This is a genomic window from Actinomyces vulturis (assembly GCF_001687305.1).
GTDB lineage: Bacteria > Actinomycetota > Actinomycetes > Actinomycetales > Actinomycetaceae > Actinomyces > Actinomyces vulturis.
The window spans coordinates 173,015-403,700 of the sequence record NZ_LZRK01000004.1; the positions used below are offsets into that span (position 1 = coordinate 173,015).

The 230,686-nt window shown below is 54.1% G+C and carries 189 protein-coding genes, 2 tRNA genes, 1 other RNA gene, 3 pseudogenes and 1 CRISPR repeat array (2 of these 196 cut by a window edge); of the genes and pseudogenes, 54 read left to right on the forward strand and 141 right to left on the reverse strand.

Annotated features, from left to right (window positions below; all coding sequences use genetic code 11):
- Positions 1-876, forward strand: the 3' end of a protein-coding gene (gene gnpA, locus A9753_RS07580) for a 1,3-beta-galactosyl-N-acetylhexosamine phosphorylase (RefSeq protein WP_083090406.1). It extends 1,341 nt beyond the left edge of the window; only the last 876 of its 2,217 coding nucleotides appear in the window; the start codon falls outside the window, past its left edge; its stop codon occupies positions 874-876.
- A gap of 14 nt (positions 877-890) precedes the next feature.
- On the opposite strand, the gene A9753_RS07585 is transcribed toward gnpA, so the two are convergent.
- The 12 genes from A9753_RS07585 to A9753_RS09465 form a co-directional block, all read right to left on the reverse strand.
- The gene (locus A9753_RS07585; protein WP_067782751.1) at positions 891-1,700 is read right to left on the reverse strand and encodes a hypothetical protein; all 810 of its coding nucleotides are present in this window, start codon (positions 1,698-1,700) and stop codon (positions 891-893) included.
- 51 nt (positions 1,701-1,751) lie between these two features.
- Complete coding sequence (locus A9753_RS07590; protein WP_067782754.1) at positions 1,752-2,453, reverse strand: DUF998 domain-containing protein; 702 nt, start codon at positions 2,451-2,453, stop codon at positions 1,752-1,754.
- Positions 2,450-5,884, reverse strand: coding sequence for a glycoside hydrolase family 2 TIM barrel-domain containing protein (locus A9753_RS07595; RefSeq protein ID WP_176702766.1), 3,435 nt, complete (start codon positions 5,882-5,884; stop codon positions 2,450-2,452). The genes A9753_RS07590 and A9753_RS07595 overlap by 4 nt, the downstream gene beginning before the upstream one ends.
- A gap of 155 nt (positions 5,885-6,039) precedes the next feature.
- Positions 6,040-7,587, reverse strand: a complete 1,548-nt coding sequence (obgE, locus tag A9753_RS07600; protein ID WP_067782760.1) for a GTPase ObgE — start codon at positions 7,585-7,587, stop codon at positions 6,040-6,042.
- A gap of 100 nt (positions 7,588-7,687) precedes the next feature.
- A complete protein-coding gene (gene rpmA, locus A9753_RS07605; protein ID WP_067782762.1) occupies positions 7,688-7,945 on the reverse strand; it encodes a 50S ribosomal protein L27 in 258 nt (85 codons plus the stop codon).
- A gap of 67 nt (positions 7,946-8,012) precedes the next feature.
- Entirely contained in the window at positions 8,013-8,321 is a 309-nt protein-coding gene (gene rplU, locus A9753_RS07610; protein WP_067782765.1) for a 50S ribosomal protein L21, read from the reverse strand.
- A gap of 337 nt (positions 8,322-8,658) precedes the next feature.
- Positions 8,659-10,185, reverse strand: coding sequence for an arylsulfatase (locus tag A9753_RS07615; RefSeq protein ID WP_067782769.1), 1,527 nt, complete (start codon positions 10,183-10,185; stop codon positions 8,659-8,661).
- A gap of 8 nt (positions 10,186-10,193) precedes the next feature.
- A complete protein-coding gene (locus tag A9753_RS07620) occupies positions 10,194-11,075 on the reverse strand; it encodes a carbohydrate ABC transporter permease (protein WP_067782772.1) in 882 nt (293 codons plus the stop codon).
- Entirely contained in the window at positions 11,075-11,929 is an 855-nt protein-coding gene (locus A9753_RS07625) for a carbohydrate ABC transporter permease (RefSeq protein WP_067782775.1), read from the reverse strand. The genes A9753_RS07620 and A9753_RS07625 overlap by 1 nt, the downstream gene beginning before the upstream one ends.
- Positions 11,930-11,971: 42 nt before the next feature.
- Complete coding sequence (locus A9753_RS07630) at positions 11,972-13,288, reverse strand: ABC transporter substrate-binding protein (RefSeq protein ID WP_067782777.1); 1,317 nt, start codon at positions 13,286-13,288, stop codon at positions 11,972-11,974.
- 89 nt (positions 13,289-13,377) lie between these two features.
- Complete coding sequence (locus A9753_RS07635; protein ID WP_067782780.1) at positions 13,378-14,442, reverse strand: LacI family DNA-binding transcriptional regulator; 1,065 nt, start codon at positions 14,440-14,442, stop codon at positions 13,378-13,380.
- A gap of 159 nt (positions 14,443-14,601) precedes the next feature.
- Complete coding sequence (locus A9753_RS09465) at positions 14,602-17,979, reverse strand: Rne/Rng family ribonuclease (protein ID WP_083090407.1); 3,378 nt, start codon at positions 17,977-17,979, stop codon at positions 14,602-14,604.
- Between the two features lie 362 nt (positions 17,980-18,341).
- On the opposite strand from A9753_RS09465, the gene A9753_RS07645 reads away from it, so the two are divergent.
- Both A9753_RS07645 and cydB read left to right on the forward strand, forming a co-directional pair.
- Complete coding sequence (locus tag A9753_RS07645) at positions 18,342-19,808, forward strand: cytochrome ubiquinol oxidase subunit I (protein ID WP_067782783.1); 1,467 nt, start codon at positions 18,342-18,344, stop codon at positions 19,806-19,808.
- Between the two features lie 26 nt (positions 19,809-19,834).
- Positions 19,835-20,965, forward strand: coding sequence for a cytochrome d ubiquinol oxidase subunit II (gene cydB / locus A9753_RS07650; RefSeq protein WP_067782786.1), 1,131 nt, complete (start codon positions 19,835-19,837; stop codon positions 20,963-20,965).
- Positions 20,966-21,386: 421 nt separating this feature from the next.
- Here cydB and A9753_RS07655 read toward each other — a convergent pair whose 3' ends face one another.
- Positions 21,387-22,214 carry a sulfite exporter TauE/SafE family protein gene (locus A9753_RS07655; RefSeq protein WP_245637408.1) on the reverse strand — a complete coding sequence of 276 codons (828 nt, stop codon included), beginning with the start codon at positions 22,212-22,214 and terminating at the stop codon, positions 21,387-21,389.
- A gap of 194 nt (positions 22,215-22,408) precedes the next feature.
- Positions 22,409-23,698 (reverse strand): anaerobic sulfatase maturase, encoded by a 1,290-nt coding sequence (locus A9753_RS07660; protein ID WP_245637409.1) that lies wholly within the window; start codon positions 23,696-23,698, stop codon positions 22,409-22,411.
- Between the two features lie 308 nt (positions 23,699-24,006).
- Between A9753_RS07660 and cydD the strand changes: the two genes are divergently transcribed.
- From cydD to A9753_RS07675, 3 genes are read left to right on the forward strand one after another with little or no spacing between them, the layout of a single operon-like run.
- Positions 24,007-25,692 carry a thiol reductant ABC exporter subunit CydD gene (cydD, locus tag A9753_RS07665; RefSeq protein WP_067782789.1) on the forward strand — a complete coding sequence of 562 codons (1,686 nt, stop codon included), beginning with the start codon at positions 24,007-24,009 and terminating at the stop codon, positions 25,690-25,692.
- Positions 25,692-27,707 (forward strand): amino acid ABC transporter ATP-binding/permease protein, encoded by a 2,016-nt coding sequence (locus A9753_RS07670; protein ID WP_245637410.1) that lies wholly within the window; start codon positions 25,692-25,694, stop codon positions 27,705-27,707. The genes cydD and A9753_RS07670 overlap by 1 nt, the downstream gene beginning before the upstream one ends.
- A complete protein-coding gene (locus tag A9753_RS07675; RefSeq protein ID WP_067782792.1) occupies positions 27,697-29,613 on the forward strand; it encodes a GAF domain-containing sensor histidine kinase in 1,917 nt (638 codons plus the stop codon). The genes A9753_RS07670 and A9753_RS07675 overlap by 11 nt, the downstream gene beginning before the upstream one ends.
- A 135-nt stretch (positions 29,614-29,748) precedes the next feature.
- On the opposite strand, the gene A9753_RS07680 is transcribed toward A9753_RS07675, so the two are convergent.
- The 5 genes from A9753_RS07680 to coaD form a co-directional block, all read right to left on the reverse strand.
- Positions 29,749-30,366, reverse strand: coding sequence for a response regulator (locus A9753_RS07680; RefSeq protein ID WP_218056758.1), 618 nt, complete (start codon positions 30,364-30,366; stop codon positions 29,749-29,751).
- 283 nt (positions 30,367-30,649) lie between these two features.
- Complete coding sequence (rnc, locus tag A9753_RS07685; RefSeq protein WP_067782794.1) at positions 30,650-31,471, reverse strand: ribonuclease III; 822 nt, start codon at positions 31,469-31,471, stop codon at positions 30,650-30,652.
- Positions 31,471-32,085, reverse strand: a complete 615-nt coding sequence (locus A9753_RS07690) for a YceD family protein (protein ID WP_342668227.1) — start codon at positions 32,083-32,085, stop codon at positions 31,471-31,473. The genes rnc and A9753_RS07690 overlap by 1 nt, the downstream gene beginning before the upstream one ends.
- A 33-nt stretch (positions 32,086-32,118) precedes the next feature.
- A complete protein-coding gene (locus tag A9753_RS07695) occupies positions 32,119-32,688 on the reverse strand; it encodes an ATP synthase subunit B family protein (protein ID WP_067782801.1) in 570 nt (189 codons plus the stop codon).
- A 44-nt stretch (positions 32,689-32,732) separates the two neighbouring features.
- Positions 32,733-33,224 carry a pantetheine-phosphate adenylyltransferase gene (gene coaD / locus A9753_RS07700; protein WP_067783350.1) on the reverse strand — a complete coding sequence of 164 codons (492 nt, stop codon included), beginning with the start codon at positions 33,222-33,224 and terminating at the stop codon, positions 32,733-32,735.
- Positions 33,225-33,334: 110 nt separating this feature from the next.
- Here coaD and rsmD point away from each other — a divergent pair, with 110 nt between their 5' ends.
- Positions 33,335-33,901, forward strand: a complete 567-nt coding sequence (gene rsmD / locus A9753_RS07705) for a 16S rRNA (guanine(966)-N(2))-methyltransferase RsmD (RefSeq protein WP_067782804.1) — start codon at positions 33,335-33,337, stop codon at positions 33,899-33,901.
- A gap of 188 nt (positions 33,902-34,089) precedes the next feature.
- On the opposite strand, the gene A9753_RS07710 is transcribed toward rsmD, so the two are convergent.
- Positions 34,090-36,633: an ATP-dependent DNA helicase RecG gene (locus A9753_RS07710; protein WP_083090409.1), complete on the reverse strand. Its 2,544-nt coding sequence runs from the start codon at positions 36,631-36,633 to the stop codon at positions 34,090-34,092.
- Between the two features lie 11 nt (positions 36,634-36,644).
- Positions 36,645-38,411: a DAK2 domain-containing protein gene (locus A9753_RS07715; protein ID WP_083090410.1), complete on the reverse strand. Its 1,767-nt coding sequence runs from the start codon at positions 38,409-38,411 to the stop codon at positions 36,645-36,647.
- Between the two features lie 237 nt (positions 38,412-38,648).
- Between A9753_RS07715 and rpmB the strand changes: the two genes are divergently transcribed.
- Positions 38,649-38,840, forward strand: a complete 192-nt coding sequence (gene rpmB, locus A9753_RS07720) for a 50S ribosomal protein L28 (protein WP_004565195.1) — start codon at positions 38,649-38,651, stop codon at positions 38,838-38,840.
- A gap of 60 nt (positions 38,841-38,900) precedes the next feature.
- Entirely contained in the window at positions 38,901-39,551 is a 651-nt protein-coding gene (locus A9753_RS07725) for a septum formation family protein (protein ID WP_067782808.1), read from the forward strand.
- 68 nt (positions 39,552-39,619) lie between these two features.
- On the opposite strand, the gene thiL is transcribed toward A9753_RS07725, so the two are convergent.
- Complete coding sequence (thiL, locus tag A9753_RS07730) at positions 39,620-40,948, reverse strand: thiamine-phosphate kinase (RefSeq protein ID WP_067782811.1); 1,329 nt, start codon at positions 40,946-40,948, stop codon at positions 39,620-39,622.
- 14 nt (positions 40,949-40,962) lie between these two features.
- Positions 40,963-42,141, reverse strand: coding sequence for a D-alanine--D-alanine ligase family protein (locus tag A9753_RS07735; protein WP_067783358.1), 1,179 nt, complete (start codon positions 42,139-42,141; stop codon positions 40,963-40,965).
- A gap of 124 nt (positions 42,142-42,265) precedes the next feature.
- Between A9753_RS07735 and A9753_RS09835 the strand changes: the two genes are divergently transcribed.
- Positions 42,266-42,940, forward strand: coding sequence for an AMIN-like domain-containing (lipo)protein (locus A9753_RS09835; protein ID WP_176702767.1), 675 nt, complete (start codon positions 42,266-42,268; stop codon positions 42,938-42,940).
- A 136-nt stretch (positions 42,941-43,076) separates the two neighbouring features.
- Here A9753_RS09835 and A9753_RS07745 read toward each other — a convergent pair whose 3' ends face one another.
- From A9753_RS07745 to murA, 3 genes are all read right to left on the reverse strand, one after another.
- A complete protein-coding gene (locus A9753_RS07745) occupies positions 43,077-44,246 on the reverse strand; it encodes an NAD(P)H-dependent glycerol-3-phosphate dehydrogenase (protein WP_245637411.1) in 1,170 nt (389 codons plus the stop codon).
- Between the two features lie 103 nt (positions 44,247-44,349).
- Entirely contained in the window at positions 44,350-45,075 is a 726-nt protein-coding gene (locus tag A9753_RS07750) for a lysophospholipid acyltransferase family protein (protein WP_067783365.1), read from the reverse strand.
- Positions 45,076-45,155: 80 nt separating this feature from the next.
- Complete coding sequence (gene murA / locus A9753_RS07755) at positions 45,156-46,478, reverse strand: UDP-N-acetylglucosamine 1-carboxyvinyltransferase (RefSeq protein ID WP_067782816.1); 1,323 nt, start codon at positions 46,476-46,478, stop codon at positions 45,156-45,158.
- 142 nt (positions 46,479-46,620) lie between these two features.
- Here murA and A9753_RS07760 point away from each other — a divergent pair, with 142 nt between their 5' ends.
- Together A9753_RS07760 and A9753_RS07765 are read left to right on the forward strand one after the other, a co-directional pair.
- Positions 46,621-47,358: an IclR family transcriptional regulator gene (locus A9753_RS07760; RefSeq protein ID WP_067783368.1), complete on the forward strand. Its 738-nt coding sequence runs from the start codon at positions 46,621-46,623 to the stop codon at positions 47,356-47,358.
- A 5-nt stretch (positions 47,359-47,363) separates the two neighbouring features.
- Positions 47,364-48,509 carry a glycosyltransferase family 4 protein gene (locus tag A9753_RS07765; RefSeq protein ID WP_067782819.1) on the forward strand — a complete coding sequence of 382 codons (1,146 nt, stop codon included), beginning with the start codon at positions 47,364-47,366 and terminating at the stop codon, positions 48,507-48,509.
- A 39-nt stretch (positions 48,510-48,548) separates the two neighbouring features.
- Here the strand turns inward: A9753_RS07765 and nrdR are convergent, their stop codons facing one another.
- A complete protein-coding gene (gene nrdR, locus A9753_RS07770; RefSeq protein ID WP_067782822.1) occupies positions 48,549-49,001 on the reverse strand; it encodes a transcriptional regulator NrdR in 453 nt (150 codons plus the stop codon).
- A gap of 244 nt (positions 49,002-49,245) precedes the next feature.
- Positions 49,246-50,082 carry a LysM peptidoglycan-binding domain-containing protein gene (locus A9753_RS10070; RefSeq protein WP_245637412.1) on the reverse strand — a complete coding sequence of 279 codons (837 nt, stop codon included), beginning with the start codon at positions 50,080-50,082 and terminating at the stop codon, positions 49,246-49,248.
- A 203-nt stretch (positions 50,083-50,285) separates the two neighbouring features.
- Between A9753_RS10070 and lexA the strand changes: the two genes are divergently transcribed.
- Positions 50,286-51,056, forward strand: coding sequence for a transcriptional repressor LexA (lexA, locus tag A9753_RS07780; protein ID WP_083090411.1), 771 nt, complete (start codon positions 50,286-50,288; stop codon positions 51,054-51,056).
- 162 nt (positions 51,057-51,218) lie between these two features.
- Here lexA and A9753_RS07785 read toward each other — a convergent pair whose 3' ends face one another.
- The gene (locus A9753_RS07785) at positions 51,219-52,226 is read right to left on the reverse strand and encodes an L-lactate dehydrogenase (RefSeq protein ID WP_067782825.1); all 1,008 of its coding nucleotides are present in this window, start codon (positions 52,224-52,226) and stop codon (positions 51,219-51,221) included.
- Between the two features lie 290 nt (positions 52,227-52,516).
- Between A9753_RS07785 and A9753_RS07790 the strand changes: the two genes are divergently transcribed.
- The 6 genes from A9753_RS07790 to A9753_RS07815 all read left to right on the forward strand — a co-directional run bounded on the left by A9753_RS07790 (position 52,517) and on the right by A9753_RS07815 (position 60,307).
- The gene (locus A9753_RS07790; RefSeq protein WP_067782828.1) at positions 52,517-54,175 is read left to right on the forward strand and encodes an anthranilate synthase component 1; all 1,659 of its coding nucleotides are present in this window, start codon (positions 52,517-52,519) and stop codon (positions 54,173-54,175) included.
- Positions 54,166-54,978, forward strand: a complete 813-nt coding sequence (locus tag A9753_RS07795; protein ID WP_067782831.1) for a glutamine amidotransferase-related protein — start codon at positions 54,166-54,168, stop codon at positions 54,976-54,978. Before A9753_RS07790 ends, A9753_RS07795 begins: the two co-directional genes overlap by 10 nt.
- A complete protein-coding gene (gene trpD, locus A9753_RS07800) occupies positions 54,975-56,030 on the forward strand; it encodes an anthranilate phosphoribosyltransferase (protein WP_067782834.1) in 1,056 nt (351 codons plus the stop codon). Before A9753_RS07795 ends, trpD begins: the two co-directional genes overlap by 4 nt.
- A gap of 43 nt (positions 56,031-56,073) precedes the next feature.
- Positions 56,074-58,383, forward strand: a complete 2,310-nt coding sequence (gene trpB, locus A9753_RS09470; protein ID WP_083090412.1) for a tryptophan synthase subunit beta — start codon at positions 56,074-56,076, stop codon at positions 58,381-58,383.
- Positions 58,383-59,240, forward strand: coding sequence for a tryptophan synthase subunit alpha (trpA, locus tag A9753_RS07810; RefSeq protein WP_067782837.1), 858 nt, complete (start codon positions 58,383-58,385; stop codon positions 59,238-59,240). Before trpB ends, trpA begins: the two co-directional genes overlap by 1 nt.
- Positions 59,241-59,467: 227 nt before the next feature.
- Positions 59,468-60,307 carry a HisA/HisF-related TIM barrel protein gene (locus A9753_RS07815; RefSeq protein WP_067782840.1) on the forward strand — a complete coding sequence of 280 codons (840 nt, stop codon included), beginning with the start codon at positions 59,468-59,470 and terminating at the stop codon, positions 60,305-60,307.
- Between the two features lie 3 nt (positions 60,308-60,310).
- Here A9753_RS07815 and A9753_RS07820 read toward each other — a convergent pair whose 3' ends face one another.
- From A9753_RS07820 to hflX, 4 genes are all read right to left on the reverse strand, one after another.
- Positions 60,311-60,574 (reverse strand): metal-sensitive transcriptional regulator, encoded by a 264-nt coding sequence (locus A9753_RS07820; protein ID WP_067782843.1) that lies wholly within the window; start codon positions 60,572-60,574, stop codon positions 60,311-60,313.
- Between the two features lie 135 nt (positions 60,575-60,709).
- Entirely contained in the window at positions 60,710-60,892 is a 183-nt protein-coding gene (locus A9753_RS07825) for a hypothetical protein (protein WP_067782846.1), read from the reverse strand.
- Between the two features lie 75 nt (positions 60,893-60,967).
- Positions 60,968-62,941: an ATP-dependent DNA helicase gene (locus A9753_RS07830; protein WP_067782849.1), complete on the reverse strand. Its 1,974-nt coding sequence runs from the start codon at positions 62,939-62,941 to the stop codon at positions 60,968-60,970.
- Complete coding sequence (gene hflX / locus A9753_RS07835) at positions 62,938-64,380, reverse strand: GTPase HflX (protein WP_245637427.1); 1,443 nt, start codon at positions 64,378-64,380, stop codon at positions 62,938-62,940. Before hflX ends, A9753_RS07830 begins: the two co-directional genes overlap by 4 nt.
- Before the next feature lie 232 nt (positions 64,381-64,612).
- Between hflX and A9753_RS07840 the strand changes: the two genes are divergently transcribed.
- Positions 64,613-65,269: a class I SAM-dependent methyltransferase gene (locus A9753_RS07840; protein ID WP_245637413.1), complete on the forward strand. Its 657-nt coding sequence runs from the start codon at positions 64,613-64,615 to the stop codon at positions 65,267-65,269.
- A 23-nt stretch (positions 65,270-65,292) separates the two neighbouring features.
- Here A9753_RS07840 and A9753_RS07845 read toward each other — a convergent pair whose 3' ends face one another.
- On the reverse strand, positions 65,293-66,315 hold the full coding sequence (locus A9753_RS07845; protein WP_141673360.1) for a hypothetical protein: 1,023 nt from the start codon (positions 66,313-66,315) through the stop codon (positions 65,293-65,295).
- A gap of 133 nt (positions 66,316-66,448) precedes the next feature.
- The gene (gene miaA, locus A9753_RS07850) at positions 66,449-67,417 is read right to left on the reverse strand and encodes a tRNA (adenosine(37)-N6)-dimethylallyltransferase MiaA (protein WP_083090413.1); all 969 of its coding nucleotides are present in this window, start codon (positions 67,415-67,417) and stop codon (positions 66,449-66,451) included.
- Between the two features lie 96 nt (positions 67,418-67,513).
- On the opposite strand from miaA, the gene A9753_RS07855 reads away from it, so the two are divergent.
- A complete protein-coding gene (locus A9753_RS07855; RefSeq protein ID WP_067782854.1) occupies positions 67,514-67,984 on the forward strand; it encodes a YbjN domain-containing protein in 471 nt (156 codons plus the stop codon).
- Positions 67,981-68,667, forward strand: a complete 687-nt coding sequence (locus A9753_RS07860; RefSeq protein WP_083090414.1) for a type III secretion system chaperone family protein — start codon at positions 67,981-67,983, stop codon at positions 68,665-68,667. The genes A9753_RS07855 and A9753_RS07860 overlap by 4 nt, the downstream gene beginning before the upstream one ends.
- Before the next feature lie 254 nt (positions 68,668-68,921).
- Here the strand turns inward: A9753_RS07860 and A9753_RS07865 are convergent, their stop codons facing one another.
- Complete coding sequence (locus tag A9753_RS07865; protein WP_067782860.1) at positions 68,922-69,353, reverse strand: hypothetical protein; 432 nt, start codon at positions 69,351-69,353, stop codon at positions 68,922-68,924.
- A 42-nt stretch (positions 69,354-69,395) separates the two neighbouring features.
- Between A9753_RS07865 and A9753_RS07870 the strand changes: the two genes are divergently transcribed.
- A complete protein-coding gene (locus A9753_RS07870; RefSeq protein ID WP_067782863.1) occupies positions 69,396-69,635 on the forward strand; it encodes an RNA-binding S4 domain-containing protein in 240 nt (79 codons plus the stop codon).
- A gap of 89 nt (positions 69,636-69,724) precedes the next feature.
- Here A9753_RS07870 and dnaE read toward each other — a convergent pair whose 3' ends face one another.
- The 11 genes from dnaE to murC all read right to left on the reverse strand — a co-directional run bounded on the left by dnaE (position 69,725) and on the right by murC (position 82,629).
- On the reverse strand, positions 69,725-73,285 hold the full coding sequence (gene dnaE / locus A9753_RS07875; RefSeq protein ID WP_067782865.1) for a DNA polymerase III subunit alpha: 3,561 nt from the start codon (positions 73,283-73,285) through the stop codon (positions 69,725-69,727).
- A gap of 9 nt (positions 73,286-73,294) precedes the next feature.
- Entirely contained in the window at positions 73,295-73,849 is a 555-nt protein-coding gene (locus tag A9753_RS07880; RefSeq protein WP_067782868.1) for a GNAT family N-acetyltransferase, read from the reverse strand.
- 41 nt (positions 73,850-73,890) lie between these two features.
- Positions 73,891-74,808, reverse strand: coding sequence for an RluA family pseudouridine synthase (locus tag A9753_RS07885; RefSeq protein ID WP_067782871.1), 918 nt, complete (start codon positions 74,806-74,808; stop codon positions 73,891-73,893).
- Positions 74,805-75,359 (reverse strand): signal peptidase II, encoded by a 555-nt coding sequence (lspA, locus tag A9753_RS07890; RefSeq protein WP_067782874.1) that lies wholly within the window; start codon positions 75,357-75,359, stop codon positions 74,805-74,807. Before lspA ends, A9753_RS07885 begins: the two co-directional genes overlap by 4 nt.
- 189 nt (positions 75,360-75,548) lie before the next feature.
- A complete protein-coding gene (locus A9753_RS07895; protein ID WP_067782877.1) occupies positions 75,549-76,136 on the reverse strand; it encodes a DivIVA domain-containing protein in 588 nt (195 codons plus the stop codon).
- A gap of 291 nt (positions 76,137-76,427) precedes the next feature.
- Positions 76,428-76,724, reverse strand: coding sequence for a YggT family protein (locus A9753_RS07900; protein ID WP_067782880.1), 297 nt, complete (start codon positions 76,722-76,724; stop codon positions 76,428-76,430).
- A gap of 15 nt (positions 76,725-76,739) precedes the next feature.
- Positions 76,740-77,177 (reverse strand): cell division protein SepF, encoded by a 438-nt coding sequence (locus tag A9753_RS07905; RefSeq protein ID WP_067782882.1) that lies wholly within the window; start codon positions 77,175-77,177, stop codon positions 76,740-76,742.
- 134 nt (positions 77,178-77,311) lie between these two features.
- A complete protein-coding gene (locus A9753_RS07910) occupies positions 77,312-78,316 on the reverse strand; it encodes a purine nucleoside phosphorylase YfiH/LACC1 family protein (RefSeq protein ID WP_067782885.1) in 1,005 nt (334 codons plus the stop codon).
- A gap of 51 nt (positions 78,317-78,367) precedes the next feature.
- Entirely contained in the window at positions 78,368-79,603 is a 1,236-nt protein-coding gene (gene ftsZ / locus A9753_RS07915) for a cell division protein FtsZ (protein ID WP_067782888.1), read from the reverse strand.
- Between the two features lie 444 nt (positions 79,604-80,047).
- Positions 80,048-81,151 (reverse strand): cell division protein FtsQ/DivIB, encoded by a 1,104-nt coding sequence (locus A9753_RS07920; protein ID WP_083090415.1) that lies wholly within the window; start codon positions 81,149-81,151, stop codon positions 80,048-80,050.
- The gene (murC, locus tag A9753_RS07925; RefSeq protein WP_067782891.1) at positions 81,148-82,629 is read right to left on the reverse strand and encodes a UDP-N-acetylmuramate--L-alanine ligase; all 1,482 of its coding nucleotides are present in this window, start codon (positions 82,627-82,629) and stop codon (positions 81,148-81,150) included. Before murC ends, A9753_RS07920 begins: the two co-directional genes overlap by 4 nt.
- A gap of 182 nt (positions 82,630-82,811) precedes the next feature.
- On the opposite strand from murC, the gene A9753_RS07930 reads away from it, so the two are divergent.
- Positions 82,812-83,147 (forward strand): hypothetical protein, encoded by a 336-nt coding sequence (locus A9753_RS07930; protein WP_141673362.1) that lies wholly within the window; start codon positions 82,812-82,814, stop codon positions 83,145-83,147.
- Positions 83,148-83,562: 415 nt separating this feature from the next.
- A CRISPR array of direct repeats spans positions 83,563-86,542; the repeat unit is 36 nt; unit sequence GTTGAGAATTAGTTATCTCCCCCTTTGATAGACTTC.
- 49 nt (positions 86,543-86,591) lie between these two features.
- Here the strand turns inward: A9753_RS07930 and cas2 are convergent.
- The 16 genes from cas2 to dinB form a co-directional block, all read right to left on the reverse strand.
- Complete coding sequence (cas2, locus tag A9753_RS07935; protein WP_067782898.1) at positions 86,592-86,912, reverse strand: CRISPR-associated endonuclease Cas2; 321 nt, start codon at positions 86,910-86,912, stop codon at positions 86,592-86,594.
- 6 nt (positions 86,913-86,918) lie between these two features.
- Positions 86,919-87,809, reverse strand: coding sequence for a type II CRISPR-associated endonuclease Cas1 (gene cas1 / locus A9753_RS07940; protein ID WP_067782901.1), 891 nt, complete (start codon positions 87,807-87,809; stop codon positions 86,919-86,921).
- Positions 87,809-91,147, reverse strand: a complete 3,339-nt coding sequence (gene cas9, locus A9753_RS07945; protein WP_067782903.1) for a type II CRISPR RNA-guided endonuclease Cas9 — start codon at positions 91,145-91,147, stop codon at positions 87,809-87,811. Before cas9 ends, cas1 begins: the two co-directional genes overlap by 1 nt.
- Before the next feature lie 264 nt (positions 91,148-91,411).
- Positions 91,412-92,551, reverse strand: a complete 1,140-nt coding sequence (gene murG, locus A9753_RS07950; RefSeq protein WP_083090416.1) for an undecaprenyldiphospho-muramoylpentapeptide beta-N-acetylglucosaminyltransferase — start codon at positions 92,549-92,551, stop codon at positions 91,412-91,414.
- Complete coding sequence (locus A9753_RS07955; RefSeq protein ID WP_083090417.1) at positions 92,544-93,902, reverse strand: peptidoglycan glycosyltransferase FtsW; 1,359 nt, start codon at positions 93,900-93,902, stop codon at positions 92,544-92,546. The genes murG and A9753_RS07955 overlap by 8 nt, the downstream gene beginning before the upstream one ends.
- Positions 93,899-95,377 carry a UDP-N-acetylmuramoyl-L-alanine--D-glutamate ligase gene (murD, locus tag A9753_RS07960; RefSeq protein ID WP_067782909.1) on the reverse strand — a complete coding sequence of 493 codons (1,479 nt, stop codon included), beginning with the start codon at positions 95,375-95,377 and terminating at the stop codon, positions 93,899-93,901. Before murD ends, A9753_RS07955 begins: the two co-directional genes overlap by 4 nt.
- Positions 95,374-96,462 (reverse strand): phospho-N-acetylmuramoyl-pentapeptide-transferase, encoded by a 1,089-nt coding sequence (gene mraY / locus A9753_RS07965; protein WP_067782912.1) that lies wholly within the window; start codon positions 96,460-96,462, stop codon positions 95,374-95,376. The genes murD and mraY overlap by 4 nt, the downstream gene beginning before the upstream one ends.
- Positions 96,459-97,868 (reverse strand): UDP-N-acetylmuramoyl-tripeptide--D-alanyl-D-alanine ligase, encoded by a 1,410-nt coding sequence (locus A9753_RS07970; protein ID WP_067782915.1) that lies wholly within the window; start codon positions 97,866-97,868, stop codon positions 96,459-96,461. The genes mraY and A9753_RS07970 overlap by 4 nt, the downstream gene beginning before the upstream one ends.
- Positions 97,853-99,643: a Mur ligase family protein gene (locus A9753_RS10075; RefSeq protein WP_245637414.1), complete on the reverse strand. Its 1,791-nt coding sequence runs from the start codon at positions 99,641-99,643 to the stop codon at positions 97,853-97,855. Before A9753_RS10075 ends, A9753_RS07970 begins: the two co-directional genes overlap by 16 nt.
- An 80-nt stretch (positions 99,644-99,723) precedes the next feature.
- Entirely contained in the window at positions 99,724-101,511 is a 1,788-nt protein-coding gene (locus tag A9753_RS07980) for a peptidoglycan D,D-transpeptidase FtsI family protein (RefSeq protein ID WP_067782917.1), read from the reverse strand.
- Positions 101,508-102,191: a cell division protein FtsL gene (ftsL, locus tag A9753_RS09840; protein ID WP_067782920.1), complete on the reverse strand. Its 684-nt coding sequence runs from the start codon at positions 102,189-102,191 to the stop codon at positions 101,508-101,510. The genes A9753_RS07980 and ftsL overlap by 4 nt, the downstream gene beginning before the upstream one ends.
- A complete protein-coding gene (gene rsmH / locus A9753_RS07990; protein ID WP_067782922.1) occupies positions 102,188-103,285 on the reverse strand; it encodes a 16S rRNA (cytosine(1402)-N(4))-methyltransferase RsmH in 1,098 nt (365 codons plus the stop codon). The genes ftsL and rsmH overlap by 4 nt, the downstream gene beginning before the upstream one ends.
- 140 nt (positions 103,286-103,425) lie before the next feature.
- Positions 103,426-103,857, reverse strand: a complete 432-nt coding sequence (gene mraZ / locus A9753_RS07995; protein WP_067782925.1) for a division/cell wall cluster transcriptional repressor MraZ — start codon at positions 103,855-103,857, stop codon at positions 103,426-103,428.
- Between the two features lie 516 nt (positions 103,858-104,373).
- Positions 104,374-105,693: an APC family permease gene (locus A9753_RS08000; RefSeq protein ID WP_067782928.1), complete on the reverse strand. Its 1,320-nt coding sequence runs from the start codon at positions 105,691-105,693 to the stop codon at positions 104,374-104,376.
- A 217-nt stretch (positions 105,694-105,910) separates the two neighbouring features.
- Positions 105,911-106,333 carry a DUF3040 domain-containing protein gene (locus A9753_RS08005; protein ID WP_245637415.1) on the reverse strand — a complete coding sequence of 141 codons (423 nt, stop codon included), beginning with the start codon at positions 106,331-106,333 and terminating at the stop codon, positions 105,911-105,913.
- A gap of 253 nt (positions 106,334-106,586) precedes the next feature.
- Positions 106,587-107,873 carry a DNA polymerase IV gene (dinB, locus tag A9753_RS08010; RefSeq protein WP_067782934.1) on the reverse strand — a complete coding sequence of 429 codons (1,287 nt, stop codon included), beginning with the start codon at positions 107,871-107,873 and terminating at the stop codon, positions 106,587-106,589.
- A 118-nt stretch (positions 107,874-107,991) separates the two neighbouring features.
- On the opposite strand from dinB, the gene A9753_RS08015 reads away from it, so the two are divergent.
- Entirely contained in the window at positions 107,992-108,807 is an 816-nt protein-coding gene (locus tag A9753_RS08015; protein WP_067782936.1) for a spermidine synthase, read from the forward strand.
- A 449-nt stretch (positions 108,808-109,256) separates the two neighbouring features.
- Here the strand turns inward: A9753_RS08015 and A9753_RS08020 are convergent, their stop codons facing one another.
- Positions 109,257-109,457 (reverse strand): cold-shock protein, encoded by a 201-nt coding sequence (locus A9753_RS08020; protein WP_067782939.1) that lies wholly within the window; start codon positions 109,455-109,457, stop codon positions 109,257-109,259.
- A 253-nt stretch (positions 109,458-109,710) separates the two neighbouring features.
- Positions 109,711-110,880 (reverse strand): PAC2 family protein, encoded by a 1,170-nt coding sequence (locus A9753_RS08025; protein ID WP_141673363.1) that lies wholly within the window; start codon positions 110,878-110,880, stop codon positions 109,711-109,713.
- Between the two features lie 170 nt (positions 110,881-111,050).
- Here A9753_RS08025 and A9753_RS08030 point away from each other — a divergent pair, with 170 nt between their 5' ends.
- The 3 genes from A9753_RS08030 (at position 111,051) to A9753_RS08040 (ending at position 116,003) form a co-directional block, all read left to right on the forward strand.
- Positions 111,051-113,462 (forward strand): HelD family protein, encoded by a 2,412-nt coding sequence (locus tag A9753_RS08030; protein WP_245637416.1) that lies wholly within the window; start codon positions 111,051-111,053, stop codon positions 113,460-113,462.
- Between the two features lie 154 nt (positions 113,463-113,616).
- Entirely contained in the window at positions 113,617-115,413 is a 1,797-nt protein-coding gene (locus A9753_RS08035) for an AMP-binding protein (protein WP_067782946.1), read from the forward strand.
- 14 nt (positions 115,414-115,427) lie between these two features.
- Positions 115,428-116,003: a GNAT family N-acetyltransferase gene (locus A9753_RS08040; protein WP_067782950.1), complete on the forward strand. Its 576-nt coding sequence runs from the start codon at positions 115,428-115,430 to the stop codon at positions 116,001-116,003.
- 139 nt (positions 116,004-116,142) lie between these two features.
- Here the strand turns inward: A9753_RS08040 and A9753_RS08045 are convergent, their stop codons facing one another.
- From A9753_RS08045 to A9753_RS08100, 12 genes and pseudogenes are all read right to left on the reverse strand, one after another.
- The gene (locus A9753_RS08045; RefSeq protein WP_067783394.1) at positions 116,143-117,483 is read right to left on the reverse strand and encodes a M16 family metallopeptidase; all 1,341 of its coding nucleotides are present in this window, start codon (positions 117,481-117,483) and stop codon (positions 116,143-116,145) included.
- A 78-nt stretch (positions 117,484-117,561) separates the two neighbouring features.
- Complete coding sequence (locus A9753_RS08050) at positions 117,562-119,643, reverse strand: hypothetical protein (protein WP_141673365.1); 2,082 nt, start codon at positions 119,641-119,643, stop codon at positions 117,562-117,564.
- Between the two features lie 343 nt (positions 119,644-119,986).
- Entirely contained in the window at positions 119,987-122,359 is a 2,373-nt protein-coding gene (locus tag A9753_RS08055) for a polyribonucleotide nucleotidyltransferase (RefSeq protein ID WP_067782955.1), read from the reverse strand.
- Between the two features lie 233 nt (positions 122,360-122,592).
- Positions 122,593-122,862 carry a 30S ribosomal protein S15 gene (gene rpsO, locus A9753_RS08060; protein ID WP_067782958.1) on the reverse strand — a complete coding sequence of 90 codons (270 nt, stop codon included), beginning with the start codon at positions 122,860-122,862 and terminating at the stop codon, positions 122,593-122,595.
- A 160-nt stretch (positions 122,863-123,022) separates the two neighbouring features.
- A complete protein-coding gene (locus tag A9753_RS08065; RefSeq protein WP_067782961.1) occupies positions 123,023-124,021 on the reverse strand; it encodes a bifunctional riboflavin kinase/FAD synthetase in 999 nt (332 codons plus the stop codon).
- A complete protein-coding gene (locus tag A9753_RS08070) occupies positions 124,021-124,233 on the reverse strand; it encodes a hypothetical protein (RefSeq protein ID WP_067782964.1) in 213 nt (70 codons plus the stop codon). The genes A9753_RS08065 and A9753_RS08070 overlap by 1 nt, the downstream gene beginning before the upstream one ends.
- A 152-nt stretch (positions 124,234-124,385) precedes the next feature.
- Entirely contained in the window at positions 124,386-125,411 is a 1,026-nt protein-coding gene (truB, locus tag A9753_RS08075; RefSeq protein WP_067783397.1) for a tRNA pseudouridine(55) synthase TruB, read from the reverse strand.
- Between the two features lie 80 nt (positions 125,412-125,491).
- A complete protein-coding gene (gene rbfA, locus A9753_RS08080; protein WP_067782967.1) occupies positions 125,492-126,046 on the reverse strand; it encodes a 30S ribosome-binding factor RbfA in 555 nt (184 codons plus the stop codon).
- Positions 126,047-126,224: 178 nt separating this feature from the next.
- Positions 126,225-128,931, reverse strand: a pseudogene (gene infB / locus A9753_RS08085) (translation initiation factor IF-2).
- A gap of 533 nt (positions 128,932-129,464) precedes the next feature.
- The gene (locus A9753_RS08090) at positions 129,465-129,836 is read right to left on the reverse strand and encodes a YlxR family protein (protein WP_245637417.1); all 372 of its coding nucleotides are present in this window, start codon (positions 129,834-129,836) and stop codon (positions 129,465-129,467) included.
- Positions 129,837-129,838: 2 nt separating this feature from the next.
- On the reverse strand, positions 129,839-130,879 hold the full coding sequence (gene nusA, locus A9753_RS08095) for a transcription termination factor NusA (RefSeq protein WP_067782970.1): 1,041 nt from the start codon (positions 130,877-130,879) through the stop codon (positions 129,839-129,841).
- Positions 130,880-130,991: 112 nt separating this feature from the next.
- Positions 130,992-131,453, reverse strand: a complete 462-nt coding sequence (locus A9753_RS08100) for a ribosome maturation factor RimP (RefSeq protein WP_067782973.1) — start codon at positions 131,451-131,453, stop codon at positions 130,992-130,994.
- 64 nt (positions 131,454-131,517) lie between these two features.
- On the opposite strand from A9753_RS08100, the gene A9753_RS09660 reads away from it, so the two are divergent.
- A complete protein-coding gene (locus A9753_RS09660; protein WP_141673367.1) occupies positions 131,518-132,771 on the forward strand; it encodes a hypothetical protein in 1,254 nt (417 codons plus the stop codon).
- 33 nt (positions 132,772-132,804) lie between these two features.
- Here the strand turns inward: A9753_RS09660 and A9753_RS08110 are convergent, their stop codons facing one another.
- The 8 genes from A9753_RS08110 to iolC form a co-directional block, all read right to left on the reverse strand.
- A complete protein-coding gene (locus A9753_RS08110; RefSeq protein ID WP_067782980.1) occupies positions 132,805-133,062 on the reverse strand; it encodes a hypothetical protein in 258 nt (85 codons plus the stop codon).
- 305 nt (positions 133,063-133,367) lie between these two features.
- Complete coding sequence (locus A9753_RS08115) at positions 133,368-134,510, reverse strand: zinc-binding dehydrogenase (RefSeq protein ID WP_067782983.1); 1,143 nt, start codon at positions 134,508-134,510, stop codon at positions 133,368-133,370.
- 122 nt (positions 134,511-134,632) lie between these two features.
- Positions 134,633-135,952 carry an MFS transporter gene (locus A9753_RS08120; protein ID WP_067782986.1) on the reverse strand — a complete coding sequence of 440 codons (1,320 nt, stop codon included), beginning with the start codon at positions 135,950-135,952 and terminating at the stop codon, positions 134,633-134,635.
- 109 nt (positions 135,953-136,061) lie between these two features.
- Entirely contained in the window at positions 136,062-137,555 is a 1,494-nt protein-coding gene (locus A9753_RS08125) for a CoA-acylating methylmalonate-semialdehyde dehydrogenase (RefSeq protein ID WP_067782989.1), read from the reverse strand.
- A 278-nt stretch (positions 137,556-137,833) separates the two neighbouring features.
- Positions 137,834-139,741 carry a 3D-(3,5/4)-trihydroxycyclohexane-1,2-dione acylhydrolase (decyclizing) gene (gene iolD, locus A9753_RS08130; protein WP_067782992.1) on the reverse strand — a complete coding sequence of 636 codons (1,908 nt, stop codon included), beginning with the start codon at positions 139,739-139,741 and terminating at the stop codon, positions 137,834-137,836.
- Between the two features lie 42 nt (positions 139,742-139,783).
- Positions 139,784-140,668: a 5-deoxy-glucuronate isomerase gene (gene iolB, locus A9753_RS08135; RefSeq protein ID WP_245637418.1), complete on the reverse strand. Its 885-nt coding sequence runs from the start codon at positions 140,666-140,668 to the stop codon at positions 139,784-139,786.
- Entirely contained in the window at positions 140,665-141,543 is an 879-nt protein-coding gene (locus A9753_RS08140) for a Cgl0159 family (beta/alpha)8-fold protein (protein WP_067782995.1), read from the reverse strand. Before A9753_RS08140 ends, iolB begins: the two co-directional genes overlap by 4 nt.
- The gene (gene iolC / locus A9753_RS08145; protein WP_083090420.1) at positions 141,531-142,532 is read right to left on the reverse strand and encodes a 5-dehydro-2-deoxygluconokinase; all 1,002 of its coding nucleotides are present in this window, start codon (positions 142,530-142,532) and stop codon (positions 141,531-141,533) included. The genes A9753_RS08140 and iolC overlap by 13 nt, the downstream gene beginning before the upstream one ends.
- A 212-nt stretch (positions 142,533-142,744) precedes the next feature.
- On the opposite strand from iolC, the gene A9753_RS08150 reads away from it, so the two are divergent.
- The 7 genes from A9753_RS08150 (at position 142,745) to A9753_RS08180 (ending at position 151,256) form a co-directional block, all read left to right on the forward strand.
- Entirely contained in the window at positions 142,745-143,491 is a 747-nt protein-coding gene (locus A9753_RS08150) for a GntR family transcriptional regulator (protein ID WP_067783002.1), read from the forward strand.
- A 265-nt stretch (positions 143,492-143,756) separates the two neighbouring features.
- Positions 143,757-144,833 (forward strand): transaldolase family protein, encoded by a 1,077-nt coding sequence (locus A9753_RS08155; protein ID WP_067783005.1) that lies wholly within the window; start codon positions 143,757-143,759, stop codon positions 144,831-144,833.
- A 94-nt stretch (positions 144,834-144,927) separates the two neighbouring features.
- Positions 144,928-145,917 carry an inositol 2-dehydrogenase gene (gene iolG / locus A9753_RS08160; protein WP_067783008.1) on the forward strand — a complete coding sequence of 330 codons (990 nt, stop codon included), beginning with the start codon at positions 144,928-144,930 and terminating at the stop codon, positions 145,915-145,917.
- 271 nt (positions 145,918-146,188) lie between these two features.
- Complete coding sequence (locus A9753_RS08165) at positions 146,189-147,385, forward strand: Gfo/Idh/MocA family protein (protein WP_067783011.1); 1,197 nt, start codon at positions 146,189-146,191, stop codon at positions 147,383-147,385.
- Between the two features lie 117 nt (positions 147,386-147,502).
- The gene (locus A9753_RS08170; protein WP_067783013.1) at positions 147,503-149,158 is read left to right on the forward strand and encodes an MFS transporter; all 1,656 of its coding nucleotides are present in this window, start codon (positions 147,503-147,505) and stop codon (positions 149,156-149,158) included.
- Positions 149,159-149,319: 161 nt separating this feature from the next.
- Entirely contained in the window at positions 149,320-150,246 is a 927-nt protein-coding gene (iolE, locus tag A9753_RS08175; RefSeq protein ID WP_067783015.1) for a myo-inosose-2 dehydratase, read from the forward strand.
- 155 nt (positions 150,247-150,401) lie between these two features.
- Positions 150,402-151,256 carry a sulfite exporter TauE/SafE family protein gene (locus A9753_RS08180; protein ID WP_083090421.1) on the forward strand — a complete coding sequence of 285 codons (855 nt, stop codon included), beginning with the start codon at positions 150,402-150,404 and terminating at the stop codon, positions 151,254-151,256.
- Between the two features lie 244 nt (positions 151,257-151,500).
- Here the strand turns inward: A9753_RS08180 and A9753_RS08185 are convergent, their stop codons facing one another.
- The 4 genes from A9753_RS08185 to A9753_RS08200 form a co-directional block, all read right to left on the reverse strand.
- Positions 151,501-151,824 carry a hypothetical protein gene (locus A9753_RS08185; RefSeq protein WP_083090422.1) on the reverse strand — a complete coding sequence of 108 codons (324 nt, stop codon included), beginning with the start codon at positions 151,822-151,824 and terminating at the stop codon, positions 151,501-151,503.
- Complete coding sequence (locus A9753_RS08190) at positions 151,808-152,140, reverse strand: ArsR/SmtB family transcription factor (protein ID WP_067783020.1); 333 nt, start codon at positions 152,138-152,140, stop codon at positions 151,808-151,810. Before A9753_RS08190 ends, A9753_RS08185 begins: the two co-directional genes overlap by 17 nt.
- Positions 152,141-152,592: 452 nt before the next feature.
- Positions 152,593-153,396, reverse strand: a complete 804-nt coding sequence (locus tag A9753_RS08195) for a glycosyltransferase family 4 protein (RefSeq protein WP_067783023.1) — start codon at positions 153,394-153,396, stop codon at positions 152,593-152,595.
- A gap of 944 nt (positions 153,397-154,340) precedes the next feature.
- Positions 154,341-155,168 (reverse strand): hypothetical protein, encoded by an 828-nt coding sequence (locus tag A9753_RS08200; RefSeq protein ID WP_067783026.1) that lies wholly within the window; start codon positions 155,166-155,168, stop codon positions 154,341-154,343.
- A 1,554-nt stretch (positions 155,169-156,722) separates the two neighbouring features.
- On the opposite strand from A9753_RS08200, the gene A9753_RS08205 reads away from it, so the two are divergent.
- Positions 156,723-157,205 carry a GNAT family N-acetyltransferase gene (locus A9753_RS08205; RefSeq protein WP_067783028.1) on the forward strand — a complete coding sequence of 161 codons (483 nt, stop codon included), beginning with the start codon at positions 156,723-156,725 and terminating at the stop codon, positions 157,203-157,205.
- A gap of 474 nt (positions 157,206-157,679) precedes the next feature.
- Here A9753_RS08205 and A9753_RS08210 read toward each other — a convergent pair whose 3' ends face one another.
- The 9 genes from A9753_RS08210 to A9753_RS10080 all read right to left on the reverse strand — a co-directional run bounded on the left by A9753_RS08210 (position 157,680) and on the right by A9753_RS10080 (position 164,383).
- Positions 157,680-157,994: an MFS transporter gene (locus A9753_RS08210; RefSeq protein ID WP_141673369.1), complete on the reverse strand. Its 315-nt coding sequence runs from the start codon at positions 157,992-157,994 to the stop codon at positions 157,680-157,682.
- Between the two features lie 448 nt (positions 157,995-158,442).
- Positions 158,443-158,586, reverse strand: coding sequence for a hypothetical protein (locus A9753_RS09845; protein ID WP_176702768.1), 144 nt, complete (start codon positions 158,584-158,586; stop codon positions 158,443-158,445).
- A 698-nt stretch (positions 158,587-159,284) separates the two neighbouring features.
- Positions 159,285-159,602 carry a hypothetical protein gene (locus A9753_RS08215; protein WP_067783034.1) on the reverse strand — a complete coding sequence of 106 codons (318 nt, stop codon included), beginning with the start codon at positions 159,600-159,602 and terminating at the stop codon, positions 159,285-159,287.
- A gap of 77 nt (positions 159,603-159,679) precedes the next feature.
- Complete coding sequence (locus A9753_RS08220) at positions 159,680-160,006, reverse strand: hypothetical protein (protein ID WP_067783037.1); 327 nt, start codon at positions 160,004-160,006, stop codon at positions 159,680-159,682.
- Between the two features lie 121 nt (positions 160,007-160,127).
- Positions 160,128-161,732: a terminase large subunit gene (locus tag A9753_RS08225; protein WP_067783409.1), complete on the reverse strand. Its 1,605-nt coding sequence runs from the start codon at positions 161,730-161,732 to the stop codon at positions 160,128-160,130.
- Positions 161,733-161,922: 190 nt separating this feature from the next.
- Complete coding sequence (locus A9753_RS08230; RefSeq protein WP_067783039.1) at positions 161,923-162,501, reverse strand: DUF6900 domain-containing protein; 579 nt, start codon at positions 162,499-162,501, stop codon at positions 161,923-161,925.
- A 220-nt stretch (positions 162,502-162,721) separates the two neighbouring features.
- Positions 162,722-162,898 carry an Nmad4 family putative nucleotide modification protein gene (locus A9753_RS09850; RefSeq protein ID WP_176702769.1) on the reverse strand — a complete coding sequence of 59 codons (177 nt, stop codon included), beginning with the start codon at positions 162,896-162,898 and terminating at the stop codon, positions 162,722-162,724.
- A 219-nt stretch (positions 162,899-163,117) separates the two neighbouring features.
- The gene (locus A9753_RS08240; protein WP_067783043.1) at positions 163,118-163,447 is read right to left on the reverse strand and encodes a hypothetical protein; all 330 of its coding nucleotides are present in this window, start codon (positions 163,445-163,447) and stop codon (positions 163,118-163,120) included.
- 198 nt (positions 163,448-163,645) lie between these two features.
- A complete protein-coding gene (locus A9753_RS10080) occupies positions 163,646-164,383 on the reverse strand; it encodes a DUF4314 domain-containing protein (RefSeq protein ID WP_067783045.1) in 738 nt (245 codons plus the stop codon).
- Between the two features lie 1,613 nt (positions 164,384-165,996).
- Here A9753_RS10080 and A9753_RS08250 point away from each other — a divergent pair.
- Complete coding sequence (locus A9753_RS08250) at positions 165,997-167,178, forward strand: MFS transporter (RefSeq protein ID WP_067783047.1); 1,182 nt, start codon at positions 165,997-165,999, stop codon at positions 167,176-167,178.
- A gap of 17 nt (positions 167,179-167,195) precedes the next feature.
- On the opposite strand, the gene A9753_RS08255 is transcribed toward A9753_RS08250, so the two are convergent.
- The 3 genes from A9753_RS08255 to A9753_RS08265 all read right to left on the reverse strand — a co-directional run bounded on the left by A9753_RS08255 (position 167,196) and on the right by A9753_RS08265 (position 170,358).
- Positions 167,196-168,440 (reverse strand): site-specific DNA-methyltransferase, encoded by a 1,245-nt coding sequence (locus A9753_RS08255; RefSeq protein ID WP_067783050.1) that lies wholly within the window; start codon positions 168,438-168,440, stop codon positions 167,196-167,198.
- On the reverse strand, positions 168,437-169,705 hold the full coding sequence (gene metK / locus A9753_RS08260; RefSeq protein WP_067783053.1) for a methionine adenosyltransferase: 1,269 nt from the start codon (positions 169,703-169,705) through the stop codon (positions 168,437-168,439). The genes A9753_RS08255 and metK overlap by 4 nt, the downstream gene beginning before the upstream one ends.
- Positions 169,706-169,791: 86 nt before the next feature.
- Positions 169,792-170,358: a P27 family phage terminase small subunit gene (locus tag A9753_RS08265; RefSeq protein WP_067783056.1), complete on the reverse strand. Its 567-nt coding sequence runs from the start codon at positions 170,356-170,358 to the stop codon at positions 169,792-169,794.
- Positions 170,359-170,521: 163 nt separating this feature from the next.
- Between A9753_RS08265 and A9753_RS08270 the strand changes: the two genes are divergently transcribed.
- Together A9753_RS08270 and A9753_RS08275 are read left to right on the forward strand one after the other, a co-directional pair.
- Entirely contained in the window at positions 170,522-170,977 is a 456-nt protein-coding gene (locus tag A9753_RS08270; RefSeq protein ID WP_067783059.1) for a helix-turn-helix domain-containing protein, read from the forward strand.
- Positions 170,978-170,999: 22 nt separating this feature from the next.
- Positions 171,000-171,854: pseudogene (locus A9753_RS08275) on the forward strand (IS3 family transposase); the annotation flags it as partial.
- 176 nt (positions 171,855-172,030) lie between these two features.
- Here A9753_RS08275 and A9753_RS08280 read toward each other — a convergent pair.
- The 14 genes from A9753_RS08280 to A9753_RS08345 form a co-directional block, all read right to left on the reverse strand.
- Positions 172,031-172,420 carry an HNH endonuclease gene (locus tag A9753_RS08280; protein WP_067783062.1) on the reverse strand — a complete coding sequence of 130 codons (390 nt, stop codon included), beginning with the start codon at positions 172,418-172,420 and terminating at the stop codon, positions 172,031-172,033.
- A gap of 138 nt (positions 172,421-172,558) precedes the next feature.
- Positions 172,559-173,092, reverse strand: a complete 534-nt coding sequence (locus A9753_RS08285; protein ID WP_067783064.1) for a hypothetical protein — start codon at positions 173,090-173,092, stop codon at positions 172,559-172,561.
- A gap of 81 nt (positions 173,093-173,173) precedes the next feature.
- Positions 173,174-173,656, reverse strand: a complete 483-nt coding sequence (locus A9753_RS08290; RefSeq protein WP_067783067.1) for a hypothetical protein — start codon at positions 173,654-173,656, stop codon at positions 173,174-173,176.
- The gene (locus A9753_RS08295; RefSeq protein WP_067783069.1) at positions 173,653-175,017 is read right to left on the reverse strand and encodes a DEAD/DEAH box helicase; all 1,365 of its coding nucleotides are present in this window, start codon (positions 175,015-175,017) and stop codon (positions 173,653-173,655) included. The genes A9753_RS08290 and A9753_RS08295 overlap by 4 nt, the downstream gene beginning before the upstream one ends.
- Positions 174,998-175,276 carry a VRR-NUC domain-containing protein gene (locus A9753_RS08300; RefSeq protein ID WP_067783076.1) on the reverse strand — a complete coding sequence of 93 codons (279 nt, stop codon included), beginning with the start codon at positions 175,274-175,276 and terminating at the stop codon, positions 174,998-175,000. Before A9753_RS08300 ends, A9753_RS08295 begins: the two co-directional genes overlap by 20 nt.
- Positions 175,277-175,420: 144 nt before the next feature.
- Positions 175,421-177,688, reverse strand: coding sequence for a phage/plasmid primase, P4 family (locus A9753_RS08305; protein WP_067783078.1), 2,268 nt, complete (start codon positions 177,686-177,688; stop codon positions 175,421-175,423).
- On the reverse strand, positions 177,685-178,167 hold the full coding sequence (locus A9753_RS08310; protein ID WP_425394253.1) for a DUF7768 domain-containing protein: 483 nt from the start codon (positions 178,165-178,167) through the stop codon (positions 177,685-177,687). The genes A9753_RS08305 and A9753_RS08310 overlap by 4 nt, the downstream gene beginning before the upstream one ends.
- Positions 178,164-178,952: a phage antirepressor gene (locus A9753_RS08315; RefSeq protein WP_067783081.1), complete on the reverse strand. Its 789-nt coding sequence runs from the start codon at positions 178,950-178,952 to the stop codon at positions 178,164-178,166. Before A9753_RS08315 ends, A9753_RS08310 begins: the two co-directional genes overlap by 4 nt.
- A gap of 119 nt (positions 178,953-179,071) precedes the next feature.
- Entirely contained in the window at positions 179,072-181,027 is a 1,956-nt protein-coding gene (locus tag A9753_RS08320; RefSeq protein WP_067783084.1) for a DNA polymerase, read from the reverse strand.
- A 92-nt stretch (positions 181,028-181,119) separates the two neighbouring features.
- Positions 181,120-181,689 carry a DUF2815 family protein gene (locus tag A9753_RS08325; RefSeq protein ID WP_067783087.1) on the reverse strand — a complete coding sequence of 190 codons (570 nt, stop codon included), beginning with the start codon at positions 181,687-181,689 and terminating at the stop codon, positions 181,120-181,122.
- Positions 181,686-182,873, reverse strand: coding sequence for a DUF2800 domain-containing protein (locus A9753_RS08330; protein ID WP_067783089.1), 1,188 nt, complete (start codon positions 182,871-182,873; stop codon positions 181,686-181,688). Before A9753_RS08330 ends, A9753_RS08325 begins: the two co-directional genes overlap by 4 nt.
- Positions 182,873-183,322 carry a hypothetical protein gene (locus A9753_RS08335; protein WP_067783094.1) on the reverse strand — a complete coding sequence of 150 codons (450 nt, stop codon included), beginning with the start codon at positions 183,320-183,322 and terminating at the stop codon, positions 182,873-182,875. Before A9753_RS08335 ends, A9753_RS08330 begins: the two co-directional genes overlap by 1 nt.
- A complete protein-coding gene (locus tag A9753_RS08340) occupies positions 183,319-183,564 on the reverse strand; it encodes a hypothetical protein (RefSeq protein WP_067783418.1) in 246 nt (81 codons plus the stop codon). Before A9753_RS08340 ends, A9753_RS08335 begins: the two co-directional genes overlap by 4 nt.
- A gap of 125 nt (positions 183,565-183,689) precedes the next feature.
- On the reverse strand, positions 183,690-184,277 hold the full coding sequence (locus A9753_RS08345; protein ID WP_067783097.1) for a sigma-70 family RNA polymerase sigma factor: 588 nt from the start codon (positions 184,275-184,277) through the stop codon (positions 183,690-183,692).
- 419 nt (positions 184,278-184,696) lie between these two features.
- On the opposite strand from A9753_RS08345, the gene A9753_RS08350 reads away from it, so the two are divergent.
- The 6 genes from A9753_RS08350 (at position 184,697) to A9753_RS08375 (ending at position 191,290) form a co-directional block, all read left to right on the forward strand.
- Complete coding sequence (locus A9753_RS08350) at positions 184,697-185,668, forward strand: hypothetical protein (protein ID WP_067783100.1); 972 nt, start codon at positions 184,697-184,699, stop codon at positions 185,666-185,668.
- Positions 185,668-186,294 carry a hypothetical protein gene (locus A9753_RS08355; RefSeq protein ID WP_067783104.1) on the forward strand — a complete coding sequence of 209 codons (627 nt, stop codon included), beginning with the start codon at positions 185,668-185,670 and terminating at the stop codon, positions 186,292-186,294. Before A9753_RS08350 ends, A9753_RS08355 begins: the two co-directional genes overlap by 1 nt.
- Entirely contained in the window at positions 186,291-186,500 is a 210-nt protein-coding gene (locus tag A9753_RS08360) for a helix-turn-helix domain-containing protein (protein ID WP_067783111.1), read from the forward strand. The genes A9753_RS08355 and A9753_RS08360 overlap by 4 nt, the downstream gene beginning before the upstream one ends.
- Positions 186,493-188,811 carry an AAA family ATPase gene (locus tag A9753_RS08365; RefSeq protein WP_067783114.1) on the forward strand — a complete coding sequence of 773 codons (2,319 nt, stop codon included), beginning with the start codon at positions 186,493-186,495 and terminating at the stop codon, positions 188,809-188,811. Before A9753_RS08360 ends, A9753_RS08365 begins: the two co-directional genes overlap by 8 nt.
- A gap of 233 nt (positions 188,812-189,044) precedes the next feature.
- Positions 189,045-190,184 (forward strand): DNA cytosine methyltransferase, encoded by a 1,140-nt coding sequence (locus A9753_RS08370; RefSeq protein WP_218056754.1) that lies wholly within the window; start codon positions 189,045-189,047, stop codon positions 190,182-190,184.
- Positions 190,181-191,290, forward strand: coding sequence for a restriction endonuclease, SacI family (locus A9753_RS08375; RefSeq protein WP_067783116.1), 1,110 nt, complete (start codon positions 190,181-190,183; stop codon positions 191,288-191,290). Before A9753_RS08370 ends, A9753_RS08375 begins: the two co-directional genes overlap by 4 nt.
- A 939-nt stretch (positions 191,291-192,229) precedes the next feature.
- Here A9753_RS08375 and A9753_RS08385 read toward each other — a convergent pair.
- From A9753_RS08385 to ftsE, 10 genes are all read right to left on the reverse strand, one after another.
- Entirely contained in the window at positions 192,230-193,324 is a 1,095-nt protein-coding gene (locus A9753_RS08385) for an AAA family ATPase (protein ID WP_067783126.1), read from the reverse strand.
- On the reverse strand, positions 193,321-193,965 hold the full coding sequence (locus tag A9753_RS08390; protein ID WP_067783130.1) for a hypothetical protein: 645 nt from the start codon (positions 193,963-193,965) through the stop codon (positions 193,321-193,323). The genes A9753_RS08385 and A9753_RS08390 overlap by 4 nt, the downstream gene beginning before the upstream one ends.
- A complete protein-coding gene (locus tag A9753_RS08395; RefSeq protein ID WP_067783137.1) occupies positions 193,962-194,186 on the reverse strand; it encodes a helix-turn-helix domain-containing protein in 225 nt (74 codons plus the stop codon). The genes A9753_RS08390 and A9753_RS08395 overlap by 4 nt, the downstream gene beginning before the upstream one ends.
- A gap of 118 nt (positions 194,187-194,304) precedes the next feature.
- Entirely contained in the window at positions 194,305-194,841 is a 537-nt protein-coding gene (locus tag A9753_RS08400; protein ID WP_067783140.1) for a hypothetical protein, read from the reverse strand.
- The gene (locus tag A9753_RS08405) at positions 194,841-196,082 is read right to left on the reverse strand and encodes a tyrosine-type recombinase/integrase (RefSeq protein ID WP_483757031.1); all 1,242 of its coding nucleotides are present in this window, start codon (positions 196,080-196,082) and stop codon (positions 194,841-194,843) included. The genes A9753_RS08400 and A9753_RS08405 overlap by 1 nt, the downstream gene beginning before the upstream one ends.
- Before the next feature lie 183 nt (positions 196,083-196,265).
- Positions 196,266-196,637: a transfer-messenger RNA gene (gene ssrA / locus A9753_RS08410) on the reverse strand.
- Between the two features lie 108 nt (positions 196,638-196,745).
- Positions 196,746-197,279 (reverse strand): SsrA-binding protein SmpB, encoded by a 534-nt coding sequence (gene smpB / locus A9753_RS08415; protein ID WP_067783146.1) that lies wholly within the window; start codon positions 197,277-197,279, stop codon positions 196,746-196,748.
- A gap of 97 nt (positions 197,280-197,376) precedes the next feature.
- Positions 197,377-198,732, reverse strand: coding sequence for a peptidoglycan DD-metalloendopeptidase family protein (locus A9753_RS08420; protein ID WP_245637420.1), 1,356 nt, complete (start codon positions 198,730-198,732; stop codon positions 197,377-197,379).
- A 96-nt stretch (positions 198,733-198,828) separates the two neighbouring features.
- On the reverse strand, positions 198,829-199,746 hold the full coding sequence (gene ftsX / locus A9753_RS08425) for a permease-like cell division protein FtsX (protein WP_067783150.1): 918 nt from the start codon (positions 199,744-199,746) through the stop codon (positions 198,829-198,831).
- 12 nt (positions 199,747-199,758) lie between these two features.
- Positions 199,759-200,448, reverse strand: a complete 690-nt coding sequence (gene ftsE, locus A9753_RS08430; protein WP_067783152.1) for a cell division ATP-binding protein FtsE — start codon at positions 200,446-200,448, stop codon at positions 199,759-199,761.
- Positions 200,449-200,613: 165 nt separating this feature from the next.
- On the opposite strand from ftsE, the gene A9753_RS08435 reads away from it, so the two are divergent.
- Positions 200,614-201,138 carry a hypothetical protein gene (locus A9753_RS08435; RefSeq protein WP_067783155.1) on the forward strand — a complete coding sequence of 175 codons (525 nt, stop codon included), beginning with the start codon at positions 200,614-200,616 and terminating at the stop codon, positions 201,136-201,138.
- 62 nt (positions 201,139-201,200) lie between these two features.
- Here A9753_RS08435 and A9753_RS08440 read toward each other — a convergent pair whose 3' ends face one another.
- From A9753_RS08440 to A9753_RS08455, 4 genes are all read right to left on the reverse strand, one after another.
- A complete protein-coding gene (locus tag A9753_RS08440) occupies positions 201,201-201,752 on the reverse strand; it encodes a single-stranded DNA-binding protein (protein ID WP_067783158.1) in 552 nt (183 codons plus the stop codon).
- Between the two features lie 166 nt (positions 201,753-201,918).
- Positions 201,919-203,520 carry a GTPase gene (locus A9753_RS08445; RefSeq protein ID WP_245637421.1) on the reverse strand — a complete coding sequence of 534 codons (1,602 nt, stop codon included), beginning with the start codon at positions 203,518-203,520 and terminating at the stop codon, positions 201,919-201,921.
- Positions 203,517-205,130, reverse strand: coding sequence for a GTPase domain-containing protein (locus A9753_RS08450; protein WP_067783161.1), 1,614 nt, complete (start codon positions 205,128-205,130; stop codon positions 203,517-203,519). Before A9753_RS08450 ends, A9753_RS08445 begins: the two co-directional genes overlap by 4 nt.
- 87 nt (positions 205,131-205,217) lie before the next feature.
- Positions 205,218-205,290: transfer RNA gene (locus tag A9753_RS08455), tRNA-Arg, on the reverse strand.
- Between the two features lie 198 nt (positions 205,291-205,488).
- On the opposite strand from A9753_RS08455, the gene A9753_RS08460 reads away from it, so the two are divergent.
- The 3 genes and pseudogenes from A9753_RS08460 (at position 205,489) to A9753_RS08475 (ending at position 209,625) form a co-directional block, all read left to right on the forward strand.
- Positions 205,489-208,287 carry an ATP-binding cassette domain-containing protein gene (locus A9753_RS08460; protein ID WP_083090427.1) on the forward strand — a complete coding sequence of 933 codons (2,799 nt, stop codon included), beginning with the start codon at positions 205,489-205,491 and terminating at the stop codon, positions 208,285-208,287.
- A gap of 361 nt (positions 208,288-208,648) precedes the next feature.
- A pseudogene (orn, locus tag A9753_RS08470) lies at positions 208,649-209,254 on the forward strand (oligoribonuclease); the annotation flags it as partial.
- 295 nt (positions 209,255-209,549) lie between these two features.
- A tRNA-His gene (locus A9753_RS08475) sits at positions 209,550-209,625 on the forward strand.
- A 92-nt stretch (positions 209,626-209,717) separates the two neighbouring features.
- On the opposite strand, the gene A9753_RS08480 is transcribed toward A9753_RS08475, so the two are convergent.
- Positions 209,718-211,058 (reverse strand): MFS transporter, encoded by a 1,341-nt coding sequence (locus tag A9753_RS08480; protein WP_067783170.1) that lies wholly within the window; start codon positions 211,056-211,058, stop codon positions 209,718-209,720.
- Positions 211,059-211,328: 270 nt separating this feature from the next.
- Positions 211,329-212,096: an SDR family oxidoreductase gene (locus A9753_RS08485; RefSeq protein WP_067783173.1), complete on the reverse strand. Its 768-nt coding sequence runs from the start codon at positions 212,094-212,096 to the stop codon at positions 211,329-211,331.
- A 230-nt stretch (positions 212,097-212,326) separates the two neighbouring features.
- Here A9753_RS08485 and A9753_RS08490 point away from each other — a divergent pair, with 230 nt between their 5' ends.
- Positions 212,327-213,826, forward strand: a complete 1,500-nt coding sequence (locus A9753_RS08490) for an alpha-amylase family protein (protein ID WP_067783177.1) — start codon at positions 212,327-212,329, stop codon at positions 213,824-213,826.
- A gap of 208 nt (positions 213,827-214,034) precedes the next feature.
- Here the strand turns inward: A9753_RS08490 and A9753_RS08495 are convergent, their stop codons facing one another.
- Positions 214,035-215,126 carry an ornithine cyclodeaminase gene (locus A9753_RS08495; protein WP_067783180.1) on the reverse strand — a complete coding sequence of 364 codons (1,092 nt, stop codon included), beginning with the start codon at positions 215,124-215,126 and terminating at the stop codon, positions 214,035-214,037.
- A 190-nt stretch (positions 215,127-215,316) separates the two neighbouring features.
- On the opposite strand from A9753_RS08495, the gene A9753_RS08500 reads away from it, so the two are divergent.
- On the forward strand, positions 215,317-215,748 hold the full coding sequence (locus A9753_RS08500) for an Lrp/AsnC family transcriptional regulator (protein WP_067783183.1): 432 nt from the start codon (positions 215,317-215,319) through the stop codon (positions 215,746-215,748).
- Between the two features lie 101 nt (positions 215,749-215,849).
- Here the strand turns inward: A9753_RS08500 and A9753_RS08505 are convergent, their stop codons facing one another.
- A complete protein-coding gene (locus tag A9753_RS08505) occupies positions 215,850-216,842 on the reverse strand; it encodes a PfkB family carbohydrate kinase (RefSeq protein ID WP_067783186.1) in 993 nt (330 codons plus the stop codon).
- A 58-nt stretch (positions 216,843-216,900) separates the two neighbouring features.
- On the opposite strand from A9753_RS08505, the gene proC reads away from it, so the two are divergent.
- Positions 216,901-217,749 carry a pyrroline-5-carboxylate reductase gene (proC, locus tag A9753_RS08510; RefSeq protein ID WP_067783189.1) on the forward strand — a complete coding sequence of 283 codons (849 nt, stop codon included), beginning with the start codon at positions 216,901-216,903 and terminating at the stop codon, positions 217,747-217,749.
- Between the two features lie 45 nt (positions 217,750-217,794).
- On the opposite strand, the gene A9753_RS08515 is transcribed toward proC, so the two are convergent.
- The 4 genes from A9753_RS08515 to arc all read right to left on the reverse strand — a co-directional run bounded on the left by A9753_RS08515 (position 217,795) and on the right by arc (position 223,394).
- Positions 217,795-219,294: a proteasome accessory factor PafA2 family protein gene (locus tag A9753_RS08515; protein ID WP_067783192.1), complete on the reverse strand. Its 1,500-nt coding sequence runs from the start codon at positions 219,292-219,294 to the stop codon at positions 217,795-217,797.
- Between the two features lie 17 nt (positions 219,295-219,311).
- Positions 219,312-219,500, reverse strand: coding sequence for a ubiquitin-like protein Pup (locus A9753_RS08520; RefSeq protein ID WP_067783195.1), 189 nt, complete (start codon positions 219,498-219,500; stop codon positions 219,312-219,314).
- Between the two features lie 101 nt (positions 219,501-219,601).
- A complete protein-coding gene (locus A9753_RS08525) occupies positions 219,602-221,635 on the reverse strand; it encodes a proteasome accessory factor PafA2 family protein (RefSeq protein WP_218056755.1) in 2,034 nt (677 codons plus the stop codon).
- A complete protein-coding gene (gene arc / locus A9753_RS08530) occupies positions 221,619-223,394 on the reverse strand; it encodes a proteasome ATPase (RefSeq protein WP_083090429.1) in 1,776 nt (591 codons plus the stop codon). The genes A9753_RS08525 and arc overlap by 17 nt, the downstream gene beginning before the upstream one ends.
- 208 nt (positions 223,395-223,602) lie before the next feature.
- On the opposite strand from arc, the gene valS reads away from it, so the two are divergent.
- Positions 223,603-226,395 carry a valine--tRNA ligase gene (gene valS / locus A9753_RS08535; protein ID WP_067783205.1) on the forward strand — a complete coding sequence of 931 codons (2,793 nt, stop codon included), beginning with the start codon at positions 223,603-223,605 and terminating at the stop codon, positions 226,393-226,395.
- 92 nt (positions 226,396-226,487) lie between these two features.
- On the opposite strand, the gene A9753_RS08540 is transcribed toward valS, so the two are convergent.
- The 4 genes in view from A9753_RS08540 to A9753_RS08555 are tightly spaced (at most 4 nt apart) and all read right to left on the reverse strand, a layout consistent with a single transcriptional unit that may run on beyond the window.
- On the reverse strand, positions 226,488-227,504 hold the full coding sequence (locus A9753_RS08540; RefSeq protein ID WP_067783208.1) for a LacI family DNA-binding transcriptional regulator: 1,017 nt from the start codon (positions 227,502-227,504) through the stop codon (positions 226,488-226,490).
- A gap of 4 nt (positions 227,505-227,508) precedes the next feature.
- Positions 227,509-229,221, reverse strand: coding sequence for a glycoside hydrolase family 13 protein (locus A9753_RS08545; RefSeq protein ID WP_067783211.1), 1,713 nt, complete (start codon positions 229,219-229,221; stop codon positions 227,509-227,511).
- Positions 229,218-230,090 carry a carbohydrate ABC transporter permease gene (locus A9753_RS08550; RefSeq protein ID WP_067783214.1) on the reverse strand — a complete coding sequence of 291 codons (873 nt, stop codon included), beginning with the start codon at positions 230,088-230,090 and terminating at the stop codon, positions 229,218-229,220. The genes A9753_RS08545 and A9753_RS08550 overlap by 4 nt, the downstream gene beginning before the upstream one ends.
- A protein-coding gene (locus A9753_RS08555) for a carbohydrate ABC transporter permease (RefSeq protein WP_067783217.1) crosses the window boundary here: on the reverse strand, positions 230,087-230,686 show its 3' portion. It continues 447 nt past the right edge of the window; the window shows 600 of its 1,047 coding nt (coding positions 448-1,047); the start codon falls outside the window, past its right edge; the stop codon is at positions 230,087-230,089. Before A9753_RS08555 ends, A9753_RS08550 begins: the two co-directional genes overlap by 4 nt.

Below are 230,686 nucleotides of genomic sequence, written 5' to 3' on the forward strand. Positions count from 1 at the left end.
GGCATCATCAACTCCTGGGGCAAGATCCGCTCCTGGCAGACCCACATGGTAGCTCACGCCCTGTGGTACAAGGCCTGCTACTCCTACGTGGGTGTGCTCGAATCCCTCGCCGGTCTGCCTTTCAAGGTCAAGTTCCTCAGTTTCGATGACGTGATCAATAATGGCATCGATGAGGACATCAACGTCCTCATCAACGCAGGCTCCGCAGGCACCGCCTACTCCGGCGCACATGCCTGGGATGACGAGCGCCTGACCACCGCAATCCGCCAGTTCGTGGCTGAAGGTGGTGGCTTCATTGGCGTGGGCGAACCCACCGCCACCTCCACCAGCATCGACCAGGGCCGCTTCTTTGCCCTGCGTGACGTGCTGGGTGTGGATCGTGAACTTCACCTGTCCCTATCCACCGACCGTTATGTATCCGTTCACCCTGCTCACCCCATCATGACTGACGTAGTCAACTGGGGCGGCAACCAGTTTGATGACGGTGAAGGCGCCGGCGGTGACGTAGTGGCCGTAGGAAAGAACGTCCAGGTCCTCTCCTACGCCAACGGCACCGTCCAGGTCGCCGCAAACTCCTACGGCAAGGGCCGCGCCGTGTACTTCTCCGGCCTGCCCTACTCCTTCGTCAACTCCCGCACCCTGCAGCGCGCCATCATGTGGGCCGCTGGAAAGCCAGCAGACTCCGAAGGAAGCGACTCCTTGCCCTGGTGGTCCAGCCACCCGGCCACCGAGGTTGCCTGGTATCCAAACGTAGGCCGTATCTTGGTCACCAACAACTCCATGGAAACCATCACCACCACGGTCTCCGGCCGTGGTCAGAGCTGGGACCTAGAAATGCCCCCCATGACCATCGAGTGGATCACGCCTGAAAACTGAACAGATCATAAATCTCACATGTATTTCTTCCAAAGAATTTCAAAAAGTGAATTCTCGTCAAAAATATCATTCTTTGATATTGTCCCTGCACGAGAAATCAACTCATTATACATATGAATAGTTAACGATTCAGGATGATCTTCAAAAAATTGCTGCCCATATCCAGGGTCGAACAATAGTGCCCAATCAACACTCCTCAAAGGGTAGAGGACTTCAGAAGGAAGAACGTTATCAGTGAGGTTAAAATATTTCACTGCATCAGTCAAACCTTCTGGACCATATTCCCCCCAATAGGTCCTACTGTTGGAATTTCCACGTAAAATTCGCTGAATTTTACGAATTTTCCGATTAAAAGAATCCCATGGCATGAAGCGATTTACCGACAATGCCCCCCGCCGTAAGTGTTTATACGGTTCAGAATTAAGAGGGATTCGTAGAATCGCACCATTCAAACTATTTTCAGATTGCCAAGCGATAACCCAATCATTTTCATTAAATGCAAGTGGCTTAATGCAAATAGTGTCCGTATCAGCCCAAATAATTCCTGGATATTTTTCAAATGCTTCGTAACGAAATAAATCAGTAAATGGTGAAATTGACCGAATATTTCCCCACTCCCAAACAAAAAATTTCTCATGCGGAACGACACTATTTGCATCAATAAGTTCAGCACCATCGGGGACACCAATTACCTCACCATAATGAAACAGTTTTACTTGATGGCCGTTTTTCAAGTAAGATTGAATACTTAGTTTTTCAAATCTCGAAAGAACACCCTCATACCAAAACATACAAATATCAGGAAGACTAGGATTTTCCACCATGGGTCGCCTCTTCAACAAAACTAGATGATTACTAGAGAATACTACAGAGGCTCAAAATCTCCGGGCTCGCACTAGATCGGCTGCGAGTCCGGCGCACCAGACCACAAGAAAAAAGAGATAGATTCGCTGCCACAGCCCTGGTACCGTGAACGTAGCATCCGCCCACCAAGCAATAGGCCCATAAAGGGCGCACAAGACCGTAAGGGGCAGGGCGATCTTGGCAATAACGGGATAACGTCGCTTACCCAAATACGTCCGAGTAAGAAGCAAGCCCCCGCACTGGGCCACCAGCCACAATACCCAGATACTCACGCTCGAGACTTCGTGAATCTGATGAATGTAAGTGGGCCCCACTGCGTCAAGATGGGCACGGCAGGCGGGTAAGGAGACGGCACAGTCCATTGGCATGCCAATGTCGATTAGAGTGACAAGACCAACCACAACAAGTCCGCCCCACAGCATCCAATAGCCCAAGCGTGCAGTTCCCTTGAAGGTGGCTTCACGCCCGGTGAGGTTTGCTTTGCGTCCACGTCGCAGTCCCAGGGCACCCACCACAATTAACGCCAGTGCGCACAACGTGTCACCGATGCGAGCCACCAAGGCGGTGGGTTCACCATGAGCGGCAAGTTCGGAGACATAGGAGTCAAACGGGTCAAGCCTGCTACCAAGTAACGGGGCGAGGACCCACGTGGAATAGAGGATGATGGCAACTACTAAGAACGTGCCTGCGACACGTATAGGCCATCGGCTCACTCCTTGTCTCCTCCCACAACAGCAAGTTTCATCGCCGTCGTACTGATCGTCACGTCAATGGTTGCCGTACGAGTGGAGGCCTGATATTCAGGGCGAACATCCGGACCACACGAATGTGAACCAATACCGTGTACCACCGCATCCAAATGCAGCCACAAACGGTCAGATTCAGGCAGTTCCTCTATATGACCTGCCTCGCTGACCTCAGCGACATCCCACGGGCACACACTGAATGCTAGTTCATGATGACGATCGCTACGAATGGCTACGACGGTCGGGATCTTACCTTCTGCGGTAAATAGCGGGTGGGTCCCTGGCACGCGGCGCATATAGATAGCCTGGGTGTCCATACGCGTTCCAGCCTCCTGTGGAGTGACTGTGCGCTCCCACATCTTGTGTGACGGCGCGGAGAACGTTCCATGGAAACTGCCACCTTTCATATCGGGGTAGGACAGCATCGGCCCCAGGCCATTCCAATAGGTGTGCCATGGACCTTCTGGCAGGCCCATCCGCACGCCAATACGGGGAAGCACACGGGTCATGGCTGTATTCGGTTCCAATTCCACACGCATCCTCAAGCCATCAGCAGTCATCGCCCAACGGGTAGTCATATCCATCGCCCAGCCTCGTGACGGTGCGCCGCAGCGGTGACGCATGACAAGCGAGCCATCGCCCTCAATATCGGTAGAAAGATGGCGAGTTTGCAGCAGGTGAAAACGTTCATCACGCCAGCCCTCAGCACTGGAAGGACCCCCATAGCCACGGCCACCGCCCACATTTGCTCGTGTCGGCGCCGTCTCACGATAATCCAGGGCATTATGACCATTGTCATTATCAGTGGGAGCACGCCAAATACAGACTTCTGGTCCTTTCCACGATGCGCCATCCAGAGTGAGAAAACGTCCTTGCCGATCGAGCGTCACCGGGCCAAGTTGGAGGGTTCCTTCTGCGGTGTATTCGGCTTTACTGGCCACGCTGGGTGCATAAGTACCGTGTGAAGGCCCCTTGGCGGGAATCACCATCTCGCGCACACTCATCACACGAGCATCACCGTACTGGCGTCCCACAGTAGGCAAAATATGTGCGCCAGTGGACGGGTCAATACAGGCGGGATCAGCAGAAGGACAGATTCCTGGATGGACGTGATCGAGCACAGCAATATGCAGATACGCAGGCTTGTCATTCTTGAGTGCCTTGGCCAAGGATTCGATAAAGTCAACAGGTGAGTCAGGATCACTAAGGGGATGGTCATCAGCCCATGTCTCGCCGTCGGCATGAATAACTGGTGATGAGCACGTGGTTAACGAACAACAAGTAGGCAGGTTCTCCGCAGGGGGTAATTCACCTAGGGACAGGTGCTCCTCACTATCCCATTGCATCGGAGGAAGTCCCGTACGACCGGTGGAGATGATGGACCCTTCTTCATCAAGCAACTGCCACAGTAGGCTGAGGTTTTCTGTTCCTGCGTGCTGAAAATGGTTCACCACGTGTAGGCGCAGTTGATTGTCTTCATCGAGATACGGCGTAGCACTCACGGGAGCAACGGCATTAGCCCAAGCAGTAGCACCACTGCGAGGGTAGCAGTAGGCATCCACCAAACCATCACATACAAAGTTGCCGTCATGGACACTTTCACCAAAGTCGCCGCCGTAACGCAGCGCTCCGTTCTGATCGGGGCGAGGATCAACAAGCGCATGATCGCGCCACTCCCACACGAATCCACCCAAGTGACGGGGATGGTTGAACCGTTGAACGTACTCCTCTACTCCCCCGGGGCCTGTGCCCATCGCATGAGCGTATTCAACAAGAAGATAAGGCAAAGTGCGAGCGTGAGCCGCCTGTCCGGGGGCGATGTGGCCACTGGGATGGTCTCCATGACCGATAGGGCCTTGCGTACCAGCGCTAGAATCAGGGGTGGAATAGTCATAGCCATCAAGGACGCTATCGACTTCTTCCAGGGTCGGATACATGCGCGAGTGAATTTGTGTGTAGGAGCCGGCATAATCGCGCTCATAATGGACGATGCGGCCCGGGTCACGTTGTTTAGCCCACTGTGCCATCGCTGCCAGGTTGGAACCCGTGAATGACTCGTTCCCTAGTGACCAAGAGAAGATTGAGGGGTGGTTCTTATCGCGTTCCACAGTGCGGCGCATGCGGTCCAGGAGAACTTCACGCCACTGAGGGTCTTCACTGGGGTTTCCTTGCCAACCGACGAGTTCAAAGCCATGGGTTTCGTAATCGCACTCATCCATGACCCAGAAGCCAAGTTCATCGCATAGATCCAGCACACCGGGATGAGGTGGATAGTGAGAGGTACGGATGGCATTGACGTTCATGGCTTTCATAAGCATGAGGTCCTGACGAACCCATTCAGCGTCAAAGACGCGTCCGTGATCGCGATGGACTTCATGGCGGTTCACTCCACGCAAGAATAGTTTGTGGCCATTAGCGCGAACTTGTCCGTCGATGATTTCGATACGGGTAAAGCCGGTTCGCACGCTCACCTCGTGGGTAGTGTTGCCTTCGGGGCACAGTGCGCTGAGAAGTGTGACCGTATACAGCGTCGGTGACTCAGCGCTCCATGGGCTGACATCTCCCACGTCAATAGTGATAGGACCAGGCTTCTTCACGGTGTACTCGCACAGGCTCTTACCATGACAGTCACTCACGCCAATAGTGACGGGGTAAGCCTGTTCGGATGCGTGAAGTTCAATATCGAGGCTGCCGGTGGCAGTAGCGGGATCATAGTCTGAGCGAACCCACACGTCATGGATGGGGTGAACAATGCCTCCACGCAGTTCGATTGTGCGGAAGATACCAGGCAGCCACCACTGGTCTTGGTCTTCACAATAGGTGCCAGGGCTCCATTGACTCACGCGCACAGCAATACAGTTTTCGCCGTGATGGATTAGTCCGCTAACGTCCACGTCCTGCATGAGTCGTGAACCTTGCGTGGAGGCTACCCAGGTGCCATTAACCCAGACTGCTGCAAAAGACTCCACACCATGAAAACGAAGCGTGGTGGGCAGGTCAAGGTTCCACGATTCAGGAACGGTGAAAGTACGCCGGTAATCGGCGGTGGGGTTGAGATCAGGGACGAAGGGTGGATCCACTGGAATGGGGTATTGGACGTTCGTGTACCAAGGAAGACCACGCTCGCCGTCTCCAGTAAGGACCCAGTGCGAGGGAACTTCAATGGTTTCCCATAGGGAATCATCAAGGTGAGGGTCAGCCAGTGACGGTGGGAGGAGTTCACCATTCTCATCGTATCCCTCGGGGGTTGCCGACTCATGCAGCAGGAATCGCCATGTGCCTGACAGGTCAATGACAGGCGTATTAGATTCCCAGGTGGCAACAGGGGCCTTGCGGCGGCCTAGGCCTGGCGTAGGAAAAGTCGGCAGGGCCCAGGGACGATCATCGTAAAACTCCATGCCCACAAGCATAGGGGCTAGACCACAGTAATGACCTATAAATCACTTGAATCTATAAAGGCCCCATAGAAAGACAGAGAATTTCCTCAAGACATTTCCGGCCAGTAACGCTATCTACACCATCGTGAAGATGCAGAATAACTCCGTGGGGAAGATCAATCCTCGTCAGGATCCGTCCAGATACCTTCTTCACCTTCAGCTCGCAGTTCCTGACGGGCTGCTTCCTTAGCGTCCATAAGGTTGTGATAGTCCACGCGACGCTGTTTATTGGTGCGTCGAGTATTTTCTTCCACACGGATATCCGTACCACGAGCACCGAGCAGTTCAGGACCAGTCATCATAGTGGGTTCCCAGGTGAAAAGTACGCCACCTTCACGTTCACCAATAAGGACAGGATCACCAGCATGTGCGCCCGCTTGAACGAGGAGGTCTTCCACACCGCCTGCAGCAAGTCGATCTGCCAGGTAGCCGACTGCCTCATTATTGGTGAAGTCAGTCTGACGAACCCAGCGTTCAGGTTTGTCACCACGGATCTGGTAAACCTTGCCCTCGGTAGGATGGGATACCAAATTCACGGTTGCGACAGGATCGTTTTTGCGACGTCCAACTGCTGCGGGGCGAATAACCGGACGTGCAGGTTCAAGTTCGGGCGCATTCTTGCGGGCCTGATCCACCATAGATGCTAAATGGAAAGACAGTTCACGCAAACCTGTATGTGCCACCGCTGAAACAGCAAAGCAGGTCAAGCCGCGAGCCTTAACATCGTCCATGACGAATTCAGCCATGTCTTGAGCGTCAGGTACGTCGACCTTATTGAGAATAACCACTCGAGGACGATCCATAAGCGGAATACGCCCGGTAACGGATTCATCATCACCTTGACCAAGAGCATCAGCGTAGGCCCGGAGTTCATTTTCGATCGTATCCAGATCGCTAAGCGGATCACGATCCGTTTCTAAGGCGGCGCAATCAATGACGTGAGCAATCACAGAGCAGCGCTCAATATGACGCAAAAACTCCAAACCAAGGCCCTTACCATCACTAGCACCAGGAATCAGACCAGGCACGTCAGCGATGGTGTAACGAATAGATCCTGCTTCAACCACACCAAGGTTAGGTACCAGGGTAGTAAAGGGGTAATCAGCAATCTTGGGGCGTGCCGCGCTGAGCGCAGCAATAAGACTGGACTTGCCAGCGCTTGGGTAGCCCACGAGAGCAACATCAGCGATGGACTTAAGTTCCAAAGTCACATCACGAACTTCGCCTGGTTCACCGAGAAGTGCGAAGCCCGGGGCACGGCGCTTAGAGGAGGCAAGAGAGAAATTTCCTCGACCACCGGTACCACCCTGGGCCACCACGAATTCAGCCCCTTCGCCAACAAGGTCAGCGAGGATGTTGCCCTCAGCGTCCTTGACGGTAGTGCCATCGGGCACGCCAAGGATGAGGTCATCACCGTTCACGCCACGGCGCCAGTCACCCATACCGGGAGTACCGTTACCTGCTTGACGGTGAGGCTTGCGGTGGTAGGACAAAAGCGTTGTCACTGATGGATCGACACGCACAATCACGTCACCGCCGTGGCCACCATCTCCACCGTCAGGTCCAGCCAAGGGACGGAACTTTTCACGGTGGATGGAGGCGCAGCCGTGACCGCCATCGCCACCGGCGACATGCAAAACTACTCGATCAACAAAGCTGGGCATGGAGTGACTTTCTATGATTGGAACTTCAGATTAACGCGTTCAGGGGCGGACGGCATGTGCCGTCCGCCCCTGCGAGCGTAAAACGCAACAAGTATGAGGTTCAGGCCTGCTCGAGAACCACGTTAACAACCTTACGGCCGCGACGGGTACCGAACTCGACATTGCCGGCTGCGGTTGCGAAGAGGGTGTCATCGTTACCACGGCCAACGTTAAGACCGGGGTGGAAGTGTGTTCCGCGCTGGCGGACGATGATTTCGCCAGCCTTCACGAACTGGCCGCCAAAACGCTTAACGCCGAGGCGCTGTGCGTTCGAGTCACGACCGTTGCGGGAGGAACCAAGACCCTTCTTATGTGCCATGATGGGGCTTCTTTCTGTCGTCGGGGAAAGCGTTCTCAGGATGTAACCGCAAAGGTTACTTCCACGGTCACTTAATGTCGGTGACCTTGACGGCAGTCAGCTGCGCACGGTGACCCTGGCGCTTGCGGAAGCCGGTCTTGTTCTTGAACTTGAGGATGTTGATCTTGGGGCCCTTGACCTCACTGAGGATTTCAGCGGTGACGGAGGACTTAGCAAGGTCGGCAGCGGCGGTGGTCACCTTATCCCCATCAACCACCATGAGGGGTGAAAGGGAGACCTTCTCGCCGATTTCACCGGCGAGTTTGTCGACGACGACGACGTCGCCGACGGAGACCTTCTCCTGACGGCCGCCGGCCTTGACGATCGCGTAGACCACGTTGTGCTCATCTCTGTAGAAACTTTATTCACCACTCGCGAAAACCCTTAGGGTGAAACGCGGAGGCGATTTCGGGCAATGGTGCTCTAAGCACCGACGGCCTACTTTACGTCAATTGACACCCTCTAGCCAATCTCAGGCACGCCGTTTAAGTGTGGTCTTGGGCACGACCTGCAAGCACCTAGACCTCATGAATCACATGAGTCACAAAATAGTTTATCGGATGAACACCAGACACGCTCTGTCCGATAGAACAGACAAAAGAAAAACGGTGAAAAAGGAGGGTAGTTCGCTCATTTGCGAACTACCCTCCTTTTAAATCACTCTCACTCGAAACCTAACGTGCATTGTCATGAGGAGATGTTGCCTGCTCGCTGACGCAGGAGCACTGTGCGCCAACTACAAGGTCTCCCCCTCGGACAAATCCTTCAGGACGTTGGGTGAGGGATTCGATGAGATAGGAGCGCATACATTGATGTTGATCTTGGTACTCCTTATCATCAATGCAGTCATGTAACTGCTGAGGATCACGATTCAAATCGAAAAGTTGTTCCCGTCCACTTCCTGACCACCACACGTACATGAGGTTGTCAGCCCGGATCCACTGAATAGATTGGCCGAACAGATGATGCTCACCATGGAGGTATTTTCGCCATGGACGTGATCCTTGACCTCGAAGTAGTGAAGAAAAGTCACGCCCTTGAACGGCATCAGGAATCTCTACTCCTGCTAGTCCAAGCAAAGTTGGCATCACATCTCGTAATTCAACAATCTCATCAATGCGAGTCCCTGGCACAACGTCAGGACCAGCAATAAGAAGTGGGACGTGAGCACTCCCTTCATAGGGATATCCCTTTCGCCACAAATTGTGGTCCCCCATCATGTCTCCATGATCGGAAACAAACGCCACGTAGGTGTTTTCTGCCTGACCGAATTCCCCAAGCACCTGCATCAAACGAGAGATTTGTGCATCAATGTGCGTCATATGGCCGTAGTATCCAGCAAGCGCCTGGTGGACATCTCGCGGACGATAATGAGCGACATGGCTGGTAGGATCCCAATCTCGCTCCAGGCCAGCTAACACTTCTTCTTCCCAATCACCCACAGGTGGTTCACGCAATTCCTTCGTGGAATAACGGTCGTATGCCCATTGAGGAGGATCATAGGGCGCATGAGGCCGATGGAAAGAAAGATAGAGGAAGAAAGGAACCGTGGGGTCCCGACGATACAGCCACCGCTCCGCCTGAGAAATTACCCAGTTCGTCGGATGCAGGGACTCTGCTTTATCCCAGGGACGAGCAACAACAGAGTTACACCCAATGCCATTGTCGATGTAGTCCTCAACAGCTGATGTGCCCTCTTGCTGGCGCAACCACACTAAGTAATCGTCAAACCACGCAGCATCACGAGTACGTCCGCGAGAATGATGCAGATATCCGTCATGGAGAAGAACATCATCGAATCCGATACGAACGCGTTCGGGCCAATAGTGCATCTTGCCGATTGCTTGAGTTTGGTATCCAGCCTCTCGGAATGCTCCCGGAAGTGTCTCTTGAAGTGGCACATCGAAAGTAACTCCATCTTGATACCCCACACGTCGGTGAGTTTCTTGAGTTAAACCAGTCATTAGTGCCATGCGAGCAGGAACGCATGTGGGAGTAGCCGAATAAGCCTGAGTGGCTATGGCTCCACATCCAGCCAATTGATCGAGATATGGTGTTTGGACATCCGGGTGATCAAGAATGGACAAACAGTCGCCACGCCATTGATCGACACAAATCAAAATGACATTCGGACGTTCATCGGTGCGATGTGCATTGGGAGGTAAAGCCACCCAGGCACCATCCCGTTCTGGTAAAGGCATTCTTACTCCTACTTAATACCAGTCATGGCAATACCCTGAACGATGTGCTTCTGGGTCACCACGAACAAGAGACACACCGGGATGAACAGCATCAATGACCCCATCGCCGTGAGGTTCCACAATGTAAAACTCTCACTCTTGAATAGCGACAGACCAATAGTGATGGTACGCATGTTCATCGATTGAGTCACAATCAATGGCCAGAGGAACTCATTCATCTGAAAAACGAAAGTGAAAAGACCAAGGACGGTCAATGCAGGCTTCGTCTGAGGTAAGACAATAGAGCGATAAATACGCAATTCGCTTGCCCCATCAACACGGGCCGCCTCAATTAACGAATCAGGCACCCCCGAAATGAACTGTCTCATCAAGAAGATAGAAAAAGCACTCATCAAGAACGGGGTTACTAGACCTTGATAAGTATTGAGCCAACCAATCCGGCTAAACATCACATAGAGCGGGATCATACGGACGAAAAACGGGATCATCATGGTAGATAGAATCAGGATGAAGAAAAAGTTTCGTCCCGGGAACTCGAACTTCGCGAATGCGTAAGCAACGAGGGGTGCAAACGTTAAGTGCGACAGAGTAATAAGACCTGCCACCACCACAGAGTTGAGGAAGAAACGACCGAATGGGGCAGCGTCGAAAAGACGACCGATATTCTCCCACTGCCAAGTAGCAGGAAAGATCACTGCCTGTCCACCAACAGCCTCCTGATCCGATTGGAAAGCAAGCGACACCATATACACCAGAGGGAGTACGGCGATAACCGCTGCAATCCACACCAGCACTAAACTCACGATACGTGCACCGGGAAAGAGTTCTTCTTGGCTAAGGGACCGATTCTTTCGTTCAGGTTGAACAAGTTTTTTCTTCGATACGTTCATCACAAAGCCTCCTTCTTCTTTCCGGCACGAATCTGCAAAAGTGACAGTGCAAGGATGACTACCAAGAAGCAGAAACTCATCGCTGAGGCATATCCAAGTTCTCCAGAAGAGAAGGTTTCACGATAGACCTGGTAGACATACAAACTTGTGGCATCTCCAGGGCCACCACCTGTCACCAAGTAGGGCAAACCAAATTGTTGAAGTGTACCGATCATGCCCACGAGAACCACGAAAAGTGTCGTTGGGGCAAGAAGGGGAAGAGTGATGGTCCAGAACCGGCGCCATACGCTGGCACCGTCGATGCGTGCAGCTTCATACACCTGCTGGTCAAGCCCTTGAAGACCTGCCAGGAAGAGCAACATGATGTACCCAGCCTCTTGCCACACAGTGATACCGATGAGCGTCGCTAAGGGCGCTGTAGTAAGCCAGTGCTGTCCTGGCAATCCCAGTCCTGTCAACACGGTATTGAGTACACCAGTGGTGGGGTCGAGGATGTTACGCCACATCAGACCAACAATCGCGATACTGGTCATGTATGGCGTAAGAATCATCGTGCGAGCCACGGTCCGGCCGCGGAAGTTCTGATTAAGGATCAACGCGAGCAGCAAGCCAACGATGGTCGATAGCAACAGAACTACCGCGGCGTAGACCAAGGTGATGAGAAATGAGTGACGCACCGCCGGATCATGAAGGATATCCACATAGTTCTGAACGCCAACTGGACGTAACTTGCGAAATCCTCGCGTAAAGGACAGGCGGAATTCTTCAACGATCGGCCAGAAAAAGAACAGGCCGAAATAGACAATGGCGGGGCTAAGGAAGAGGTAGGCGGTACGCCGTTGGCGTTTAGCCATTCTTCCTTTCCCGCCCACATGGGGCAGGACACTCATATCGCATCAGCCCAACATCTGATGAACAGCAGAGTTGTAGGCCTCAACCTCAGCTGCCGCGTCCTTGTCGTTGAGGATGACGTTTTCGTACATCGTCTTCTCCGCCTCATCGATCTTGGCCATATTCTCACTGTCCCAGAATGCACGGTTCGGTGCCACAGCTAAGGAACGAGCCTCAGCAACCACAGAAAGAATCGGATCATCCTTCACCACAGGAGAATCGGCCCACGACTTACGCGACATTGCCATGCCAGTCTCTTCAGTCACCGCTTCTTGAACCTCCGGAGCCGTCATAGCCTTAATAAGTTCCCATGCCAATTCAGCATTTTGGCTCTTTGCGGGAATCATCAGACCGGATCCGGCAATAGTGGTTTTACGTTCTTTTCCTTTGAGCGGTAAACCTACGGCAAGAGGGAAGTCGGGATCTTCCTTTCGGATCGCACCAATATCCCAGGGGCCGGTAAGAATTAGTCCTGCACGTTTCGTCGTCAAGGTTTTACGCGGGGCAGAATATTCATTCGAGGCTACAGGAACGGGCGCAAGGTGGTCGGTGTAAATCAAGTCTTTCTGGAAATTCAAAGCCTCAACGGCAGCCTCCGGCGGAGTCATCGGCGTATCGCCTTCAGTGGTGTAGGTGACGCCGTTTTGCAACAGCCAAGGAATTCCATAAGAAAAGTCATTATTCAATGCACAACCGTATTCCACTCCAGAATCCTGAATCGCCTTTGAAGCGGACTTAAATTCATCCCATGTCGATGGCATTGCCACGCCTGCTGCATCGAGCATTTCCTTGTTAGCAAAAACCAAACCGCCCATGGTCAAGTGCAGAGGGATTGCGTAAGTTTGGCCATCAGCCTGACGAACTTCAAGGCCTGCGGGAACAAAGTCATCAAGGAATCCTGGGTCCTTATCCAAGAAGTTGTTCAGACTCATGATGTCGCCTTGCTGGCCAAATCGAGTGGACCAGAAACCACCAGGTTCTTCAGTAATATCCGGAACAGAACCAGACAAGAAGTCTGCCATCAGCTTCTGCTTCAGATCGCCCCACTGGTACTGCTGGATATCAACCTTGATATTGTGTTCTTTTTCGAATGCGGCGATGACATCCATATAAGCCTTGTAGTCACGCCCTGCAGACAGGTAGAAGACAAGCGTCTTGCCGGTACGCTCACCTTCAACGCCGCCTTCTGAGACTTCCTCATTTCCTCCTACTCCCCCAGGCGAAGAGCATGCGGCGAGAGTAAGTGCTGCTGCAGCGGCTGCACCAGCGAGAAATGCGCGGCGAGGAACTGCGGACAGTGTGGTGTAGGTGCTACGCGTCATTGCGTCTTTCCTTACTATCTATGTGGTGATGCAAGCGCATCGGTGTGAGTGATGGTGGTGATCTTTCACCAACGACGTGATTAAGGGGCTCACGTCATGTCATTCGACATCTCGCTAGGAGTTGTTTGCCGAATGAACAACCGCCATCCTTCGTTGATGACGGAAGAATGTGGGTTGGTTCCCTGGAGTCGGGACCAGAAATGAGCAAGCATCGAGTTCACGGATTCTTCACTCATGCCAATAGTGGTCAGTGGGGGCTGCATCATGGCACCTTCTGCGCTAGCACCCGTTCCAACAATGCTTAGTTCTTGCGGAATCTTCAGATCAAGATGTTGCGCAGCCATCATCATGCCAATAGCGCCACGGTCGGATGCACAGTACAGGGCCTGAGGACGAGGAGTTTGTGCCAGTGCACAAATGCCCACACGGTATGCCTGAGGAATCGTCGCCGCATCACAGGTAAGTACCCATGGCTGGCGATGATGCTGACGGCACCAGGAAAGGTATGAGGGATAGCGTTCATCCTGTTGTCCCATTGCTTCATCGGCTTCACCGGGATGCTGACCGACATAGGCGATCGTTTCACATCCATTAGCGTGAAGATGGTCGAGTGCCTCACCTACTGCACCAGCTTCATCGGTATAGATCACGTCATACGAGGAGGAATCATCAATTGATAAATCCTCAATAGGGGCGCCACAATTCTCAACGACCATGACAGGGACAGGCGGGGTTGGCAAGGAGTTCATCAATTCACGGCGCGTGTTTTGTGAACAGGACACTAACGCACCATCACAAAGACCACTTCGAAGAGTTTCAGCAATAACATCATCGTGTCCCTCGTCAACGGCGATGGAGACTAATAGATAGTCATGGTCAGCAAAAAAGCGTTGAGCATGAAGAATGTAGCGTTCAACGAAGCGATCCATCGGAGCGTTGTAAAACAACGCCACCGTACGAGTCCGTCCTCTCCTCAGCGATTGGGCGCTCCGGTCACGAACGTAACCAAGATCTTGAGCGGCAGCAAGCACGCGTTCTTGAGTCTTTGCACTAAATCGCTGAGCTTTATTCCCACCAGCAAGAATGTAGGAAACAGTGGACACACTGACACCGCAGGCCTGTGCCACATCGGTGAGTTGAGTGCGTCGTTGCATAAACACTATGATGCACGTCACCACAATAGTTGGTCAAACGTTTGAATATATATCTATTGAGATAACTATTACTTAGGTAAACCTAAGGGTGATGGTCCTAGTTTCTATCAGAACCACCACCCTTAGGCTTAGTTATGCAATATTGTCAGGCTTTTGCATTCACTCTGCTTCAGCAATACCTGCCTTGCCAGTCGCTACGACGCGACGACGACGAGTGCGCGCCTTGAGTGCAGAGCCTCCCCCGGTCAACACAGTGGTGCCGTTGTTATCATCAGCAGAATCAGCAGACGCCTCATCAACGGCCCGAGAAGCCGGCACGGTCTTGCCAGTGACTTCAATCGGCTCAGTCACCGAAGGAGGGGCAGCCTTGGCGCTACGTACTGCGCGACGTTTACGCGGCACAGCAGACTTCGTCACAACGACGCTCTTAGCAACCATCTCCCTCTCGGTATGTCCCTGCGCATCGGAGTCATGTGAAGTCGCAGGATCCATTGAAGCATCTGCATTATCCGCAGGGGCCTGAATACTACGACGTAACTGACGCTTTTTTGATACAGATTTCTCTGCTTGATTTTCCTTGTCATCTGACATAGAAGTCGCGCCTGGAGCATCAGCCTCACTACCTTCTCCCTCACTAGGAGTGCTTTGAGGCGAGGGGGATCGGCGAGAAGAACGCTCACCCCCTCTGGATGAACGGCGCGAACGAGAAGAACGAGAGCGACTAGAGAATTCGGTAGATTCGCCAACTACCACATCAGTATTCTCAGTTAACGCATCATCCGGGACATCATCGGAGTCACGATTATCCCCTGCCTGAAAATCTTTATGCTCGCCAGCAGGATTCTCCTGAGCATCAGCATCTCCATCAGACTCCTGTGCCAGACGTTCACGCTTTTTTGCTTCAGCGGCGGCAGCAATCTGAGCCAAAGTCTGACTCACAGCAGCGCGCTGCATCGAGGACTGATCGTCCTCATCAGTCATGTTCTCACCATCACGCTGATCCGCGTTATGGGAACGGTCGGGACGTGAACGATTCTTACGTCGTGAACGAGAAGAATCGACGTCATCACTATGGGAGGCGTTAGCGGAATTGTCCTGCGCGACGTCATTCTTTTTATTTTGACGCTGCTTTCGACGTGGGGGAACTTGAGCAGAGACAGAATTGTCAATGTCAGCGTTCTCGACAGGAGCATCATGAACGATAAAGCCCCTGCCGTTACAGCATTCACACGTGGTAGAGAACGCTTCAACCAAGCCCTGCCCCACACGTTTACGTGTCATCTGCACCAAGCCCAGGCTGGTCACTTCAGTGACCTGGTGGCGTGTGCGGTCACGCGCCAAGCACTCAACAAGACGACGAAGCACCAGATCACGGTTGGACTCAAGAACCATGTCCACAAAGTCAATAACCACCATGCCGCCGATATCGCGCAGGCGCAGTTGACGCACGATTTCTTCGGCAGCCTCGATGTTGTTCTTCGTTACCGTTTCTTCAAGAGTACCGCCGGCGGTGAATCGACCAGTGTTCACATCGACCACGGTCATCGCTTCGGTACGGTCAATAACGATAGTACCGCCACTAGGCAACCAGACCTTACGGTCAAAGCCTTTCGCCAGTTGCTCATCTACACGATGAGCAGCGAATACATCATCCTTGCTAGTCCAGTGACTCAGGCGTTCACTAAGGTCCGGGGAGACTTCGCCGATGTATTCGGAGATAGTGGCCCATGCCGTGTCACCAGAGACGATCAACTTATTGAAGTCTTCGTTAAAGACGTCGCGGACCACACGCAGAGCAAGTTCAGGTTCGCCCTTGAGGAGTACAGGGGCTTTAGCGGACCCCTTCGCAACCTGCTTGGCTTTCTTATCAATGGTTTCCCACTGCTTGCTCAGGCGCTGCACGTCCTGGGCGATCTGTTCTTCGGTGGCCCCCTCAGCGGCAGTGCGCACAATGACACCGGCATTGTCTGGGACAACCTTTTTGAGAATCTTCTTCAGACGGGCACGCTCAGTGTCAGGAAGTTTGCGGGAAATACCAGTCATCGAGCCACCAGGTACGAGAACCAGGTAGCGGCCAGCCAGGGTGATCTGGCTGGTCAAACGAGCGCCCTTATGGCCAATCGGATCCTTGGTGACCTGAACGAGAACAGTGTCACCGCTCTTGAGTGCATCCTCGATACGACGCGGCTTGCCTTCCATCCCTGCGGCATCCCAGTTGACTTCGCCGGCGTAAAGAACGGCATTACGGTCCTCGCCGAGGTCCACGAACGCCGCTTCCATTGAGGGAAGAACATTCTGGACTCGTCCAATGTAGACGTTACCCACCATGGAGGTCTGAGTGTGTCGAGCCACGTAGTGTTCAACAAGCAGACCATCTTCAATCACGGCGATCTGATTAAGACCGTCCTTTTCACGCACAATCATCGAGCGATCAACACTCTCGCGGCGTGCGAGGAATTCCGCTTCAGTAACAATCGGGCGGCGACGGCCAGCCATGCGGCCTTCACGACGACGCTGACGTTTAGCCTCAAGGCGAGTGGAGCCCTTCAGCGCGGTAATTTCATCACGCACGTCGCGTGAAGAATCAGAACGAGTACGGCTACGGCGACGGCGACGGCGACGCGAGGAACCGGTGTATTCTTCCTCATCGCTCTCATCCTCATCAGATGAATCAGACTCATCGGTAGACTCGCCATCAGAATCGTCCTGAGCGGAGCGGGTACGACTACGGCGCCCACGCCCTCCCCTACGGCGACGACGCCGAGTGGTGCTTTCTTCGTCATCATCCTCAGTGGATTCTGACTCATCTTCCGTCTCTTCGGACTGATCAACAATTAAGTCCTCTCCGTCATCGTCACGACGCTTCCGGAGACGAGTAGGTGAAGACTTCAATGAACGGCCGGAGGTTGCTGCAGCAAGTTCTTCAAGATCATGGGCAACTGACTCGGTGGAATCTTCCTCCGGTCCGCCAAGACTCTGGTCATCACTGTCCCCCGGACGGGAAACAGAGCGAGAACGAGAAGAACGCACGCTCGTGGACTTTTTCCCTGAAGAACGAGTCGGTTTGTCCTGGCGGGATTGACCAGATTCTGCGGATTCATTTTCCTCATCAGCAGATGCACTGGCAGACCTCTCAGCGGTCTTGGAACTTTTCGTCCCCTTCTTTTTCGAATCAGATTTCTTAGCCTCTGACTTCTTCACGTCAGTCTTCTTCCTGGAAGACTTACGCTCAGTCTTTTCTTCAACCTCATCAGATGATTCTGCGAGAGAAGCGAAGGCAGGCTGATCTGCCGACGTCGCGCGGCGGCGTCGACGAGCACGCGTGGGGTCAGGAGTTTGGAACAGAAGAGATGCCGCTGGAAGACGGACTTCAGTCTGTTCGCCAGCAGGACCAGTGGTGGGCTGACTCAGTTCAGGAGTGGAAGCCGACTCAGGCTGGGTTGAAGGAGCAGTAGCCTTACGGCGAGTACGGTGAGCGGGCTGTGACTGCGAATCATTGGACTCAGCAGGCGTAGTTGCCTCTGACGTAGGCGTCATGATGGTCTCCATGGCAGGGACGCACACGTACCTGTGCCCCCTGTCGGGCAAGCCCCACAATGGTGGGGAGAAAAAGTCTCATCGAGCGCATAGGCGCCATCCGGGGCACTCATCTTCTTGATTTTTTGCAGCGACGCCACTGAAGGCGGCGCAAGAAAATCACAAGCACGGACGGATGATTGATTCCTGCCCGGTACGAGGTAGGCATCAACTGGGGTCAGTATCCCACATTTTTATGACGATTCTTGGCAAGGCTTCATGACACTTTGTCTTAAATGCCGGTAGAATCTACCTAATTGATGAGCAGTGGTGACACAAACCACTACCAAACCATTTTGACCCACAACCGAAAGGTGGCGCCAGTGAGCATTGCACCAATGGCGCTAGATTCACTTGATCTAGCGCGATGGCAGTTCGGCATCACAACCGTCTACCACTTCATCCTCGTTCCGCTCACGATCGGTCTTAGCCCGCTCGTGGCATTTATGGAAACGCGCTGGCTCAAGACCGGAAATGAACAGTGGCTCACCGCCACGAAGTTCTTCGGCAAACTCCTGCTGATCAACTTTGCACTCGGTGTGGCAACCGGTATCGTCCAAGAATTCCAGTTCGGCATGAACTGGTCGGAATACTCTCGCGCCGTAGGCAATATCTTCGGCGCTCCCCTTGCCTTCGAAGCGCTGCTTGCCTTCTTCATGGAATCCACTTTCCTGGGACTATGGATCTTCGGCTGGGATCGCCTTAGCCCCAAACTCCACAACCTATGCATGTGGATGGTGGCCATTGGTGTGAATGTTTCTGCCTTCTTCATCTTGGCCGCTAACTCTTGGATGCAGCACCCCGTGGGCGCTGTTGTCAACCCCGAAACTGGACGTTTTGAACTTGACGGTGTGAGCGGTTTCTTTGCTGTTCTCGCCAACCCCATCTTATGGACCACCATCGTCCACGTTATTGCGACCTCTTTCCTTGTCGCAGGCACCATCGTGATGGGCATCTCCGTGTGGTGGATGGTCAAGGCTTCCCGTGCAGGCGAGAACTTCGAGGCACGTGAACTCTGGCGCCGCACCACTCACTTCGGTGCTGTTGTCGTCATCGTTGCTGGACTGCTCACCGCAGGCTCCGGTCACATCCAGGGCCAGATCACCTACCATGAGCAGCCCACCAAGATGGCTGCCGCAGAGGCTCTCTGCGACACAGAAAAGGGTGCAAGTTTCACGGCAATGGCATTCGGTGACTGCGAAAGTGGTATCACCCGTATCATCGAAGTGCCTAAGGTCTATTCCTTCCTAGCCACCAATGATTTCAACTCTGAAATGACGGGCCTTAACGATCTTCAGACCGAATACGCCCAGCGCTTCGGTGAAGACGTTAATTACTCCCCCAACGTCATGATTACTTTCTGGACTTTCCGTCTCATGATCGGCCTGGGCCTGTTGTCAGTGGTTATCGGACTTGGAGTCCTGTGGCTCATCCGTGGCAACAAGCTCATCTCCAACTCCAAGCTCGGCACCCTGGCGCTATGGACCACTCCCCTACCCTTCCTGGGCGCAAGTTTCGGCTGGATCTTCACTGAAATGGGTCGTCAGCCTTGGGTTGTTGCCCCCAACCTCAATGACCCCACGTCCATGGTGTACATGCTCACCCAGGACGGTGTATCTACCGTGGTCTCCAGTGCATCCGTACTGACCTCTATGGTGATCTTCACCCTCCTGTACGCAGCACTCGGCGTGGTCTGGTTCATGCTCTTCCGTCGCTACGTCCGCGAAGGTGTTCGCACCCCCGTGGCGCAGGCAGAAGAATCAGCCTCCAACCTCTCATTTAGTTACTGAGCCTAGAGAGAAAAAGGACAACGATAATGACACTCTCTATCCTCTGGTTCATCCTCATCGCCATCCTCTGGATCGGCTACCTCACCCTCGAAGGTTTCGACTTTGGCGTAGGTATGCTGCTGCGCCCGCTCGCTAAAAACGAGCAGGAACGCCGTGCCATGCTTAAAACCATTGGACCTCACTGGGATGGCAACGAAGTGTGGCTGCTCACCGCTGGTGGCGCTACATTCGCAGCATTCCCTGAATGGTACGGAACCCTCTTCTCCGGTGCCTACCTGGTGCTCTTCCTCATCCTCCTGGCCCTCATCGTGCGTATCTGCGCCATCGAATGGCGCGGTAAGATCAACGACCAGGCCTGGCGTGACCGCTGGGACTGGGCTCACACCATCTCCGCATGGCTGCCCTCCATCCTCTGGGGTGCTGCTTTCGCCAACTTGGTTCAGGGCATGAAGATCGAGGTTGTCACCACGGCAACCGGTGAGGTTGTTCCTCCCGCAGAAGTTCCCGCTGACAGCCTCCTGGCCGGTGCTTCCCACCAGCTCACCGGTGGCTTCTGGAGCCTCATCACCCCCTTCACCTTGCTTGGTGGCGTAGTGACCTGCCTGCTGTTCCTGACCCACGGTGCTCTGTACGTGGCACTCAAGACCGCTGGTGATCTATCGTCGCGTGCTGAAGCACTGGCTAAGAAGACCGGTATCGCCTCCATCGCTGCCACCGCTATTTGGGCCCTGTGGGCACAACTTGCCTACTCCCCCAATGCCATTGCGTGGCTACCCCTCATCCTGACCGCTCTTGCACTCATTGCTTCCTACGCGATGCTGCTCAAGGGACGCCAGGGATGGGCATTTGGTCTGCACTTCGCTGGAATCGCTGGCGCCGTGGTGTACATCTTCTCCAATATGGCACCTGACATCATGCGTTCCTCCATCAATCCGGCCTACTCCTTGACCATCACGCAGGGCGCATCCACTAACACCACCCTCATCATCATGACCGTGGCTGCAGTGATTTTCGTTCCCGTGGTGCTCTTCTACACAATCTGGGGCTACAAGGTCTTCTCCGCTCGTATCCATGCTGATGCGATCGATACCAACGAGGGCCTCCACCCCACCAAGGTTCGTGATTCCTCTCAGCCTGTTGCTCACATCGGCTACTAAGTTTGAGATGAACTGAATCCTCACGATTCATTGACGTGGTGGGGCGGCCAGCATTTGCTGGCCGCCCCACCACCGTTTATCTCAAGGACTAATCGTTATGAAGTGAAGTTGTGAAGACTCGCCATTCATGTTGAACTGCAGTGCTTCGTCGCAACGGTGTTATTTGGGAACGATCACCGCACGATGAATGAATCGTTGAGCACCAGTGAGATGAAATACGCTCATCATCACGTGCGATCAAATGCCCTCACCATCAATCGGAAGGCGCTTAAAACACTACTTTTAACGAACTCAACACCCTTTAACAGTACATACAAATAGTCTTTATACAAATAGTCTTTCCATAAGAAAGGATCAGTTTCGCGTTAACGAAATAGTTGCCATGCAAATAAGCACTCAACCTTGCAGTCAACAAGTTTGTTTAGAAAACAGTCTTGACCACAGTCACGCCAGCAACAGCCACCAGCAAGATCGCGAACAGGAAGGTCAAGGTTGACGGCTTGGCTCGCTGAGACAGTGGGCCACCAATGACACCACCAAGTGACGATGCAGCGGTAAAGGCAAGAACAACGGGCCAATCAATTACCGTACTACCACCCAGACGTTTAGCCAGTGATACAGCCGCAGCAATAATCATCACCACTAGGCTGGTGCCCGAAGCACTACGCATGTCAAATCGCAGAACCAACATAAGCACGGGTACCACGGCGAAGCCCCCGCCTACACCAAAAAATCCGGTCAACATTCCGGTCGCTGTGGCAGCAATAATCACAGCGCCCATACCACGCGCGGGCTTTTCTTCATGCTCCGATTCTCCTTGCGCTGTCAGTGCCTCAGGCTCATGAATCACGGTTTTATTAAGGAGTTTTTCTACGTATGCCTGACGTTTGGCATCACGGAACATAAAAATGCTCACGGTACTCAGGAGGATGGCAAAACTTAGCATGAGCGTGTGCTCGCTGACCTGCTCGTTCGCCCATGAACCGATCAGCGCGCCCGCGCTGGACAACGCCCCAAAGATCGCGCCTTCGCGCCAACGTACTTGTCTACGCTTCGCCTTATTGGGAAGTGAAGCCATTGCGGTAATCATGACGATGACAAGAGATTCTGCGGTGGCGCTGTGTGCTGGCTGACTGAGCAAGTACATGAGTGCAGGAACGGAAAGAATGCCTCCGCCTGCGCCAAGGGCTCCCACCACGATGCCCACGCCGATTCCCACGAGAAGGGCAGTTGCTAGCGACATCGCCATGGTAAGTCTTCTTTCTTTCCAACACAGATCTATTCGTCACGATCTACCGTCAAGCATAAACCTTGTTTATTCAGGCGCTTCGTGGACCTCTAGTCATGCACAGCGCACCATCCATTTCCCTGGCATGATCACCCTGGCTTGATCAGTTCACCTGGCGGGCCCCTGGCCTGGTCCAGCCCCTTGGCTCGGCTCTATTAACGCATTTGCGGGCGCAGGCGCTGACGTACCTGAGGATCCATCACCTCAGCAGGTGCTTGGCCAGCACGAATCAACCGTGCCATGGCCACAAGGTCAGGGCGAATTGAGCGATAGAAATACTCATACCCCGGGCACAAGTAGTTCTGGCCGTCTTCCCCATCCACGGATTTGACGAAGCGATCCTTGGGACAGCCGCCATGACAGAACTTCCGCACGGTGCACCGTTGGCATTGAGCGGTTAATTCAACACTCTTCTTGAGTGCAAACTCATTCATCCGCTCAGTGCTAGCAGCCTCAGCGAAGCTCATGTCTCGCACGTTACCAAGCAACCAGTCTGGCTCCACCCAGTGGTCACAGGCATAAATGTCGCCGTTAAATTCCATGGCGAAGTTGTTGCCACATTCAGGTGCATGAACACAGACGCTAGCAATACCAAACATGGCACTGAGCGCGCTATCAAAGTCCTGAACATAAATACGGCCCACATCGCGAGTCACCCATACATCGAAAATCTGAGTGAGAAACCGACCATAAGCGAGCGGATCAACGCTACGCGACGTCACGGCGTCTCCACTTTGTTGATAAAGAAGGCCCACGCTCCAGCCCTGTTCGGCCTTTTGGAGCTCACGTACGTCAACGCGTTCCACGATAGGAATGAACTGGATGAATTCGGCGCCGAGGTCCTTGGTGAAGTACTCGTAGACCTCAAGGGCGTGATCCTGATTAGCGGCGTGAACGGTGCACAGGATGTTGCAGCGAACGCCGGCATCCTGAAGAAGTTTCCAGCCACGGATAACCTGAGCGTGGGTGGCGCGTCCTGCTTTATTGACTCGGTATGCATCGTGCAGCGGCGCGGGGCCATCGATTGATACGCCAACGAGGAAATCATGGCGTGCCAGGAAACTGGCCCATTGTGGGGTGATAAGTGTGCCATTCGTTTGGAGGGCATGGGTAACGCTTTGAGTGGGGCGTCTATAGTGCTCACACAATTCGATGACACGCTCAAAAAACGGCAAACCACGCATCGTAGGCTCGCCACCTTGCCAAAGCATAGTCACCTCACCATCAGGGCTGTTGGCAAGGTGCTGAGCCACGTAACGTTCCAGCGTTTCCTCATCCATCACCTGACGGGCCGAATCGTAAAGGAGTTCTTTGGAGAGGAAGAAGCAGTAGGAGCAGTCGAGATTACAGGCGGCTCCAGTTGGCTTGGTAACCACTGAGAAAGGCAGGCGACGCCGATCACTCACCTCAACAGGAGAACTCACCTGAGTGGTTGTCTTACTCAATCGATTCTCCTTTTAATGACCAAACGCCTTCATTAATGCTCTTCCGTGATGAAGCCAAAGTTCCAAGATGTCTCGTGCTGTTCCCCAAGCACATACGGGTCAGCGCACTGACGACACAACAATGTTTCTGTACTCATAGCCCCCATCTGGCGTGTAGACAAGCGGTAATCACCGCACAATGACCAGTGATTTTTTAAGGAACGCCTTGTGGAACGGCGCTGTATCAGACACCATCGTATCGACTTTGTTGTGGTCTACGTGTCAATGCCCCGTATCCTTTGGGGGTGAAACCTTTAGATCCGCGACTCATGCGTTATGCCACGCCAGCACGAATCTACATTGCCACCACTGTGATGACCGGTGTGGTGATGACTGCTCTTGTGATGGGACAAGCGTGGCTAATTTCGCGGGTCTTAGCTGATGTTATTTCCCACAACGCCTCCTGGGAGACGGTGAAAAACAGCGTCTACGTATTGCTTGGGGTTTTCGTTATCCGTGGCGTTGTGATGATGGTGCAAGAAGCACTAGCGCACCGAGCCTCCAGCCAAACCATTGCAGTTCTTCGCGAGAAGATTCTGCGCCATGCCGCAGCCCTTGGACCTCGTTGGCAGTCTGAACACGCTACGTCCACAGTCACTCTGGTCACGCGAGGTATTGATGATTTAGAACCGTATTTCACCCGTTACATTCCTCAACTCATTCTTGCTTCAACGCTCACCCCAGCGCTCGTATTGGTGATGGCCACACAGGATATTGCTTCCACTATTGCCGTGGTACTAACAATTCCGTTGATCCCCATCTTCATGATTCTCATCGGCAAACTCACCCAGAAGTACTCTGAGGAGCGTTTAGTCTCCATGCAGCGTTTGGGTGACCAAATGATGGATCTTGTGGCCGGTCTGCCCACATTGAAGGCACTGGGCCGTGAAAATGGCCCTGCTGAACGTGTCCGTACCTTAGGCAAGGCATATAACTCCACCACCATGGCTACGTTGCGGGTTGCTTTTCTCTCAGGTGCAGTCTTGGAATTCCTCACCACTTTGAGTGTGGCAATCGTGGCTGTAGAAGTCGGTTTCCGTCTCCTCTTTGGCCGTGTCGAACTGGCACCTGCTCTCTTCGTCATTATGGTGGCCCCTGAGATTTACCAACCACTGCGCCAGGTAGGTTTCCATTTCCATGCCAGTGCTAACGGCGTGGCTGCTGCTGCAGCAGCATGCGACATTCTTGACCTTCCAATTCCGGAGGAAGGCACTAAGAATCCGGGCGATCTGTCTATTTCAACCATCGTCTGCGAGGACGTCAGTGTGAAAGCACGAGGAATGTGGGCGCCCTACCGCTGCCAAGCAATCATCAAGCCTGGTGAGATTGTGGCGTTAACGGGAGCATCCGGTGTTGGGAAAACAACACTGGTTCACACCCTCCTAGGACTCCTCCCGCCTGATGAGGGGCGTATTTACCTCGAATCCACCACTACGGATGGTCAAGTACGCCGCATTGATTTAGCGGATGTGGACAAGGAACAGTGGCATTCACTCATTACTTGGGTGCCACAACGACCTGTACTCTTTCCCGGAACCGTAGCGCACGCGGTGCTCGATCTTCGCCATTCTTCCCTCTCGTGGGCCAACCTCTCCCCCCAGCAGCAGGCCCGAGCTAGCGGTGCAGCGGACATAGTGGGAGTTACCGACGTCATTAACGAATTACCAGAAGGTTGGGACACCCACATTGGTTACGGTGGCGTGGGCCTCAGCGTGGGCCAACGCCAGCGCGTAGCCCTGGCTCAGGCACTCGTCAGTGATGCTCCCTTGGTTATCCTTGATGAGCCCACCGCCCATCTTGATGCCCGAAGTGAGTCCCTGGTTGGCAATGGCGTGCGTGCTATTGCTGCTCAAGGTCGTACCGTCATTGTGATTGCTCACCGCCAAGCCTTACTCAACGTGGCCGATACACATATTGCTGTGCATAACCACGCGTTTGCCCCGGAGGCCGTGTGATGACTACTTCTTCTTCTCCCGTTTCTTCCTCTGTCATGGACTCGACAACTGCCATGTCTTCCCCTGGCAGCACTACTGGGCAAGACTCACACCGCGGCAAGGCCCAACACTTCACGTTACCTAATGTTGAGTGGACAAGTTTGTGGCGCGCCATTGCTCTGCTTGACGTGTCCCGCTCACGTTTTACTTGGAGCGTGATTGCTGGTGCTGGCGGTTTGGTTAGTGCCATTGGCCTGGCTGCTGTGGCCGCGTGGCTGATTGCTCGCGCTTCCCAGCATCCCGACGTAGTCATGCTTGGGGTGGCTCCCGTGGCCGTGCGCCTGTTCGGTATTTCTCGCGCCGTCCTGCGTTACATTGAACGCCTCGTCTCCCATGACACAGCGTTGCGAGGTATGACGAGCCTGCGTGCCACCGTGTACGAAACACTCGCCCATTCACGTACTGACACTGTAGCCAGCCTCGAACGCGGCGACGTGCTCGCCCGTATCGGTGCTGATATCGATGCCGTGGGTGACGTTGTCGTACGTTCGCTCTTACCTATATGCGTAGCCTTCACCGTTGGCATTGCTACCACCGTATTTCTGTGCTTTATCGATATACGCGCTGGACTGTTAGTGGGCCTGTGTCTCATTCTCTCGGGTGTTCTTGGCCCATGGGCTACGCTACGTTCAGCACGTGCAGCTGAACTTACTCAGCGTATGAATGAGCGAGACTTGACGACCACGACGATGACTATGGTGCGTGAAGCGAGCCAGTTACAGGTCAGCGGCACGATGGGCCAAATGCGCGATCACCTCAGTGATATCGAGCGATCTCTCCAAATGGGGAAAGATCGTGCAGCACGCCCGGCAGCATTGGCTGCAGCAGTCGACATTATGGCCACCGGCCTAGCGGTGGTGGGTTCTGCCATTATCGGTATTGAAGCCGTGCATTCTGGCGCTATCCCCCACGTCATGTTGGCCGTCTTAGTATTGACTCCCCTCGCGGCATTTGAGGGTACGGCCATGATGAGCGGCGCTAGTGTTCAATTAGTGCGCTCGGCTGATGCTGCTCATCGCATCATCACTCTTCTTGATCATGCAACGGATACGGCAGAAGAAACTTCCCCCACCTCCTCGCACGTCATAAGGGAATCCTCCCATGCCATGACAAGCCCCTCAAACCATGCGATTACCGATTTCCCTGTTGTTCCGGCGACATCGGTAGCCTCTGATTCAGTTGCATTCTCCGACCTCAGACCATCCCTCTCAGGCACAGTTAACCAACCTGTGACACTACGTGCTGAAAACCTAGCCGTTGGGTGGCCAGGCGGTCCCGTTGTTCTCGAGGGCATTAACCTCTCACTCACCGTCGGTTCCCGTGTCGCCATTGTGGGCCCCTCAGGAATCGGTAAATCTACACTGCTCTACACCCTTGCTGGTCTGCTAGAGCCACGTGCAGGCAGCGTCACTATTAACGGCGAACACCTATGGGGTGCTGATCGCGCACATGTTGCCTCGATGGTGGCCATGACTGCCGAAGATGCTCATATTTTCCACACCACGATCCTGGAAAACCTCCGTGTCGCACGTGGTGATCTCACTGAAGATGAAGCATTGAACCTTCTCTATCAAGTCAACCTTGGTTCTTGGGTCCGTTCACTCCCTGAAGGTTTAGATACTCTGCTGGGAAGTGACGCATCGAGTGTCTCCGGTGGTGAACGGCGTCGAATTCTATTGGCACGTGCCCTCGCTGCCCCCGCGCCGCTCATGCTTCTCGATGAACCTACCGAACACATGGATCCTGCCACCGCCGACGCCGTGGTAGGACGTATGCTCTCCACTCATCCTGATCGTGGAGTCCTCGCCGTCACGCACCGCTTAAGCGCCGTAACTAAAGCAGACGACATTCTTGTCATCGCCAAAGGCAAAAATTCCCCTGCCCGAGTCAAAGAACGCGGTACGCACGAATACCTCCTCACTCACGATGAGGGATACCGTTGGTCGTGGACACAGGAGCAGAACAATGACCGTTAGCCCGTATGACCACATTCGCTTCCCCGGGGTTCCCGATGATTTTGAGGTCCCGGACATGCCAATGCCCGCCACCGCCACGCCAGACGACCCTGACGGATACGGAGCGGTTGCTTGGGCGGTACATGCCTCTCGCTTAACCTCTACGCGTGCCGGTGCAGCAGTCCTTCCCGAAGAACACCTCGACAGCGACACGGTGGATCTCCTCCAAGCAGCCCTGCGCCTCACCAGTTCTCTCAAAGTGCGTGACGCCCTACGCGCTCTCGCTGACTCTGCCTGCTCACTGACTGGAGCAGCCTGGGGAACTATCGCGGTCCTTTCCCATACCGATGAAGTAGGCACCATTCATACGGGGCATCCCACCGCCACCACTGAGGAACTTGCTCACCGTATTTCCCTTAGCACTCCCTCCGCTAACAACGCCCCTTCCGAGGCGATGCCCTCAGACACTGGTCAGGTCATCATCGATAACGATCTCGGGGTTTCTCAAGCCTTCACCGGTCCTATCGAAGGCGAAGGCGGAGGCAATCTCCTCACCGTTCCTCTCCAAATGCATGGCCAGATTTATGGCCGCATGTACCTATGCGATAAACCCGGAGGTTTTACCAACGACGACGTGACCACGGTGCTCACCCTCGCTGGCGCAGCAGCGGTGGCCGTAGAAAATGCTCGTCTCTACCGTCAGGCTCGTGACCGCGAACAGTGGATGTTCGTCTCTCAGGAACTCACTACCCTGCTACTCAGCGGTATGGATCAAGAAGATGTGCTTATGCATATCGCTCAGCGTGTGCGGACCGTCTCTCATGCTGATACTGCTGCGTTGATTCTGCCCAGTGTTGGCGATTCATGGGTGTGCGAGATTGCTGAAGGCAAGCACGCTCATGAACTCGTCGGCACTTTCTTCCCTCCCGAAGGACGTGCGCGTACCACCCTTGAGCGTGGTGAGGGTCTTACGGTTGCGTCGCTCGCCCATGAAGATGTTGTTCTTGTTGAGGTGCTCAAGCAATTCGGTCCCGCGCTTTTTGCGCCCATGATGTTCCAAGGACGCGGAGTGGGAGTCATGCTATTGCTCCGTGAACAAGGCGCACCGGCCTTCACCAGCCAAGACCTGGAAATCGCTGAACTAGTGGCAGGCCAAGCCACCATGGCATTTGAGCTTGCAGATGCTCAGCATGCTGAGGAAATGGCTACTCTTCTTGATGAACGTGCACGAATCGGCCGAGACCTTCACGATCTTGCTATCCAACAGTTGTTTGCTACCGGGATGCAGATTTCTGCCGCGCGCGAGTCAATTGCCCGCGGAGAGAAGGTGGATTGCGAGCAAGTGTGTATTGCTCTCGACCAGTCCTTGGCTGCTGTCGATGACTCGGTACGTCAGATTCGTTCGATTGTCCGCTCCCTGCGCGAACCTGATGATGACGTAAGCCTTGTTGAACGCTTGCGCCGTGAAGCTTCTTTGGCTCGTACCGCCTTGGGCTTTGCACCCTCGCTTGTGTTAAGTCTGGATGGCCTGCCGTTAACGGTGAATTCACGCGATGAAGAAGACCAACTCATTGACACTATTGATTCTCTCATCGATCAAGACGTCGCTGATGACATGGTGGCTGTCGTCCGTGAGGGTCTGAGTAACGTGGCCCGTCATGCACATGCCTCATCAGTGACGGTCGACGTGCGGGTGGAGAGCGGGCGAATCGATTCGTCTCATCCTCAGGTAGAAATCATCGTGCGAGATGACGGCGTGGGCGTAGATCCCGCGGTGACCCGCTGCTCGGGGACAGCCAATATGGCTGAGCGTGCACGCAGGCACGGTGGTTCCTTCGTCATGGGTCCCCGTGCTCGTTCTGACGGTGCTCGTCGCGGAACCTGCTTCACCTGGATTGCGTCACTATCTGGTGAAGTCGTTGTGTGATACACGTTTCTTACCAAAAAGTGATCATTCGACACGGCAAGACTCTCATTAGTCAAAAAGCCAAGATCCCCCTCAACAAATCAGTGTGAGAGCGTATCGACTCAACAGCGCCGTGATATCAGCACAAACTCAAACTTAGTTTTTGCGCCAACCGGATGCTCGCTGGCCTGCCACCCATGCAGCTACCTGGGTGCGGCGCTGAAGACCCATCTTGGCCAAGAGGGAGGTGATGTGATTCTTGACAGTCTTCTCGGCCACGCCAAGTTTTTCACCGATCTCACGGTTAGAAAGACCATCACCAATCAGTTCGAGAACCTTGCGCTCAGCGTTCGTCAGGTCAGCAGTGGGGTCATCATGATCGGCACGACGGCGACGCACCGTACGCTCATCAAGCAGGACACGTCCCGAAGCCACGGCACGAACCACATCGCTAATCTCAGCACCGTTCACCGTCTTAAGCAGATAAGCACGAGCACCAGCATCCAGGGCCAAGGCGAGAGCATCATCATCATCAAAACTGGTCAGCACGATGGGATAGGCGTTGGGAAGAAGTTCACGAATCTCCCGCATCAGTTCAATACCCGTGCCGTCAGGTAACTGCAGATCAACAAGAAGGACATCAGGGTGCACCAATTCTGCACGACGCATCGCCTCAGATTTACTGCCCGCTTCGGCAACAACATACAGGCCTTCAGCGCGGTCGATAATCTCAGCAATTCCTCGACGAACGATCTCATGATCGTCAATAATCATCACGCGGACGGGGTTCACGGGTACAGGGTTCACCATACTGGCTACATTATCAGCGACAGGCATTTTTCGCCATGATGACAACGTTTCCACGCCACTCCCGCCCAGGTACACAACCACCACTACCCCGTGCGCACTGTTCGCGCACCCACGGTATCCACGTTCGCACACCCACGATACCCGCAGGCCTTCTCCAGTATGTGAGACAGTCTCAGCACAATCTCATCCCCGACTTCAACACACTTATCCGCATAAGGAAAAGCAAGGAAATCAGGGAAGCCGCCCCCTAATTCACGCTGTGACCATCACGACGGCCACCAGCGTGGGCACTCGACGGTGCAGCCTTGAGTGCATCAGTAGCTCCGGGAAGGTTCAAGCCACCGTCACCGTGACGTTCGTGGAGCACCCCGAATGCTTGTTGCGCTGAATCATGCTCAGCGATCTTCTTCGACGATCCAGTACCCTTACCGATCACCTCACCATCAACGATGGCTGATGCGGTGAAAACTTTGCGGTGGTCGGGGCCGGAGAAGACCACCTCGTAGGTAGGAGCGCCGAGCCCATGAACCGCGCAAAGTTCTTGGAGACTGGTCTTCCAATCAAGGTCTGCCCCGCGCATTTGTGCTCGCTCAAGAAAGCCAGAGACTAATCGCAATACCACTTCCCGAGATTTTTCAATGCCGTGAGTCAAGTACATCGCACCGATAAGAGCCTCAAGTGTGTCAGACAAGATTGAGTCCTTATCCTGACCACCCGAGAGAGACTCCCCCACACCCAGTTTGATGAACTCTCCCAAGCCTAAAGTCCGCGCTACACTCGCAAGTGCAGGCTCAGAAACAGTAGCTGCACGCATACGTGCTAATTGGCCTTCAGGCAACTGAGGATGATTGCGGTAAAGATAATCAGTCACCACCACACCAAGAACTGAATCGCCAAGAAATTCGAGACGTTCGTTCGTGGGAACGTTGCCGTTCTCATGAGCCCAGGAGCGATGAGTTAGTGCCAATTCAAGCAGTTCCGGCTCAATAGGAACGCCCCAGCGGTAAACCAGAACGTTCGTGTCCGTACGAAAGACGGGGACATGTTTTTTTCCACGACGACGAGGCATCACTTGCCCCCGTCTTGCCCGCTTCCAGCCTGCCCATCTGCGTCAGCCTGAGCCTGGTTGAGGAGCGTGCCGAGGCTTGCCCAACGAGGGTCAATAACCTCATGGACATGGTCGTCGGGAAGATCAGCAAAACGTTCACCGCATTCAGAGCACAAGCCCTCGCAGTTGTCATCGCATAAGGGTTTGAAGGGAAGGCGAAGAACGAGTGCGTCGCGAATAGCAGGTTCCAAATCGAGGCTATTTTCACCCACCTCGAACAGGTCACGTGCTTCATCATCCCCATCTTCTGCGTGCTTAATAGCGGCAGTGGGGAAAACGTAGAGTTCGTTGAAAGAGACGGTCTGCGTCTGGTCTACGTCACCAAGGCAACGCACGCATTCGCCGTGCACATCAATGGTTGCACTTCCCGATGCGAGTACACCGTCTTCCACGCTGGTCAACGTTCCGTGAGCTTCGATTGGCGAGCCGGGGCGCGCACCGATGACTGCTGTTCCCATGTCATTAGGGGCAGGAGCAGTTACGTCAAATTCCTTCATGGAGCCCACCTGGCGGGGAAGGTCCACGATGCTGACATGGAAGTTATTCGTCGTCATAGTCTCTTCGTTACGAGTCACGGATTGAACACTGGCCGGTGGCCAGAGTGAACATTACAGGTGCGCGCTGGAACGGGAAGGATCCACGGACCAGCCAGCGCGACGTCGTGAAGAAGCGGCTGGGGCTTCTTCGTCAATCGGTCCATTATCCACACTACCCAGGCGCTGCGCCAGAGCAGCACGTCCGGCAGCAACTTGGTCGGCGATGCGATCCACTTCTTCCTGAAGGCGCGCCAGGGAGTTATCAGAGTAGGAATCGGCGCCATGACGGAGACGATCAGCCTTTTCTTCAGCGGCTCGAATGATCTCATCAGCCTTCTGTGTTGCTCCACGCACAACGTTTTCTGAGGCAATAAGGCGTTCTGCTTCTTCCTGAGCACGCAGGATAAGGCGGTCGGCTTCTTCACGACCTTGGGAGAGTACGTCATCTGCATCAGCCACGATGCCTTCTGCCTGGCGTACAGCCTGAGGTACGGAACGGCGGGCAGCGTCAATAAGGTCAAGTGCTTCATCACGGTTGACGATTACTGAGGCGCTCATCGGCATGGTGCGGGCGTTGGCGATGAGTTCGTCGAGTTCATCGAGGATTCGCAGCAGATCGTCGCCAGCGTCGTAAAGTGCCATGGTGTGCTCCTGGGTGATGGGTAAAGGGACGGATAAATGACGGCTTAGGAGTTCTCACGTACTAAGAACTGGCTAATGAGCGCTAAAGCCGGTTGGGGAACGTAAGCATTCACCTCACCGCCCCAACTAAGAATCTCTCGGACAGCCGATGATGACACGTGGGTCAGTGAAGGACGCGAAGGCAGGAACATGGTGTCTATGCCTGCCAGTTCTCGGTTTAGAGCCGCCATCGTGGATTCCGATTCGGCATCAATGCCGCCTCGAATTCCTTTGATAAGAACATTCGCTCCACGGTGCACTGACCATGGAGCAATGAGTCCATCGACGACCTCAATGCGGACGTTATTAAGGTCTGCGGTACACGCACGAAGCATCTGTTCGCGCTGTTCGAGAGTAAACAGATGCCGGCCTGCTTTGTCGGGATTGTGAGCGATGACGACGATGAGTTCATCAACCACACTGCTGGCACGTTCAATCACATCCATGTGCCCCATGGTGATGGGGTCAAAGGATCCAGGGTAAACGGCCATGCTCATAAGGGTCACGCTACCGCGAGCGCAGGCAGGGTTTGTGGACACGCGCCGGATAAGTGGCAGGACAGATGCAAAGGTCTAGGTAGTGTAAGCGTGAGGGTTAAAGTGGTGTCATGACTCGAATCGTTGCTGGTAGTGCCGGAGGCTTGCGGCTTACTGTGCCTTCCCAAGGTACTCGTCCTACGTCAGAGCGTGTGCGTGAGGCTTTGTTCTCTCGTCTCGAGCATGATGAGGTTCTTGCTGGCGCTCGGGTTCTGGACCTTTTTGCTGGCTCAGGCGCCTTGGGCCTTGAGGCTGCTAGCCGTGGCGCTGGTGAAGTGACCTTGGTGGATTTGTCTCGTCAAGCCGTAGGCGTGATGGAAAGGAACATCGCCACGGTTTCGAAGGCATTACCTAAGGTTCGTATGCGCGCAGTGTGCGGGAATGTGGCAGTCTTCGTTTCTCAGGGGGCTACCCCAATGGACCTGGTTTTTCTTGACCCGCCCTATGACGTGACTAGCGATGAACTGGATTTAATTATTGCCACCGTGGCTGCTCAATGGTTGGCGCCCAATGGCACGATTATTGTGGAACGTTCGAGTCGTTCTGCTCCCCCTGTGTGGCCGAAGATCCTTAAGGAGTTGAAGTCCAAAAAGTACGGAGAGACTGCCTTGTATCTCGCTTATCTCCCCGTGGACTAAATTCGTTGCTCACGATTCCTCCTTCTAGGGATCCACGTCCTAATTCACGAGTTCGTCGCCACTAAGACATGCTTCCTTGACCTATATCCATCATCTCGACGCAAGGGAACACATCGGTCGGTCAGATACTCGCCTGTGTTCTATCGATGTTTATGACATCGACAGCGTTTCCATTAGCGCAATCGTTATCAAGACTTATCAAGGAAAGCCTTATTGTCCTCATCAAGGCGAATGGCGATACGCATGGCCAGTTCTTTACGCTCACGTAGCGTCGGATCATCGTTAACGATACGTGTGGCGAGTTCTCGAGCTTGCTCGATGACCTTAGAGTGACGAGTGACATTGAGAAGGCGAAGATGTTTTTTCCCACCTGACTGCGCACGCCCCAGCACGTCACCTTCGCGGCGCAAGGCCAAATCCTGTTCAGATAGGTCGAAGCCGTTAGGGTTTTGCTGAAACACCGTAAGACGCTCGTAGGTAGGAGTCTCTGGCATTGCGCTAGTGACAGCCATACATAGACCGCGTTTATCCCCACGGCCCACACGGCCCCGTAACTGGTGTAATTGGGATAGGCCGAATCGTTCGGCTCCCATGATGATCATCATTGTGGCGTCAGGAACGTCAATGCCTACTTCGATAACGGTGGTGGCCACCATGATGGGCGCTTGACCGCTGGCAAAGCGTTCCATTGCAGCGGCTTTATCCTCACTAGGCATGGGGCCGGTCATCACAACGTGGTCGTAGCGTTTCAAGGGGATAATGGACGGCAGTAATGTGCAAACGTCCTTAACGCTCATAGGCATCGGCGGACCAGGAGGTTGCTGCGGCGTGTGCTCGCCAAATCCGGGAAGTACAGACAGCAGGTCACGTTCGAATGCTAGGTCGTCACTCAGTACCGGGATGTCGTCATTCGACGCCGCTTTGTTCCCTCCGTTTCCTTCCTGACCTGTATCTGTTGCCGGGTAAATGGCTGGGCACACAATAAAGACTCTGCCTCCGTCAGCAATTTCCTGTGCAGCCCTCTCCCACATGCGGGTCACCCAGCGTTCATTGCCCCACGGGACGAGGAATGTATCGAAACCAGCACGCGAAGCTGGGCAGGAAGAAATAACGGAAATATCCAGGTCTCCCACGACGGTCATTGCGACAGTTCGTGGGATCGGTGTTGCGGTCATGGTGAGCATGTGAGGAATGCGTGGGAGGGGCAGGCGAGTATTCCCCCCGTTAAGACGCCCCTGCACACCGCTGCGGGTATCACAATTTGATACCGCGCTAGGAGTATCAGATACGGTGGCCTCGCTATCCGCGAGCGCACCACATGTGTCCTTAGCAAAGTACGCGGCCCCCTCGATGGATTCAGTGGCGCGTTGCCGTAGTGCATCGCGTTGAGCCACACCGAAACGATGCTGCTCATCAACCACGACAAGTGCCAGACCAGGAATCTGGACCGTGTCGCTAAACAGTGCGTGTGTCCCCACCACGATGCACGGATACCCAGATGCCAATCCGGCCAATACTTCACGCTTAGCTTTCGCGGGCATGGATGCGGCTAAAACATGAACGGGAAGTTCATGAGTCAAAGTTCCTAATTGGGTGCGAATCGTCTGAGCGTGTTGAAAGGCAAGAACTTCTGTGGGAGCAACGAAAGCCGCCTGTCCATCACAATCCACGGCACGCAACATTGCTCGCAGAGCCACGAGAGTTTTGCCGCTCCCCACGTCACCTTGGACCAGTCGGGACATGGGGATGGGTTGGGCCATATCGGCGTCGATCTCCTGACCCACGGTAATTTGGTCATGGGTGAGTTCAAAAGGCAAGGAGGCATCGAAGCGCTCGCGGAAGTTAGTGGTACGAGTTTGTTCTGTGCACAGCCAGGCAATGTGTTCGGTACGGCGATCGTGCCGACGTTGAGCCAAAATCACCTGAACGGTGAGAGCCTCATCGAAACGTAGACGTTCCAAAGCAGCCTGGTAATGCGAGTCCACCACGGGTCGGTGGAGCCACTGGTAGGCCTGATAGAGAGTGATAAGCCCGTACTGTTCAAGTTCTTCTCCGTTCAATGGCTCAGGGATGTCACTCTCATCAAGTTGGTCGAGCACTGTGGCAATGGCTTTACTAATACGCCAGGTGGGTAACGTGGCGCTGGCACGGTAGACGGGAATAGGCCGTGCAATGAAGGCGTCGCGCTCCTCATCGCTCATTTCTGCCAATACGTGATATTTGGGGTTCTTGAGTTGGCGTTTGCCACGGAACTCATCAACGGTTCCACTCATAATGACGGTACTGCCCGGTGTGAGAGTGTTGCCAAGGCCTTTCATATAACCGCGAGTACCAAAGAACACCGTTTCCATCAATGAGTGTCCGTCACTGATAGTCACCACGGCACGGGCTTGGACACGTCCAGAAAAAACTTGGTGAACAGTAATGTCCTCAATCGTGGCATGAATGGTCGCTGTTTCTCCCAGGCTGAGTCGATCAAGTTGTGTGAGTTCACCCCAGGTATCCCAGCGTCGCGGGATGTTGTTAAGGAGGTCGCTGACTGTGCCCATCCCCAGAGCCTCCAGGGCCTGCGCGGTTTTGGGCCCTAGGACTTTCTCGAGGGGTTTTTCAATGAAGGGTACAGCCCCAGGCATGGCTGTTAGTCCCCGCTTTACTGGAGGCTTACCTAAACGCCGAGATGAAGAAGGCTTGGCTGGTGCTGGGGTGTGCGGTGCGGTCTTATGATCTGCCACGACACGGTTCCTTATTCCAGGGAACAGAGCACATCTGGAGTGGGCTGAGCACTCTTAAGGATGGTGACTTCAATATCGAGATCACCGCAGGCGATAGCATCATCGATATACCAAGGTAGGTCACTGGGGGCGTGAGCGCCAAGCATGACGGTAAGGAGTTCATCGTCGCGTCCCACGGCGTCAATAATGCGCGCGGCAACGTCAGCGGGTTCCTGATCGCGTGCATCCAGCGTGTAGGTGCGGATACCTGCGACGGCATGACGAACAGCTAAGGTAGCCGCCTGGACAATGGCTGCGGGTTCAGATGAATGGCGGTAACGCTGATTAATAAGCACATCACTAGCCACAGCAACCGATCCCGCCATAACCATCGCTTCATCGGTGGTGTCCGCGACGATCACGTCATTGGGCCAGGTCAGTGAGGGTTCAGTATCTGCACCGGAACTAGCTGCTCGTGAACGTGCCATAAGCGAGCGGGATGCTGCGTGAGCATCCACGGCGCTCTTATCATCACAGGCCAGCACAATAACGGCAGGGGCTCCGGCGTCAATGACGGCGCGAACGATGCCGTCTCGATCGGGGCAGTAAGACACCACTGCCCCGGTGCGAGCAAGTTGTTCGATAAGTCCAGGTGCGCGGGTGCAGGCCACCACGGCGCAGGGGCGTTGCTGACGAGTCTCAGCAGCATTGTCTGTCTCTTCGTTGTGCTGCTGTGAGCGGTTGCGGGCGAAACGTGCTGCCTCTAAGCGGAGCACTTGCGCTCCCCCAGCGCTTGAGGACTGACCGGGGAGAGGAGGTTCTGCGGTGGCGGCGCGAATGGAACTGGGGTGGAGATGGTGAATACACACGCCTCGTGCTTTGCCTTGAACCGGCAGAGCAGAGCGAGGACTATCAGTGTGGACATGAACCTGATACAGGCCAATTCCTAACACGTCCGCGGTTCCCACTACGCCAACGCTGTGCCCCACGCGATCTAGTCGTTCGCGTAGTGCAGCAGCCTGAGCAGTTGTTCCTTCAAAGAGGTACATCACCTCAAACTCGCCTTTGCCATGGGACAAGTCATGGCCTGGCACACCTTGGGCGTGAACGGAACCAGTAGCAGTTAAATCGTTAAGCATGGACAAAGCCACTTCTGCATATTGACTCTCAGGTCCACTAATCACATCCGCCAAGGCGGTGAGCATCAGCATAAAGGCGGCAGCACCCGCATCCACTGGCCCGTGACCGTGCCCGGAAGTCTCCACCACGCCTTCTTGACAGGCAAAGACGGCGGCGGTGATAACAGCTTCAAGTGTGGCTGGTGTCTGTGCGCTGGAAGCAGCCATCGTCTCCTCGGCGGCACACGCAGCATCATCTGCCACCGTCAGCAAAGTGGCCTCCACCGGGTGAGAGATGGCCTCCCTGCTGGAACGAGCCATAGCGCGTAGCGCACGAGTCAATTCCACCGGCCGTATTTTTTCTGACGACGCCGAACAGCCTACCTGGTCTGCAAAAGCCGCCAACGCTTGGCTGATCAGAAGACCAGAATTACCGCGTGCTGCGGTGACCGCAGCAGTAGAGGCCAATTGAGCGACACTGAGCAAGTCGGCGTCAAGCAAAGATTCAATGGCTCTATCGGCAGCTGACAAGGTCAGCAGAACATTAGTGCCCGTGTCGGAATCAGGGATAGGAAAGACGTTCAGTGCGTTGACTACTGTCCGGCTGCGTTGGGCAATAAGGTGGGCTTGGTGAAGCCACTGCCTCATGGCGGGGGCGTCGATGACGGACAGTGCAGGCACGGCGTCTCCTTGCGTGGGAGGGGAAGTGCTGCCATGATAAGCAGCGTTCTCATAGGTTTTACCCTACTCTGAGCCCCTAAGTGTGTGACACTCCACGTACGAAGAGTTTTGTAGTGGCGCTCAATGATGGGTATCCTGTTCGAGTTGCCTGGGCTTATGAGTCTAGGCGGTAAGACCTTAGCGTCACCTACTAACACGGTGGGTGCCGCATCATCCCAGAAGATCAGGAGTGTGACCGTGGCTGCTGTTTGCGACGTTTGCGGCAAGGGCCCCATCTTCGGCAAGAGCGTCTCGCACTCCCACGTGCGGACCAACCGCCGATGGAACCCCAACATCCAGCGCGTGCGTGCCCTCGTGGGAGGCGCCCCTAAGCGTCTGAACGTGTGCACGTCTTGCCTCAAGGCTGGCAAGGTAACCCGCAACATCTGAGCGTTTAACGTTACAGACATTCATCCAAGCCGTCTTTCACCATAGTGAAAGGCGGCTTGTGTGTTGCTATGGGGAGACCTCCCCATTATTCTCACTGGATTTTCCCAGGATTTTCATGGCATCGTTAATGACATGAAGAAAACACACGCTCTCATTGTTGCATCCGCCCTCATCGCTTCCATGGGTTTGGCCGCCTGTGAAGCAGATGACTCCAGCACTGCTCAAGCTCCTGATGCTGTAGCAACTCAGTCCGCCGATGAGGCAACCACTGACGATGCAGCAACCCAGGCTCCAAAGGAGAAAGACACCTCCAATTCAGGAGACATGAACCTCCGCACCGTGGCCATCGACGAAACGGTTCCTGGTGACTGCCTCCTTTCCTACGAGAGTGCCAAAATCGACTACGGCAATGTTGATCTAGTCGACTGCTCTTACCCCCACGATGCAGAAATCATCACTACCAGCCACGGAAATCTCCGAGACTCTAACGGGAAGAACATCACCACAGCTACTCCTGATATGGACCTTCCCAGTCTCGCTGCAGATTACAACTGTGACGAGTTGATGACTCCGCTTATCAAGGACAAGTACCTTTCTGAGGTATCTGTCGCTGCAGTTGCCCCCACCGTGGAAACCTGGAACAACGGTACCCAGTTCTGGACCTGCATCGCAGTGACTGACACTCTCGTTGAAGAATCCGTCCAGAAGTAAGGCCCCCATCTGACTTCTCACCGCCAATACTCACGGCCACGGCTCAGCGATAACCTCTCGGGGCCCGGTTAGTGACTTGAGGTGAAATGATCCCACCCCATCTCGTGGGCCGGGTGTTCTCCTATAAGAACACCCGGCCCACGAGTGTTTTCTTTCTCGGAAAGACTGCCAGTGATATCAAAAGACTCAACACGGCCAATAATGCGAACTCCCCTAGAACGTAGACTGCTTTTTTCCCAGTTCTCAGGGGATAACGTAGCAACCAGCCCATGATCCTCTCCACCAGAAAGAACCCATGAACGAGCCAAAGCGTAGGCAGCTTCTAACTGAGTTCGATTGATTGAACGTCGGCTCACCTCATCGGGATTCGTAAAAGGCTCTGGGGCAACTGGCAAGCCTGAGTGAGCGGAAACAGGTAACGATGTGTCCGAATAATTTTTCGGTTTCGAAGCAACCGGTACGTGTCCATGTGTGACGAGGAAAAATGCGATAGGCAGAACAGCGGCAATATCAGTTGTCAGTCCCGATCGAAGTGAACAATCAGCATCTAATGGTCCCGATTCTGCCGACGCATCTGAATTGGGACTCGCTTCTATCTCTCCCCCTGTATCTGGTCTGCCTAAAGGCTCCAATGATTCTGACTCGTCCAGGACCATGACTACGTTGCTTGCTTTAGCCATTCGGCTGAGGTCGCGAACGAGAGAATCAGATACATCCATCATCGCATTCGCTCCTGCCTGAGCCATTACTGGCCCCATGGCAAGCGGAGGCTCAGGCGCACGGAAGATCCGTAACGCCTCGGCAGCTTCCTCTTCACATCCTTGGCACTGCGAAGCCTCACTAATCCCCGCATTCATTAAGGCTAGACCTGCAGCGCTGCGGCCAAGAGTTCCCGCATGGATGATGAGATCACCCATCTGGGCACCTGTGCGCACGACCGGACGAACACCATCAGGGCACTGCCCCATGACAGTCACTGAAATCATCAGTGTGGGACCAGCACTGAGGTCTCCCCCAACGACTCCGGCTCCGCAATCATCGCAGGCACGGGCAAACCCTCGAGCTAGTCCTCGAACCCACTCAACAGTAGTCTGCGGTGGCATGACGAGCCCTACAACAAGTGATTCTGGAACGGCGCCCATCGCCGCGACGTCGGCAAGATTCTGCGCGGCGGCGCGCGCACCAATCTCCTCAGCAGTGGAAAAAGAGGTCACAAAGTGATGGTTTTCAACCAAGACATCCGTGCTGACACACATTTGCTGACTGGGCACAGCAAGAACTGCACAGTCATCCCCCACATCAACTACTGCCGACTGACAACGAGGAAGGTGCGGGGTGAAGGCAGTAAGAAGTTCATCCTCGCTGACGTCACTGACCCGCACCTGATCCTTAGTCATGATTGGTTGTGTCCTCAGCGGTTCACCGACAAAGGCCGTTCGAGAGCCAAATCAATTAACTCGCTAACTAGGCTGGAGTAATCCAGACCGCCTACCTGCCACATGTAGGGATACATGGAGAAGGGGGTGAAGCCAGGCATCGTATTGATTTCGTTAACAATCACGGCTCCCTGGTTAGTCAGGAAGAAATCCACGCGGGCAAGACCTTCACCATCGATCGCTGCGAAAGCGCGGGCCGCAGTGCGCATGAGTAAGTCACGCTCAGAATTTTCCATAGGCGCCGGACACACCATGGATACCGCATCATGAGCAACATACTTGGTCTCATAATCGTAGAACTCACCGGCACCTTGGGAGGCATCCATAACGATTTCTCCAGGAGGAGCCACACGAGTCTGTCCCGGCTCATGACCGGCGAGAACCGCCACCTCAATTTCGCGACCCACAATACCTGATTCCACAAGTACCTTAGGGTCAACCGTGCGAGCAATCTCGATAGCCTTTTCCAGGTCTTCACGACGGTCAACCTTAGTAATCCCCAAAGATGAACCTGCGCGTGAAGGCTTCACGAATACAGGGTAATCCAATGCCTGGCAAGCATCGAGAACAGCGGCTCGGTCGGTAAGCCATCGTTCGTCATTCACGGCCACATAAGGTGCTGTAGGAATACCTGCAGCGGTCAGCATGATTTTAGTGACCTGTTTATCCATTGCAGCAGCAGATGCCAAGACACCGCATCCCACGTATCGCACACCAAGAAGATCGAGCATGCCCTGAATGGTTCCGTCTTCACCACCGGGACCATGGAGAAGGGGGAAGACCACATCAACCTGACCATAATCCTGAGTATGTCCATCAGGGAAGGTCACAGTGAGCAAGCCACCACTCATGGACAATGCCACACGCGCCAGACCATGTTCTTCCTCAGAAATGGTTACGCCGCTACCGTCAGGGCGTAGTGCGTAATTCTCGGGCTGGTCAGACACCAACAGCCACTGTCCATCCGGAGCAATAGCCACGGGAATCACGTCATAACGTTCACGATCGATTGCACCCAGCACACCTGCGGCGGTGGCACAGGAAATCTCATGCTCGCCGCTCTGACCACCAAAGACCACAGCCACGCGGGGCTTACGGCCAGAGCGCTGAGGTGAGTCATCAGCGAATTCTGGACGGTCGGCGTCGTCAGGCATCAGTGGTGTGGATGCGCTGCCGGGCTGGGTAGCGGGATGGAAACTATTCATGTCTCAACGCTACCGCCACTTGACCCACTACACTGGAATGCACACCGCAGAGGCCATGAGAAAGGTCAATCACATGTCCCATCACAGCCCCCGCCGTACACTTGCCGCTTTGACGTGCACGCTTTGCCTTGCGGCCATTGGTTTAACCGCGTGCTCGTCCCCCTCTGAGTCAGCCCCTGCGCCGTCGAGTGAAGCACCGAGTGCCGCTCCAGCGCCCACACTAGAGGTGACCACCTCCCCCACTCCGGTCGCTCCCATTTCCCCGAGTGCACCTGCCGATAACTCTGACGACGCCGAACCCGCCATTGCTTGGAAACACACCGACACGCAACACAAGGCCGGCGAATCTGCTCACTTCGATCAACCCACATCAGTGATGAATATCCGCACTGCCACTCACGATGGCTACGACCGTATCGTGGTGGACATCAGTAATACGCCTCAACTGGGGTGGTTTGCTTCGCTATCCACTGAAGCTTTCACCGCAGGCAAAGGCGAGGCTGTTGACGTGCCAGGCTCACGCGTTCTCACTGTATCGTTCTCCCCCGTGAGCTGGCTGAAATCGGCGCCTGGAGCCATTACTGACACAGCCACTGGCGATGCCGTAGGTCCTGCAATCCAGGGCTATGTGTACACGCCGCCATTTGAGGCGCAAGCTGACTTGTTCATCGGCATTGAGGGCAACGAATACCGCGTGTTCCAGTTGGATAATCCAACGCGCCTCGTTGTTGACGTCAAGCACCCCTGATTCTGCTCTGGTTTCTTTAAGGCATCATCTGATTACCTAGAGATGGCACGCCTAGTACCCCGGCGGAACATTCACTGTGCAGCCTGAGCCATTTGTACCGAAGGGGTCTTGGAAAGACGTTCTTCAGCAGAATTTCCTAGAGAACAGGGGCATGCACGCCTTCTGCCTTGCGCGGACGTGAAAGGAGACGATCAATGACGTCTTGCACGTCAGCACCGTGTTCAACCACAGCCACCACCGCGGCAGTAATCGGCATATCCACGCCATAGTGGGTAGCAATCTCAGCGATGGCTGCGCAGGACTTGGCGCCTTCTGCCACACCTTGAGACACGCGTGCTGCCTGCTCCACACTCAGGCCCTGGCCTACGCGACGGCCAAAAGAATGGTTACGGCTGAGCGGAGATGAGCAGGTGGCAACAAGGTCCCCCATGCCAGCCAGGCCAGCGAAGGTTTCCATGTCTGCACCAAGAACGGAGCCTAGACGAGTCATTTCCACCAAACCTCGAGTAATGAGTGCGGCCTTGGAATTATCACCGAAGTCGCAGCCATCAGCAATACCCACTGCCAAGGCGATGACGTTCTTAATCGCCCCGCACAGTTCCACGCCGAGCACGTCATTGTTGGTGTAAGGGCGGAAGTACCCAGTGGCGCACAGGCCAGCAACGCGTTCTGCTACTTCTTGGTTCTCGCAAGCCACTACCGTGGCCGTGGGCTGCTGGGCAGCAATTTCACGGGCGAGGTTGGGGCCGGAGACTACTGCAACGGTCGAGGGATCAACACCGCAGACGTCTGCAAGCAGAGTGCTCATGCGCATGCCTGTTCCCTTTTCGATGCCCTTCATCAAGGAGACGATGATGGCGCCATCCTCAATGAAGGGAACCATTGGCGTGAGGATTTCACGGGCTTGCTGAGACGGCACAGCGACTACCACCACGCTGGCTCCGCGAAGGACCTGCTCATAATCAGTACTTGCGGTGATGGAGGAAGGCAGTGCACGGCCAGGAACGTAGCGTTCGTTAGTTCCGGAGTTAATTTCGGCAGCCAGCGCTTGGCGCCGTGTCCACAAGGCTACCTGGCAGCCAGCATCGGCTAGGACACAAGCGAAGGTGGTTCCCCATGCGCCTGAGCCAATCACGGCAACATGAGTGGCTTCTCCCCCAGCGCGAGATGCATCGGCAGTTGTCGATTGGGTGGCACGGTGGCGCGAGGTAGACGCTGCCCCTTCCTGCACGTCCTGAGCGCAGCCACACGCAGAGGAATCCGAGGTGTGTTCGTCGGGCACGGACATGCCTGCCTGGTCCTTCATCTCGTCTGTCCTCTCCGTGGTCTCGTCATCGGTGACGCGACAAAAGCATCGCTGCTTTCGTCAAATTATGGGGATTGTCAGGGCACTTCAGTAGTCAGCGGACTCAGCGTAAGTCGGAGTGTGACTCGTCGGCTGAGTCGGTGGATTCCGGTGTGGGATCGGGTTTACGCACGCCGATCTTTCCCTTACCAGGGTTACCGTCATAGGCGAAATCGTAGGGGCGCGGGGCTTGTTCTCCGCGCAATTCTTCAACGAGTTCGGTGATGGCCTTCATGATGAAAGCGGTGGCAGCACGAACGGCGTCACGATCGTTGTGATCGGTGCCGAAGGAACTCATATCGAGTGGTTCACCAATGAGTACCTCGACCTTTTTCCTGCCGAAAGGATGAATATGACGGGAGTAAGTGTCAAGAATATGGTGGGCTCCCCATTGGCCCATCGGGAGCACAGGAGCGCCGGTAGCCATGGCAAGACGTGCCGCACCGGTCTTACCGGTCATAGGCCACTTGAGTGGATCACGTGTCAGGGTTCCTTCAGGGAACACCATGACGCATTCACCGTTGCGGATGTATTCCTCGGCGGCTTCCAGTGCGTGCCCAGCGCTGGTAGTGGCTCGCTGAACGGGAATCTGTCCACCGGCAGTGAGGATGGCCCCCAAGACGGGAACATCGAACAAGGTCGACTTGGCGAGGGAATGCGTGGGTATGCCAGCATCGACTAGCGCACGCATGGCGGTGAGCGAGTCAAGTTCAGAAATATGGTTAGCCACGGCAATGAACCCGCCTGAAGAGGGAATGTTTTCTACTCCACGCACGCTTTGCCGGCTCATGGCCTTTAGTGCGGGGATGATTACTCCCCGAGCAGCAAAACGGTAAAACGGGGTGAAGGATCGTCCGGGCACTGAGGTATTCACTTGATGCGCTCCACTCGTGCGTCGAGAGCCTCAAGTTTTTCCATGAAGCGTTCGTATCCGCGGTCGATGAGGTTAATGCCCGAAACGTGGCTAGTACCTTCAGCTGACAGTGCAGCGATGAGGTGGGAAAAACCGCCACGAAGGTCAGGCACTTCGATATCTGCGCCATGCAGTGGCGTGGGTCCGGAGATGACTGCAGAGTGGTAAAAGTTTTGAGCTCCAAAGCGGCACTTCGCACCTCCCAGACACTCGCGGTAGACCTGGATATTGGCGCCCATTTTGTTGAGGGCCTCAGTGAAGCCGAAGCGGTTTTCGTACACCGTTTCGTGAACGATGGACAGGCCTTGGGCCTGGGTCAGTGCCACCACGAGAGGCTGCTGCCAGTCAGTCATGAAGCCGGGGTGGACATTGGTTTCCAAGGCCTGGGAACGTAGTTGGCCACCGGGGTGGTAGAAACGAATGCCATCATCGTGCACATCGAATGCGCCACCAACCTTACGGTAGATGTTGAGGAAGGTGGACATGGCGGTTTGACGTGCTCCACGGACGAAAATATCGCCGTGTGTGGCCAGTGCAGCACTCGCCCAGGAGGCGGCTTCGATACGGTCAGGCAGAGCAACGTGGGTGAAACCGGTGAGGTGGTCCACGCCTTCAATGGTGATGGTGCGGTCAGTGTCCACACTGATGATGGCGCCCATCTTCTGCAGCACGTCAATGAGGTCGATGATTTCAGGTTCGACTGCTGCGCCGTGAAGGACGGTAATGCCCTCGGCTCGCACTGCCGCAAGAAGAGTCTGTTCAGTAGCACCGACGGAGGGATAGGGCAGTTCAATCTTGGTGCCACGTAGGCGACGAGGGGCAGACAAAGTGAGTCCACCATCAGAGCGGTCAATTGTCGCACCAAAATTCTGAAGGATTTGAAGGTGGAAATCCACGGGACGGTCACCAATGTGGCAACCACCAAGGTCGGGAATGAAGGCTTTGCCGAGTCGATGAAGGAGCGGACCACACAGGAGGATCGGAATACGGGAGGATCCCGCATGACGACCGATATCAGCAATCTGGGCACTCTCCACGTCTGTGGGGTCAAGATAGAGCACGCCTGCGTTCTGGTCGATATCCACGGTTACACCGTGAATGCGCAGCAATGCACTGACTACTTCCACGTCACGGATCATGGGGGCGTTGCGAATGGTGGATTGGCTTTCTCCTAAGAGTGCAGCCACCATGGCTTTCGGGACGAGGTTCTTTGCTCCTCGAACGGTAATTTCACCGTGTAGTGGGCGTGAACCTTCAACCTTCAGCACACCATCGACCATGACGAACCTCCTATTTCTCGCCGGTGTGGTTGACCATAACCGGCTCGTCCAAGAATATCGGCTCTAGGCCAATTACTTCATTTATTTTGCGTGTGCCTGCTTACACTTGAAATCTCAATAAGTGGAATGGCAGTATCAGAGTATGGACACTATGTCGGACGACGGTGGTAGCGGCGTCGGAGTCATCGATAAGGCCGCTACTGTTCTCACCGCTTTAGAGGCCGGGCCCGCTACTTTAGCCCAGTTGGTTAGCGCCACAGGTTTGGCTCGCCCTACTGCTCATCGTATTTCTGTCGCACTTGAGTATCACCGCCTAGTTACGCGTGACGCCCATGGCCGTTTTGTTCTTGGTCCTCGTATCACTGAGTTAGCCGCATCTGCTGGCGAAGATCATCTTCTTGCTGCCGCGGGTCCAGTGCTAGTTGCGCTACGCGATAAAACTCACGAATCTGCCCAACTGTACCGACGCCAAGGTGATATGCGCATTTGCGTAGCAAATGCCGAGCGCCCCGTAGGTTTACGCGACTCAATTCCCGTGGGTGCCACTTTATCCATGCTTGCGGGTTCTGCGGCCCAGATCCTCCTTGCGTGGGAGGAACCTGAACGCCTGCATCGAGGTCTTCAAAATGCTCATTTCACTGCCACGATGCTTTCCGCTGTTCGACGCCGCGGGTGGGCTCAGTCCGTCGCTGAACGCGAACCAGGAGTCGCCTCGGTCAGTGCTCCGGTCCGTAACGCTCACGGTCACGTAATTGCTGCTATCTCGATTTCCGGCCCGATTGACCGCATGGGACGTCAGCCCGGACGTGTTCATGGCGCTACGCTTATTGCTGCAGGAAAACGATTGAGCGATATCGTGGCTTCTGCTCATGAAGGATAGGGGCTATGCGCCAAACGCTACTGATTACAAATGATTTTCCACCTGTTGTTGGTGGCATCCAGTCGTATCTTGACGATTACACACGGCGCCTTGATTCAGAAGCACTCACTGTTCTGTGTTCTACTCCCCCAGGCCCTGACGGTGTTGAGGCGGGCCAAGAGTGGGATGCTCAGGCACCATTTGATGTGCACCGCATGAAAACATCAATGCTTCTTCCTACTCCTGATGTTGCTGCACAGATGCGTCGCATTATTGAGGAAAAACATATAGAGACCGTGTGGTTCGGTGCCGCCGCCCCAATGGGTCTGCTTGGTGGCGCAGCAAAGAAGGCGGGAGCCACGAAAGTTATTGCCACTACCCATGGTCACGAAATTGGGTGGGGCATGGTTCCTGGCGGTCACGCCGCAGTGAAGAAAATTTTCGCTGATGCGGACGTTATTACGTATATCTCTCAGTACACTTTGTCAAAGTTGAGCAAACACATCGGTAACAAGCCGGTGGTTCATTTACCTAGCGGCATTGATATTGATCGATTCCACCCCCAGGGGCGTAAGCGTCTGCAGTTACGTAAAAAGTACGGGATCGGAGAAGCTCCTACGGCTGTCTGCGTATCTCGCTTGGTTCCTCGAAAAGGTCAGGATGCGCTCATCGAAGCGTGGCCCCGTGTGGTGGAGCAGATTTCTGATGCTCGTCTGGTCATTGTGGGCTGGGGTGCATACGCCAAGCACTTGGCGATGTTGAAGCGCAAGAGCCCAGTTCGTGACCACATCATTTTGACTGGTCCTGTTGATTACGATCAGTTGCCTGCCCACGTAGCTATGGCTGATGTCTTCGCCATGCCGTGCCGCACTCGTTGGGGTGGCTTGGACCTTGAAGGTCTGGGCATTGTGTTCCTTGAGGCCAGTGCCTGTGAGATTCCAGTAATTGCTGGTGATTCTGGTGGCGCACCTGAAACTGTCATCGAAGGCGAGACTGGCCTTGTGGTCAATGGCCGCGATGAGGATCAATTAGTTGACGCGCTAGTGACACTGCTTGGAGATCCGCAGAAGGCGGCACGCATGGGCATTGCTGGTCGCAAACTCATGGAGGAGCAGTGGACCTGGCCTCACTTAGTTGAGCGCCTGGTCGACGCTATCGATAGCCGCCCGTAGTTGACGGCGAATCGAATACTTGCGAACTTTTCGCGAATCTCAGCCAGTGTGTGATTTGCGCAGGTCTTCGATTGCTGCCGCGAAATCGTCGAGCGAATCGAAGGATGAATACACCGAGGCGAAGCGAAGGTAGGCGACTTCGTCCAGTTCACGAAGTGGGCCGAGAATAGCCAAGCCGATGTCATGAGAATCGATCTGTGCTTGACCAGTTGCGCGCACCGCTTCTTCAACCTTATGGGCCAAGAATGCGAGTTGATCATCGGTGACGGGGCGACCTTGGCATGCGCGGCGCACACCGACGATGACTTTGTCACGACTAAACGGTTCGATCACCCCGGAGCGTTTCTTCACCGAGAGACTCGAGGTCTCTGTGGTGGTGAAACGACGACCACACTGAGGGCATTCTCGTCTGCGCCGAATTGACATCCCATCTTCTGCGGTTCGAGAGTCGACCACACGCGAATCCGTGTTTCGGCAGAAGGGGCAATGCACCGCGGGCTCCTTGGACAGTGAGTGACTTAGGTGTCCACGGTAGGCAACGTGAGCACCTTCATGCAAACGCGTTCACTGTTCCTCAGGAAATTCGTCTCTACCGCCGCTCACAATTCCGCTGTGAGAAACGCACAGCGATCACCCCGTCGCTCCCGGTGATGTTGCACATCAGATTCCTCCCCTCCTCACAATTACGCGCATATCAAGCGGAAACCCTGAGATGGAGTAAAACAACGAACTAAGTTCAGTTGCCTTCTGCGAGCATTGCTTCGCCGGTCAAGGGAATGACCAACTGCTGACCCGCTTCAATGGTGGAGGACTGAAGATTGTTCAGTTCGGCAATGCGAGCGACAGTTTGAGCAATATTCTCGCTACCGGTTGCTTCGGCAATGTCCCAAAGGGTTTGGCCGGGGCGGACCACAGTTACAGCCGTTGCTTCCTGAGGAGTGACCTCGCTGGTCAGAGCAGCTCCTGCATAGCCCGCACCGAGGCAAGCCATGACAACAAACATTGCGGCAACAACGCCTCGAACAAGTTTGTCACTCACGTTAAGAGCAGAAGCAAGAGCAGCAATGATGCCCTTGCGAATCTGACCGTGCGGGGCAGATACTGTTGTCTGCTGGAACGAAACGTCCTGCGCAGTGTAGGCCATACGGACGGCTTCACGACGCGCGGTAACTTCACGCTGGGCGAGTACACGAGGACGAGCATGAACAGCAGGACGCTGAGTATGTGAACCCATCACCTGAGATGCAGGACGATTCTGTCCGGCACGAACTACTCGCTTGGGCTCAGGCTGCAGAGATTCTCGTTCAACTGCGAGGCGACGAGCCTGGGCGGCACGAACAGCAGGATGGTTAGGTGCCAGGTCAGCGACATTCATCGACAGAGAAAGACTGTCCATATCAACATGTTCTGGACACTTAACCTGAGAGGCAGCAATCTCATCAACGAGTTCAGGAGTTACCAAGCGAAGATGTGCACGACGTCCCTGAGCATCACGTACTGCCTTCTCATTTGCGGACGCAACACCCTGAAGACGCAGCGCTGTGGGCTGTGCGGAAATGGGTAGTGCGGTCATTATGCCCTCCTGATAGAACGTATGTTCGACGAACATCTGTTCGATAGCCTAACTCCTATTTTTCGAAACGTCTACTATTTTTCGAACAAATGTTTGAAAGTGTGTTCGTTTCCCTTTAGGCTTGTGACACAAGCACACAGCAGACCACTGACATTTATTCCGGTCATGGTTTGTACGTCGCACCCGAAGTCAAGGAGTTCCTCATGACTCAGGATTCATCCACCCGCGCATCGCACAGCGATCAGCCCACCATTGCTGAACGCCGCGAATCGCTTGATGCGCGTTCGCGTGCGATTTATGACGCCATCGTCGAACAAGTTAACGAGTTGGGCTACCCGCCTTCACTCCGTGAGATCGGTAGCCGAGTCGGCCTCTCTAGCCCTTCCTCGGTGAAGCATCAGTTGACCAAACTGGAAGACATGGGTCTACTCCGCCGTGACCCCCACCGTCCACGCACTATTGAAGTCGTGATGGACGAATCTATTCAGGAAGAGTCAAACGCAGCCTCCTCTGATGATGACAGCGAGTCAGGCCAAGCCCATGTGGTGGTCACCGGCCCTTGGGCGGATCGCTATGAAGTCGATGCTCCAGTAGCCGTTCCTCTTGTCGGTCGCGTCGCTGCCGGCGCTCCGATTCTTGCTGAGCAGGATGTTGACGATGTCATGGCACTCCCCCGCCGCCTGACTGGCGACGGCGAACTGTTCATGCTCGAAGTTAACGGCGACTCAATGATTGAAGCCGCAATTTGTGATGGTGACTGGGTGGTTGTTCGCCGTCAAAATGATGCCAACGTCGGAGATATCGTTGCCGCGATGCTGGACGATGTTGATGGCTCCAGCGCCACCATTAAGGTGCTTTCTCGCAAGGATGGCCACCAGTGGCTCCTCCCCCGCAATGAGAACTACGCGCCCATCCCCGCCGATCACGCCCAGATCATGGGCAAGGTCGTCTCCGTCCTCCGCGCTATCCGATAGTCACCGGTCGCGAATGTCCAAGTACCCCGCAATCAAGTCAGGCAGAACAGTACTTCAGAGTGTTCTCGATAAATTCAGCCTCATATAAACGTGTGGTGGTGATGACCCGCAGGTCATCACCACCACACGTTTTTTCAGACTAATAAAGCCTCACAGGCGAACTCAGTACCCCAAGCCTCGTGCGACGGAGCGCAGGCGCTCAGCGGAAGCGGTCAAGCGATCGCGCTCATCGAGGGTGAGAGGAAGGTCAAGACGGCGGCCTGCACCTTCACGACCCACGATGGTGGGGACGGCCATGCAGACATCAGAGATGCCATGCCACTGATCGAGCAGCGGGGAAACAGTAAGCACGCGTTCCTCATCGTTGAGCACAGCACCGATGATGCGGGAAACAGCCAGGCCCACAGCATAGTTAGTTGCGCCCTTGCCTTCGATGATGCGGTAAGCAGAACGGACCACATCGTGAGCGATACGGTCACGCTTAGCCTGATCGAAGAATCCGCCGTCAATGGTGGGCCCCCAATGCTGGAGGGGAACGCCACCGATCTGTGCACTGGACCAGAGGGGAACCTCAGAGTCACCGTGTTCACCGGCAATATAGCCGTGGATGTTCTGAACAGCCGTACCGGTTTCGAGGCTGACAAGGTAACGCAGGCGTGAGGTATCCAGCACCGTACCGGAACCGAACATCTGATTCTCCGGCAAACCAGAAATCTTCAAAGAACAATAGGTGACCACATCGACAGGGTTGGCCACGAGAATGTAAACAGCGTTAGGAGCAACCTTGAGCAGGTTGGGCAGAATCTTTTCCATAATGCCCACGGTGGCACCTGCCAAATCAAGACGAGATTGGCCAGGCTTCTGCTTAGCACCTGCAGTAATCACCACAACGTCCGCATCGCGGCAAATCTCTACATCATCACTACCAGCCACCGAGGCGGCAGGAGTGAACTGAATGCCATGGGCAATATCGAGTGCTTCAGCCTCAACCTTTTCCTTGGCAATGTCCTGCAAAACGACTTCACGGGCAACACCCTTCATCACACATGCGTAGGCGAGGGTGGAACCCACTGCGCCGGCGCCGATGATGGCAACTTTCGAGGGGTGACCGGAACGCGGCTTGGTGGGGTATGACCCCTCGGCTGCGTTGGTAATTGGGGCCTCAGACACGGTGGTCTCCTCTACGTCGGTAGTCCGCTTCAACGATGTGCATGACACATCCCCTCTAGTCTATCTGGAATGAGTGCTTGGAAGCAGTATGCAAATAATTTGCGAATGCACGTACTAGCACGATAGCCTGCCGCTATGACGTTGACATGTAGCCAAGCATGGTGGTGGCTCCGCTAAGGCGAGCCACTACGCAACCGTCATCTGCTTTTGCGGGCTCGCCTTCTAGGCGGGCCCACGTTTTTCTCATGAGGCCCGAATGGAGAGAGCCGAACTATGAGAGGAACGTTTTGATGAGATCTTGTGACGCGATCACCCCACCTGTAGTCGCTACGCGCCAGGTGTCCTATCATCCCGATTCCACCGCCATCGTGCGCCACTTAGTTAATCAGGAACTCATTGCTTCTCATGATGGTCGCCCCACCGACTGCGTAGTTCTCGACTCAGCAGACATTGCGTCAAAGCAGTCGCTTACGTCCATCGCGGTTCTCGACTCTACAGTTCGCCTCACATGCCGTGGCCCTAAGGTGATTGTCGACGCCGTGGGTTCATCCGACGATTCCTCCTCCAGTATTCATCGCCTGGCTAACGAATTGGCTGAACACGTCGTTGAACAGTCCGATACCCGCCTCATCCTTCATATTGATTCAGTCAAAGAATCAGAAATGGATGAACGCTCTCGCCTCAAAAGCCTGTCCACCCTAGCCCCTCTGCGTCTCTTGGCTCACGCAGAAGTAGACCACCCACACCTTCCTCTCATCGCAGGCTCTTTCGCTTTTGACTACCTGGATTCCATCGAAGATCTTCCCCCTGTTGACGATGGTGCCAACACATGGCCTGACTATCTTTTCTATGACGCTGCCATCATCATGGTCACTGACCACACCAGTGCCACGATTTCCCTCGTTGGCGCTTCTTACGATGGTGACTACATTAATCGGCGCCTCGATGAACTCGCTGCCTCAATTTCTTCCTTCGCTACCGCCTCTGGTGAACAGGTCAGCGAAACCGTTGCCGCGGCGTCGGCAGAAGAAAACGGTGAGGAGACTGGAAGCCAAGACATCATTCACGCTTGCCCCACAGTCAGCAATACTGATTTTGAGCACATGGTGACCCAGATGCAGGCCCACATTGCTGATGGTGACATTTACCAGGTAGTCCCCAGCCGCGGATTTGTTATGAATTGTCCCAATCCGATGGAGGCCTACGCGCACCTGCGTGCAACTAACCCCAGCCCCTATATGTTTTACCTGTCCACTCCTGAAGGTGAACTGTTCGGCGCCTCACCTGAATCGTCCTTGCTCTATCACGTACCGACTAACGAGGTCTCGATCCGCCCCATCGCCGGTACACGCCCACGCGGCCTGAACCCTGACGGCACCATCGATCATGAGCGTGATACTCGCCTTGAACTCGAATTGCGTACCGATAACAAGGAGTTGGCCGAGCATCTCATGCTCGTAGACCTTGCCCGCAACGATGTAGCTCGCGTCAGCACCCCCGGTACACGACAGGTGACCACCCTGTTACGAGTAGACCGCTACAGCCGCGTCATGCACCTGGTCTCTGAAGTCACTGGTCAGTTAGCTGAGGACCTTGATTCACTTGATGCGCTACGTGCCTCAATGACCATGGGGACCCTCACCGGTGCCCCCAAGATTTCAGCAGCTAGTCTTATTCGCCGCTATGAAGGCCAACGCCGCGGCAGTTATGGAGGTGCCGTTGGTTATCTTCGTGGCGATGGTGAACTCGACACTTGCATTGTCATTCGTTCCGCTTTCGTCCGTGACGGCAAGGCTCTAGTTCAGGCTGGCGCCGGCGTGGTGGGTTCTTCTCAACCTCATGCTGAAGCTATGGAAACCGTTCACAAAGCACGTGCGGTTCTTGAAGCCATTGCCGCCGCTCAGGGCGTGGACCTAGTCATTGATAAGGAGGCACGTCCATGCGTGTGATTATGTTAGATAATCATGATTCTTTTGCCTACAACTTGGTTGATCTGTTCACCACGCTAGGCCACGAAGTGGACGTCTACCGCAACTCTGCCCCTGCCGAGACCTTTAAGCGCGCCCTTGAGCCCACGGATGCCGAACGTGCTGTGGGTATCCGTCCGCTCTTGTGTCTCTCGCCTGGCCCCGGTCATCCGCGCACCAGTGGATGCCTCATGGAAATGGTGAGGTGGGCTATCGAGTCTGATGTTCCAACTCTGGGCATTTGCTTAGGTTTCCAGGCCATGGTTGAAGCCTGTGGTGGCACGGTGGACCGCGTCCCTGCTATTCATGGCAAAACATGGACCGTGAACCTCACGAATGACGGTGTCAAGCACCCTGGTTTTGCTCACCTCGTCGATGCTCGTCGTGAGAGTGATACTGCTCTCACCATCGATGTGGCTCGCTACCACTCACTTGGTACCCGCGAGCTGCCCAGTGACTTAGTTGCTCTCGCCTCCACTAGTGAAAGCATCGTCATGGCAGCCGCACACCGCACTTCCCCAATGGTGGGCGTACAGTTCCATCCCGAGTCGATACTGACACCTCAAGGTCCGTCAATGATGAATGCGCTAATCGCGTACCTGACCAGGCAGCCTCAAGCCTCTGAAAGTGCCGTAGTAACAGCCGATTCCACTCATCCGTGCGAGTCCCACTCCAACTCCGCTCACACTCCCGCCTCTGAGACCCCGATGGCAAGCGAATTCTTCGCCTCTCCCAACGTTTCTGATCACCGCCCCTCGCACTTTTCCCTAGGACGTCACTCATGACTGCTACCAATATCAATACCGACCTCACCGTTCCCGCACTGGTTCGTTCCATCATCTGCGGCGAACGCCTTGACGATTCCCACACCCAATCCCTCATGGAAGCCCTCACCCGGGGCGAACTCAGTGAAATCCAGGTTGCTGCTGTCCTATCTGGCCTTCATGCGCGTGGTGAAACTGCTACCGAATTGGCCGCAACAGCCCGTGTTTTTCGTAAAGCCGCTACAGACTTCCCTTATGAGCAACCCACCGATGTTGCTGACGGCCTAATCGACATCGTGGGAACCGGAGGCGACGGCGCACATTCCATTAATATCTCTACCACCGCTGGTCTGGTGCTCGCTTCCATGGGAGTGCACGTAGCCAAACACGGTAACCGCTCAGTATCTTCTCGTTGCGGCGCTGCTGATGTGCTTGAAGAACTTGGCTTGGACCTCGAAGCATCCCCCCAAGACTCTGCTCAGTTGCTTGCTGAGACAAACTTTTGTTTCCTGTTCGCCCAGGCCTACCACCCTGCTATGCGTTTTGTTGGGCCGGTGCGTCGTGCTTTGGCCAGTCCCACAATTTTCAATCTCGTTGGCCCTCTGATTAACCCTGCTCCCCTGTCCTACCAGGTGATGGGCGTAGCCAATCCTGACCTTATGGATCTGGTTGCTCAGGCGATGATGGAGTTAGGCCGTAGCCGCGCACTAGTAGTTCATGGTGATGGTATGGATGAAATTGCGGTCCACGGTTCTACCCAGATGCGCCTGGTAGATAACGGCAATATTTCCACCCTTACACTCACTCCTGAAGAGATGGGCATTTCCACTCATCCTAAGAGTTCTACTCGCGGCGGAGATGCCCAGGAGAATGCCGAGATTACTCGTGCCATTCTTGAAGGTACTGCTACCGACGCCTATATGGATGCGGTCGCTGTGAACGCGGGCGCCGCACTGTTCGTGGTAAACCGCGTTGAGTCCATTGCGGAAGGTACTGCGATGGCCATGGAACACATGCGTGCAGGTCGTCCCGCCCAGCATCTGACCACCATCATTAATCGGGTTCGTGCCTGAAGGCAGCCCATCTCGCACTACTCGTATTTGAGGAATAATCAGCATGAGCCCCTTTAACCCCGTTCCGAACGAACTACGTGAATCAGGTACGGTTCTTGATTCCATCGTCGCCCAACGACGTACTCGTCTTGCTGAACTCACCGACCAGTACGCCGAGCTGGATCGCGCAACACTTCCCCGTTCTAATCGAAGTTTTGAAGATGCTCTACGTACCCGGAGCGCTGACGGTGCAGTACGTGAGCATGGACCGGCCATCATCATGGAATGTAAGAGTGCTTCGCCCACGCTCGGTCAGATTGCCACGGATTACTCTGCCGCACTCCTTGCCCGCTCCTACGCTCCTGTTGCAGCAGCTATCAGCGTGCTCACTGAGCCTGACCGCTTCGGTGGGGACTTAGCTGATGTGACTGCCGTACGTGACTCTGTGGATCTGCCGGTGCTGTGCAAAGACTTCATCATTGACCCTGTTCAGGTACTGGCCGCCCGCTATCACGGAGCCGACGCCGTCTTGCTTATGCTCGCTATCCTCGATGATGAGCAGTACCGCTACCTTGCGGGCCTCGCTGCTTCCCTGGGCATGGATGTCCTCACTGAGGTGGACACTCCTGAGCATATGCAGCGCGCTGCTGAGTTAGGCGCTCGCATCATTGGTGTGAACAACCGCAACCTGCGCACACTCGAAACCGATCTTGCTCGTACGGAGGAACTTGCTCCTCTGGCTCCTGCGGGCGTGGTGCTGGTGGCTGAGTCTGGTGTGAAGTCCCGTGACGATATTGAGCGCGTTGCTCCGTTTGTCGACGCCGTCCTAGTGGGTTCCAGCCTGTCTGGTTCCGATGATCCTGCCGCAGCTGCCCGTACTCTTGCTGGCGGTCAGCCCACTATGGGTCCCCTTTACGCTGCTCGTCAGGCGGTCACTGCTGCGTGGACTCCACGGAGCCCTGAAGAAATGCGACGCCGCGGTGAGGCGATGGCTGCTCGTTACGCTGCGGATGTTCAGCAGGCAGTTGAGGGCGATCAGTCTGAGGCTTCTGTGGCCACGGTTGCTGGCGCTGGAGACCCAGACCTGTCAACGCAGACCGGTACTCCTCTTCCCGCATACTTCGGTCCTTTCGGTGGTCAGTACGTCCCCCAGTTGTTAATTCCGGCGTTAGACCAGTTGGAAGAAGCTCTCGTGGATGCTCTCAATGACCCAACATTCATTAAGGAGGTGCGCGATCTTCTTCGCCTGTATTTGGGTCGCCCCACTCCCCTGACTCGTACTCGTAATCTTCCCCTTGATGGACAGGCCACCATCCTTCTTAAACGTGAGGATTTGGTGCATGGTGGTGCGCACAAGGGTAATCAGGTTCTTGGCCAGGCTCTTTTAGCAAAGCGCATGGGTAAGACGCGTATCATCGCCGAAACTGGGGCTGGTCAGCACGGTACTGCTACGGCGATGGTCTGTGCTCTTTTAGGTTTGGACTGCACCATTTACATGGGTGCCACCGATGTTGTTCGCCAGGCACCTAATGTCGAACGTATGGAACTCATGGGAGCGACTGTTGTTCCTGTTACCGCTGGTGCTGGCACCCTGAAAGATGCGGTTAATGAAGCACTCCGCGATTGGACGGCGTCTTTCGCCACCTCTCACTACCTGCTGGGCACAGCGGCTGGCCCGCACCCTTTCCCCACGATGGTGCGTGAATTCCACCGCGTTATTTCTACTGAAACCCGCGCCCAGGTACTCGACCAAATTGGTCGCCTCCCTGATGCTGTGGTGGCCTGTGTGGGTGGTGGTTCTAATGCCATCGGCATGTTCGCTGACTTCATCGATGATGAGGATGTTGCTCTGTTCGGCGTTGAGCCTGCTGGTCACGGTGTTGATACTGATGAGCACGGCGCCCCGATCCACGGCGGCAAGATTGGCGTTCTCCACGGTGCTCGCTCGTACCTTATGCGTACAGCGGAGGGGCAGATTCGTGAGTCATACTCCGTGTCTGCAGGCTTGGATTACCCTGGCGTGGGCCCTGAACATTCATGGCTAAGTGCCAGTGGCCGAGCAACCTATGTGCCGGTGGGTGACGAAGAAGCCATTGAGGCATTCCTTGCTCTGTCCCGTCACGAGGGCATCATTCCTGCTCTGGAATCGTCGCACGCTTTGGCTTATGCACTGCGTCTGGCCAGGGAGGGACAGTTCACGGCCTCCGATGGTTCCGCTCCTGTCATCGTGGTGTGCCTATCCGGCCGTGGCGATAAAGATCTTGAACAAGTCCGCCAGGTACTGGGCGGTTCATTCTCTGAGGATGGTGCTGTTGCTCGCGCCGCTGAACTCGTGGGTCAGAATCATGATGACCGCATTGGAAAGGACCTGTGATGTCTCGCTACGCACCTGTTTTTGACCGCTTAGCTCAGGCTCGAGAAGGGGCTCTTGTCCCTTTCGTCATGGTGGGTGATCCCTCCATTGATGATTCTTTGGCCATCATCGACGCCTTGATTGAAGGTGGCGCAGATGCTCTGGAATTGGGGATTCCTTTTTCTGATCCAGTAGCCGATGGTCCCACCATTCAGCGTTCTCACCTGCGTGGTTTGGCCTCACAGGTCACCATGGAAACCTGCTTTGAGGCACTTGAGCGCTTACGTACCAAACACCCTGATATTCCTGTGGGGCTGCTGGTCTACGCTAATGTTCCTTTCTCCATGGGCACACGTCACTTCTACCAGCGTTGCCGCGAGGTGGGCGTGGACAGCGTCCTGATCCCTGATGTACCTACGCGTGAAAGCGCTCAGATTGTGACTGCGGCTCGTGAGGCAGGCGTAGATAGCGTTTTTATCGCTCCGCCAAGCGCCAACGCGCAGACCCTCAAGCAGGTTGCTGATCTTTCCGAGGGGTACATTTATGCTGTCTCACGCGTTGGCGTCACCGGTGTAGAACATGAGGCCGGCACAGAAACACTGGATACGGCTATTGATGTGATTCGCTCTCACACCTCTACGCCGGTGCTGTTGGGCTTCGGTATTTCCCGCCCCGATCATGTGCGCGCTGCTGTCGATCATGGCGCTGATGGTGCGATTACCGGTAGCGCTACTGTGGCCATCATTGAGAAGTATTGCGTTGCTGACCCGGGTGATACCGAGGAAGAAGAGTACCGCTGCCGCATTGATGACCGTGATGGCTTAGCTCGCGAACTCACCGCTTTCATCAAGTCAATGAAGCAGGCAACTATGAAGTAATAGCGCTCTAGAGACTATGAGGCTCTTCGGCTGTCTTGCCTGAGGTCTACGTCGTATGCCAAGTGCTCCAATAGTCTGTACGTGCTTAGCCTCGCGTTGCTCAAGCCATTAACCGCTCGTGGTTTTGAGGCAGTTACAGCACATATGCCTGAACGTCACGAGGTGTCAGCCACCGGAGTATCACTTGCACGCTCAACATTTCAAACCACCAACCAAAGAATGAAGTCATGACTCCTTTTACGATTCTTCCGGCCATTGATATCAAGGGCGGCCGTAACGTGCGCCCTGTGGGTGGCGATGATTCTCAGAGTAACGACTATGGTGATCCCCTCGAAATTGCTCATTATTGGAAAGAATCAGGCGCTTCATGGATTCATTTGGTCGATCTTGATGCAGCTTTTAGTCGCGGTCATAACCGTGAATTGATTACCCGCATCATTAATTCTTGCGGAGTCAATGTTCAACTCTCCGGTGGCCTATCAGATGAGGAAGCATTGGTCTGGGCACTAGGTACTGGTGCTCACCGGATCAACATTTCTTCAGGCGCTCTTGTCCATCGTGATTTGGTGAACCGTGTCATTGCCGAGAACCCGAATCGATGTGCTGTGGCCTTAGATGTGAGCCTTGAGGATCATGAGGGGAAGCCTGCTGATGCTCCTCGTCCTGATGATGACACTCTTGGTGAAGTGTCAATGACTACCTCGCCAATCACGGAGGATAGCCAGCTCCATTACCATGTGCGTCCGCGCGGCTCTCAATGCGATGTTGGCGATTTATGGAAAATACTCGACTGGCTTGGCGCAACTGGTGTGTGTGCGTACACGGTGACGGATGTGCAACGAGATGGCGCAATGAGTGGACCGGGGTATGTTCTCATGGAAGCAATAGCGCGTCGTTCGCAAGTTCCGATGTTTGCCAGTGGCGGTGTACGAAGTGTGGCTGACCTACAGCGATTAAAGGCTCTGCCTTATATTCATGGCGCTGTGGTCGGTAAGGCCTTCGCTGTCGAAGCTTTAGATGCCAGCGTTTTAGCCCAGTTCTCTAACGAGGGGCCTTCCGCTCAGTAGTGCTCAACGCAGGCTGAGGAACATCTTCTCCAGTTTCTTCGCATCCAATGATTCCCCATCGGGATCTTGGCGAATGCACTCATGCATAGACTGGGCAATAATGGCTAGACCTGCTCGGTCAATCGCCGTGGAAACTGCGGCGATTTGGGTGATGACATCCTCGCAGGATCGGCCTTCTTCGATCATGCGGATGACTGCCTGAAGTTGACCGTTAGCTCGCTTGAGTCGAGTGAGTGTGGGTTTGACGGCCTGAGGATCAATTTCCATGGTCTATTCGTATCACCGACCAACGCGCTTGAGGCGATACACGCCTTGAAATCACACAATGAAATACCACGTGAGGCACACGCTAAGTTCAGCGCGTGCCTCACAGGATAGTCAGTGATGAGTCGGTTACTCAGATCAGCGTCCGAATAGGCGAGCGAAAAAACCGCCGGAAGACTGACTGTTATCAGATTGAGAAGCGTCAGTGGAGCAGGTGCAACGCTGATCGCGAGGGACATTCTTCATCACGGCGTCAACGTGACGGCCGCATCCGGCCCAGGTGGTCTTTTTGCATTGACGGCAGGTGACCGCACGGCACATGGTGGTTACTCCTGAATGTGTGAGGGGTTTCAGAGGACTATCCCAACCACCTTATACCCCCTGGGGTATAAAAATCTAGGGCTGACTCAACCGTTCTAACGCACCTAACACTGTGTCCCGATCAGTGGTACGCCATAAAGGTGGCATCGAATCAACAAGAAAAGAACCATATCGAGCAGATACCAAACGCGAATCCAGCACTGCCACCACGCCACGATCATCAGTCCGACGAATCAAACGACCAGCCCCCTGAGCCATCAACAAAGCAGCATGCGTAGCAGCCACAGTCATAAAGGGATTCCCGCCAACGCTACGTACCTTTTCCATCCGTGCACTAGCCACAGGTTCCCCCGGACGCGGGAATGGAATACGGTCAATAAGCACTAAACGACACGTGTGACCAGGAACATCTACACCCTGCCACAAGCTGACCGTCCCCACAAGACAAGCACGATCATCTTTAGCGAATTCTTCGACCAGACTAGGCAGTTGATCTTCTCCCTGACAGAAAACCGGGAGGTCAGTTTCATCGCGAAGTACCTGTGCGGCGTCTTCAGCGGCTTGACGTGAAGAAAACAGACCGAGCATGCCGCCATCACTGGCCTTAGCCAAGGCAACCACCTCGTCCAGCGCCTGGTCACTAATCCCCATCGACGGCGCAGGAAGGTGAGAAGCAACATACAAAATCCCCTGCTTCGCATACGTAAATGGACTACCTACATCCAGACCAGTCCATGATGCATCAGCCAAAGTCATACCGACGGTACGTGCCATGACATCAAACTTTCCGCCTAGTGCAAGAGTGGCTGAAGTAAGAATGGCGGTATGGTCATTGAACAGCGTGTTTGCCACCGCTCCGGCCACCTCAATGGGGGCGATCATAAGTCGCGCTGGATCAACTCCCCCACGGGGACGCTCAATCCACGCCACATCGCGACACTGAGGAATAGAATCACTCAACGCACGGGTCACACAATCCACAAGATCAGCCACGGCAGTCCGGGCGACGCTGAGTGCACCAGATTGAGAAGAATCAGCCTGAACTTTAGCACGAATATCAGCATGCATCTGACGTGCGGCTTGCTCCACGCTAGCAAGCGCGGCACGCAAAGAAGCGCTAATAGTTTCCAAGCGTCCTTCTTCAAGTTCGGCTAGGGCAAGACCTAATTCTTGACCCGCCTGCATTAAGTCTTCCCCCAGGACATCAGCGTCTCGCCTCGCCGTTTTCGCCACGCGAGTCACCGACGCCGCAGAGATACTCACACTTCCCTGACTGCGTACCCGATCAGCTAAGTCATGCGCCTCATCAACAACAAGAACATCATGGTCAGGAAGAACGTGGTTGTTTCCTGCTACGGCGATTCCGAGCAAAGCATGATTGGTGACCACCACATCCGCATCCTGGCAGTCATTACGGGCTAGTTGGGCGAAGCATTCGTCCTTCAGCGGGCATTTACCGCCCAAACATTCAGCTTTACTCACGCTAACTTGAGCCCAAGCTTTATCAGAAACCCCCGGAACCAGATCGTCGCGGTCCCCTGTTTCCGTGGTTGTAGCCCACGAACGAATACGAACGACTTGCTCCCCCAAAGACGCAGTAGATGCTTTACCAACTTTGGAGGATTTACTGGATGTAGCTTCCTCAGCGTCGAAAAGAGTGGGCTCATCGGAGGGGTAGCCGCCACCCATCTTGTGCTTGCACAGGTAGTTGTTCCACCCTTTAAGTAGTGAAACCTTGGGTTCGTTGCCATGAACTGAGGCAATAGCACGTGCCGCTAAAGGAGCGTCTTTGGTGAGAATTTGACGCTGAAGAGCAAGGGTTGCCGTGGAGACCACGGCTTTGGTGCCGTGACAGACGCAAGCATTCATCACGGGGATGAGATAGCCTAAGGATTTACCTGTGCCGGTTCCTGCTTGGATAAGGAGGTGGCGCTCATCGCTCATGGCGGAGTCGATTTCCTTCGCCATACGGATTTGGCCTTGGCGAGCCTTGCCACCAATTTCTTCTACGGCATGGTCAAGTGCCCGCTCTATCGCGGACTTGCTCATGACAGATCGCATTCCTTCAAAGCGCTAGCCAAGGAACCATCCACGCGTGCCCTCACGTGCGTACCTTGCTCGGTATGTTCAAGGAATTCAATTTCCCCATCAGCGTGAATACGGGAAATAAGATCACCGCGGTTATAACCGATCACCACATCAACTTCCACATTGGGGCGGGGAAGTGAATTGGCGATGCGTTCAGTGAGTTCATCCATTCCCTCACCGGTGCGGGCAGAGACGGCCACACATCCCGGATATTGCGTGCGCAGGGCTGCCAACGTGATCGAGTCTGCAAGGTCAGACTTATTGAGCACGATAATTTCGGGGACATCTGCTCCGCCGGGGATATCAGCAATCACTTCACGAACGGCCTTAACCTGACCAACGGGATCCGGGTGTGCAGCGTCCACAACGTGAAGAAGTAGGTCTGCTCCGGCGACTTCCTCAAGCGTGGAACGGAAAGCTTCCACCAGTTCGTGAGGAAGGTTGCGTACAAACCCCACGGTGTCAGTGAGCGTGTAGACGCGTCCATCTGCGGTAGTGGCGCTACGCACGGTGGGATCCAGGGTAGCGAAAAGAGCGTCATGGACCATCACGCCAGCACCGGTGAGACGGTTCAGGACGGAAGACTTCCCTGCGTTGGTATATCCGGCGATAGCAACAGAAGGAATCTGTGAGCGATGACGAGAGCCGCGCTTTGTTTCACGCGAGGGTGCCATGGCGTTAATGTCACGGCGTAGTTTGGCCATGCGATGACGAATACGGCGACGGTCCAATTCAATCTTGGTTTCACCAGGACCACGCGACCCAATACCCTGACCACCTGCTACACGGCCACCAGCCTGACGGCTCATCGATTCGCCCCAACCACGCAAGCGTGGCAAAAGGTATTCGAGTTGGGCCAGTTCTACCTGGGCTTTACCTTCGCGACTCTTGGCATGCTGAGCGAAAATATCCAAGATCAAAGCGGTGCGATCAACAACCTTGACCTTGACCACGTCTTCCAATCCACGACGCTGGGAAGGGGCAAGATCGGAATCGACGATCACCGTATCGGCGCCGTTCGCAGCCACGATATCTGCCAATTCATTAGCTTTACCCTTGCCAAGATACGTGGCTGGGTCTGGGGTATCGCGTCGCTGTAGCAAAGCGTCAAGCACCTGAGAACCTGCGGTCTCAGCGAGCGCGGCAAGTTCTGCCAAGGAGTTCTCTGCTTCATCCGCACTGCCGGAGTACAGGCCTACGAGCACAACGCGCTCAAGACGAATTTGTCGGTATTCAACTTCACTGACGTCTTCAAGTTCAGTGGATAAGCCCGCCACACGCTTGAGTGCAGCGCGCTCTTCACGTTCCATGGCGCCAGCATCCATACGCAGCGCTTCATCGTGCTGGTCCTGGGTGGAGGCGAGCGCAGCAGTGTGCCGAGCGAGGATTCGGGCTACCACATCATCAGCAGTGACAACATCGTTTGTTGAGGCGTTGGTGCTGGTCTGCGACGCATCAGTATGAGTCTCATTTGAGACGGGTGATGAGGAATTCTGAGAATGCTCGGTACGGCTCTCGTCGGTGGTCAATGAGTCGCAACTTGACTGATGCACGGTAGAGGAGTTCAACCTGGTCCTTCGCTTGGGATTCTTATTCCTCTAGTCTACCGATGTGAGGGCCTAGCCCTCCATCATGGACACCTCGGGTTACTCTTATGGCGTGAACGATCATTACTTCAGTGCCATCCCGCAGTCCGATGATCACGAGCGCACCACGATGCTCACGATTCGCGGCCGCGAGTATGCCGTCACGAGCGCTGGCGGCGTGTTCTGTCCTGGTCGCGTGGATTTAGGTACTCAAGTTCTACTCAAGCATGTTCCAGATCCCGCCCCGGAGAGTTTCTGCGTTGATGTGGGCTGTGGTTGGGGTCCGATTACTTTAGCGTTGGCTCATTCTTGCCCCGATGGCGAGGTAGTTGGCGTTGATGTCAATGAGCGCAGCATGGATTTAACTGCTCGTAACGCCAAGCAGGCTGGTTTTGAACATGTGTCTGTTCACCAGGCAGAGTCCTTTGCCCAGCATTTGGCTGACAGTGGCCAAAAGATTGACGTGATCTGGTCCAATCCCCCGGTACGTATTGGTAAGCAGGCACTTCATGCTCTGCTTGCTCTGTGGTTGCCTCTTCTGGCTGATGACGGCGAGGCGTGGCTCGTGGTGGGGAAAAACCTCGGCGCCGACTCCCTTGCGTCGTGGCTCCGTATGCAGGGCTGGAACGTAGAAAAGGCTCACTCTGCCAAGGGGTATCGAGTTTTGTGCGTGCGCCCGCAACTCGCCAAGGCTGCTGCCTGATTCGTTAATTTGTCAGGTATTAGTCAGTTTATTGGGTAGGCGATAGTTGCGATCTTTTTGACGCGTACGGTCACCATGAAAGGCAGGGATTCGTCCTCATCTTGCTCAGAGTCTGGCTCTTCACCCTTATCCAAGTTGATGAGCAAGTCTCGTGCACTGGTGGGAGGAATATTCACGGCAATTTCGCCATGAGGGGTCACCAGCATGACGCCATCGAGGGGATCATCGTTCCACAGGCTCAAGGCTGCACCACATGCACATGCGGCACCCAACCATGAGGTCACGGAAGCGTCCTGGGGGGAGAGGACGTCGAGAGCAGCACGCATCATGACGGCGTCGCCTTCGTCAGCAGTAGACGCTGTATCGAGAGTTTCTTCATCAAGGGCCACCATGAGTGCCACAGCGCAGCCGTCGGGTAGTTCCGGTTCACAGCGAACTGCACCGTTGGTAGCCAGTGCGCGGGCAAGTTGACGCGATTCATCCGCATCGGGGACAGCGACGACGAGGCACGGTTGAGGGGTAAGAATCGTGAGACCTGCCCATACACCATTCATGCCAGGGATGGTCACGGTAGTATCCCATCCATCCTTCATAGAAACGGTATGGGGATAGTGCAGGTTCATGAAACCTGCATCAATGATCCATGCGTCATTCATACGGGTTAGTGAGCAGGCGCCCATCCGTGTGCCCACCACGAGGCTGCCATCGGCGTCAGTGTGAGCCAGTGCGTGCTCATCGTCAGTGAGCACGCTGGTTGCCACGGCTTGTCCCGACAGTGACCATGAGGAAACCTGACCGTCTGCTTTATAAGCATCAACGAACCATTCAGCTTCGGGCACTTCAGTGAGGTAGGCTTCTCCCCCAGGCATTGCACTGGTGCGAGCCAGACGCACAAATACATCGGCTCCGATTCCGCTACGGCGATCGCAAAGTTCGCGGACCCAAGACTCGCTGATCTCCTCCGTACAGTCAGGATCAACGAGAACCAAGACGTCATCATCAGCAGCATGTGCTTTGATCACTGTTCGGGTCGGGGAATCAGTCATGGCCATAGCCTACGGCACATAGGTGTGAGTGCTGTAGTTCAGGTCTCTGCCGCGGGTTGTGTCACTGGCTCAGCATTTTTCTCCCAGCATCCTTGGGAGTCTCGCGGCGGAGGTCACGAGTTGCGTCACTAACTCAGCGTTTTCGCCGGTCAATAGTATCCATGGCTTGAGATACCAGGGCCTCCCACGCCCAATCAGGAACCTCACCGTGCTCATCCATTTCAAGGTCAAGCCAGGTAATACGTGGGTCACGGCGGAACCATTTCAACTGACGAGAGGCAAGTTTCCGTGTGGCCACAGCAGTGGCTTCAATGGCTTCATGTTCGTTCATCACCCCGTCAATCACCGCGATTGCTTGAGAGTAACCGATGGCTTTACTGGCTGTGGGGCCTTCACGCAAACCTTCTTGGAGAAGGCGTTCGGTTTCTTCAACCAGTCCCCCCTCAAACATCGCTTGTGCTCGACGAACAATTCGTGCATTCAGCCCTTCCCTGTTGGTACGAATAGCCAGGTGACAGGTGGGAATACGGTCCACGTATGGTGGAAGTGAGGCAGAGAACTTGTGTCCGGTTAGTTCCATCACCTCCAGGGCACGGACGATCTTGCGTCGGTTGGAGGAGTCGATTTTTTGAGCGGATTCTGGATCTTTACGTTCAAGTTCACGATAAACCGCATTGAGCCCCTCAGCATCGACACGATTATCGATTTTCCTGCGAAGGTCACGGTCTGTGCCGGGAAATTCGAAATAATCGGTAACTGCCCGAACATACAGACCTGAGCCTCCAACCACAATGGGCTGACGCAGGCTTCCCGCGATTCGGTCGACGTCTGCGCAGGCATAGCGTTGGTAGGCGGCCACACTCGCCTCGTCGGTCACATGAAGCACATCAATTTGTGCATGCTCGATACCACGACGATCATCTACGGGAATCTTCGCTGTCCCAATGTCCATTCCACGGTAGAGCTGAGAAGCATCGGCGTTGATGATACCCACGAGTTCATTCGGTTTGTGGGGGGCAGGTGCAAGCGCACAGGCAATGTCCAAGGCTAGGTCAGATTTCCCACTAGCCGTGGGGCCTACTACTGCAATTAACGAATCCACAGGCGAACTTTAGCAATATCGTCTCTCTGCTGGCAGGTCGATGCAATGAGCGAACAGAAGGAATGGTTGTCAGTAGGGCACCGGTAGAATGTCCGTATGCCTGATTCGCTGACTGCTAATGCTATCCCCCAGGAGGTTCCCCGCCTGGTGGATCAGGAGCGCGTGCGCCAAGCAGTGGAACGGGCGGAACTGCACTATGTCAGTGATGAGCACGGTAATATTGCTCTTCCTTGGCGCATTGTCACTATGCAAATAGTGTTCCAGGATGTGCGTGCCTTGCAGATGCGCGGCATGTGGCATCGCATCGCGTCTATGGAGTACATTGACGATCTGCGTGCCTTGGCGATGCAGTGGAATGCTCACCGTATCGGTCCTAAGGCTCATGTGAGCATTGATGATGATGGTCGCGTGTCCCTGCATGGCGAATACACGGTACCGATTCGTGCAGGTATGACTGACACGCAACTTGATTACTTCCTTCAGACTGGTGTGCGTCTGCTCATGGCTTTGATGATGCAAGCGGAAGAGGTCTTCCCCGATCCGCTGATTGCGGTGGTGGAAGAATGAGTATGCTCAACCGTTTCCAACGTGCCTGGCAAGTGCTAATCGGAAATGATGCCGAGGCATCTATTACCCCCGCCGAGCACTGTGATGACTCTCGTTCGCTAGGTGCTGTTCGTGCTGTAGTTCGCCACGCTGAGAATATGGTGCGCCGGGATACTCATGGTGAGGGTGAGCGCTCCCCTGAATCCTCTGAAGAAGGTGGAACAAGGAAGTCAGAACAGTCTGCTGAAGTTTCACGTATTCCTGCTCCCCTTTCGCTGGACCGTGTGGAGAATTACCTAACGGGCCAGAACTATGTTGTGACGCGCGAACATGACCCTGACGATGTATCTCACGAATGCCTCAAAGGTTCATGGAATGACGTCACCATCATTTTGGACATTCCACCTGAGCATGACGGTTGGCTGCTGGTTAGTGCAGATTCAGAAAGTCCTATTGCACCTGTCGATGGGGGTGACTTACTTGCTATCGCGGCCAATGATTGGAACCGTGAACGCTTCTTCCCTTCGGTTTCTGTCCTGCGTACCGCGGTGGGGTGGCATCTGCGAGCCATCTATATGCAGGACATGCGTGCTGGTGTCACAGATGAACAGTTAGAACTTCACGTCGATACAGGTTTGTCCTCCTGCGTGCAAGCGTTGCGAGAAGTCCGTCCACTCCTTCTCGAAGGCCCCGACCCACTATAAAATCTCGCAACTTTTGATCTACACGTGGCTCCCTTACGTATTGAGGTGACCGATGTTCAACTCAGAGCACTCAAGCCATAAGGATGCTGATCACCATTAGCATCTACTTTCATGACGCGGATGTTATGGGCCAGCAGGCCGTGAACGGTGCTGATCCTTGTCAGCGTCCACGTATCTCTCAGTGTTGTCCATACACGTGCCAAAGGCACTCGTAAACTGCTCTCATCGTCACCTTGAGAAGACAGGATTCCTTATCACAGGTACTGGTACTTGTTGAGGTTCATGGCCAGAATCAGGCCACACACCAGGCAGGCCACGTTCGCAACGTAGAAGTTCAATGTGGGGGCTGCCGCAGCCAAGATGAGTCCTGAGATCACCCACGTGGGGCGATCAGTAAAGGTTCCCACCAGTGCACTGACGGTAAAGAACAGTGCCACCACCATGAGCACCCAGGCGAATGCACCCACAGGCAGCGTCAGAGACATGTAGAGAGCCCACGACGTCGTAAACAACGCAGTGACGAGTCCAAAAATAGCCACGCCCTGGAGCCACTTAGGCCAAGCAGCGAAAGCAAAGGGAAACTTAGGAAGGCGACGCTTCGGCGTCCGCTTGTTCTGGCGAGCGAGTCGCTCTTCGCGTTCTTGCTGTGCTGCCTTGGCTGGGTTTCCGGAACGATGTGGACTCATACTCAATAGCCTAGAGGAGAACAGTCATGAGAAACTACTTCCATGACTTCACAGGACTTTCCCGTTATTAGCGTACGCGGTGACATTAAACTCGGCCAGTTCCTCAAACTGGCTAACCTCGTTGAAGACGGCGCCACCGCCCGCATCGCTGTGCAGTCCGGTGACGTGTACGTCAACGGTGAAGTCGACACTCGCCGCGGCCATATTCTTGCCGATGGTGATGTCATCACCCTCGACGCTCCCACCGGCCTTGATGGCGCAATTGTCCACATCGAAGGCTAAGGCTCACAGTTAACACTAAATAGTTATTCAAAGACTAGGAACATACTTCAGCGCTTCACGCCTCGGTACACCCCAGCCCCGGTCACTTCTTAATGATTCAGGCAACCCGGACCCAAGAGAGCTTTGAGGTCAGAGAAAAATGCTGCACTAGCCTCAACCCTGAATTGATCGCTAAGTTGAGTGCGCACTTCACGTCCCGGTGAGGTGAGGTTAAGCCGTACTGTGGACATACCAGTGTGTCGTTCCAAGACGATCTTTAACTGCTCAACCAGAGCCGTAGTGCAGCGATTGGACGGCAGTCGAATCGTCACAGCTTCATGAGTAGCACTGCTAGTGTCAGGAATAGTCATTTCCTGGGCGTAAATAGACACTTGGCCGTCACGTCGATTGACGCGCCCGCGTACAGTCACCACCACATCAGTTGCCAATGCGGTAGAAACCGTCTGGTAAGTCTGCGGGAAAAACAGCACATCGACGCTACCGCCAAGATCCTCAACCTGAGCGATTGCCCAAAGATTGCCCTGTTTCGTGGTTTTACGAGTCAATGACGTGATAAGGCCAGCAACAGTGACCACAACGCCTTCAGGCTTAGCATCCTCATCTTGAAGATCACCGATCTGGGTATCTGCAAGTTTCGAAAGCAACGCTTCAAGGCCCATCAGCGGATGGTCAGAAACGTATAAGCCGAGCATGTCGCGTTCGTGAGCGAGTTTTTCTTTCTTATCCCACTCCGGCCCATCAGGAACGGTCGTGGAGAACACGGGGCCAGAGGCGAAGGGATCATCACCGCTGTCTCCAAGCATGCCGCCAAAGAGGTCAAACTGACCTGCTGCCTCATTACGCTTAACCCCAATGATTTCGTCAACGAAATCTTCGTGGCAGATATGCAGGCAGCGGCGAGTGGCACCCAGGGAGTCAAAGGCACCTGCTTTGATAAGCGAATCGATGGTGCGCTTGTTGCAGACCACAGCCGGGACCTTGTCGAGGAAATCCTCAAAACTGGTGAACTGGCCTTTTTCTTCACGGGCCTTAACGATGGCATCCACCACGTTGATGCCTACGTTACGCACCGCAGCCAAACCGAAACGAATGTCATTACCCACAGCGGCGAACTGTGCGTTGGATTCGTTCACATCTGGCGGGAGCACCGTGATTCCCATGTGACGACATTCGCCTAGATACACAGCGAGTTTGTCTTTATTGTCCTTCTGACTAGTCAAAAGGGCAGCCATGTACTCCGTGGGGTAATTTGCCTTGAGGTAGGCCGTCCAATAGGAGACCACACCGTAGGCGGCTGAGTGGGCCTTATTGAAGGCGTACGCGGAGAAGGGAACCACAATGTCCCACAGAGTCTTAATAGATTCTTCGCTATAGCCGTTATCAAGCATGCCCTGGCGGAATCCAACGAATTCCTTCGCAAGAATTTCGGGTTTCTTTTTACCCATGGCTTTACGCAGTTTATCTGCCGCGCCCATGGAGAAACCTGCCAGTTGCTGGGCAATCTGCATGACCTGTTCCTGGTACACGATCAGACCGTGTGTAGTTCCAAGAATGGGTTCGAGAACGTCAGCGAGTTCCGGGTGAATCGGAACGATTTCCTGTAGGCCGTTTTTTCGCAGTGCGTAGTTCGTATGAGAGTCCGCACCCATGGGGCCGGGACGATACAAGGCGCCCACAGCGGAAATGTCTTCGAAGTTGTCAGGCTTCATGAGGCGCAGCAGGGTGCGCATACCGCCACCATCAAGTTGGAAGACGCCGAGGGTCTCACCGCGTGAGAGTAGTGCGTAGGTATTTGGGTCATCCAGACCGATGTTGTCAATATCAACCGGTGGCTTATCGTTAGCCACGATGTTTTCAAGGGCGTCGGAGATGACGGTGAGGTTGCGCAGTCCCAAGAAGTCCATCTTGAGCAAGCCGAGGGTCTCACACGTGGGGTAATCGAATTGGGTGATGACGGCGCCATCTTGGACGCGCTGCATCATGGGAATAATGTCCACGAGTGGGTGTGAACTCATGATCACAGCGCAGGCGTGTACGCCCCACTGGCGAGTCATGCCTTCAAGGCCCTTGGCTAACTCAACGATGCGCTGGGCGTCTTGATCTTCGGAATAGAGTTTACGGAACTCTTCCGCTTCAGCGTAGCGCTTATCTTCCTTGTTGAAAATACCCTTGATGGTGATGTCTTTGCCCTGGACGGAGGGAGGCATGGCCTTAGTCAGGCGGTCACCCACCGCATAGGGGTAGCCCATGACGCGCGAGGAGTCTTTGAGGGACTGTTTGGCTTTAATGACGCCGTAGGTCACCACCTGGCTGACACGGTCATCACCATATTTATTTTTGACATACTCGATTACTTCTTCACGCCTACGTTCGTCAAAGTCGACGTCAATATCAGGCATGGAGATACGCTCGGGGTTAAGGAAGCGTTCAAAAATGAGGCCGTGTTCGAGAGGGTTGAGTTCGGTGATGCCCATTGCGTAGGCAACCATGGAACCAGCACCGGAACCACGGCCAGGCCCTACACGAATTCCTTGAGATTTGGCCCAGTTGATGTAGTCAGCGACCACCAAGAAGTAGCCGGGGAATCCCATCTGGACGATCACGCCAATTTCGTATTCAGCCTGCTTACGGCAGTCATCAGGGATATTACCGTTGAAGCGTTTTTCCATGCCTCGCCAGCATTCTTTAACGAACCACGATTCGTCGGTTTCCCCTTCGGGGACGGGGAAGATTGGCATGAAGTTGGCGCCGTCGTCTGTGGTCTTGAAATGCACATCGCATTGTTCGGCAACGAGCAAGGTGTTGTCACAGGCTTGTGGCAACTCTTTGAAGAGGTTGCGCATTTCGTGGCCGGGGCGAAGGTAGTAAGTATCTCCGTCGAATTTGAAGCGGTCGGGATCGGAGAGAATAGAACCAGAGTTGATGCAGAGCATGGCATCTTGGACTTCGCGGTCCTCAGGGCGCACGTAGTGAGAGTCGTTCGTGGCCAGGAGGGGGGCGTTAATGTCCTTGCTGATTTGCAGTAAGTCTTTGGTGACTCGGGTTTCGATGTCGAGTCCGTGGTCCATCAGTTCGACGTAGAAGTAATCCTTGCCAAAGATATCCTGAAGTTCGCGTGCTGCCTCAAGAGCGGCATCGTATTGGCCTAGTCGCAGTCGGGTCTGGATTTCACCTGAGGGGCAGCCGGTGGTACCGATGAGGCCTTTGGAGTAGCGCGAGAGCAAGTCACGGTCGATGCGTGGGCTTTTTCCCCACTGCCCTTCGAGGGAGGCGTAGGAGTCCATGCGCATGAGGTTGTGCAGGCCCTCATTGTCGCGGCTAAGCAGGGTCATGTGTGTGTAGGAGCCACGTGCGGACACGTCATCGCTCCGTTGACTTTCATCACCCCAGAAGACACGGGTCTTGTCGAAGCGGGAGGTTCCGGGGGTCATGTACGCTTCCACACCAATGATTGGTTTGATGCCTGCTTTAGTGCATGCGGCGTAGAACTCGTAGGCACCGAACATGTAGCCATGGTCAGTGATCGCTAGTGCCGGCTGGCCAAGGCGTACCGCTTCAGCGACATAATCAGCGATTTTGCCTGCTCCGTCCAGCATGGAGTAATCCGTGTGGACGTGGAGGTGAACAAAATCGTCTGCAGTGTTGGCCATGAGGGTAGTTTAGCGAACCGGACCTCGCACGACGCGTGCCATATCTTGATGAGGAATGCCTGCATCGAGGTAACTTTCGCCGCTTACTACCTCATATCCGAGCTTGGAGTAGAAGCCCATGGCCTGTTCTTGTGCGCTGAGAATCACGGTAACTTCTCCTTCACCAGTGGGCTGGCCGAAGGAGTCAGTAATCGGCACGGATCCACCAACAAGTGCCATGGTTTCAACTTCGCGAACCAGACGTGCTCCCAGCCCGGTCCCGCGTGCTTCTTTCACGACGGCGAGGCGACCTAAGTGGACCTGGCCGAGGTGATCTGGGTCTTGTAGGAGACGGGCAGTTCCCAATGGGTTGCCTTCTGCATCTGTAGCCAGGATGTGGAGGGTGGAGCCAGCTTCATCGAGGAGGTCGACTTCTTCTTCAAAGGGGACGTGTTGTTCGCCGACGAATACTTCGAGTCGAATACCCAGGCAAAGGTCTTTGATTTCTTGGCTGACGGGATCATCCGCATCCCCCAAGGCGTAGCGCATGGTTCCGGGCTCTTGGGGCGTGGGCATCTGAGTCATGGTGGAAGCCTACCTATCTTGTCTGGGGGTGTAGTAACGAATTAAAGGCGAACCACGTCGAGCGCGTGCTGGAGATCTGCAGGGTACTGCGATTCCCAGATCATCCACTCCCCTGTCACTGGGTGGGCTACACCGAGTCCCACAGCGTGAAGCCATTGACGAGTCAGGCCTGTCTTCTCAGTGAGTACGGGATCTGCACCATAGGTTTCATCACCCAAGCAGGGATGCCCCATGGCAGAAGTGTGGACGCGGATCTGGTGGGTGCGTCCGGTCTCGAGTTCGATTTCGAGTAATGAGGCTCCAGGCATCGCTTCGATAGTGTCGTAGTGGGTGCGTGATTCGCGTCCGCCATCAATGATGGCCATTTTCCATTCCCGCGATGGGTGGCGGCCGATAGGCGCGTCAATGGTGCCGCTCATCGGGTCCATGTGTCCGTGGACTAGCGCATGATAGGTCTTGTCCACGGTGTGATGACGAAAAGCGTTTTTGAGGACTGAGTAGGCGATTTCGCTTCGTGCCACGATCATAATGCCGGAAGTTCCCACATCGAGGCGGGAGACGATTCCTTGGCGCTCTGCTGCCCCTGATGTGGAGACGGTGATGGACATGGCTTTAAGAGCACCGAGGACGTCCGGACCGTCCCACCCCATTGAGGGATGTGCAGCGATTCCTGCAGGTTTGTCTACCACCACAATGTGGTCATCAATATAGATGATGCCCATGTTGTCTACAGGAGTAGCAACAGGTTCAGTGGGGCGTGGTGCTGGCATGTCCACGTCAAGGAACTGCCCTGCGCTAACACGTTCCGATTTTCCGAGTTCTTTACCAGCCAACGTGACGGCGCCGTGAGTGCATAGTTCACCAACTTTGCTGCGTGAAAGCCCGGTCATGCGTGCGAGGGCTATATCGACACGTTCGCCTTCAAGTCCGTCTGGTACTGGAAAGGTTCGCAGTGTCATTCTGGTGCGTCCTCGGTTTTCTCTGTGGTGGTCTTCTGAGTATCGGTGACAGGTTTACCGTCAAATCCCACGTTGGTTAAGGTCAGCCAGGCAACTCCAATAGCGGCAAACACAATAGCGATGTCCGCAACGTTACCCACGAAGTGACCGTCATAGTTAATGAAATCTACGACGTGCCCCTGGCCAAAGCCAGGTTCGCGGATGAGGCGGTCAATGAGGTTACCGGCTGCTCCCCCTGCGGTCAGGCCTAGAACCCATGCCCAAGGAATATGGTGGACCCGTGGAGTCAGCACAGCAATCGCGATCACAACTGCTGTGGCAAGGAGGGTGAAGATCCAGGTCGCTGAGGTGGCGAAGGAGAATGCGGCACCAGGATTATGGACAAGAACGAGTGTGAGAAAGTGGCCGATGAGTGGTTGTTCATGCCCATCAGCCAGTGCACTCAGTGCCCACATTTTGCTCAGTTGATCTGCCACAAGCACTGCGAACGCTACACCCCACATGGTGAGTGCGGTTGAGCGTGGTGCCTTGGTGTCAGCGCGCTGTGCCATGAAATGAGTGGCCTATCGTTCAGTGATTCAGTAGTGCTGTGGTGAGCATAGTCTAATGCGCACGATGGCGGCGCCTTACAGGCGCCGCCATCGTGGTGGTGTCATGTGATGAGCACACTACCCCGACGGGTACTGCTCATGCTGACGGTGTGAACTGCTTGAGCAGCACCCATCAGGCGAACCTGTAGATCACAGGTTGGGGGATACAGCCTCGGAGTTGGATTCCTCCACGTTGGCCAGCAGGCCAGAGAGGTAACTCTTGAGGCGGGTACGGTAGTCGGATTCGAAACGACGCAGTTCGTCAATGGTGTGTTCCAGGCCGCTGCGCTCCTTCTCAAGCTGGGCGAGGGTGCGGTTACGCTGGTCTTCAGCGTCACGAACGATCTGTTCACCGGTGGAGCGTGCTTCGGCAACGATACGCTCGCCTTCGGCCTTGCCATTGGCAACGTGCTCGTCGTGCAGACGCTGAGCCAGTTCAAGCATGCCGGATGCTGCTACGGGTGCTTCGGAGGCAGCAGCGACGGGTGCTGCGGCGGCCACGGGGGCGGGCTGCTCAACGACGGGTTCTTCAACCACGGGCTGAGCGGGGGCTGCTGCCTGACCGCTTGTAGCGGCTTCGAGCTTAGCCTTGAGTTCTGCGTTCTCAGCCTCGAGCTGACGCATGGCCTCAACGACCTCGTCAAGGAACTCGTCGACCTCGTCCTGCTCGTAGCCCTCACGGAACTTGGTCGCCTGGAACTTCTTATTGAGGACGTCGTCTGCTGTCAGCAGCGTCATGGTCGTCACCTCGGTTGTCTGTAGTACGAACATCAGGCCCCATGGTTCGGAGCGCTAATGAAAAGATTACCTGAACTTAAGAGTTCAGGGCGGAAAAAGCAAAACTAACCAACGAGGGAAGGCTTGGTCCCACTTTTCCCATGTGCAACATTTACCACATTAGCATGCACTAGGCACACGAAGCGGTCAAGAGATCACATAATGTCACAGTTTTATCACGCGTAGTCACGATCAATGAACCCATGCAAAGAACCGTGATAACCACCACGGTTCTTCAGCAAAACAAGGATTTCAAACTACTCGAAGCAGCGACAATAAGACTCGTTGAACAATGACAATCGCAAAATACAGGACAATAAATCCCATTGAGAATCCCACATTTCCCATACGCAGGGCCGGGATTTTGCGGTCGAGCCAGTTCAGTGGCGGGTCTGTGAGTGTGTATACCAGGTTCGCGATCACCAGAACAATGCCTCGTGGTTGCCAGGAGCGGGCAAACATCATCACCCAGTCAAGAATGACGCGCAGGATCAGTACGAGGGTGTAGAGGCGAAGTAGGTGAAGGGCAATAAGGATTATCGGAGCCACGCTCAATAAACTCGCTCAGTTTTGGGCAAAAAAGCCAGCAGTTGCCGGTGCGGTGGCACCTTCAATTTCCACGGTAGCAGGGGTAAGCAGGAAGACGCGGGGGGTCACGCGCTCAATAGAGCCACGCAAACCGAACACGAGACCTGCAGAGAAATCCACCATACGGCGCGCGTCGCTCTCAGTCATGTCAGTGAGATTGACGATTACGGGCACTCCATCACGGAATGCTTCGCCGATCAGGCGTGCTTCGTTGTAACTGGAGGGCTTGACGGTGACAATACGGCGAAGATCGGGGGCAGGAGCCTCTTCTTCGTAGACCATTTCTTCATCAACTGCGTGCAAAGGAGCATCGTCGTAGTAGTCGTCGCCACCTTCGGTGTACTCGTCGAGGTACTCATCCTGCGATGGTTCGGCGTAGCCGAGGATGCTGGACATCTTGCGCAGTGCGCTCATAGCGTGCTCCTTGATCGTGCGGCCGGGATGATCGAACCCGGTAAGAGCAAGGTATAGGGATTATTTGTGTTGGCTGGGGATTGTGCTCGGCGTGTTGCTCGGCACCTGAACAACTCCCCTCTGAGCCCGGTTTGTCACGGTTTTCCGGGGCGAATAATCGAAGCGATTCGCTGTCCAGTATGGTCACGACGGTAGGAGTAGAAACGTTTATCAGTCAGTGTGCATAGTCGAAGATCAGTAAAGGTTCCACCACTGCATTCGGCAATTTCTCTGCACTGCTGGGTCACTGCGCCCGCCACGTCGATGGCGTAGGTCCCTTGGAGTGTCTGGGTTCCTGCACTGGGGTATTGTGCGATGAATTCATTGTAGGTTGTGGGGTCAATTTCATAGCAAGGTCCGCAGATGCTGGGGCCGAGCATGACGTGGAGTGGCTGGGTGGTGATCTCACGCATCATGGTGATGGCCTGCTGAGCGATTCCTCCGAGCGCACCTTTCCGCCCGGCATGGATGGCGGCGATGTGCTGACCATCATGTGAAGCGATAAGGATCGGCACGCAATCAGCAGTAAGGACGGCCGCGGCGTACGTTAATGGGGCATGACTTCCCGTATTATTCCCCACGCCTGAATCTGCTCCGTCATCTGATTGGGATCCATGCGTATGAAAGTTCGCTAAAGCAGTACCGTTGAGGTGTTGAGAGATGATGAGACCATCACCTTGAGCTACCAGGTCACCCGCCTGGTCTAGTTCCCACTCCTGCGCACTACTGCGTGCCCCAGGCATCTGACTGCTTAGCGTCAACAGGTGAGATTCCCAGGCATTCGACGCCGCACTCCCCCCTGTCTTCGTCTCTTTTCTTCCAGCAACCGCATAGTCGTCTCCAAGGCCGGCCTGATTGAAGGTGTTTGAGGTGCGTGCCGTGAGGTCTGTATGGATGACGGCGGTGGAGTGGGTCTGGTTCATCCAGATGATTGGTGCCTCCACGGCGTCTTCAAGGCAGTCTCGTGTGGCGCGCACGGTAAGGGGATCATCGCCGGTATGAGCCGCTAGGTGGGGCATATCAACGGTGGTAATAAATACCGTCGCTGCTGGACCTAATTCTAGGCTCAGCAGCGACGGGTAACGGGAGTTTGTGCTCATGGTGCACTGTCTATCGAGCGGGAAGGCGTACCCGCTTGTGTTACTGAAGGCTCAGCGGAGGAAGTCGGGGAGGTCGATTTCGTCCGTGACGGCCATGGGTTCCATGGTGGGAGGAGTATCGAGTTCCACGGGGCTGAGATCGCTTGCAGTGTCATCGACATAGGCGGGGACCTCACTGGTGGCTGCGCTGGCAGCAACGGGGGCCTCGGTTGCGGGCTGTGCTGCTGCTGCAGCGAGCGGGGATGCGGGCTGAGCGACGGGGCGTTCTGCACGATGGGAGGAGACACGCTGGGGGCGCTGCTGGGCGACGACGGGAGCCTTGGGTGCTTCCTTGGTCTGCGTCTGTTCGTCGAAGCCTGCGGCGATCACGGTGACGCGTACTTCGTCTCCTAAAGTGCCGTCAACGACGTTACCGAAGATGATGTTGGCTTCGGGGTGAACTGCTTCGCGAACGAGTTCGGCAGCTTGGCTGATTTCGAACAAGCCAAGATCGCTACCACCTTGGAAGAAGAGGAGCACGCCGTGTGCGCCGTCGATGGAGGTTTCGAGCAGTGGGGAGGCGATCGCCATTTCGGTGGCCTGGACTGCACGGTCTTCACCGGTTGCTGCGCCAATACCCATGAGGGCGCCACCTGCGTCCTGCATGACGGACTTAACGTCGTTGAAGTCGACGTTAATCAGGCCGGGGGTGGTGATGAGTTCGGTGATGCCCTGAACGCCTTGGAGAAGGACTTGGTCAGCCTGTTTAAAGGCGTCAACCACGCTGATGTTGCGGTCAGCGATGGCCAAGAGGCGTTCGTTGGGGATGACGATAAGGGTGTCAACCTCGGCGCGCAGGTCGTTGACGCCGGCTTCTGCCTGTGCGCTGCGACGCTTGCCTTCGAAGTTGAAGGGGCGGGTGACCACGCCGATGGTCAGGGCACCCAGGGAGCGGGCGATCCGTGCTACGACGGGTGCGCCACCAGTGCCGGTACCGCCGCCTTCGCCTGCGGTCACGAATACCATGTCAGCGCCTTCGAGGTTTTCGCGGATTTGATCTTCGTGATCTTCGGCGGCTTTCTTGCCGATGGACGGGTCGGCACCTGCACCGAGTCCTCGGGTGATGTCACGGCCAACGTCGAGTTTGACATCGGCGTCACTCATGAGAAGTGCTTGGGCGTCGGTGTTGACTGCAATGAATTCGACGCCGCGCAGCCCTGCTTCAATCATGCGGTTGACGGCGTTGACGCCGCCGCCGCCCACACCAACCACCTTGATGACTGCTTGGTAGTGCTGAGATTCCGCCACTGGTGTGCCTTCCGCTGGTGTGCTTAACTCCCGAAATAAGCCCTAAACCTTAACTTTAGGTTTAGACTTATGTCACGTTTATCATGACGGAGTGAACGGTACGGCACCTGGCACATGCCTTGGGGATTTCTTTCGGTGTGTCTCTAATGTGCTAAAAAACGCCAGTCACACACCCCAAAAATCAGCCCTAAATAACCAAAGCACCTGCCTGAAACACACCCAAGCCGGCACCTCCAAGCCAGCCAAATAATCAGGGCATGAGGAGAGTAACCACGTCATAAGGGACCAGAACGAGACAGGGGTCCCTCACCTCAGACTAAGAAAACAAGGCGAGACTTTCTCAAGGCCACAGAATCGAGACAAGGTTCCCTCAGCACACGAAGGTGAAGCAAGGCTCGTTCAGATCACAAAGACAAAGCAAAGTTCATTCAGGCCACGAAAAGGTTAGGACGTGGTGGGGTTATTCGGAGCCGAGACGTCATAGACATTAGCCTCGCGCGTAATAAGGACACCGAGTACTTCGGCCTTGAAATCATCATCTTCGCTAGTTCCCCACACCACACGCTGGCCACCATCGAGGGTCAAGGAAATCATGCCGGCGGCAGAGATTGCAGCACTGGATACGCGCGCACGGGTCGACGGGTTCAGCGCACCCACTGCTTCAGAGACTGCGAGCACTTGCTCTTCGCTTAGCGTTTGTCCCTCCGGTGGTGCAGTGATTGAGACGGTACCGGTCGTGGGCGCAGGCGCGGTTTCCAGCACCACACCGTGTGCGTCCATAATCGCGTATCCGTCGTCAGTCTTCATGGCCACCACAGGAGTGCGCATCGTGAGAACTACGGTGATGCCGTGAGGCCAGTTACGGCGAACAGTTGCGTCCTCAACACGAACGAGTGAATCAGCAACCTTCTGCCCCACCGCGTTCACGTCCAGCATGATCAGTGAGGTGCCCGCATAAGGCTGCACAAGTTCAGTAACTTGTTCAGAACTCACGCTTCCATCAGAACCACTAACAGACACGTCCTGCATTTTCAGGCCCAGCAGCGGAGAGGCCAACAAAAGCCATCCAATTACTACCGCCACCACAGCCACGATGGCAATGTCGCGGATGCGCTTCTTTTTGCGTGTCCGTTCGGCGGTGCGCTTTTCTTGAAGACGCTCTTCTAACCCCATGGACACCACAGAATCAGTACGCTGGGGGTGGATGATTTCGGCAGGCTTGTTGCGTCGAACAGGAAGATGCGGCAACGCTACTTTTACACGCTCAGCAACGCGGGAAACGCGACTCTTGACACTCTCCTCGCGTGCCTCATCCTCTTGAACTTTGTGGGGCGACGCCGCATGGTCACTAATTTCGCGTCGCTGCGTTCCATCATTCTTTTCTAAAGGGTCATCAAAAAGGCCAGACTCCCCCGGCTCATCGACGGTAGGGCGAATCGAGGCGGGGCGTTGACGCTGGGCACCGTTAGGCCGCACAGGCCCTGGCCTACGCGGCGTTCCTAGGCGACGCGGGCCGCCGGGACGTGTACCAGCGCCCGATGGGCTCATGCCCGCTCCTGAAGAATGCTCAAAATCTGGGGGCCTGCTTGAGTAATAGAGCCTGCACCAACGGTGATGACAAGGTCATTGGCCTGAGCCAGATCAACAATTGCCGGGGCCACATTAGCTAAGTCACCCACGAGGGTAACTGACTCAGGATTCATGTGTTGAGCAATGATGGCACTGGTGACGTGGGGGAACTGCTCTTGAGTTTCACGGGCCGGGTAAATGTCTGCGAGCACCACGGCGTGTGCACCGGAAAGAGCTTGAGCAAAACGCTCGGCAAAGTTTTCGGTACGGGAGAATAAGTGGGGTTGGAAGGCGAGGATGAGTCGGCCGCCACGCTCGCGGGCTACGGGCAGGGCAGAGGTGACCAGGGCTGCCACTTCTGTGGGGTGGTGTGCATAATCATCCATCACACGGACGCCTGCTGCCTCACCACGCAACTCAAAACGGCGCCCCGTTCCGGTGAAGGTGCCCAAGGATTGCGCCATGACCTGGGGTTCTACACCGATGAGTACACCAGCGAGCCACGCGCTCGCAGCGTTGAGGACCACGTGATCGCCGGGCATCGCCAGAGTTATATCGACGCTCAGGCCACATACCAGAGGTTCTCCCAGCCATGCTGCGCTTGCAGGCACAGTCATCGTGATGGTGGCGCGAGTGGTTCCGGGCTGGCGGTCACGGATAACGAGTTGAGCGTGGGGGCTACGAAGTTCCGCAATACCCTCACCCTGGGCGACAATGCCCGGTCCTTGACCGTAGGTGATGACGTGGAGACCGTCAGTAATAGCTTTTTCGGCGACACGTCTTGCCCCCGGATCATCGGAGCAGATGATGAGAGTGCCGTCTGGGGTGAGGCGGTGAGCGAAGTCAACAAATGCTGCTTCGAAGTTCTCGGTGGAACCGTAGGTATCAAGGTGGTCAGGCTCGACGTTAGTGACAATTTCGATGGCGGGGCGGTAGTTGAGGAAGGAGCGATCAGATTCGTCTGCCTCGGCAACGAATACTCCCCCATTGCCCATGTGCGCACCGGTTCCCAAAGCACTGACCACTCCGCCTACTGCGAAAGAAGGATCCGCCCCTGCGGCAGTCAGGGCTTGGGCAAGCATGCCTGAGGTGGTGGTCTTGCCGTGTGCTCCCGCCACGGCCACAAAAGCCTGCTCACGTGCGGCCAGAGCGAGGGCCTCAGAGCGGTGAAGGATTTCTTGTCCGCGCGAGCGAGCCACAACCAACTGGGGGTTTGTTTCCTTGATGGCGGTGGAAATAACGACTGTTGCTTCCTCGGGAAGGTCAGCCGGGTCGTGTCCGATGAGGACAGGGATGGACTGGTCTCGTAACGCCTGGCAGGTTGGTGAGTCTGCGGCGTCAGCTCCGGCAACGGTGGCACCCTGAGAGGCAAGTAGTTGAGCGACAACGCTCATGCCTGCCCCGCCGATTCCGAGGAGGAAGAAATGGCGGCCAGCCAGTGATGATGTGGTAGTCATGAGGCGCCTTTCGTTATGGGGGCACGGCAAGCGTGCATGGCTTGTTTATGCCTATCACACCTTGCTTGTTTTCCTCAGTATCTGCACCTTGGCGTAGCCAATGTGTGACGGGTTTGTAACTGTCAGTACACTAAGATGGCAGCAACAACTTTTCTTCAACGATGCAGAAAACTGGTGAGATTGTGCTGAACAAAAAGGTGTACGTCTTTATGGCTGTGATACTCCTCGGACTAGCATTGTGGAGCGCCGCCAACAAGATGTGGACTATCGCCCTGATGGAAGTTGTGATCGCAGCGATTTTCTGGCACCAGTTACTGAACTACCCTTCTGATGAGTCGGTCAAGCGCCTGGAATACGTCAAGCATTTGCCGAATCCTCCCTCCAAGGTGGTACGCCAGTATCGCCTGAAGCATCCTGAACTGTCATTAACAGACGCGATTGCCGATCTGAAGGGCGCTCCCCCGCTCAAGGACGGCAAGTTTGTTCCGCCTTCCCCTAAGAAAAAGACTCAGGGCTAATCGGTGCCTTGGCCACACAGTTGAGTATCCCAACAGAATTCATCATCCACTCGAATTCTATGGCCTTCTACCCATTGCTTTCTTTTCCATCTCTCGCTCTTTTCTTCTCCATTCTAAGTAAAGTTAGTAATAACTGCTTAATTCTTGAATTAAGTCAACGTAACTGATTTATTTTTCCTAATTGCCATTACTACGAAGGCGAAGAATTGATGAATTTAAGCCACAAAATGATTTATACATGTTGATAATCAGCATTCCCACTGATAAACTTCCGTGGCATTTGCAGTTCAAGTGAACCCCGCTGAGAATTAGTTCCCTAACAAACCGCCGCTCTGGCACCACCGCCAGAGCGGCGGGAGGGGTAAGAGTTATCGCCAGTAAACACCTCAAAGAAATTCTCATCAGAAGTTAATTTGACAAGAATTAGTTATCTCCCCCTTTGATAGATTTCTTTGATCTTTCCCCGAATGCCTCCCTCAGTTGAGAATTAGTTATCTCCCCCTTTGATAGACTTCGCCCACACAACTACTGGTTTAACACTGCGTTGAGAATTAGTTATCTCCCCCTTTGATAGACTTCCGCGTTTCTTCTTCTTGTTGCTCATGCCGTTGAGAATTAGTTATCTCCCCCTTTGATAGACTTCTCCCTCCTCATCGAGGCGAGCAGGGCCTGTTGAGAATTAGTTATCTCCCCCTTTGATAGACTTCGAACTCTGCGTGAAGTGTACTGAAAGAGGTTGAGAATTAGTTATCTCCCCCTTTGATAGACTTCCCGCGCCACTATCCCGCACCGCATCGCCGTTGAGAATTAGTTATCTCCCCCTTTGATAGACTTCGATCAACCACGCGCACTGGAGGCACAAGGTTGAGAATTAGTTATCTCCCCCTTTGATAGACTTCCTCGGAATCGACCCCACCGAATACCACCGTTGAGAATTAGTTATCTCCCCCTTTGATAGACTTCAAGCAAACGAGGCACCAGAAGCAGCGCCGTTGAGAATTAGTTATCTCCCCCTTTGATAGACTTCAAACCAGCCCCGGAGCAGGTCATTGCGCGTTGAGAATTAGTTATCTCCCCCTTTGATAGACTTCACATTCACATGGGGCCACCTCACCGCCGGTTGAGAATTAGTTATCTCCCCCTTTGATAGACTTCCGGACCCACGCCGAAAAAGTCCGGGGCTGTTGAGAATTAGTTATCTCCCCCTTTGATAGACTTCGTCACCTTTGACCAGGCGTAGGAAAGCCGTTGAGAATTAGTTATCTCCCCCTTTGATAGACTTCGCCCTCGTTATCTGCCCTGGTCAGCACAGTTGAGAATTAGTTATCTCCCCCTTTGATAGACTTCCCTGGCTCGCAGAAAACGTGGTTGTTCCGTTGAGAATTAGTTATCTCCCCCTTTGATAGACTTCCACTTCCGAAGCAACGTCTTTACCGGAGGTTGAGAATTAGTTATCTCCCCCTTTGATAGACTTCCAGTTACCCACCGTCAAGCCTGCGCCGCGTTGAGAATTAGTTATCTCCCCCTTTGATAGACTTCGGACTGGACTTACAAAGTAACTGAGTATGTTGAGAATTAGTTATCTCCCCCTTTGATAGACTTCGTGCTTGGTGACATTAAGCCGGACTACGGTTGAGAATTAGTTATCTCCCCCTTTGATAGACTTCTTTCACAAACACGATCACGATTCATCACGTTGAGAATTAGTTATCTCCCCCTTTGATAGACTTCGTATTCAAATAAACACGACGCATCAAACGTTGAGAATTAGTTATCTCCCCCTTTGATAGACTTCGCCCTGCGCTTCATCATTCGACTTGAAAGTTGAGAATTAGTTATCTCCCCCTTTGATAGACTTCCGCCTTAAGCATCTGGGACCACATGTCCGTTGAGAATTAGTTATCTCCCCCTTTGATAGACTTCGCAAGAGGTGGCGGCGTGTGAGTGCTGGGTTGAGAATTAGTTATCTCCCCCTTTGATAGACTTCCGAACCATTGGAGAGAGGTTCACGCGCGGTTGAGAATTAGTTATCTCCCCCTTTGATAGACTTCTATCTCCCTCAGAGGGCAGTTGAATCTTGTTGAGAATTAGTTATCTCCCCCTTTGATAGACTTCCGCCTATACGCCCTGAGTTCTTCTTCGTGTTGAGAATTAGTTATCTCCCCCTTTGATAGACTTCAGAAGCATAAGGAATAATCCCTTAAGTGGTTGAGAATTAGTTATCTCCCCCTTTGATAGACTTCCCAGTGCGAACCAGAGCCCATCCAGCGGGTTGAGAATTAGTTATCTCCCCCTTTGATAGACTTCGCCTTTGGCATACATGACTGCAGGAATTGTTGAGAATTAGTTATCTCCCCCTTTGATAGACTTCCGGTGGTGAACGTTTACGTCACGTCAGAGTTGAGAATTAGTTATCTCCCCCTTTGATAGACTTCTACGAGGAAGAAAACGCCGCCGAGGACGGTTGAGAATTAGTTATCTCCCCCTTTGATAGACTTCAGAGACCTTGATTTCCGTGACGCTTATCGTTGAGAATTAGTTATCTCCCCCTTTGATAGACTTCGAAATCGCGCCGTATAGAGACTTCTACTGTTGAGAATTAGTTATCTCCCCCTTTGATAGACTTCTACACCACGCCAAACGGTTTGGCACTTGGTTGAGAATTAGTTATCTCCCCCTTTGATAGACTTCAGCATGGAAACGGTCAGGCCCTCATGGTGTTGAGAATTAGTTATCTCCCCCTTTGATAGACTTCGGCAGCAATATCGTTCAGGTGTCTACCTGTTGAGAATTAGTTATCTCCCCCTTTGATAGACTTCTCGTGACCTGTTGATTGATCGACGTCGTGTTGAGAATTAGTTATCTCCCCCTTTGATAGACTTCGTGCGCTACTTGGAATCTCATGGCCTAAGTTGAGAATTAGTTATCTCCCCCTTTGATAGACTTCTCAAGTCAACATCTTCGATCCGATGGGTGTTGAGAATTAGTTATCTCCCCCTTTGATAGACTTCTTTGGCTCAAGTGAGTATTCTGCTATGTGTTGAGAATTAGTTATCTCCCCCTTTGATAGACTTCCTGTTCCCTGACGCAAAGCCTCTGAACAGTTGAGAATTAGTTATCTCCCCCTTTGATAGACTTCCGGAACCAACACGGCCGGATGGATGAGTGTTGAGAATTAGTTATCTCCCCCTTTGATAGACTTCCTTCAAGCATTGACAAGATCGTGATCGGGTTGAGAATTAGTTATCTCCCCCTTTGATAGACTTCTTTTATCAAAAGTACCCCGCCGAGTCAGGTTGAGAATTAGTTATCTCCCCCTTTGATAGACTTCTAAATCGCCGTAGGCAGCGCGAATATCGGTTGAGAATTAGTTATCTCCCCCTTTGATAGACTTCAGAGGGGGAGATTTTCATTGATTTTCCAACCAAAACTGGAAGTTCAACGTCAAAAAAACATTAGTTGACCAGGAGTCTCTGGAGCATCTTGCTCCTGCGCATTACAAAAACGAAAAGCCTTACTCCACTGGGTATCAGAAAGATAAACAATGGTTACCTGGCCCTGTGCAGGCAGATTTCTTACGACCGCTTTCACTCTCGCATGATCACCAGAAGGAGACGGGTTGTATCGCACATACACTGAAAGTTGGACCCTAAAGAAACCCAAATCCAATAAAGCATTTCTGAAATGATTTGCGTCGCGTCGCTGCGCTTTCGTTTCCGTAGGAAGATCAAACATCACGAGGCACCACATCGGATCATCAGCCATTAATCTTTACTTCCCTGAACGGAAAATCGGTACCTCTAAAGAAACCACCTCGTTTTCGACATAACGGCCATAAGCCTGCGCAAGGAATTCCATCGCCGTAGAAACACGAGTTCCCTCTGCCAAAAAAGGTGCATCCGCAGCAGCAACAAGACTGCGCTTTACATCAGGATCATCTACCGATACATCATCTCCGTACTGTGCTACAACCCAATCAATAGTTGGACGAAAAGGTTCAATTAGATCATCAGCAAGATTAAAAGGATTAGAGCGCCCATGATGAAATACTCCAAGCGCAGGAACTAACCCAGCCGCAATTACCGCACGGATAGCAAAGCCACGAAGAATCATGTACCCATAATTCAATGCCGCATTGACACCTGGTATGTCAGGATCGCGGCGAAAATCATCCCCGAACAATGACTGCCAATACAGACGCGCGGCCTGTGCTTCCACATTCGACGAATCGCCAGAACGAACAGTGCTGGCCAGGTGCCGAATCGTTCGATACCCGGGTTCAGACAAACCTTCTAAACAATTAGCCTGTCCATGAATCTTTGCCCGAACAATTGATTTCCATGCCTGTTTTCTTTTCGGCATTGCTAACGCTGCCTGCGCATTAGCACGCGCTCCCACACGCGAATGATAACTCCAAGCCCAACAAGCCGATTCAGGAACCCCACGCCAATCGCAAAACAACACAGACACCTGAGCCGAAGTCAAACGATGAATCGCGGCTGAAGAAAAACTAACTGACGGTCCAACAAGCAGAACAGCAATATCTTCCACGGCAACATCTGTTGTCCCGTGTTGATTCGTAATACGTATTGCCCCACGAACAGAGTGGATCTCTCCCTCAAGGTGAGAACAGTCAATTATTCTCCAGCCGCGATCACGCATTAAGGCCTCACTTCAATAGTCCCAAGCCTATAAGGTGACAAGCCAACCGGATATCCGAGAGCATTACGACGAACGACTCGAATCTTGTTCGAAAACAAAGTAGATAACGTCACTATCCATCCCTTCTCCTGAAGAATCTTTTTTTCACTCTTAGACGCATCGCTAGCAAGTCCCTCACCTGCCATCATGGCAGGACGCAAACGAAGACGCGTCGCCTCAGGGAAACCATCAACAACCCAATGAGTAGTTCCTGGATAGATCGCAGAAAACTCGCTAAGAACACCGATCTCATCAACATGAGGAATCAGCAGTTCATCACCCACAACAAGTTCTGTCATAAATTCAGCAATCCCATGTTCCAAAGCACTACGCAAAGCAGGTTCACACGATCGGACAGAAATCGACTGCGGCGCTAAAGGAACTGAAAAAAGATCCTCATTGTGGTGTTTGAGAAGATCACACGCAAACACACGGACCATCCCAATTTTCATCTTGTTACCACGCGCTGCCGGATAACGATAAATACGCGCATGGTGAATAGTGCCACCAATTTCCGCGCTTCCACCTCGAACCTTAATCTGTGGAGCGCCCGACGCGAAAAACTCAACCTCATCATGAGAATGAACACGAGTACCTTGAAGATTTATTGTGCGGGATTGGTTTTCAGGTAATCCCTTTCCAGCAACATAATCTGGGTGTCTAGTGAGAGCGCACCACAATGCTGGGGTAGCTGCCCTATCAATCAACGATTCAGGAATTTCCTCAAATAACTGATGTTTCTCAAGTTCATGAATCGTGTCATCATGTGCGCGCCCACCTCCAAGACGTATGCGGAGTTGACGTTGCACACTAATCTGATCGTTATCCAACGCCCGTTGGGTAATTTCAGCAAGTGTTCCCATGTTCTTTACCCATTGATCAAAGATTTGCCTATCGGCAAACTCCTTGCCGGTGAAAGACTTCCACGTGTCAACCAGTTGCCTCCCCTCATCGTCACGTACGGTCGCATCCTGTTGTGCTCTCTTCATCTGAGAACGCAAAGCCAAGACCTCCGCAACTTTAGGGCGCATCATGGCAATCACAAGCGCATCAACAGCGTGATGGCGGCGATCCAAGCGTTGTTTGCCCTTGCCTCCGATCATCGTAATTCGGTTCTCAAACCCTGAAGCCTTACGCGCTTCAGCCGTAATAGATCCGCGGAAAACCCTTACCTTAGTGTCAGGGTAGGCATAGTCCAGGCGGAAGCGTAACTCACGTGCCATCCACGCAACAGATTCCATACTTCGCGTATCAAAAGGAGGATCATCAACACGTTGCTTAAAACGGCGGATCACATCACTTTGAAGCCGCGAGAACTGCTTCCCCGGGAACATCTTCGGGTCTTTCACCCAAAACTTCACACGAGCGACAGCTTCATCCACGCTTACTCCTGCGATACCACAGTTCTCAGCCCATACAGCGAACGGAATATTCGTCTTTGACCGATTACACCGGCCACACACTGCGACAAGATTACTTACAGTCGAATCGGATGTACTGTCTTTACGAGGAATAATATGATCCATCTCCGCAGTGTTGAACGTAATCACGTCACCGCAGTATGCGCACTGGCCATTTTGCCGTTGTAACGCAGAAAAACGCCGAACATCCGACCCGCGTAACTTAGAACGAATGCCCATACGTTGCGCGATTTCATTAGCCATCTGAAGGCGACGCTGAGCGCGTGTATCCATCTCCCTCGTCAATGAGCGGGATGAGGCTTCAGACATGAACGCACTTCGAACATGTTCAATATTAATTCGTTGAGGTGCTCCCCAACGCTTCGTTGCTTCACGAACATAATCGTTGACGATGGTCAATACGCGATCTACTGCAGGGTTACCCACAGGTTCTTTCACGGGCGCTGCAGGCGGCCGCCAACCAGGAGAAACACCAAACTCTGTTGTCAATGCATCAGTTAATGAACATCCCTCACTAAGCATGCACGCAGTAAGACGCTTTAACGAGTCTTCTGAGTATGCGGCACGACCCACTTGGAGAACCAATTCATCAAGTGCAAGTTGGTCACTATCGTTAAGCGTTCCATACCATTCAATAATGGCATCACTCATCTCGTTATCAACGAGATAAGAAATCATCTCCCCTCTCAGTTCACGAGACGCCGATTTCCACCATTCACGTAACGCCTTAATTTTGCTTTTCATCATCGCCTGATGAGTAACGTTCGTTGGAGGGCGCCTCGCAAATGATTCATTATCAACATCGAGATCGGCTAAACCGCCTAAACGATTCCGGGGAACTCCGATAACCTCGGCAACATCGCTCCACGATACTGATTCCAGTTTTTGTGTAACGAATCCATCGTTAAGAAATTCAAATGCTGAAGCATACTCGTCAAGTGTCAACGGGCGTTTAATGCCGCCCTCTCGCACATACAAGTTCCCTAGCGCTGAAGCAATGCGATATTCCTGAAAGATCAGTGATGCACGAGAGGCACGTCGTAAACGCTCCTGTCCGGGTAACGAATCATGCCCCACGCGTGAGACCGAAGAACCTTTAGGAGACTGAGAACGAAAAACCAGACGAATCCAGTCTTTCCACTCTGCTTCATCGATATGTTGGACCTGTGCAATTTCACGAAGTTCAGCAGCATGATCTGACTGAGCGGTTTTTCCGAGTGGCACCACATCAACATTGCTGTTTTTCGACGCATTGCCACGAAGACGAATACCTACATCAAACACTTCTTCACCGGAGTTTGATGTGCGCGTAGCCAACAACATCACCACGCGAGTGAGTGATAAATCGTCACCAACTTCTTCATTCAGGTATTCACTCACACGGCGCCGAAAGTCTACGAGAAACTCACTGTCAGGCTGACTCTCAAACAGAGATTCTACTTTTGTATACGGGTTACGCCAGCCACGGTGGCGAGCCATGTGCCGAAGAACTACAGCGATCATCTCTTTTCGGCGATGCTCATCAGGAATGTACTCAGAAAGTAATTCCTCTCGGAAGAACCATGGTTGAGCAGGATTCTTATAGTCCGCCGAAGAAGGCAACGGGTAAGCATGATTGATCAACCATTGATCCAATGCCTTCAAACGGCGACGTTCTTCTCGAAAACGTCGACGAGTACGACGAGCGATTCCGCCAATTTTCAACAAGGTATCAGCGCTCTTACGATGCTCTTTACTCACACCCGAGTCGTGAATAATTGACGTAGCACTCAGTATCCCTAAAGGCACCTGATCCTTGTTGATTTCCACAGAACATAAACCAACAGAATTGCTACCAACATCGATACCGATGACGTAATTCTTTGGGTCTTTCAGCATGATTATCCTCAGCGCTCGTCACGAACATACGAATAATCACATGATAATTCTCTTCACTGACAAAAATACGAAAAATGAGAAATAAAAACCCGGGCCTGTAAAACAGAACCCGGGGAGAAGTCAGGCCGCTAACGAGTCGACCCTTATTGAGAATTAGTTACCTTCAGTATAAGGAAAGACACAAGAGTGGTCAAGCCACCTCTTTTCCACTCTCCTCAAAATAAGCATGCCGAAAAGACTGAGAGAATCATAAAAGAAAAGCGATCACAACCCCTGAGCGGCAACAATGCTTGCCAGGCGAGAGGCGCCATCAACCACACCAGACTGAGCGGCATTACGGGACATGGTGAGCATACGCTGGTCATCACACACACCGGCCATGAACTCACCGAGCGTCTCCGGAGTGCACTGTGCGTCAGGAACCATAATGCCACCGCCAGCAGCCACCACGTCCGCACAGTTGCGCTTTTGCTCACCGTTGCCGATGGGAAGCGGCACGTACATGGCCGGCAGGCCCACAGCAGTCAGTTCAGCAACGGTGCCAGCACCTGAACGGCAGACCACGGCGGTCGCCAGGCTAAGCGCCTGGTCCATGTCGTTGAGGTAGTCAAGTACCTTATAGCGCTCCCCTACTCCTGCCTTCTCAACAGCATCTCGCACCGGCTGATCCTTGCCACAGCCGGTAAGGTGAAGCACCTGGATGCCTCCGGGAAGACCTGCCTCGATCACGCCGCAGACCGCTTCGTTAATGTGCTGAGCCCCCAGTGATCCACCCGTGATGAGTACGGTAGGCATTGACGGGTCCATGCCCAACTGCTGTGCTGCATGAGCTCGGCGGGCACCGCGCTTAGCAGGGTCACGCAAGTCAGCAGCGAGGTCTTCAATTGCTTTGCGCAGCGGCATGCCCACCACACTAGTTTCACCGCGGCGAGCAGTAAGTGGGGTGGATTCGAAAGTCAGGGCAACAGCCTTAGCCGTGCGCGCACCAACCTTGTTGGCTAGGCCTGGGCGAGCGTTCTGTTCGTGGATCACCACGGGAATGCCCAGGCTCTTGGCTGCCAGGTAGGCTGGGGTGGAGACGTAGCCACCAAAGCCCACCACAACATCAGCATTAACGGCGCGGATGGCTACTTTCGCCTGATTGATTGCTCCCTTGAGACGAGCAGGAAGTTTAAGCAGATCTGCACTGGGCTTACGAGGGAGAGGAACACGGTCCACCACGCTCATCTCGTATCCGGCTTGAGGAACTAGACGTGCTTCAAGGCCCTCACGGGTTCCCAGGATGCGAACGGTGGCACCGTGCTCATTCACCAGGGCGTGTGCTGTGGCCAGGAGAGGATTAACGTGTCCGGCTGTGCCTCCACCAGCGAGTAGTACACGCAGCGGTGATGATGAATCAGGCACGATTTTTTCTCCTTGACGCAGTAACGGCGAGTGTTTTTGCCATGGAACTAGAACGTGATTCTAATGCCTGTTGCGCTCCAGGCTCATGACGTGCGAAAGCAAGTAGCACACCAATAGCCAAAAGGACAGAAACGAGAGCGCTACCACCAGCACTAACCAAAGGCAGTGGCACACCAAGCACGGGAAGCAAGCCAACAACAACCATGATATTGATCAGTGCCTGGCCAATAATCCACGCTGTGATGGATGCCCCCACCACAGACACATACAGGTCATTAGAACGGCGAATAATACGCATGGCACTAGCGCCAATGGCAATAAAGAGCACAAGAACAAGGAGCGTCCCCACAAGTCCAAACTCTTCACCGAGCACAGCGTAGATGTAATCCGAGTCCGCCTGAGTAAGGTAGCCCCACTTTTGGCGAGACGATCCTGGGCCCACACCAGTCAGTCCGCCAGTGGCTAATGCCCACATGCCATGTTTAGGTTGATAGCCCACGCCAGTAGGATCGGCCAGTTCGGGGTGGAGCCAGGCGTTGATACGTGCACGGCGGTTAGCACTAAGCATAGTCAGGACACCCACACCAAATGATCCAACTACTGCACCGGAAATAAACCAGGCTTTTCCTAGCCCTCCCATCCATGCGCCTGCTGCGACCAGGAGCACCATGACAATCACAGTGCCCAAGTCACCACCGGCAAGCACAGATACCACCGGAATACCAACAACAATAAAAATAACGAGTGCGCTACGTTTCCAGTTGGGTTTCATCTCAGCGATCCACGTAGCAATCAGGCCGAGACACAGGGCTACACCAAGTTTGACCAATTCACTAGGCTGAGCTGTACCAATACCGGGCACCGCAATCCAGTTACAGTTACCGTACACACAGATACCAACGTGGGGAACAAACACAAGTCCTTGCAAGACAATGGCAATAATCAAACCGATAGGGGCGATACGTTTAATCCAACTGATGCTCATGCGGGAAATGCCCCACATGCCTGCTACGCCAGCTACGGCAAAGATCAGATAACGAATGAAACTAGTAAAGGGATTGATGTCTTCGGACACAAGGCTGACCACGCGGGCGGAAAACACCATAACCAAACCGATGACGAGCAGAGCCATCGTGGACAAGAGCAGCACGTAATAGGACAAAGTAGTCATCTCGCCGTCGACAGGGCCGTCCGGACCTGTGAGACGAAAAAGCAATCCTTTAAGGCCCCGGTTTCCTCCATCACGGGAAGTGATTCCTGAGGACGCAGAATGGTGAGTCGCCACCGAAGTTTTTTTCGGTGACGGCTCATCTGACTGTTCTGAGGGGGCGTTGTGAGGGAACCACTTCATCGCGTTGCCTGACTGGTTATCATGGCGCGCACAGCATCAGCGAAAAGATCTCCGCGTTGGCCGTAGTTATCGAACTGGTCCCATGACGCGCATGCTGGGGCAAGAAGAACAGTGTCGCCACGCTGAGCCAGAAGCACTGCTTCGCGGACCACCGTAGTCATGAGTTCTTCGGGTAATTGATCGGGCAGGCTTACTACGGGAATACCCATAGGAACCAGTAAAGCATTGAGTTGCGAATGATCTTTACCAATAAGAATGGCGGCACGCAGTGCAGGGGCGACTGTAGCAACCAATTCAGTGAAATCAGCCCCCTTAGTGTCTCCCCCGGCAATCCATACGGCAGTTCCCGGAGTAACACTACGTAATGCGGCCATCGCAGCGTGGGGATTAGTCGCTTTGGAATCGTCAATCCAGGTCACATCAGCATGGTTGGCCACAACGACGCTACGGTGAGCGCCTGGATGGAAAGTGGACATTGCCTGGGCAATCACCTCAGGACAAACATCCACAGAGCGAGCCAACGCGGTGGCCGCTAAGGCATCAGTAACCAGATGGACGGGCAAACGTGACACATCACCGGCTGGCGCCAAATGAGATAGGTCATGCAGAGTAAAAAGTTCGATACCTGAGGCGTGACGTTCAGCGTGAAAAGCTCGATCGATAACAAGGTCATCGACCAGTCCAATTTGCCCCACGCTTGGTGTACCCACAGTAACGCCAATGGCGCGGCAACCATCAATGACGTCAGCATCTTCAACCATCGTGAGGGTTTCATCCTGTCCCACGGTGTAGATAGCCGCAATACGGGTGTTCGCATATACCTTGGCTTTGTCTGCCGTATAAGCCTCCATGGTGCCATGCCAGTTGAGGTGGTCGGGGGCCACGTTCAGACAAGTCGAGGCAGTAGGTTCCACGCTCAAAGTAGTGTGGAGCTGAAAGGAGGAGAGTTCCACAGGAAGGACATCTGCTTGGCCGGAGGCAACAATTTCGATGATCGGGGTTCCCACGTTACCTACGGCAGGGGCGTTAAACCCTGCAGTAGTCAAGATATGAGAGAGCATCGAGACGGTGGTCGTTTTGCCGTCTGTACCGGTGATAGTAAGCCACGGAATATCACGGTCCATGTCCCGTTGCAGACGCCAGGCCAGTTCGACTTCACTAACCACGTCCACGCCGTGACGTTCACATACACCATAGGCAGGGTGGGTGGGCGGGATGCCAGGACTGATCATCACGCATTCATATTCGCGTTCACTAAGTGCTTGGCTGAGTTCATCGGCAAGAGCCTGAGGATCCTCGTTGATGATGGTGCGAGTCACACCACTAGGGAGCGGGACGCTGCGTCCGTCACATGCGGTGACTTCTGCTCCACAGTCCAATGCGACACGAACAACTGCCTGGCCGGTGGTTCCTAGACCCACCACGCCCAGGGCTTTGCCTGACCAGAGTTGGTCCAATTCCACCGAGGTACTCACTGTGCTAACCACTCCGCGTAAAAGATTCCAAGTCCTAGTGCCACGCACAAGCCGGCAACGATCCAAAAACGAATCACCACGTTCACTTCAGGCCATCCCTTGAGCTCAAAGTGATGGTGCAATGGTGCCATCTTGAAGACACGTTTGCCGGTAGTTTTGAACGAGGCAATCTGGATGACATCACTCATGACTTCAGCCAGGAAAAGACCGCCAATGATCACGGCAAGGAATTCTGTACGGGTGAGGATACTCAGGCCAGCTAGGGCGCCACCTAAGGCGAGGGAGCCCGTATCCCCCATAAAGATTTGCGCGGGAGAAGCGTTCCACCACAGGAAACCAAAACATGCGCCCATAAGTGCTGCAGCCACCATCGTAAGGTCGCGTGGATCGCGGACCTGATAGCAGGTGGTGAGCAAATCATAGGGGTGGGCATACACGCACGTCTGGTTAGTCTGCCATACACCAATGAGGGTATAGGCGGCAAAGACCATAGTGGAGGCACCAGCGGCCAAACCATCTAAACCGTCGGTGAGGTTCACGGCATTTGACCAAGCGGTGATAAGGAAGTTGGCCCACAAAATAAAGAGAACAAAGCCCACGGCTGCCCCTGCGAAGGCTAAATCCCAGGCGGTATCTCGAGTGAAAGAAATACGCGTGGATGCGGGAGTCAGCCCATTGCGATCAGCAAAATACAAAGCAAAAATCGAGAAGGTGATACCGATAAACGCTTGTCCAACGATTTTTTGCCAGGCTTTTAATCCCAACGATCGTTGTTTAGAAATTTTTTCAAAGTCATCAAGGAAACCAATAAGCCCCAGTCCCACGATGAGGAAAATCAGTAATAAGCCACTGGCTCGTGGAACACGCATCAGTGCGAGGTTGGCAACTCCGTAACCAAGGACAGTCGATGCCACGATGATCACACCACCCATAGTGGGAGTGCCACGTTTCGTGAAGTGTCCCGTGGGGCCGTCTTGACGGATGAACTGACCGTATTGTTTCTTCACCAAGTACTTGATGAAGAACGGTGTACCCAGGAGGGTAGCGAGCATCGCCACCGCACCAGAAATCAAAATGGCAATCATGCAACGCTCTCCTGCAGCAGGCGATCGGCCACGCGCCAGGCGCCCGATCCGTGGGAGCCCTTGATGAGAACACAGTCGCCAGCCTCTACGAGGGAGTCGAGCTGTTCAAGGAGCTGCTCTACATTCTCATAATGAAGCACCTCCACGCCTGCTTCACGCGCGGCGCGGCTCATCGGTGTGGCCAGGTTCCCAATCGTGATGAGCAAATCAGTGCCAACTTCAGCAGCTTTCTTACCGCATCTTTCGTGCACGTCATCACTGCTCTCCCCCAACTCAAGCATGGCTGAAGCAATGACAACCTTGTGCCGAGTGCCAGCCAAGGTTGGCAAGCAAGCGAGAGAAGCCGTCATCGAATCAAGGTTGGCGTTGTAGGAGTCATCCACTATGAGTGCTCCGCATGCTAGTTCACGAACGTCCATACGGTGAGGGCTGAGAATGGTCGCTTCACTCATGACTTGGGCGGCTTGTTCAGCACTCATCCCCAGATTCATCGCCATGGTCATAGCCGCTAAAGCGTTAGAGACGTTATGAATGCCAGGGAACTTCAATTCAACGGGGTATTGCCCCTCTTCACAAGAGAGCGTGAAAGTAGCGCAGCCTCGTTCATTCAAAGCAACGTTAATGGCTCGGACGGTCGCCTCAGGGTTTCCCGATGCGGAAAAAGTCACCACGCTGGCAGGCGCACGGTCTGCCATGGCAACTGAGCGCTCGTCGTCGGCATTAAGGATGGCAAGCCCTTCGGGATACAGACCATCAATAATTTCTGCTTTTGCGCGCGCCACCGCTTCAATAGAGCCGAAGCCACCCATGTGAGCGTGACCCACCATCAGCACACAGGCAATATCAAGCGGTGCAATAGCCGTAAGTTCGTCGATGTGGCCGGGGCCGGAAGCTCCCATTTCGAGCACAAGGTAACGAGTAGAAGCATCCGCTTCCAAAACTGTCAGAGGCAAGCCAATTTCATTGTTGAAACTGAGGCGGGGTGCCACCGTGTTGCCGAGTACTTCAGCTAACTGCCGAGTGAGATCCTTGGTAGTGGTTTTCCCCACGGAGCCAGTCATCCCCAAGACAGTAATCTCTCCGTTGGCGCGAAGAGACTCCAAGTGAACTGTTGCTAAGCGACCAAGAGCAAGAACACAATCATCAACGAGGATATGAGGGGCATCCACGGGGCGCTGAGCAATAACAAGAACGGTTCCCACTTCACCAGCGGTGGCAGTTGCGTAATCATGCCCGTCAACCTTTTCGCCAACGATAGCAACAAAAACGCTTCCTTCGATGGCCTGGCGTGAGTCGATGACCACGGGGCCTTCAATAAGAGTGTCAGCCTCCATGCCGTGAAGTTCACCGTTGACGGCTTGGGCAATCTGGGCTGCGGTCATTAAGACGCTCATGCATTTCCCCATTTCTTGGTGGTGGCCTCAGCCATAACGGGTGCGTCGTTGTAGGCGATAAATTCATCAGCAATTTCGAGGAAAGGCTCGTGGCCCTTACCGGTGACAATCACCGTATCGTCAGGACCGCACAGTTCCACGCCGCGACGCACTGCATCACCACGCCATGTGGTGATTTCCTCAACATCATGCATATCGGGGCGAACACTGCGAATCCCCTCAAGGATTGCTTGACGAATCGTCGCGGGATCTTCACTACGAGGATTCTCATCAGTCACCACAAGAACATCAGCCAGTTCTGCAGCCACCTGCCCAAGCATGGGACGCTTGCCCTGATCGCGGTCACCATCAGAGCCGAAAACCACGATGAGTTTACCCGGGGTAATAGGACGCACAGCCTTGAGAGCCAAATCAAGTGCGTCAGGTGTGTGAGCAAAATCCACGATAGTCAAGCCACGAATGCCATCGCGCTGGGTAATACGCTGCATACGTCCGGGAATGTTATGAGCATTAGCCAACGCGTGGGCAGCAACCTTAGGCTCCACACCCACAGCAATAGCCATCACCAGGGCCAGTGCGGCATTCTGAACATTCACCAAACCGGGCAGAGGGCACGAAGCCTCAATAAGTACGCCATCAGGGCCATGAAGAGTGAAAGTAGTGGCAGAGGTATCCAAAGAAACACGTGCATCAGTGACGTACCAATCTGCGGGGAAAGGAGCCGCTCCCCCTGCAGGATCTGCACTCAACGGCGCTTGAGTCTCAGGAACACCATTCTGTACGGCAGCAACCGCTGATGCCATGCTCACTCCAGCGAAAGCACCGGCAGGTGGAATGGCAGAATCAGTCATGGCCTGAGCCATCGCCATAGATTCATTACGAGCCAACTCCTGCTCCTGGCAAGACTCTTCAGGCTCGTAAGCGCGCAAAGTGATCACATCAATCTCACCGCGTGAACGAATATCAAGAGCAAGTTGAGCACCCCACTGATCATCTACACACACCACACCTCGCCTAGTGAACTCAGGAGTAAACAACTGGCTCTTAGCCTGAAGATATTCCTCCATAGTGTGATGGAAATCGAGATGATCGCGTTGAAGATTGGTGAAGCCAGCAACGTCAATATGAGTGCCAGTCAAGCGCCCCAAACAAATAGCGTGAGACGAAGCCTCAAGACTTGCTGCACCCACGTTCTTCTCACGAGACAATGCCAGAAGACGCTGAAGTACGGGTGCTTCCACAGTGGTACGTGGCGAGGGAACGGACTCATCTGCGACGCGCAGTTCAACAGTTCCAGCCACCATACAAGCACCAACATGTGCGCTAAGCATCGCTTCAAGGAAGTAAGCCGTAGTGGTTTTACCGTTCGTTCCGGTCACCGCAGTGGTGATGAGGCTCCTCGAAGGAAAGTCATAAACAATCGCAGAGATGGTACCCACCAGTGCGCGAGGATCGTCACAGACAAGGAGAGGAAGAGAGAGCCCTGCTTCCCGGACCATCATGGCCCCGCGCTCATCAGTAAGGATGGCGCAAGCGCCGGCTTTTGCAACTTGCGATGCAAACTGCGCGCCATGGACACGTGCACCAGGCAGTGCCACGAAAAGTTCTCCGGAGGCAATGTCAGAAGAGTCCACGCTCACGCCCGTGACGAGAGTATGGCTAGCCGAAGCCTCCGATGTGCTCTCATGCCAGTGCACGGCGTCGACCTGCGCGAGTTGTCCCAATGTCAGCGGACGCAGGGAACCTGGGCGCAGGTGGGCAGCTGAAGCGTAGGCAGAGTTACTCATAATGTCTCAATCTATCGCGGCTGAACGGATGTGACCTAAGTGTGACCCCGCGTCGGAGAGCTGTAACCGAACGGTGACCATCACGATTCATCCTCTTTCTTCTCAGATTGCACCTGAGCGATCACCGTAGGATCAGGAGCCACACCGAGTGCATGCATAGCGGCAAGAGCAACTTCACGGAAGACGGGACCTGCTACCTCACCACCATAAATCGCTGCTCGGGGATGATAGACGGTCACGGCAATAGCGATGACAGGGTCTTTAGCAGGCATAAACCCAACAAACGAGGCAACCGTTCCACCTTCACCGGTAAGAATTTCCGTAGTACCAGTCTTACCAGCTACCAGGTAACCATCAAGGGCAGCTTCTTCTGCAGTACCGCCCTTTTCGGTAACCTTAATGAGCATGTCGGTCAGCAACGCGGCATGTTGTTCATCGAGAACACGAATACCTTCGGGCTGGGGCTCAGGATGCTCCACGCCGTCATGATCGATCCGAGATTCGATCACGCGTGGGGGCACGCGCACACCCTTATTAGCGACGGTTGCCAAAACGGCAACACTCTGAAGCGCTGTCGTGGCAACACCTTGGCCAAACATGGTGGTGTAACGCTGACGCCCATCCCATGCATCAGGGCCAAGGAGAATGCCTGCTGATTCGGCTGGCATTTGAATACCCGTCTTTTCACCCCACCCCATGGCGTGCATCATGTCGTAACGCGCTTGGTCAGAGACGGTGTCACCAATTTGGACAGTACCGACGTTGGAACTCTCGGCAAGAACCTCCGCGGTGGTAAGAATTTCAACGGGATGGGAATGGGAATCCTCAAACACCTGGCCATTAGGCGCTGTCCAGGTGTCAGGAATAGTCCACTTCTGCTCAGGAGTAATAGTTCCTTCGTGAAGGGCAGTAGCAAAAGTAACAACCTTACCCACCGAACCCGGTTCGAAAATTGCTTCCACAATCCGGCAGCGGCGGTCAGCCTCAGGGGTTGCACCGGGATCTGAAGGATTAACAGAGTTCGAATCCGCCATCACCAATAGTTTGCCGGTAGCGGGATCCATCACCACCACGCTACCCCAGTCGGCACTCATCTTTTTCACCTGAGCGTCAATGGCTTGCTGAGCTACAGCCTGCAAATCAGGATGAAGAGTGGTTTTGACAGTCTCACCACTAATGGCTTTCTCATCTTCTTGTTTACCAGTGGGGATAATGGCGCCTGAACGGCCCACTTCGACGCTTCCCTTACCGTCTTTACCGGTGAGGATGTCATTTTGTGTCATCTCCAAGCCTGCAGCACCGATGAGGGTACGCCCTTCCCCCTCGGTCGTGAAGCCAAGGACGTTACCGGCAAGGGTATCTGCAGGGTAGACGCGCCGGGTTCGTTGATCGGGTTCCACGCCGGGAATGCCAAGTGCTTTAACTTCACGCCAAGTGTCAGGCGGAAGGTCTTCAGCAATGACCCGATAGGTAGATTCACCTACAAGCTGAGCCCCAAGTTCCTGGGGGTCGCGCCCCAACACGGGCGCAAGTAACTGCGCCGCCGCCGCAGGACCATGACCGATGACACGGTACTCCTTTTGGCCAGTTGCCGGATCTTTGTACTCTTCAGTGCGCTCAAATTGGCTGATTTTGATTTGGTTTACGCCAATGTCGTAAGTGATAGCACTGGTAGCCAGAACTTGTCCGTCTCGCGCCACAATGTCACCGCGCGGCGCGCGGTTAATCCAGGTGACGGTACGTTCTTGAAGGGCTTGAGAGGCTAACGAGGATGCCTGAGAAACCTGGATCCAGGCGAGTTTACCTCCGACAAGTCCAAACGCACCGAGTCCAGCCAGTTGAAGTACACGACGCCGAGTGGCACTCACTGTCCTGAGTCTCCAGAACCAGCAGAGTCTTCGTGTGCGTCACTTCCTGTGATCTGATCGGTAGCGTTCTCCGAAGGAGTTTCTTCTGTAACTTCATCAGCGGCGTTATCAACAACGGGTGCTTCCACGCTAACTTCACTATCCGACGCAGCATCACCATCAGCGGACTGAGTTTGAGTGTCAGAGGCTACTGCAGGAGCAGCGGGGGCGTCTTGAGCAGCACCTGCCGAGACTGCCGGCGGTGGCGGAAGAGGGGTTCCTGCTGCTGCTTCACCACCGTCTACTTGACGGCGAGAAATATCAACCACGCCGGGGATTCCTGCAGGGACCATGCCCAGTGCTGCAGCACGTGAGCGAAGTGCTTCAGGGGTGCTAGCACGCTGAACTTGGGTGCGCAGAGTTTCGTTGTGGTCTTGAAGTTCGGCAAGTTCGATCTGTGCTTGGTGCATGTTGTAGGCAGTCTCCGCCATTTTGGCGTTGAGTACCATCGGAACAACAAGAGCCACAAGCATCATGACCACCATAAGAGCGTAGACAGGCAAGGCTCGCTTGCCCGGGGCTACTGCACGAACCACGGTGAGGTTGGGTTTAGTAACGGGGGCAACGGAGGGGCGACGTGCCGGTGCATGTGCACGACTACGACCAGGAGCGGTGTAACCAGGTGCTGCTGCTGCGCTCATGCTCTCCTCCTTGCTTGAGTCGTCTGTGTGGTGCTCTTATGTGATCGGTGTGATCGGCGATTGTCTATGAGGGAAGTAGCCGGTGCCTCGCTCGATGGTCGAAGCCGGGTACAGGCACGCAATCGCACAGGGGCAGATCGTGGATTAGCAGCGATGTCCTCATCACTGGCTCGTTCTGCTCCACGAGTAACAACGTCGAGGTAAGGCTTGTGATCATCGGGAATGATAGGAAGATCAGCAGGAACATTGCTGATGGAACCTGCAGTGAAGGCACGCTTGACCATGCGATCTTCAAGTGACTGGTAAGACTCCACCACAAGGCGCCCACCTACCCGAATGGAATCGATAGCCGCGGGAATAGCATTCTCAAGAACCTCAAGTTCACTATTCACGGCAATACGCAGCGCCTGAAAAGTGCGCTTAGCGGGGTTACCACCTGTACGACGGGCAGCTGCAGGAATAGATGAGCGCACGACGTCGACAAGAGCAGAGGTATCGGTGACCGGGGTACCTTTATCGCGAAGGCTCACGATAGTTCGAGCAATTTTGCTAGCGAACTTTTCTTCGCCATAGGTGCGAAGAATACGAGTGATCTCACGTTCGTCAGCGGTGTCGAGAATGCTCTGAGCCGTAACAGAGCTGGTACGGTCCATGCGCATGTCCAAGGGAGCGGGACGTGCGTAGGAAAAACCACGATCTGCCTCATCAAGTTGAAGAGAAGAGACTCCCAAATCCATGAGAATGCCATCAACTCCACCGTCACGGCCGAACTCATCGCAGATCTCGCCAGCAACATCGTCGACGTGGTCATAAGTGGTGTGGACTGCACGAAAACGCTTGCCGAAGCGTTCGAGGCGTTTACTGGCTACTTCGATAGCTTGAAGATCGCGGTCAATCCCTACCACGGTGAGGTGGGGGAAGCGTTCGAGGGCCCCCTCAGTATGGCCGCCCATCCCAAGAGTGCAGTCGATCATAACTGGCTGATCCACATCGAAGGCGGGAGCAAGAAGATCGAGGCAACGCTGAAGGAGCACAGGCGTATGCAGTTGCGCGGCATCACGATCGGTGATGCGTGCTGCGCAATCAGCGACCATCGCTCGCTCCTTCCTAAGTCAATCGGGGGTGCCTGAGCACCGGTCAGGGGGATACCGTCCCCGGAGCCAGGACTCCTCCCGCAAGTTCCGGCATAGGGGAAGTTATGCCGGATGCTCGGGTGGAGACCTCACACCGGGGTTTAGAAGAAACCAGGAATGATTTCTTCTGCGGTATCAGCAAAAACGCTTTCCTGAGCATTCAGGTAGGCGTTCCATGCATCCTCATCCCATATTTCAACGCGGGATCCTGCACCGATCACGGCGAGATTGCGCTGAAGTTTTGCGTAGGCACGTAACGGCGAAGGAAGCGTGATACGGCCTTGCTTATCGGGGATTTGGCTATCTGCGCCGGAGAGCATGACGCGGATGTAATCGCGTGCCTGCTTTTGTGCCAACGGTGCTTCCCGGAGTTGGGCGTACATGCGCTCGAACTCCGCGATAGGAAAGGCATAAAGGCAGTGCTCTTGGCCTCGGGTCAGGACCACTCCCCCAGCAAGTTCATCGCGGAATTTCGCGGGGAGGATGAGACGACCCTTGTCGTCGAGATGAGGCGCGTAGGTCCCCAAGAACATGGGGCGCTCCTTCCTCCCGACGATCCAGATACCCCCACACTACTCCACTTCCCTCCCTTTTGACCCATTTTGTTATCAATTCCTTCGTCACAAAGGGACTTTTCATTGAATTTTCAATGTGGAGCAAAGTGGAGCAACTTCCAGCCCTCTCATCCCTTCGGCGTGGCGCACAAAAGAGACATTTCCCTAGCGCCGCAATAAAAACCGCCACTATCCGGCAAAAAGAAAAACGACGGAGCAAAGTGGAGTGCAATGCAATCAATTGATGACGAACATCAAGAAGATGAGAGACACAAGGCAAGGCAGAACGACGTAGTTTCAACGAAAAATTGATTTATACGCCCATCGTGACATCAACACGGTTAAGGCCACTCTCCCTAATAAGTGCACTAACGTCGTCACGCAGTGGTGGGAAGTGGAGAACCCAGAGGAGCGTAGTAATCGAGAACTCTCAATGACGCACGAAAACAACAGCGGCCGTTGTATTACTGGATAGGCCGCAGCGATAAGGAAAAACTAATGCTTCAACGAAGACTGCGCTGAATTGGTATGTACCTGATGACGAGTAGTGCGCTTATACAAGGCTTCCACGCCAACACAGACCGCCACCAAACCCACAGCGATCGTCACTCCCGTCGGGGTGGAGCGCCACTGCTGCCCCACCAAAATCACGCTTGCCACCAAGCACAACACAGCACCGACAGTAGGAATAGCGCGATGCATACCAATGTTCGCCGATAGTTTGACAGCACTGGCGTTAACAACGGCAAAAATCAAAAGGAATCCCAACGAACCTGCCGTGGAAATTGTCTGCAAAGGCAAAACATTCACGCTAATAAGCGTCAGTACGCTAGTGACAGCCAGCCCCACTGGTTGATGAATGAATTGATCGGTAAAGGAATGAAAGAACTCGCCATCACGAGCAATCTCATCACTGACCTGACCGCCACCATAAATGGAGGCGTTAATAGCAGAGAACGTTGAAATCAACGCAGCAATAGTGATGATAGTAAACCCCACCTGGCCAAGCATTGGCTTAGCGGCTTGAGCCAACACGTAATCCTGGGCTTTACCAATATCAGCAAAACTCAACGAGCCCACCGTGACAATGGCGATGACGATATACAAGATGATCACAAAGATCACCGATGCGTAGAAGGCTCGAGCAATATTCTTCTCAGGATCTTTAATGTCTGGTGCCGCGTTAGCGATGAGTTCAAAGCCCTCATAAGCCACAAAAATCACCATACCGCCAGCGAATAAGTGGATAGGGCTTTCCCAATGAGTGACCGACAGTTGATGAACCATCGGATTACCAATCAGCCCATAAGCTCCAATACCTATAAAAGCCAAAAGAATGACCAGTTTGATAACCACGGCTACCGATTCAATACGCCCCACCACAGCAATCGAGTAATAGTTAATAGCGGTGGCAATAAGAATGATGGCCGTGGCGTAGATATGGTAGTCCACACTCCGCGATCCGGTGATATTCCACAAATTAGGGGCGTACGAACCAAAAGCACTGGCATAAAGCGAGAGCATAATGACGTAGGAGATCCAAAGCAGGTTATTCAGTGAACCACTGAAAATACCTGCCCCAAACGCCTTATTGATGAAGCAGACTGTACCGCCGCGATCAGAGTACTTTTGCGAAAGTTTGGAGTAGGACGCTGCCGTAATTAGCGCCACGACCCCAGCGCAAGCAAAAGCGACAGGAGTAGCCCCCTTTGCCAATGAGACTGCCAAGCCAAGGACGGCGAAGATACCGCCGCCTACCATTCCGCCAATGCCAATAGAAATAGCATCAAGGAGAGAAATCTTTTTCGTGGCCATGATCAGGGCCTCTCAACAGGGGGTGGTGCGAACACAACTGTCACACAGTTTTCGCCATCACGCAGAGTGAAACTGTGTTGAGTGCAACACGCGATATGAAAACTCCCGTTAACGATGAGTCGGATCACCGATCAAAGTCATAAGAGAGCCAATGAGTGAAGGCAATCATGCCCACCTTCTATGGCAAGCCTGACATTCACAGCACTCCCCGCAGCGCTTAACGATGACGGTCTTGCCAGCGTTGGTTTTGACGGTCCATAAATGACGAACCTGAAGATTTCTTTTTCCACGGACCTGTCTTTTTATGTCCAGACGACTTTCCTAAAGCAGACGAATCATAAGAAGTGGAGGGGAATACCGCCCCCACGATCATGGAGACCCCATAGACCGCCGTCACAAATCCAGCCACACCAACAGCAATACTTAAAGCCGTATGCTTAACTGCCACGGCGCCGACGAGAATCGCCATCCCAACAAGAATGAGTGCGACACCAATTCCTACCGCGCGTGCCGACACGCGTAGGCGCCCACGAGGGCCTGGCCCTGCACTCATTGCCTGAGCAAGATCAGGAGCCCCGGCACTCAATTGTTCTTCAAGGTCACGTAAGACCTCTTGTTCGCGTTCAGACAGTGCCATCATTCACCTCGCTTTCGCGTGATCCACTGGGTAAGTGGAATACGCCAGGGACCTCCACATGCCGTGTGAAGAAAGCGTATACATCAAGAGTATGACGGATTCCTGGCTTTTTAAAAACCGCCCCATCACCAGAAACGGGCTTGACACATCATCAAGTGCTGATGTGCTCCACTTGCCCCGCCGCTTCTCCTCAAACAAACTCACCGTTAATCGTTGCCTCAATCAAACATTCACCACCAGGCGAACCCAGCGCACGCTACTCCTCCACGCCTGAGGAATTATCACTTTCAGGTACTGACAGCAGTGAGGCAGGCTTAATAGCAGAGGCACCCCAGCGGCGTCGCACTTCATCAGCGGCCCGCTCACTCAGCCCATGACGAGGATTCTCATCGAAGGTGAGTTGGTGCCCTATTCCCCCAGCAATCAACCCCTCAGCGCGCACACCAAGCAGACGCACCCTGCCTTTGCTCGGGATCTTCACCAATAGTGCTTCAGCTGCCTCCATGAGATCTCGAGCCACATCCGTAGGGACCGCCAAAGTATGAGATCGCGTCACGGTGCTGAAATCTTCTGCCCACCGCACGATCACCACCACCACACGCGCGGATACATCCATGGCACGCAGACGCTCAGCCACTTCATGACATTGGCCGAGCATCACCTCATGCGTCGCCTGCCCAATCGTCAACGGTTCATAAAACGTGGACTGGGTACCGACAGACTTTTCTTCACGCCGAGATTCAACCTTGCGGTGGTCTCTACCCCACGCCATATCCATAACGTGGTGGGCTTGAGCCATCCCCACAAGTTTGTGAAGTTGAGACATCGACGTGGCACGCACGTCAGCCACAGTCGTTATGCCCCATTGTTCGAGGCGCTGCGCAGTCTTTTCCCCTACCCCAAACAAAGCGCCAACGGGTAACGGGGCAAGAAAATCTGCGGTAGCGTCATCAGGGATCATGAGAAGGCCGTCTGGCTTAGCATGAGAGGAAGCAATTTTAGCTACTGACTTATTACGAGCCAGCCCCACGGATGCACTCACACCGACCTCACGATGAATTCGCTCGCGGACACGCTGAGCAATAGAAGTAGGTGAGCCAAGCCTACGTACCGCGCCAGAAAGGTCAACAAATGCTTCATCAATGCTCACCTGCTGCACAACTGGGCTAAGTTCAGACAAGATCGCCATAACTTGCCGGCTGACTTGTGCATAGTGACGGTGACGTAGGGGCATGACAATCGCATGGGGACAACGCCTGAGTGCTAACCCCAGCGGCATTGCCGAGTTCACACCGTAGGCACGCGCTTCATAAGAAGCTGCACTGACCACTCCACGAATGGGGGCAAGTTTATCTACTGCATCGCGCCCCTGGTGAGAGGCTCGTGAGCCACCCACGATAACAGGTTTTCCGCGTAATTCTGGATGGTCACGGATTTCGACTGATGCGAAAAAGGCATCCATGTCCACGTGCATGATGATGGCGCCAGAATCGTCGCTCCCCCAGTCTTTACGCACGTGTTCGAGACGTGGCGCCCTGGACATGGCCCTCCTCCCCAACGGTCATTTCATTCACTGTTTACTCTCCGCCACCCATTGTATGAGACACCACTGTCAGCAATACTCAATAGGGGCTAACGCTACACGCGAGTAGGCTCTCCCCATGGCGAAATCACGACGGTCTTCTTCCTCCGCATCTGCACAGCAATCCGTGAACCACCTGCCTACAGGCGAGGTAGAAACGTCCATGTCTCGCGCGGAAATTATTCGCCGCGATCACACGTTGATTCTGCTTCTCGACGGCACCGAGTCATCCAGTATCGACCTACGCGATCCCACCCATATCGATTTTGAATACCAGCAACATTGCGATGCTGCTTTACGGGCCCTGCGTTCTCCTGGCCCGTTCCGCGCTCTTCATTTGGGCGGAGCCGGCTGTGGTCTGGCTCGTGCATGGGCAAGTGCGTTTCCCGGTTCTCGCCATACCGCGGTAGAGATCGACGCCGATTTAGCCACCTTCGTGCGTCAATGGTTCGATCTTCCGCGCTCACCTGAGTTAAAAATTCGCGTAGGAGACGCCGCAACAGTGGTCGCTGATATGCGTGACGCTTCGTGGGATGTAGTGGTACGCGATGTGTTTGCCAACGGTGAGATCCCAGCAGCGGTTCGCGCCCAAGAAGTTCTTGCGCACAATGCGCGAATCACTGCTCCCGACGGACTGTATATGGCCAATATTGCCTCTCGCCCCCGAGAATCGGCGAATGCGGAAATCACAGAGACAGCAAAGTTGTTTAAGTCGACTATATTGATCGCTGATCCTTCGGTTGCTCGTGGTAAGCGTCGTGGCAACATTATTCTTGTGGCAAGCCACCAGCAGTGGGACTCCAACGAATATGAGGCAGTAGAGCGGGCGGTACGTCGACTTCCTTTGCCGGTGCGCACGTGGTTACCTGAAGATCCGCTCTTCCGCGTTAACTAAGTTTTAATCGCGGGCTACCCAGTTCTGCTCGCGGGCTACCCATCTCATTGAGGCTTGTCAGTTCGCGAACCCCGGTGAATCGCGCGCAAACAAAACAATCGATGTAACCTAACAAATCACGTGTAAGCAACATAATCGACACAGCATAATCAATTCACGCACCCTAACTAATCACCCGCAGAAATGCTGCCCTTCGTTCACGAGACAACATCATCAATTCACGCGCTCTAACTAATCACCGTGACATGGATTTTTCCATGACATGGGCACAAAGACGTCATCAGACTCATGATGCCCCGATCACCACGTCATTAACAATGAAACACCACAGTGGGGCCCACAGGTACATACCTGTGGGCCCCACTGAATACGCAGTGGAGAGAAACGTTAATGAGTGTTCACTCTGCTCTCAGTATTCGCAATGATTCACTGCGAAGCACAAACGCGTCTCACAGAGCGCGAACGTTTTCTGCCTGCTCACCCTTGTCATTGGTGGTGATGTCAAATTCGACCTTCTGGCCTTCATCAAGGGAACGATAGCCGTCAGACTGAATTGCGTGCCAGTGCACGAAAACGTCAGAGCCACCTTCGGTTTCAATGAAGCCGTAGCCCTTTTCAGCGTTAAACCATTTCACGGTTCCAGTTGCCATGTTGTGTTCCTTTCGGGATTGAACTCAGCAGAATGCTTCGCTCGGGTAATGCCGCAATTCTGTGTGATCCCGTGAAACGCAACGGTGAACGACTTATCAAGACTGGCGTAAGAAACGCGCCAAGATGAAACGAAACTGTCATGTGGGTTAAGGAGATCATTCCTTGTCCCGGGTCAAGCAGGTGCAACAGTTGTTAGTCTTTCACAAATACTACGAAAAGTAACGCTAAAAAGTGAGTGACATGTCACGGCCTTTATTGACCAGTTGAGCCTGCGGCGTCACCATCTCCTGGTAGGCCCCATTCACGAGCGTCATCAGGAGTCGTGGACTGAGGTGGAGTTAGTGGTTGGTTCGGAGACTTGGGGGCAGGAGGCATTGCTGCACGATCAGCAGAGTCCGCTGATCCTGGATTCATCATCGCCAACAGTTCATCCATGTCCCAGTCAGCATTCTGACGATGTTCCTCATCAACCTGAGACTGTTGCTCACGGATAGAGGCCAGCAGATCAGTATGATCTGCGCTAGACAGGAAGGCCTCAAGACGTTCACCAATCTCATCAGCAGTAGGAACATCTTGGACCAGCCATGACATCTTCGGGCTTTGCTCACCTTCTGTGTCATCGTCGTGTTTTTCGAACATCGTGACGAGAGCAGCGACTTGAGGATTATTCGCAATTTGAGCATCCACAGCGGCACGAGCAGTAATGCTGCTAGCTTCCAAGTCACCCACAGGCAGAGCCAAATCGGTCACTGACATGACTCCACGAAGCAGGGCGCTGGCAGCCTGAGGATTCTGTTCCACATGCAGGTAAGCAGGGACAAGAGCAGTCAGCCCAACACAGGCAACATCCTCATCCGCAAGCGCTGCTTCAAGGAAAGACCCAAAAGAAGCGCTGATTTGAGTCGGTGGACGATGCGAACGCAGTTTCTCCGGGACATCGTTGACACGTCCAGAATGAGCACGAATGCGAGTGGCGCGAGTGTGAGGCACCGGGGCAGGTAACGCACTAATACCCACCACGGTTTTCACGCCGCAGTCACGAAGAAAGTCAATAATCTCCCGGCACAACTGCTTCCAACGGAAGTCGGGTTCTAGACCGGTGAGGAAGAGGAAATCTTGACCATTGTCATCCACCATGTGGCGAATCTCAATGGTGGGTTCTTTTTCCATCGTAATCAGAGAGCCATCAAGGGTCAGAGATGGGCGACGCGATCGGTAGTCCACCACGTCGTCGGTATCAACGTGAGCACAGTCGTAATGCTGCAACGTTGAATGAAGTTGTTGTGCCGCCAGTTGGGTGGCCCAACCACAGTCATATGCGCCCTCAAATGCAAACACCATGACATTAGGGCGAACATCAGCGCTCAGAGGCTGATCCACACGAATCAAACTCATTCCCGTCTTACGCTCCTCAATCACCACGTTGTCATTTTTCGTCTTGCCCTTACTATTCTCCCCGTCCTGCCATGAAGGGTGCGACCCCAAAGATCGTGCGAAAGTACACAATTCCAGGAAAAAAAGAGGATAATAGATCGCCGCCTAACGCCTGTCGCAGCGCGCTACCCGCGTTCCCTCCCGGAAGGATCAGCCACGTGACTGATACCCGTGTCACTTCAGATAATCCGCATGATGACGCGGAATCTGGGGCATCTATCCGTGCTCAACAGATTGCTCACGAGCAGGAACAAGTCACCAAGGCTTACGGTGAGCTCGACCGTCAGCGCGCCTCTGCACGCCGTTCGCTAGCGCGTATCGAATCACGCGGAAGTAGCGGAACTCACCAAGCACGAACAGAACGTGATGCCTTCGCCGCTCACTACGCCAACCAGATCACTACGCTCGACAGCGTTGAGGATCGACTCGTCTTTGGGCGCATGGATATGGCACCTGGCTTCCGCGAACCCATCGTGCCAGTTTCCGATTCGCCCGAGTCTGCGGGACGCACACCGCGTACCGCACAACCCACTGATGAGGTCACCACACACTATGTAGGCCGCGTAGGCTTGCATGATGAGCGACGCAAAGAAGTGGTGGTGGACTGGCGCGCACCGCTAGCTCGTGGTTTCTACCAGGCCACTCCCACCGATCCGATGGGACTGGTACGGCGGCGTCATATCGCCACCAAGGACCGCACCGTCGTAGGCATTGACGATGATTTGCTTGATGCCGAAAGCCTCAACTCCGACAGTGAAGGCATTGCCGCTTCAACCTTACAAGGTGAGGGTGCCCTTTTCGCGGCGATGAGCCAGGCTCGCGATGGCCGTATGAATGACATTGTGGCAACAATTCAGGCTGAGCAAGATGCCATCGTCACCTCAAACCCTCGTGGTGTGCTCGTTGTTCAGGGCGGCCCGGGGACGGGGAAGACGGCGGTGGCTTTACACCGTGTGGCCTACCTCTTCTACACCGAACGCGAGCGCCTGGAGCGTAGTGGTGTTCTCATGTTAGGGCCCTCACGTACCTTTCTGCGTTACGTCGAGCAGGTGCTTCCGAGCCTAGGTGAGACAGGCGTGGTCTCTCGCACCATGGGTGATCTATTGCCTGGCATTCACGCTACCGCAATGGATTCTCCTGCTGTAGCGGCTCTTAAGGGCGATCTAGCATGGATTGACATTGCACGAAACGCAGTGCGCCTCTACCAGCGTATTCCGGATAAACCACGCCCCATCATTCTTGATGGGCATACCTTATGGCTTACTCCCGACGACGTGGCTCAAGCCCGTTCACGCGCTCGCCGTGGCGGAAAGCCCCATAACCAGGCTCGTTCGACCTTTGTTCTGTGGTTATTGGAGCGCCTGACGGACCAGTTTGCTGCATTAACTCACCAAGATGCTTCGGATCCTGATACGCGCGCATGGATTCGTGAAGATATCCGCACCTGCATGGATGCGCGCCGTGAGATTAACCTGTGTTGGCTTCCGCTCAGTGACCAAGGACTACTAGAACGTATTCTTTCTCGTCCTTATGTGCTTGAAGCAGTTGCACCCATGTTGAGTGCTGAGCAGCGTCAGATGCTCCTTCGCCCTGCGGGCAGCCCGTTGACCACCGCCGATATTCCTCTTCTTGACGAGTTGGGCACGTTACTTGGCCCACTAGACGATGAGCAAATAAAAACTGAGCAGGCCCTTGCTCGCACCCGCGAGGCTGAGGTCGCCTATGCTGCCCAAGCTATCGAAGGGCAGGGGCTTGGCAATGGCATGGTCAGCGCGGAGATGCTTGCTGATCGCTTCGCTGATACTGGCCCGGTGATGACGCTTGCTGAGCGCGCTGGCTCGGATCGCTCATGGACTTATGGCCATGTGGTGGTGGATGAGGCCCAGGAACTTCACCCCATGGGCTGGCGTGCTCTAGTACGCCGCTGCCCGGTACGTTCGATGACCATCGTGGGCGACTTATCTCAGTTCTCTGGTCCTGTGGCGCCGTCATCATGGCGCGAGGCGTTAAGTGCTGTGGCCAGTGATTCCACCCCGATGCGCCGTGAGGTGTTGACGGTCTGTTACCGTACGCCATCGACCATTATGGAGGCTGCTGAGTCGATGATGCAGGCACTGGGCGCTCCCCCCGCCTATCCGGTGCGCAGCGTGCGTGATTTACCTCAGTGCCTGGCATTGACCACGTTCGATGCGGCCGACGATCCTGATGCCCTTCGCTCAGTAATTCGCGACGAACTCACTCGCCTGGATTCTTTGGCTGGTAATAATCAGGGACGATTGGCTGTAATTACCTCACAGATGCCGCCTGTGGCAGCCGAGTTGCTACAGGATTCTGTTCTTGCCGAGGCAATGGAATCAGAGGACGGCGATCTGCTGCGTGCACGCCTTGCGGTCATGACTCCTACATTGTCTAAAGGCTTAGAGTTCGATTCTGTTGTGCTCATTAATCCTATGGAAATTGCTCGCCTCAGTCCTGGGGACGCCTATGTGGCGATGACTCGCTCCACGCAGCGCTTGCATGTGATTAGTGATGAGCCGGTCCCTGGGGTGATTCCTCCTGCCATTTCTTGATGTTTTCACCAAACTGATTGCCGTTTAGCCAGACAGGACAGCAAATTTCTTGTCAGCCCACCACGGTTGGCCTGCAAACCAGGTAGCCTTATCCACGGACCCGTTTCCTGTATACAGGAAGCGACCACCACATGACAGTTGACCAGGAGGCCTTATGGGTGTTGAGCAGTACATGCGACCACACTACGCACCTGGTGTTCCTGCGGTGATCGCACCCGTCACTGAGCCCCTGTCATGCATGCTTGATGATGCCGCACGGCGTTACCCTGATCGTGTGGCCCTGGATTTCATGGGTGCCACCACCACCTATCGTGAATTAGCTACTGAGGTTGCACGCGCTGCTGAGGCGTTGCGCCGTATTGGTGTGCGCGCCGGTGACGTGGTAGGCGTAATTCTTCCTAACTGCCCCCAGCACGTGGTAGTTGCTTACGCTGCCTGGCGTATTGGTGCCATTGTGGCTGAGCATAATCCTCTTGCTCCTGCCCAGCAGATCCGTGAGCAGATTGAGATTCATGGTGGCAGGGTCCTTATCGGCTGGGAAAAGTCCATTGCCACTCTGTCAGACGCCGTAGATTTCGATGCCATGCACGTCTACAGCGTGGATATCACCCGTGCATTACCTCGCCTTAGTCGTTTCGCGTTGGCTCTCCCCGTCAAGGCTGCTCGTCAGCAACGCCAGCAGATGCGTGCGCCTCGCGTAGCTGGTGTGCACTCCTGGGACACTCTGGTTGCCAACTCCCCTACCATTGCTCGCAACGCTCCCCTCCCTAATGTTGACGACGTGGCCACCCTTCTCTACACCGGTGGCACCACTGGCACCCCCAAGGCCGTCATGCTCACTCACACTAACCTGCGATCGAATGCAGAGATGAGTCTGGCGTGGGCTAGCCAGACCTGTGAAATGGGGCAGGAAACTTTCTACGGAGTGTTGCCTTTCTTCCATGCCTTTGGTCTTTCTTTATCACTGTTGTGTGCAGTGGGACTTGCTGCCAGCCAAGTAGTGTTACCCAAATTCAGTGCTGACATGGTCCTTGATGCGTGGAAACGCCGCCCTGCAACTTTCTTCCCTGGCGTTCCCGTAATGTTTGACCGCATTGTTAAGCGCGCTGAAGAACGCGGCGCGGACCTTTCCAGTTGCAAAATTGCCGTGTGTGGCGCTGCGTCTACTCCGGCCGAAGTGGCCAAGAAATGGGAAGACTTTACTCAAGGCATCATCATTGAAGGCTACGGCATGACCGAAGCCTCCCCCATCATCCTTGGCAATCCCATTTCTCCCGAACGTCGCCCTGGCGCTCTAGGTGTTCCTTACCCCTCCACTGAGATTCGTCTTATCGATCCGGATGATCCCGATCCTGAAAACGAAGTACCTCAAGGTGAGGTTGGTGAGATTATTTGCCGTGGTCCTCAAGTTTGTGCGGGATATTGGGAAAATCCCGAAGAAACTGATGCCCTCATTCTTCCTGGTGGATGGCTGCGTACTGGGGACCTTGCACGCAAGGAAGATGATGATTTCATCGTCATGGCGGATCGCCGCAAAGAACTCATCATTTCCGGAGGATTCAACATTTACCCCACTGAGGTTGAAGCAGTTCTCCGCGCAATGCCTGAGGTTGAGGATGTTGCCGTGGTGGGTTTGCCTGGTGAAGCCGGTAATGAATCCGTAGTGGCTGCTATTGTGACTCGCTCTGGTGAAACAGTCACCTTGGAGCAGGTGCGTGCCTGGGCAGAAAAAAACCTATCCCACTATGCGCTCCCCCGCCAGATCGCTGTACTTAACGAATTACCCCGTTCGCAGATCGGTAAGGTTCTTCGCCGTGTTGTCCGCGAAGAGTTGATGGCCTCACGTGAGAATGGTGAGCCCTCAGTTGCCGAAAGTGTGAGCCAGGCAGCCAAGAATGCCGCTGCTAGCGTCAGCCAAGCCTTAAGTGAGCGCCGTAAACCCAACGAGTAAGGACGTTTCGCCACATGTCTGAAAAACCCTCAGCACATTTTGTTCGCCCTGCCCGCCACGAGGACTGCCAAGCACTCTCTGAAGCACACAGCGCCGCGATGCGTTTAAGTATGGAAGCAGGCCTAGGCGCTCCTCTCCCCGATGGTTATGCCGCCATGATGGCTCCCGAAGTAGTATCCACCGGTTGGGAGTACACACTGTCTAATCCCCCAAGCCCTGAGCACCAGGTACTTGTGGCTACCGCCGAGGGAACTGTGGTGGGTGTAGCTGCCTTGGCGCCGTCACCGGGGCGCGAGGATGCCGAGCCAGTGAGTGACGAACCAACTGACGTTCCCAAGGCATTCGAGATTGTGGCCTTGGCCGTCGCCCCAGAACATCACAAACAGGGACACGGTTCTCGCCTGCTCACCGCATGTGCCGATATTGCCCATCACAATGGTGCAAACGTGCTGCTCATGTGGGCTGTGCGCGGAGATGACTCCTACACGCGACTCCTCACTGGTTCGGGCATGGCTCCCACCGGTGCGCAGCGTCACCTCGACATTGCCGATGGCATTGATGAGGTCTGCTGGGCAGCAACACTTGACTGATAAGGCAGTGGCCCGAACCATTCCGGCTAGTTATGACGCTCGAAGTGACAACGGCACCAAATCCGTCGACCAGGCCACGCTCGGGCACGATGAACGAGCACAGCACTACTCCACCGCAGCCCACATACTGAACTGGTACTCAGTTAGCTTCAGGGCCCACAAGCACGCGGCAGCGCGGCTGAGAAGCAAGGAATGCAGCCAACTGCTGGATGTCTTCAGCGGTGACAGCATCAAGCAGTTCAAGGTTGTAGTCCATAGAACGCAGGCGGCCAGTAATCACTTCGGCGCGACCCAAACGCCCCATACGGGACAAAGAATCTTCGCTCCCCAGCACCATCGCTCCACGCAGTTGGCCACGAGCACGCGCGAGTTCTTCCTCATCCACGCCATCAGCAGCCATACGCTCAAATTCGCCCACAAGCAAGTCATAGACCGCAGACACGTCCTTCGGTGCGCATCCGGCATACATGCCAAAGGCGCCAGAATCTGCGTAAGGAACATCAAAAGCGTAAGTGGAATAAGCCAGACCGCGCTTTTCACGAATTTCTTGAAATAGGCGTGAACTCATGCCGCCACCAAGAATGGTGGTAAGCATCGACATGGACCAGCGACGCTCATCACCACTGGGAATACCCGCACAGCCCACGTAAAGATGAGCTTGTTCAGTTTCACGTGCCACGAATTCATCATGAACCACAGGGACAGTGGCGCTGAGCAATTCACTACGGCGAGCGCGAGGAGCCTGATCGGGATCAACTGACCAACCGGCACGCTCAACGTGACGGGCAATCTGCTCACACACGGCGTCATGGTCCACTACACCGGCCACAGCTACGACAAGTGAATCAGAAGCATAGGTCTGCTTGTAGTGCTCCCAAATAGCATCACGGCTCACAGCCTGGACAGTGGCAGGAGTTCCCCCCACAGGACGGCCCAGCGGAGTGCCTGTTCCAAATACAGCACGAGCAAAAGCCTCATGAGCCACGTCGCCTGGGTCATCAGCGGATTCCGCCAGTTCAGCCACGATGACACCGCGTTCGGTAGCAACCTCATGGGGATCAAGGACGGAAGACGTAACCATGTCAGTGACAATGTCAAGAGCCTGGGGAACATCATGGCCCTGGACGCGCGCATAATAGGAAGTGTGTTCCTTGGAGGTGGCAGCGTTGGACTCACCACCGATAAAGTCGAATGCACGAGCGATCTCACGAGCATCACGAGTAGGCGTGCCCTTAAACAAGAGGTGCTCGAGAAAATGAGTAGAGCCCTCATGCCCCGCTAATTCATCGCGGCTTCCCACACCAAACCACATCCCCAGGCTTGCACTACGCAGACCGGGAACGTGTTCGGTAATCACCCGCACGCCACCGGGGAGAATTGAGCGACGGATGTGCGCACCATCGTCAATGAGATTGAGTTCGGTGCCGTCAGTACCTGCAGAGGCGTTGATTAGGCAGTTTTCGGAGAATGTCGTGGTCATGTCAGGGGCTTGAGTCACGCGACAACTCTACCTTGCGCACCCCAACAGCAACATTTCGCTTTCAGTGGGGGCGGACACTTAGTGAGCGAAACCGGATTCGTCGTAAGCCTGAAGAATCGTCTGAACCACGGCACGTAGGTCTGGACATTCGTGATCGCTCCAGCACTCTTCCATGATTTGAGCGATTTCGGTGGCTGTTGACTCATCCTCATCTTCGATGGCAATTTGCATACGAACGGCATAAGCCAGTGCAAGAGTGTGCTCGATCTTTGCTGAAGTGAGTGAGCCTAAGCGGTCGATGACATCATCAATGGCTTGAATGGATGACTGACGGTAGTCAGGATCATCGGAAGCAACAGCGGCATAACGCACTGCGCCGTCGGCATACATCTCATCACAGACACGGACTACACGCTGCATGGCACGATCCCCGTGACGCACGCGAGCAGTCACCTCATCGACGTGAGCGCGATGAATGCCATCCTCCCCCACATATTCTTCAGGGTAACGAGCATCCCGATTAGCCATAGCCTGAGCAGCGTTGGTGTTGACCATAGAATCTGCGGCCCATTGACGCAGCGGATCGTAGCCCATTTCTGAGGCGTCAATCCAGATGCTGTACAGGGTTTCAACCGCAATCATGCGACCGTTGCCTTCAGTGTCGTTGGCAAATTCGTCAACGATTTTGCGAGCGATTGTGGTGTAGTTTTCCCACTCATCGGACTTGGTCATATGCTCAGTGGCCAACTCTTTAAGCGAGTCTTCGGTAAAAATCTGGCCCTGGGCAAGAACCGTCTCATCATTTTCATCAACCAGTTCCACCGCGTCAACGAGCGAGTCAATGGCTTCGCCATCATCGCTCATCGCCATAATGGTGCGGATCGCATCGGCATGAATGGCCACCTTGCGACGCCAGTGAGACATAGCAAGAAAGGACAGATGCGCCATAATGCTGCGTGCGCTGGGATTGTTGCGCAGGCGCGGGCGCGAGTCCCAGACAGTCCAAGCTACGTCATACAGACTGGAGACGTGATCATCACTGGCCATGCAGTAGGCCACGAGCATCTGAAGATCCCTGGTAAACAGAGAATCACCAACGAGAGAATCTTCGTCCGTTTCCTGTCCTTGTAGGGCTAGCGCATTGAGTTTGCGCAGGGCCTTTGTGAGACTCTCATAGGAGTCCTCAGTGAGTTCAATGGGCGTATAGGAGAACGTATCGGTGGGGTGTGCCGCTGGATCGTTCCACAAAATTGGGTAGCCCAAATCATGTTCTGTGCGCAGCAGTGCGCGGCGGCATGAGGCGGCTTCTTGGACGAAACGAAGAGGATCAGCACTACCAAGAATTTCATGGAGGTCCATGCGTGCACGCAAGCGTTCCAAAGAAAGCATGTTCCCACTGCGATCTACCTCAGTCAGTGCACTGGGGGTAATAAGCAGCATTTCGAGTTCGTCCAGGCGCGTGTGTGCGTAGGAGGAAATCATGGAAGTGGGCAGTTCTGAATCGATAATATTGCCACACCAGATAATCCAGTCACGTAGTGCCTGGCGCAAGATTTCAACGGCGGCAACATCTTGATCCTCGGAGGCAGATTCTTCAATAATTCCGCGCAATCGCGTCCAAGCTTCATCAGGGTCTGTAGGTCCACACCCCAGATGTTCACAAGCGTATTCGGCTGCATTGAGGCGGGCGGTGAGTACCATCGGGACGTTGGCGAAACGCGAGGATTTCAGACGGTCAACGGCTCCGTCCACCACATCTTGCGCTTCTTTGTTCCGGCCCGCTTGAGCCATAATCGAGGCGCAGGTGGTGTAAATAATGAACAGAGAGCCCACCACAGTTTCTTCTTCCATGGCGGCTGAAGTGAATTCGAGAACCGCAGCACGGGCAAGTGCATCCTCTGCGGCACGCAGCTGATCCTTCTTTGATAAGTCAGCATGGATGGCCCCTTGAACCACAATAGAACAGGTGCTTGCGGCTGCTGACCAAATTACCGGGTCATAGGAACGCGACGACGACGTGATGGGGTCAAGAAGTCCTAGGAAAGGCTCGGCTAGTTTGGTGACTTCACTCCACTGACCGGCCTGTGCAGCACCTGCCAGGCGTGTGAACTCACGGCGCACCTGGGCAAGATCAGGCTGATCAGAATCGAAGACACTCATGGCCACTAGTTTACGTGGTGGTGCAAGTTGAGATGAATGAGCGATTTTTCTTGGATTCTCACAAGTCTTCTGTATGTTTTGGCTGATAACCAACAAACGAATGAGAGAAAGTCCCTCTCCGGCTTGTCAGGTTAATGTGCAGCATCGGTAAGGACCGTGACAAAACTCAAAACAACTGAAAACTGACAACTGAAAACTGATTGTAGGTATCAGGGAAGACTCTCAGAAAGCATATTGATGACGGTGGGCCCGCCAGTTTCCTGGCGGGCCCACCGTCATATCGCGCAAGGTCTTTCAGTGTTCACCATGCCCTAGGGCTAGGTTGATCTGAAGGCAATGAGAATCAGTTGCCCTCTACGGAACGGGTGCGGCGACGACGGGGGCGACGCTCGCGACGTTCGCCGTCACCCTCGTTGCGCTCACGGCGTTCGCGGCGCTCGGAACGATCGCCACGCTCACCACGCTCAGAACGGCTTTCCTTGCGCTGTGCTTCTGCTTCCTGCTCAGCTGCGAGTTGTTCGTCAGTGAGCACAGCATGGAGGCTAAGCTTGCCACGGGGGTCAATTTCAGCCAGTTCAACCTGAACCTTGTCACCCACGGTAAGAACGTCATCAACGTTCTCGACACGCTTGCCCCCCACGAGGCGACGGATCTGGCTGATGTGCAGCAGACCATCCTTGCCTGGGGTGAGGGATACGAATGCACCAAAGGTGGTGGTCTTAACAACCGTGCCAACGAAACGTTCACCGATTTCGGGCATCTGTGGGTTGGCGATAGCGTTAACTGCTTCGCGTGCGGCCTCTGCGGAAGGGCCGTCGGTAGCGCCAATATAGACAGTGCCGTCGTCCTCAATGGTAAGGTCTGCGCCGGTGTCTTCCTGGATCTGGTTGATCATCTTGCCCTTGGGGCCAATGACTTCACCGATCTTGTCCACGGGAATGTGGACGGTTAGAACGCGAGGTGCGGTGGGTGCCATTTCATCGGGTTCACTGATGGCCTCGTTCATCACGTCAAGGATGTAGAGGCGTGCATCGCGTGCCTGGCCCAATGCACCAACCAGGACATCTGAGGGCAGACCGTCGAGTTTGGTGTCGAGCTGGAGGGCGGTGATGAATTCACGAGTACCAGCGACCTTAAAGTCCATGTCGCCGAAGGCGTCTTCTGCACCGAGGATATCGGTGAGAGTGGCCCAGCGGGTCTCACCATTCTGGTCATCGTGCATCAGGCCCATAGCGATACCGGCAACGGGGGCACGCAGGGGCACACCGGCGTTGAGCAGGCTCAGAGTGGAGGCACACACGGACCCCATGGAGGTAGAGCCGTTAGAGCCGAGTGCTTCGGAGACCTGGCGGATGGCGTAGGGGAACTCGTCGCGGCTAGGAAGCACGGGAACCAGAGCACGTTCGGCCAATGCACCGTGACCGATTTCGCGACGCTTGGGTGCGCCCACACGACCGGTTTCACCGGTGGAGAAGGGCGGGAAGTTGTACTGATGCATGTAACGCTTGGAGTTAACCGGAGAGAGGTTATCCAATTGCTGTTCCATGCGGAGCATGTTGAGGGTGGTCACGCCCATAATCTGAGTTTCGCCACGCTCGAAGATGGCTGAGCCGTGAACGCGAGGAAGAACTTCAACCTCAGCGGCCAGGGTACGGATGTCCTTGGTGCCGCGGCCATCCATACGGATGCCTTCGGTGAGCACACGGTTGCGGACGAGTTCCTTGGTCACGGACTTGAAGGCAGCCTTGAGTGCCTTGACATCCTCTTCCTCGGGGTACTTCTCGGAGAGGGCCTCGATGACCTCATCACGCACAGCATCGGTGGCCAGGTCGCGTTCCTGCTTGCCTTCGATGGTGATAGCGGCGGCGAGGTTCTTCTCAGTAGCTGCTGCCTTAACGTCCTCGAACTGTTCGTCGGTGTAGTCAAGGTAGAGGGGGAACTCTGCGGTGGGCTTGGAAGCGTGCTTAGCAACTTCCATTTGAGCCTCACACAGAGCCTTAATGGCGGGCTTAGCCGCTTCGAGGCCTTCAGCAACAGTGGACTCAGTGGGGGCAACTGCGCCGGCTTCGATGAGGTCCCATGCGTTTTCGGTGGCGCCTGCTTCAACCATCATGATGGCGACGTCGCCGTCTTCAAGCACGCGGCCGGCTACAACCATCTGGAAGGTTGCGCGCTGGAGTTCGGAGTAACGGGGGAAACTCACCCAGGTGCCGTCGATGAGAGCAACGCGGGTTCCGCCGACGGGACCGGAGAAGGGCAGGCCCGCGATCTGAGTGGACATGGAGGCTGCGTTGATGGCAAGTACGTCGTAGGCGTCATCGGGGTGGATGGCGACAACAGTCTCAACGACCTGAACCTCGTTGCGCAGGCCCTTAACAAAGGAGGGACGCAAGGGGCGATCAATCAGGCGGCAAGCGAGAATAGCTTCGGTGCCTGCGCGGCCTTCGCGACGGAAGAAGGAGCCAGGAATCTTACCTGCGGCGTACTGACGTTCTTCAACATCGACAGTGAGAGGGAAGAAGTCGAACTGGTCCTTGGGGTGCTTGCCAACGGTGGTGGCGGAGAGAATGGCGGTTTCGCCATCGAGGTAGGCCATTGCACTACCTGCGGCCTGCTTGGCCAGACGTCCGGTTTCGAAACGCACCACGCGCTTGCCAAATGCACCGTTATCGATGATGGCTTCTGCGGCGGTGACTTCTGGATCGTCAATGAACATTCGGTGATTCTTTCTGTTGATGTCTGGCGCCACGCGGCCATCGATCGAGGCCCACGGATTCTTCTCGATCACTTCTCATTTCGAACGGTGTTCATGAGCAGATCAGTTCCGGAGGCCACTACCGAAGACCGGGCGGGCGCGGGATGAAATCACGAGTCTGGCACGCGATCACTTGGTGCCTGACCCGAAAACCGGCCCGCACCCAGTTGCACTGGGGGCGAGCCGGCGGAACCTCAGCGGCGAATGCCGAGGCGGGCGATCAAAGTACGGTAACGCTCGATGTCCTCAGCCTTGAGGTAATCCAGAAGGCGGCGACGCTTACCAATGAGGAGGTAAAGGCCGCGACGTGAGTGGTGATCGTGCGTGTGGGACTTGAAGTGTTCAGTGAGGTTAGAGATACGCTCGGTAAGAATGGCGATCTGAACCTCGGGCGAGCCCGTGTCACCCTCATGGGTGGCGTACTCGGCAATGAGCTGTTGCTTCTTCTCAGCGGTAACTGACACGTGCTCTCCTTGAGTGTGTTGTTGCACGGAGCGCGTGAGGCTTTTCCTCACGGCTTGGAACATCCGTGGCCGGCTTTCACGGCAAGTTCTAGGTTATCAGGCATACGCCAATGCCCCTACACCGGGAAACTATGACAGTGCCCACGTACCTGAGTGGGGTTCACATGGCGGTGACAGAGTTCGGATCAATCGGATCAGGTTCAGGCACACCCAAAATCGACGCCGCTCTCACACAATCACGGCGCATCTCCACTAACAGAGGTTCAATTCCGTCGAATGCCAACATGGGACGTAGGAACTCCACGAACTCCACGCCCACATTTTCACCATACAAATTAAGATCTGCACGGCCAAGAACATGAGCTTCAACGGTTCGTTCAGGAACGTCATCAAAGGTGGGGTTAGTGCCAACAGAAATGGCAGCTGGCAGACGATAGGTGGAACCATCATCACTGGAGCGTACGAGCCAGCCCGCGTACACGCCGTCGGGAGGAACTACTCCTGAGCCGGCAGCAGCAAGGTTGGCGGTAGGGTAGCCCAGTTGGCGACCACGCTGAAGTCCACGAATTACTGGGCCGCGCAGTCGATGGGAGCGACCAAGAACTTGGGCAGCGGCGCGCACATCACCACGTGCAAGAGCCTCACGGACACGCGTGGAACTAAAGCGCTTGCCGTGACTATCAAGTACGTCGTCGACAATAGCGATGGCGATGCCCAGTTCCTTACCGAGTTCTTCCAAGGCGTGACGGTCCCCCGTATTAGCACGACCAAAACGTACGTCGGCACCCACCACGATTCCGCGAGCACCCATGCCATGATGGAGGTAGTTTTCCACAAATTCGCGAGGAGACTGATCTGCAAATTCAAGGCTGTAGTTGATGACCATGACACCGTCAAGACCGGTTTGCTCAAGGTATTCCAAACGATCAGCCAGAGAAGTGATAAGCTCCAGGCATTGCTCAGGACGGTGAACCTGAACCGGATGCGGGTCGAAAGTCAGAGCTAGGCAAGGAACATCAAGTTCCTGCGCTAATGCTTGGGCGCGTTCGAAAACGGCTTGATGACCGCGGTGAACGCCATCGAAGATACCAAGGCACACCACGGTGCCGCGATCGGCGAGTTCGGCGGGAAAATCCTCAAGGGAATACCAAACCTGCATCATGCGCCCTTACGCGAACCACAGCCGCAGTTCCCGCCACATCCACAACCGCCACCAGTGGGGCGTGGAGTACGGTCACTGAGGCGAGCACGCAGCCCTAGAAGGTTTCCTCGTTTCCCCGGAACTACACCCTGCTCAGCGAGTTCTTCGTTAGCATTGGCAGGCACCTCAGGGGTTTGAGGAAAGTCTGCTGAGGAAGTAAGAGAAGACATACACACCTTCATCGATCATGGCGCATGCTTATGAGAAGCACACAAAAGAATAGGTAACTCCCCTCATCCTACGCAGGCACCGTAGTAACTACCAAGATTAATTCGTGCTTTAACGATCATCGCTCAGTGAAAAACAACGCAGAGCGAGCAATTTACGATGTAGGAAACACACAAACCGGGCGGACGTGACGGCCACGTCGCACCAGCATAGCAACAAGGTTGCCGTGGCTATCGAGCCCTGCCCATGCGTCAGTCAGATGCGAGGCGGTAGGTGGAGACACGGCGTTATCGAGAATAGAACGATCGAGAAACTGGCCGTATCGAAGTGCCCGCACATCACTATCACTGAGCATCACGCACTGGCACACTGCTTGAGCAACCTGTCCCATCGGGATGGTTGTGATGGGTTTAGGGCAATCCTCACCCTCCTGACTACGGACATCATCATTGAGAGAGGCAATACTGTGAGCCTCACCCACGTCCATCGCACCCACGTGCGTACGGCGCAGTGCTGTCAGGTGTGCACCACATCCCATCGCCTTGCCCAAGTCGCGGGCGAGTGCACGAATATAGGTTCCAGAGGAGCACCGCACGCGCACCTGGCAATCCACTACCGCTGTTCCATCCTCGGCGATATCTGCCAGTGGATGATCGAGACGATCAAAAGCATAGACCGTGATATCACGAGCTTCTAATTGAACATCCTCACCGTGACGAACACGATCATAAGCGCGTACTCCATCAACCTTAATCGCACTCACCGCACTGGGAATCTGCGCTTGTGGGCCGGTCAGGTCCGCCATCGCAGACTCAAGAGCAAGGAGAAAACCCGAATCTAGGCGAACCCCATCGTGGCTAGTGATATCCCCGTCAGCATCTTCTGTTGACGTGGTTTGCCCTAGACGAATAGTGGCCTCATAGGTTTTATCCGCACCCACCAGGTAGGTCAGCAGGCGCGTAGCTGAGCCGATTCCGATGGTCAACAAGCCTGTGGCCATAGGGTCAAGGGTGCCTGCGTGACCGACTTTTCTGGTAGCAGCAAGGCGGCGGATAGCCGCCACCACATCATGGCTCGTCACTCCTTGGTCTTTATCAATCAGGAGAATGCCGTCTGCTGCAGTCACCTGTGAACGAGGCGCGTCAATACCACGACGCCGCCCCTCACCTCTGTCTTTCATCTTCCCTACTGGAAAACGAGAATCAGAAATGGGAGTTTGTGGCGTGAAGGTCATAAGTAATTCGCTTACTGATGAAAAGGTCACTCGGCGCTGAGAGCAGAAGGTGCATCCTCAGCGTCATCAGCAGAGTCTGCACTCATGGGAGAGTCGGCGCTAAAGTCATCAGCGCTCTCTGCGCTCCAGGGGCTGTCAGCACTGTCCGGGGTGATGACCTCATCGTCACGGCGACGATACGGATCTTCCCCCGCGACAGGCGTAGCCTGAGCGGCCAGACGGGCGATTTTCTCATCCTTGGCACGGGCGATAGCTAATGCATCATCAAGAGTTTTTGCTGCTTCGGGAAGCGCGTCGGGAACGAAAGTGAGAGACGGGGTGAGGCGAATACCCAGGGCCTTACCTACCTCTGAGCGAATTAAGCCATTGGCGCTGCGCAGAGCTGCGGCAGAGTTGCGGCGTGCTTTCTCATCACCCAGCACGGTGTAGAACACGGTGGCCTGCTGAAGATCACCGGTGACACGAACATCAGTGACAGTGACGAATCCCAGGCGGGGGTCTTTAATACGGCCTTCAAGCAGGCGGGCTACGGTTTCATGAATTCGGTCAGCTACTTTACGTGCGCGGGCTTGATCAGCCATCACTTCTCCTCAGTGTTGTGCTTTAGCGCGGCGGCTAATAAACGTGTATCTGCGTGCCCGGTGCGCCACCATTCCTAGGGCACACTCTACCGGTCTGGACCTATATGGGCTTACCAATGTGAATGGCACTGGGGCCGGCGCCATACGGCACCGGCCCCAGCACTGTTGAGGCTTGAGATTAATCGCGGGCCTTTTCGCGCATTTCCCAGGTTTCAATGATGTCGCCTTCGGCGATTTCCTTGAAGCCAAGGTTGATACCGCATTCGTAGCCTTCACGAACCTCGGTGACGTCATCTTTCTCACGACGCAGGGTCTCGATGGACAGATCACCGTTGACAACCACACCGTCGCGGACAAGGCGAGCCTTAGTTCCACGCTTGATGGTGCCGCTGCGAACAATAGAACCTGCAATCGATCCGAACTTGGAGGAGCGGAAGACCTGACGGATTTCCGCGGTACCAAGCTCGACCTCTTCGTAGATGGGTTTGAGCATGCCCTTCATGGCTGCTTCCACATCTTCGATGGCGTTGTAGATGACGGAGTAGAACTTCAGTTCCACGCCTTCGCGATCGGCCAGTTCTGCCACACGTTCTGCGGGGCGGACGTTGAAACCGATGATAATGGCGTTGTCGACGGTTGCGAGGTTGACGTCGTTCTGAGTAATGGCACCCACGCCACGGTGGATGACACGCAGAGCGACCTCTTCGCCCACGTCGATCTTGAGCAGGGAGTCTTCGAGGGCTTCCACTGCACCGGAAGCGTCACCCTTGAGGATGAGGTTGAGGGTGTCAACCTTTCCTTCCTTGAGGACGTCGGTGAGGTTCTCCAGGCTGACGCGCTTGCGGCGCTTGGCCAGGAGGGCGGCACGTTCTGCTGCTTCACGCTTGTCAGCGATCTGACGTGCAGTACGGTCATCGGGAGCCACGAGCAGAGAGTCACCTGCACTGGGGACACTGGTTAGACCAAGGACTAGCGCTGGGCGAGCGGGTCCTGCAGCATCGAGAGTGTTGCCGTGTTCGTCGAACATGGCACGAACGCGACCGTAGGCGGTGCCTGCGACGATGGAATCACCCACACGCAGAGTGCCGCGTTCAACCAGGACAGTGGAGACTGCACCGCGACCGCGGTCAAGTTTGGCTTCGATAGCCACGCCACGTGCATCAGTGTTGGGATTGGCACGAAGATCGAGTGCGGCGTCTGCCTGAAGAAGGATGGCTTCGAGCAGTTCGTCAATGTTCTTGCGCTGTTTAGCAGAAATATCAACAAACATGGTGTCACCACCATATTCTTCGGGGACCAAGCCGTATTCGGTGAGCTGACCACGGATCTTCTCCGGGTTAGCTCCTTCCTTATCGATCTTGTTGACAGCTACCACCACGGGCACACCAGCGCTCTGGGCATGGTTGAGTGCTTCAATGGTTTGGGGCATCACGCCATCATCGGCGGCCACCACGAGGATGGCGATGTCGGTGACGCGAGCACCGCGGGCACGCATAGCGGTGAACGCTTCGTGACCGGGGGTATCGATGAAGGTAATGGCACGATCTTCACCATTGTGTTCAACGTGAACCTGGTAGGCACCGATGTTCTGAGTGATGCCACCAGCTTCGGTGTCCACCACATCGGTGGAGCGGATGGCGTCAAGCAGTTTGGTCTTACCGTGGTCAACGTGACCCATGACGGTGACAACAGGAGGACGAGGAATCAGGTCCTCATCATCGTCGTTTGCCTCTTCAGCTTCGAGATCAATATCGAAACTTTCGAGCAGTTCGCGGTCTTCATCTTCAGGGGACACGATCTGAACGTTGTAGCCCAGTTCCGCACCGAGCAACTGGAAGGTGTCCTCATCCAGAGACTGGGTAGCGGTTGCCATCTCCCCCAAGTGGAAGAGTACGGTTACCAATGCTGCGGGGTTGGCGTTAATGCGCTCTGCGAAGTCAGCCAGAGAGGCGCCCTGACGGATTTTGACGATGGTATCGCCGTCACCGCGAGGTACAACCACGCCGCCTACAGTAGGCGCACTCTGTTGTTCGAATTCTTGACGCTTTGCGCGCTTTGACTTGCGTCCGCGAGGAGCACCGCCACCGCGGCCGAATGCACCCTGAGTAGCGCCGCGTCCACCACGGCCGCCACGAGGGCCTCCTCCGAAACCACCGGGACGCTGGCCTCCGCCATTGCCACCACCGGGACGTCCGCCACGACCGCCACCGTTACCGCGTCCGCCACCGTTACGTGAGCCAGGACGCCCCACCGAAGTGGAGGTGGGCATCATGCCGGGGTTGGGGCGAGGCGCGCCAGGACGAGGGCCACCACCAGAGCGAGGACCGGCAGGACGGGGGCCGCCGTTACCACCCTGGGGGCGAGGACCACCGTTGCCGCCCTGGGGGCGAGGACCTGCATTGCCGCCCTGGGGGACCTGCATTGCCGCCCTGGGGGCGAGGACCACCATTAGCGGATGCACCGCCACGGCCACCGCCAGGACGGGGCATTCCCTGCTGAGTTGCAAAGGGGTTGTTACCGGGGCGAGGAGCACCGCCTTGTCCACCCTGACCACCACGAGGGGCACGCCCCTTACCTTCACCACGGCCGCCAGCGGGTCGAGGCATTCCCTGCTGAGTTGCGAAGGGGTTGTTGCCGGGGCGAGGAGCGCCAGCGCGTCCACCTGCAGGACGGGGTGCGCCAGGCTTAGGCGCTGCCGCAGGTTTTGCACCAGCAACTGCAGATGCCGCAGGGGTGGGAACAGGGGACTTGGGGGAAGCAGAAACTTCACCCTTGGAAGGCGCAGCCTTCGCTGGCTTGTCAGCCTTGGGAGTCACAGCCTCAGCAGATTCCTGTGCTTCCTGGAAAACTGGAGCACCCTTGGCTAGGACAGCCGGGGAGGGCACGCTAGCCTTCTTAGCACGTGAAGCGGCAGGCTTAGGAGTTTCCTCTTGAGGCGCAGCCTTATCGGCAGGCTTAGCGGGCTTGTCATGGACTGTAGTCTTAACAGCAGGTTTAGCACCCGGTTTGGGTACCGCGGGGGTAGATTCAACGCTAGAAGGCTTCTTTGCAGGAGCCTTCTTGGGGGTGCTGTCACCAGATGATTCTTTGATACTTGCAGACTGCGCTGCGAAATGGTCGCGCACTCGTCGTGCAACGGGGGGCTCAACTGCTGAAGAAGCCGCTTTGACGAACTCTCCTTCTTCCTTGAGCCAGGTAAGAATCACTTTGCTGGTGATTTTCTTGCCTGTGGGATCGAGCTCTTTGGCGAGCTCATGAACGCGTGGTTTTGCCACTTTTCTCCTGTTCGGGTTGCCCACCCCAGAACAGGGCAGGCGCTAATGTTGCTGGCAGCTCATCGCTGGGTACTCATCGGGTGCCCATCGGCTCTCTACCCGCTTTCCATCTCGGTGGTCAGACATACACGGGAGTGTGTATCTCATCCGTGGCGCGCTAGGCACACCACTTGCGCACGAATTGTTTCCCCATCACAGGGTCCATCAATTCGCAGGGCACGTGCGAATGCACGTTTTTTGATTGCTTGGTTCAGACAGTTCTCATCGGGGTGAATCCATGCGCCACGCCCCGGGGCAGTGGCTGTGGAATCAACCGTCAGTCCATTGTCAGTGGAAACCACCACGCGGACGAGCCGGTGGCGGGGAGCCTTCCCGCGGCATCCCACGCATGTTCGCTCAGGAACATGGCGGTCGAGGTGGTGACATCCGTCAAATTCCTCAAGAGAAGACGGCGCGTAGCCACCTGCCACAGAGCAATCTGCTCCATGTCCTAGTGTAACGCCCTGAGTGCTCACTCTTACTGTGCCAAAGGTGAGGGACCGCTCACGTCATCAGCCTGAGAACCACGTCCGGGCATGATTTCTCCGACCTCAGAGTCAGCATGAATGTCAATTTTCCAGCCAGTAAGGCGGGCAGCAAGACGGGCGTTCTGGCCTTCTTTACCGATTGCTAGAGAGAGTTGGAAATCAGGAACGATAACGCGGGCAACCTGCTGTGTAGCATCAATGACGGTCACATCAGCAACGCGAGCCGGAGACAAGGCGTTGGCCACAAAACGTGCAGGATCATCAGAGTAGTCAACAATGTCGATCTTTTCGCCGCCAAGTTCAGCCATGACTGCACGAACACGCTGACCCATGGGGCCAATGCAAGCACCCTTGGCGTTGAGGTTGGGATCCTTGGCACGCACAGCCATCTTGGTGCGATGACCTGCTTCACGGACAAGGGCAACGATTTCTACATCACCGGACACAATTTCAGGAACTTCACGTTCGAAGAGTTGACGCACCAGTCCCGGGTGAGTACGGGACAGGATGATTTGCGCTCCCTTAGGACCGCGGGTGACTTCGGTGACGTATGCACGGATGCGATCACCGTGGCGGTAATGCTCACCTGGAACCTGCTCATGAGGAGGCATAAAACCTTCGTGCTCCTCATCGAGTCGTACGTAGAGCATGCGGGGGTCTCGCCCCTGTTCGACAGTGCCAGTGATGAGTTCGCCAGCCTTGTCCTTGTAGGCTCCAAGGATTTCCATGTCCTTACGGTCCTGAATACGCTGGACGATTACAGAACGCGCAGTGGCCTGGGCAATGCGTCCGAAATCCGAGGGCGTGTCATCGAAGTATTCGCCGGTGGGCTGGTCATTGTCATCACGTTCAGGAGCTAGAACGCTCATATGACCGGTTTTGCGGTCAATCTGAACGTAGGCGCCACGAATAGCTCCGGGGACTTTGGAGTAGGCGACGAGGATGGCATCCTCAATAGCAGGGATGAGGTTGTCAAGGTCGATGGCAAGGTCTTCTGCGGCGGTGCGCAGTTCCAACATATTGATATCCATGAACGTCTTCTCCTGTGTGCGTATCGTGACGCTATCGGTTCCGCTGTGGCGGTGAATGTCTAGGGGGCTGGCGACCAGCGTGGATTATTGGTTCGAGACTCCAATAACGGTGTTACATCGCTGAGGTATCGATAATTTGGCGGGCTCGGGCAATATCAGTCAGAGCGACGGTATGCCCGATTCCATCCACATCGATGGTGATGGTCTCCTCATCAGCGGCGGTGATAATGCCGACGAGGGTGTCCTCGGAAGTCTTGATGTGGACGGGATGAGTGACTGCCCGTCCGAAATGACGCGGGGTGGTCAGGTCACGCGGGATCCCAGGGCTGGAAACTTCAAGGTTGTACTGACCAGAGATCGGGTCAGCCTCATCAAGAACTTTAGAGATGGCACGGGAGACTTCTCCGATGCTGTCGAGGTCAACTGAACCGGTTCCTGAGGGAAGGTCCACGGTCACGCGCACAGCACTGTGACGACCAGCCTTAGCAACGGTGACGGATTCAAGGAAAAGTCCTGATTCTTCAACAACGGGGGCAAGGAGGTCAGTAAGAGTGGTGGACAGCGTATCTGCCATGGAGTTGTTCCCTTCGCACAGGTATTAGCACTTTTATTCTACCTGTCATGGCAAGATCGGGGATGTGAAGTTCTCTGAGAGCCCCTCCCGCCCCGCCACTGGTGCGCATTCATCAGACCTAGCAGGCCTTAACCACTCCCCTGCTTCAGCCATGATTTCGCGCCGATCTGCTCTATTTTTTAGTGCGATTACTGGCGCATTGATACTCGGCGGATGTGAGATTCGTTTAGGGTCGGGGTCTCGCGCGTCTTTGCCAAAGCGTAGCGATGACGAATTAATTCGTGATTCACTAGCTCGCCGTACGACGTTAATTTCGTCAATGGCATCGATTGTTGCCAGTTCCTCCGATACTCGGATCGCTGAGATTGCTAGGAGTCTCAAGGGGCATACATCGACGCAACTCCAGGCGCTGGGAGGGGTGTGGGACCCGTGGCCAAGCGGCGCACCGTCGGGATACCCCACGGTAGATCCGGAGCCTACGGCGCAATCCACAACGAATGTCGAAACCTTGATGTCCGAGTTAGTTGACGGCGCGTTACAGGCGCGTGCGGCATGCATGACTGCCCCTAACGCGAACACTGCGCGTCTCTACGGGTCACTTGCTGTGAGTTGGGCATGGGTGGCTAATTGGTTCAATCCCGCCAACATACTCACGGCACCGCGCTTCAGCGAGTTGCCGAGTGCTTCCGTTTTGACGAGATCTGTCAGCCCTCTGATGCGGTCTGACGCCGCAAGTCCAGATGGATCAGTATCAGCCAACCCCAGCGATCTTGCTTCAGCAGCCACTTCTCAGGATTCTGCTGCACCACCATCAGTTGAGACACCGTCTTCTATCTCAGACGAAGCAGGAACTGATCTACGTGACATTAAGGCACCCACCCTGCCGAGTCCTGTTGCATTGGTCAACGATTCTACGAATACGCTCAAAGGCAGCCTTGAACATGATTATGCAGCGCTGTTCGCCCAGTATGACCGGTGCCGCTATATTCTCGAAACTCTTGCCGCCAAAAGTAGCGACGACGTACGTTTGCAGGCCCTTGAAGGCGCCAATGTGGCGCTAAGAATCGTGACAAAGTGGAGCGAACTGAGCAATGTTGATGAGCGCTTAGCTGCCTATGAATTGCCAGTCGCTGATGCCTCGTGGGAGACATGGGGACAATCATCTTGGCTGCCGATTGTCGAAGCAGAAGTCGGCATTTTAGGGGCCAGCGATGAAATATGCCGAGCCAACGCCGTGGACAGTGCAATCTATGCCGCTACGCGGGCACTAGATTGGAAAGCAGTTCCCACAGCATTGCCAGGATATCCGACGTCATAAATGTCATGCGCGGCCCCACCTCATAAGTCGAGGTCAGCGATGGCAAAGATTCATCACGGTGAACAAGCCACTCAACGATGCAAGCGCAGTAGCGAATCCAGCGATAATCACGATGGCGGGAATCTGAACAATTAGGCCCACCACAGCAAGAGCGAATACCACGATGGCGATAGATGACATGGCCACAGCAAAAGTCATCAGATCAGCATCATCGCACCCCTGGGTTGGACGTACGTCATGGTTGGTAACGGTCTGCTGAGCGACAGGGGCCATAGTTCGAGTGGCAGTCATAAGAAAACTCCTCAAGAAAAGAAGCTGCGCAAAACTGCCAGGTGCTGGCAACTTTGCACAGCACCGTACAAATCTATAGACGTCAGTATGGTTAACTGACATTTATTACTCTACAAACACGACAATCATTTGTCTAGACAAATAAGAGTGACTTCCCTCTCCGCACCGTCTCCTAGACGACACCCCCCCCCCCAAAAAAAAGCACACACCCCGCTCGCAACCCATAGAGCCCACGAGCGAGGTGATGCCTCAAGATCCATTAGCGATAGGCAAACCTTAAAAAGCGAACCCATCGCCACTACCAGTTACAGCGACATATTGACCACAGCACGTCCCTGAATCTTTCCCTCACGCAGTTTCTGATAACCATCACCAGCCTGCTCAAGCGAAAACTCCCGAGATACCACATCGCGATAATTGAGCACGCCTTGCTCAGCCAACCGAATGACTGCTGGTAAATCTTGACGAGTCAAGGCACCATAAGAACCTAGAATCGACTGCGAACGACGAACAGTACGGTTAATCTCCACGCCCGCCTCTTGCACACCGGCACCCAAACCAATCGGGACCATTCGTCCCCCATCAGCCAAGACATCAAGAGCAACTTTCCAGGTCGCCGGAATGCCCAGCGCCTCAAAAGCTACGTCAACCCCTTTACCGCCAGTAAGGCGAAGAACCTCTTCACGGGCATTGTGAGTGGTGGAGTTAATAACAGCAGTGGCACCATAGCCGATCATCGGAGCAAGTTTGTCATCATCAATATCGATAGCAATGACCTGACTTGCACCGAGGGAACGCGCGATCTGAACGATATTTGTCCCCACACCACCAGTTGCGACCACGGCGACACTTTCACCATAACGAAGGTCTGCACCACGGCGTACAGCACCATACGCCGTCAATGCAGCACATCCTAAAATGGCAGATTTCGTCAGATCCATATCCTCACCCACGGGAGCAACGGAGGTGGCGGGAACTACGGCATATTCAGCCAAACCTCCCATGGAATACATGGCAATGGGATCACCGTCAGTAGTAAACAGACGCGTTTCCCCGTCATACAGTTGCCCTTTGAGGCGATTGAGTTCAAAGAATGGGCCACACAGATCATCACGCCCACGAGAGCAGGCATCACACTGCCCGCACGGCATAAGAAATGCGCCGGCAACATTCTGCCCCACCTCAAGGCCGAAATGCTCAGTACCAGGCCCCATGTCAACAATCGTGCCGGTAACTTCATGTCCCAAAACCGCAGGAAGAGGGAAAGCGATCGCTCCGCCAATTACGTGAAGATCCGAATGACACATTCCGCATGCCGCCACGCGAATAAGTACCTCTCCTTCGCGGGGACGGGGCGTGCGAATCACCTCAACGCGCAGACCGTCTTGAGGGTCTCGCAACACTGCTGCACGCATGGTTTCAGGAATAGTGACCTCATTGTCGCTCATTATCATGCTTCCTCATGTAGACCAATGTATCGTGTCATCATTAACACAATACGAATAGATTACACCTAATGTCTTGACAAAGTAAATATCTTCTTTGCTCCACCCTAGCCCTCTCTATCGATTTACTTTGAAATTTTATGAGGAAGAAAAACAATAACTATCAGCCAGGCAATAACACTTACCCCCAGCAGCAGCCACACTGCCGGAATTACCCCCCACATCACCGTCACGACAAGCGGGACTACCATCGAAATACCTGCTGACAACAAGTGCCCCAACGCAGACCAACGTCTCTGTGCCGTTACAAGCCAGGGCGGGATACCCGGGTCCACGGCTCCCTGACAAGCAGGAAAAACAAGAACAGACTGGGTGCCCACCACAAAAGTTAACCCCAGTACTACGCATACGATTCGAGCAGTCGACCCAATCTGGCCAACGCATCCCGCGACCACTAACGCCGCGCCAAGTACACCAAGACATACTCCCATCACAATACGCACATACCGCTTGGGATTTGATCGAGAGAGCATCGCGCGTCCTAGAAGAGAAAAAAACAGCCATAGCAACGCACAGGCAATCAAGACTGCTTGCGTCGAAAAACCTCGAGTAGCAACTTCTGCAGCCAGAAACGGAGAGATCACCATTACCCCACGAGCAAGAGGAAACTCTTGAGCACAAATCAACAAGCAACCTGTTACAAAAGCATGCCGGATTTGGTAAATACGAAGGTCACGTACCCGCAAAGGAGACTGGCTTCGATGCATATCAGCATCAAGCATGACCCAGTCGAAGCCAACAGACGCTTCAAGACTTCCATGCAAACGACACGATGCCTCGTAGGCACGTCGAACCTCATCGTGGTGGGCAAGCCATACAGGAGACTCAGGAAGTGTAGAAACAGTCACAAGATGGGTAATGCTTAACCCCAACACCAGCGCCCATACGAAAGGAAAGGGTTGCGACAAAAGGGCACCAATAATGATCACTCCCGCAGTACCAGCAAGTACCGTCGCCCACGTTTGTGGCATCAGACGCCGATGACCGGGCAATGAGAATTCGTGAGCGAATTGAGGTAGGAGGATGACGTACACGCCCACAATCGCTCCACCACTCCATGCAGCAATAAGCACCGTCGCATGGTGGATGACTAAACACAAACTAGCGCAGACCATCGACATCATGGCGCTGCCCATGAGTACGGTCCTTCTCCCCCACCATTCACTGAAACGGTAGCCCAGGCCAGTTCCGATCACAGCCCCCATCACTGCACTACACACCATAATCACAGCGCGTGTAAGAGACGGCATCTGAGCAACGGCATCAATAAGGAGGCCTTGGTAGGCACCGATCAGCAATGCACCAAGAAGCATCACCATCGCTAATGAGCGTGGAGTTGGTGGTTCACTGTGTTGCCACGGCAATGCATGCGGGTTCAGCACCATCTCATCCTCCTTCAATCTTTTCCCCTCTCCCCCACCATGAGAGCGCAATGCGTTATGACGCTGTGCGTGTGCTCAGTGAGCACACGCACAGCGTCATAACGCATGTCAATTACTCATCACGCTGGAAAGAGAGCGTAGCTTCGTAGGTCTTTTCAGAAGGCCAACGAGAGGTAATTGCCTTTGCTCGGGTATAGAACTTCAGGCCCTCAGGACCATGAATGTGGGTGTCACCCAGAAGAGACTCTTTCCATCCGCCAAAGGAGTAGTAGGCCACGGGGGTCGGAATAGGAACATTAATCCCCACCATTCCCGCTTCAACATCTTGTTCAAAGCGACGAGCCATACCGCCATCATTAGTGAAGATAGCAGCACCATTACCGAACTCAGAAGAATTAACCTGTGCGATTGCTTCCTCATAAGAGTCAGCATGAACGATCGCCAACACCGGCCCAAAGACTTCTTCGTAGTACAACTCCGATTCGAGAGATACATTGTCAACAATGGTGGGGCCAATAAAGTGACCACCTTCATATCCTTCAACAACAAGGTTACGTCCATCAAGAACAATGTCAGCACCGCGTTCTTGAGCATCATCGATCAAGCCGATAATACGTTCTTTAGACTTGGCATCAATGACAGGCCCCATTTCCACACCTTCATCCATGCCGTAGCCAACCTTAATCTTTTCAGCGTGTGCCTTAACACGTTGAGCTAGATCCGGACCGATACCTCCCACAGCAACAACCACGGGTAATGCCATACACCGTTCTCCTGCGGCACCAAATGCAGCAGCTGAGATGTGCTGTGCAGCAAAGTCGAGATCTGCATCAGGTAACACAATGGCATGATTATTAGCACCACCCAATGCTTGGACTCGCTTACCGTGAGATGTACCCGTGTCCTGAACGATATGCGCCACAGGGGTTGACCCAACGAACGAGATCGCATCGATACCAGGATGCTCAAGCATCTCAGTTACGAGGTGACGATCACCTGAGAGCACGTTAAATACGCCGTCAGGTAATCCAGCTTCCTTATACAGTTCAGCAGTCAATAGCGCAGCAGATGGAGTAGATGACGCGGGTTTGAGAATGAAGGTATTACCCGCAGCAATAGCAATGGGATGCATCCACATCGGAACCATTGCAGGGAAGTTAAAAGGACAAATGCCTGCAACAACCCCGACAGGTTGGCGAAGAGTGTGGATATCTACTCCCGACGAAATGTCGAAAGAGTATTCGCCCTTCAACGCGAGGTTGATAGCTGTAGCAAAATCAAGCGTTTCACGTCCACGCTGAATTTCACCGAGCGCATCGGAATAATTCTTTCCGTGCTCTTCGACAATCATACGGGCCATTTCGTCTTGATGTTCAAGAACTAATTCACGCATCTTGAACATAATTGCTGTGCGCTTAGCAAGAGAGTACTTAGCCCACTTCTTCTGTGCTTCTCGAGCAACCGCGACTACACGGTCAAGATCCTCCGATGATGCCATGAGCAGTTCTGCATCGATCTGACCCGTGCCAGGATTCTCAACGGGATAACGAGAAACCGGCTTGCCTTCGTCATAGCCACCGTTGATCCAGTGGGAAATGGTTTTCATTATTGTCGCCTTCCTTATCAGTCAATCGTGTCGGCGAATCGAACGATTTTTTGCTTAATCCCTCCGTTGGGTTAAGCAGGTAGTTGAGTGATATGACATCGGATAGGCCCCGTTGCCATGAACTACTTTAGTCCTATATTACATATGTCAGAACAAATGAGCAGATCGACGCGTGTTCCCTCACAACATCATCTCCTCTCTGCCCACTTGCAGCGGCAAGGGCAACTATTTACAGAGTCCGTGCCCCTGCCGCTGCATGGTAAGTTTGGAGAATGTACTCACAAATAGTGCCGTTGAGGTTTACGGTCCTCAACATACTGATCGAAAGCTTTCTGCGTAGATTCCAAACGTGAAACACCAGATACTGCTACATCCCACCAACTTGATGATGGCGGATTAGGGCCATACAGATCAGTCTCAATATGAATCATTGATGCTCGGTCCAAATCCACCGCTTTGGCATAGGCCTCACGGAACTCATCAATGCTGTGAACCTCAAAAACTTCGAGACCCCAAGAACGTGCATTGGCCGCAATATCCACACCGGGAATAGTTGACTGATCATCGAGGTGTGAACCCTTACCACGCTGACGATAACGCGTTCCAAAACGTTGCGACCCACGAGACTCAGACAATGCGCCAATAGAACTAAAACCATAGTTCTGGAGAAGCACATAAATTACCTTAATTCCCTCTTGGACAACCGTTGCCAGTTCCATGGGAAGCATCTGGTAAGTACCATCACCAACAATCGCCACAACTTCGCTATCGGGGCGAGCTAATTTTGCCCCCATTGCAGCAGGAATCTCATAGCCCATACATGAGAAGGCGTATTCCACGTGATATTGAATAGGTGTACGTGCCTGCCACAATGCTTGAAGATCACCGGGCATGGATCCAGCAGCATTAATAACAATGTCCTCTGGCCCCATTAACTCATTGAGAGCACCAAAGACCTCGGTCTGTGCCGGCAAAGGCCCGTGCCCCAGATGGAAGCACGTATCAACTTTCTTCAGCCACGCCTCACGTTCAGCCGTAATAAGTTCGCTGTACGACTGATCCACATGGAAACCTTCGAGCCTCTGGAGAAGAGCATCCAATGCTTCACGCGCATCTGCCACCACCATCTCCGCGCTTTCTTTTGCAGCATCGAAAGGAGTGACGTTGATGTTAACGAAACGAACATGAGGATTCTTGAACTGAGTCTTTGAAGCGGTGGTGAAATCGGAATAACGTGTACCAATACCGATTACTACATCCGCTTCATCGGCAATGTGATTACCTGAGTCCCCACCGGTGGATCCCACACCGCCAATCGAGCAGGGATGATCACAGTTGATTGCACCCTTACCTGCTTGTGTATCAGCAACAGGAATTCCAGTTGCCGAAGCAAATGTTCGCAATTGTTCAGATGCCTCAGAGTAGATCACGCCACCGCCAGCGATAATCATGGGCCGTTTTGCCTGACGGATAATGTCCACAGCCCGGTCTAATGCAGCGGGTTCAGGAACAGGGCGGCGTACATGCCATACGCGCTTGCGGAAGAACTCTACCGGCCAATCAAACGCCTCGGCTTGCACATCCTGAGGCATCGCGATGACTACAGCCCCCGTTTCCGCAGGATCTGTAAGCACACGCATCGCATTGAGCAATGAGGGAATAAGTTGCTCAGGACGATTAATACGATCAAAAAAACGACTGACCGGCCGGAAACAATCATTGACTGTAACGTCAAGATCTGTGGGATCTTCCAATTGTTGAAGAACCGGATCAGGGATTCGACTAGCAAACTGATCTGAAGGGAAAATCAACACCGGCAAGCGGTTCGTTGTAGCCAGAGCGGCTCCAGTCACCATATTCAACGAACCAGGTCCAATCGATGCAGTACACATCATGGTGGACAAACGGTTATTGACTTTAGCGAATGCAGCAGCCGCATGGACCTGCCCTTGCTCATTACGCGGCATGATGTAGGGCATTTCTTCTTCGCCATCTACGGGGGCGATCTCATTTTGTAACAACGCTTGGCCGATACCAGCGACGTTGCCATGACCGAAAATACCCAAAGCTCCAGCGATTAAACGTTGTTCACGTCCATCACGCTCGGAATACTGATTCGATAAAAACCTAATCGTCGCTTGAGCAACAGTTAGACGAATGGTTCCTGCGTAGGCTTCATTGCTCACAGAAGTCTCTTTTCTCGAGAGGGATAGTAAAACTCAATTCGCTCAGTACATCGGCAATCGCGGATCTACTTCCTGATCCGCCCAAGTGGAACGAATCCAGTGATGATCCGGATCATCAGGTGCAAGCCACTGGCCATCTTCACTAGGGCCTGCCATAACATTGAGGTAGTACATGGTGTAACCGGGCGCGGCGACGCAAGGCCCGTGATATCCGTGCGGCACCAGTGCCACATCACCGTCACGGATAGGGATACACAAATTAATCGGACGATCTGGGGTCCCGTAAGTCCCATGGAACCCGAATCCGGGAGCACCCTCTGGAGACGAGGCGATTTCAAAATAATAAATCTCCTCAAGTTCACGCTCATGCTCCGAATGCTCATCATGTTTGTGCGCCGGGTATGACGACCAGTTCCCGCCAGGAGTAAGCACCTCACAGCACAGTAAATGAGACGTTTCCACGCCATTGTTTAATGCGTAATTCACTACTTGCCTGGAACAGTCACCTGCGCCGCGTAAGTCGACACGCACATCATCAATCCCAAAATAACGGACAGGAAGGTCCCGAGTAGCCCGAGCACCGGGAAGTGCGATACGAGAGGCATTATCACTGACGATCGTGAACGTCGTTTCTCGCGGAATATACAAATAGTCAGTAGCAGACTGAAAAACATTTGGACGGCCGTGAATAGGCCATACCTTATCGTCGATATAGACATCGACAGAGCCGCTAAGAGGTAAAACAAGTATTTCTCGCTCACCCGTTGAATAGGTGTAACGTTCGCCTGCTTGCGCATTGACTACCTGCAAAGATGAAAAGCCCCACCCCGCTGACTCTGGCGAGATGTCAACAGCGAATTCATCATGCGCTGACGAACCGTGAGGAACATAGAGATTATCAGTATTTTGGGGTGTCATCGGTGTCATTGAAATAGTCCTACTGTTGAATCGACTGCGGAGATAATGTCGTCATTGGGGGGATAAAGAAGCGAACGGCCAATCACCAATCCCTTCACTTGAGGCTGTTGGAGAGCACGAGCCCACAACTGTCGAGAAGCAAGATCATCGTTACCTGCGCCTCCGAGAATAAGGATGGGCAACGTTGATGATTCAGCAACGTCCGCAATGTGATGAACCGCCGGTAACTTTAACCACGAGTATCGAGAACTTGAGCCCAAACCAGACGCAATTGCCATTGATTTTTGTACTGCCTGATCAGTCAAGTCATTAATGACTCGTCCATTCTCGCGGCGCGAAATAAAAGGCTCAATCATTGCCACACGGTGAGCACGAGCCAGCGAATCAACCGCACGTGCACAGGACTCTAATGTGTCAACGGAGGCGGGATCGTCGTAATCGATACGCATGAGCATCTTTCCGCCATCAAGATGATGATCCACGATGCCTTCAACGTCATAGCCGGTGAAACGATCATCCATCTCAAAATGAGCACCGTGGAGCCCACCGCGATTCATCGAGCCAAAAACAATTTTTCCTTCGAGGGCGCCGAGAACGGCAAGATCCTCAATCATGTCTGCGGTTCCAAGAAACCCATTCACATGTGGACGTTGCAAAGCAGTGATGCAACGGTTGAGGAGATCTTCTCGATTAATCATGGCATTATCCCGGCCGCCTGCACTCACAGCACCACGAGCAGGATGGTCACATGCGATCATCATGATTCTCTCGTCGCCGCCAGGTGAACCCAATTGTGGCCCCGGATCCCGTTCACGCAACGCACGAGAGAATGCCTCAGGGTCGTTGAGCCGCATATGCGAAAGATGCTGCGTTAACACTCCCATGTCACACTCCTATCTGCTCCAAGTACGTCAGGAGCAACCTGCGCCATCAATTTCTGCACTTCTTGCTCATTTGGCATCGCTGTTGAGCATTCCAATCGCCCCGACACGATTGCGCCGGCAGTAGAGGCAGCGAAAATGATGCGTTCCAAGGACCATCCAGCCAGTAGACCGTGACACACGGCACCACCGAATGCATCACCTGCACCCAAACCATTGACTGTATTCACTGGCGTGATGGGAATGATGACTCGCTCGTCACGTGTTTTTGCCAAGGTCCCCTCAAGCCCTTGTTTCACAATCGCTAAATCGACCCCTCGTTCAAGCAGGGCATCCGCAGCACGCTCCGGGTCACGCTCGCCCACAGCAATTTCACATTCGTCTCTATTTCCGATTGCCACTGTGCATTGAGAAAGAACGGAATCAACACGTTGATGAGCCAATTCTGGGTTTTCCCAAAAGACGGGGCGAAAATCTAAGTCGATAACGGTGTGGGTTCGTCTCTGACGCCGAGATAAAGCCGCGCAATGAGTGGAAAACGAGGGCTCACGACACAATCCAGTCGCAGAAATCCAGAAAATGTCAGCAGTCTCAATGGCCTCCATAGGAAGATCATCAACAGTGAGTTCGAGATCTGGAGCTGAGGGCTGACGGTAGAAATACAGAGGAAAATTATCCGGTGGAAAGATCTCGCAAAACGTTACTGGAGTATGGAAAGCCTCTTTAACGACAACATACTCATCTGAGACGCCAAGTTCTCGCATTTTGTTCCGAACAAAACGACCGAATGGATCATCTCCTACGCCGGTTACCACTCCTGACGTACGTCCATATCGAGCTGCAGCGACAGCAACATTAGTGGGGCTCCCCCCAAGAAACTTTCCAAACCGCTCAACATCTTCTAAGGCGACGCCGATATCCAAAGGGTACATATCGACGCCTGAACGACCGATAGTCAAAACATTGAGCATGGAATCTTTTGTGGACGCCATAGTTGCCGCCTTCTCCGCATCCTTGGGGATAGGTTGTGCTGTTATATGCACCACAAGCATAATGCCTTATGTCCGTACAATATGTCAAGATTTGTCCGAACAATTTCACAACATGCCATTAACGAAGCGCTACAATAGGCTTATCTATTGCAACTTATTAGTTCGCCTCTCGTATCTGATGGCAACAGTTTCTTCACCTTCAGGAGCACAACATGTCTGAGACGCCAGCAGTCATCGACATTGACCTTGACCGATCCAGCCCAGTCCCTCTCTATTTTCAAATCTCGGAGCCTATTGCTCGAGCCATTACCAGCGGCACCCTAGCGCCGGGCACCCGCTTGGAAGATGAGCTATCAATGTCTCGACGCTTGAACATTTCACGCCCTACAGCACGCCAGGCACTTCAACGCCTCGTCGATCGAGGCCTTCTTACCAGACGCCGTGGCGTAGGGACAATTGTCGCCCCCGCTCATGTCCATCGTCCCATGGAATTGACCTCACTCCATTCAGATTTAGTCAAGGCCGGCCACAGCGTCACAACTGTCGTCATTAACTACAGCGAACACCCAGCATCAGAAGAAGAAGCAGAGCACCTTGAGGTTGCGACCGACACCCCCATCGTGAGCATTACTCGCCTGCGCTTGACAGACGATGAACCTATCGCCCTGATGCACAACCTCATTCCTGCAGATATCGCACCATCACGCGAAGAACTGGAATCCAAAGGTTTGTACGACCTTCTCCGCGAACACCACGTCTCCCCCAATAACGCACGCCAAACTATTAGCGCACGCAACGCCACCGCAAAAGAAGCAGAAATTCTTGACGACAAACGCGGCGTCGCACTACTTAGCGCTCAACGCACAAGTTACGACAATACCGGGCGAGTCATCGAATACGGCGATCACATTTATCGCGCCTCACGCTACACCTTCGAAACCATGCTCTTTTCCCAGTAACCCACTCGCATACATCAAAAACTTTACGACTAACATCCGCACAAGAACGTCAACTTCTCCACACTATTTTGTATGGCAACTACTTAGTTACGCCCCCATCCACATGCCGCACGATGAAGTGCCAGGCATACATGGGGAGAAATATCAAAATTCTTGAACATTTGTCATGACATTAGGTTGACATACTTTATGCAGTAGGGAACACTTGTGCCCACAGAGTTCAGCAACGACGCTGACCCTCCAAGCCTCTAGGAGACACATCACTATGAGCATCGAATACACGCCTGGTCCTCTGTTAGACGCGGCACGTAACACACCAACCGTCTTGTGGAACGATTCCGCAGACCCCGACGAGTTGCGTCAATCCATTTCATTCGGTGGCGTTGGCGCCACCTGCAATCCCACCATTGCTTACACCTGCATTAACAAGCGCAAGGACAAATGGCTCCCCCGTATTGCTGAATTAGCAAAAGAGATGCCTCACGCCACAGAATCCGAAATCGGTTGGCAGGTTGTTCGTGAATTGAGCATCGAAGCTGCTAAGCTTCTTGAACCCATCTTCGACGAGCACAATGGCCGTAACGGTCGACTTTCTGTACAGACCGACCCCCGCCTAGCTCGTAGCGCTGAGGCATTAGCAGACCAGGCTGAGGAATTCAGCCACTTAGCCAAGAACATCATCGTCAAGATTCCTGCTACGTCAGAGGGAATTAAGGCCATTGAAGAAGCCACTTACCGAGGCGTTTCAGTCAACGTCACCGTCTCATTTACCGTTGCTCAAGCAGTTGCTGCGGGCGAAGCCATTGAACGCGGCCTCAAGCGTCGCGAAGCCGAAGGCCTCGACATTTCCACAATGGGTCCCGTTGTCACCCTCATGGGAGGTCGCCTTGATGATTGGTTGAAGATTGTCGCGAAACGTGACGAACTCTTCCTTGACCCCGGTCACCTTGAATGGGCAGGCGTTGCAGCCCTCAAGCGCGCATATAAAGAGTTCCAAGATCGCGGGCTGCGTTCACGCATCCTTTCAGCTGCTTTCCGCAACGTAATGCAGTGGTCGGAATTGGTCGGTGGAGACCTCGTCGTCTCTCCCCCATTCGCTTGGCAAGCGCTAATTAACAAGTCTGACTACCAAGTCACCGAACGAATTAATGTTCCGGTCGATCCAAAGATCATGGACACTTTGCTTAACATCCCTGAGTTCGTGCGCGCCTACGAACCTGACGGATTAACTCCCGAAGAGTTTGACACCTTCGGAGCAACCGTTCGCACCCTGCATGGATTCCTTGATGCTGACGCACAACTCGATGCTCTCGTGCGTGACGTCATTATGCCCAAGCCCTGACAAATATGTCGTGAGTGGGGCTCCACATCTTCACGAGCCCCACTCATCTCCCCCCCCCTACGTTCACCTTCCCATACTTACTAAAGGAGCAATGATGCTCAAGATAGCCGTTATCGGTGCAGGACGCATTGGCCACGTTCACGCAAAAACTATCGCTTCTCACCCAGAAGCTGAACTCGTGGCCGTCTGCGACGCCATTGAAGAATCTGCTAATGCACTTGCCAAGACCTATGGCGCTAAGGCATACACTGATGCTAACGATGTTTTCACTGACGACTCTGTTGACGCGGTAGTCATCGGTTCCCCTACTCCTCTCCATATCCCCCATCTGCTTGCCGCTGCCAAAGCAGGCAAAGCAGTCCTGTGTGAAAAACCTATTGCATTGGATATGGCTGATGTCGACGCTGTACAGGAAGAACTTAATGAACTCACCACTCCAGTGATGTTCGGGTTCAACCGACGCTTTGATCCTTCATTCTCAGCAATTCATGATGCTGTCAGCGAAGGAAAGATCGGTGATCTTGAGCAACTGACCATCATCAGTCGCGATCCCGCCGCCCCACCTGTGGAATACATCAAAGTTTCTGGCGGAATCTTCCGCGACATGACCATTCATGATTTTGACATGGCCCGTTTCTTCTTGGGTGACATTGTTGAGGTTTATGCCTTCGGACAAAACCTCGATCCTGAGATTGCACCAACTGGTGACTATGACGCCGCGGTGGTGACCTTGAAGGGAGCCAATGGAACCGTTGCAACAATTATTAATAATCGCCACTGTGCCTCAGGTTACGATCAGCGTCTTGAAGCTTCGGGTCCATTAGGAACACTGTTTGCGGACAATATCCGTCCCACGACCGTACGGATGTCCACCAAGGATGCTACCGACGCCCAGGACCCCTACCTTGATTTCTTCCTCGAGCGTTACGATGCCGCCTACCGCCAAGAACTTTCCCTCTTCATCGATGCTGTCAATAACGGCACTACTCCCCCCACCTCCATTGAGGATGCTATTGAGGCACTTCGATTGGCTGAAGCCGCAACTGAATCAGCTCGTACCGGTCTGCCAGTGAAGTTGAAGTAAAGACTATTTCTGGTATCGACCAGGAAGGGTGAGGGCTCGTCGTACACGAGTCCCGTCACGTCGGGCCCTCACCACCAAGCATCGAGACACCACAGAACTTCACCACCAACCTAGCGATCAACGGCAATTAGGTAAAACAATTCGTGACAACTGAAAATTTGTCATCCATTTTTATGTCATTACATTCGAATGTTTGCTATTTTAAATGTTAGTTTGATGTAACCCCAACCGAATGCCGTCATTTCATCACTTGTCAAAGAGGACAACACACATGAACAGCAAAAAACAGTTAGGCGTTGGCGTAATATCCTTGGGATGGATGGGGCGTTTGCACACCCGATCCTACAAGGGAATCTCCGAGCATTTTCCCGAGTTAGGCATTGAGCCGCGCCTGGTGGCTGCAGCCGATCCCGTTGAAGAGATACGCCATACCGCCGTCAATGACTTAGGTTTTGATAAGGCGTACGCCGATTACCACGATCTTCTAGCAGATCCGGATGTCGATGTCGTTTCAATTTGCTCACCCAATTTCCTCCACAAAGAAATCGCGTTAGCAGCAATCGAAGCGGGAAAACCGTTCTGGATTGAAAAACCCATGGGCGTGAATGCTGAAGAGTCCCGAGAAATTGCTCAGGCGGCTGACAAAGCCCAACTCGCCACCGCTGTTGGTTTTAACTACCGTCATACCCCCGCTATTGAGTACATGCGAGAACTCGTCCGATCAGGAAAACTAGGACGAATCACGAATGTTCGCGTGTGGTTCATCGCCGATTACAACTCTTCCCCTCAGGGCCCATTGACGTGGCGGGCTTCTCGTGAGAAGGCAGGCGCCGGCGTCGTTCCCGATCTAATGAGCCATGGCGCAGACCTTGCCCAATACATCGTTGGCCGTATCGCTTCCGTTTCTGCAATCACAGACACATTCATCAATGAACGCCCTATTCCTACAAAGATGGGCATTGGCCACTCAGGATTTGAAATTGGCGATGAAGTTGGTCCCGTAGAAAATGAGGACTATGTCGCGATGCTAGTGCGCTTCGACAATGGAGTAATCGGGACAATGGAATCCTCCCGTGTCAGCGTTGGCCCCCGCGCAGAATACATTGTCGAGGTCTACGGGACCGAGGGGTCAGCACGTTGGAACTTCGAACGCCTTAATGAATTAGAGGTATGCGAAAGCATCGACGGCGGACCTACTCACGGATACCGTCGCGCCATGGCCAACCCTGCTTGGGGAGAATGGCACCGCTTCCAGCCCGCCATCGGCACATCAATGGGCTTTGATGACATGAAATGCATCGAGGCCGCACAATTCCTTCAATCGGTCCTCACCGGTGAACAAATCGCTCCCTCTGCCGCCGATGCATGGTGTGCAGCAGAAGTAGACGAAGCAACTGTTGCGTCAGCCAAAGACGGACAGTGGCACGACGTTCCACGAGTCGAAGGTCGCTTAACTTTCGACAAATAGTCTCACCCTCTCAAGGGCGATTATCACCATCACTACTGGCAAAGTATTCACTCTATTTTCACCACCACCAACAACCTCTCATCACAATCGTGAGAGAACTGGCGAAAGGAGCCCCCTATGACAGTGGGCGTTTCCCAATCCTTGAAAGGATTAACACGGGAAGAAATGCGGCAGGCGATTGACAAGACGCCGCCGTCAGGCAAGCATCGTGGAATTTTTGGCATCGCAGCAGTAGCAACACTTGGTTCGTTGCTCTTCGGCTACGACACCGGCGTCATTTCCGGTGCTCTACCGTACATGTACATGCCTACAGGCGCTCATGGCCTTGCTCTCAATGCCGCAGAAGAAGGATGGATTGGAGGATTCCTTCTCGTAGGTGCAGCACTGGGCGCGCTTGTTGGCGGTCGCATGTCTGACAAATGGGGACGCCGTCACAACATCACCGTCCTAGCTATTATTTTCCTCTTCGGCGCTCTCGCAACAGCAATGGCTCCCAACGTCTGGATTATGTACCCAGCACGTTTGGTCCTTGGCTTCGCAGTTGGCGCTGCGTCAGCAACCGTTCCCGTCTACCTCGCTGAGACGGCCCCGAAGCGTATTCGTGGTTCGATTGTCGCAATCGACCAGCTCATGATCGTAACCGGCCAGTTGCTGGCATTCACCATGAACGCCATCATCAACGCCGCCCATGGTGGCCCACAGGTCACTATCGAATCTGATCCCTCAGGACATTTCGAAGCCGGACACTACGTATTCGATGAAATCAGCCGTATGCAGGCCAGCAAAGGTGGCACCATGTCACCTGACGAATACCACGCATTCCTCGATCAACTCGTAATTAGCGCAGGTAACGGCGAAGCATGGCGCTGGATGCTAGTACTCTGCTCAATCCCCGCGATCGCACTATGGATCGGCATCCGTATGATGCCCGAATCATCACGGTGGTACATCGCTAAAGAACGTCTCTATGACGCCATTGGCTCACTCAAGCGTGTTCGCGATCCTGAAAGGGACGGCTCGCTTGAGGACGAGATGATGGAGATGATCGCAGCTCGCCAGCATGAGCAGGAAGAGGAGCGTGCTGCGAAAGGTTTGGGCTACGTTCTTGGCACTCCATGGCTGCGTAAGTTGCTCTTCGTCGGTATCTTCCTTGCTGTCGTTAACCAGACCACCGGCGTGAACACCGTGATGTATTACGCACCGAAGGTTCTTGAGTACGCAGGTATGTCAACCACGGCGTCAATTACCGCACAAGTGGCAAATGGCATTATGTCCGTCATCGGTTCTGCTTTAGGTATCTGGCTTATCATGCGTTTCCGCCGCCGCCAGATCCTTATCGCCGATGTCACCGGCGTAGGTATCTGCCTGCTGAGCATCGCAGGAATCTTCCATTTCCTCATCGCACCGCACATGGCCGATGGCACTGTTCCCCCCGCATGGGCTGCCTACATGATCCTCGGATTGATGTCGGTATTCATGCTGATCGTTCAGTCCTCCAACGGCACCGTGGTGTGGACCATGATGGGTGAAATGTTCCCCTCCAACGTCCGCGGCATTATGAATGGCACCGCAATCTTCTGCATGTGGATTGCCAACGCCATCATCACCGTTACCTTCCCTCCCATGATGGAAAACCTCGGTGGTGGCCTGACTTACACAATCTACGGTGTATTGAACCTCGTCATCGCAGTGGTGCTGTTCAAGGTCATGCCCGAAACGTCTGGTAAGTCTCTCGAAGAAATCGAGATCGAAATGGAGCGTCGCTACTCCTGAGTTAGCGAATTATCTTCCTGCTGGTGGGGCCATAGGTTTATCTGTCGCCTCCTAACCACAGCCCCACCAGCAGTGCCCCCCTCCCCCCTCATTAAGTGCTCCTTGACCATTGACGGTCCCAAAAGCACACCACTTGTCTTATCTTGAAAGAAGAAATACTCATGAGTTTCACACTCGACCCAAAGACTGCAATTAGCGATCCCCACGGCATCACATGGGGAATGCACCCCATCTCCTGGCGCAATGATGATATTCCTGAAGTTGGGGCATGGAACACCCTTGAAGACATGCTGCTCGATCTTGCTGACACTGGCTTCCGCGGCACAGAATGTGCAGGATTCTTCCCACCTCAAGAGGAAGTTAAGGCCAGTGCCGATGCTCGCGGCATCAAGATCGTTGCACAATGGTTTTCATCCTTCATCGTCCGTGATGGTGTTGATGCCGTCATTCCAGAGTTTCGTAAGACATGCGCCTACCTGCAGTATCTTGGCGCAACTCGCGTCGTAGTGTCAGAGCAGACTGGTTCAGTTCAGGGTGATCGTGAATTGTGCATCTTCACCAATAAACCAGTTCTACAAGAGGATGAATGGCAGGTTTTGGCTGATGGCCTGAACACTTTGGGAGACATCGCTCATGAATATGGACTTGAGTTGGTCTACCATCATCACCTGGGCACCGTTATCCAGACCAAGGACGAAACTGTTCGCCTCATGGAAATGACTGATCCTGACAAAGTGTCCCTACTATTCGACACGGGTCATGCTTACGTAGGCGAAGGAAGCGTTATGCCGCTTCTTACTGAGTGCATCGACCGAATCAAGCATGTCCACTTCAAGGATGTACGCCCGGAAAAAATGGAAGAATCGCGCCAAGAGGAACGCTCATTCCTCGATTCTTTCCTTCACGGGATGTTTACCGTTCCTGGTGATGGTTGCATCGATTTCACTGAGCCCTACGCATTCCTCGTCGACCACGGATACAACGGTTGGATCCTGGTAGAAGCTGAGCAAGATCCTGCAGTGGCTAACCCTCTTGAGTACGCTCGTAAAGCTCGCAGTTACGTTGAAGGAACCCTGCTGGCCAAGTGAGATATCACGTCTCAACTGACAGGTTTTCACCTCGTTGATGGTGTGAGCCCGCAGACTTGACAAGTCTGCGGGCTCACACCATCAATATAAATAATTATCTCCTACCAGAGGACTTGTTTCTTCTTTTTCCCTTCTCCCATCATCTGGAACCCGCTATGGTTCACACAACAATCCCCCACATCTTTGGCACTCTTCTTCATCTACCGTGGCCTAGCGTTCTTCTTCTGTTCTGCGCAGCCTGCCTTATCGGTTTAGCAAAAACATTTCTTCCTGGCGCCGCCACGCTAGCAGTAGCTCTATTTGCCACCGTTTTACCCGCCAAGGAATCAACTGGTGTTGTTCTCATTCTTCTATTAAGCGGTGATGCGGTAGCCATTTGGAGTTACCGCCACGATGCAGACTTCCTCATGCTACGTCGTTTAATTCCAGGAGTTCTCTTAGGGGTGGTATTGGGGGCAGTGTTTCTCCACTGGGCCTCAGATGCCCTCACTCGTCGTTCAATTGGTTATGTTCTCCTCATCTTGATGATATGGACGGTAATCAATCGCTTCCGTGAGAGTCATCGCGTTAGGCCTCATCATCGACGCACGCACGCTCAGTCTTCTCTCCCCTCGTCTTCCTCCATGGGAATCGGATTAGGATCTTCAGTTGGCCGAAGTCCATTTCTTCGTGGTTTTTACGGAACTCTTGCAGGTTTCACCACCATGACAGCGAACGCCGGAGGCCCTGTCACATCACTTTATTTTTTTGCTGCTCGATACAAGGTCCAAGAGTTTCTTGGAACCACGGCTTGGTTTTTCTTCCTCGTCAATGTTGTCAAGTTTCCTTTTTCACTCGGACTAGGGATCATTCATTCCACAGATTTTGCACTTGAACTTCTCCTCATCCCGGTAGTCCTAGCCAACGCAATCCTTGGACGTTTCCTCGCCAGGCGAATCAAGCAATCTGTTTTCGAGCCACTTGTCATTGTTCTCACCGCTATATCGATCATTCCACTACTGACGCGGTGATGACTAACAAAATGGCCCCCAACAGTAGACCGTTATTCACCGTTATACATCTGTGTACTTTCCTTACGTGGTGAAAAAAGCTGACAGAATCACTCCACGATGTGATGATTCATATTCTCGCCTCATCGCTAATCTTCCGATGAATACCTGCTTTTCCATCACACGAACAGCACCACAAACGAGCAATAGCAAAGTCCCTCCTGACATCGTCAAAGATCCAGGAGGGACTAACCGCTAATAACGCTCAGGCTGCGTGTGCGCAAGTGACACAAGTGCAATCATCACAGACGCAGTTGTTGCAAGAATCGCTGCAGTGATCGCACTCGCACACGTTGTGGTTGCAAGTGGGGCAGGTGCAGTTTTCGCATTCACATACTGCACACACGTCGGAGCAGTCATCACAGGTGCATGCGGTGCATTCATCGTAATGGCCACCATCTTCACGGTGTGCGTGACCATCATGCAGATAGTCAACATGGTCACCATGGATACGGGCTTCATGACCACAGCCAGGACCGTGGGTGTGAGCGTGCTTTTCAGCAGGGCGATGTTCAGTGATGACAGTCATGGTTGTGCTCCTTTGAGTGGTTGAGTGCATCAAGGAAGATGTGGGCGACGTGTTCGTCAATCAGTTCGTAGTTCGAATTGCGACCTACTCGCTTAATACGCACCAAGTGAGCTTCCCGAAGGACTTTTAAGTGGTGCGAAACCAAAGGCTGCGACTCATCCAGCAGTTCAACTAACTGACTGACATCAGCCGGACCCTCAGTGAGTCGATGAACAATGGCTGCCCGCATAGGGTTAGCCAATGCCTTGAACATCGGAACCACCCGGGCACACTCACGTTGAGGTGTGGGGGTGTTCTCTGAAGCATCGCGACTCATAAAAGATATTTTATATTAAAAATCTTTAATATCAAGCGTTTTAGCGAAAGACTTCACCATCCATGATGTAACGCACTGTCATCACTACTGAGAACATAAGCCATCTAGTACATGACTAGTACGAGACGGTATATCTATCGTCTCTGCACTAAACGTCTGCGTGAACGCGAGACCAAATTGTCTGTTGGCCCTGTGGAACATTCCTTTGACAACGCCGTTCCTGAAAGGATCAAGGGCAGGTAACATAACCAAACTGATCTGCTCGCACTCTTCAAACACAGTATTGAAGGTGGAATACGAAACAACGGACTCGCTTCACTGATAGACCACCAAACAACTCCACCGCGCACACAGTTTCCAGACACCACCGGAAATCAAAAACAAGTACGATGACGACGATACTGCCCAGATGTTATCAGCCGACTAACAAAACAAATCCCCCAGGCGAATCGTCACTTCGAAGCAGCAGACTCAAGAACCTCGACCACAGAAGAAGCCCAAACATCCCAATTGTAAGACGTTTCATATTTTTCAAATGCCTTTTTTCGAAAGTGTTCCGCGACAGAAATGTCTTTTAAGCATTCAACTCTGGAAACAACATCATTCACAGACTCATTAACTCCGATGAGCATGCCATTAACACCATTCTCAATAAGCGAAGGAACTGCACCGGTATAGGTCGCAATGACAGGAGTAGAAGCACTAAATGAATCTGCAATCACAACGCCACCAGTATTTGCCTTTGTAAACTCAAAAACTACGTCATGTTCACGATATAACTCAGCTAAGTCGTCACGATCAACACGCGAAAAACTTCGGAGCCAATTTTCTTGAGGTAATTGCTTACCGATAACTGTTAAACGGACAGATTTATCCCGTTCATGCATTGCACGAGCAACGGCGACTGCCCTATCTCCATCTTTACGATCCCATTCCCTAGCGACTAAAAGGATCGAAAAATGGCCAGTTTTCTTCATCGGAGACGAAGTGAAACCTTGAATACCACAGTCGATCCCAGGACCTATAGGAGCGACGTCTACAGGCTTGCTGCTCTCGGCATGAATTTTAGACTTGACCCATTCTGAAGATGCAACAAATCTATCCGTCACACGGTATGAATAATTCGAAATGATGCTCCCTTGCGCACGAGCAGACAATGAAAGATTGGTATATAGAGGATAGTAGTCAACTAAAGCACTAAATATTGCCTCAGAAAACTGCACCACAGGAAAACGGAATTTTCCACCAACTAACATATGCCCAGCCCCAAATGCAAAAATTACATCAGGCGCAATCCCATTAACTTTCGATCGAATCTCTTTATTGGCCTTATGGGCGGTCGATAGACCTAAAGAGGGAAAATATTTTTCCCGAAAATCTGAGCATTGAACCGAGTTAACGCACGATCAAGAATCGCATCACTAATATCTGGTACGACAGGCACGAGTTCAACCCTATCTTGTAAACAGCGATAAGCAGGGTTCAAGACACCCGACCACGCACCTCTATCAGCAGGATCCCACGGTGTAACAAACGCAACCTTTAACACAATACCTCTCAAAACATCGTCAACCACGGCTTTACGTAACTCAATTCTACGCCCCCCTATTTTCCCGTCTCAGCGTTTTGTTCAAAGCCATGAAATAACTCGGAAGAAATCTGCGTGTCTGATGCAGACCTTAACATAGGCCTTTTCAGCAATGGGTTGAGCAACCTTGATTGGTTCAGACTAGAGAAAAGCAAGTTTGAGCACCTTAAACGGTCATGTAAGCGGGCTTCCACTCCATGATGCGCGCTCCTTGACAAGGGTATCAACAAATACTCACAGTAGGTTATGTAAATATTTTACTATGACGGCGTAAAAAGCGAAAAATGATCATATATATGCACAGGCGAAATTATATGAAACCTCACCGAAAATACGCAACCGAAATTTTTACTACTCTCCCAATAAACAAGAATTCAACAAATAGACATTACGAAAATACACCTCTATACACTTGGCCACCGCTGCCTACGCTAGGAATCTGCTCCTTAATTTATACAGTTTGCATGCCCCCTCTGAAAGGACTTGTTACTTCAGCCCCCCCCACGACACATCTGTCTACAAACACTATTTATTACACACCTACAAAAACAACTATTACTTCCAGATAATATTTCATCCTCTAACTATACCCAGAACTAATAACATCAAATTTCAGAAAAACAAACGATCAATGATCCATGGATTAAACGCCAGAAAAGAAAAAAATGAGGCAAATAAAGCACAAACCCGCCATCTTTTCTCGTAATTCCCTGAATGAACACAAATTCCATACTTGTCCTCAAAAATATAAATACTATGATATTTCGCCAAAAGATCCAGATAGACAAAAATAGAAAACAAATAAAGCACTGCGGCAATGACAGTAAGAATAAAGAGAACTTTAACGCCCAACGAAGAAATAAAAAAACAACCCCATACACCCTCGACACATGACTCACGTAACGCATCTATAGCCCTAGCCAATGATGGTAGCCTCACACCGGAAGTTCCGGAAGTAAAAACAAGTGAAACCGGCACCATCGCAACAAGGAATATTTCCGGAACAAGCCTTTCAATATTCCTATTCGAACGATTGAAATAGTAAAATAGCCCACCCGTAACAAGCAGCCCGGCAGCGAATCCTAAAATCACAAAGAAAATCAACCTATACCACGAAGCCAGGACGAAGGCTGCACCGGAAATTAAGAAGAAGGAAAGAAATAAGATCATAAACATATCATCTGTTTGTTGATTTTCTTTTGAAAAACGGATACTAGTATTATAATTATTGGTCACATTGGTTTGATTTCCAATATTGCTAAAATGGTTATAGTTCCCCTTAATACTAAGGAAGGGAGAATTTACCAATGATCCAGGTAGAATCTGTTTTAAGTAGTCTTCTTCCAAAGACTTTGACTCTTTTTTTGAGAGCCAATAAGTCAAAAGTGGAGATACTATGGCAGGCAAAAGCCCGCCAAATATTACTTGCATCACGTTCATGAAATTTTCCAATCTTAGACAATGAGCACAGGCGCTCGAAAACTTTTATAAATACGGTCAATATCATCATTAAATATATAAAACACACAAAAGTTCCACCTATACATAGACGGTCACGAAACTCATCTACGCCTTTCCATTCGCCACACTCCCTTTTGAATATTTCTCTATACAAAATACCTAGAGTCACGTAATGAGCAATACAGAAAATACCGTTTGAAGCATATTAAGCACCACATAAGATAACTGATTTTCAATCAGACTACTGACATAAAATTACTTAATACAATTACTCATTTGCTTGAAGCAGAATGGGACAGAAGTCTTGCGGGTATCGAAATAACAAGGCATCGTATGCATCTACATCTTTCCTTTGCTATAAAATCGCATACATCTGCATCTTTCCTTTGCTATAAAGATGCTTACTTTCAGTTTCTTAAATAGATGAAACTTAAGTCAGGCAATCAATATAGTTTAGAAGAATGTCTCGTGTGTTTGGTTACGAACATACCTCCACCATTGCCATTGGTAACACCTTTTTTTAATAGACGACTAACCAAAATCAACGTTTCCCTAATAAGTCACCTTTAAACTTCATCTGTTTACATGAAGGTTCTTTCAAATGCCGAAGAAGCAACCACTCCACATCAGTATCGAAGTGACTGTCACCTACATCCACTACCTGATAATCTGAACACAAGAAGAGCTTGTTACTTACATTGGTCACCTCTGAGATAGAGCGATATAGCACAAGAGCACTCAAACCTACGACCCTGCTGATACAGGCAACGAGAATAACTGTGCTTCTCGGTTCCTTGTCAGACTTGCACGGTCACGGGGTTCACTTTATATCATACTTCCCCAGTAATGCAGCGTAACACTCGAGGCTACTTTTACTGACAGGCCAAGACGTCAACACTTCCCCAGTCACATTCACACAAAATCCGCCCCCCCCCCAAAAAAATGCCGCCCGCCTCACCTAGAGACATGCAAAGACAGGAAAGGCATAAAAGGCATCTGGACAAGGGCCCCAGATTTCATGAACTCACCTTCGGTAAGTCTGCCGATAGACACATTGATCACCTAGTTCCAACATAGCTAGGACTATGCCAATACCAACACCTGACTCGGTTACCCCATCCAAGAGTTCTAGAAACAAACATGGAACGAGAATAAACATCCGCAATCGATAACGGCACATATATACACATCCATCATGTAGACGTTGTATTCAATTCCCGCAGAGTGCGACGAAAAGACAGCCGTAAACAATTCCCCAGTCGCCGTACTAATCATTTATTCTCAGTTAGACTCATTCCCAGTAACAAAAGCCCCCCCATTCAGAAGCAAAACCGAGATATGTTTCCCTACCGAGGCAAGTTTCATCTCTCTCAGCATTACTGTATTGACCAAGAACACAGCAAGTTCCCGCGTTCCTCACAGACGGCTAGCACCATAAAAAGGAGATCTCCGACAGATCCACATAGCGATAAATGAGAATGAATAGTTGTTCATAATAACAGTCGACATTATCTATTCGGAAATAGAGATAAAATGATAAAGCTACAGAAAATTACAAGCAAAAATGTTTGGGATATTTTAAAACTTCAGGTCTCCGTTAACCAGAATAATTTCGTTGCAAACAATATTGTCAGCATCATTGAAGCCTACACAACTATTACCTGTAATGGCCATGCCTTCGCGTTTGGTATCTATAAAGATGAAATGCCTGTCGGATTTCTATTGATCGGATTTGACTGCGATGATTACTGGGAAGATGCACCACAAATCGCTAAGGGAAATTACAACCTATGGCGCCTTATGATCGATAAACATCATCAAGGCCAAGGATACGGAAGAAAAGCAGTCGAACTTGCTTTAGCCTTCATTAACACCCACCCTTGCGGGCCAGCGAACTATTGCTGGCTATCTTATGAAGAAGAAAATAATGCTGCACGCCACCTTTACCAATCGTTCGGCTTTATAGAGACAGATGAGAAGGATGGTAACGAGATTATTGCAATACTGCAATTATAACAATAACAACGATATTATTTGAGTGGCAGAAATATCGTTTTCCATATCCAAGTATTCAGTTCATCAATAGTTCTTACAGTACCACCCCAAAACAATCACCAAACTAGTCTCTTCAAAATCACATACCAAGAATCCCCTCTTCTCTCGATCGCAACGATAAAAGAAAATCAAACATAAAGAGTCTGCTGATTTAAAACTGCCCCCTCATCAAAAGATCAACAATTAAATTCCCGACATAATATAGACTAAAGGCGGGAGCACTCGTTCTCTATTTCCTTAAGACACAAGTCGTCAAGGTAATGAACCGCTGTCAAGCATTAAGAAAACAACTATTTCCAGCCTCATCTCACCGATGACCTTAACCAATAGAAGAAAATAAATAATCATCCTCAGAAAACATAGTCGACCTCAACATTATGTAATGTCTTGGGCTACGTTAATAGCCTGTCAATATGTGGGTTGCTTGGTAACGGTTCACACGTCCCGGACGAGAAGTGGCGCAAAGCGCAGGACGATGATGGCAACGGGGCAGACAATAAATAACTCATGTTCGCCTACATATCCGGACACGGGGCCAATCAGTACCTGTGACAGTGGCACAGGGGCAAAGGAGAGCAGGTCATCAATAGAGGCAACCCGTGACAGTTCACTGCGTGGAACCCTTCTTTGAAGAGTCGAATCGTATGTCACGCCAGCAGCGGTGATCCCGAATGCAGAAACAAAGACAACAACACAAACGAGAGTGATCGGGGTAGAGACGCCAAGTGACAGAAGCGGCGAAGCACTCATCGACCCCAAAATGAGTCCGGAAACCAATGGATTTCTGAACCGTAGTTTGAGAAGAACAATACTCGCACACAACAATTCGGTTGCTCGGACAGAGAGGATGACGCCCCATAAGGCCACGCGTATTCTTCCCGAACTAACGCGGAGCCAAGTACCTGCCAAGGACCGATAGCGAACAGATTAATCATCGTGTAGGTCAGGCTCAGCGTCCATACCCAACGCAGACATATGAAAATGGACAAGCCTTCTTTGAGTTCCGTGATCATATTGCTCGTGCGGGTATTAGTCGACATTCTGCCTGGCAGTTAACTAAAGAAAAATGCTGCAAGCAGGAACGTCATCGCATCGATGATCAGTACACGCCGCCACCGACGAATGCAACGAGCACGCCCGCTATCGTGGGGCCAAGAATTTTGCTGGCGTTCTTTGACGTGGCCAGCGCAGCATTAACTCATTGAATGTAGATCTCATCCACCAGATCAGGGACGATTCCGCGCAGTGCGGGAGAAGAAAACACGCTGACCATTCCGCTTCCCACAAGTTCGATCGTGCGAGCGATGAAAAAGAGTAAAAACTGCTTATTGGCACCAAACACGCGTGTTCCCCAATCCGTTAAAAATTAAACTATATCCACGGAAGTTCAATCATTCTTGAACCGTAGATACCGAACCATCTCCAGCAAGGTAGGTCAGATCGCAAAGCGTTGCACAAATCATCAGGGGGATTACCACCCGCCATCTCCCGAACCAGGAAAGATCGGTGGAAATCGATGCGCCGAACAGACACAACACACCGATAACAAATAACTTCTCATCAGGTTTCTTAAGGATGTGGCCTCCTCACCCTAGGCGGCAAAATCGTTCACCGCACCCATGCTAGCGCGCCACCATTTTCAACGTGTCAAAGCGACCACATCGCCTCAACAATCAGGTTGTTCTTCTGAAATCATTACAGCGGTATTTACATACTCAATAACGTCCGCCGAATCTATAGCAAAGAAAAACAGCCATATCTTAGAGAAAACTAAGAGTGGTGGAATTGCCTAAAGTTTTTAGCGTCAGCGAATAATACAAAGAGGCTGTTCGGTGTATTTTCCCCACGGTGGATGCACTCCTACGTGAGATGAGTACAAAACCTGGTCAGTTGGGTGCAGTATTGCAGAATAGATCACCTCACCATTAGCAGGGTTAGTTTGAAACAGACACTAACAGCCATGGACCGTGGAGGCCGTCGACCATGTGAAGTGGGATGCGAAAGGCACGGACAACCTCGTTAATCTGAAATATCTGTATCTCAGAGATACCTCCCCCTCTGTGAGATGCCAATCGCCGTGTACTTCCTATCATCCTTAACCACCGCGGTCTTACCCACATTCTCTGATACGCCCTTCGAACGTTCGCGCTGCTGATACAAGTACAACAGCAGCGAGGCGACACCTTCAGCCAAAATGCGGACGCAGACGTAGACGGCGGTCATCTGCATCGCGCTGCGTTCCGTCACCGACTTGCCGCTGCTGGTGGGAGATGCGAAGAACTCAGTGTTAGTCAACGACCAGTTGTTTTGCGGTGATGGTGGGTCGGGTTTGAGGCCGAGCCAGGATAGGAAGCCCATTAGATTGCTCTCCTTGTTGAATATGCGCAGGGGTCCCCCAGTAGATTTACTGGAGGACCCCTGTGATGGTGTTGTCGTCAGTCAAGAACTTCAATCTCTGTCATGTAGACGACAGGGTTTCGGGACTCGTATCGGCGGATGACCTTACCGATCAACTCGTCGTCTTTCAGTGGCCGTACCAGAATGGAAACTCGACCTGATCCTTCGTCAAGGTCTTTTTCCACCCCCGCGATACGGGCAACGGCCATGACTCGGTTTTCAGAGTCCAAGACAATTAGCTTGGTGCAGTCGACAATGCGTGCGGCACTGGCTTTCCACCACTGCCGTCCCCGCTCCAGCCATTCGTCGAACCCCCAGTCGGTCTGAGCGTCGTTCACTCGAGTGATTACAATTTCCGAAGCCATTAAAGAACTCCTGTCTTCCGGGTCGGAACCCCATGTCCCGCGCTTCCCATGCTTCAAGTAAAGCATATGACGCATGGGAAGCAAACCTGAATAAGGTTATTGTGTTGAAAGTCACGTTTCATTATAGAAGCAGTAGCCCACGCCGATCGTAAACGCTCTCGCTGGCTGGCCCTGCCCCGCATCTAATCGCCCGGTCTAGGCCCATGATGGTGGCGACGACCCCGTCGATTTTCTCGGTGGATTTTTCTTTGTCGGGTTTGATGTTCCCGGCGGGGTCTTGGCGGATGAAAATGTTGTCCATCATCCACCGCAAAACCGGATGCCCATCATGGGCCAGCTTGCCCTCCAGCACCAGCTTCATTAGTTCTTTGGTTGGTGGGGACATGTCTTTAAAGCCTTGCCCGAAGGGAACAACGGTTAAGCCCATGTGGTCGAGGTTTTGGGTCATTTGGACTGCGCCCCACCTATCGAACGACACCTCCCGCAAATCGTAGGTTTCAGAGATTTGTTCGATGGCTTGTTCAATCGCCGTGTAGTGGACCACGTTCCCCTCGGTGAGCTTCAAGTGTCCTTGCCTGACCCAGAGGTCGTATGGGACTCGGTCGCGAAGGACGCGGCGGTCAATGTTGTCTTCTGGGATCCAAAAGTGCGGGACTACAAAGTACGGCTCGCCTGCTTCTTCGGGTGGGAAGACTTGGACGAACGCCGTGATGTCCGTGGTGGATGACAAATCCAGCCCGCCGTAGCAGACTCGGCCCCGCAGTTGCTCTGGCCGGAAGTCGCGCTTGCATGCATCCCACGCTGCCATGGGCATCCACCGCACGGACTGTTTCACCCACTGGTTCAATCTGAGTTGGCGGAAGGAGTTTTCTTCGGCAGGGTTCTGCTTCGCTGACTCGCAGGCCGCCCGCACTTTGTCGATCCCAACCGTGATGCCAAGGGATGGGTTGGCCTTGGCCCAAACGGTTTCGTCGGTCCAGTCATCGTCCTGATCGGCCCCATAAATTACGGGATAGAAGGTCGGGTCAATCTTCCTGCCCTCTAAGATGTCTTGGGCTTTTTGGTGAGTCTCGTAGCAAATCGAGTTGGTGTCCGACCCTGCCGTCGTAATCAAGAAGTAGAGGGGTTGGGTGCGGGCATCCCCACTGCCTTTGGTCATGACGTCGAATAGGCGGCGGTCGGGCTGGGTGTGCAGCTCGTCAAAGACCACGCCGTGAATGTTGAACCCATGCTTGCTGTAGGCTTCAGCGCTGAGCACCTGGTAGAAGCTGTTGGTGGGCTGGAAGACGATCCGCTTTTGGCTGGCCAGAATCTTCACCCGGCGGGATAGTGCGGGTGAGTTGCGGACCATGTCGGCTGCGACCTCGAACACGATGGAGGCTTGCTGGCGGTCTGCTGCGCACTCGTAGACCTCGGCACGCTCCTCACCATCCCCACACGTGAGCAGTAGTGCCACTGCGGCAGCGAGCTCGCTCTTGCCCATCTTTTTGGGGATCTCAACGTAGGCGGTGTTGAACTGGCGGAACCCGTCCGCCTTGAGGGTGCCGAACAGGTCACGAATGATCTGCTCTTGCCAATCAATCAGTTCGAAGGGTTTGCCGGCCCAGCGGCCCTTGGTGTGGGTCAGGGCCTGGATGAACGCAACCGCATAGTCGGCAGAGCGTTTGTCGTAGTGGGAGCCGTCTGCCATAAAGCGGGTCGGCTCATAGTTCTCAAGACGACGCATGGCCATGGCGTTGCTCCCTTCATGGTTTGGTGGCTTGCGGCAGTTCTCTGTGCGGGAATCGGCTGGATTTCCTGCCGTGTTTAAGTGATTGCGGGGTATAGAAAAGGCCCCACCAACTTGGTGGAGCGTCAGTGTTGTGAAAAGAGGGCCAGCCCGCCCGTCCTCGGGGTGGGTCTGGCTAGTGGGCCGCTTAGGCGTTCTTGATTGCCCAGGTCAGGGCTTCTGGGTAGCCTTCGGCGCGCATCCGGTTGAAGTCGAAGCCTTCTTCGTTCCAGGTGGCTAGTTGGTAGGTGCCACCAGGTTGTTTGGTGTAGATGGCGGGGACTTTGCGCCAACCGGTCGCGTTGGCCCAGGTGGTGTAGATCAGCGCGTACTTGTCGCCTCCGATTGGGATCCAGACGTTGTCGATGCCGTGGGTTCCCACCCGGCCTGCCTCGTCCTCATCGTTGAGGGTTTCTGGGGCGGGGTGGATGACCTTGTTGTCGGCCTCGGTGTAGACCTCGCCCTCGCTCTTGACTACCTGTGTGATGCCTTCTGTGTGTGCGGCGTCTAGGCCGGCTTGGAAGGCCTGCTCCATCAGGCGGCGAAGCGACCCGATGGTCATTTCGGCCCAGTCGAAGCCGTCCGAGCCCCTCGATAGGAGCGTGTCGATGCCGGCGTATTCATCAGCGATAGCGATGTCTTCGAGCAGGCGGCGCAGCTCCCCGGTGCTGATGACCTCACTCTTAGCGGCCTTACCGGTGGTCTTGGTGGTGTTCTTGGTGTTCATCGTGGTTACCCTTTCACTCTCTTAGGGCTGTTGCCCTATGGTTTCCTTGTGTAACCATTTACGCTTAGAAACACACTCTTATCCAGCCGGTTTGGCCTTTATTAGCAACGAAAAGCAGCGGTGTACATCTCTAAACCGCCTCCCCAAACAGACCCTGGTCTTGGGTGTAAAAAGACCGCAACCACCAAGCATTGGGTGGTGCGGTTGCGGGGCGCGGTTTTTAGTTGTTCATGGCCCAGGCGATCGCGCTGCCGTTGTCCGCGAAGTACTCATCCGAGGCCGCTACCTGTTCGAGGGCGCATTCGCTGGCGCTGCGGGCGTCCTTACCCCAGCCGGGGACCGGGGCTTCGACCATGCGGTAGGTTTCGGCCTGCCAGCCGTTGTCCTTGCCGCTCATGTAGCGATAGGTGGCGACCAGGACCCTCTCCCATGCTGGAGGATGATGCGCTGGGCGGTGGTCTCGGCCAGGGTCTCCATCGTGGTCTTCGTGGTGTTCATTGTGCTTGCCTTTCCTTGCTCCCTAGCGTGTTCCAGCTGTAACCATTAAGGCTTGAACTTCCACACTTATCCAGTTGTTTCCCGCCTATTTGCAAGGTTTTTCTAGCGGTATGCATCTCTAGTTCACGGCCCGGGCTTGGGCGTGGGCGAAGCCGATGCGATAAGCGTCAATGAGCATGGCACGAAGTTGAACCGTGTCGATTTCGAAGGGCCCGAGATCCTCACACCTAGTTGGGGTCAGGGTGATGAAGTCGGGTTCGTAGTCCTCACAAACCACTTCGAGGGCGCGGATTACTTCAGCGGGTGCTTGGCCCTGCTCGGCGGCGTACCAGGCGGTTGCCCACTCGGGCAGTCCCAGGCAGGCCAGACCCTCAGGCAGCCCCCTGTCGGCCGAAGGTGAGGCGTAGTTGGCGCTCAAGGTGGGTGCGGGGATGGTTGCGGTGGTCATTATTGTCTCCAGATCTCTCGGTGGTCAGCGGGTGCTGGCCGGTGGTTGTGTCAACAACAATCAACGCTTACTTCCACAGTTATATCCAGTCCAAAAGCCGCTTATTCAAAGGGAAAAGTAGCGGTTTGCATCTCTAGTGAAACGCCTGGCCGACACCCTGGTTTTGGTGGGTGCCGGCAGGGTTGAGTGGGGCGGGTTTTAGAGGAGGATGTAGGAGTCCTCCCCAGGCACCAGCCCCAAGGTCGAGCCGTTATCCCACGCCACATGCAGCGTCCCTAGGTCATCGACATGGTTAATGGTGCCCTCAGTGCCCGGGGTGAGGGTGGTGTAAGGGTCGCTCGTGTCATCGAGGCGAACCCTGCGCCCCACCAGCGACGGCTTCACCGCAGGCTGGACATCCTCGACTGGTGGGGTGCGCCAAGCCGCCGAACCCGCCAGGTCACCCATCAGCGTCTTGCGTAGCGCCTTGTGTTCGGGGCCGATGAAGCCCAGGCGCAGCAGGAAGCAGCGCATCACATACCTTGGATTCGCCTCCGCCTTCGCCTTAGCAGTCACCCGCTTGGCATCCCGAGCCATGGTGAGCATCGCACCAAACAACTCGGTGAGGGCATGAGCCTGAGCTGGGGTGCAGGGGCGAGCGATCCAAGGCATCGAAACCGTCTCGTCGGTGACCTTGATGGGCAGGTCCTCAAGGTTCAGAGCAGCCTGAATCAGCGGACCCTTCGCACTCACCAGCGCCTGGAACCGCTCTAGGGCAGCATCGGTGAGGGTAGTGCGCGGGATGGTGACAGTCACGCCGTCAGCCACCAACTCTTCTGGCTCTACCTCGACGGGTTTGGTGGTGCGGGGTTGTTTGGTTTCAAGCCAGTGACGTAGGTCGAAGAGGTTGTCTGGGTAGAAGTCATCCTCCCCAAGCAACCCCAGCAGGTCGCGCACATCCTTCTTAGAAGGCCCCTTCCCCTCCCACCTGATCGTGCCGTTACGGGCGACGATTGCGGGGCCGACCTGGTACTCATAACTGAGCGCACCAAGGTGCGGGGCTTGGTGTCGTAGAGGGCTTGGAGGTTGGTGACGATGTTGGAGCGTTTACCAGCCGGCAGGTCATAGTCGAAGGTGACTGTCTGAGTGTTCATGGTTGTGTGTTCTCCCTTGTGAGTTATCGGGGTTTTTCTGTCAACAACATGAACCCTTAGAAACACAGGTTTATCCAGTCCAAAATCGGCTCAAACGCCAAGGAATGTAGCGTTCTAGAGCACACCTCAAAGTAAGGCTTTGGCTGCCCCGGATAAGTGGTGGCATCACTTATCCGGGGCCAGAAAGCCAGTCAGTTCCCACACAGAGAACTAGGTGGTTGCGTGCTTGGCGATTTGGTTCATGACGAACTGAGCGCACGACAATGCGATCCCGTTGCACCACATCCTGTATAGCGTTCCGTCAAGCAGAGACCTTATCAGCCACCTGAGGAGCTAAGCATCCGTCTCGGATTGCATCAACCCGCGTATGCGTGCGTCGGTGAGAAACCTGCCGCCAAAACACCAAGTCCTCATCACTAACATTGGCATGGGTGAGGTTGTCCGTCCAACGGTCGTGAAAGCCCTGCAAACGCGAGTACTGGGTTGGAGTCAAGTACCCCGGGCGGCAAGTAGTAATAGTGATGGGTAGTCTTTTCGTATCCCCTGCGGTCAATCCAGGAACAATCCCATTCCCAATTCTGGGATATAAGATCTTCGTACAAAAGGAGGCTGTGATAATACCCCAGCTTCCATGTGAACATCTAGGCAATGTGCAATAGAAGCCATCAGTTGGTTGACACCCTATGCTTCATCTGTATAGTGCGCTCGTCCGAGCAATTCCCAGGCTCGGAACGCACAAACGAGAAGGAGGTGCCATCATGAAGAAGGGTGGAATTAGCACTCGTCCCCGTCCGGGTATCATCTGATCGTCGGATATACAGACATGGCGCATCCTTTTCTCTAGAAAGGATGCGCCATGTCTGTATGAAGAAGAGTACTTGATTCTTTCTGCTCGCTACTGCTGTCAACTATTTGCGTTTCTCAAATCTTCTTTAAGGCTAACGTTGATGTAGAATAAAAAACTGCAATTCGCACGCTCGACACGCAAGTAGAATTCCTGTTTAAGCAATATTTTAAGTTAATGAGCCAATCGACCAAGAGTCTACTTTCCAGTTTTTCTCGTTACATGAACTCACACCTTCAGGAAAACTCGCAAGATTTAACTCTATTTACTGGACAACTTACAAGATTGCGAGAACTTCGCGTAGTCGCAGAATCTCTAGCGGAGAAGAGCCAATACCTTAGCGAGAGTTCACTGCTACAAGAACAGTTTTGGGATGACGATGAGTACACGGATCTTTTTACCCGATGCTGCCTTCTAATCTGTCACGCAAATGAATGGCAATGTAATTTTGCTAGAGCAACAAACTTAGAATCTTCAGATGAGGACCTTCGATGAGTCAGGTAATTTCTTCTCCCTTTAGGAATCGAGATTTCCGGCTATGGTTTTCTGCCGAGACTCTTCTTACGGTCAGTATGAGTTCTCAGCTCGCAGTGTCTTTACTTCTCATTGATGTCTCAGGATCAGTCTCTAGCGCTGGCCTGCTTTCCAGTGTAGTGGCGGCTATGGAGTTATTAGGCGGAATCTTGGGCGGAGCCTTAGCTGACGGGTATTCTCGCAAAACCGTAATCCGACGTTGCGTGATGACGAGTGTCGCCTCAATCGCCACACTCATCCTGGTTCTTTCAGCCTATTTCAATGGATTGGTTTCTGCTCAGTGGCTCATCATGGCGGCTGTTTCACTCATCACGATGATTGTGGCCGCCAGTGAGACTCTGGCCGATCCGTCGATGGATGCCGCTCTGAAGGAACTCATTACTCCTGAACAATTTCCTCGCGCTCTCAGCGCCGCACAGGCTCGAACGTCTCTGGTCTCATTGGCGAGTCGTCCCGTAACAGGACTGCTCTATGGGGTTACTCCGGTGTTACCGTTTCTGGTACGTCTGGCTTGCGACAGCAGTTTTTTGGTACTCCTGCACAAGGTGACGGCGTCTTTTGACCCTCCTGGTGCTTACCCGGGCCATTCCCGTCCAGGGTTGATCTCGTTGTTGTCCTCCTACCGAGAGGGATTGCGTCATGTGTTCGGGGATCCTGTTATCCGGATTGTGATGCTCTGTGCGCCATTGGTTAATCTCCTGGTCTTTACGGGGACGAGTTGGGCTGTCTTTTCTCTGCGTTCGGCAGGGACCTCAGCACTGTCTGTGGGGCTTGTGACATCCGGTTTCACCATCGGGAGTTTGGTGGGTGCCGCTGCTGCACCATTGCTGACTGATCGGGTAGGGTCTGGCAGGCTCGCCATTGCTGGGCTGCTGTGGATGGGCGCCTCCTTCTTCACAATGTTTTCCCTGCATGAAAGCCACTACGCACTTTTTGCAGTGGCCATTCTCGGGATGATCCCCTCAGTCTCGATCGGGAGTGGGCTTTTCGCTCACGTTTTTGCACGCACACCCTCAGAGATTCAAGGACGCACCTTTGGCGTCTTTACCCTCGTCAATGGACTCGCCACAATCGCGGCTCCTACCCTGGCCGCCTTCGCTGTGGATCATCAGCAATCCCAAGCTTTGAGGCTAGGTCTCACAGTCTTGGCCTCAGCAGGAATAGCGATCCTCGCCCTCACCCGTGATATCCGTCAATTGCCAGCATTACGGGAACTCTAAAGACTCAGACACACACTTCACGCCATGGCGCCGGCGTCGGGTTGGGCTTGCTCGAATGAGAGTTCGACGCCATCACGGATGACTTTGATGCCGCTGGTGGCTCCTGCGAGTTCGCGGTAGCGGTTGATGATCACATCGGCGTACTTCGGATCGAGTTCAACCAGTCGTGCGACCCTGCCTGTTTGCTCTGCAGCAATAAGTGTGGAGCCGGATCCGCCGAAGGCATCAAGCACCACCTGATTGCTCAGGGAGGAGTTAAGGATTGAGTAGGCGATGAGCTCCACCGGCTTCATCGTCGGATGATCCGTGTTTTTGCGGGGCTTGTCGAAACGCCAGATGGTCGATTCCTTGCGTCCGGTGTACCACTGGTGGCGTCCCGTTTTCTTCCATCCGAACAGGACTGGTTCATGCTGCCACTGATACGGGGACCGGCCTAGCACGATGGATTGCTTGACCCAAATACAGCAGCCTGAGAGGTAGAACCCGGCGTCGTCGAAGGCCTTGCGGAACGCATAACCCCCAGTATCGGAGTGGAAGACGTAAATACTGGCGTCGTCAGCCATCACACTCGAGACAGCGGTGAAGGCTTTGGTCAGGAAAGCGACAAAGGAGTCGTTGTCCATGTGATCGTTCTGGATAGACCCAGCCGTGCCTTGGTAGTTGACGTTGTATGGCGGGTCAGTGACCACCAGGTTCGCCTTCTCATCACCCATTAGGACAGCGAAGGTGTCTGAGTCGGTGGAGTCCCCGACAATGAGGCGATGCCGGCCGAGCTGCCAGATGTCCCCAGTGCGGGACATGGCGGGTTTAGCCAGCTCTGCCTCAACATCGAAATCATCTTCCTCAATGCCACCGGCCAACTGGTCACGAAAGAGGGCATCGACTTCGGCTGGGTCGAAACCCGTCAAGGTCACATCGAAGTCCTCAGCCGTAAGGTCCGCAATCAACAAGGCCAGTTTGGACTCATCCCACTCACCCTTGACCTTGTTCAAGGCAACGTTGAGCGCCTTCTCCTTGGCTTCGGGAAGGTCGACTACGACGCATTCAATTTCGGTGTGTCCGAGTGCGGTGAGGACTTTGAGGCGCTGATGGCCTCCCACCACACGGCCGGTCGCCTCGTTGAAAATGACCGGTTCTACGTAACCGAACTCCTCTACGGAGCGTTTGAGTTTTTCGAACTCGGGGTCACCGGGCTGGAGGTCTTTGCGTGGGTTGTAGTCCGCCGCTTGAAGCTCAGAGACCGCAATCTTCTTGATATTCACTGCCCAGCCTCCTTGTTGGTTTCGCCGTGGCGGGCCTTGGCATGGTTGATGACGTCTTCTTTGAGGTGCCAACGGTCGAACTTTTCTTCCCAACCCGGGTACACACCGTTCACGTGTCCGAAGTGTCCGTAAGCGCTGTAACGGGCAAAGCCATGGCGGCGCAGGTGGAAGCGGTCAATGATCGCTCCCGGCCGCAGCGAATAGAACTCCGACAGGGCGAGGCGAATGTCCTCATCCGTGACCTCTGGGATATGGGTGCCGTGGGTGTCGACGTCGAAGGCGACCGGGTCGGCCTTGCCAATCGCGTAGGAGATGCTGACCGTGCACCGCTTAGCCAAATGTCCCGCCACCACCTGCTTAGCCAGAAACCTGGCCATGTAAGCACCCGTGCGGTCGACCTTCGTCGCGTCCTTACCACTGAACGCGCCACCACCATGGGGCGCGTGACCGCCATAGGTGTCGACCATGAGCTTGCGGCCCGTCAGGCCGGTGTCTGCTCCAGGTCCGCCTTTGACGAACCGGCCCGAGGGGTTCACCAGGACGGTGGTGTATTTGAGGGTGTCGATGCCGATGGCCTCAAGGGATGGGGCAACAATCTTGGAAATGACTTCCCGGCGTAACTCCTCCAGGTCCTTGGCCGCATTATGCTGGATAGATACCACGACGGTGGGTGCAGTAATCGGAGTGCCATCCTCATCAACGGTGAGGGTGACTTGGGCTTTGCCATCCGGGCCGATACCAGCAATGGTTCCTTGCTCACGCGCCTGGTCCAAGCGCGCGCTAATCTCATGGGCAGCCACAAGAGAGTCTGGCAGGAAATCCTTGGTGGCATCAGTGGCGTAACCATAGACGGTGCCTTGGTCGCCCGCGCCGAGGTCGCTAAACGCCCCAGCGTGTTCCGCGCCACCTTCGCGGGTCTCCAACGCCGTGTCCACGCCACCGGCAATGTCGCTGGACTGGCGGGTGACGTTGACACTGACGAGGTATTTCCACGGCTGATAACCGAGCCGGGCTAGGGTCGAGCGCACAATGGAACGGATCCGCACCCGCCCATTGCAGGTGATCTGCCCGGCCACGGTGATGAGGTGGTTGGAGGCCATAACCTCCACCGCACAACGCGAGGCTGGGTCTTCCCACAGGCAGGCATCGAGAATCTCATCGCTAATCCGATCACACACCTTGTCCGGGTGACCAGCACAAACAGACTCACTAGTCTCTAAACGGATAGCACGCGGGGTCTTTGAAGCTAGAGCAGTAGAAGTCATGGTTAGTCCTTTGAGTTTGGTGGGCGGAAAACAAGAAGACCCCCACCAAAACGGTGGAGGCCAAAAAGAAAGAAGACAGACCCTAGTTAGCGGCTTTGCAGGAGCCTCTCCATCGGGTCCGAAGGCAGCGGGGTGTAGTCGGTGGTGCAGTTGGCTTTGACGATGTCGAAAATCTCGTACCAGAGCACATTCGCCTGCTTCTGAAACGACTGCGACATGGCCACAAACGGCGAAGCAATCGCCGCACCAGTTGTCGGGTGCTTGCTGAGCAGGCCGAAATCACCGATGGCTTTTTCGCATTGGATGAAGCGGGCGAACGACTGCGCATACGCCTCAAGCAGGCGTTTGGAGACGAACTGGGTGCAGCCCTTATCGGCCAGCCACTCCCACGTCTCCCGATAAATCTCATCAGCCCCAAGCGGACTACCATCCCTCTGCTGCGCCGCCAAATACGCGGACGGCTCGGGCATATCCACGCCGGCCAGCAGTGCGCCCTCGTCTGTGTCGCTGCCGGTGAAGTCATACGGCTCGGGCGGACCATCAACGCTCAGGATGCGTCCGGTGCGGCCATCGGCCAGGCGGTCTGCAAGCGGTTCGGGTTTGGTGCCTGCGCGGACGCGGCGTCCGCCCCTGTTCGTGCCATCACGAGCCATATGATCATTCACCTCCAACCATGGGATAAAACGCGAAATAACGGGCAAAAACCCGCGCACAGGCGGGCCAGAAATGTGCGGGTGGGAGAGTCGATGGGGGGTGCATAGAACCCCAAAAGTTGGACTGATATTTATCTGTGTTTCCAACCAGGAGGGTTAGTCCATGAGAGATGACAGCAAGTTGACTCAAAAGCAGCGTGAAGCGGCGGTTGATCTATTTGAACAGGGGTATGGCGAGTATTCTGTTGCAAAAGAGTTAGGGGTTTCTCGTTTTCCTATCCATAGTTTGTTTGACCGCTGGCTCACTCACGGGAGGGCCTGTTTGACACCTAAGAAAACAAAAACGATGTACTCAATGGAGTTCAAAAAAGAAATCGTTCGCAGGTATCTCAGCGGCGAAACAGCCCGGATGCTCACGAACGAGTTTGAATTTTCTTCAGAAGAAATCGTACGAGGATGGGTGCGACTTTGGCGTAAGGGTGGTGACAAAGCATTACGCTCAAAAAAGCGTGGACCCAGAAGAAAAAGCTCTGAACCCCCAACTACCAATTCCGATCTTAGAGCGGAAAATGAACGCCTTCGAGCAGAAGTTGCCTATCTAAAAAACTTCAAGACTTGAGGGAGTAGCGGCAAGATCAAAAACTAAAATCATTGCAACCCTCAAGTCCGAGCACCCTTTGCCTCTTCTGTTGAAGATTGCAGGTATTGCACGTTCAACCTATTACTACCATCTATCTAAACTAGAACGTGCAGACCGCCACCAAGACCTCAAGGCGGAGATCGTCTCGATATTTAGAGCTAGTAAGTCACGGTATGGGTACCGAAGAGTCCGCCGTACCTTGGTTCGGCAAGGATGGACAGTCTCTTGGAAGTTGGTCGCAAAGTTAATGCGTCAGATGGGCCTAAGAAGTAAGACGAGGCGCAAAAAGAACTACTCTTCTTTTCGCGGGAATACTAGTAATACTGCTCCAAATGTTCTGGAACGGAAATTTGCAACTGATGCACCAAATCAAAAATGGGTCAGTGATATCACCATGTTCCAACTTAACGGGAACAAACTCTATCTCTCTCCAGTGATTGATTTGTTTGACCATTCTGTGGTGTCGTTTACTATCGGTACAGCACCCACTACTCGCCTAAGTTCAGAGAGCCTAAGAAAGGCTTTCAAGAATGCCGGGCATCCAGAAAATGTGCTGGTACATACTGATCAAGGTTTTCACTACCACCATATTTCTTGGATTTCTCAATTGAAGTCTCACCGCTGCGTCCAGTCGATGTCAAGGAAAGGAAACTGTTACGACAACTCTGTTGCGGAAAACTTTTTCACGCACCTTAAACAAGAGATGTTTGTCGGTGAAAAGTTTGCAAAGATCGCCGATTTAACCCGAGCGATTAAAACTTACATTCTCTGGTACAACGACGAACGCACCCAAGAACGACTTGGCGGAATCACTCCCCACGAACTGCGTCAAGATGCCCTCGACAGAGCGGCTTAGGATAGAATCAAAGTGTCTAACTTTTGGGGTTCTATACAGGGTAATACCCTGTTTGATTCGGGGAGTTTGTGCGCGAGGGGCCACGCCCGCTGAAACCCCGTACAGGCCCAGAGATTGAGACCGCCCCTCCCCAGGCTGGGGCCAGGGTCCAAAGCCCGAGGTAGCCCTCAGAAAAGTCAGTAGGTGTAGACCTGCGACCCGGCAGAAACGGTATTTCGCCACCGGTCCCCGTCCATGGCGGTCTGGCGTGAGTGGCAGGGCTTGCACAGCGACATGAGGTTGAACTCGTCGTGGGTGCCGCCGTGTGCGAGGGGGCGGATGTGGTGGACTTCAGCCACCGGCGTCAGCCGTCCTTCCTTCTCGCACTGTTCACACAGCGGGTGCTTGGCGACATATGCGGCGCGGATCTTTCGCCAGTCACTGCCGTAGCGTCTGTTGATCTGGGGGTCACGCTCGTAGTGACGGTAGTTGGTGTCGGCTTCCTTGGCGTGGGTCTCGCAGTAGCGAGCGTTGGTGAGGGCTGGGCAGGCAGGCCAGCGGCACGGAGTCTTTGGTCGATGAGGCACTGGCGCTCACCATCCTCCACGCTGCCGGGTACACCGGAGCCCCAGCAACCAAGCTGGCTGCTGGGGCTCCGGATATTTTTCAACTGCTTACAGTATAGCGGGTGAAATCAGGGGTGTCTTTCCACTGTTTTTCCACTCCTAGATCACGGGTTCTCTTCTGTCGTAGCGTTGAAATAAGATTACGTCATCAAAACTCGTCGCCCACATATCGCGTTGTTTCCGGGATAAGGCCAAAGACAACGTATGGGAATAATTTACAGCCCCGGGGTCATCTTCTTCACCGATCCACCAAAGTCTGCCATAGCGTTTAAGAAATATCCCAACATGAACCACTAATACGTCCATGCAATCATCATCCATAACTACTAGCCCAATAGCGGGTTCCAAAACTCTTGCTTTAGCTTCCTTACAGCATGACTGCATGTCATTTGGTTCAAGTTTCAGACCTGGATTTTTTTTGGTCTTCTTATCCCAAAGAATCCTGTTGCGAGTTTTTACTGAAATACCTAAGTTCACCTCAGGATGATATAGAGCGACGTCAATCCCTATTGCATCGAGACGGTCTACTCTAATTTGATCTTCAGGGTAGGCTTGAAGGAGCGCCATCATTACAAGCCATTCACCGAAAGTACCTACCTGTCGGCTATCTCTTTTGTAGTCATCACTAGTCACTATGGCCGCCTTCGCGCTCCCATGGGTCCTCTACTAAATGCAAAACTATTTTATAGTAGAGGACCCATGGGAGCGATTCGTTTATCGGCCGTAGAGCAAGACAGACAGGTGGTTTAGCGCCTTGTTCTTGCGGTTGTACGCGGCGGATTTCTCCACGCTGTATTGGGCGCAGATCTGGTCAATCGCCAAACCGGCAGGAACGTCTTCACCTTGGAGGAAGCAGGTCTCTAACACCCAGCGTTCATCATCGGTGAGGGCTGCCCAGGCTGGGAGGAACCAGTCCATGTAATCCTTGGCTTGGAGGTAGCGGCGTTGGCGGTTATCGATCCGCTCCAGGTGCGCCATGATCCGATCCTCGCTGCCGTGGGGGTTGAACCCACCACCGGGCATCCCATCCAGCTTCGGTGAGCTGACGGTGGGGATGTCTTCGGCGATGGCTTTGAGGTCGTCGTCGGTGGTGTCGATGATGGTTTGCATGGTCGAGAAGTCGCGCATTGCGTTGATGGCTGCCGCGCTGCGGTCGACGTATTTCCAGGTGATGTCAGTACCGAGAACAGCAGTCATCGGTCCTCTCCTTCCATAGTGATGGTTGCTTTGACCGCGTCAATCAACGCGGCCTGGGTGGTGTCCTTGACCGCGAGGGCGGCAAGGATTTTCTGGTCGATAGAGTCCTTGGCTGCGAAGTGGTGGATGACCACCGGCTCCGTTTGGCCTTGGCGGTGTAATCTCGCGTTGCTTTGCTGGTAGAGCTCCAAACTCCAGGTCAGCGTGAACCAGATGAGCGTCGACCCACCAGCCTGCAGGTTCAGGCCATGACCTGCGGAGGCGGGGTGGATCAGCGCCAACGGCACTTCACCGTTGTTCCAGGCGTCCATGTCCGCCCCTGTTTTGAGCAGCCTCGCTTCAGGGAACCTGTTCTGGATTCGTTCGAGGTCGTGGGTGAACCAGTACGCCACCAGCACCGGCTTCCCATTCGCCGCCTCAACCAAATCCTCCAACGCATCCAGCTTGGCCTCATGGACGAGGTGCCAGTTACCGTCCTCGTCATAGAGCGCCCCGGAGGCCATCTGGGTGAGCTTGCCCGACAACGCTGCCGCGTTAGCAGCCGTGACTTCAGTGCCTTCGAGCTCTAGGACCAGGTCGCCTAGCATCCGCTCGTATGCCCGCCGGCCCTTATCACCCATGGTCACGTCGATGGTGTTGTAGGTGACTTCTGGCAGGGTGAGGTGGTCGCAGGTCTGCATCGAAATGGTGACATCGGAGATGCGCTTGTAGATTTCTTCTTCCGCACCTGGTTTGGGCTTGTAGGAGAAGACCTGCATGCCGTTTCGCTTGTCGGGGTCGAAGAACTCCCTGCGGTAATGCGTGATGTAACGCCCCAAACGCTCACCCATGTCCAACAGGCGGAACTGCGCCCAGAGGTCTTCGAGTCCGTTGGCGGCCGGTGTCCCCGTCAGACCCACGATGCGTTTGACGTGCGGGCGGGCTTTGAGCAGGGAGCGAAAGCGCTTGGCCTGATGATTCTTAAACGAACTCAGCTCGTCAATCACGACCATGTCCCACTGCCACTGGACACCGGAGCGCTCAACAAGCCAAGTGACGTTTTCACGGTTAATCACCGTCACGTCCGCACGCGCGTTCAAAGCGGCGAGGCGTTTGGCTTCTGGTCCGACGGCTACTGCCATGGTGAGGCCAGCCAGGTGATCCCACTTCTGTTGTTCTGCTGGCCAGGTATCCCTTGCCACTCGAAGAGGAGCCACTACCAGCACGCGCTGGACTTCGAAGCGGTCGTACATGAGGTTCCAGATTGCCGTTAGCGCGATCGAGCTCTTGCCAAGTCCCATTTCAAGCAGGAGGGCTGCGATGGGGTGTGTTTCGACGAACTCGATGGCGGTGGTCTGGTAGTTATGCGGCTTGTAGAGCATCGCACACCTCCTGGATCCCATCTGGGTGGTCGAGGACGATGCAGGTGAAGCCTTGCCGCTCAAGTTCTCGCATGCGGGCGACTTGTAGGGGGCGGGGGTGTTTGCCGGTGGTTTTGACTTCGACAAACACTGCCCGTCCGTCTAGGAGGCAGATGCGGTCTGGGACGCCCGTCAGGCCGGGGGATGTGAATTTCCAGCAGATACCGCCGATGCGGCGAATAGCCCGACATAGCCGGGTTTCGAGTTGTTGTTCTTTCATTGTGTCTCCAAGATTCTTTGTGGTCTTGGAGCCTGGTGTGCCGGTCTATGCCGTGCCGTTCTAGAACTTTTATATAGGGTTTTGTATTTTTTATCCCTATATGGAAAGTCCTAGAAGAAAGTGGCATAGACCGGCACTCGGCTCTCAAAAACTAGTGCTTACGGGGTCAAAGTCGCTGCGTAGGACAAGGCCTTTGATGAACTTGCCGCGACTGCTGCGGTAGCGACTTATCCCTCGTTGTTCGAGGGCTTCGTAGAAGTCGGTGGTTGAGCGGGCATACTCTCCTCGCTCTGCTGCGAAAGCCCGGTAGGTCGAATAGACCCGTCCAGAGGCTTCGCTCAGGTTTTCGCCGACCTCGCAGCGCTCATCAAGGAACGGGGTGAGCCAGTCGTTGTTATCCCGATACGCCCCGATCGCTTCAGCCACCACACGCGGGTGGGTCAGGTGGAAACCCTCACCGTGGATGAGCCTGGCGCCTTCCATGATCCAGGCCAGGATCGCCCCACCAGCATGGTTGTAGAGGTAGTCGGCGTAGTTCTTAATGTCCTGGCTGCCTTCGATGCGGGCCTGGAACGGGATCACAATGAGCCTGCGCCAGATGCCTGGGTCCATGCCACCGACCCTGGGTAGGTGGTTGGTGTAGAGCACGAGCGTGTGAGTTGGGGTGTATGCGAAGGGAGCCTTGTATTTCTTCTCCGCATAAATCTCGTCAGTCGAACACAACTGTTTGACGTTCGAGGTGTTCAGCCGCATGCCTTCTTCGAGCTCGGCCGCGATCAGGAGGCGTTTGCCTTTGGCTTCGGCCAGCTCGGGTTTGACGTTGCGTTTGGCTCCGATGGTGAGCACGTCCGCTGAAAGGTTCCCGGCATAGGATCCGAGCACCCTCGCGACGGTGTTCCAGAACGTGGATTTCCCGTTGCGTCCGTCTCCGTAGGCGATGATGAGGGCCTCGACCATGACTTTGCCGAAAGCCGCCAGGCCCACGATGCGCTGCACATAGCCGATCAGCTCCTTGTCGCCTTGGAAAAAGGTGCCTAGAGCCTGCTCCCAGATATCCTGCCCGTCCTGGTTGGGGTCAACGGTGGTTTGTTTGGTGATCAGGTCTGCTGGGTCATGGCCCCGCGCCGAACCCATACCTTCGATGAGGTTGTAGGTTGCTGAGGGCGTGTTGATGAGGAACGCGTCGGCGTCGAGGTCGGTGGGCAGGATTTGCAGCATCGGCCGGGCTTCTCGTAGCGCGTTCGCCACTCCACGCGATTCGCGTCGTTTGAGCGCAAACTTGTAATACTCCATCGCGTCCTCGTGAGCCTGCCAGGCTTGACGCTGGGTGGGGTTCATCGCGGAAATCGCTTTGGTTTTACTCATCGCCACCAGCAGGCCGGTTGCACCGGTTTGGTTCATGGCTTCTTTTGCATCGGCGACCGCGATGAGGGCTTCGTCGAGTTGGCGGCCGGTGAGGTTTTGGCTCATGCCTTGGGCTCGTGGTTCGGATTCTTCCCAATAGGAGCCGTTGTAGGTGACAAAGTCCGTGGCCGGGGAATGCTTGAGTAGATGCCCGTACTCACGGCACAACACCTCAGCCTGCCCCACATCCGAATAATCACCAGGCTTGAGCGAACATGCCCCTTCGGCGTACTGCTCAGGCGGCACATACCCATCCTGAGAAGACACATGGTGGGCAAAACGGGTCGCTGATGCCCAGATCTGCTCCACCTCAAAACCTGGCAGGGGCGGGTCGCACAGCGCGGCTTTCTGGTCGAAGAGTTCTCGGGCGCGCTCGGTGTTGCCGTAACGGATCAGTACCCGCCCAGCGAACCTGGACAGCGTCGCGTTCCTACTGCCTTCACCGATCAGGCTGGAGGCTTGGTCGAACTCGGCGAACAGGTCGCGGGCCAGCCACGCATCCACCAGGATCTCACCCTCGATAGCGGTGGTTTTCGCATCAGGGTTGCCGTAGATAAATCGCCCAGCGTCCAGCGCGTTCGAGTCGAACACCGGTACCTGCGCAGCGAGCTGACGCTTCAATGCAGCGTAGGCTTCCGCATCCATAACCGTGTTGATGGGTAGGTAGACGTGGAAGCGCGGCCGGGCACTGCTCGTGCCTTTGGGTTTCATGTGGTTGCGGGACGTGGCCGCCATGAAAGGTACATCGGGCATGAGTTCGGCTAGGCGGCTTAGGGTCACCCACTCAGTGGGGGTCTCAGTGTGGTCGTTGTCGACGTCCATCACCAGACAGTTGGAGGACAGGAAGCGGGAGTTGCCGCGTTGTCCACCGTCATACTCAGCGACCACATGATCGAAGACCACAACACGCTTGAGGTCATCGAGGCTGGCGACGGTGTGCTGGTGTGGGTAGTGGGTGTTGGATGCTTGCCCGCAAACCTGGGAGGCGTACATGGTCATGGGTTTCATAGCGTTACCTCCATTAGGTCGCTGTGGTTGATGTAAGTGACCGGCAACGGCTTCTTGTAGAGGGATGCCCATTCGATTTCCAGGCGCATCCCGGCAGTGATTTCTTCTTGCCAGACCCACAGGGATTCGCATTTGCCTAACAGGATGCGGTTCATGAACATCGCCAACTCCCGCTCCGCTTCATCGCTGTCGTTCATGAACTGTGGGAACAACAGGTGCGGAGCCAAAGGAATCTTCTTCCTGGCCACCGCCAATTTGCATAGCCGCCGGGCCAGCTCCGTGTTGGCCTCCACGTCACCTCGGTAGGGTGAGCAAATGTAGGTCAGTGGCCGGTACCCAAACTCAGCTCGCTGCACCCGACGCAGCGCCTGGAAGGTGGTCGAGTCCGGGTAACCCTCAGCATTCTTGGTTTCGATGCCGATACCGGCAGCAACCATCAGCTCACCAAGCGAGGTGCCTTGGATACGGGAGACACTCATTTGTCATCCCCACTCTCGATGGCAGCCTGGGCCTGTTCGACAACGGGCAGGATGCCGAAAAGGTTTTTCAGCAGGTCATAGATGAACAACCGTCCGGCTTGGGTCCACTGGGTATGCATCCGCACCTGCCCATCAGGCAGGGTGAAAGTTTTGGACTGGGTGTAGCCCTTGTTGGCGTGGTGGGCGTAGAGGAACCACTGGCCCGATTGCTTGAACTGCACCTTCGCCTGGGCCAGCAGCGCATTGAGTTTCTTGGCTGAGAGCCCATAGTCCTTAGCGATCGCGGTCATTGTCACTAGCGAAGGCGAGGCCAAAACGACGTCGTAGTAGGAGGCTTTAGGTGCGGCCTCGGCTAGGGCCTGTTCGGCTGCCAGGCGGGCCATTCTCTCGGCGCGCAAATGCTCGATCGCGGCCTGCAAGAAATCATCGTTATCCAAAAGCGAGTCAACGGCGTAGATGCCGTGGCGGCGGATGCTGGGTAGGACTTCTTCCATCACCCAGGTCTCAAAACGCTGCGCAGCCGGCAAATGAGAAGACAGAATCAGACGGTAAAGGTCAGGCTCAGTAATGAAGCGGATTTGCTGTGTGCCGCCCGGGGTTTCAAGGGGGTAGCGTTTCACGACCCCCTTGCAGTGACGCCCTAGCGCATCCTTGGTGTTGCTGTATCCGAGTGCGGTGGCAACATCTTTCCCGCAAAACAGGATCTGGCCGCTCTCTTCGATGGTGGTGCGGATGGTTCCGAATGCCTCATGGGTAAAGACCTGCAGAGCGTTCGTGGTAGCCATGCTGGCTCCTTTCTAGAGCCAGCACCTAGACAACAGAAAAAGGATTGGGCGTACCGGCTCTACCAGGAGGGCTTCCAGCAGGGCCGGTTTATAACCCCGAAAGTGAAATCAGTTTTTTGTCAGTCCTTCATGTAGTAATCACACCGGTAACCATCCGCATCCAACGGCAAACCAGCAGCCCAAGAAGGTGCCTCACACATCGCAGCCGATACTTCCTCGACCCTAACGGTGTCTTTGGGAATCTCGATGATGAGTTCGTCATGGACATGCATGACCACCGCCCACCCCTTGGCCTTCACAGTGTGAATCGCATAGGCCAATAAATCCCGCGCGGTGGCTTGGACAATGTTTTCCACGAGCTTGGGTCCGTAGGTTTCGATCCAGTCCCAGCGTTTAGCAATGTTTTGACCTTGGTAGGTGATGACGTCACGCCCGAACCTGCCGGTGGTGATCGTGGCTCCTGGGTATGCCAGGCGACGCCCTGAAGGTAAGCAGCAGAAGAGGATTCCAGCCTGCCGGGTGAAAGTGATGCCATGAGTCGTAGCGGGGCGACTGGTGGTAAGGGCTTGCATAGCTGCTTGGTCGATTGCCCACCAGAACTCCACGATCGAGGGGTTGGCTTCCCGCCACGCCGACACCAGTATCGGTAGTTCCTCAGCATTCAGGCCCATGCGCACGGCTCCCATGTTCTCTAGTGCGCCTACGGAGCCGCCGTATCCACAGGCTAGTTCTGCGATCTTCCCCTTCTGGCGCAGAGGCGCATTCACCCCATGCTTCTCAACCGGAACACCAAACATTTGGGATGCGGACTGGCAGTAAATATCCCCACCGCGCTCAAACAAATCCAGCCGCCAGTCTTCACCGGCGAGCCAGGCGATGACGCGGGCTTCAATAGCCGAGTAATCGGCAACAATAAACTCACACCCCTCCCGTGGGATAAACGCGGTGCGGATTAGCTGGGAGAGGACATCGGGTACGGAGTCGTACAGCATTTCCAGTGCGGTCAGGTTGCGGTCCTTGACCAGGGCTCTGGCGGCGTCGAGGTCGGGTAGGTAGTTGCGGGGCAGGTTTTGCACCTGGATCAACCTGCCTGCCCAGCGTCCGGTGCGGGCGGCACCGTGAAACTGCATCAACCCCCGCGCGCGGTGGTCGGTCGGGTTGGCGCTGGTGGTCATCGCCTCGTACTTACGCACCGAGGACTTCGAGAGCTCAAGCCGCAAGGCGAGTACTTCTTTGACTACGGGGTCGGTGGTGGAGGTGAGGGTGTCTTGGACTTCTTGCTTGCCCATCGATCCCATGGTGATGCCGCGTTGGTTGGCCCAGTCTTTGAGCTGCAACGGGCTATTGGGGTTATCCAAGCCGGTGAGTTGGCTGGAGCGGGCGAGGTTTTTCTCCCGCACCTGCTTATCTAACTCAATTGCGGCACTGGCTAGGTCGAGGTCGAGGTGGATGCCTCGGTCGTTGATGGTTTGGTCGTCCCAGTACTCGCGCCACACCTGCTCAGGCAACGGGAAAGGTGAGAGCTTGGCGTGCAGTTCTAGTTCTGCTTCCACGTCCCTGGCGTTGTAGGTCTTGAACTGCTCCCACTTGTCTGGCGCATGACCGGGCAGGTTTCGGGTTAGGCCATTGTTCAGTAGCAAGGGTTTGGCGGGAACGGAGAAGAACCGAATGAGGTCCTTACCGGTAGCGAGTTTCCCCGAGTTCAACTTCAACGCCTTGGATACGCCGTCCAATGACAACGGTAGTCCGAGGGCTGCGGCCCACACCATGTGACATCGCCACCCATGAGGCTTCAATTGCCGGCCCAAATATGCTGAGAGGCAGGTGCGCTCAAAGGCAGCGTTGAACGCCCACTTCGTAATATCAGGGTCATCCAATGCGGCCAGGACGTCAGCGGGTATCGACTCACCACTAGCAATGTCGATGGTGTCTACTGGTCCGGCATCCCAAGAGTAGGACAGCAGTAACAGCTCAAACGATGGATCGTGGGCGTAGCGGTACATGCCCGCCTTACCCAGGTTGATTTCGCTGAAGGTTTCGATGTCGAGGGTGAGGGATGTGTGGTTTGTTGTCATTGGTTGGCTCCAAGGGGGCTGTGCACAGGTGAGGGGCACCAGAGGCTTGGCTGTCTCTTCTGGTGCCCCTCACGCTTGGGTTGGATTACCGGTTAGGACAGGAAGTCATCCCCACCAGCAGGTGTGGCGAATGGGTCGGTGAACGGGGTGAACTCCGCCTCCGCCGACACGCGGCCGCCCAGGGGTTCGCCATCGCGAATCTTTTGGATGTTGCGCAACCCGCAGGCCACGCCCTTGTTCCCGTTGGTGTTGAATGCGTAGAAGCTCAGGGTGACGCGTGCGTAGACACCGGAGTACATCTCCGAGCGTTCAATAATTGGCTGCACGTTCGCGTCCACGATGCCGGGCTGGGTGGTGGAGTTGGCGTTGACGAACATGGCACCTTGGTAGGCTTCGTCGTCGCGTTCAATATCCCCGTCACGCAATGGGAGTTTGAGGGCTCCCTTGGGTGGGATTTTGCCGCCGAACTTCCCTACGCCCTCCTTGATTGCGGCATCGATAGCCGCCTGGATTTTGTTCAGTGTGTCAGTGTCGGTTTTGGGGATGATGATCGAAGCCGAATACTTCGGCTTACTGCCTTGAATGCTCTTGGGTTCCCAGCAGTTGAGGTAGCTGAGGCGGACGATACCGGTCATCACGATCTTCGGATCATTGGTTGTCATTTGTTGTCTCCTTGTTTAGAAATGGATCCTGTGGCAGCGGTGTTGCTGTCATCAGGTTGGATTGGTGTGAACTCCTCAGCCGCATTAGCAACAGTGAGTTCGGGTCGTGGGTCACTAACCGGGACCAGGGATGGTTTCCCGGCTGGTTTGGTAACGAGGTCAGCGAAGAGTGTCTGGAAGGTTTTCTTCCCCACCTGCTTTTCCAAGGCAGCCGGTGATTTGAGCTTCTTCTCGAAAACCTCCAGGCCTTGGCTTTCACCGATGGCTGCCACTGCCGTCTCGTCTGTGTATTTGCGTAAAGCGCGGCCGGCGACCACCTTGAAACCCTCAAACCTGATGCCCTGGTTGAGCACCGCGCTTAGGGCGTAGGACTGGATGTCACCAGCCCATTTGGTCAGTGCCGGGATTCGACTGAGGATGCCCGCGATTTCCTCGCTGGTGAGGGTGTCTGGTTTAGCGAACTCGAACTTGGCAAGCTCGAGTTGGGCCTCGGCGCGGGCGCGGCAGACGTTTTTCGCCTTGCAGTACCCACACCACTCCCCCGCCCGATACTCACCCTCACCAGCCAGTGCTTTTACAGCCGCAGGCTGGATCACCTCCACTGCCCACTGCTCGAGTGCTTGGGTGGTGATGGTTTCTGAGAGCACTGCGCCGCGCCGGGGCTGGAAGATGGTGGCCCGCACGTGGGTGAAGTCGTAGAGCATCCCGTAAGCCCGGAAAGCGCCTAGGGCGTAGAGTCGTAGTTGTGGGTTTTCTTCGGCCTGGACTGGGTTGAACCCGTACTTGAAATCAATGACCTCAAGGAGCGGCTGGCTCAGGATGATGCAGTCGGCAGTCCCAAAAGACCCCGCCACATCACTAGAGAGATCCAGTTCCTGCTCCACCATCACCCGCGCACAAGGGAACTCCTGCCGTGCTAGGGCTAGACGTTCGAGCACGTAGGCGACGTAATCATCCGTATGCTCTTCCATCTGCCCGTCAACCAGCGTGGAGTCTGGCCGGTGGTTTGGGTGCTGGTGGAGGGCGCGGCGCAGTTTATGCTCGGCCAACGCGTGGGCCACTGTTCCTTCCCTAGTGGCGTCCGTATCCTCATTAGGAAACTGGGACTCCAAAGCCAAGGACTTAGTGCAGTTAGTCCACTTGTGTGCACCCGAGGGTGAGGCTTTCGCGTGACGATCAGGCATCAGACCAGCTCCCGGGCCTTAGCCAGCAGCCACCCATAATGCTCAGGAACCACCTCGCTAAGTTTCTCCACACCAGTTTGGCGAATCAAATCCCGGACCTGATCGGTATGACCCGCATGGGAAATATCAGCTAACTGCCCGCGCAAATCATCCAAAGACAAAACCGGAGCAGCAGACTCAACCACGGGGGCTTCGGTCGGGGTGTCTTGTACTGCTTGGGACTTGGGTTCCTCGGCTGGCGGGTCTTCCATCGGAAGTTCCTCAGCAGCCTCAGTGACAGATGCTGGGGTTTCCAACCTCGCGGCCGCGATAGGGCGGACACCGCTCATGCCGGCGTGGTCTTCGATACCATCCCAGGCAATCTCCTCCAAAGCAGCACCAATGGTGGTGGCGGCCTCGGCCATCAGGTTCAGGCCGTGAATCAACTTATTCGCACTACGCACGTTCATGCCGTCTCACCGCCATCAGTCATGACACCAATCGCTTTGGCGAGAGCGGTCAGGTCCTCGTCCACAGTGGTGACGGTGATGTCCTTGACCGCATCCCCAGGGGTGAGCAGCATCAACTGCTGCACATCCCCGAACAAGAACCGCAGGATGCGCTCACGGATACCCAGGCGTTTAGCGCGTAATACCTTGCCTCGCACGCTCGGATGATTCGAACTCACCCGAACTTTCAACTTCTGTGCCATCTGGCAACTCCCATATCTCCTAGAGCAAGGGAGCCTCAAGCCTTCCCCACCACGCTGGCGGGTGGTTGTCCCTTGCATAAGGAGGGCTTCCAGACGCACGGGTTTATAACCCCCACAATTGGGCTTCATGACAGCTGGGCCTCCAGGCGTGCAATGGCACGCTTCAAAATGCGGTTAACCATCGGCTGGGAAACACCAAGGAACGAAGCAGCCTCGGATTGGGTGTAACCCTGAATCTTTACCGCCACCAGCACCATGCGTTCACGCTCCGGCAGCGCATCAATCGCATCCCAGATACGTGACCCGAATAGACTTTCAATGACGGGGTCGGGGTTGCCATGACCGACGAGGTAACCGTGAGAATCCACCCCGGTCTCGAGCAGGCTTTCTTCTTCATGAGTAGGGTTGCCGGTGGTGTTACGTACCCACTGTTTTGCGTGGTTGTACTCAGGCCCTGAAACCTCGCTCCACATAATGTCGCTCAAATCGCGACGCCGCACAGGTTCAAAGCCCTCACCGGCGCAACGGCGCTGGGTGTAGTCATTTCCAATGATGATCTCAGCCTCATCAGCGCTGATCTCAAAAGTCTGCTCTCGATACGGCCGTGCAGGGTGAAAAGAGTCCTTCTCAAAACGAATCGTGATGGACTGGCGATCACTCTGAGCGCGAGAGGAATAGTCGAACTTTTCTTTGTTGTTGGCAGCATTTGCCATGGGGATGTTCCCTCCTTTGAGGAGGGAGACCCGTTCGAGAAATATTCAGTTATGACGCCACACCAACCAGGCGGGAGAACAAGGCGTTCGGGTACAAGAAAGGGCAAACACCCACGTGGGGTGTCTGCCCTAACTGCCTCGAACGTGTCTCCCAAAATGGTTGACGGACACAGGCTTGATCAGGGCCTGATCGAAGACATGTTCGAGGTGTCGCACCAGTGAATCGAGCCTTGTGGCCTAGACTGGTTTCATAGGAATTGATAGGAACCAGTCAGGCCATAGAGTTGAGATCGCTGGCGACAACATCTCTTGTGCCTTCACTTACAACCGTGAAGTTCGCAGAGTGCGGTGTCCAGCAAAGTGGCCTGTTTACAAGGTTTAGATGGTTTATAAGGTTTGTAGTTTCATGAGGAGGCGGGATGAGCGGCGTTGAGCAACACGATCGCTTAACTGGCGGTACGTTTTTCGTGCTTGTTCAAGAGGCACTTAAATCGCGTCACAGCAAGCGCGATACCCGAAGCGGTAAGTCTGATGGCCTGAATGATCCTGACGTATTTGTCGGACTGCACCGAATCGTTCTTCCCACGTTTGCAGATGACATGAAGGGCAGTACCTTCAAGCAGAACACGAGCGCCTTCAGGCGTTGTGAAACCGATGGATCGACAGCCAGCTATATCGAGTTTGGTACCGAGGAGTTCGCGCAGGACTGCCGGGTGCTTGCAGCAAACAATCGTGACCTCGGTTTGAGGCGTACAAGTAAATTTATTAACAAGTTCCTCGACCCTGCCAGATCTGGGGATAAACTCGTCCGTTCGTTGATGACACTTGTTTCCCGCGATAAGTCAATTCCCGATTCGGCAATTGTCTGTTACAACCAACACGCTGACCCAATGACTAAAGTCGAGCTTCTTGCCTCAGAAGAGGTCTGTCTCGAAGGGGTGCTGTTTGGACTGTTGTGCTACGCGGCTACGGAGACAAAAAACGTTGATGGCATCGGAACTTTTGACCGTTGGCATAAGCCAGCCGCACCTTACGTGAAACGAAAATTTGATGCAGTTGCTTTCGCAATGGAATTCCCCAAGGCTTCATACCTTCGCTACGAGGGCCAACTAATTTCCTCAGATCACGATGAGATTCCCGAGTGTGATGAGTCGGAAGGCCTTGAGGCAGAGTTGCAGTGTCCGGTAGAAGACGATACGCCAGATGCCTATCAGGACGATGATGTGGTTGAAGCGGAATTCGTTGATGAGAATGAGCAGGGCGAAGTAGCTGATGAGGATGTACAGGACGCTCAAACTCGACCATCACCAACCATGTTCTTTCAGCAAAACGGCAATAATAATCTGCAATTCGGCTCTGTCGGCACCATCAACATTGGACAGGGCTTCTAATGAGTAATACTGAACTTTTGCCAGCGGCTCGTGCGTCTGCGCCGGTCTTGACATCTTCTGGAACACAGAACGGTGATCACAATGTGATGATTGGGCACGCTGAGGTCGTCAATGTTGTTGGGCCACAGGGCCTTTCGCGTCTTACCCGTAATATCGCAACAAGTCGAAAGTACTACCAACTACTAGTCAGCGAGCATTTCAGCCCGCATCATCGTTCTCTATGCATCCCAGCCAATGAAGCGCTAACTGACGGCACGTCTGCAGAGGATAAACAACGGCTTTCCCGTCTTGACGAGCCTGCGGTCCGGGAATTACTTACTTTCCCGGCACTGCTCATGAATCCGAATCAAAACCATGGCAAAGCTAATGTCAACCAGCTGGCCTTCTACGGTTATCTCACGAGCATCGAGGTCTGTGAAGGGTATGTGCGTGTCGCCTACTGCACGCAAGCTGAATTGCCTCAACAAGCATTGAACGATTTAAAGGATTCGTTGTGCTTGCAATCAGCAGAACGATTTAATGAGCTCAACTTACCCCATTGGGCCGTCAAGAGCGTGAATCTTGTTTCTGTGCTCCATAAAGCAGGTTTTGATATGTCGTCAGTGACTTCAGGGAGCGCAGCGTGAGTAACACGAATCTTCCTGCTGAAGGATGGGTCAACCTCGAGGACGTTGCTGAGTATTTGAGTCTGAGCAAGGACACAGTGCGTAACTGGATCAAGGACGGCAAACTTCCTGCCTACCGAGCAGGCAAGATGTACAAGTTCAAGATTTCCGAGATCGATCAGTGGATGCGTGAAGGGCGTCTGGGACAGGAGCCAGGCAATGAGTGAACCGAAGATGCCAGGTGTTATTGAGAGCATCACTATTGCCCAGGCAACCTTTCAAACTGAAACCATCACTCCCACTGCGTTGAATTTCTTTTTCGGCAAGAACGGTGCGGGCAAGTCCACCATCGGGCGTGTCATCCGTAGTGGGAACACCCTGCGCTGGGGGTCAGGTATCGATCCGGCAGCCTATAGCGTGCTGGTGTTCAACCAGGAGTTCATCACTGACAACTTCAGCACCTGCGAAGGCGTAAACGGAGTCTTCACCCTGGGCAAAGAGAACATCGAGGCGCAGGAGAACATCAAGCGTCTCGAGGAGGGACTCAAGCAGGCTGAGGAAACCGTTACTCAACACCAGCAGGTAGCCGAGGGGAAAGAAACTCAACTCTCCGCTCTTGCCGAAGGCTTCCGTGAAATATGCTGGTCGTGCACAGCCCAGGTACGTACACAGTTACCATTGGCTGTGAAGGGCAAGAAGACGAAGGCTCTTTTCGCCTCGCATGTTCTTGAGCAGAGCGAGGCCATTGAGCATGACTACAGTGAGCTCAGCAAGCTTTATGCGGCAGCTTTCAACGACCAGGCAAAAACCTATACAGCCTTGATCCCCATCAGCCATACCCTACCTAGCAGCGATCTGGTTAGTGAGCCGATCGTGAGCAGCGCGCAGACACCTTTTGCTCAGTTCGTACAAAATCTCAATGCCACAGACTGGGTCCGTCAAGGTCACATTGCCTTCACTCACCACGACGGTGATCCTTGCCCGTACTGTCAGCAGACCCTGCCCGCAGACTTCGAAGATCTGCTCGCCTCATGCTTTGATGATGCCTACGAAACAAACCTGGCCACCCTCAAAACTTTTATCGAGGACTACACGAGTGTGGCGCGTCAGATTTGGTCGGCGGCAGTGCCTCCCTCTTCACTTCCGGACGTTCACCCCGATGTGGACCTGAAAGAGTATGGCACTGCCGCTGAACTTCTACGCAGCCAAATCGAGGGAAACATCCAGTTACTCAACAAAAAACTGCAAACCCCGAGCACCCAAGTCGAGCTTGTTGATCTTGCCCCAACAATCAGGAAGATCAATGACCTGATCAGGCAAGCAAACGTCATCACTGATGCCCACAATGCCATCGTTGCCGACCAAGCACACCAGCGTAAAGCATGCACACGCATGGTCTGGGAACACTTGGCACACATACTCTCGGAAGAAGTTGAGACCTACCGCAAGCAAAAACAGGCCTTGACCACTGAAAAAGAGGAAGCACACAGGCTTGCCGCCCAGGCCCGCAAAACCCGTGACAACATTGAACGCACTCTGCGCGAAGCACGTAAGACCGTAGTCAACACACAAAGCGTCATCACAGAGATCAACCGCCTCTTAAAGGACAGCGGATTCCAAGGGTTCCACCTTGCTTCAAACCCCGGCCATGAAGACACCTACCGGGTGGTGAGAGCTGACGGAACCACAGCAGTGCACCTGTCTGAGGGAGAACGCAACTTCATTGCCTTCCTTTACTTCTACTACCTCGTTCACGGGAGCCACAGCCTCGACGAGGGGCACAAACACAAGATTGTGGTCATTGATGACCCGGTCTCCAGCATGGACTCAGCCACTATGCACGTGGTGGCGTTCTTGGTGCGCGAGTTGGCCAGTATCTGTGAGAACACCTGTGAATACCGCCACCACATCCACCTGGGTGACTTCATCAAACAGCTCTTTGTGCTAACCCACAACGCATACTTCTTCCGCGAGGTCAGCTATAACCACCTCAGCGACTACCGCTATGCCTCCTACTACCTGATCCGTAAAGACAACAACGTCTCTACCATTAAGCAGTGCACCCGCAATCAAGCTGCAGCGCCCTCCCAGTTGGAAAACTACAGTCCAGTTGTTCACGGCTATGCGGCACTGTGGCAGGAATACCAAGAAGCCACATCAGCAGTCGTACTCATGAACGTCATGCGCCGTATCCTCGAACATTACTTCCTGCAACTATGTGGCTACGAAGGCAGCAACATCGCCAACCGCATCCTCAAAGAAAACCGTGAGCGCTTCATTAAATACCACGCCGACGGCCACGAAGACCAAAGCGAATACAATCTCGTCGCTGCTGTTCTTGCCTATATCACCCACGGCATCAGCGGCATAGACGAGGACGCCTACTACATCGCCGATGCCCAAGACCCCGATCAACTACGCGCAGTCTTTGAACGCATCTTCACGCTTATGGATCAACACCAGCACTACGACATGATGACAAACACTCATCTCCCGTCACACCGTGCAGATCGCTTGGAGAAAGATAGCCGTGAGTGACCAGACTCTGATTTTCCAGAATGATACGAGACGAAATTCTTACTACATCTCCATTGTTAACACTTGTAGCAAAACAGGCCCGATTCTAAAACGCGCAAAAAACATTCATGCCATAAAAAAAGGCGTCACCCCAGAGCTGTCTTTTACGCTTGAACTTGCTTATTACGCAAATCCGGGCCTTACTTATAGAACTGCGATAGGGCACTGAGTTATCGCTGGAGATGATGATAAGGATGGAAATCATGCAGAATATAAAAGACGACGCTCGCGATGGCAACTCACCACTTAAAGCTGTTTCCCTTTTCACCGGAGCTGGCGGCATGGACATCGGATTTGCTGATGCAGGAATCGAAGCTGTCGTTGCTAATGAGATTATGCCCCAAGCAGCCGCTACCTATCGTAAAAATCACCCAAATGTTCGTTTGTTTGAGGGTAGCATCGATGACCTTAAAGACGAGATTATTGCAGCAGGACTCGGCGCGGATGTAGTTTTTGGGGGACCTCCTTGTCAGGGATTTTCTGTTGCGGGAAAAATGGATCCAGATGATTTGCGGAGCAAACTTGTTTGGTCCTATCTAGATGTTGTAAAAGGTATTCAGCCGATGCTATTCGTAATGGAGAATGTGAAAGCATTGGCTTCGCTGGAGAAGTGGCGTCCTATTCGTGAACGGTTCGTTCGAGAAGCCGAGGCCATCGGATATCACTGTGAATACTTAGTACTGAAGGCTTCCGACTTTGGTGTTCCCCAAAATCGCAAGCGTGTCTTCTTCGTCGGTAGCAAGACTAGATTCTCTTTAGATGACCTTAAATTAGCACTATTGGAGTTGACGCAGCAGCCTCCGACTCTTCGAGAGTTACTTGGTGGGTTACCTAAGTTTGGAAGCGAAGGAAACCCAGCTACTTGTTCAGCTAAAATTACACTCGCTTCAAATCCTGTCATGAGAAAATCTCCATACGCTGGCATGCTCTTCAATGGAATGGGACGCCCATTAAATCTCGATGGATACTCATATACTTTGCCGGCGTCAATGGGTGGGAACAAGACACCCATCGTAGATCAAGTTTTTCTGGATGACGTTCACGAAACATCATGGGTAGAGGAATATCACGAAGCACTCATGACTGATTCAGCAGCACCGGCTTTCTCCGATGCTCCTTCACGTCTGCGCCGATTGACATCACTTGAGGCCGCAGCAATTCAGACATTTCCAGAGGGGTACGTCTTTACTGGTCCCAAAACTTCTGTGTACACCCAAATTGGAAATGCTGTCCCCTGTAAACTAGCCGCAGCAATTGCGAAAGCTGCGCGGCTAGTTGCCATAGAAGGCAAACAATACGAAAGTTCAAGCCAGCACTTTGGGAGGCTACTGTGAAAAACAATGAACTCCATAAATCTGCTAGAAATATTTTAGCTTCCGCATTACAAGATTGCGATAGTGCCCCACTCCCGGAAGAAGAAATCTGCGAACTCATCGACACAATCATCGAGGGGAGTCACAAAACTTACAGATACATACTTTTTACCGCGATTACTGCCAAGGCTGCCGATTCCAATCTAAATCCTTTAGTTCTCCAAAAAAAGGCAAACACTTGGGGCACCTACGATGCTCGATCCCTCTGCCATAAGGTGTTAGTTCCTTTTGAGCGCGAGCATTTGAATAATTCCCTAGGTGGTTCAAATGAACCTTTTTTGAACAAGCCAGCACGCTTCGAGATGTTAAGTTTAGATAATGCAGTTCGGAACGGCAACGATAAGAAACTTCTAAACCTCCTTTGTGTGAGACTTCCGAAGATTAAATCAGATGCAGAGGCTTGGGCTGCTCTTTGTTACCTCATGCGCCTACTTCGCAAGAAAGCAGAAGCTATTCCTGAACGCTTCATTGAAGTTCAGATGGAACGCGGGGGCGCCGCTATTGAAATTCGTAGTTTCCTAGACTGCTTTCTGGAACACAATAATGGTGGTGAAGTTCTCACCTTAGCATTGGCAGGTATCCTTAACGAATTCTTGACTGATGACCCGACTTATCGTATTGAAGTTCATAACTTGAATCAGAGCGGAGCATCATCGCGAGAGATTTCTGACTTGGATCTTTACCGCAACGAAAAAATTTTTGCATTATTCGAACTCAAGGACAAGGATTTTGACATTCCTGATATACAGCATGCTGTAAGAAAAGCTATCGAAGGTGGGTGCGACAGTCTAAATTTTATTTACGGCAGGTTTGCTAGTTTCGATAGTCAGACCGTGCAGTCATATCGTACAGCATTAATAGAAGACTCTTTTTGCTTGAATGTTTTTCCCATCGACGCCTTTATTGATTCGTTGCTCATAGTCGCACCGTCATTGAACTTGGGGCGAATGATTAACTACATGTTGAACACCGCTGAGTCTTGTCACTTTAGTACAGATACTAGCTCTTTGTTACTAGACATCGGAAAGGACTTCGAGGAAACAAAGATGACGTCGCAACACTTCTGAAATATGACAGCCGTCTAATCGTAGCCAACTCAACCTCTTCAGTAGCTATAACTTAAAGGGAGGCGTGCCCATATTTTGAGACAGCATGTGTATTAAAACAGCATCTAAGGCCTGTACTTGCTTACGTAATGTCTAACGCAGCCCGCGTTCCGTTAGACAGTTGGGTGCATCTCACCCCGTGGGTCTTTCCCCGCAACCCTGCGGCAACCTGCCAGCAGGCATGAAAAAAGCGGCCCCAGAAAGCCGCCACAACGAGAACACCGCAATATCAAGCCGCAAGTACACATGCACCTAAATCGTAGGTCGGTATCCATATCCACGCCCTTGGCTTCCTCAGGAATATCAAGATGACACGCCCCGACTGAACCTTTTGACGCTACATCCAAACCTTTTGACGCAAGCCCATACTTTTTGACGTTACCCTAAACCTTTTGACGCAAGCCCATACTTTTTGACGCCCCGCCCACGAGCAGGTTAAATCCGGCCTCCGGACCCTCGCCACGGCACTCGAATGGCCCTCCAAGTCACCACCACAGCGCTCTCAAGCACCACCCCACTCCCCCACTAAACCCAGCATTTGCAAGGAAAAACCCAACTTAGGACATGAAAAAAGATGCTGGCTTGGATTGTATCCAAACCAGCCTCTAGTTGGTGGAGATGCGGGGAATCAGGACTACTCACTGCAATTGCAATGAAAAGTACATGTCCTTATTTTTCATGTCCTCCCAGTGTCCTAGATTCCTCAAAAATGCCCTCTAGAGATCATGTTCGACACCCTCCGCGAGCGCATCAATAACACTCTGGGGAATGGACATAGCGCAGTCCATAATCTCTGTTAGTTCGGCATCGCATCGTTCACATGGGAGCGAACTCAATATGCCGTGCTTGCATTCAAGTAGGCATTCGATGCACTCCCCCAATCTCCCGTGCTCGCATGGCTCATTCATAGTGACACCTCTCTGCATTCACGGGTTCCGGGGTTCCCGGAACATGTTGGAACTGCGGAACGCTTGCCACTGTTTGAGAGGTTCCGGGTTCCGTACATATATGTAGGGAACTGGGAACTGCTTCCCGCCGCTTTTTTGCTTCTCTGTATGCTTCGGCTACATCACTCCTGCGTTTTCCGGTTACTTTCTGCGCCTCTGAGATGCTTTTAGGAAATGGATCTGCAGAAAGTAGTTCTTTCACTAGGCCCTCACGATGCGCTTCAACTGATCCACTCAGTTCATTGCCCAATGCCGGACGAATAACTACGCTTGCTGGCCCTAATTCTTGTTCGTGCATTTCATACACAGCCGCCAGAGATTCGCCTCCGTTTTTTGTTCTTGCACAGTAGCGCCGTAAATTTCCACGCCGGTCTTTATGTACATACAGTTTGCATGCTCCGCCCCGCCCGGGAGCGAATGTTTGTTCGCCCGTAACGCGAATGGAAATTCCGTTGATAACGCCCTTTTTAGCGGTAGTTCCGCGAGCGCCGTAATCCCTAGATGTACTGTTCTTTGCGACATGGTCGATCATGACAACGCAGGCCCCAGAATTGGCCATGGGTTTCATGTAGAGGTTCACCATGCGCGTGAAATCGTCCGCATTATTGCTATCACGGTTTTCTAGGGCCATGATGCGGTCCACGGTATCGATAACTACTATTTCCGGTTTCCACTGCTGGGAATCGTTTTGTAGCCATGCAGAGAGATCTCTAAGTTCTTCTGTACTCATTGGATCGATGTGCTGAAAGTTATCGCTCATGATCTGTTCAGTGGACACGCCCAGTAATGAGAGCCGTTTATGGACCTCCACGAAACCATTCATGTCTGCATCAATAATCAGGGCTTTGCCACCACTTTGTAGCACCTGCGCAATGGCAGTGAGTGCTACCCATGTTTTCCCTGATTCTGAATCACCGAATAGGTAGTTAATGGCGGCGCGGTTAAGTAGCCCAACTCCGTCACTGCGTTTGAGAAACTCTGGCGGCTGTCCGTAATCGTCGCCCATTTCCAATGCCCTGATCTTGTTCGTGAACTTTGGACGTTTCATAGAGCGATCCCCCGTTCCTGAAGAATTCGCTCCTGACTGAGTGCACGAGTTTCCTCCCCGCGAGCGCGGCATAAGTCTGCATAGTTCATTGAATGACTAGTTACATGCGCTGTTGCTTTGCATAACTGCTCGCGTTCGTAGTTCTGCCATAAGGCAGTGCGTTCGGCTTCTTGTTGCATGCCTTTGAGGATCCATTCGGGCGCGCAGTATTCAATAGCCCATTTCAGTCCCTCTTGAAAGCCTTGCTCACGTTGCATGTCACTGAATGCATTCATGGCTTCATCGATCTTTGCCAATGCCTCTGGGGAATATGCGCTCAGATCATGCAACCACTCTGGGAGGGTTTTATCGCTATGTTTCGCAAGGTGAGCCATATACGCCCGGGTTTGGATATGGGTAACCTGCTCGCGACGGGTTGCGTAGAGTTGCGCGGCGTATTCCGGGCTAGCGTTGAAATCTGCGCTCGCGGTTAGACTTTCATTAGGCTCTCCGCTGTGTGCTGCTTGTTGTTCATTACGTTGGGAGCGCTTTTTAGCCTTGTTTTCCTCCTCTAAAGTCGGGAAACCATGGGGGAGGGAAAAATGGGCTGTTCCACCCCTCCCCTGCGTTTGTACGGGAGGGGTTTGGTATTCGCTGTTCATCGTGCGACAACCTCCACAGCGGCGATGTATTGGGCTACCGCTTCACGGGGGTTGCTGATTCCAACTACTGCAAGTTGTTCAACAGGGATACGGACAGAGCGCTCTATCCGTGTGGCTTTAATAGTTCCCCGGCTAATCATGTTGCGCACGGTTTGTTCCGTGACGTGCACGATGCCTGCGAATTCTTTGATGCTGATAAGAGCGGGTACGTTCACGCTCATGTGTTCCTCCAAAATGGAAATGTACGGCTAGGGCCATGCATTTCCCGCGCTGGCAGGAACAAAACATCTACAGAGATGTACTGCGTGAAACAGAGTATTACGCAGTTCTGATATTTGTCTACCTATTTCGTTCTCTCTCAGATATGACGCGGTGGAGTACATCGAGAGGAATCTGGGAGATTCCCAGATCTTGCAATTTGTCGCCCAACCATTGAACGGTGTCCTGACGTAGTTCAAGTCTGGTGCCTGTACAAAACGGACATTGCACAGCAAACCTCGTTCGCTCAATATCGGTGTAAGTCACGTTATCTTCTGCATCAAGATCGGCGTATTCGCCCTGATTGCTCAAAAACCACGAATGTGCACGAAAATCTTCAGGGATATACCTTTCGCCACTTTCATGCTTCTGCAAAAACTCAGATAACGGGTGAACCACATGGCAAAGTTTCTCCGGACACTTAATTGCGGCAAGCACACGTGGCTTCTTGTTCGGGTGATTCTCTGAGTGCATACACGCAATAGGCATGGAGGGACATACCGCTGATTCCCACCAATGAGAGACCGTTTTGGGGTTTCTAGACATGTCCGCCCAGTTAGATTCGAGCGCCTCAAAAAGTTCGATGTAGCCCTCTGGAAATGCTTCTTTCTGGCCCATTAGTTCACTTTTCTCTTGGAATCGATGCTGACAACATTCGCCAGTTCCGTGTCATTGCGCTGTGTTTGCATTCTGGATACAAACAGTTCTTGCATGTCCATATCGGCATGCTGATAGCGCATAGCGCTCTTTACATCGCTCCACCCGTATCTGGCCATGAGTGCCGCTAATGGCGCTCCAGCTAGCCCATATTTCGTTGCTGAGTAGTGGCGTAGTGCGTGATAGGTGAACTCTTTGCCTTTCGGCACCTGAATGCCTGCGCTCGCGGCTATCGCCTTGAATTCGATGCTGGCCCTATCGTCACGCCAGTACCGATTCGGATCGCTCTTTGAGGGAAACAGGATTGCTTCAGGATCATTGGCAACAAAGTTATCGAGATGATCTGTCATCACTGGCCACGATGAGGGCATCAGAATGACTGTCCGTTTTCCCGCTTCACTCTTTGTTGTGCCCTCAATAGAGCCAGTGTTCTCAGAACCAGTAGCGGCACGAGTTAATGTGCGTTCTACTCTGATACGAACATCTGTTACTTTCCCATGATTATCTCTAGTAATTGCAACATCTTTACGTCGTAATGCGAGTGCTTCATTAACGCGTAGTCCGCCGTCGTACCCTAGACAGATAAACGCCTGCATCGATTCTGGGGTGAACTCCATAAGGCGCTGTATCTCATCATCGCTGGCAAGATAACGGCATTCTCTTTGCTCGCTTTTTCCAGCGCCTTTAATCTTCACTGGGGAGGTCACTAGGGCTGTTCGATCTGATTCCACAGCGGCCAGAAACATGGCACGAACTGTTTGATACGGTGCTTCCCTTTTTACGGTTAGCCCGTCGTACCACTGTTCGATATCTGCGCGGGTTACATCGATTAAGCGCTTATTCCCCAGTACAGGGACGATGTGGTTATGAACGCGTGCACTGATCGTTCGATGTGTAGATGTTTTACTCTCTCGCTCTTTCATGCGCAGATAAATCTCCGCCCATTGAGCAACGGTGATTGCCTCTTTCGCATCTTGTTCACGGCGTTGCTCAGTTTGTAGAGCGGCTTTACTTGGATCTACCCATACCCCGCGGGCGATATCTGATTCGATTCTGGCTAACGCCACGTTCGCATCGCTTTTTGTCCTGAATGTTTGACTGACACGACGGCCACTATCAGGAGCAACATAACGCAACCTCCAGCGGCCACTATCGAGTTTGTTAATACTCCCGAATGACCTATCACGTCGCCTAGTTGCCACTGCTCTGTTCTCCTAGTTTGAGAATGGACCGGCGTAGATTCGTGTCCTCCCCGTGTCCTAAGAGAATGATATTCCATTACATTCCATTACATTTGATTGTTGATTAAGTTCTCCAGTTTTCCCAGTCATTGCAATGAAAAACCGCCACATCTCAGTGATTACTAAGAGTGGCGGAATTTCAATCTGTGGAGATGCGGGGAATCGAACCCCGGTCCGACGGTGATGCAACAGGACTTCTCCGGGTGCAGTTCGCTAGCGATTTTCTCAGCCTCGTGATCTCACGCGAACAAGGATCACGACAGGCTCAGTTAGTGAAGAGTTCTGTTTATGCGACTAACACACATAAACAGCAGTGGCTCCCTAGATGACGCCAGGAACCGAGGCGGAAGCAATCCTCGGGCTGACGGACTTGGCAGCTCGCTCAGGCGGCGAGGGCGAAGTCGGTGCGATTGTGTTCGGCACCTATTGGTTTGACACAGAGCGTTAACGAGATGACTGCGCATCCTCGACCCGCTTCTCCTGAACCCATGACCGTCGTCGAAACCGATCATCCCCTATGTAATTAGGACGCTAACTATACGCTGTCAGCACCATGTTCTTCAACGTAGCCCCAGCCCCTCCCCAGTCATGTGAGTACCACAGAGGCTAGACAACATTGGAAGCCTAGCCACGGCGTCGGTTAGCGGCAGCCACCTCACGGGCAGCCTCACGCTTATCCTGCGCCTCACGCAGAGCCTGGCGCTTATCCCACTCCTGCTTACCGCGAGCCAAAGCAATCTCCACCTTGGCGCGACCACCAATGAAGTACAGTTCCAAGGGCACGATCGTGTAGCCCTTCGCATTAACGCGGTGGGACAGTTTCAGAATCTGGTCACGGTGCAGCAGCAACTTGCGCTTACGACGCGGTGAATGGTTGTTCCACGTGCCCTGAAGGTACTCAGGGATGTGCGCGCCCTGAAGCCACGCTTCACCGTCACGGTCGATTTCCACCCAACCGTCAACGAGAGACGCACGGCCCATGCGCAAGGCCTTGACCTCAGTGCCGGTGAGTACCAGACCCGCTTCGATCTTGTCTTCGATGTGGTAATCGTGCAGTGCCTTCTTGTTCCGGGCTACCACCTGGTGGGCGTCAGCGGCTTTCTTCGCTTTTTGAGCAGGGGTGAGTTTGCCGCTGGCTGTGGATCCTGAACGTGCCATCTTTCCTCTTTTCCTCACATCTGCCGACGCCGCACAAGCGCCTCTCCCCCGCAGTCACCACGGGGCTGTTGGCTAGTTTCGCTGAGTCTTTCCTAGCTTAGAAGCCCGGGAGCGTCATGCCATCAATGTAGGCGCCGTCACGGGCCACCTGGAAGTGAACGTGGCATCCAGTGGCGTAGCCAGTTGACCCAGTGTAGCCCACCACGTCTCCGCGATTCACATACTGCCCGTTAGCAATAGAGCGGGACTGCAAGTGGCACAAAGTAATGACGTAGGAGTGACCGTCAATGATGCCGCCGTCAATATCGATACCGTTACCGCACGATGGTGAATTCCAGTACGTGGCTACACCAGAAACAGAAGCCACCTGCGGAGTACCGCAACTAGCCGCAAAGTCCACGCCCTGGTGACCTTGGGCTATGCCGGTGACGGGGTGGATACGGTAACCAAAGGGGCTGGTGACATACAGGGGGCCAGCGATGGGGTGACCGATGTAGCCGGATCCTAATTCGTCGGCAGGAATTGACGAGGAGGAGACGGAGGAGATCTGGCCGGCAGCAAGCAAAGCTTGGTTGGCCGCATAAATCTCTTGAGCACGTGCCAGAGCGTCAGCCTCATCCTTGGCACGTTGATCTATCTGAGATTGAAGTGAACTCTTTTGTGATTCCAGAGCAGCCGTTGCATCGGCCTGGGCCTGTTCCTTGGCAGCCACATCGTCACGCTTAGCCTGCGCAGTATCAGCAGCATCAGCGGCTGCTTGTGCAGCAACGTCTGCTTCTTGCTTGGCCTCGTCGATACGCTTGGTCACCGCATCCTGTTGAGACTTACGGTTTTCCGTCACTGCCCTATCTGCTTCGGCCTGAGTCAGAACCGATTCTTGAACACCAGAGGCGATTTCCATGGCTGCAGCGCGTTGACTGAGATCCTCCACATCCTCGGATTCAAGAACATAGGAGAACGTGGTGAGGTTTGAATCTCCTTGGTAGGCGCTGACAACCAAACCGGCAACGGCTTTAGTATTGTCCTCAACGCGTTCTTTGTTTTCTTCTGCCTGGGTGTTGAGTGCTTCTTGATCGGCCTGGGCCACAGCGAGTTTATCCGTGGCCAGTTGCTTCTCCCGCTCGGCGGCAGCCTGGTTATCCAGGGCAATATTTAGTTCGCTTTGCGCAGTGGACAGGGCTGTTTTTGCTGCTTCGAGGTCAAGGTAGGCCTGACCGAGTTGAGTGTCCACACCTTCAAGACTGGAGCGCAGTGCTGCCTGATCAGCAGCAGCTTGGGCTGCTTCTTGTTCAGCGTCACTGGCATCATCAGCGCGAGCGCCCGTGGCTATCACGCTGGTCATCAAACAAGCCCAAACACATACGATAGCGAGCAGGAAAGCCATCTTGCGTGAGCGCATAGGTGCGCCCGAATGGAGCGGCAAAGTCAGTTCTCGCGTTCGTTTCCTCTGCATGAGTGCTCCTTTCTTGCTGATGTGTTGCGCTGAATAGTCAATGACGTTGCGGTATGGAATCTCGTTAGTGGAAGGCAGTGATTCGCCGGTGAAATCTTAGACCTTGGTGTACTTGGCCAGGGAGAACGCACTGGCGGCAGCGGCCAAAGCGATTGCGGCGATAAGTAGGAAGGGAGCCACAATCAACACGTCCGAGGTGGAGATAAATGCGGTAGTTAAGAAGACCGCTTTGGACAGCCAGCCCTCTACTACATAGTGCACGCCAACCCACAATGCTGCCACCGCTAGTACGGCACCAGCCAGTGCAGCGATTGCGCCTTCAATCATGAAAGGCAACTGGATAAACAGGTTGGAAGCACCCACCAGACGCATGATCGAGGTTTCCTTACTGCGGGACATGGCTGACAGGCGAATTGTCGTGGTAATCAATAGAACTGCCGCAATACCCATGACACCTGCCAAGCCACCAGCAATCCATGAGGCCTTATTCATCACTTGGAAGAGTGGATCCAACACAGCTTTCTGGTCAACGACACGGTCCACGCCATCACGTCCGGTGAACTGTTCACTCACCACCTGGTACTGCTCAGGGTTAACAAGTTTGACGCGAAATGACACGGGCATCATATCTTCAGTGGCATTACGGCCGATGTGTGTATCCCCGTAGGCCTTCATGAAGTTTTCATATGCCTGAGCCTTGTCCTCAATGGTGTAGTTCTTCACGTAAGGCTTCAACGAATCAGAGTTGAGGAGCTGTTCAACAGAGTCAATCTGCTCCTGGGTCGCTTCGCCGCCAGGACAACTCGTGGTTGCTGCAGACTGTGGGCACATGAAAATTGAGACCTCAACCTTGTCATACCAAGCACCCTTCATCGTGTCGATCTGCATGTGAAGCAGCGCCGATGAGCCCACGAACAGCAGGGAAACAAAGGAGACGAGCATGACGGAAATCGTCATCGCCACGTTACGGGTCAGACCTTTACCGACTTCGGAGAGAATAAAACGTAAACGCATAGGTGAGTCCTCTCAGCGGTCTGCGCCGTAGACGCCGCGGGCCTGGTCACGAATAACCTTGCCTTGTTCTAGTTCCACCACACGCTTACGCATCTGGTCCACGATTTCATCATCGTGTGTGGCCATGACGATGGTGGTGCCGCGACGGTTAATACGGTCAAGAAGACGCATAATGCCCACGGACGTGGAAGGGTCAAGGTTCCCAGTGGGCTCGTCAGCAAGAAGGAGTTTGGGTCGGTTTACCATGGCACGTGCAATAGCCACACGCTGCTGCTCACCACCGGAGAGTTCGTGTGGTAGTCGCTTTTCTTTTCCGCTCAACCCCACGAGATTAAGGGCCTCGGGAACAGCGGAAAGAATGTAGTGGCGGGGTTTGCCAATAACTTGCGGAGCAATCGCCACGTTTTCTAGGACAGTCTTGTTATCCAGAAGACGGAAGTCTTGGAACACTGTTCCAATTTCGCGACGCAGGTGAGGAACTTTCCAGGAAGACACCTGAGACAAGTCGCGTCCAAGCACGTGGATGGAGCCGGAAGTGGGGCGTTCTTCACGCAAAGCAAGACGAAGGAAGGTGGACTTGCCGGAGCCTGATGCTCCCACGAGGAACACGAACTCACCGGGTTCCACGGTGAGGTCAACATCGTCAAGGGCTGGGCGCGCACCGCGCTTGTAGACCTTGGATACGTGCTTGAAACGAATCATGGTTGGCTCTCTAGTGGACGTGCAGCCTAGGCGTACACGCACCTCGGCTTAATGCCACGCTACGGTGTGAAGAAGAGCAATTGGTTTGTGACACGCCCATAACAGAGAACTGTGAGGAACTGATAGGGCCACCACTGTCTGCAGGCAAGCACGTAGCATGTGTTCATGAGCATTGATGAGCAGCCTGAACACTCTGAGTCTCCCGATCACTCAGCCCCTGGTCATGTCCCGCTGGACTGTGGGTCATGGGCACGCCTGAGCGCATCCATTTCTAAGCAGTGTTCCAACGGCCGCTTCGAGGCCCCTATCCTCCTATGCCTTGAAAACAGCATCGTGGAGGAGAAAGAAACACTTCCAGGACTGCTCAACACCATTCTGCGCCGCACAATGAATCCCTCGAATCAGCCTCCTGGTGTGGTGCTGAGTACCAGCTCCTCACTGGACGACTCTTCTGACAGCACCATCCTGGCTCGCTTGGATGTTCCATGGCTCGATGAGCGCAACGAGTTACTCATCGATCGGGCACGGCGCGATCAACTCGCTGCACGTGGTTTCACACAATTCCACGACGTATTTTTCTGGAAGTCATCCGATCTTGACGCCGTGGGGGACATGGTGGTGGCAATCTTCGTGGAGATTTTCCGCGTTGCTCATCCGGCAGATCTTCACCTTTACAGCACTGCCGGTTAAGAGCTATTAGCCCAGTTCTTTTTAAGCAAGCGCTTCTTTGTTCAAGCGAACACTTCTTCTGTTCAAGCAAGCACTTCAGCTTCTTCATCGTTGAGTTCATAGACGATGCCTTCATCGTCACTCCCCCATTGTTCTGCTGAAGCAATGCTGCTCATACTTACTGCCCCCGTATGATCCTCCCAATACTGACGCGTGGTGCTATGTTCCTCAGGTATGGCTTTTTCCGACTCGTTCCCGGATTGCTCAGCAGACAAATGCAAAGGCACTTCCTTACTGAACACTGCTGCCCCACGGCATAGATCATGGCCAAGGCTGTGCGCAGTAATCACCTGTGCCCTGCCTTCACCCTTGTCACTGCTCCAAGTTTCTTCATTCAAACGGCCAGTCAAGAGAACGGGCTGACCACAGCGCACAGAAGTGTAAATATTTCGAGCAAGATTCCCGAAAGCCTTCACCGTGAACCACTGGGTGGTTCCTTGGACCCACTGACCACCAGAGAAATATGACGGAGTGGAGGCCAGACGGAAACGACAGTATCCGCCACCGCTCGTGTGAGAAAAGTAGGGGTTTGTTCCTACGATTCCTTGGACAGTGACCTCAATATGACGGCTCATGATGATTCTCCTCAACTTATTGGGACAGCCGATACGCTTTCCATCAATCAGTCTGGAGTTTTTTCCATTGCCCCACGTCAGCCCTGTGGATGAGGCAAGTCAACAGCCAAGCAGGAGCGGATGTGAAGAACCATCAAAGGCGGCACAGCCTCTGAAAACCCGAATCTTAGGCAGTTAAGCGATCCACAGCGGTTTCACGTATAGGTTCAGGGGTATCCACATCCATGCCGAGCGCTCGTTGTAATTCCTCATGACGGCTTAATACCGTCTGAGCAGGAGCCACCATATCGCGTTCAATGACACTCAATACGGCACGATGAGCACGCTCAGAGTACTGCTGTGCTTCTCGGCGAGCGCGGGCCTTCTGCTGCGACTTATAGAGCAGCATCAAAGCAATCGCGCCCACACCGAATACGGCAGCAAGAATCTTCGCCACATGACCGCTGAAGGCAAAAGAGCACACCATCGCTGCAATAAGCAGAACAGTAAAACCGATAACCTGCCCCATCATGGCGCTGGTACGGCGAGGAGGAAGTGAAAGTCCGCCCACGGCGTCGGCAATATGGGTGCTGACTGACTGAGGTGAACCCACCGCACTGCAGACCGCCTGGGACCAAGCCGACGGTAAGCCAGAAACCACTTCACGCAACCACCGCGAGTGCTCTGCGCTAATGGCGGCCTGTGCAGGCGGCTGAGCAGGAACGATGTGGCGGGGACGGTCACTAGCCAGTGATTTTTCAATCGACTGAGTCACCACATGTGTGCCTGCAGCACGTCCAATCACAGCAGCAGAACGCTCAGTAACCTCACGATCAATACGTTTGACACGTCCGGCCACGCTCGCACGCAAGCGCATAGCAATGCGATCCATGGCTGTTCCCGCAGTAATAGCAGCCATCGAGTGGCCAGAAACTGCGCGATACAGTACTGCGCGGACCTGATCAATATTGTCCCCGCGGCGCGCGGAGACGGGGATAACGGGAACCTCACTCAGACCGTCATCGTCAAGTAACTGGCGCACGTCAGTCAACAGTTTTTCCTGGCCGGACTGCGGGAGAGTGTCCATGTGATTGACGAGGACCACCATCTGATCCTGGCGCGCACCAAGAGAACGCAAGTAGCCGTCATGAAGGGCGGCGTCAGCATATTTCTGAGGATCCACCACCCATACAAGTACGTCCGTCAAGGGAACGAGGCGGTCCACGTGGAGAGCGTGTTCAGAAGTCACCGAGTCATAGTCCGGCACATCGAGAAGAACCAGACCAGCCAGATCCTTCTGGTCATCGGCATCAAGAAGAGACTCGCGGCGAATACGACGCTCATCACTCACACCAAGGAAGTCCAAGAGTGCCGTGGCGTCATCCCCCCATGTGCAGGCAGCAGCACGACTCGTGGTGGGACGTTTAGCGCCCACATCCGCAAAGTCCAGGCCTGAGAGGACGTTAAACAAGGAAGACTTTCCACTGCCGGTCCCACCAAACAGCGCAACCACCGTGTGGTCTACCCCCAGAGCCAGGCGGTCAGCAACCTCATCGAGTCCCTCCAGTGCGGGGCGAGCCAACGCCGCAGGCACCTCCATAGGTGACTGCATAATTGCAGAACGCATCGTGTCCAGACGTTGCCCCAGTACCTGCGCATCACTTGCCGACGCCGTGGAGAATCTTCCAGCGTCCTCATGCGTTGACTGAGTGGTGGCGTTTCGTTGGCTATCGTTCATTGGCTCGCTGGGATCAGTGGTTGCGGTGGAGTCATCGGGCAAGCGTGTCATGAAGAAACTTCCCCATCAAAACGAGCAAAAGGTTTAAGCTCACCTGCTCGCAGGCGAAGTGCTGCACACAGATCTTCGGAAGGTTCAACGGCCTTGCGCACTGCCGAATCAGCGACAGGAGCGATGGCTGCTTCTCCACGCTGAGCAAGATCCTTGCGACACTGCTCAATCACGGTGCTGCCGGGGAACAAGGATTCCCACGCGTGAACGGCGCCATCAATTCCGGTAGAGGCAGCAACAGCCAAATGCGCAATGGCCTCAGGCTGTAGACCTTGAGAGCGTAAATCAGAGACGGCTTGGGTGGTGAAGGAGAGCCAGGCATCGTATTGCTGAGCGGCGGGAAGCGGCTGGGAAAGCAGGTCTTCAGTATTCGTCACGCCCGCTGCGCTCCACAGGTCGATTGCCTGAGCACGAGCTTGACCGGTGAATGATTCGAGCCGGTCGATAATGGCTTGGCGACATTCATCAGCCACATCTCTCAGCGCAGTGGTACGGGGTTTTTCTTTAAGCCCAAAAAATCCACGTTTCAGTTCTGCACCAGGAGTCAGGTGAGCCAGGTCAGCGAGGGGGCCGCCGTCACCGGCAGCAGATTCCCAAGCAGATGTGGGGGCACCATGACCGAGCGCAGCAACGTCCACATCAGTTGTCCAGCGGGCGGCGATGGATTCTACCTGGTCACGAACAGCGAGAAGCGTTTCTGCTGCGGCATCTCGCTGTTCTTGAAGGTCATCAGCCAGGACAAGAAGATCATCACGCAAAGTGGACCAAACACTCCGCCCGGTTCGGCGAACCAGTCCTGCTGCGCGGTGGCGACCAGCCAGCAGGCGCAGCCAGGTACGCAGTTGAGTCACTGCATCGTCTTCAAGAAGACCCTCGTGAGGACCAGCATCACCAATCACGAAGAAAGGGACGTCAGTTAAACCAATATCGGCAAGACGCGTCACCAGATCACGGCGTACTTCACTCAAGACACGGTCATTGACACGGTTGAGAACTACAGCGATAGAAGTGCCGCGCTCATGGGCTGCTTCAAGGGTGGACCAGGGGGTCGCATCCCCGTAGCGGGCCGCAGTGGTGACAAACAACCATAAGTCAGCCGCTTCGAGCAGACGCTGGGCCAGAAGCCGGTTCGCGCTGTGGACAGAATCAAGGTCCGAAGCGTCGATCAGCACCACGCCAGCAGGCAAGGAATCATCTTCTACCATGCTGGTCACGTCACTGATGGGGTGAGAACGCATCGTCTCAGCGTCCTCGGAGTGGACCACCATGACCGGAACCTTCGTGGTCGGGCGAAGTACGCCCGCTTCACTGACTTCACGGCCAAGAACCGAGTTCACCAGCGTGGATTTTCCTGCGCCAGTGGAACCTCCGATCACGACAATGGCCGGTGCATCGGCGTCTTGCAGGCGAGGAAGGACGTGATCACGTACCTGGCCTACAAGACCAGAGCGTAAGGAACGTGCACGCTCAGCGCTGGGAGTATTGAGCGGGAGAGTCAGTTCTTCCAGGCCACTGACCACGTCATGAAGAACGGCAATTAATTGTCCGCGACTTAACGATGCGGCCGTGGATACCTGTTCCTCAGCGGTGGTGTAGCCAGAAATCTCCATAAAAACGAACTTTATCGCGCCATCACGGCAATCTCTGGCAGGATAAACGGCGCGCCACCGCACTAAACAGTACGGTGGCGCAACAGGTGCCCCCGGCGGGACTCGAACCCGCAACCTACGGATTAGAAGGCCGGTGCTCTATCCATTGAGCTACGGAGGCTCAGAACACCCGATAAGAATCTCATGATGGCGTAGCGTCAAGCGAATCATCGAGATGAGTTCCGGCCATAGCCTACGCCATGATGGGCTCATCTCCCCACATTTTCCTCTTGCACAATGATGAAGATACGAGCAACCAACCGATATGGTTGTTCTTATCCCTTGATCATTTGCACGTCCGGAGGTCCACGTGTCCCCCATGACCCTGATTGTTCGCTCCTTAAGCGGACATGGCCCAGCACAGCCGCTGAGTTTCACTCAAGCCTTCACCGTGGGGCGAACCCCCGAATCTGGCTTCCAAGTCTCCCACCCTCTCGTTTCCCGCCGTCACCTTGTTATTACCCCCACTGCGCAAGGGTGGAAGGTAATCTGTGAAGGCCGTAACGGCATGATGGTCAATGGCTTCCCCATGAGCGACGTGCTAGTCACTGACGGAATGCGTATCCAGTTGGGTGACGCCTCCGGTCCCGTTATCGCTCTCACCCCCGCGGCTGCTCATGCTGATGTGACCTCCGGTACGGGGCATCAGGCACCGCCCAGTGCCGCGAGCGCACAAGGCACCATCCCCTCAGGTTCCGTTCCTGCAGACGCCCATTCACGTCATGCAGCACCCTCGCAGCCTTCGACCTATTCCGCTCCGTCTCCTGGCCAACATGCCGTTGGTACTCCGCAGAGCGGGCAGGCTCAGCAGGCTGGATACCAGCAACAGGCCCCTTACAGCGGATACCAGCAGGCACCCCAGGGCGGTTACCAACAGGCACCTCAGGGTGGCGCGCCAGCAGGCGGCCCGAGCGTTCATCCGAGCATCCCCTCCGGTCAGGCGGCAACCACTGCGATGCGTATTAACCCGCAGACCGGCGCCCCTGAAGTAGCCGGTAATTCCCCTGTGGCCATGGCGAACTCCGCTCAGGCCCCACGCATGGCCACCGTCGAAGCCTTCCGCATCACGTCGTCGGGCACAATTGGCCGTGCCCCCGATAACGCCCTGGTCATTGATGACCCGCTCATCTCTAAGCACCATGCGCGCATCGACCTAACGCCTCAGGGCATCACTGTGACCGACCTTGGCTCCACCAACGGTATTTACCTGGGTCGTGACCGCGTTCCTCATGTCCTGGTGACTCAGCCGGTCATGATCGGTATGGGCTCCTCCTTCGTGGCAATCAGCCCCGATGGCCTGTGCCAAGTTCAAGTTGCTGCCGGTAACGGTGGCGAGTTGGTGGCCAAGGATCTGCGCTTTGAGGTCAAGGCCTCCGGTGGCGGCAACCTCCGCCTGCTTGATGACATTTCTTTCTCTCTGCCCGGCAATGAACTCCTTGCTGTGGTGGGCCCTTCCGGTGCGGGCAAGTCCACGCTTCTCAAGGCTTTGACCGGTGAGCAAAAGGCTCAGCACGGCCAGGTGCTCTTCGACGGCCTGGATGTGTACGAGCACTATCCGGTCATGCGTAACAAGATCGGTGTGGTCCCCCAGAATGACGTGATCCACTCGGCTCTCACTGTCAGCCAGACCATGAACTACGCCGCCGAGTTACGTTTCCCCAAGGACGTCACCAAGGCCGAGCGCGAGGCTCGTATCCGTGAGGTCTTAGAAGACCTAGACCTGACCGATCACATCAATAAGCCGGTCAAGAAGCTTTCTGGTGGTCAGCGCAAGCGCGTCTCAACCGCTATTGAACTCCTGACCCGCCCGAGCCTGCTGTTCTTGGATGAACCCACCTCTGGCCTAGACCCCCAACTTGACCGTGACGTGATGGATCTTCTGGCTACCCTGGCTCACGGCACTCGCCCAGGAGATAGTGGCCGTACTGTCATGGTGGTCACCCATAATGAAAACCATATTGACCGTGCTGACAAGGTGCTCATTCTCGCCGCCGGGGGCAAGCCCGTCTACTTCGGCGCCCCTACGGGTGTCCTCCCCTATTTCCGTGAACGTCTAGCTGAGTTTGCTGCCCGCGGTGAACTAGTTCTCCAAGCTCAGGGCCACGGTATTCTCCCGGACCCGCCGGCAGTTGATGGTTATGCCGACGTGTACGCGCTTATCCGTAACCACACCGAACCTCTGCGAGCACACCTAGAAGCCACCGTGCCGTCGACTCGCCGCGGTTCATCGTCCGGCCCTAAACAACCCAGCGCTCCCACGCCAAAGACTCGCCCCCAGCAGTCTGGCGCTCGCCAGATGTCCACATTGATTCGCCGCCAGATGCGCATTATTGCTGCTGATCGCTCCTATTTAGCGTTCATGCTGCTACTCCCCGTCATCATGGGTCTTCTCACCAAGGCGATCGAGGCGAAATACGGCTATTCGATCCCTCCGATCGTTGCGCCCACGGCAGAAAATCCATGTCCTAGGCCATCAAGTGCGTCACTGAGTTTGCTTATTATTTTGATTACAGGCTCGGCTTTTGCCGGTATGTCGGTGACAATTCGTGAATTGATCGGTGAGCGGGACGTGTTCTTACGTGAAAAAGCCGTGGGGTTGCGTACCGGTTCCTATCTCATGAGCAAAGTCATCATCCTTGCCATGATTACCGCCATCCAGAGTGCGCTCATGGTGGCTATCGCTCTACTCGTTCACGAAGGTCCCACCTCCGCAGTCTTTATGAGTAGTCCCGGCCTGGAACTATGGGTTGCCTGCTGGCTAACCGCATTCTCTTCAGGTGTGGTGGGCCTAGCAATCTCCGCTTTTGTCAACTCTTCGGAACAAGTTATGCCGATTCTCGTAGTGACGATCATGGCTCAGTTAGTGCTATGTGGCGGCATCATCCAGATTGCCGGACGCGCAGGCTTCGAGCAGGCTGCATGGTTCATGCCCGCCCGCTGGGGTTACGCACTGGCTGCCTCCACCGTGGATGTCACAGAGATTCTGCCCTGGCGTGATGATGCCCTCTGGCACCACAACACCACTCAGTGGCTGACCGACGCCGGTTTCCTGGGGCTGGTCACTCTCGGCGCCTTCATCATTTGCTACATGCGTCTCCGCGCCCGTGGACGTCGCTAAATCACTACATAGGTAAGTATTGGGGCCAACATCGTCATGATGTTGGCCCCCAATGTCTTGGTAAAGCGCCTTTTTTTCGCGCCGTCATGCCCAGTTGTATGAATAGCCCACTCTTTCCTTCTAGGATCGACATTCCTTAGTTTTTCTCCCTTCCCATTCCTTCTCTTCTCCCCCATCTCCCTCTTCTTTCTCCTATCTTCCCCTTCCTTTTACTCTCCACGTCCCGACTTATCCGCAGTCTTGTGACCGCATCTCTCCCTCCCCCCCCCCGTACCGATGAGACTCAGCACCACTAAGCAAGCCACAGAGCCTTTCAGTGGGAGGCTGAAGCGGAGCGCGATAGTCTTAGCAGGTGAGCCGAATGACAACTGCCGATCCCCTGGTGTGGATCGATTGCGAAATGACTGGTCTTGATCTCCATGCTGATGCGCTGATCGAGGTGGCTGTAATCGTGACCGATTACGACCTGCAGCCTCTAGATAAGGGCATCGACATTCTCATTACTCCTCCGCCTGCCGCATTAGAGCAGATGAACGATTTTGTGCGCACTATGCACACCAACTCCGGTCTCCTAGACGAACTCAAAGACGGCGTGAGCATAGAAGAAGCTACCGCTCAGGTCATGGAGTATGTGCGCCGTTTCGTGCCCGAACAAGGCAAAGCTCAATTGGCCGGTAACTCCATCGGCACTGACAAATCTTTCCTGGCTCGTGACATGCCTGAACTCATCGACTACCTGCACTACCGTGTCGTGGACGTGTCTACGATTAAGGAATTGGCTAAGCGCTGGTTCCCCCGCACTTTCTTCCAAGCTCCCGCCAAACACGGTGGTCACCGTGCACTGGCTGACATCGAAGAGTCCATTGACGAACTACGCTACTACCGCGCTGTGCTCTTCCCTCATGGAATCGGGCCATCCACTGAGGACTGCCAAAAGATTGCCTCCATCGTGTCTGCTCACCCCACGGCCTCTATGCCTACGGTTGCTGAGACAGGAATTCTTCGTGAGGAGCACATTCCTGGTGCAAGTAATGAGGAACTCGCCGAAGGTCCCAGTGACGCACTCATTGCTATTATGCCCGAGTTGGCCTGAGCCATTCTGAGAGGTATGTCCTGACCCATCGAATCCGATGTTGTGGTGTTCTTCAATGAAAAGTCCACCACCTGTACGAAAGTGACAGAGGACACTACTGTTCGATTGGTATTTGGGACCCTAAACCCGATAAAGTACGGATTCGTTGCGAGTTTTCCTCGCCACGATGGTGGCTATAGCTCAGTTGGCAGAGCGCCTGGTTGTGGTCCAGGAGGTCGCGGGTTCAAGCCCCGTTAGCCACCCCAGGAAAAATCCCCGGCACATGAATTCATGTGTCGGGGATTTTCGTTACCGATCAGCGACTAAGCCCAACTCACTCCTAATCAGTGAACAAAAGTTACTTACTCTGTGGGAGACGTCGGCGCAACGCGCGCTGACCACCTATCACCATCGAAATCGTGATGATCACGAAACCACAAATCACCGGAGGCCAAAATGGTCGGGCTACTGCGGCATGAGAAATAACAGCCACATTATTCATCGATTCAAGTTCAGGTGACAGCACACCAGAGATCGCCGCTCCCCCAGATACCCCCAAAACCAGACATGTGGCTAACAAAGTCATCACTGTAGTCATGAGAGCAGGTGGGGAAACGTGCTCAGCCCCCTGATAAGAGGTAACAAGGACGGTTCCCACACCAAGGCCCAACAGTAGCGCCACAGGCACCTGAGCCAACGTAGGAGGAGTCATCACCATGAGACCGGAGGCCACAAGAACGAGAGCCCCTCCCAGGGCTATTTTGGTGGCATTACTGCGGTGCCAGCGTGAGCAAATGATGCCAGCAACGCCACTACCGATACCGACACAGCCGTACACAGGTCCGGTCATGGCCTCCGCGTGACGTACAGAGTTCAGCGCAGTCAAAGCGGTCTGGGTAGAGCCGAAGACGCATCCCACGGCCACCACGGCCAGAGCAAGGGGCATAAGGAAACGGACAGGGATTTTCTCGACCACCGTGGAAGGTAAGGCAAGATCTGCTTCAATCTCCACGGCGTCAATATCAGAACGCTGAGCAGCCTGATTCTCAATACGACGCAGATACAAAGCAAATGCACCTTCGCCAAGCAAAGCCAGGACGATAAAGGTGCCCATCGCTACGGTTCCACCGAGCAGGGAGACAAGCAGGCCCGCACCTACAGGGCCGATCACGAAGCCCAGTTCATCAGCGGCAGTCTCGTATCCCAGTGCGCCCTTAAGCAATTCGGCTCCCTTGCGCGGATCGCTGTGAGCACGGCCAAGAGCGGACCAACGTGAGCGAGCAATGGAGCCTACTTGAGGATTGGCAGCACCGATCACACCAGCACTGGCCAGGAGAACGGCGGGGTCTGCTCCCATAATGATGCCGATGGTGAAGGCCATCATGGCAGTAATTTGAATAATCATGGCGCTAGCAACCACGCGCCAAGGGCCTAGCGCGTCCACACTTCGGCCAATGATGGGAGCACCAACAGCACTACCGATACCGACGGCAGCCACGGTGGCACCAGCAAGTCCCATGCCGCGCCCTGCGGCGTTGACCACCATGAGTAAGCCAAGTTGGACCATCGATGCAGGTAAACGACCAGCAAAAGCGGTGATGAGGAACGCATCGGAGCCTTCAGTGCGCAACATTGTCATCAACGATGGGCGCTCCGGTGTGGAACTCTGCGAACGAGCAGAAGTCAGGGCCGTAGCCATGAGTAAGCCTTTCAGGGATAACCAATATGGGCTGCTAGCCCAACCTCACAAGCAGCCACGTATCCCGTTAGCACCAGAAATACTAGCACCCGCCAGACACGGCAGCCTGACGGGTACTCAGTAGGAGGTGGTGTTTCAAGCCACCATCGTGTGATGCGCTCACTGCGTTGATGTAGTCATCCGTGCGGAACTATTCATTGATACCAATCACCAAAGTGCTGAAGATACGAAAGTCCTGCCCAAACAAGTCAACGACATACGAAAAAAGGACTAGTCATTGTTGCGAACCACCACAGTATTGGAGAACTGTGCGCGCGGGCGAACAATCATCGACTCAATGTTCACATGGGCAGGCAGTTCCAGAGCCCAGACAATGCACTGAGCAATGTCTTGGGCAGTCAGAGGTTTGTCTACACCAGCGTAAACCTGAGCTGCTCGGTCAGCGTCACCGTGGAAGCGATTAAGAGAGAACTCTTCGGTATGGACCATACCCGGCGCGATCTCAGTGACGCGGAGTTTGGACCCCACTACCTCACGGCGCAACGTTTGAGCAAGGACACGCTCGCCATGCTTGGCAGCCACGTATCCCGCACCACCCGGATAAGGATCTGAAGCGGCAGTAGAAGTGACGAAGAGGATGTCACCGCCCCGTTCTTTCATCATGGAGATAAACCCCTGGGACAAACGCAAAGGTGCAAGCACGTTGCGTTCGTACATGGTCTGCCATTCGTCGAGTTTGCCTTCTTCAACACTGTCCGCCCCTAGGGCGCCACCGGCATTATTCACCAGCGCGTCGATGGGGCCATTAGCGTTTGCCTCAGTAATGAGACGCTGCACATCATCTAGGTTCTGCAGGTCTGCCGTGATTGTGGTGCATCCTGTTTTCTTGGCTAGTTCTTCAAGACGCTCAGCACGGCGGGCGGTGGCAATCACCTCCCAACCGTGGCTGGCCAGAAGTTCAACAGTAGCCCAACCAATCCCGGTGGATGCTCCGGTAACCAGCACTCGTTTGGCAGTGGAAGAAGATAAAGAACTCATGTGTCCAGTGTAAGAACTTCGACGCCGCTAGAGCAGTTATTCCTTCATCTCATCTCAGTTTTCTTTCCAACCCGTCCCTCAATAAGCCACTACTCGCGCCATCATCATGCCTTAGCACCACTTCCTGTCCATCGAGACAGTATGTTTTAAGGCGCATCTTTAAGGCGCATCCTGGAAGCTACTCACCTCGCCATAGCGACTTCATTGACGTTTCGTGGAACGATTGGTTTATGAATGCAACGCCTGCTTGGTCCCGTCACGCGATCTGTTGGCACCTCTACCCCTTGGGCGCATTGGGATGCCCTCAACTGGCACCTGAGGGAAATCCCCAGGACCCATCCTCACCGGCCGGTCAAGAGCGTGCTCAGCACCGCTTTCGCCACTTAGAGGGGTGGCTGGATTATGTGCTGGAATTGGGATGCAATGTCATCATTTTGGGCCCGATTTTCCGCTCCATGTCCCACGGCTATGACACGGTTGATTACTTCGATATTGATCCGCGATTAGGCGATGAGAGCGACGTACTCTCTTTCATCGAGCAGGCTCATCGACGCGGTATCAAAGTGATTGCTGACGGCGTGTTTAACCACGTCGGCAAAGACTTTCCTCTCTTCGCTGAGCTACCGGTGACGGGCCCGCACAGTACGGCGGCAAACATGTTCCACCTGACTTGGCCAGGCGGAGTCGACAACTGGACTGAAGGCCTAGCCCCTGATTATCAGCGTTTTGAGGGCCAAGACTGGCTCCCTGAGTTGAATCATGACAGTGAGGATGTCAGTGCACTTGTTCTCGAAGTCATGACGTATTGGTGTGAACGCGGCATCGATGGATGGCGATTAGATGCTGCCTACGCTGTCAATCCACATTTCTGGTCCACCGTACTGCCCCAGGTACGCCAACGATTCCCCGAGGTATTCATCTTCGGCGAAGTCATCCACGGCGATTACCCAGCCATTGTTCATGAGTCAGGCATGGACTCTGTGACCGAATATGAACTGTGGAAGTCAATCTGGTCAAGTTTGGCCTCAGGAAATTTCTTCGAACTTGAATGGACCCTGCGCCGCCACGAAGAGTTCTGCCACGCATTCGTTCCCCTCACCTTCGTGGGTAACCATGACACCACGCGGATCGCTTCTCAATGTATTGACACAGCCTTGTTGCCTTTGGCTATAACCTGCCTGTTAACACTACCTGGCTTGCCATGTGTCTATTACGGCGACGAGCAAGGCTATCGCGGTGTGAAAGAAGATCGCATAGGGGGCGATAATGATATTCGCCCAGTTCTCCCTGACTCTCCTGCTGATTTCTCACCCCTTGGTCAGCCCATACTGCGTCAGCATCAAGAATTAATTGCTCTTCGACGCCGTACGCCCTGGCTGTATGACGCAGTGGTTCACACCGAGCATGTCACCAATGAGCAAGTGGTCTACACCCTCTCGCCGCGTACAAATGGTGATCAGATGGCTGACGATGCTCGTCAGGCCGCTGAACGTGGGCAGGTAGTCACCGTTGTGCTTAATTCTCAGGGCGCTAAACATGGTGGCCCTAGTCTTCCTCCGGAGCAGGAACTTCAGCCGGCCTCTAGTCCTTCTCCGATTGCCCTTGATGTTCCCGGCCAATTCATGCTTGCCTCGTCACCGGGTGTGCAACATCAGCCCCACAGCGATGGAAACGGTTCACGTCTTGTTATGCCATCGTGTTCCTGGGCGATTCTGGCCTCGGTGAGGTAGGTAGTGTTTTAAGGACGCTGCGCTTATTCGAGGTATACCCCGGTTCAGCATGGTGTTCTCGCGGGCTATCCCCCTGGGTTCACCACTGTGCTCTCTCGACGTTCACCGTGGTTCTCAGAACAAAAGGTGGGGGTGACCAACATGAACTGCTAGTCACCCCCACCTCATATAATTGCCAGGAGGTAGGCACGTGTGCTGTCTTACTTTCTTATGCCGGCATGGGGAAGTCTGCACGCATCATTGACGCTAATTCACTGGCCGTGGGAACACCCAGGCGAGCATCCTCAGTTGGACCAGCAAGCATGCCGAAGAGATCCTTGGGATCTGCCGGTGCGGCCACAAGGTCAATCTCTTCGTATAAGTCGGTACCTTCGGTGGCTTGGTCAAGGTAATTGAGAGCAGTGAAGTCCTCAATAGCGAAGCCCACGGAGTCAAAAATGGTGATCTGGTCAGGGCTAGTGCGTCCTACAGCTGTGCCAGTAATCACTTCCCACAGTTCAGTAACGGGGAAGTCTTCGGGCTTAGCCTGAATTTCACCTTCGATACGGGTCTGTGCGGTGTGCTCAACGAACACGGGGCCCATGTCGAGGATCGTCGGGTCAAATTCGGTCTTACCAGGGCAGTCGCCGCCGATACCATTGATATGAACACCTGGGGTGATGTCAGCGGAGTGAATGACCTGGGCGTTACGTTTATCTGCGGTGCATGTTGTGATGATGTCTGCTCCACTCACTGCTTCACTTGCGCTAGAGCAAACGCTGATATTCATCCCCATGCTGGCCATGTTGCGCTGCATTTTGGCACAAGCAGCAGCATCAACATCAAAAACCTGAATGGACTCGATAGGACGAACAGCCATAGCGGCTAAGGCTTGAAATTCTGCCTGGGAGCCTGCGCCGATCATGCCAAGAACGCGACTGTCTGGACGAGCTAGATGCTTGATAGCAAGGCCGGAAGCTGCTGCAGTGCGCAAAGCGGTGAGGACGGTCATCTCAGCGAGCATACGGGGGTAGCCATTGTGGACATCGGCAAGTACACCGAAAGCGCTGACCGTCTGGTATCCGCGTGCAGGGTTCGAGGGATGGCCGTTGACATACTTGAATGCGTAGCGCTCACCGTCGCTGGTGGGCATGAGTTCGATAACGCCGTCGCGTGAGTGAGAAGCAATGCGGGGGCGACGTTCGAATTGAGTCCAGCGCATGAAGTCACCCTCCATAGCCTGGATCATTCCGGCGATCACATCATCAGGGCCGCTCGTGGCGATCCAACGGAGCATGGAATCGACACCGACAAATTTCATCGCAGTTTCTTTCCTCTATGTAAGCCCACTTCACCTCCGACTATCGCGCAGAAGGCTGGGGATGGATGTGATCGACCAATATTGGCCTTTAAGGCAAGATAGGCGATTTACCTGCACGAATTCAATTAGCAAACGGTACGATTTTGGTATCAAACTATACTAAATGCCTGGTACAAACTAGCATTTTGCTATGCCTGATATGGATTCGTTAGATCGCGACCTCATTGCAGCCCTCCGCGTGGATGGGCGAGCCCCCGTTGCGGAACTTGCTCGTCGTCTAGGAGTCACCCGCGCAACGATTAATCACCGCATGGAACGTTTAGAAGACGAGGGCATTATTCAAGGGTTCACGATCCGAGTCTCTGACGATGCGGATCCTGAAGCCATCCACGCCATCTGCCAGTTAGCCATCGAAGGACCCAATATCAACGGCGCCATTCGAGCCTTGCGCCGCCATCCCGAAATCACGCGCATGTTCGCCACGAACGGTGAATGGGACTTGGTCGCTGAATTATCCGTACGCACGCTCGCTGAAGTCGACTACATACTTAGTCGCATGCGTGAGATCGAAGGCGTCTACCGTTCCGAAACCTCTATTCTCCTACGCGATGTCCTCACCTAAATACCACGTTGTCCACCTAGCATTATCGCAACTAGGAGTACTTTTTCTGTTTTTCACATGCGATTTCTGTTCCACCATTCGCTCACCGTCGGTGCCAACTTCTACATTGGGCCAATTCGCGTAACAACATCTGCTGCATAGCCGTTTGCCTTCTGAAGAATCTGCTCCCACGTCGCCCCACATTCACCGCCGCATACTGCATGCTGCCTGCCCGTCATTGCTGCTAGTCCCACGAGAAGCGCTGCACTATGGGCATCCCCCGCACCGGTAGTGTCCACAACGTCCACAGCAGGCGCTGACACATGTACGGAAAATACATTAGAACATGCGTCGGCACCGAAGTTACTGGTAGGTGACAGCACAGAAGCCCCTTCTCCCCCGCGGCGTCGAACAACCGTGAATCCGTAACGGTCAACCAATCCCGTGCAGTCGCCCGCATGAAGAGAACTCACAATAAGGTCCTCCTCCGGCTCATTACAGGTAAGCACATCAATACGCTGACCAAGTTCCTCCCACTCCCCATGATCGACAAGACGCTGGGCCACAGCGCCAGGGTCCACTACAAGCGTGACATCGGCAGGTAGTTGACTACTCCACCGCATGAGTGCTTGACCGGGTGCAAGCAGCTGGAAACCTGATACATAAACCACTGCACCCCGTGGAATCTCCAGACGTTCAAGAACCGTCTGGTCCCAGTGAATCTCGCACCCTGTCATTGTCACGAAGGTGCGTTCCTTATCAGGAGTAATCAGGGTCAGGCACCACCCGTTATCGGCGGTGCTCGCAGGTAAAGGTGAAGCCATAGCGTAACTGCGTAATTCAGCATCGATTCGCTGCCCCCACGGCCCGAGTCCTACCGTAATCGCAGGCGTCACCATGTCGTGGACTTGGTCAGCGCTCAGTTGAGAAGCCACATGACGCACTACGTTAAAGGCGCTGCCACCCAATGTGTAGGCATCATCCCCCGCAGGAGAAGCCCAGACATGCGAACCACGGGATGGAATGTCAGGAACGTGGACACTGATTTCTCCAAGAGCACCACCAATCACCACGATGGGTCGGGCAATGACGACTGGTAGCTGCGCAAGAGTCATGGCGCCTAGGGTAGCGCTTTGCCTACCGCATGCTCATCTGTCCCGTTACAGTGGTGCTATGAGTCAGGACATTCAGTGGGGCAGCACAAGAAAACTCGGTGTCATTGGTTGTGGCAATATGGCCGGAGCCATTGTGCGGGGCTTGGTAACGTCACAAGTCGTCCCTGCCAGTTCTCTCTACATATCCAGCGCTTCGGGATCCTCAAGTCAGCGTCTAGCTGATGAAATCGGCGCTCATGCCTCAACGAATGACGTCGTGGCCGCCACCTGCGATGTCATCATATTAGGAATTAAACCTCATATCGTTCCTGAGATTGCCAAAAACTGGCCCTCCCGTGCCGATAAACCGCTCATCATTTCCATTGCCGCTGGGCTAACTTCCAAGCATCTTGAAGAGTTATTCCCCTCGGCTCACGTCGTTCGAACAATGCCTAATATGGCTGCCGCCGTGCGCGCTTCGGTCACGGCTGTATGCCCTGGCCGGAGTGCCACTGACAATGACACCGCGCTCACTCACCTCATCATGGGAGCCGTCGGCTCCACCGTAGCGATCCCTGAATCGTCCATGAGCACTTTTATTGCGCTAGCAGGCTCCTCTCCAGCCTTTGTTTTCCGTTTTATTGAGGCGTTGTCCACTGCGGGCGTGCTCGGCGGATTCTCTAAAGAGATGGCCACCAGAATCGTGACTCAAGCCGTGGTGGGCAGTGCATTGTCTTTACAGGAGTCCGATGAGGGTGTGCCGTTACCTTCACTACGTTGTACCCCCGCTGCTGCTACCGACGCCGTGTGCTCACCTGGGGGCACAACGATTGCTGGTCTTGTGGCAATGGAAGAATCGAATTTCTCCACTGCAGTCATTCATGGTGCTCGTGCAACAATGCGCCGCGATCAGGAACTGGGTCAGTAACGCCTTTGTGGCGTAAGGTCCATTTTCTTGAGTATCTCGCGCCGATCAGCCTGGCGCCCCTAACCCGCCTTTGCCCACGTCATCGATCCAGTGTGTTTCATCGTCGCTGAGCGCCTTCACGATGTTGATGAGTTTTGTTGCCTTCTCAACAGATGAACAGCATGGATCAGGTAAATCAACCGGCGAGGTGGGTGGTGAGTCTAGGCGAATAGATTCCCAGGACACAGCGAAATCTGCGCCACGTTCGATGCATGCGCTCACGAATGCTCCACGAATAGCAGCACGGGTTTGCGGTGGTTCGGTACGGGCTTGATCCACCTCATCACTCGTTACGAGTGAACGTATTTGTCCGTGACGTTCGAGGGCAGCAAATAGGCCACTACGTGGGTGTTCATCGTGATAGGCCACGTCGATCCGCGAGCGCAGCATAGCGCGCTGTTCGCTGGCCATTGTGCGATGGCGTAAGTGATGTTCGATCATGATGCGACGTTTGATTGCCCAATCGATTTCTGTGTCAATTCCGCTAATCGAGTGGGTGGCCAATGCTGTGATCACTCGTGGAGCAAGATCTGTAATCACCCATTCGAGGCCGTCAAGATAGGGGGCTCGCCCAGTGTTGACTCGTGGGGTGAGGCGGTTGAGGAAGGCCTCCATGATGGTGAGAGATTCTTCTGTCCCCCATGTGGAGGCGGCCACCGCGTGGAGCAGGTCAAGAGGTTTATCGACAATGAGGTCACTGAATTCTTCACCGTCTTCAATGGCGTCAAGAAGGAGAAGGGTCAGTCCTGTGCGCAGCGCCAATGTTGCCGGGCTCATGGTGGTGTCTGCACTTGTCATGTGAACACGGCGTATCGTCGCTGCATCCCCGTGGGGTTCGTCGCGTGTGTTGACGAGTGCTCGTGCACCGGTGGTATCGGCACTGGTGACGTGATGGAGGTGGCTTGATCGGGCAGATAAGCACCAGTGCGCTGATTCGTCGTGTTCACTAGTCTGTTGAGAGTGTTTCTCGTTCCAGCCAGTTCCCTGATGGGTGGCAAGTGTGGTGTCAGTTTCTCGCACTGCTCCGCTTGCCGTTAAGAGAGGTCGTACTGCTAAGAATGTGGCAAGGATAGGAATGTATTTCTCAGGTGATATGGCCCGGGAGAAGGAATAACTTTCGTGGCACCCATAGGTGTGCCCGATACTATCGACGTTGTTGGCAATGAGGTGTATGTCCGTGCTGGGGTCATGTTCATGGAGGCGTTTAGCCATCTCTGCGACGATGGCTCGCCCTGCCCGGTCGTTGGCAAGGAGTTCTTTGACTGTTCCACATTCAGCAGTCGCGTATTCGGGGTGAGCTCCCACATCGAGGTAGAGACGGCCACCGTTAGATAGAAAAAGATTATCTCCTCGGTATCCAGCGGGTTTAAAGCGAAAAAGACGCCGCGCTGCCCTTTCCACATCATCCTCACTGTCGTGTCCTGGCACGCGGAGGGCAAACTCAGTTTCAACTCCCACGACGCGTCGGGGAGGTGAGGAGGGCTGTAGGCAGGAGTGCGGCGTCATTGGTGGTCCGATAGGTCTTACTCGCCGCCCTTTTGGACGAAACCGCGAACAAATTCTTGGGCGTCAACGGCCAGCACATCATCGATCATGTCCAGAACGCTGTCGAGTCCCTGGGATTGTGTGGTAACCGCAGGCATGTCGACGTCTGGGGTTTCTGGGGCGCCGTCGTCGTGATGGGAGTGTTGAGGCTGGGTGAATTCACTCATGAGTATTCTCCTGTTGTTGTCGATAGTGGCTGTGTTGCGATGGTTCGCCATGATTAGCCATGTTGCGGGGGTAACTAGTAGTCAGTACCGTGCTAACGGCGCTATTGCTCATTGTCGTATGGAGCAATAGGCCCACCTCCTGCGCTTCGATGTACCGGTGGGTGAGCGATGGCACTGGGTGAGAAAGGATGAAGCTCGCGGTCAGGTTCTTGCCCTTCTAGTGATGGCTCAACTGTTCCAGGGTCCGGTGGCCGCACTCCAGTGAGTGCTTCCATGGTGTCTTGGATGCTGTTGGGGTTGAGAAGTTCAGCTACGCGGTCACGTCCGTAGGATTGGACGTCGGTAAGTGGCAGTCTCCAATGATGGGCGTCGAAGACTTCAAGGATGATGCTGTGCCATCCTGCGGCCACCACATTGTCCCGGAAATGGTCGATAAGGTAGCCCCGAAGGAATGCTCTGGTGGTCTGTGGTGGGCGGGCTTGGGCGTCTGCCAGGAGGTGAGGAGACCAGAGAGTGTGGTTAGCTTGTCCTTGGGGAGTCTTAGCGGCGAGCCCTTGTTCTTTCCCGAGTTCTGACCAAAGCAGGTCAACCATGCCGGCTACCGCATCGGCTTGCGAGGGGCTTGCGGCCCTACGGCTTCGAGCTCCGTTAATGATTGCAGCCCGTGCAACCCATTCAAGGTGACCCCCGGGAAGATCGGCACTCATGGAATGAGCGCCTTGGGCAATGGCGTAAGCGCGTTCCTGGAGGGCCATTAGTGACTGATCCCAGAAATGGATCAGTGCGATGGCTTCCTCATGCCACGTTGCCGTGGTTCCTAATGCAAAACGTTCTAGGTCAGGCAGTTCTATCGCAGTAGGCACGTGATGAGGGCCAGAAGAACTCGGATTTTCAGAGACGAGTTCAACGCCCCATGCTTCTGCCACTGCATGGAGGTAATGTCGTTGGATGTCGATGGCGGTTGCAGTGCGCCCGTCTGCCAGATCAAGAGGCTGCGCAATGGTGAGGTCGTGAGAGACGCGGTGAGAAGCATCCACAGGGTCCGCGAGCGCACACGAAGTAAACTGTTTGTCTTTCCCGGTAGAGATGACGGTCAGTACCAGAGCAGTCATACCGAGGCGTAACCATGTGATGGAATCGAATGCGTTCGCATCTCCCACAATGACGTGAAGACGACGCCAGTTGGAGGGGTCCGTATGCGGCTCATCGCGAGTGTTGATAATGGGACGATTAACTGTAGTACCTAGGCTCATCACTTGTTCGATGTAGTCGGCACGCTGAGAAATTTGGAAAGACTGGTGTTCACTGATTTGCCCCACTCCCCAGCGCCCTGCTCCCACAAGGATGGGACGGGTGACGAAGAATGGGATGAGCGCCTCCGCTAGGTGGTTAAATGATACGTCCCGAGTGACAAGATAGTTCTCGTGTGTTCCGTAACTAGCCCCTTTGCCATCAACGTTGTTTTTGAACAGCCTGGCAGTTGGCTTCCTGGAAGCATGATGGGGGGCTGACGTCGTGCCGGTGTCCTTCCTGGCTTCACTAAGGGGCGAAGATGAAGCGGCGTTTGTGTTGACAGAGTCGTATTCGTCGTCCGCTGTTCCGTTGACCATCGCAAGATAAGAAAGAGCCTGGCCCATGAGTTGGTCCCCCACCCGGTCATAAAGGACGGCTTGTGCGGGGCTTGAACATTCTGGAGTGGCATATTCGGGGTGGCCGTGGTCGACGTACAGGCGTGCCCCATTTGCCATAGCACTTGCGCTTCCACGTTGAAATTGTTCTTCACTGTGGGTTAGTCGCACGCTTAATTCATGATGTATTTCAGGGTGATGCGATACCTGCTCTTCATCGTCGGTGCGTCCAGGAACGGGACCGGCGGGGGTATCCATACCCTCAACATCTGTCAGCATGGAGGGGTGGGCCTGGTCACGAGATAATGTGAATCCACGAGCATCCCTGAGAGGTAATTCGCTGGAGTAATCCCAGCGCACGGCAACGCCGTCATGCCCGTCAATGCTAGCGCCGCTTGCCTTCAAGGCAGCGTGGGTGATGTCGATGGGTTGCGCACCGATGATGCCGTATTCATTCTCTGTGCCAAGGATAATGGGCACATCGTGGACGTTAGAGAACATCGTCATCACGTCCTCGTAGGCTCACATCGATAGTGCTTTCATCATGTGCCTCATCATGACTGGCCAGTATCTTTGACGTTTTGGCACGAGGATGAGTTGAGACATCTTGGATTTCCTCTCCTATCGCTTCATCCCTGCTCAGGCTTGTGGGCCGCGTTGGGTGAAGCGGCCGGGTACTCACAATTCCTAGCCCCGTCCCTGTCCCTTTCGTTCCACTGACGCGAGCCCAATCATCAGGATGCACAGTGGTGCGTGTGGCTTCGCTTTCTTCAATTTCAGACCATACAGCGTTGTCCATGTGGTGTAGGCGAAGGCCTTTACGGCCGGTGGCAACAAAATCTTTCACAGCTGATTTCTTTGCACGGTCGACAATATTGGCGATGATGGCACCGCTCATCAAATCGGCAACATAGAGCACACCGGTGGACCCGTCGGTATAGGTCACTTCCATCACTGCCATCTCGGGAGCACGCGAATACAGCAAGTCACACGCATGAGTAATCAGAGCCTGCGCTGCTCCAAAAGGCGAGCCTGTCTGAGCCACGAGTTCCTCATCAAGGGGAAGCTCAGGGGTAAGGTAGGTGCCCATTATTTGTTCAGCACCCGCACGGTCAGGGCGCGATACATGAATTTTTACGTCCAAGCGGCCGGGACGCATGATGGCCGGATCAATCATGTCTTCCCGGTTGGTCGCACCAATGATGACGACGTTATCGAGTTCATCGACACCATCAATTTCAGCAAGTAGTTGAGGAACCACAGTGGTTTCCACGTCAGAAGACTTACCAGAACCACGAGTACGGAATAGGGAGTCCATCTCGTCGAAAAAGATCACGACCACTGCACCACTAGCCGCTTTGGAGCGGGCGCGTTCAAAAATTAAGCGAATGCGGCGTTCTGTTTCACCCACATATTTATCGAGTAACTGAGGTCCTTTGATATTGAGGAAGTAGGAGCCGTGAGCACCATCGTGTTCCCCCAAGGATGCAGCCACTGCTTTGGCGATGAGGGTCTTTCCACATCCGGGTGGACCGTAAAGGAGAACGCCTCGTGGGGGCGTGAGGTGATGTTCTCGGTAAAGGTCAGGATGCGTAAAAGGTAGTTCCACAGCGTCGCGAATCGCCTCAATTTGTTCACCAAGGCCACCGATATCCTCGTAAGTGACATCGGGGATCGTTGCGAGGGTAAGTTCTTCGATTTCTGCGCGGACAACGGTCCGCACGGCGACTTTGGTGGATAAATCAGCCACGAGCGCTTCGCCTACGCGTGGTGGGTTCGTCCGCAGATCATCGCTCAGGGTAAGGAGTTGTTCTTCGTCATGACGAGCGATGACTAAGACGGTGTGGTCAGCGTATGTTTCTTTGACCGTGACAATATCGCCGTGGCGAGGCCCCTCAATAAGGCGCACCAATGCCATTCGCTCATTGAGACCAACCACCTGTCCGGGGCGCAGCGTACTGGTTACTACACCTGGACCAACGCTTACCCGGTGTTTACGTCCAGCGATAGACACGTCAGCAGTACGTTCGGTCACTTGCACGTCAAGGACTGTGGCATGGGACAGTGGCGGCGCTTGGAGAGCCTCAAGATCATCGTGGAGGGAGACGATTTCTTGACGGGCAGCACGCAACGCACTGGCCAGGTGTGTGTTCTTGCGAGTCAGCACTCCAGCATGTTCGGTCAGTTCACGAATACGTGCCTGGTAGTCCAGGTGGCGCCCTGTGCTAGTGCGCTCATTATCAACTGTGCTGGCATGTTCATCCATGCGTGTACGCCTCCTTGATTCGTACCGCGAGTGCCTGCCACCCCTACCACCCCATTGTGGTACGGGTGTACCAACTAGTCTATCGGTGGCGAGCGCCACATGACAGGACCTGAGTCCTGACAGGTAACTATGCGACGTCGGCCACGTTACGCTATGAAGTCACCGTAGCACCGTGACCAATTCAAGGTAGTCATGAAAGAATCACCCCATGCCTGAACACAACACTAATGCCGCCAGTGAGCGCTTCATCGACAGCACCACCCATACTCCCCACGTTCCGGAGAAAGTCAGTGCTGACGGACTTGAAGCCACCTGGACCCAGCGATGGGACGAGGAACAGATTTACGCATTCGATCGCAGTGCCGATCGTGACGATGTCTTCTCCATTGACACTCCTCCCCCCACGGTCTCCGGGTCACTGCACGTCGGCCACGTGTTCAGCTACACCCATACTGATACCGTCGCCCGTTTCCAGCGTATGCGCGGCAAATCCGTCTTCTACCCGATGGGTTGGGATGACAATGGCCTGCCCACCGAGCGTCGCGTGCAGAACTACTTCGGCGTGCGCTGTGACCCCACCCTGCCTTACGACCCTGACTTCGTTCCCCCACACGAGGGTGGCGATGGCAAGTCCATCAAGGCACGCGACCAAAAGCCCATCTCCCGCCAGAACTTCGTGGAACTGTGCGAACGCCTGACCGTTGACGATGAACGCCAATTCGAAGCCCTGTGGCGCCACCTCGGCCTATCTGTTGATTGGTCACGCACCTACCAGACCATCGGCACTCAGGCACGCAAGGTCGCTCAGGCTGCTTTCTTGCGTAACCTCGAGCGCGGTGAGGCCTACCAGGCTCAGGCACCCGGCCTGTGGGATGTTACCTTCCAGACCGCTGTGGCCCAGGCTGAATTAGAAAGTCGCGAATACCCCGGCTTCTACCACCGCCTCGCCTTTACCATGACCGATAAGCAGGCTGCCGCCAAGGCTGAAGCCGCCGGCGCCCCCATCGAAAACGGCGCACAGGTCTGTATCGAGACTACTCGTCCCGAACTCCTGCCTGCCTGCGTGGCACTCATTGCTCACCCCGATGACGAACGCTACCAGCCCCTGTTCGGCACCACCGTGGCCTCCCCCATCTTCGGCGTAGAGGTGCCCGTCTTAGCACATCCCGCCGCCGAAAAGGACAAAGGCGCGGGTATCGCCATGTGCTGTACCTTCGGTGACACCACGGATATCGACTGGTGGCGTGACCTGGATCTTCCGCTGCGCGCCATCATTCGTAAGGACGGCCGTCTAGAGACCGAGACACCTGAGTGGATTACTGATGCCCGCGGCGTCGATATGTACGAAGCCATGGCAGGCAAGACCGCCTTCTCTGCCCGCGAAGCACTCGTTGAGGCGCTGAAAGAAACCGGCGACCTGCGCGGCGAGCCCACCAAGACTATCCGCCAGACCAACTTCTTCGAAAAGGGCGATAAACCCCTCGAAATCGTCACCTCCCGCCAGTGGTATGTGCGCAACGGCGGCAAGGAATGGACAAACCCCGCATCTGGTAAGGATCTGCGCAGCGAACTACTTGAACGTGGTCAGGAACTATCCTTCCACCCCGATTTCATGCGCGTGCGCTATGACAACTGGGTCAAGGGTCTGAACAATGACTGGCTCATTTCCCGTCAGCGCTTCTTCGGCGTTCCTTTCCCACTGTGGTATGCCGTGGACGCCAACGGAGAAGTGGACTACAACCAGGTCATCACCCCCAGTGAAGACATTCTTCCTGTCGATCCTTCCTCCGATGTCCCTGAGGGTTACACCGAAGAACAGCGTGGCCAGGCCGGCGGATTCGTGGGTGAACTCGACATTATGGACACGTGGGCCACTTCCTCCTTGTCCCCTCAGCTCGTCAGTGGCTGGCTGCATGATGAAGATCTGTTCAACCGCGTCTACCCCATGGACCTACGTCCCCAGGGCCAGGACATCATCCGCACCTGGCTATTTAGTTCTGTGGTTCGCGCCAACCTCGAATTCGGCGCGCTGCCTTGGAAGAACGCTGGCATCTCCGGTTGGATCCTAGACAAGGACCACAAGAAGATGAGCAAGTCCAAGGGCAACGTGGTCACACCGCAGGGCCTGCTGGACAAGTACGGTTCCGACGCTGTGCGCTACTGGGCAGCATCTGCTCGTCTTGGTCTTGACCCCGCTTTCGAAGAAAGCCAAATCAAGATCGGCCGTCGCCTTGCCATCAAGGTCCTTAACGCATCCAAGTTCGCCCTGTCCATGGGTATCCCCTGGGATGCTGATGAAGCCACCAAGGCTGCTGCACCGGCACCGAACCTCACTGTGTCTGACGTAACCGTGGACGTGGATAAAGCGATGCTGGCTCAGCTTGCCAAGGTTGTTGAAGGCGCTACGGCAGCATTCGAGCGTTACGAGCACGCTCGCGCCCTGGAGATGACTGAGTCTCTGTTCTGGACTTTCTGCGATGACTACATCGAACTGGTCAAGGACCGTGCTACCAATTCTGATGGTACCCAGGATGAGGCTGGAGTTCGCTCCGCCCGTACCGCATTGGCCATTGCTGTGGACACCTTCGTCCGTCTGTTTGCTCCTTTCCTCCCCTTCGTCACTGAAGAGGTATGGAGTTGGTACCGTACTGGCAGTGTTCACCGTGCTCCTTGGCCCAATGCTGAGGAGTTGCGTAAGGATCTTGCCATTGAGGATTGCGATAGCGAGCATGACCTGGTGAGCATCGCCGGCGCGGCGCTAACCGTGTTGCGCAAGATTAAATCCGAGGCTAAGACGAGCCAGCGCACCCCGCTGATTAACGTCTCCGTTGAGGTCGATGAAGCAGTTGCTTCCTTGATTGAGCGCGTACGCGCTGACCTTATCCAGGCCGCCAAGATCACTCATGAGTTCAAGGTCGCTATTGCCGAGCGCCGCGATGAAGAATCCGGCCCCGTGCGCGTGGTTTCCTCCGAGCTCGGTGAAGCCCCCGCCAAGAAGTAAGTAATGGCTGGGTCATAACAACTCGGTGGGGGGCCTCCGCATTCGCGGAGGCCCCCCACCGTTTTTGCTCACGGCTGTGCCTGCCTTTCTAATTAGCGCCTAGGCGGGATAGCAGTGGAATAGTCGGAATGAAGAAGAGCTGGGCGCACGGTGTGATGCTCATAAGGTTCGCCTCGCACCATTGCTAGAAGAACTTCGCCTGCTGCGTGGCCCATGGCACTGCGATCCACGCTGTATTCAGTAACGCGAAGTGCCGGGTCAAGGCCGAATGCCTCAGAAACCCCCAGAGAAATCATAGAGAAATCATTGGGGATGCTCAGGCCTCTTGCGGCAGCAGCACAAGCAACGCCACTGATAGCTACTGGCGTATTGGTGACAATTGCCGTTGCACCCTCAATAAGACCACCCTTCTCAACGACTCCCACAGCCTGGCGCGGAGAATCGGCGACAGCACGGACAATAAGGTCAAGTCCGCACGCACGTGCTGCGTCTTTTACGGCATCGAACTGAGCATGGTGGGCATGGACTTCATCGCATTCCACATCACGCATCACCGCAATGACTCGCCTATGTCCCAAGCGTGCAAGGTGCTTCATTCCGTCCAGTGCCATGGCAGAGAAATCTGCATCCACACCTGGAGCGCCACCCAAACGCCCTGAGGTACCAATTAAAACGGTCGGTACTTCTTCATCAAGAAGAATGGCCTCACGCTCGTCATCAGTGGTCACGTCCATGAGGATGGCCGTATCAATGCCTCGCGAGCGCACGAGCGTCCGCAACCACTCATCCGTGTCCAATGGGTCCGGCACAGGTAAAACCACGCTCATGTGCCGAGTTTCCACACTGCGACGAACACCGTTGACATAAGCCAGATCGTTCATGTCAATGGCAGAACGGTAGTAACGGAAAAGGACTCCCACAGTACGCACCGAGCGCGCCGCGAGGGTTCCCGCGGCGGCATTCGGCTTATACCCCAAGCGTTCAACCACATCGAGGACACGTTGACGAGTCTCCAGGGATGTGGAGCGTGCACCGGTGAGCACATAAGTGACAGTTGATGGTGACACACCGGCTTCACGGGCGACTTGTGCTCGTGTCACGGGAACCATGGTGCTATTTCTCGATCCACACGCACCCGTTGGCGGGAACGGTCACGGTGTCCGTATCCCAGCGGCACGGGTCAGCATCCTGATCTGAGACGACTCCAGCCCATGAGGTCATAATGACCGAGCCAGTGGCGGGGATGCTCTGTTCCTCATCAGTGACGTTGAGAATAATGCGGTGCTCGCCATTGTCGAATGCGAGGACTCCGTCGGGCGCCTCCACCCACTGCAGTTCTCCTCGTCCAAGGCTCAGGCGCGCACGCAAGGCGAGCGCTGCACGATACATCAACAGAGTGGACGCTGAATCGTCCTGCTGCTCGGGAGCAAAGCGCCCCCAATCAGCCGGTTGCGGCAGCCAACTCTGCCCGGTCTCATTGAATCCGTAGGCCGGTCCCTGTGCACTCCACGGCAGCGGAATACGACAGCCGTCGCGGCCACGCACCACACCGTCCGTTCGGAACCAACTGGGATCCTGACGGGCCTCAGGCGGAACAGTGGTGTGCTCAGGAAGCCCGAGTTCTTCACCCTGGTAGAGGTAGACGCTGCCGGGCAGGGCAAGCATAAACAGTGTCGCTGCCCTTGCTCGCCGCAGGCCCAGTTCCTCATCGGGTTGCGGATCGTCTGGGCCGATTCCGCGTTCGATGTCCGTGCCACATGGGTAGCCGAATCGAGTTGCATGGCGTACCACATCATGGTTGGACAGTACCCAGGTGGTGGGAGCTCCTACGGCAGCGTTGGCTTCCATGGTTTCATCTATGACGTGCCGCATGGCCTGGGCGTCCCATCCTGCTTTAAGGAAGGGAAAATTGAATGCTTGGCTCATTTCGTCAGAGCGCACGTAGTTCGCCAATTCACTGGCAGGCTCCACCCAGGCTTCGGCCACGAGAAGTTTGTCCTCACCGTAGTCATTGAGCACCGCGCGCCAGTGGCGATAAATCTCATGCACACCGGGCTGGTTGAATGCTGGGCCACTGTCAGGTTGCTTCTCGACTTCTTCATCCGGGTCGAGTACCTGCCAGCGGTCGGGGCCCACGTCGTCATCAGGCAATCCAGGGGCCTTAACCAAGGCATGAGCGACGTCAACACGAAACCCGTCAATTCCTCGAACGCACCAGAAACGGAGAAATTGTTCGAAGTGCTCATGAACGTCAGGGTGGTCCCAGTTTACGTCCGGTTGTTCGGGAGCAAAGAGGTGCAGGTAATACCAGTGGCGGTCTTCTTCCTTACCGGTCAGTTCGTGCACGCTCGCCCACGCTGAACCTCCGAAAAGACTGCCCCAGTTATTGGGCATTCCATCGTCGCTGTAGCGGAAGTGGTAGCGCTCCCTCTCTGGCGATCCGGGGCCAGCTTCCAAAGCCTGGCGGAACCATTCATGCTCCGATGAGGTGTGGTTAGGTACCAGATCGATCACCACCTTGATTCCTGCCTGATGGAGGGCAGCAATGAGTTGGTCGGCCTGGTCGAGGGTGCCAAATTCTGGGGCGATATCGAAATAGTTAGCTACGTCGTAGCCCGCATCGACTCCCGGTGAAGGATAGAAAGGAGATAGCCATACGGCGTCGATACCTAGTGACTCGAGATACGGAACTTTGTCGATGATGCCTGAGAGATCTCCCATGCCATCGCCGTTAGCGTCAGCAAACGAGCGGGGATAGATCTGATAGAACACGGCATCACGCCACCATGCATCGGGGTGTGATAGGGGCGGTTGAGTGACAGTCATTTCACACCACCTGCGGCTAGGCCAGCAACGATACGACGTTGGAAGAGGAGCACCATGATGACCAGCGGAATAGTCATCACCACACCAGCGGCCATCTGAGAACCGAATGGGGTGTTGAACTGACTAGCGCCGGTGAACTTACTGAGTAGCACGGTGGCCGGCTGCATTGTTGGGTCATTAATCATTGTCACGGCCACAAGGAATTCGTTCCATGCACCGATGAAGATGATGATGGCGGTGGTGAAAATGCCGGGAGCAGCGATAGGCAGGATGACCTTGCGGAATGCCTGTGCGGGTGTGCAGCCATCCACCATCGCTGCCTGCTCAAGTTCTTGAGGCATTTGACGGAAGAAACTCGTCAGATTCCATACCGCCAGAGGTAAGGAGAAAGACAAATCGGGGATGATCATGGCCTGGTAGGTGTTAATCCAGCCCCACTCAGAGAAGTTTTTCAGCAGCGGCACGATGATGGCCACGAGCGGGAACATCGAGGTGGCGATGACGAGGAACAACAGGAGGGTCTTGCCACGGAACTCCAGGCGTGCCAGTGCGTAGGAGGCAAAGGTGGCAACAAGCAGGGCGATGATCGTCACGGCAACGGAGACGATAGTGGAGTTGAGCAAGCCGTGGGCGAAGTTGTTTTTTGCTGAGAAGACTGCAGCATAGTTGTCGAAGGTGGGGTTTGCTGGCCACCAGGAGTTATCGAAGATTTCTGAGTCTGGACGCAAGGATGAGACAACCATCCAGTAGAAGGGGGCCAGACAGTAGATGACAATAAGTCCAATGCCGATGCTGGGGAAGATTTTGGCTTTCCAGTCATTCTTTTGGTGAACTGTGTAAGTTTCGGCGCTTACAGTTGCGGCACTCATGAACGGCCCCTTTCCTTCTCGGTGCTCTGGTCATCGTGAGCAACGGCTCCAGCGGGTTTTGAGCGCTTGAAGAAAGCGCTGAGTGGGAGTTTGTGTCCCTTCTTGATTCCCTTGCGTGAATCTCCCACGAGGTCTGCGCCGAGGATCTTGACGAAGGCAACGGCGATGATGAAGACGTAGAGGAAGAGGATGAGGGCGTAGGCTGCAGCACTTCCGTAGCGGAGGTTGGATGCTTCGTCTTGGACGAGCATGGAGAGGGTTTCGACGCTGCCCTTGCGCGGGCCAATCAAAATGTAGGGCAGGTCGAACATTCGCATGGCATCGAGCATGCGGAAAAGTACTGCCACCACAAGGGCTGGTTTAACCAAAGGAAGCGTGATGGACACGAAGCGTTTCCAGGCGTTGGCGCCGTCAATTTTCGCTGCTTCGTAGACCTCATCAGGGATGACTTGGAGGCCTGCAAGGGTAAGAAGACCAATATACGGTGCAGTTTTCCAGACGTCGGCGATGATGATGGCCCACTTTGCTGACCAGTCGCCTGAGGCCCACATGATGTGCTGGCCGAGGATGGCATTGGCTACACCGTTCTGGTTGAA

Bases quoted from the DNA above. Each gene is read 5' to 3' on its own strand.
- A9753_RS07585 (WP_067782751.1), bottom strand. From the start codon at position 1,700: ATGGTGGAAAATCCTAGTCTTCCTGATATTTGTATGTTTTGGTATGAG.
- A9753_RS07595 (WP_176702766.1), bottom strand. From the start codon at position 5,884: ATGGAGTTTTACGATGATCGTCCCTGGGCCCTGCCGACTTTTCCTACG.
- obgE (WP_067782760.1), bottom strand. From the start codon at position 7,587: ATGCCCAGCTTTGTTGATCGAGTAGTTTTGCATGTCGCCGGTGGCGAT.
- rpmA (WP_067782762.1), bottom strand. From the start codon at position 7,945: ATGGCACATAAGAAGGGTCTTGGTTCCTCCCGCAACGGTCGTGACTCG.
- A9753_RS07615 (WP_067782769.1), bottom strand. From the start codon at position 10,185: ATGCCTTTACCAGAACGGGATGGTGCCTGGGTGGCTTTACCTCCCAAT.
- A9753_RS07620 (WP_067782772.1), bottom strand. From the start codon at position 11,075: ATGAACGTATCGAAGAAAAAACTTGTTCAACCTGAACGAAAGAATCGG.
- A9753_RS07625 (WP_067782775.1), bottom strand. From the start codon at position 11,929: ATGGCTAAACGCCAACGGCGTACCGCCTACCTCTTCCTTAGCCCCGCC.
- A9753_RS07630 (WP_067782777.1), bottom strand. From the start codon at position 13,288: ATGACGCGTAGCACCTACACCACACTGTCCGCAGTTCCTCGCCGCGCA.
- A9753_RS07635 (WP_067782780.1), bottom strand. From the start codon at position 14,442: ATGCAACGACGCACTCAACTCACCGATGTGGCACAGGCCTGCGGTGTC.
- A9753_RS09465 (WP_083090407.1), bottom strand. From the start codon at position 17,979: ATGACGCCTACGTCAGAGGCAACTACGCCTGCTGAGTCCAATGATTCG.
- cydB (WP_067782786.1), top strand. From the start codon at position 19,835: ATGACACTCTCTATCCTCTGGTTCATCCTCATCGCCATCCTCTGGATC.
- A9753_RS07655 (WP_245637408.1), bottom strand. From the start codon at position 22,214: ATGGCGATGTCGCTAGCAACTGCCCTTCTCGTGGGAATCGGCGTGGGC.
- cydD (WP_067782789.1), top strand. From the start codon at position 24,007: ATGCGTTATGCCACGCCAGCACGAATCTACATTGCCACCACTGTGATG.
- A9753_RS07670 (WP_245637410.1), top strand. From the start codon at position 25,692: ATGACTACTTCTTCTTCTCCCGTTTCTTCCTCTGTCATGGACTCGACA.
- A9753_RS07675 (WP_067782792.1), top strand. From the start codon at position 27,697: ATGACCGTTAGCCCGTATGACCACATTCGCTTCCCCGGGGTTCCCGAT.
- A9753_RS07680 (WP_218056758.1), bottom strand. From the start codon at position 30,366: ATGATTATTGACGATCATGAGATCGTTCGTCGAGGAATTGCTGAGATT.
- rnc (WP_067782794.1), bottom strand. From the start codon at position 31,471: ATGCCTCGTCGTCGTGGAAAAAAACATGTCCCCGTCTTTCGTACGGAC.
- A9753_RS07695 (WP_067782801.1), bottom strand. From the start codon at position 32,688: ATGGCACTTTACGACGCTGGCGACGATCTGCTGCGAATCCTCGATGAA.
- coaD (WP_067783350.1), bottom strand. From the start codon at position 33,224: ATGAGCATGGCCGTTTACCCTGGATCCTTTGACCCCATCACCATGGGG.
- rsmD (WP_067782804.1), top strand. From the start codon at position 33,335: ATGACTCGAATCGTTGCTGGTAGTGCCGGAGGCTTGCGGCTTACTGTG.
- thiL (WP_067782811.1), bottom strand. From the start codon at position 40,948: ATGACTAAGGATCAGGTGCGGGTCAGTGACGTCAGCGAGGATGAACTT.
- A9753_RS07735 (WP_067783358.1), bottom strand. From the start codon at position 42,141: ATGCCTGACGACGCCGACCGTCCAGAATTCGCTGATGACTCACCTCAG.
- A9753_RS09835 (WP_176702767.1), top strand. From the start codon at position 42,266: ATGTCCCATCACAGCCCCCGCCGTACACTTGCCGCTTTGACGTGCACG.
- A9753_RS07745 (WP_245637411.1), bottom strand. From the start codon at position 44,246: ATGAAGGACCAGGCAGGCATGTCCGTGCCCGACGAACACACCTCGGAT.
- A9753_RS07750 (WP_067783365.1), bottom strand. From the start codon at position 45,075: ATGAGCCGGCAAAGCGTGCGTGGAGTAGAAAACATTCCCTCTTCAGGC.
- murA (WP_067782816.1), bottom strand. From the start codon at position 46,478: ATGGTCGATGGTGTGCTGAAGGTTGAAGGTTCACGCCCACTACACGGT.
- A9753_RS07760 (WP_067783368.1), top strand. From the start codon at position 46,621: ATGGACACTATGTCGGACGACGGTGGTAGCGGCGTCGGAGTCATCGAT.
- A9753_RS07765 (WP_067782819.1), top strand. From the start codon at position 47,364: ATGCGCCAAACGCTACTGATTACAAATGATTTTCCACCTGTTGTTGGT.
- A9753_RS10070 (WP_245637412.1), bottom strand. From the start codon at position 50,082: ATGACCGCACTACCCATTTCCGCACAGCCCACAGCGCTGCGTCTTCAG.
- lexA (WP_083090411.1), top strand. From the start codon at position 50,286: ATGACTCAGGATTCATCCACCCGCGCATCGCACAGCGATCAGCCCACC.
- A9753_RS07790 (WP_067782828.1), top strand. From the start codon at position 52,517: ATGAGATCTTGTGACGCGATCACCCCACCTGTAGTCGCTACGCGCCAG.
- A9753_RS07795 (WP_067782831.1), top strand. From the start codon at position 54,166: ATGCGTGTGATTATGTTAGATAATCATGATTCTTTTGCCTACAACTTG.
- trpD (WP_067782834.1), top strand. From the start codon at position 54,975: ATGACTGCTACCAATATCAATACCGACCTCACCGTTCCCGCACTGGTT.
- trpB (WP_083090412.1), top strand. From the start codon at position 56,074: ATGAGCCCCTTTAACCCCGTTCCGAACGAACTACGTGAATCAGGTACG.
- trpA (WP_067782837.1), top strand. From the start codon at position 58,383: ATGTCTCGCTACGCACCTGTTTTTGACCGCTTAGCTCAGGCTCGAGAA.
- A9753_RS07815 (WP_067782840.1), top strand. From the start codon at position 59,468: ATGACTCCTTTTACGATTCTTCCGGCCATTGATATCAAGGGCGGCCGT.
- A9753_RS07820 (WP_067782843.1), bottom strand. From the start codon at position 60,574: ATGGAAATTGATCCTCAGGCCGTCAAACCCACACTCACTCGACTCAAG.
- A9753_RS07825 (WP_067782846.1), bottom strand. From the start codon at position 60,892: ATGTGCCGTGCGGTCACCTGCCGTCAATGCAAAAAGACCACCTGGGCC.
- A9753_RS07830 (WP_067782849.1), bottom strand. From the start codon at position 62,941: ATGAGCAAGTCCGCGATAGAGCGGGCACTTGACCATGCCGTAGAAGAA.
- A9753_RS07840 (WP_245637413.1), top strand. From the start codon at position 64,613: ATGGACACCTCGGGTTACTCTTATGGCGTGAACGATCATTACTTCAGT.
- A9753_RS07845 (WP_141673360.1), bottom strand. From the start codon at position 66,315: ATGACTGATTCCCCGACCCGAACAGTGATCAAAGCACATGCTGCTGAT.
- A9753_RS07855 (WP_067782854.1), top strand. From the start codon at position 67,514: ATGCCTGATTCGCTGACTGCTAATGCTATCCCCCAGGAGGTTCCCCGC.
- A9753_RS07860 (WP_083090414.1), top strand. From the start codon at position 67,981: ATGAGTATGCTCAACCGTTTCCAACGTGCCTGGCAAGTGCTAATCGGA.
- A9753_RS07865 (WP_067782860.1), bottom strand. From the start codon at position 69,353: ATGAGTCCACATCGTTCCGGAAACCCAGCCAAGGCAGCACAGCAAGAA.
- A9753_RS07870 (WP_067782863.1), top strand. From the start codon at position 69,396: ATGACTTCACAGGACTTTCCCGTTATTAGCGTACGCGGTGACATTAAA.
- dnaE (WP_067782865.1), bottom strand. From the start codon at position 73,285: ATGGCCAACACTGCAGACGATTTTGTTCACCTCCACGTCCACACGGAT.
- A9753_RS07880 (WP_067782868.1), bottom strand. From the start codon at position 73,849: ATGACTCAGATGCCCACGCCCCAAGAGCCCGGAACCATGCGCTACGCC.
- A9753_RS07885 (WP_067782871.1), bottom strand. From the start codon at position 74,808: ATGACACTGCGAACCTTTCCAGTACCAGACGGACTTGAAGGCGAACGT.
- lspA (WP_067782874.1), bottom strand. From the start codon at position 75,359: ATGGCACAGCGCGCTGACACCAAGGCACCACGCTCAACCGCACTCACC.
- A9753_RS07895 (WP_067782877.1), bottom strand. From the start codon at position 76,136: ATGACGCTGCTGACAGCAGACGACGTCCTCAATAAGAAGTTCCAGGCG.
- A9753_RS07905 (WP_067782882.1), bottom strand. From the start codon at position 77,177: ATGAGCGCACTGCGCAAGATGTCCAGCATCCTCGGCTACGCCGAACCA.
- A9753_RS07910 (WP_067782885.1), bottom strand. From the start codon at position 78,316: ATGAGCACAAACTCCCGTTACCCGTCGCTGCTGAGCCTAGAATTAGGT.
- A9753_RS07920 (WP_083090415.1), bottom strand. From the start codon at position 81,151: ATGAGCCCATCGGGCGCTGGTACACGTCCCGGCGGCCCGCGTCGCCTA.
- murC (WP_067782891.1), bottom strand. From the start codon at position 82,629: ATGACTACCACATCATCACTGGCTGGCCGCCATTTCTTCCTCCTCGGA.
- cas2 (WP_067782898.1), bottom strand. From the start codon at position 86,912: ATGGCTGATGATCCGATGTGGTGCCTCGTGATGTTTGATCTTCCTACG.
- cas1 (WP_067782901.1), bottom strand. From the start codon at position 87,809: ATGCGTGATCGCGGCTGGAGAATAATTGACTGTTCTCACCTTGAGGGA.
- cas9 (WP_067782903.1), bottom strand. From the start codon at position 91,147: ATGCTGAAAGACCCAAAGAATTACGTCATCGGTATCGATGTTGGTAGC.
- A9753_RS07955 (WP_083090417.1), bottom strand. From the start codon at position 93,902: ATGAAGTGGTTCCCTCACAACGCCCCCTCAGAACAGTCAGATGAGCCG.
- mraY (WP_067782912.1), bottom strand. From the start codon at position 96,462: ATGATTGCCATTTTGATTTCTGGTGCGGTGGCGATGCTCGCTACCCTC.
- A9753_RS07970 (WP_067782915.1), bottom strand. From the start codon at position 97,868: ATGGGGAAATGCATGAGCGTCTTAATGACCGCAGCCCAGATTGCCCAA.
- A9753_RS10075 (WP_245637414.1), bottom strand. From the start codon at position 99,643: ATGAGTAACTCTGCCTACGCTTCAGCTGCCCACCTGCGCCCAGGTTCC.
- ftsL (WP_067782920.1), bottom strand. From the start codon at position 102,191: ATGAGCGCAGCAGCAGCACCTGGTTACACCGCTCCTGGTCGTAGTCGT.
- rsmH (WP_067782922.1), bottom strand. From the start codon at position 103,285: ATGGTCGCTGATTGCGCAGCACGCATCACCGATCGTGATGCCGCGCAA.
- mraZ (WP_067782925.1), bottom strand. From the start codon at position 103,857: ATGTTCTTGGGGACCTACGCGCCTCATCTCGACGACAAGGGTCGTCTC.
- A9753_RS08000 (WP_067782928.1), bottom strand. From the start codon at position 105,693: ATGGCCACGAAAAAGATTTCTCTCCTTGATGCTATTTCTATTGGCATT.
- A9753_RS08005 (WP_245637415.1), bottom strand. From the start codon at position 106,333: ATGATGGCACTGTCTGAACGCGAACAAGAGGTCTTACGTGACCTTGAA.
- dinB (WP_067782934.1), bottom strand. From the start codon at position 107,873: ATGTCCAGGGCGCCACGTCTCGAACACGTGCGTAAAGACTGGGGGAGC.
- A9753_RS08015 (WP_067782936.1), top strand. From the start codon at position 107,992: ATGGCGAAATCACGACGGTCTTCTTCCTCCGCATCTGCACAGCAATCC.
- A9753_RS08020 (WP_067782939.1), bottom strand. From the start codon at position 109,457: ATGGCAACTGGAACCGTGAAATGGTTTAACGCTGAAAAGGGCTACGGC.
- A9753_RS08035 (WP_067782946.1), top strand. From the start codon at position 113,617: ATGGGTGTTGAGCAGTACATGCGACCACACTACGCACCTGGTGTTCCT.
- A9753_RS08040 (WP_067782950.1), top strand. From the start codon at position 115,428: ATGTCTGAAAAACCCTCAGCACATTTTGTTCGCCCTGCCCGCCACGAG.
- A9753_RS08045 (WP_067783394.1), bottom strand. From the start codon at position 117,483: ATGACCACGACATTCTCCGAAAACTGCCTAATCAACGCCTCTGCAGGT.
- A9753_RS08050 (WP_141673365.1), bottom strand. From the start codon at position 119,643: ATGAGTGTCTTCGATTCTGATCAGCCTGATCTTGCCCAGGTGCGCCGT.
- A9753_RS08055 (WP_067782955.1), bottom strand. From the start codon at position 122,359: ATGTTCATTGACGATCCAGAAGTCACCGCCGCAGAAGCCATCATCGAT.
- A9753_RS08065 (WP_067782961.1), bottom strand. From the start codon at position 124,021: ATGCAGGTTTGGTATTCCCTTGAGGATTTTCCCGCCGAACTCGCCGAT.
- A9753_RS08070 (WP_067782964.1), bottom strand. From the start codon at position 124,233: ATGTCTTCTCTTACTTCCTCAGCAGACTTTCCTCAAACCCCTGAGGTG.
- truB (WP_067783397.1), bottom strand. From the start codon at position 125,411: ATGAAAGACAGAGGTGAGGGGCGGCGTCGTGGTATTGACGCGCCTCGT.
- rbfA (WP_067782967.1), bottom strand. From the start codon at position 126,046: ATGGCTGATCAAGCCCGCGCACGTAAAGTAGCTGACCGAATTCATGAA.
- nusA (WP_067782970.1), bottom strand. From the start codon at position 130,879: ATGGATATCAATATGTTGGAACTGCGCACCGCCGCAGAAGACCTTGCC.
- A9753_RS08100 (WP_067782973.1), bottom strand. From the start codon at position 131,453: ATGGCAGATACGCTGTCCACCACTCTTACTGACCTCCTTGCCCCCGTT.
- A9753_RS08110 (WP_067782980.1), bottom strand. From the start codon at position 133,062: ATGACTGCCACTCGAACTATGGCCCCTGTCGCTCAGCAGACCGTTACC.
- A9753_RS08115 (WP_067782983.1), bottom strand. From the start codon at position 134,510: ATGAGCGACAATGAGGTCACTATTCCTGAAACCATGCGTGCAGCAGTG.
- A9753_RS08120 (WP_067782986.1), bottom strand. From the start codon at position 135,952: ATGGTGCTGAACCCGCATGCATTGCCGTGGCAACACAGTGAACCACCA.
- A9753_RS08125 (WP_067782989.1), bottom strand. From the start codon at position 137,555: ATGAAAACCATTTCCCACTGGATCAACGGTGGCTATGACGAAGGCAAG.
- iolB (WP_245637418.1), bottom strand. From the start codon at position 140,668: ATGACACCGATGACACCCCAAAATACTGATAATCTCTATGTTCCTCAC.
- A9753_RS08140 (WP_067782995.1), bottom strand. From the start codon at position 141,543: ATGGGAGTGTTAACGCAGCATCTTTCGCATATGCGGCTCAACGACCCT.
- iolC (WP_083090420.1), bottom strand. From the start codon at position 142,532: ATGGCGTCCACAAAAGATTCCATGCTCAATGTTTTGACTATCGGTCGT.
- A9753_RS08150 (WP_067783002.1), top strand. From the start codon at position 142,745: ATGTCTGAGACGCCAGCAGTCATCGACATTGACCTTGACCGATCCAGC.
- A9753_RS08155 (WP_067783005.1), top strand. From the start codon at position 143,757: ATGAGCATCGAATACACGCCTGGTCCTCTGTTAGACGCGGCACGTAAC.
- iolG (WP_067783008.1), top strand. From the start codon at position 144,928: ATGCTCAAGATAGCCGTTATCGGTGCAGGACGCATTGGCCACGTTCAC.
- A9753_RS08165 (WP_067783011.1), top strand. From the start codon at position 146,189: ATGAACAGCAAAAAACAGTTAGGCGTTGGCGTAATATCCTTGGGATGG.
- A9753_RS08170 (WP_067783013.1), top strand. From the start codon at position 147,503: ATGACAGTGGGCGTTTCCCAATCCTTGAAAGGATTAACACGGGAAGAA.
- iolE (WP_067783015.1), top strand. From the start codon at position 149,320: ATGAGTTTCACACTCGACCCAAAGACTGCAATTAGCGATCCCCACGGC.
- A9753_RS08180 (WP_083090421.1), top strand. From the start codon at position 150,402: ATGGTTCACACAACAATCCCCCACATCTTTGGCACTCTTCTTCATCTA.
- A9753_RS08185 (WP_083090422.1), bottom strand. From the start codon at position 151,824: ATGACTGTCATCACTGAACATCGCCCTGCTGAAAAGCACGCTCACACC.
- A9753_RS08190 (WP_067783020.1), bottom strand. From the start codon at position 152,140: ATGAGTCGCGATGCTTCAGAGAACACCCCCACACCTCAACGTGAGTGT.
- A9753_RS08195 (WP_067783023.1), bottom strand. From the start codon at position 153,396: ATGTTAGTTGGTGGAAAATTCCGTTTTCCTGTGGTGCAGTTTTCTGAG.
- A9753_RS08200 (WP_067783026.1), bottom strand. From the start codon at position 155,168: ATGAACGTGATGCAAGTAATATTTGGCGGGCTTTTGCCTGCCATAGTA.
- A9753_RS08205 (WP_067783028.1), top strand. From the start codon at position 156,723: ATGATAAAGCTACAGAAAATTACAAGCAAAAATGTTTGGGATATTTTA.
- A9753_RS08210 (WP_141673369.1), bottom strand. From the start codon at position 157,994: ATGAGTGCTTCGCCGCTTCTGTCACTTGGCGTCTCTACCCCGATCACT.
- A9753_RS08215 (WP_067783034.1), bottom strand. From the start codon at position 159,602: ATGGGCTTCCTATCCTGGCTCGGCCTCAAACCCGACCCACCATCACCG.
- A9753_RS08220 (WP_067783037.1), bottom strand. From the start codon at position 160,006: ATGGCTTCGGAAATTGTAATCACTCGAGTGAACGACGCTCAGACCGAC.
- A9753_RS08225 (WP_067783409.1), bottom strand. From the start codon at position 161,732: ATGCGTCGTCTTGAGAACTATGAGCCGACCCGCTTTATGGCAGACGGC.
- A9753_RS08230 (WP_067783039.1), bottom strand. From the start codon at position 162,501: ATGAACACCAAGAACACCACCAAGACCACCGGTAAGGCCGCTAAGAGT.
- A9753_RS09850 (WP_176702769.1), bottom strand. From the start codon at position 162,898: ATGAGCGGCAAGGACAACGGCTGGCAGGCCGAAACCTACCGCATGGTC.
- A9753_RS08240 (WP_067783043.1), bottom strand. From the start codon at position 163,447: ATGACCACCGCAACCATCCCCGCACCCACCTTGAGCGCCAACTACGCC.
- A9753_RS08250 (WP_067783047.1), top strand. From the start codon at position 165,997: ATGAGTTCTCAGCTCGCAGTGTCTTTACTTCTCATTGATGTCTCAGGA.
- metK (WP_067783053.1), bottom strand. From the start codon at position 169,705: ATGACTTCTACTGCTCTAGCTTCAAAGACCCCGCGTGCTATCCGTTTA.
- A9753_RS08265 (WP_067783056.1), bottom strand. From the start codon at position 170,358: ATGGCTCGTGATGGCACGAACAGGGGCGGACGCCGCGTCCGCGCAGGC.
- A9753_RS08270 (WP_067783059.1), top strand. From the start codon at position 170,522: ATGAGAGATGACAGCAAGTTGACTCAAAAGCAGCGTGAAGCGGCGGTT.
- A9753_RS08290 (WP_067783067.1), bottom strand. From the start codon at position 173,656: ATGACTGCTGTTCTCGGTACTGACATCACCTGGAAATACGTCGACCGC.
- A9753_RS08295 (WP_067783069.1), bottom strand. From the start codon at position 175,017: ATGCTCTACAAGCCGCATAACTACCAGACCACCGCCATCGAGTTCGTC.
- A9753_RS08300 (WP_067783076.1), bottom strand. From the start codon at position 175,276: ATGAAAGAACAACAACTCGAAACCCGGCTATGTCGGGCTATTCGCCGC.
- A9753_RS08305 (WP_067783078.1), bottom strand. From the start codon at position 177,688: ATGAAACCCATGACCATGTACGCCTCCCAGGTTTGCGGGCAAGCATCC.
- A9753_RS08310 (WP_425394253.1), bottom strand. From the start codon at position 178,167: ATGAGTGTCTCCCGTATCCAAGGCACCTCGCTTGGTGAGCTGATGGTT.
- A9753_RS08315 (WP_067783081.1), bottom strand. From the start codon at position 178,952: ATGGCTACCACGAACGCTCTGCAGGTCTTTACCCATGAGGCATTCGGA.
- A9753_RS08320 (WP_067783084.1), bottom strand. From the start codon at position 181,027: ATGACAACAAACCACACATCCCTCACCCTCGACATCGAAACCTTCAGC.
- A9753_RS08325 (WP_067783087.1), bottom strand. From the start codon at position 181,689: ATGACAACCAATGATCCGAAGATCGTGATGACCGGTATCGTCCGCCTC.
- A9753_RS08330 (WP_067783089.1), bottom strand. From the start codon at position 182,873: ATGCCTGATCGTCACGCGAAAGCCTCACCCTCGGGTGCACACAAGTGG.
- A9753_RS08335 (WP_067783094.1), bottom strand. From the start codon at position 183,322: ATGAACGTGCGTAGTGCGAATAAGTTGATTCACGGCCTGAACCTGATG.
- A9753_RS08340 (WP_067783418.1), bottom strand. From the start codon at position 183,564: ATGGCACAGAAGTTGAAAGTTCGGGTGAGTTCGAATCATCCGAGCGTG.
- A9753_RS08345 (WP_067783097.1), bottom strand. From the start codon at position 184,277: ATGGCAAATGCTGCCAACAACAAAGAAAAGTTCGACTATTCCTCTCGC.
- A9753_RS08350 (WP_067783100.1), top strand. From the start codon at position 184,697: ATGAGCGGCGTTGAGCAACACGATCGCTTAACTGGCGGTACGTTTTTC.
- A9753_RS08355 (WP_067783104.1), top strand. From the start codon at position 185,668: ATGAGTAATACTGAACTTTTGCCAGCGGCTCGTGCGTCTGCGCCGGTC.
- A9753_RS08365 (WP_067783114.1), top strand. From the start codon at position 186,493: ATGAGTGAACCGAAGATGCCAGGTGTTATTGAGAGCATCACTATTGCC.
- A9753_RS08370 (WP_218056754.1), top strand. From the start codon at position 189,045: ATGGAAATCATGCAGAATATAAAAGACGACGCTCGCGATGGCAACTCA.
- A9753_RS08385 (WP_067783126.1), bottom strand. From the start codon at position 193,324: ATGAAACGTCCAAAGTTCACGAACAAGATCAGGGCATTGGAAATGGGC.
- A9753_RS08390 (WP_067783130.1), bottom strand. From the start codon at position 193,965: ATGAACAGCGAATACCAAACCCCTCCCGTACAAACGCAGGGGAGGGGT.
- A9753_RS08395 (WP_067783137.1), bottom strand. From the start codon at position 194,186: ATGAGCGTGAACGTACCCGCTCTTATCAGCATCAAAGAATTCGCAGGC.
- A9753_RS08400 (WP_067783140.1), bottom strand. From the start codon at position 194,841: ATGGGCCAGAAAGAAGCATTTCCAGAGGGCTACATCGAACTTTTTGAG.
- smpB (WP_067783146.1), bottom strand. From the start codon at position 197,279: ATGGCACGTTCAGGATCCACAGCCAGCGGCAAACTCACCCCTGCTCAA.
- A9753_RS08420 (WP_245637420.1), bottom strand. From the start codon at position 198,732: ATGCAGAGGAAACGAACGCGAGAACTGACTTTGCCGCTCCATTCGGGC.
- ftsX (WP_067783150.1), bottom strand. From the start codon at position 199,746: ATGCGTTTACGTTTTATTCTCTCCGAAGTCGGTAAAGGTCTGACCCGT.
- ftsE (WP_067783152.1), bottom strand. From the start codon at position 200,448: ATGATTCGTTTCAAGCACGTATCCAAGGTCTACAAGCGCGGTGCGCGC.
- A9753_RS08435 (WP_067783155.1), top strand. From the start codon at position 200,614: ATGAGCATTGATGAGCAGCCTGAACACTCTGAGTCTCCCGATCACTCA.
- A9753_RS08440 (WP_067783158.1), bottom strand. From the start codon at position 201,752: ATGAGCCGTCATATTGAGGTCACTGTCCAAGGAATCGTAGGAACAAAC.
- A9753_RS08445 (WP_245637421.1), bottom strand. From the start codon at position 203,520: ATGACACGCTTGCCCGATGACTCCACCGCAACCACTGATCCCAGCGAG.
- A9753_RS08450 (WP_067783161.1), bottom strand. From the start codon at position 205,130: ATGGAGATTTCTGGCTACACCACCGCTGAGGAACAGGTATCCACGGCC.
- A9753_RS08460 (WP_083090427.1), top strand. From the start codon at position 205,489: ATGACCCTGATTGTTCGCTCCTTAAGCGGACATGGCCCAGCACAGCCG.
- A9753_RS08480 (WP_067783170.1), bottom strand. From the start codon at position 211,058: ATGGCTACGGCCCTGACTTCTGCTCGTTCGCAGAGTTCCACACCGGAG.
- A9753_RS08485 (WP_067783173.1), bottom strand. From the start codon at position 212,096: ATGAGTTCTTTATCTTCTTCCACTGCCAAACGAGTGCTGGTTACCGGA.
- A9753_RS08490 (WP_067783177.1), top strand. From the start codon at position 212,327: ATGAATGCAACGCCTGCTTGGTCCCGTCACGCGATCTGTTGGCACCTC.
- A9753_RS08495 (WP_067783180.1), bottom strand. From the start codon at position 215,126: ATGAAATTTGTCGGTGTCGATTCCATGCTCCGTTGGATCGCCACGAGC.
- A9753_RS08500 (WP_067783183.1), top strand. From the start codon at position 215,317: ATGCCTGATATGGATTCGTTAGATCGCGACCTCATTGCAGCCCTCCGC.
- A9753_RS08505 (WP_067783186.1), bottom strand. From the start codon at position 216,842: ATGACTCTTGCGCAGCTACCAGTCGTCATTGCCCGACCCATCGTGGTG.
- proC (WP_067783189.1), top strand. From the start codon at position 216,901: ATGAGTCAGGACATTCAGTGGGGCAGCACAAGAAAACTCGGTGTCATT.
- A9753_RS08515 (WP_067783192.1), bottom strand. From the start codon at position 219,294: ATGACGCCGCACTCCTGCCTACAGCCCTCCTCACCTCCCCGACGCGTC.
- A9753_RS08520 (WP_067783195.1), bottom strand. From the start codon at position 219,500: ATGAGTGAATTCACCCAGCCTCAACACTCCCATCACGACGACGGCGCC.
- A9753_RS08525 (WP_218056755.1), bottom strand. From the start codon at position 221,635: ATGACGATGTTCTCTAACGTCCACGATGTGCCCATTATCCTTGGCACA.
- arc (WP_083090429.1), bottom strand. From the start codon at position 223,394: ATGGATGAACATGCCAGCACAGTTGATAATGAGCGCACTAGCACAGGG.
- valS (WP_067783205.1), top strand. From the start codon at position 223,603: ATGCCTGAACACAACACTAATGCCGCCAGTGAGCGCTTCATCGACAGC.
- A9753_RS08540 (WP_067783208.1), bottom strand. From the start codon at position 227,504: ATGGTTCCCGTGACACGAGCACAAGTCGCCCGTGAAGCCGGTGTGTCA.
- A9753_RS08545 (WP_067783211.1), bottom strand. From the start codon at position 229,221: ATGACTGTCACTCAACCGCCCCTATCACACCCCGATGCATGGTGGCGT.
- A9753_RS08550 (WP_067783214.1), bottom strand. From the start codon at position 230,090: ATGAGTGCCGCAACTGTAAGCGCCGAAACTTACACAGTTCACCAAAAG.